The sequence below is a fragment of the Acrocarpospora catenulata genome (assembly GCF_018476525.1).
Lineage (GTDB): Bacteria > Actinomycetota > Actinomycetes > Streptosporangiales > Streptosporangiaceae > Acrocarpospora > Acrocarpospora catenulata.
Window position 1 is genome coordinate 1 of sequence record NZ_JAHCST010000011.1, and the last position, 230686, is coordinate 230686.

General features: G+C 69.3%; 205 protein-coding genes, 5 tRNA genes, 2 pseudogenes and 1 CRISPR repeat array (1 of these 213 cut by a window edge). Of the genes and pseudogenes, 103 read left to right on the forward strand and 109 right to left on the reverse strand.

Going from position 1 to position 230686, the window contains the following annotated elements; all coding sequences use genetic code 11:
- Positions 1-198: 198 nt before the first annotated feature.
- Positions 199-669 (reverse strand): annotated as a pseudogene (locus tag KIP79_RS13395) (ATP-binding protein); the annotation flags it as partial.
- 19 nt (positions 670-688) lie between these two features.
- Positions 689-1024: direct repeats of the CRISPR family, unit length 25 nt; unit sequence TCCCCACGCCCGTGGGGGTGAACCG.
- 220 nt (positions 1025-1244) lie between these two features.
- On the opposite strand from KIP79_RS13395, the gene KIP79_RS13400 reads away from it, so the two are divergent.
- The 4 genes from KIP79_RS13400 to KIP79_RS13415 all read left to right on the forward strand — a co-directional run bounded on the left by KIP79_RS13400 (position 1245) and on the right by KIP79_RS13415 (position 4470).
- Positions 1245-1457: a hypothetical protein gene (locus KIP79_RS13400; protein WP_214105100.1), complete on the forward strand. Its 213-nt coding sequence runs from the start codon at positions 1245-1247 to the stop codon at positions 1455-1457.
- 57 nt (positions 1458-1514) lie between these two features.
- Positions 1515-2240 carry a MerR family transcriptional regulator gene (locus KIP79_RS13405; protein WP_214105101.1) on the forward strand — a complete coding sequence of 242 codons (726 nt, stop codon included), beginning with the start codon at positions 1515-1517 and terminating at the stop codon, positions 2238-2240.
- A gap of 324 nt (positions 2241-2564) precedes the next feature.
- Positions 2565-2885 (forward strand): GroES family chaperonin, encoded by a 321-nt coding sequence (locus tag KIP79_RS13410; RefSeq protein WP_214105102.1) that lies wholly within the window; start codon positions 2565-2567, stop codon positions 2883-2885.
- 142 nt (positions 2886-3027) lie between these two features.
- Positions 3028-4470 (forward strand): amidase, encoded by a 1443-nt coding sequence (locus KIP79_RS13415; protein WP_214105103.1) that lies wholly within the window; start codon positions 3028-3030, stop codon positions 4468-4470.
- Here KIP79_RS13415 and KIP79_RS13420 read toward each other — a convergent pair.
- Entirely contained in the window at positions 4388-5326 is a 939-nt protein-coding gene (locus KIP79_RS13420; protein WP_214105104.1) for an acyl-ACP desaturase, read from the reverse strand. The two genes, KIP79_RS13415 and KIP79_RS13420, sit on opposite strands and share 83 nt — an antisense overlap.
- Before the next feature lie 148 nt (positions 5327-5474).
- Here KIP79_RS13420 and KIP79_RS13425 point away from each other — a divergent pair, with 148 nt between their 5' ends.
- Positions 5475-6086, forward strand: coding sequence for an SHOCT domain-containing protein (locus KIP79_RS13425; protein ID WP_214105105.1), 612 nt, complete (start codon positions 5475-5477; stop codon positions 6084-6086).
- Here KIP79_RS13425 and kal read toward each other — a convergent pair.
- From kal to kdd, 4 genes are read right to left on the reverse strand one after another with little or no spacing between them, the layout of a single operon-like run.
- Positions 6055-6438, reverse strand: a complete 384-nt coding sequence (gene kal, locus KIP79_RS13430) for a 3-aminobutyryl-CoA ammonia lyase (protein WP_214105106.1) — start codon at positions 6436-6438, stop codon at positions 6055-6057. The genes KIP79_RS13425 and kal overlap by 32 nt on opposite strands.
- Positions 6435-7199, reverse strand: a complete 765-nt coding sequence (gene kamE, locus KIP79_RS49415; RefSeq protein ID WP_308169710.1) for a lysine 5,6-aminomutase subunit beta — start codon at positions 7197-7199, stop codon at positions 6435-6437. Before kamE ends, kal begins: the two co-directional genes overlap by 4 nt.
- The gene (kamD, locus tag KIP79_RS13440) at positions 7196-8716 is read right to left on the reverse strand and encodes a lysine 5,6-aminomutase subunit alpha (protein ID WP_214105107.1); all 1521 of its coding nucleotides are present in this window, start codon (positions 8714-8716) and stop codon (positions 7196-7198) included. The genes kamE and kamD overlap by 4 nt, the downstream gene beginning before the upstream one ends.
- Positions 8713-9732 carry an L-erythro-3,5-diaminohexanoate dehydrogenase gene (gene kdd / locus KIP79_RS13445; RefSeq protein WP_214105108.1) on the reverse strand — a complete coding sequence of 340 codons (1020 nt, stop codon included), beginning with the start codon at positions 9730-9732 and terminating at the stop codon, positions 8713-8715. The genes kamD and kdd overlap by 4 nt, the downstream gene beginning before the upstream one ends.
- A 76-nt stretch (positions 9733-9808) precedes the next feature.
- Between kdd and KIP79_RS13450 the strand changes: the two genes are divergently transcribed.
- On the forward strand, positions 9809-10627 hold the full coding sequence (locus KIP79_RS13450; RefSeq protein ID WP_214105109.1) for a beta-keto acid cleavage family enzyme: 819 nt from the start codon (positions 9809-9811) through the stop codon (positions 10625-10627).
- Here the strand turns inward: KIP79_RS13450 and KIP79_RS13455 are convergent.
- On the reverse strand, positions 10545-11096 hold the full coding sequence (locus KIP79_RS13455; RefSeq protein WP_214105110.1) for a hypothetical protein: 552 nt from the start codon (positions 11094-11096) through the stop codon (positions 10545-10547). The genes KIP79_RS13450 and KIP79_RS13455 overlap by 83 nt on opposite strands.
- Before the next feature lie 97 nt (positions 11097-11193).
- Between KIP79_RS13455 and KIP79_RS13460 the strand changes: the two genes are divergently transcribed.
- Entirely contained in the window at positions 11194-12372 is a 1179-nt protein-coding gene (locus tag KIP79_RS13460) for a M20 metallopeptidase family protein (protein WP_214105111.1), read from the forward strand.
- Here the strand turns inward: KIP79_RS13460 and KIP79_RS13465 are convergent.
- Genes KIP79_RS13465 through KIP79_RS13480 form a run of 4 tightly spaced genes read right to left on the reverse strand, consistent with a single transcriptional unit; the run spans position 12362 to position 17419 of the window.
- Positions 12362-12775: a TIGR02611 family protein gene (locus tag KIP79_RS13465; RefSeq protein ID WP_214105112.1), complete on the reverse strand. Its 414-nt coding sequence runs from the start codon at positions 12773-12775 to the stop codon at positions 12362-12364. The two genes, KIP79_RS13460 and KIP79_RS13465, sit on opposite strands and share 11 nt — an antisense overlap.
- Positions 12776-12826: 51 nt before the next feature.
- Complete coding sequence (locus tag KIP79_RS13470; RefSeq protein WP_214105113.1) at positions 12827-14005, reverse strand: acetate kinase; 1179 nt, start codon at positions 14003-14005, stop codon at positions 12827-12829.
- On the reverse strand, positions 14006-16054 hold the full coding sequence (pta, locus tag KIP79_RS13475; RefSeq protein ID WP_214105114.1) for a phosphate acetyltransferase: 2049 nt from the start codon (positions 16052-16054) through the stop codon (positions 14006-14008).
- Positions 16055-16093: 39 nt separating this feature from the next.
- On the reverse strand, positions 16094-17419 hold the full coding sequence (locus KIP79_RS13480; protein WP_214105115.1) for a S41 family peptidase: 1326 nt from the start codon (positions 17417-17419) through the stop codon (positions 16094-16096).
- 87 nt (positions 17420-17506) lie between these two features.
- Between KIP79_RS13480 and KIP79_RS13485 the strand changes: the two genes are divergently transcribed.
- Positions 17507-18160 carry a response regulator transcription factor gene (locus KIP79_RS13485; protein ID WP_214105116.1) on the forward strand — a complete coding sequence of 218 codons (654 nt, stop codon included), beginning with the start codon at positions 17507-17509 and terminating at the stop codon, positions 18158-18160.
- Positions 18157-19293, forward strand: coding sequence for a sensor histidine kinase (locus tag KIP79_RS13490; protein WP_214105117.1), 1137 nt, complete (start codon positions 18157-18159; stop codon positions 19291-19293). The genes KIP79_RS13485 and KIP79_RS13490 overlap by 4 nt, the downstream gene beginning before the upstream one ends.
- Here the strand turns inward: KIP79_RS13490 and KIP79_RS13495 are convergent.
- On the reverse strand, positions 19274-22036 hold the full coding sequence (locus KIP79_RS13495) for a cellulose-binding domain-containing protein (protein ID WP_214105118.1): 2763 nt from the start codon (positions 22034-22036) through the stop codon (positions 19274-19276). The genes KIP79_RS13490 and KIP79_RS13495 overlap by 20 nt on opposite strands.
- A gap of 230 nt (positions 22037-22266) precedes the next feature.
- Between KIP79_RS13495 and KIP79_RS13500 the strand changes: the two genes are divergently transcribed.
- The 3 genes from KIP79_RS13500 (at position 22267) to KIP79_RS48305 (ending at position 26015) form a co-directional block, all read left to right on the forward strand.
- Complete coding sequence (locus KIP79_RS13500) at positions 22267-23583, forward strand: transaminase (protein WP_214105119.1); 1317 nt, start codon at positions 22267-22269, stop codon at positions 23581-23583.
- Complete coding sequence (locus KIP79_RS49420; RefSeq protein ID WP_308169711.1) at positions 23580-24029, forward strand: Lrp/AsnC family transcriptional regulator; 450 nt, start codon at positions 23580-23582, stop codon at positions 24027-24029. The genes KIP79_RS13500 and KIP79_RS49420 overlap by 4 nt, the downstream gene beginning before the upstream one ends.
- A 96-nt stretch (positions 24030-24125) precedes the next feature.
- Positions 24126-26015 carry a serine/threonine-protein kinase gene (locus KIP79_RS48305; RefSeq protein WP_256447249.1) on the forward strand — a complete coding sequence of 630 codons (1890 nt, stop codon included), beginning with the start codon at positions 24126-24128 and terminating at the stop codon, positions 26013-26015.
- A 71-nt stretch (positions 26016-26086) separates the two neighbouring features.
- Here the strand turns inward: KIP79_RS48305 and KIP79_RS13515 are convergent, their stop codons facing one another.
- Positions 26087-26989 (reverse strand): hypothetical protein, encoded by a 903-nt coding sequence (locus tag KIP79_RS13515; protein ID WP_214105120.1) that lies wholly within the window; start codon positions 26987-26989, stop codon positions 26087-26089.
- Between the two features lie 541 nt (positions 26990-27530).
- On the opposite strand from KIP79_RS13515, the gene KIP79_RS13520 reads away from it, so the two are divergent.
- The 3 genes from KIP79_RS13520 (at position 27531) to KIP79_RS13530 (ending at position 30980) form a co-directional block, all read left to right on the forward strand.
- Positions 27531-28376 carry a formylglycine-generating enzyme family protein gene (locus KIP79_RS13520; RefSeq protein WP_214105121.1) on the forward strand — a complete coding sequence of 282 codons (846 nt, stop codon included), beginning with the start codon at positions 27531-27533 and terminating at the stop codon, positions 28374-28376.
- A 109-nt stretch (positions 28377-28485) separates the two neighbouring features.
- A complete protein-coding gene (locus KIP79_RS13525; RefSeq protein ID WP_214105122.1) occupies positions 28486-29445 on the forward strand; it encodes a LysR family transcriptional regulator in 960 nt (319 codons plus the stop codon).
- A gap of 86 nt (positions 29446-29531) precedes the next feature.
- Entirely contained in the window at positions 29532-30980 is a 1449-nt protein-coding gene (locus tag KIP79_RS13530) for a S1 family peptidase (RefSeq protein WP_214105123.1), read from the forward strand.
- 10 nt (positions 30981-30990) lie between these two features.
- Here the strand turns inward: KIP79_RS13530 and KIP79_RS13535 are convergent, their stop codons facing one another.
- Together KIP79_RS13535 and KIP79_RS13540 are read right to left on the reverse strand one after the other, a co-directional pair.
- Positions 30991-31623 (reverse strand): TetR/AcrR family transcriptional regulator, encoded by a 633-nt coding sequence (locus KIP79_RS13535; RefSeq protein ID WP_214105124.1) that lies wholly within the window; start codon positions 31621-31623, stop codon positions 30991-30993.
- Positions 31624-31643: 20 nt separating this feature from the next.
- Positions 31644-33293, reverse strand: coding sequence for an MDR family MFS transporter (locus KIP79_RS13540; protein WP_504741948.1), 1650 nt, complete (start codon positions 33291-33293; stop codon positions 31644-31646).
- A gap of 207 nt (positions 33294-33500) precedes the next feature.
- Between KIP79_RS13540 and KIP79_RS13545 the strand changes: the two genes are divergently transcribed.
- The 6 genes from KIP79_RS13545 (at position 33501) to KIP79_RS13570 (ending at position 40978) form a co-directional block, all read left to right on the forward strand.
- Positions 33501-33574 (forward strand) — tRNA-Ile (locus KIP79_RS13545).
- A 503-nt stretch (positions 33575-34077) separates the two neighbouring features.
- Positions 34078-34722: an ATP-binding cassette domain-containing protein gene (locus tag KIP79_RS13550; RefSeq protein ID WP_214105125.1), complete on the forward strand. Its 645-nt coding sequence runs from the start codon at positions 34078-34080 to the stop codon at positions 34720-34722.
- Positions 34706-35941 (forward strand): hypothetical protein, encoded by a 1236-nt coding sequence (locus tag KIP79_RS13555; protein ID WP_214105126.1) that lies wholly within the window; start codon positions 34706-34708, stop codon positions 35939-35941. The genes KIP79_RS13550 and KIP79_RS13555 overlap by 17 nt, the downstream gene beginning before the upstream one ends.
- Entirely contained in the window at positions 35938-37665 is a 1728-nt protein-coding gene (locus tag KIP79_RS13560) for an ABC transporter permease subunit (protein WP_214105127.1), read from the forward strand. Before KIP79_RS13555 ends, KIP79_RS13560 begins: the two co-directional genes overlap by 4 nt.
- Positions 37662-39950 carry a hypothetical protein gene (locus KIP79_RS13565; protein ID WP_214105128.1) on the forward strand — a complete coding sequence of 763 codons (2289 nt, stop codon included), beginning with the start codon at positions 37662-37664 and terminating at the stop codon, positions 39948-39950. Before KIP79_RS13560 ends, KIP79_RS13565 begins: the two co-directional genes overlap by 4 nt.
- A gap of 152 nt (positions 39951-40102) precedes the next feature.
- Positions 40103-40978, forward strand: a complete 876-nt coding sequence (locus tag KIP79_RS13570) for an LLM class F420-dependent oxidoreductase (RefSeq protein ID WP_214105129.1) — start codon at positions 40103-40105, stop codon at positions 40976-40978.
- 236 nt (positions 40979-41214) lie between these two features.
- Here the strand turns inward: KIP79_RS13570 and KIP79_RS13575 are convergent, their stop codons facing one another.
- A complete protein-coding gene (locus KIP79_RS13575) occupies positions 41215-42054 on the reverse strand; it encodes a helix-turn-helix transcriptional regulator (protein ID WP_214105130.1) in 840 nt (279 codons plus the stop codon).
- Between the two features lie 372 nt (positions 42055-42426).
- Here KIP79_RS13575 and KIP79_RS13580 point away from each other — a divergent pair, with 372 nt between their 5' ends.
- From KIP79_RS13580 to KIP79_RS13595, 4 genes are all read left to right on the forward strand, one after another.
- Positions 42427-43371, forward strand: coding sequence for an SDR family oxidoreductase (locus tag KIP79_RS13580; protein WP_214105131.1), 945 nt, complete (start codon positions 42427-42429; stop codon positions 43369-43371).
- Between the two features lie 251 nt (positions 43372-43622).
- Positions 43623-43895 (forward strand): hypothetical protein, encoded by a 273-nt coding sequence (locus KIP79_RS13585; RefSeq protein ID WP_214105132.1) that lies wholly within the window; start codon positions 43623-43625, stop codon positions 43893-43895.
- On the forward strand, positions 43873-44238 hold the full coding sequence (locus tag KIP79_RS13590) for a PIN domain-containing protein (protein WP_214105133.1): 366 nt from the start codon (positions 43873-43875) through the stop codon (positions 44236-44238). The genes KIP79_RS13585 and KIP79_RS13590 overlap by 23 nt, the downstream gene beginning before the upstream one ends.
- Before the next feature lie 131 nt (positions 44239-44369).
- Entirely contained in the window at positions 44370-45545 is a 1176-nt protein-coding gene (locus KIP79_RS13595) for a hypothetical protein (protein WP_214105134.1), read from the forward strand.
- Between the two features lie 330 nt (positions 45546-45875).
- Here the strand turns inward: KIP79_RS13595 and KIP79_RS13600 are convergent, their stop codons facing one another.
- From KIP79_RS13600 to KIP79_RS13615, 4 genes are all read right to left on the reverse strand, one after another.
- Positions 45876-46454 carry a hypothetical protein gene (locus KIP79_RS13600; protein ID WP_214105135.1) on the reverse strand — a complete coding sequence of 193 codons (579 nt, stop codon included), beginning with the start codon at positions 46452-46454 and terminating at the stop codon, positions 45876-45878.
- A 50-nt stretch (positions 46455-46504) separates the two neighbouring features.
- Positions 46505-46936, reverse strand: coding sequence for a hypothetical protein (locus KIP79_RS13605; protein WP_214105136.1), 432 nt, complete (start codon positions 46934-46936; stop codon positions 46505-46507).
- 18 nt (positions 46937-46954) lie between these two features.
- Complete coding sequence (locus tag KIP79_RS13610; protein ID WP_214105137.1) at positions 46955-47515, reverse strand: hypothetical protein; 561 nt, start codon at positions 47513-47515, stop codon at positions 46955-46957.
- Between the two features lie 96 nt (positions 47516-47611).
- Complete coding sequence (locus tag KIP79_RS13615) at positions 47612-48049, reverse strand: hypothetical protein (protein WP_214105138.1); 438 nt, start codon at positions 48047-48049, stop codon at positions 47612-47614.
- A 305-nt stretch (positions 48050-48354) separates the two neighbouring features.
- On the opposite strand from KIP79_RS13615, the gene KIP79_RS13620 reads away from it, so the two are divergent.
- Positions 48355-48759 (forward strand): NAD(P)/FAD-dependent oxidoreductase, encoded by a 405-nt coding sequence (locus tag KIP79_RS13620; protein ID WP_214105139.1) that lies wholly within the window; start codon positions 48355-48357, stop codon positions 48757-48759.
- 56 nt (positions 48760-48815) lie between these two features.
- Here KIP79_RS13620 and KIP79_RS13625 read toward each other — a convergent pair whose 3' ends face one another.
- Complete coding sequence (locus KIP79_RS13625) at positions 48816-49811, reverse strand: helix-turn-helix transcriptional regulator (RefSeq protein WP_214105140.1); 996 nt, start codon at positions 49809-49811, stop codon at positions 48816-48818.
- Between the two features lie 45 nt (positions 49812-49856).
- On the opposite strand from KIP79_RS13625, the gene KIP79_RS13630 reads away from it, so the two are divergent.
- The 3 genes from KIP79_RS13630 (at position 49857) to KIP79_RS13640 (ending at position 51082) form a co-directional block, all read left to right on the forward strand.
- Entirely contained in the window at positions 49857-50330 is a 474-nt protein-coding gene (locus KIP79_RS13630; protein ID WP_214105141.1) for a hypothetical protein, read from the forward strand.
- Positions 50327-50782 (forward strand): hypothetical protein, encoded by a 456-nt coding sequence (locus KIP79_RS13635; protein ID WP_214105142.1) that lies wholly within the window; start codon positions 50327-50329, stop codon positions 50780-50782. The genes KIP79_RS13630 and KIP79_RS13635 overlap by 4 nt, the downstream gene beginning before the upstream one ends.
- A gap of 78 nt (positions 50783-50860) precedes the next feature.
- Positions 50861-51082, forward strand: coding sequence for a hypothetical protein (locus KIP79_RS13640; protein ID WP_214105143.1), 222 nt, complete (start codon positions 50861-50863; stop codon positions 51080-51082).
- A 5-nt stretch (positions 51083-51087) separates the two neighbouring features.
- On the opposite strand, the gene KIP79_RS13645 is transcribed toward KIP79_RS13640, so the two are convergent.
- Positions 51088-51693, reverse strand: a complete 606-nt coding sequence (locus KIP79_RS13645) for a TetR/AcrR family transcriptional regulator (protein ID WP_214105144.1) — start codon at positions 51691-51693, stop codon at positions 51088-51090.
- Positions 51694-51810: 117 nt separating this feature from the next.
- Between KIP79_RS13645 and KIP79_RS13650 the strand changes: the two genes are divergently transcribed.
- From KIP79_RS13650 to KIP79_RS13675, 6 genes are all read left to right on the forward strand, one after another.
- The gene (locus KIP79_RS13650; RefSeq protein ID WP_214105145.1) at positions 51811-52914 is read left to right on the forward strand and encodes an aldo/keto reductase; all 1104 of its coding nucleotides are present in this window, start codon (positions 51811-51813) and stop codon (positions 52912-52914) included.
- A gap of 41 nt (positions 52915-52955) precedes the next feature.
- Positions 52956-53684, forward strand: coding sequence for an NUDIX hydrolase (locus tag KIP79_RS13655; protein WP_214105146.1), 729 nt, complete (start codon positions 52956-52958; stop codon positions 53682-53684).
- A complete protein-coding gene (locus tag KIP79_RS13660; RefSeq protein ID WP_214105147.1) occupies positions 53685-54614 on the forward strand; it encodes a 5'-methylthioadenosine/S-adenosylhomocysteine nucleosidase in 930 nt (309 codons plus the stop codon).
- Between the two features lie 146 nt (positions 54615-54760).
- The gene (locus KIP79_RS13665; protein ID WP_214105148.1) at positions 54761-56602 is read left to right on the forward strand and encodes a hypothetical protein; all 1842 of its coding nucleotides are present in this window, start codon (positions 54761-54763) and stop codon (positions 56600-56602) included.
- Positions 56603-56695: 93 nt separating this feature from the next.
- Complete coding sequence (locus KIP79_RS13670; RefSeq protein ID WP_214105149.1) at positions 56696-57601, forward strand: helix-turn-helix domain-containing protein; 906 nt, start codon at positions 56696-56698, stop codon at positions 57599-57601.
- Positions 57602-57603: 2 nt separating this feature from the next.
- Positions 57604-58596: an aldo/keto reductase gene (locus tag KIP79_RS13675; protein ID WP_214105150.1), complete on the forward strand. Its 993-nt coding sequence runs from the start codon at positions 57604-57606 to the stop codon at positions 58594-58596.
- A gap of 153 nt (positions 58597-58749) precedes the next feature.
- Here the strand turns inward: KIP79_RS13675 and KIP79_RS13680 are convergent, their stop codons facing one another.
- The 7 genes from KIP79_RS13680 to KIP79_RS13710 form a co-directional block, all read right to left on the reverse strand.
- On the reverse strand, positions 58750-59673 hold the full coding sequence (locus tag KIP79_RS13680) for a glycosyltransferase (RefSeq protein WP_214105151.1): 924 nt from the start codon (positions 59671-59673) through the stop codon (positions 58750-58752).
- A 2-nt stretch (positions 59674-59675) separates the two neighbouring features.
- Positions 59676-60620, reverse strand: a complete 945-nt coding sequence (locus KIP79_RS13685; RefSeq protein WP_214105152.1) for a UDP-glucuronic acid decarboxylase family protein — start codon at positions 60618-60620, stop codon at positions 59676-59678.
- A 67-nt stretch (positions 60621-60687) separates the two neighbouring features.
- Positions 60688-61578 carry a glycosyltransferase gene (locus KIP79_RS13690; protein WP_214105153.1) on the reverse strand — a complete coding sequence of 297 codons (891 nt, stop codon included), beginning with the start codon at positions 61576-61578 and terminating at the stop codon, positions 60688-60690.
- A 29-nt stretch (positions 61579-61607) separates the two neighbouring features.
- The gene (locus KIP79_RS13695; RefSeq protein WP_308169712.1) at positions 61608-62699 is read right to left on the reverse strand and encodes an acyl-CoA dehydrogenase family protein; all 1092 of its coding nucleotides are present in this window, start codon (positions 62697-62699) and stop codon (positions 61608-61610) included.
- A 132-nt stretch (positions 62700-62831) separates the two neighbouring features.
- Positions 62832-62908 (reverse strand) — tRNA-Leu (locus KIP79_RS13700).
- Positions 62909-62918: 10 nt separating this feature from the next.
- A tRNA-Leu gene (locus KIP79_RS13705) sits at positions 62919-62991 on the reverse strand.
- Between the two features lie 10 nt (positions 62992-63001).
- A tRNA-Gln gene (locus KIP79_RS13710) sits at positions 63002-63077 on the reverse strand.
- 474 nt (positions 63078-63551) lie between these two features.
- On the opposite strand from KIP79_RS13710, the gene KIP79_RS13715 reads away from it, so the two are divergent.
- Genes KIP79_RS13715 through KIP79_RS13740 form a run of 6 tightly spaced genes read left to right on the forward strand, consistent with a single transcriptional unit; the run spans position 63552 to position 76651 of the window.
- Positions 63552-66941, forward strand: a complete 3390-nt coding sequence (locus KIP79_RS13715) for a hypothetical protein (protein ID WP_214105155.1) — start codon at positions 63552-63554, stop codon at positions 66939-66941.
- Positions 66941-67126 carry a hypothetical protein gene (locus tag KIP79_RS13720; protein WP_214105156.1) on the forward strand — a complete coding sequence of 62 codons (186 nt, stop codon included), beginning with the start codon at positions 66941-66943 and terminating at the stop codon, positions 67124-67126. The genes KIP79_RS13715 and KIP79_RS13720 overlap by 1 nt, the downstream gene beginning before the upstream one ends.
- The gene (locus tag KIP79_RS13725) at positions 67123-69468 is read left to right on the forward strand and encodes a LamG domain-containing protein (protein ID WP_214105157.1); all 2346 of its coding nucleotides are present in this window, start codon (positions 67123-67125) and stop codon (positions 69466-69468) included. Before KIP79_RS13720 ends, KIP79_RS13725 begins: the two co-directional genes overlap by 4 nt.
- Before the next feature lie 16 nt (positions 69469-69484).
- Positions 69485-70687 (forward strand): ComEC/Rec2 family competence protein, encoded by a 1203-nt coding sequence (locus KIP79_RS13730; protein WP_214105158.1) that lies wholly within the window; start codon positions 69485-69487, stop codon positions 70685-70687.
- The gene (locus KIP79_RS13735; RefSeq protein ID WP_214105159.1) at positions 70684-74904 is read left to right on the forward strand and encodes a DUF6603 domain-containing protein; all 4221 of its coding nucleotides are present in this window, start codon (positions 70684-70686) and stop codon (positions 74902-74904) included. The genes KIP79_RS13730 and KIP79_RS13735 overlap by 4 nt, the downstream gene beginning before the upstream one ends.
- A complete protein-coding gene (locus tag KIP79_RS13740) occupies positions 74897-76651 on the forward strand; it encodes a hypothetical protein (protein WP_214105160.1) in 1755 nt (584 codons plus the stop codon). Before KIP79_RS13735 ends, KIP79_RS13740 begins: the two co-directional genes overlap by 8 nt.
- Here the strand turns inward: KIP79_RS13740 and KIP79_RS48965 are convergent, their stop codons facing one another.
- The 3 genes from KIP79_RS48965 to KIP79_RS13755 form a co-directional block, all read right to left on the reverse strand.
- Positions 76652-77113, reverse strand: a complete 462-nt coding sequence (locus KIP79_RS48965) for a hypothetical protein (protein ID WP_214105161.1) — start codon at positions 77111-77113, stop codon at positions 76652-76654. It lies immediately after the preceding gene.
- 92 nt (positions 77114-77205) lie between these two features.
- The gene (locus KIP79_RS13750; protein ID WP_308169713.1) at positions 77206-78183 is read right to left on the reverse strand and encodes a winged helix-turn-helix transcriptional regulator; all 978 of its coding nucleotides are present in this window, start codon (positions 78181-78183) and stop codon (positions 77206-77208) included.
- On the reverse strand, positions 78180-79397 hold the full coding sequence (locus KIP79_RS13755) for an acetyl-CoA acetyltransferase (protein ID WP_214105162.1): 1218 nt from the start codon (positions 79395-79397) through the stop codon (positions 78180-78182). The genes KIP79_RS13750 and KIP79_RS13755 overlap by 4 nt, the downstream gene beginning before the upstream one ends.
- A 61-nt stretch (positions 79398-79458) precedes the next feature.
- On the opposite strand from KIP79_RS13755, the gene KIP79_RS13760 reads away from it, so the two are divergent.
- Positions 79459-80667 carry an acetyl-CoA C-acyltransferase gene (locus KIP79_RS13760; protein ID WP_214105163.1) on the forward strand — a complete coding sequence of 403 codons (1209 nt, stop codon included), beginning with the start codon at positions 79459-79461 and terminating at the stop codon, positions 80665-80667.
- Between the two features lie 10 nt (positions 80668-80677).
- Here KIP79_RS13760 and KIP79_RS13765 read toward each other — a convergent pair whose 3' ends face one another.
- Both KIP79_RS13765 and KIP79_RS13770 read right to left on the reverse strand, forming a co-directional pair.
- On the reverse strand, positions 80678-81481 hold the full coding sequence (locus KIP79_RS13765) for an SAM-dependent methyltransferase (RefSeq protein ID WP_214105164.1): 804 nt from the start codon (positions 81479-81481) through the stop codon (positions 80678-80680).
- Positions 81482-81570: 89 nt separating this feature from the next.
- Positions 81571-82758, reverse strand: coding sequence for an ROK family protein (locus KIP79_RS13770; protein ID WP_214105165.1), 1188 nt, complete (start codon positions 82756-82758; stop codon positions 81571-81573).
- Positions 82759-82958: 200 nt separating this feature from the next.
- Between KIP79_RS13770 and KIP79_RS13775 the strand changes: the two genes are divergently transcribed.
- From KIP79_RS13775 to KIP79_RS48310, 3 genes are read left to right on the forward strand one after another with little or no spacing between them, the layout of a single operon-like run.
- Positions 82959-84176: an ABC transporter substrate-binding protein gene (locus tag KIP79_RS13775; RefSeq protein WP_214105166.1), complete on the forward strand. Its 1218-nt coding sequence runs from the start codon at positions 82959-82961 to the stop codon at positions 84174-84176.
- A gap of 21 nt (positions 84177-84197) precedes the next feature.
- On the forward strand, positions 84198-85163 hold the full coding sequence (locus KIP79_RS13780; protein ID WP_214105167.1) for a carbohydrate ABC transporter permease: 966 nt from the start codon (positions 84198-84200) through the stop codon (positions 85161-85163).
- Positions 85160-86005 (forward strand): carbohydrate ABC transporter permease, encoded by an 846-nt coding sequence (locus KIP79_RS48310; protein WP_214105168.1) that lies wholly within the window; start codon positions 85160-85162, stop codon positions 86003-86005. The genes KIP79_RS13780 and KIP79_RS48310 overlap by 4 nt, the downstream gene beginning before the upstream one ends.
- A 205-nt stretch (positions 86006-86210) precedes the next feature.
- Here the strand turns inward: KIP79_RS48310 and KIP79_RS13790 are convergent, their stop codons facing one another.
- Positions 86211-87269, reverse strand: coding sequence for a hydroxyacid dehydrogenase (locus KIP79_RS13790; protein ID WP_308169714.1), 1059 nt, complete (start codon positions 87267-87269; stop codon positions 86211-86213).
- The gene (locus tag KIP79_RS13795; RefSeq protein WP_214105169.1) at positions 87218-88624 is read right to left on the reverse strand and encodes an aldehyde dehydrogenase family protein; all 1407 of its coding nucleotides are present in this window, start codon (positions 88622-88624) and stop codon (positions 87218-87220) included. Before KIP79_RS13795 ends, KIP79_RS13790 begins: the two co-directional genes overlap by 52 nt.
- A gap of 225 nt (positions 88625-88849) precedes the next feature.
- Here KIP79_RS13795 and KIP79_RS13800 point away from each other — a divergent pair, with 225 nt between their 5' ends.
- On the forward strand, positions 88850-90700 hold the full coding sequence (locus KIP79_RS13800; RefSeq protein ID WP_308169715.1) for a DUF2264 domain-containing protein: 1851 nt from the start codon (positions 88850-88852) through the stop codon (positions 90698-90700).
- Here the strand turns inward: KIP79_RS13800 and KIP79_RS13805 are convergent.
- The 11 genes from KIP79_RS13805 to KIP79_RS13855 form a co-directional block, all read right to left on the reverse strand.
- The gene (locus tag KIP79_RS13805) at positions 90663-94142 is read right to left on the reverse strand and encodes a helicase HerA domain-containing protein (protein ID WP_214105170.1); all 3480 of its coding nucleotides are present in this window, start codon (positions 94140-94142) and stop codon (positions 90663-90665) included. The genes KIP79_RS13800 and KIP79_RS13805 overlap by 38 nt on opposite strands.
- A complete protein-coding gene (locus KIP79_RS13810; RefSeq protein ID WP_214105171.1) occupies positions 94139-94861 on the reverse strand; it encodes a hypothetical protein in 723 nt (240 codons plus the stop codon). Before KIP79_RS13810 ends, KIP79_RS13805 begins: the two co-directional genes overlap by 4 nt.
- Position 94862: 1 nt before the next feature.
- Positions 94863-95999, reverse strand: a complete 1137-nt coding sequence (locus KIP79_RS13815) for an endonuclease domain-containing protein (protein WP_214105172.1) — start codon at positions 95997-95999, stop codon at positions 94863-94865.
- A 222-nt stretch (positions 96000-96221) separates the two neighbouring features.
- Entirely contained in the window at positions 96222-96890 is a 669-nt protein-coding gene (locus KIP79_RS13820) for an alpha/beta fold hydrolase (protein WP_214105173.1), read from the reverse strand.
- 69 nt (positions 96891-96959) lie between these two features.
- Positions 96960-97274 (reverse strand): thioredoxin, encoded by a 315-nt coding sequence (gene trxA, locus KIP79_RS13825; protein WP_214105174.1) that lies wholly within the window; start codon positions 97272-97274, stop codon positions 96960-96962.
- Positions 97271-97645, reverse strand: a complete 375-nt coding sequence (locus KIP79_RS13830; RefSeq protein ID WP_214105175.1) for a MerR family transcriptional regulator — start codon at positions 97643-97645, stop codon at positions 97271-97273. The genes trxA and KIP79_RS13830 overlap by 4 nt, the downstream gene beginning before the upstream one ends.
- An 84-nt stretch (positions 97646-97729) precedes the next feature.
- A complete protein-coding gene (locus tag KIP79_RS13835; protein ID WP_214105176.1) occupies positions 97730-98521 on the reverse strand; it encodes a class I SAM-dependent methyltransferase in 792 nt (263 codons plus the stop codon).
- A 43-nt stretch (positions 98522-98564) separates the two neighbouring features.
- Positions 98565-99290 (reverse strand): peptidoglycan editing factor PgeF, encoded by a 726-nt coding sequence (gene pgeF / locus KIP79_RS13840; protein WP_214105177.1) that lies wholly within the window; start codon positions 99288-99290, stop codon positions 98565-98567.
- Between the two features lie 80 nt (positions 99291-99370).
- On the reverse strand, positions 99371-99775 hold the full coding sequence (locus KIP79_RS13845) for a PIN domain nuclease (protein WP_250213190.1): 405 nt from the start codon (positions 99773-99775) through the stop codon (positions 99371-99373).
- 14 nt (positions 99776-99789) lie between these two features.
- A complete protein-coding gene (locus tag KIP79_RS13850; protein WP_214105179.1) occupies positions 99790-100005 on the reverse strand; it encodes a type II toxin-antitoxin system VapB family antitoxin in 216 nt (71 codons plus the stop codon).
- A 40-nt stretch (positions 100006-100045) separates the two neighbouring features.
- Positions 100046-100918 (reverse strand): 1-aminocyclopropane-1-carboxylate deaminase/D-cysteine desulfhydrase, encoded by an 873-nt coding sequence (locus KIP79_RS13855; RefSeq protein WP_308169716.1) that lies wholly within the window; start codon positions 100916-100918, stop codon positions 100046-100048.
- A gap of 70 nt (positions 100919-100988) precedes the next feature.
- Between KIP79_RS13855 and galK the strand changes: the two genes are divergently transcribed.
- Complete coding sequence (galK, locus tag KIP79_RS13860) at positions 100989-102104, forward strand: galactokinase (RefSeq protein WP_214105181.1); 1116 nt, start codon at positions 100989-100991, stop codon at positions 102102-102104.
- On the opposite strand, the gene KIP79_RS13865 is transcribed toward galK, so the two are convergent.
- Positions 102101-102883, reverse strand: coding sequence for an enoyl-CoA hydratase-related protein (locus KIP79_RS13865; RefSeq protein ID WP_214105182.1), 783 nt, complete (start codon positions 102881-102883; stop codon positions 102101-102103). The two genes, galK and KIP79_RS13865, sit on opposite strands and share 4 nt — an antisense overlap.
- A 40-nt stretch (positions 102884-102923) precedes the next feature.
- Positions 102924-104042 (reverse strand): nitric oxide synthase oxygenase, encoded by a 1119-nt coding sequence (locus KIP79_RS13870; RefSeq protein WP_308169717.1) that lies wholly within the window; start codon positions 104040-104042, stop codon positions 102924-102926.
- 264 nt (positions 104043-104306) lie between these two features.
- Between KIP79_RS13870 and KIP79_RS13875 the strand changes: the two genes are divergently transcribed.
- Positions 104307-104780: a hypothetical protein gene (locus KIP79_RS13875; protein ID WP_214105184.1), complete on the forward strand. Its 474-nt coding sequence runs from the start codon at positions 104307-104309 to the stop codon at positions 104778-104780.
- Between the two features lie 56 nt (positions 104781-104836).
- Here KIP79_RS13875 and KIP79_RS13880 read toward each other — a convergent pair.
- A tRNA-Asn gene (locus KIP79_RS13880) sits at positions 104837-104909 on the reverse strand.
- A gap of 192 nt (positions 104910-105101) precedes the next feature.
- Here KIP79_RS13880 and KIP79_RS13885 point away from each other — a divergent pair.
- Positions 105102-105425, forward strand: coding sequence for a hypothetical protein (locus tag KIP79_RS13885; protein WP_214105185.1), 324 nt, complete (start codon positions 105102-105104; stop codon positions 105423-105425).
- Between the two features lie 44 nt (positions 105426-105469).
- Here the strand turns inward: KIP79_RS13885 and KIP79_RS13890 are convergent, their stop codons facing one another.
- The 7 genes from KIP79_RS13890 to ppdK all read right to left on the reverse strand — a co-directional run bounded on the left by KIP79_RS13890 (position 105470) and on the right by ppdK (position 115213).
- Positions 105470-105937 carry a hypothetical protein gene (locus tag KIP79_RS13890; RefSeq protein ID WP_214105186.1) on the reverse strand — a complete coding sequence of 156 codons (468 nt, stop codon included), beginning with the start codon at positions 105935-105937 and terminating at the stop codon, positions 105470-105472.
- A gap of 70 nt (positions 105938-106007) precedes the next feature.
- Complete coding sequence (gene rpoD / locus KIP79_RS13895) at positions 106008-107147, reverse strand: RNA polymerase sigma factor RpoD (protein WP_214105310.1); 1140 nt, start codon at positions 107145-107147, stop codon at positions 106008-106010.
- A 144-nt stretch (positions 107148-107291) separates the two neighbouring features.
- The gene (dnaG, locus tag KIP79_RS13900) at positions 107292-109130 is read right to left on the reverse strand and encodes a DNA primase (protein ID WP_214105187.1); all 1839 of its coding nucleotides are present in this window, start codon (positions 109128-109130) and stop codon (positions 107292-107294) included.
- A 9-nt stretch (positions 109131-109139) separates the two neighbouring features.
- Entirely contained in the window at positions 109140-109958 is an 819-nt protein-coding gene (locus tag KIP79_RS13905) for a M23 family metallopeptidase (protein WP_214105311.1), read from the reverse strand.
- Positions 109959-110019: 61 nt separating this feature from the next.
- Positions 110020-111228, reverse strand: coding sequence for an NAD(P)/FAD-dependent oxidoreductase (locus KIP79_RS13910; protein ID WP_214105188.1), 1209 nt, complete (start codon positions 111226-111228; stop codon positions 110020-110022).
- 48 nt (positions 111229-111276) lie between these two features.
- Positions 111277-112506 carry a deoxyguanosinetriphosphate triphosphohydrolase gene (locus tag KIP79_RS13915; RefSeq protein ID WP_214105189.1) on the reverse strand — a complete coding sequence of 410 codons (1230 nt, stop codon included), beginning with the start codon at positions 112504-112506 and terminating at the stop codon, positions 111277-111279.
- An 88-nt stretch (positions 112507-112594) separates the two neighbouring features.
- The gene (ppdK, locus tag KIP79_RS13920) at positions 112595-115213 is read right to left on the reverse strand and encodes a pyruvate, phosphate dikinase (RefSeq protein WP_214105190.1); all 2619 of its coding nucleotides are present in this window, start codon (positions 115211-115213) and stop codon (positions 112595-112597) included.
- Positions 115214-115479: 266 nt separating this feature from the next.
- On the opposite strand from ppdK, the gene KIP79_RS13925 reads away from it, so the two are divergent.
- On the forward strand, positions 115480-116916 hold the full coding sequence (locus KIP79_RS13925) for an alpha/beta hydrolase (RefSeq protein ID WP_214105191.1): 1437 nt from the start codon (positions 115480-115482) through the stop codon (positions 116914-116916).
- Here KIP79_RS13925 and KIP79_RS13930 read toward each other — a convergent pair.
- Genes KIP79_RS13930 through KIP79_RS13960 form a run of 7 tightly spaced genes read right to left on the reverse strand, consistent with a single transcriptional unit; the run spans position 116913 to position 122706 of the window.
- The gene (locus KIP79_RS13930; RefSeq protein WP_214105192.1) at positions 116913-118109 is read right to left on the reverse strand and encodes a sensor histidine kinase; all 1197 of its coding nucleotides are present in this window, start codon (positions 118107-118109) and stop codon (positions 116913-116915) included. The genes KIP79_RS13925 and KIP79_RS13930 overlap by 4 nt on opposite strands.
- Positions 118106-118783, reverse strand: a complete 678-nt coding sequence (locus tag KIP79_RS13935; protein WP_214105193.1) for a response regulator transcription factor — start codon at positions 118781-118783, stop codon at positions 118106-118108. Before KIP79_RS13935 ends, KIP79_RS13930 begins: the two co-directional genes overlap by 4 nt.
- Before the next feature lie 16 nt (positions 118784-118799).
- Positions 118800-119639 carry a S1C family serine protease gene (locus KIP79_RS13940; RefSeq protein ID WP_214105194.1) on the reverse strand — a complete coding sequence of 280 codons (840 nt, stop codon included), beginning with the start codon at positions 119637-119639 and terminating at the stop codon, positions 118800-118802.
- Between the two features lie 10 nt (positions 119640-119649).
- Entirely contained in the window at positions 119650-120597 is a 948-nt protein-coding gene (locus KIP79_RS13945) for a VWA domain-containing protein (protein ID WP_214105195.1), read from the reverse strand.
- The gene (locus tag KIP79_RS13950; RefSeq protein ID WP_214105196.1) at positions 120594-121487 is read right to left on the reverse strand and encodes a DUF58 domain-containing protein; all 894 of its coding nucleotides are present in this window, start codon (positions 121485-121487) and stop codon (positions 120594-120596) included. The genes KIP79_RS13945 and KIP79_RS13950 overlap by 4 nt, the downstream gene beginning before the upstream one ends.
- Positions 121484-122494 (reverse strand): AAA family ATPase, encoded by a 1011-nt coding sequence (locus KIP79_RS13955; RefSeq protein WP_308169718.1) that lies wholly within the window; start codon positions 122492-122494, stop codon positions 121484-121486. The genes KIP79_RS13950 and KIP79_RS13955 overlap by 4 nt, the downstream gene beginning before the upstream one ends.
- 56 nt (positions 122495-122550) lie before the next feature.
- Entirely contained in the window at positions 122551-122706 is a 156-nt protein-coding gene (locus KIP79_RS13960) for a hypothetical protein (protein WP_214105197.1), read from the reverse strand.
- Positions 122707-122820: 114 nt separating this feature from the next.
- Between KIP79_RS13960 and KIP79_RS13965 the strand changes: the two genes are divergently transcribed.
- Positions 122821-123735, forward strand: coding sequence for a dienelactone hydrolase family protein (locus KIP79_RS13965; RefSeq protein ID WP_214105198.1), 915 nt, complete (start codon positions 122821-122823; stop codon positions 123733-123735).
- A 327-nt stretch (positions 123736-124062) separates the two neighbouring features.
- Here the strand turns inward: KIP79_RS13965 and KIP79_RS13970 are convergent, their stop codons facing one another.
- From KIP79_RS13970 to KIP79_RS13980, 3 genes are all read right to left on the reverse strand, one after another.
- On the reverse strand, positions 124063-124632 hold the full coding sequence (locus tag KIP79_RS13970; protein WP_308169719.1) for a 5-methylcytosine restriction system specificity protein McrC: 570 nt from the start codon (positions 124630-124632) through the stop codon (positions 124063-124065).
- 185 nt (positions 124633-124817) lie between these two features.
- A complete protein-coding gene (locus tag KIP79_RS13975) occupies positions 124818-125381 on the reverse strand; it encodes a 5-methylcytosine restriction system specificity protein McrC (protein ID WP_214105200.1) in 564 nt (187 codons plus the stop codon).
- Complete coding sequence (locus tag KIP79_RS13980; RefSeq protein WP_214105201.1) at positions 125378-127834, reverse strand: McrB family protein; 2457 nt, start codon at positions 127832-127834, stop codon at positions 125378-125380. Before KIP79_RS13980 ends, KIP79_RS13975 begins: the two co-directional genes overlap by 4 nt.
- Positions 127835-128153: 319 nt before the next feature.
- Here KIP79_RS13980 and KIP79_RS13985 point away from each other — a divergent pair, with 319 nt between their 5' ends.
- The 4 genes from KIP79_RS13985 to KIP79_RS14000 all read left to right on the forward strand — a co-directional run bounded on the left by KIP79_RS13985 (position 128154) and on the right by KIP79_RS14000 (position 130424).
- A complete protein-coding gene (locus KIP79_RS13985) occupies positions 128154-128564 on the forward strand; it encodes a hypothetical protein (RefSeq protein ID WP_214105202.1) in 411 nt (136 codons plus the stop codon).
- Positions 128561-128941 carry a helix-turn-helix domain-containing protein gene (locus KIP79_RS13990; RefSeq protein WP_214105203.1) on the forward strand — a complete coding sequence of 127 codons (381 nt, stop codon included), beginning with the start codon at positions 128561-128563 and terminating at the stop codon, positions 128939-128941. Before KIP79_RS13985 ends, KIP79_RS13990 begins: the two co-directional genes overlap by 4 nt.
- Before the next feature lie 342 nt (positions 128942-129283).
- Positions 129284-129814, forward strand: a complete 531-nt coding sequence (locus KIP79_RS13995) for a hypothetical protein (protein ID WP_250213191.1) — start codon at positions 129284-129286, stop codon at positions 129812-129814.
- 10 nt (positions 129815-129824) lie between these two features.
- Complete coding sequence (locus KIP79_RS14000; protein ID WP_214105204.1) at positions 129825-130424, forward strand: TetR/AcrR family transcriptional regulator; 600 nt, start codon at positions 129825-129827, stop codon at positions 130422-130424.
- A gap of 68 nt (positions 130425-130492) precedes the next feature.
- On the opposite strand, the gene KIP79_RS14005 is transcribed toward KIP79_RS14000, so the two are convergent.
- Both KIP79_RS14005 and KIP79_RS14010 read right to left on the reverse strand, forming a co-directional pair.
- Complete coding sequence (locus tag KIP79_RS14005) at positions 130493-131872, reverse strand: FG-GAP repeat domain-containing protein (protein WP_214105321.1); 1380 nt, start codon at positions 131870-131872, stop codon at positions 130493-130495.
- 89 nt (positions 131873-131961) lie between these two features.
- The gene (locus KIP79_RS14010) at positions 131962-133248 is read right to left on the reverse strand and encodes a M23 family metallopeptidase (protein ID WP_214105205.1); all 1287 of its coding nucleotides are present in this window, start codon (positions 133246-133248) and stop codon (positions 131962-131964) included.
- Positions 133249-133572: 324 nt separating this feature from the next.
- Between KIP79_RS14010 and KIP79_RS14015 the strand changes: the two genes are divergently transcribed.
- Complete coding sequence (locus tag KIP79_RS14015) at positions 133573-134340, forward strand: helix-turn-helix domain-containing protein (protein WP_214105206.1); 768 nt, start codon at positions 133573-133575, stop codon at positions 134338-134340.
- Positions 134341-134346: 6 nt separating this feature from the next.
- Here the strand turns inward: KIP79_RS14015 and KIP79_RS14020 are convergent, their stop codons facing one another.
- Complete coding sequence (locus tag KIP79_RS14020; RefSeq protein WP_214105207.1) at positions 134347-135522, reverse strand: acyl-CoA dehydrogenase family protein; 1176 nt, start codon at positions 135520-135522, stop codon at positions 134347-134349.
- 70 nt (positions 135523-135592) lie between these two features.
- Between KIP79_RS14020 and KIP79_RS14025 the strand changes: the two genes are divergently transcribed.
- From KIP79_RS14025 to KIP79_RS14045, 5 genes are all read left to right on the forward strand, one after another.
- Positions 135593-136189, forward strand: a complete 597-nt coding sequence (locus KIP79_RS14025) for a TetR/AcrR family transcriptional regulator (RefSeq protein WP_214105208.1) — start codon at positions 135593-135595, stop codon at positions 136187-136189.
- Entirely contained in the window at positions 136186-137295 is a 1110-nt protein-coding gene (locus tag KIP79_RS14030) for a CaiB/BaiF CoA transferase family protein (protein WP_214105209.1), read from the forward strand. The genes KIP79_RS14025 and KIP79_RS14030 overlap by 4 nt, the downstream gene beginning before the upstream one ends.
- Positions 137296-137625: 330 nt before the next feature.
- Positions 137626-139029 (forward strand): site-specific integrase, encoded by a 1404-nt coding sequence (locus KIP79_RS49425; protein ID WP_214105210.1) that lies wholly within the window; start codon positions 137626-137628, stop codon positions 139027-139029.
- Positions 139030-139792: 763 nt separating this feature from the next.
- On the forward strand, positions 139793-143452 hold the full coding sequence (locus KIP79_RS14040; protein WP_214105211.1) for an Eco57I restriction-modification methylase domain-containing protein: 3660 nt from the start codon (positions 139793-139795) through the stop codon (positions 143450-143452).
- Positions 143449-146835, forward strand: coding sequence for a helicase-related protein (locus tag KIP79_RS14045; protein WP_214105212.1), 3387 nt, complete (start codon positions 143449-143451; stop codon positions 146833-146835). The genes KIP79_RS14040 and KIP79_RS14045 overlap by 4 nt, the downstream gene beginning before the upstream one ends.
- Before the next feature lie 55 nt (positions 146836-146890).
- Here the strand turns inward: KIP79_RS14045 and KIP79_RS14050 are convergent, their stop codons facing one another.
- Positions 146891-148357 (reverse strand): hypothetical protein, encoded by a 1467-nt coding sequence (locus KIP79_RS14050; RefSeq protein ID WP_214105213.1) that lies wholly within the window; start codon positions 148355-148357, stop codon positions 146891-146893.
- A 166-nt stretch (positions 148358-148523) separates the two neighbouring features.
- Here KIP79_RS14050 and KIP79_RS14055 point away from each other — a divergent pair, with 166 nt between their 5' ends.
- From KIP79_RS14055 to KIP79_RS14065, 3 genes are all read left to right on the forward strand, one after another.
- The gene (locus tag KIP79_RS14055; RefSeq protein ID WP_214105214.1) at positions 148524-150152 is read left to right on the forward strand and encodes a restriction endonuclease; all 1629 of its coding nucleotides are present in this window, start codon (positions 148524-148526) and stop codon (positions 150150-150152) included.
- A gap of 271 nt (positions 150153-150423) precedes the next feature.
- Positions 150424-150696 (forward strand): hypothetical protein, encoded by a 273-nt coding sequence (locus KIP79_RS14060; RefSeq protein ID WP_214105215.1) that lies wholly within the window; start codon positions 150424-150426, stop codon positions 150694-150696.
- The gene (locus KIP79_RS14065) at positions 150693-151124 is read left to right on the forward strand and encodes a type II toxin-antitoxin system VapC family toxin (RefSeq protein ID WP_214105216.1); all 432 of its coding nucleotides are present in this window, start codon (positions 150693-150695) and stop codon (positions 151122-151124) included. The genes KIP79_RS14060 and KIP79_RS14065 overlap by 4 nt, the downstream gene beginning before the upstream one ends.
- Before the next feature lie 409 nt (positions 151125-151533).
- Here the strand turns inward: KIP79_RS14065 and KIP79_RS14070 are convergent, their stop codons facing one another.
- The 6 genes from KIP79_RS14070 to KIP79_RS14095 form a co-directional block, all read right to left on the reverse strand.
- The gene (locus KIP79_RS14070; RefSeq protein ID WP_214105217.1) at positions 151534-152271 is read right to left on the reverse strand and encodes an integrase core domain-containing protein; all 738 of its coding nucleotides are present in this window, start codon (positions 152269-152271) and stop codon (positions 151534-151536) included.
- A 71-nt stretch (positions 152272-152342) separates the two neighbouring features.
- Complete coding sequence (locus tag KIP79_RS14075; RefSeq protein WP_214105218.1) at positions 152343-152606, reverse strand: hypothetical protein; 264 nt, start codon at positions 152604-152606, stop codon at positions 152343-152345.
- 311 nt (positions 152607-152917) lie between these two features.
- Positions 152918-153580 (reverse strand): hypothetical protein, encoded by a 663-nt coding sequence (locus KIP79_RS14080; protein ID WP_214105219.1) that lies wholly within the window; start codon positions 153578-153580, stop codon positions 152918-152920.
- Positions 153577-154047: a hypothetical protein gene (locus tag KIP79_RS14085; RefSeq protein ID WP_214105220.1), complete on the reverse strand. Its 471-nt coding sequence runs from the start codon at positions 154045-154047 to the stop codon at positions 153577-153579. Before KIP79_RS14085 ends, KIP79_RS14080 begins: the two co-directional genes overlap by 4 nt.
- Positions 154048-154599: 552 nt before the next feature.
- Positions 154600-156093 carry an RCC1 domain-containing protein gene (locus KIP79_RS14090; RefSeq protein WP_214105221.1) on the reverse strand — a complete coding sequence of 498 codons (1494 nt, stop codon included), beginning with the start codon at positions 156091-156093 and terminating at the stop codon, positions 154600-154602.
- A gap of 609 nt (positions 156094-156702) precedes the next feature.
- Positions 156703-157008 (reverse strand): hypothetical protein, encoded by a 306-nt coding sequence (locus KIP79_RS14095; RefSeq protein WP_214105222.1) that lies wholly within the window; start codon positions 157006-157008, stop codon positions 156703-156705.
- 491 nt (positions 157009-157499) lie between these two features.
- Here KIP79_RS14095 and KIP79_RS14100 point away from each other — a divergent pair.
- From KIP79_RS14100 to KIP79_RS14120, 5 genes and pseudogenes are all read left to right on the forward strand, one after another.
- A pseudogene (locus tag KIP79_RS14100) lies at positions 157500-157817 on the forward strand (transposase family protein); the annotation flags it as partial.
- A 7-nt stretch (positions 157818-157824) separates the two neighbouring features.
- Positions 157825-158073 carry a type II toxin-antitoxin system CcdA family antitoxin gene (locus KIP79_RS14105; RefSeq protein ID WP_214105223.1) on the forward strand — a complete coding sequence of 83 codons (249 nt, stop codon included), beginning with the start codon at positions 157825-157827 and terminating at the stop codon, positions 158071-158073.
- Positions 158070-158471, forward strand: coding sequence for a DNA-binding protein (locus tag KIP79_RS14110; protein WP_214105224.1), 402 nt, complete (start codon positions 158070-158072; stop codon positions 158469-158471). Before KIP79_RS14105 ends, KIP79_RS14110 begins: the two co-directional genes overlap by 4 nt.
- Before the next feature lie 972 nt (positions 158472-159443).
- Positions 159444-159929: a DUF2975 domain-containing protein gene (locus KIP79_RS14115; protein WP_214105225.1), complete on the forward strand. Its 486-nt coding sequence runs from the start codon at positions 159444-159446 to the stop codon at positions 159927-159929.
- Positions 159929-160150, forward strand: a complete 222-nt coding sequence (locus tag KIP79_RS14120) for a helix-turn-helix domain-containing protein (protein WP_214105226.1) — start codon at positions 159929-159931, stop codon at positions 160148-160150. The genes KIP79_RS14115 and KIP79_RS14120 overlap by 1 nt, the downstream gene beginning before the upstream one ends.
- Positions 160151-160266: 116 nt before the next feature.
- On the opposite strand, the gene KIP79_RS14125 is transcribed toward KIP79_RS14120, so the two are convergent.
- The 20 genes from KIP79_RS14125 to KIP79_RS14220 all read right to left on the reverse strand — a co-directional run bounded on the left by KIP79_RS14125 (position 160267) and on the right by KIP79_RS14220 (position 182913).
- Positions 160267-161493 carry a glycosyltransferase gene (locus KIP79_RS14125; RefSeq protein ID WP_214105227.1) on the reverse strand — a complete coding sequence of 409 codons (1227 nt, stop codon included), beginning with the start codon at positions 161491-161493 and terminating at the stop codon, positions 160267-160269.
- Positions 161494-161720: 227 nt separating this feature from the next.
- Entirely contained in the window at positions 161721-162638 is a 918-nt protein-coding gene (locus tag KIP79_RS14130; RefSeq protein WP_214105228.1) for a glycosyltransferase, read from the reverse strand.
- Positions 162639-162823: 185 nt separating this feature from the next.
- Positions 162824-163801: a pyridoxamine 5'-phosphate oxidase family protein gene (locus KIP79_RS14135; RefSeq protein WP_214105229.1), complete on the reverse strand. Its 978-nt coding sequence runs from the start codon at positions 163799-163801 to the stop codon at positions 162824-162826.
- Positions 163801-164445, reverse strand: coding sequence for a hemerythrin domain-containing protein (locus KIP79_RS14140; RefSeq protein WP_214105230.1), 645 nt, complete (start codon positions 164443-164445; stop codon positions 163801-163803). The genes KIP79_RS14135 and KIP79_RS14140 overlap by 1 nt, the downstream gene beginning before the upstream one ends.
- A 46-nt stretch (positions 164446-164491) precedes the next feature.
- Entirely contained in the window at positions 164492-167800 is a 3309-nt protein-coding gene (locus tag KIP79_RS14145) for an ATP-binding protein (RefSeq protein WP_214105231.1), read from the reverse strand.
- A gap of 111 nt (positions 167801-167911) precedes the next feature.
- Positions 167912-168088, reverse strand: coding sequence for an alpha/beta fold hydrolase (locus KIP79_RS14150; protein WP_214105232.1), 177 nt, complete (start codon positions 168086-168088; stop codon positions 167912-167914).
- Positions 168089-168126: 38 nt separating this feature from the next.
- Positions 168127-169179 carry an LLM class F420-dependent oxidoreductase gene (locus KIP79_RS14155; RefSeq protein WP_214105233.1) on the reverse strand — a complete coding sequence of 351 codons (1053 nt, stop codon included), beginning with the start codon at positions 169177-169179 and terminating at the stop codon, positions 168127-168129.
- Entirely contained in the window at positions 169176-170114 is a 939-nt protein-coding gene (locus tag KIP79_RS14160) for an acyl-CoA dehydrogenase family protein (RefSeq protein WP_214105234.1), read from the reverse strand. The genes KIP79_RS14155 and KIP79_RS14160 overlap by 4 nt, the downstream gene beginning before the upstream one ends.
- Positions 170114-171286 carry an acyl-CoA dehydrogenase family protein gene (locus KIP79_RS14165; protein WP_214105235.1) on the reverse strand — a complete coding sequence of 391 codons (1173 nt, stop codon included), beginning with the start codon at positions 171284-171286 and terminating at the stop codon, positions 170114-170116. The genes KIP79_RS14160 and KIP79_RS14165 overlap by 1 nt, the downstream gene beginning before the upstream one ends.
- Positions 171283-172338, reverse strand: a complete 1056-nt coding sequence (locus KIP79_RS14170) for an acyl-CoA dehydrogenase family protein (RefSeq protein WP_214105236.1) — start codon at positions 172336-172338, stop codon at positions 171283-171285. Before KIP79_RS14170 ends, KIP79_RS14165 begins: the two co-directional genes overlap by 4 nt.
- On the reverse strand, positions 172335-173501 hold the full coding sequence (locus tag KIP79_RS14175) for an acyl-CoA dehydrogenase family protein (RefSeq protein ID WP_214105237.1): 1167 nt from the start codon (positions 173499-173501) through the stop codon (positions 172335-172337). Before KIP79_RS14175 ends, KIP79_RS14170 begins: the two co-directional genes overlap by 4 nt.
- Complete coding sequence (locus tag KIP79_RS14180) at positions 173488-174279, reverse strand: SDR family NAD(P)-dependent oxidoreductase (protein WP_214105238.1); 792 nt, start codon at positions 174277-174279, stop codon at positions 173488-173490. The genes KIP79_RS14175 and KIP79_RS14180 overlap by 14 nt, the downstream gene beginning before the upstream one ends.
- A gap of 5 nt (positions 174280-174284) precedes the next feature.
- On the reverse strand, positions 174285-175844 hold the full coding sequence (locus tag KIP79_RS14185; protein WP_214105239.1) for an AMP-binding protein: 1560 nt from the start codon (positions 175842-175844) through the stop codon (positions 174285-174287).
- Complete coding sequence (locus tag KIP79_RS14190; protein WP_214105240.1) at positions 175841-176644, reverse strand: ABC transporter ATP-binding protein; 804 nt, start codon at positions 176642-176644, stop codon at positions 175841-175843. The genes KIP79_RS14185 and KIP79_RS14190 overlap by 4 nt, the downstream gene beginning before the upstream one ends.
- A 14-nt stretch (positions 176645-176658) precedes the next feature.
- Positions 176659-177399, reverse strand: coding sequence for an ABC transporter ATP-binding protein (locus KIP79_RS14195; protein ID WP_214105241.1), 741 nt, complete (start codon positions 177397-177399; stop codon positions 176659-176661).
- The gene (locus KIP79_RS14200; RefSeq protein ID WP_214105242.1) at positions 177396-178421 is read right to left on the reverse strand and encodes a branched-chain amino acid ABC transporter permease; all 1026 of its coding nucleotides are present in this window, start codon (positions 178419-178421) and stop codon (positions 177396-177398) included. The genes KIP79_RS14195 and KIP79_RS14200 overlap by 4 nt, the downstream gene beginning before the upstream one ends.
- Positions 178418-179287 (reverse strand): branched-chain amino acid ABC transporter permease, encoded by an 870-nt coding sequence (locus KIP79_RS14205; RefSeq protein WP_214105243.1) that lies wholly within the window; start codon positions 179285-179287, stop codon positions 178418-178420. The genes KIP79_RS14200 and KIP79_RS14205 overlap by 4 nt, the downstream gene beginning before the upstream one ends.
- A 31-nt stretch (positions 179288-179318) precedes the next feature.
- Complete coding sequence (locus KIP79_RS14210; RefSeq protein ID WP_214105244.1) at positions 179319-180521, reverse strand: ABC transporter substrate-binding protein; 1203 nt, start codon at positions 180519-180521, stop codon at positions 179319-179321.
- On the reverse strand, positions 180521-181321 hold the full coding sequence (locus tag KIP79_RS14215) for an enoyl-CoA hydratase/isomerase family protein (protein ID WP_214105245.1): 801 nt from the start codon (positions 181319-181321) through the stop codon (positions 180521-180523). The genes KIP79_RS14210 and KIP79_RS14215 overlap by 1 nt, the downstream gene beginning before the upstream one ends.
- Before the next feature lie 62 nt (positions 181322-181383).
- Positions 181384-182913: a class I adenylate-forming enzyme family protein gene (locus KIP79_RS14220; RefSeq protein ID WP_214105246.1), complete on the reverse strand. Its 1530-nt coding sequence runs from the start codon at positions 182911-182913 to the stop codon at positions 181384-181386.
- A 74-nt stretch (positions 182914-182987) separates the two neighbouring features.
- Between KIP79_RS14220 and KIP79_RS14225 the strand changes: the two genes are divergently transcribed.
- The 9 genes from KIP79_RS14225 (at position 182988) to KIP79_RS14265 (ending at position 192324) form a co-directional block, all read left to right on the forward strand.
- Entirely contained in the window at positions 182988-183812 is an 825-nt protein-coding gene (locus KIP79_RS14225) for a FadR/GntR family transcriptional regulator (protein WP_214105247.1), read from the forward strand.
- A gap of 32 nt (positions 183813-183844) precedes the next feature.
- Positions 183845-184663, forward strand: coding sequence for an enoyl-CoA hydratase/isomerase family protein (locus KIP79_RS14230; protein WP_214105248.1), 819 nt, complete (start codon positions 183845-183847; stop codon positions 184661-184663).
- Positions 184660-185724: a CaiB/BaiF CoA transferase family protein gene (locus KIP79_RS14235; protein ID WP_214105249.1), complete on the forward strand. Its 1065-nt coding sequence runs from the start codon at positions 184660-184662 to the stop codon at positions 185722-185724. Before KIP79_RS14230 ends, KIP79_RS14235 begins: the two co-directional genes overlap by 4 nt.
- Positions 185721-186641, forward strand: coding sequence for an LLM class flavin-dependent oxidoreductase (locus KIP79_RS14240; protein ID WP_214105250.1), 921 nt, complete (start codon positions 185721-185723; stop codon positions 186639-186641). Before KIP79_RS14235 ends, KIP79_RS14240 begins: the two co-directional genes overlap by 4 nt.
- 100 nt (positions 186642-186741) lie before the next feature.
- Positions 186742-187809: an LLM class flavin-dependent oxidoreductase gene (locus tag KIP79_RS14245; protein WP_214105251.1), complete on the forward strand. Its 1068-nt coding sequence runs from the start codon at positions 186742-186744 to the stop codon at positions 187807-187809.
- Positions 187806-188363, forward strand: coding sequence for a flavin reductase family protein (locus tag KIP79_RS14250; protein WP_214105252.1), 558 nt, complete (start codon positions 187806-187808; stop codon positions 188361-188363). The genes KIP79_RS14245 and KIP79_RS14250 overlap by 4 nt, the downstream gene beginning before the upstream one ends.
- A gap of 42 nt (positions 188364-188405) precedes the next feature.
- A complete protein-coding gene (locus KIP79_RS14255) occupies positions 188406-189545 on the forward strand; it encodes an FAS1-like dehydratase domain-containing protein (protein ID WP_214105253.1) in 1140 nt (379 codons plus the stop codon).
- Positions 189542-191068, forward strand: coding sequence for an acetate--CoA ligase (locus KIP79_RS14260; RefSeq protein ID WP_214105254.1), 1527 nt, complete (start codon positions 189542-189544; stop codon positions 191066-191068). The genes KIP79_RS14255 and KIP79_RS14260 overlap by 4 nt, the downstream gene beginning before the upstream one ends.
- 11 nt (positions 191069-191079) lie before the next feature.
- The gene (locus tag KIP79_RS14265) at positions 191080-192324 is read left to right on the forward strand and encodes a CaiB/BaiF CoA transferase family protein (RefSeq protein WP_214105255.1); all 1245 of its coding nucleotides are present in this window, start codon (positions 191080-191082) and stop codon (positions 192322-192324) included.
- Here the strand turns inward: KIP79_RS14265 and KIP79_RS14270 are convergent.
- From KIP79_RS14270 to KIP79_RS14280, 3 genes are read right to left on the reverse strand one after another with little or no spacing between them, the layout of a single operon-like run.
- A complete protein-coding gene (locus tag KIP79_RS14270) occupies positions 192321-193484 on the reverse strand; it encodes a CaiB/BaiF CoA transferase family protein (RefSeq protein WP_214105256.1) in 1164 nt (387 codons plus the stop codon). The two genes, KIP79_RS14265 and KIP79_RS14270, sit on opposite strands and share 4 nt — an antisense overlap.
- A complete protein-coding gene (locus KIP79_RS14275) occupies positions 193481-193957 on the reverse strand; it encodes a MaoC family dehydratase (protein WP_214105257.1) in 477 nt (158 codons plus the stop codon). Before KIP79_RS14275 ends, KIP79_RS14270 begins: the two co-directional genes overlap by 4 nt.
- Positions 193954-195183, reverse strand: a complete 1230-nt coding sequence (locus tag KIP79_RS14280; RefSeq protein WP_214105258.1) for an acetyl-CoA hydrolase/transferase family protein — start codon at positions 195181-195183, stop codon at positions 193954-193956. Before KIP79_RS14280 ends, KIP79_RS14275 begins: the two co-directional genes overlap by 4 nt.
- A 141-nt stretch (positions 195184-195324) precedes the next feature.
- On the opposite strand from KIP79_RS14280, the gene KIP79_RS14285 reads away from it, so the two are divergent.
- The 3 genes from KIP79_RS14285 to KIP79_RS14295 are packed head-to-tail and all read left to right on the forward strand — an operon-like array spanning position 195325 to position 198286.
- Positions 195325-196491: an acyl-CoA dehydrogenase family protein gene (locus tag KIP79_RS14285; RefSeq protein ID WP_214105259.1), complete on the forward strand. Its 1167-nt coding sequence runs from the start codon at positions 195325-195327 to the stop codon at positions 196489-196491.
- A gap of 36 nt (positions 196492-196527) precedes the next feature.
- Complete coding sequence (locus tag KIP79_RS14290) at positions 196528-197289, forward strand: FadR/GntR family transcriptional regulator (protein WP_214105260.1); 762 nt, start codon at positions 196528-196530, stop codon at positions 197287-197289.
- Positions 197290-197347: 58 nt separating this feature from the next.
- On the forward strand, positions 197348-198286 hold the full coding sequence (locus KIP79_RS14295; RefSeq protein ID WP_308169721.1) for a hydroxymethylglutaryl-CoA lyase: 939 nt from the start codon (positions 197348-197350) through the stop codon (positions 198284-198286).
- A gap of 46 nt (positions 198287-198332) precedes the next feature.
- Here the strand turns inward: KIP79_RS14295 and KIP79_RS14300 are convergent, their stop codons facing one another.
- The gene (locus tag KIP79_RS14300; protein WP_214105261.1) at positions 198333-199391 is read right to left on the reverse strand and encodes an ABC transporter substrate-binding protein; all 1059 of its coding nucleotides are present in this window, start codon (positions 199389-199391) and stop codon (positions 198333-198335) included.
- 95 nt (positions 199392-199486) lie between these two features.
- Positions 199487-201274 carry an ABC transporter permease gene (locus KIP79_RS14305; RefSeq protein WP_214105262.1) on the reverse strand — a complete coding sequence of 596 codons (1788 nt, stop codon included), beginning with the start codon at positions 201272-201274 and terminating at the stop codon, positions 199487-199489.
- Between the two features lie 257 nt (positions 201275-201531).
- Between KIP79_RS14305 and KIP79_RS14310 the strand changes: the two genes are divergently transcribed.
- Both KIP79_RS14310 and KIP79_RS14315 read left to right on the forward strand, forming a co-directional pair.
- Entirely contained in the window at positions 201532-202293 is a 762-nt protein-coding gene (locus tag KIP79_RS14310) for an alpha/beta fold hydrolase (protein ID WP_214105263.1), read from the forward strand.
- A gap of 14 nt (positions 202294-202307) precedes the next feature.
- Complete coding sequence (locus KIP79_RS14315; protein WP_214105264.1) at positions 202308-203399, forward strand: ABC transporter ATP-binding protein; 1092 nt, start codon at positions 202308-202310, stop codon at positions 203397-203399.
- Between the two features lie 8 nt (positions 203400-203407).
- Here the strand turns inward: KIP79_RS14315 and KIP79_RS14320 are convergent, their stop codons facing one another.
- From KIP79_RS14320 to KIP79_RS14330, 3 genes are all read right to left on the reverse strand, one after another.
- On the reverse strand, positions 203408-204217 hold the full coding sequence (locus KIP79_RS14320) for a FadR/GntR family transcriptional regulator (protein WP_214105265.1): 810 nt from the start codon (positions 204215-204217) through the stop codon (positions 203408-203410).
- A gap of 352 nt (positions 204218-204569) precedes the next feature.
- A complete protein-coding gene (locus tag KIP79_RS14325) occupies positions 204570-205934 on the reverse strand; it encodes a glycine--tRNA ligase (protein ID WP_372453576.1) in 1365 nt (454 codons plus the stop codon).
- A gap of 112 nt (positions 205935-206046) precedes the next feature.
- Positions 206047-206328, reverse strand: a complete 282-nt coding sequence (locus KIP79_RS14330) for an antibiotic biosynthesis monooxygenase family protein (RefSeq protein WP_214105267.1) — start codon at positions 206326-206328, stop codon at positions 206047-206049.
- Between the two features lie 40 nt (positions 206329-206368).
- Here KIP79_RS14330 and KIP79_RS14335 point away from each other — a divergent pair, with 40 nt between their 5' ends.
- From KIP79_RS14335 to KIP79_RS14360, 6 genes are all read left to right on the forward strand, one after another.
- Complete coding sequence (locus tag KIP79_RS14335; protein WP_308169722.1) at positions 206369-206779, forward strand: DUF6703 family protein; 411 nt, start codon at positions 206369-206371, stop codon at positions 206777-206779.
- Positions 206780-206826: 47 nt separating this feature from the next.
- A complete protein-coding gene (locus KIP79_RS14340; protein ID WP_214105316.1) occupies positions 206827-207747 on the forward strand; it encodes a metal ABC transporter substrate-binding protein in 921 nt (306 codons plus the stop codon).
- The gene (locus KIP79_RS14345) at positions 207738-208580 is read left to right on the forward strand and encodes a metal ABC transporter ATP-binding protein (RefSeq protein WP_372453575.1); all 843 of its coding nucleotides are present in this window, start codon (positions 207738-207740) and stop codon (positions 208578-208580) included. The genes KIP79_RS14340 and KIP79_RS14345 overlap by 10 nt, the downstream gene beginning before the upstream one ends.
- 2 nt (positions 208581-208582) lie before the next feature.
- Positions 208583-209416 carry a metal ABC transporter permease gene (locus KIP79_RS14350; RefSeq protein WP_214105268.1) on the forward strand — a complete coding sequence of 278 codons (834 nt, stop codon included), beginning with the start codon at positions 208583-208585 and terminating at the stop codon, positions 209414-209416.
- Positions 209413-209787: a Fur family transcriptional regulator gene (locus KIP79_RS14355; RefSeq protein WP_214105269.1), complete on the forward strand. Its 375-nt coding sequence runs from the start codon at positions 209413-209415 to the stop codon at positions 209785-209787. Before KIP79_RS14350 ends, KIP79_RS14355 begins: the two co-directional genes overlap by 4 nt.
- Positions 209788-209880: 93 nt before the next feature.
- Complete coding sequence (locus KIP79_RS14360) at positions 209881-210405, forward strand: CGNR zinc finger domain-containing protein (RefSeq protein ID WP_214105270.1); 525 nt, start codon at positions 209881-209883, stop codon at positions 210403-210405.
- A gap of 9 nt (positions 210406-210414) precedes the next feature.
- Here KIP79_RS14360 and KIP79_RS14365 read toward each other — a convergent pair whose 3' ends face one another.
- On the reverse strand, positions 210415-211185 hold the full coding sequence (locus tag KIP79_RS14365) for an isoprenyl transferase (RefSeq protein WP_214105271.1): 771 nt from the start codon (positions 211183-211185) through the stop codon (positions 210415-210417).
- Between the two features lie 12 nt (positions 211186-211197).
- Positions 211198-212001: a DNA repair protein RecO gene (recO, locus tag KIP79_RS14370; protein WP_214105272.1), complete on the reverse strand. Its 804-nt coding sequence runs from the start codon at positions 211999-212001 to the stop codon at positions 211198-211200.
- A 234-nt stretch (positions 212002-212235) separates the two neighbouring features.
- Here recO and KIP79_RS48320 point away from each other — a divergent pair, with 234 nt between their 5' ends.
- Both KIP79_RS48320 and KIP79_RS48325 read left to right on the forward strand, forming a co-directional pair.
- Positions 212236-213819: a CDP-alcohol phosphatidyltransferase family protein gene (locus KIP79_RS48320; protein ID WP_214105273.1), complete on the forward strand. Its 1584-nt coding sequence runs from the start codon at positions 212236-212238 to the stop codon at positions 213817-213819.
- Entirely contained in the window at positions 213816-214532 is a 717-nt protein-coding gene (locus KIP79_RS48325) for a DUF5941 domain-containing protein (protein WP_214105274.1), read from the forward strand. The genes KIP79_RS48320 and KIP79_RS48325 overlap by 4 nt, the downstream gene beginning before the upstream one ends.
- Before the next feature lie 49 nt (positions 214533-214581).
- On the opposite strand, the gene KIP79_RS14385 is transcribed toward KIP79_RS48325, so the two are convergent.
- A complete protein-coding gene (locus KIP79_RS14385; RefSeq protein ID WP_214105275.1) occupies positions 214582-215250 on the reverse strand; it encodes a hemerythrin domain-containing protein in 669 nt (222 codons plus the stop codon).
- Positions 215251-215341: 91 nt separating this feature from the next.
- On the opposite strand from KIP79_RS14385, the gene KIP79_RS14390 reads away from it, so the two are divergent.
- Entirely contained in the window at positions 215342-218758 is a 3417-nt protein-coding gene (locus KIP79_RS14390) for an ATP-binding protein (protein WP_214105276.1), read from the forward strand.
- A 51-nt stretch (positions 218759-218809) separates the two neighbouring features.
- Positions 218810-220903 (forward strand): MMPL family transporter, encoded by a 2094-nt coding sequence (locus KIP79_RS14395; protein WP_214105277.1) that lies wholly within the window; start codon positions 218810-218812, stop codon positions 220901-220903.
- Here the strand turns inward: KIP79_RS14395 and KIP79_RS49430 are convergent.
- Positions 220900-221643: an ATP-binding protein gene (locus KIP79_RS49430; RefSeq protein WP_308169723.1), complete on the reverse strand. Its 744-nt coding sequence runs from the start codon at positions 221641-221643 to the stop codon at positions 220900-220902. The two genes, KIP79_RS14395 and KIP79_RS49430, sit on opposite strands and share 4 nt — an antisense overlap.
- On the opposite strand from KIP79_RS49430, the gene KIP79_RS14405 reads away from it, so the two are divergent.
- From KIP79_RS14405 to mtnB, 10 genes are all read left to right on the forward strand, one after another.
- Positions 221626-222525, forward strand: a complete 900-nt coding sequence (locus KIP79_RS14405) for a Sco1979 family transcriptional regulator (protein WP_308169724.1) — start codon at positions 221626-221628, stop codon at positions 222523-222525. The two genes, KIP79_RS49430 and KIP79_RS14405, sit on opposite strands and share 18 nt — an antisense overlap.
- 66 nt (positions 222526-222591) lie before the next feature.
- A complete protein-coding gene (locus KIP79_RS14410) occupies positions 222592-222831 on the forward strand; it encodes a DUF397 domain-containing protein (RefSeq protein WP_214105280.1) in 240 nt (79 codons plus the stop codon).
- 251 nt (positions 222832-223082) lie between these two features.
- The gene (locus KIP79_RS14415; protein ID WP_214105281.1) at positions 223083-224117 is read left to right on the forward strand and encodes a BMP family ABC transporter substrate-binding protein; all 1035 of its coding nucleotides are present in this window, start codon (positions 223083-223085) and stop codon (positions 224115-224117) included.
- A 2-nt stretch (positions 224118-224119) separates the two neighbouring features.
- On the forward strand, positions 224120-225619 hold the full coding sequence (locus KIP79_RS14420) for an ABC transporter ATP-binding protein (RefSeq protein WP_214105282.1): 1500 nt from the start codon (positions 224120-224122) through the stop codon (positions 225617-225619).
- A complete protein-coding gene (locus KIP79_RS14425; protein ID WP_214105283.1) occupies positions 225616-226656 on the forward strand; it encodes an ABC transporter permease subunit in 1041 nt (346 codons plus the stop codon). The genes KIP79_RS14420 and KIP79_RS14425 overlap by 4 nt, the downstream gene beginning before the upstream one ends.
- Positions 226653-227540 (forward strand): ABC transporter permease, encoded by an 888-nt coding sequence (locus KIP79_RS14430; RefSeq protein WP_214105284.1) that lies wholly within the window; start codon positions 226653-226655, stop codon positions 227538-227540. Before KIP79_RS14425 ends, KIP79_RS14430 begins: the two co-directional genes overlap by 4 nt.
- The gene (locus KIP79_RS14435; RefSeq protein ID WP_214105285.1) at positions 227537-228526 is read left to right on the forward strand and encodes a translation initiation factor eIF-2B alpha/beta/delta subunit family protein; all 990 of its coding nucleotides are present in this window, start codon (positions 227537-227539) and stop codon (positions 228524-228526) included. The genes KIP79_RS14430 and KIP79_RS14435 overlap by 4 nt, the downstream gene beginning before the upstream one ends.
- Entirely contained in the window at positions 228523-229479 is a 957-nt protein-coding gene (locus KIP79_RS14440) for a nucleoside hydrolase (RefSeq protein ID WP_214105286.1), read from the forward strand. Before KIP79_RS14435 ends, KIP79_RS14440 begins: the two co-directional genes overlap by 4 nt.
- A complete protein-coding gene (gene mtnC / locus KIP79_RS14445; RefSeq protein WP_214105287.1) occupies positions 229476-230147 on the forward strand; it encodes an acireductone synthase in 672 nt (223 codons plus the stop codon). Before KIP79_RS14440 ends, mtnC begins: the two co-directional genes overlap by 4 nt.
- Positions 230144-230686 carry the 5' portion of a methylthioribulose 1-phosphate dehydratase gene (mtnB, locus tag KIP79_RS14450; protein ID WP_214105288.1) on the forward strand. The gene runs 69 nt beyond the window's last position, so the window shows 543 of its 612 coding nt (coding positions 1-543); it begins with the start codon at positions 230144-230146; its stop codon lies off the right edge, out of view. Before mtnC ends, mtnB begins: the two co-directional genes overlap by 4 nt.

Here is a 230686-nt window from a genome sequence, read left to right on the forward strand (position 1 = left end):
TCGCCGACTGCTATACCCCGGGCATCGTCCCCGACCGTCCGCCACGCCCGGTCAGCCAGCTTCAGCGACTCTGCCGACGGCTGTCAGCCCAGACCCCACAATGACCTCGAAGATCACCAACAGCATCCGGAATTTGTGCCAGAGCCGACGGCGTCCCCAACGGCGGCCAGTTATCTCCCCGCCGTCGGCTGTTGATCGTTAGCTGAAAGGCTTGACCCCCTGTCCGGAGGTGGCTTGGGTGAGCCGGAAGCTGTCACCCTGGGTGACCACGACGTGGGCGTGGTGGAGGAGCCGGTCGACGGTGGCGGTGGCCAGGGTCTTGGGCATGATCTCGTCGAAGCCGGAGGGGTGCAGGTTGGAGCTGACCGCTAACGAGCGCCGCTCGTAAGCGGCGTCCACCAGGCGGTAGAAGCCTTCGGCCGCGTCCGGGGAGACCGGGAGCAGCCCGATGTCGTCGATGATGATGAGGTCGCAGCGGATCAGGCGTGCCATGGTCCGGGTGATGGAGTCGTCGACGCGGTGGCGGCGGACCAGGACACCGAGGTCTTCGATGGTGAACCAGGTGACGCTGAGCCCGGCCTCGACGGCGGCTTGACCGAGGGCTTCGCTGAAGTGGCTCTTGCCGGTGCCTGAGGGGCCGCAGACGCATAGGTTCTCGCGGCGGGAGACCACCTTGTGGAATGACTGCTCCCCACGCCCGTGAGGGTGAACCGGCTCGGTAGGCAGCCCCAGCCAGCGCCTCAGCCTGCTCCCCACGCCCGTGAGGGTGAACCGCGGATCGAGTACCGGATCAAACCCCCGGCCGGCTGCTCCCCACGCCCGTGGGGGTAAACCGCTCGTCTTCCGTTCTCGTCGTGAAATAGGCTGCTGGTCCCCAAGCCCGTGAGGGTGAACCGCCGCGATCCTGTCCGGCGTCTTCGCCACCCGCCTGCTCCCCATCCCCACGCCCGTGGGGGTGAACCGGACTCGCTGATCGAGCGGTGGAAGTGGGGAACCTGCTCCCCACGCCCGTGGGGGTGAACCGCCCCGGCTACACCGGATCGGTGGGCGGCGGCGCTCCTCTCCACTGTCCGCGTCTGATTTCGAGAGCCTTGGGGAAAGCCCCGGTCTCATGACGGTGACCCCGACAGCGGGCGACGCATTCGGTGTCTCGACGATTGCCAGGTCCTCGGGGAGCTTGTCCGGCTCCTCCTGCGTCGGCCCATCAGTGAAGGGTTTGGCTAGCCTTTACCTAGGAGGTCGCTATGTCTGAGCAGATGGAGTACCCCGAAACCCCCAGGCCGTTCCGTGACCCGTCTCATGAGTTTGTCGTCGAGCAGGTCAGGGACATCACCAAGGGCGACGAAATCGTCATCGAGACGCGCGGCGGCGTGGACACCGCGTTCCGCATCCTCTTCCCGACCACGTACGACCGGACCATCGAGCATCCGGAACCGACGACCGGCGAGGACAAGTAGTCCGCTGTCATCTGCCAGCTTGCTCCTGACGTTAGGTGAGGGCCTAGCTTGCTGGCTATGGAGAAATGGACCATCGGGGAACTGGCGGAGGCCACGGGTCTCACGATCCGGACCCTGCACCACTACGACGAGATCGGCCTGGTGTCGGCGACCGAACGGACCGATGCCGGGCACCGCCGTTACACCGAGGCCGATCTGAGGCGGCTGTACCACGTACGCGGGCTGCGTCAGCTCGGCCTGTCGCTGGAGGAGATCGGCGTCGCGCTAGGACGCGAGACAGGAGACCTGCGCGACCTTCTCAGGGCACAGCTGGCCGTGCTCGACGTCCAGGCCAACCGGATCGCCGAGATGAAGGATCAGATCCGCGGCCTGGTCGAGCACGCCGATCCGGAGGGCATGCTCAAAACGCTCGAGCTGATGTCGGTGGCGGAGAACTACCTGAGCCGCGAGCAGCGGGACACATTGGCGCGGCGGCGGGCCGAGCTCGGTGCGGAGAAGGTCGAGGATCTGCGCGCGGAGTGGTTGGCGGTCGTGCAGGAGCTGCGGCGGCATGTGGTCGGCGGTACACCGCCGGATGATCCGCAAGTGCGGGACCTCGCGCGGCGTTGGACAGCCGTCGGCAAAGCGTTCGACACCGGCGACGAGCGCGTCGGGGCAGGTGCGCAGGCGATGTGGCAGGCCAACCGCGAGCAGCTCAACGAGCACCTCACGACCCGGATGGGCTGGGAAGGACCGGGTGACATCGCCGACATTGTGGATTATCTGCAGCGGGTTCCGCAGTAGCTTCGGGCTCAGCGATGATCGAGTAGGGCCGGACGATCTGATACTCAGCGTTACCCGCAGTTAGGCGAAATGGCTCCTTGCCCGTCGTCCGATCTTGGGCCCCCGCATGATCACAATCTCATCCCCTCAGGCGGCGGATGAGGAGATCGATGCAAAGGGGGATGAGACCATGACATATCCGGATCCGCGTTACTTCGGTGAGGGTGGCGAGATCAGCGCGACCTACCGTCCCAACGGGCATCCAGCCGAGATCGACTACGGCAACGGCGCCGGGCGATGCGTCCAAGGCCCAGCGGGCATCACCACAGTCAGTAAACTGCCTGTGTGGCCGATCCTAAGTTCGAGATTCAGATGCTGCATGACCGGGTGATGGTCAAGGTCGAGCAGGACACGGAGGAGCGGCGGAGTACTGCGGGCATCGTCATTCCCGCCACCGTGAAGATGAACAATCGGCTGGTCTGGGGGCAGGTGTTCGGCGTGGGCGCCAACGCGCGTGCCGTCAAGGTGGGAGACAAGGTCCTGTTCAGCGCGGATGACCAGCTGGAAGTTGAGGTCCAGGGGCAGATCTACCTGGTCATGCGTGAACGGGATCTGCACGCTGTGGCCACTCCCCAGACCGACCACGGCACGGGGTTGTACCTCTGAGAAATCCCTTCGACCTCAGACGGTCGAAGGTGCCAGGATGCTCGTGATGTTCCGAGCGTAGAAGTACGTCGATTCCCGCAGGGGACGGCAGGAAGCCGTCGCCCTTCTTTGTCGACGTCTCGCTACGCAAAGGACATTTCACATGGACATCCATGAGTACGGAAGTTTCGACGCTGTCGCCCTCAGCGAACTGATCAAAAAGGGCGAGGTCACCGCCGCGGAGGTGGAGGCCGTCGCCAGGGAGGCCATCCTCGCCGCCGACGCCGAGCTGAACGGCTTGGCGTTACCCCTGTTCGACACGGCGCTCGCTCACGCCGGGGACGGCCCGTTCGCGGGGGTGCCGTTTCTCATCAAAGACCACGGACCGGTGGCCGAGGGGATGCCGTTCTTCCTGGGGAGCCGCGCCCTGCCTGGTATCCCCGCCCAGCGGGACACCGATCTGATGACCCGATTCCGGGCCGCCGGGTTGCGTACCCTCGGCCTGACCGCCGCCCCGGAGATGGCGCTCAGCTTCGCGACCGAACCGCTGCGCTCGGGGCCGGTCCGCAATCCGTACGACCTCCGCGTCGGCGTGGGCGGGTCGAGTGGTGGGGCGGCGGCGCTGGTCGCGGCCGGGGCGGTTCCGGTGGCGCATGCCAGTGACGGTGCCGGGTCGATCCGGGTTCCGGCCTCCTGTTGTGGGCTGGTGGGGCTCAAGCCCAGCCGGGGGCGGGTCACCTCGGGGCCGGACCTGGGGGAACCGATGCTGGGCATGGCGGCGGAGTTCGTACTGACCCGGACGGTCCGGGACACAGCGCACCTGCTCGACGCCGTTCACGGGCCGGGTCTGGGCGACAAGTACACCGCACCACCGCCACGCCGCCGGTACGTCGAGGAGCTGACGGCCGCCCCGGGGCGGCTACGCGTGGCGCTCACCACGGACGCCTGGTCGGGGGTGACCGTCGAGGAGGAGGTGGCGACGGCCACCCTTGAGGCGGGACGGATGCTGGAGCATCTCGGGCATGCCGTCTCCCTGGCCACCCTCAAGGTGGACTGGGACGCCATGCTGCGGGCGATCACGTTGGAGGCGGTGGTGATCGCGTCCATGTTGATCCGCGCCCCGCGCCCGCCGGATCCCGAGCGCATGGAGGCGGTCTCCCGGCGACTGTTGCGCCTGGCGGAGGGGTACACGGCGATGGACGTGATGAACGCCCTCGACGCCCAGAACAGGGTGACCCGGTCGGTCGCCGCCTTCTTCGAAGAGTACGACCTGCTCGTCACCCCGACGCTGGGAAGGCTCCCGGCCGAGCACGGCACGCTCCGGTACGACGACCCGGAGCACACCTGGGCGAGCTGGCTGGACGACATGTTCGCTTACGGCCCGTTCACGGCGGTGTTCAACGTCACCGGCCAACCCGCGATCAGCCTGCCGCTGGGCGTGAGCCGCAGCGGCCTGCCGATCGGGGTGCAGTTCGTCGCTCCGTACGGCCGGGAGGATCAACTGATCCAGGTGGCGGCTCAGCTCAGCCCCGAGCCGCCACGCGGGCCAGGCGGGCCGCTCGGCGCTCCTCGAAGCGGGTGGCCGACTGGTCCAGCTGCTCCATGAACTGAGCGAGTTCGTCGCGAGCCTTCTCGCCCTCGGCGTCCAGGCCGGTCACGTCGAAGACCTTCCACTGGCGGATGACGGGGGCGAGCACCTCGTCGCAGTGCAGGCGGAGGTCGTAGATGCCGGCCATGGCGATGGTGACCGACTTGCGGGCGAAGCCGTCCATGCCGGCGCCGGGCATCTGGAAGGTGGTGACCACGTCGGTGATGGCGCGCATGGCCTGGGAGGGGGCGAGTTCGAGGGCCGCGCCGAGGAGGTTGCGGTAGAAGAGCATGTGCAGGTTCTCGTCGGCGGCGACCCGGGCGAGGATGCGCTCGCAGGTCGGGTCCTCGGAGACGCGGCCGGTGTTGCGGTGCGCGATGCGGGTGGCCAGTTCCTGGAAGGAGACGTAGGCGAGCTGCTGGAGCATGGTGCCGTACTCGGTGGCGAAGCCGTGCTCCATGTGGCTCATCCGGGCCCGCTCCAGCGCGACCGGGTCGACGGCGCGGCTGGCCGTCAGGTAGTCGCGGATGACGATCGCGTGGCGGCCCTCCTCGGCGGTCCAGCGGTGCACCCAGGTGCCCCAGGCGCCGTCGCGGCCGAAGGTGGTGGCGATCTCGTGGTGGTAGCTGGGCAGGTTGTCCTCGGTCAGCAGGTTGACGATGAGGGAGACCTTGGCGGCCTCGGGGATGGTGGAGTCCTCCGGCCGCCACGGCTCGCCGCCGTCCAGGATGCCGTCGAAGGTCCGGGCCTCGGAGTACGGGACGTACTCGTGGGGGAACCATTCTTTGGCCACCTTGAGGTGCCGGTTCAGGTTCTCCTCGACCACGGGCTCCAGCTCCATGAGGAGCTCGGTCTGGGTCAGTTCGCGCGACATTTCCACCCCTAACCAGCGATTCCGTAACCTACGGTACCGTAACTTAGCGCACGCCACGCTCAGCGAAACCACAGAGATCAGGCGTGGTTCTTGTGGAACCTCGACTATGGCCGTTCCCTCGGCGCCGTCGGACAACTAGTCTTCGCGCATGCCGAAGAAAGCCCGCATCTGGGTAGTCGTCTCGATCCTCATCCAGGTGGCGTGGAGCCTGCCGGTCGGGCTGGTCTTCGGCATTCGATGGTTCGCTTCGGAGCAGGACTCCGAGCTGGTCCTGGGGGCGGTCTTCACCGGGATCGCCGTCATCATGATCATCGTTGCGGCCGTGCTGGCCGTGCGCTGGATCAGGCGCGGCCGGGTGGAGCGCCACCTGACCGAGCACGGCCTGCGCGCGGACGCCGTGGTGACGCAGGCTCGGCCCACCAACTCGCGGATCAACGGCCAGGTCATCTACAAGCTGCGTGTCGAGGCGCCTGCCGTGAGCGGCCTGGAGTTCCAGGAAAGCACGATGTATCCGGTGCCGCCGGGCACCCGGCTGATGGTCGCCTACGACCCGGTCAACCCGTCCACCGCCATCATTCTGGACGATCTGCAACAGCTGGCCTTCAGCCTCCGCTTCGGTGGCGCGAGCGGCGGATTCCGGGCTGGGCCGGACGCGGCCATCCAGCGGCTCAGCCAGCTGGACGGCCTGCGCAGGTCCGGGGCGATCAGTGAGGAGGAGTTCAACCGGCTCAAGGCGGAGGTGCTGGACGGGCGGGGATGACCACCACGCCGGTCGCGGCGACCGCCACGATCGGTGGGTCGAGCACCTCGGCCGCCGAGGCGGACACCTCCGGCCGGGCCCGGCAGACCACCCGGGCCTCGAAGGCGAGGGTACGGCTCCGGTTGCCGACCCTGGTCACCTCTGCGCTCACCTCGATCACGTCCCCGGCCCGCACCGGCGCCAGGAACCGGACGTCGGAGTAGGACGCGAACAGCCCCTCGTCGCCGTCCATCCGGATGCAGACCTCGGTGGCGACGTCCCCGAACAGGCCGAGCACGTACGCCCCGTCCACCAGCGAGCCGCCGTAGTGCGCGTGCGAGTAGGGCACGTACCGCCGGTGCGTCACCTTCATGACGGGCTCCAGGTGGGCAGCAGCGCGTGCACCAGGTAGCTGGCCACCTCGCCGGGTGTGGTGCCCTTGCCGAAGATGCGGTCCACGCCCAGGTCGGACGGGGTCACCGTGTCGAAGCGCGGCCCGCCGATCACCAGCAGCGGACGTCCCAGGCCGCAGGCCTCGGCGAAGGCGGCGGCCATCTGCTTGGTGTTGTGCAGGTGGGCGCTCTTCTGGGTGACCACTTGGGAGACCAGTACGGCGTCGGCGTCGCACGCCTTGGCACGGGCGACCAGTTCGGAGACCTCGACCTGGGCGCCCAGGTTGTGGACCTGGATCTCCCGGTAGTACTCCAGGCCCTTCTCCCCCGCGAAGCCCTTGACGTTGAGGATGGCGTCGATGCCGACGGTGTGCGCGTCGGTGCCGATGCAGGCGCCCACCACGACGAGCTCGCGGCCGAGCACGGTGCGGATGGCCAGGTTGACCTGCTGGGGGGTGAGCAGCGGGTACTCCCGGCCCTCGGGCACGCTGATGCCGGCGTAGTCGATGAGGTGGGTGGCCTTGCCGTACACGATGAAGAAGGTGAAGTCGGGGCCCATCGCCTTGCTGTGCACCACGCTGGCCGGGTCCAGGCCCATCTTGCCGGCCAGTTGCAGGGCGGCGGCCGCGGCGCGGGAGCCGTGCGGCACGGGCAGGGTGAAGGAGACCTGCACCATGGCGTCGCCGGTGGTGTCGCCGTAAGGGCGGATGATCTGTTTGATGGTCTCGGTCGAAATGGTCACGGGCCCTCCTCCAGGAGCTCGGTGGCCGGGTTGTAGTAGCCGTCGGCGTGCGCGACCACGCCGTCCAGGCCCTTGCCGCCGTCGGCGGGGCGGCGGGTGACCCCGAAGGTGCCCTGGGCGATTGCGGTCAGCAGGCCGTCGTCGGCGACCCGGTCGAGCAGGTCGACGGTCTCGGCGAGCACCTGGCGGGCGCGGGTGACGGTGAAGCCGCCGGGGGCGGGGCGGAAGTCCTCGGCCAGGGCGCCGGCGGCGCGGCGTACGTACCGGACGTTCTCCAGGGCGAGGTCGCGGTCGGAGAGCCAGGGGGTGTGGATGCCCTCGGTCATCATGCCGATCAGCAGGATGGACTGGCCGGTGAGCACCCCGGCCAGGTTGAAGAAGGCGTCCAGCAGGTAGCCGGCGAAGATGTTGCCGGTCATGTGCTTGGTGGGCGGCATGTACTTGAGCGGGGCGTCGGGAAAGAGCTCCCTGACCAGCTGGGCGTGCGCCAGCTCCAACCTGAACGAATCCGGAATTTCTGGATTTATCTCGAAGGCGTGGCCGAGGCCGAGTTGCCAGTCGGCCAGGCCCGCCTCGTGGCCGAAACGTTCGTTGAGCAGCTGGGAGGCGATCACGGTGTGCGCGGCGTCCACCGCGTCGGCCGTGGTCAGGTAGTTGTCCTCGCCGGTGTTGATGACGATGCCGGCGCGGGCGTGGATCTGGCGGGAAAAGCGCTGGTCGACGAAGGTGCGGCGGGGGTTGATGTCGCGGAAGATGATGCCGTACATGCAGTCGTTGAGCATCATGTCCAGGCGTTCCAGGCCGGCCAGGGTGGCGATCTCGGGCATGCAGAGGCCGCTGGCGTAGTTGGTGAGCCGGATGTACCTGCCGAGTTCGCCGGAGACCTCGTCCAGGGCGGCCCGCATCAGGCGGAAGTTCTCCTGGGTGGCGTACGTGCCGGCGTAGCCCTGCCGGGTGGCGCCCTCGGGCACGTAGTCGAGCAGGGACTGGCCGGTGGACCTGATCACGGCGATCACGTCGGCGCCCTCCCGGGCGGCGGCCTGCGCCTGGGGGATGTCCTCGTAGATGTCGCCGGTGGCCACGATCAGGTAGATCCACGGCGGCTCCGGGTCGCCGTGCTTGCCGAGCAGCAGGTTCCGGTCGGCCCTGTTCCGGTCGATCCGGGCGATTCCCCGGCCCACCGCCGCCCGTGCCCGTTCCCTGGCCCGTACGGCGTCCGCCCCGGAAGGGATCGTGAACCGGGCGCGCACCAGCTCACGGGGGTCGTCGCGGAGCGCGTGGAAGACCGGCAGGGCCACCCCGTGTTCCAGGCCCACCTGGTCGCGTACCGCGTCGACCAGGCGGTTCACCCAGGGCGTGCCGTCGGCGTCGGCCCCGGTGACCCCGGCCAGCCGCAGGACCGCGCGCTCCACCGAGACGGTGGTGTGGGTGCGGGCCAGCTCGATGATCGGCTCGGCGGCTCGGGCGGCCAGCCGCCGGGCCTTGGCCACGACCTCGGGGTCCAGGTCCAGCTTCATCGGTGCCTCCCCTCGAACAGGCGCCGCAGGCCGGGCTCGGTGCGGACCAGGTCGAGGGCCAGGGCCGCGTGGCCGGGGGCGTACCCGTTGCCGACCAGCATGGTGACGTCGGCGGCGAGCCCTTCGGCGCCGAGGGCGGCGGCGGTGAAGGAGGTGGCCATGGAGAAGAAGATCACGGTGCCGCCGTCCCGGGTGGCCAGGATCGAGCCGTGCTCGCAGCCGGGCACGTCCACGCAGACCACGGTCACGTCCGCCGGTCCCCCTGCCGACTCGACGGCCCTGGCCAGCGCGACCGGGTCGCGGGCGTCGGCGATCACCACCGTGTCGGCCAGCCCGGCGCCGGTCAGCGCGTCCGCCTCCGCCTGGTGGGGCACCACGCCGATCAGGGTGGCCGCGCCCGCCTGACGTGCGGCGGCCAGCGACAGCGAGCCGCTCTTCCCTGCCGCGCCGATCACCGCGACCACGGCCTTCGGTGCCACCACCCTGCGGGTGAGCGCGGGCGCGCCGCAGACGTCCAGTACGGCCAGCGCCAGCGGCACCGGCAGGTCGCCGGGGAGCACGGCGGCGATCGAGCGGGCGAACAGGATGGCGTGGCCGTCGGCGGGGACCTGTTCCGAGTGGCCGTCCCAGTGCCGCAGCCCGTCGGTGATCCGCAGCGGGGTGAGGGTGAGCGAGACCAGGGTGGCGACCCGGTCGCCGGGGGTCAGGCCGAGCGGGGACTCCGGCGTGGTCTCCTCGACCACGCCGACCAGCATGCCGCCGGATCCGGTGACGGGGTTGTGCATCTTGCCCCGCTCGGCGACGATCGCCAGCACCTCGGCGCGGACGGCGTCCCCGTCGCCGCCGTGCCGCTGGCTCAGCTGGCGGAAGGAGGCGGCGTCCAGGTTGAGGCGTTCCACCCGGATCCTGGTCTCCCCCGGGCGGAGCTCGGGCGAGGTGTCCAGCCGGTGGGCGGCCTGCGGGAGCACGCCCAGCGGATCCACCACGCGGTGCAGCCCGATCGGAGAAACGTCCATCCCGCTCCCAATTCCTGAGTCCCGACTCAGGAATTCATCTTGTCCCAGACCATCCCTAGCAGGCAATATCTGGCACATGACAGGCACGACGCTCATCACGGTGGCGCCCACAGGGGCCGAGGCGGACAAGTCGGCGGTGCCCGCGCTGCCGGTCACCCTCGATGAGCTGGTGGCCACCGCCAAGGCGTGCGAGGCGGCGGGCGCGGCCGTGGTGCACGTGCACATCCGGGACGCCGAGGCCCGGCCCACCCTCGATCCCGGGCGGCTGGCCGACACGGTGGCGGCGCTGCGCGCCGAGACCACGCTGGTCGTGCAACTGTCCACCGGCGGCGCGGTCTCCGACCCCTACGAGGCGAGGTTGCGGGTGCTGGACGCGGCCCCCGACGCCTGCTCGCTCACCTGCGGCACGGTCAACTTCGGCGACGACGTCTTCCTGAATCCCTGGGGGTTCGTGGCCGAGCTCTACCAGGCCACCCAGGAGAAGGGTGTGGTCCCCGAGTTCGAGCTGTTCGATCTCGGCCACATCGCCACCCTGCACCGCCTGCTCGACCGGTACGGCCCCCCGTACGGCGGGCGCGTCCACTGCGACCTGGTCATGGGTGTGCCTGGCGGCTTCGCCGGGGACCTGCGCACGGTGGCGGCGGCGGTGGCGCAGCTGCCGGCCGGGGCCACCTGGTCGGCGACCGGCATCGGGCGCACGGCGCTGCCGGTGCTCTTCGCGGCCCTGTCCGGCGGCGGGCACCTGCGGGTGGGCATGGAGGACACGCTGACCTTCGCCAAGGGCCGCCCGGTCCGCGACAACGCGGAACTGGTCACCCGCGCGGCGGCCGCCGCCACGCTGGCCCAGCGCCCGCCGATGGACTCGACGGCCGCACGGGCGTTCCTCGGCCTCTAGCCATCAGGTAGCTCGCCCCCGCGCCACTGGCCAGCGCCGCCAGCACCAGCACCGCGTTCACCACCCCGCGCCCGGGGGTGACCGGCTGCCCGGCCACCGCGTCGATGTCGGTCGCGCAGCTCACAGGCCGGCTCAGGTGCACCGTGAACAGGCAGGCGGTGGCGGCCACGTGGCTGCCCGGCGATGCTTTGAGTACCCCGGTGAGCCGGAACTCGGTGGGCCCGGGCGGCAGCTCGGCACTCCAGGAAGCCTGCCGTTTTCCCAGCTCCCCCTGTTCCGCCTGGAGCCTCGCCAACCCCCGCGGGAAGGTCATCCGCACGTCGGCCGTCACCGGCTTCGACTCCCGGTTCACCACCTCCACCACGTAGGTGACCCGGCCGTCCACCTCGGCCGTGCCGTTCCCCAGCCCGATCGACACATCCGGGCGAGCACTCGCGAGCAGCGCCGCGAGAACCAGGCTCGCGATCATCGTCACCCCCTGTAATCCAGGATGGCAGCCGGTGACGACGCCCGCGATCATTGGCGCGCCGCGTTGCCGCCTGAAGGGATCTCGCCGACCATGAGGCATGACCATTCAGGACGAGTTGGTACGCCTCCGCCACGCCCTCCACGAAGAACCCGAACTCGGGCTGAACCTCCCCCGCACCCAGGAGAAGGTGCTGGCCGCCCTGGACGGCCTGCCCCTGGAGGTCACCACCGGCACGGCCCTGTCCTCGGTCACCGCCGTGCTGCGCGGGGGCTCCCCCGGGCCGACCGTCCTGCTCCGCGGCGACATGGACGCGCTGCCCGTGCAGGAGCGGGTACCGGTGGACTACCGTTCCCGGATCAACGGCGTCATGCACGCCTGCGGCCACGACCTGCACACCGCCATGCTGGTCGGCGCCGCCCACCTGCTCGCCGCCGACCGGGACCGGCTGGCCGGGAACGTGGTCTTCATGTTCCAGCCGGGTGAGGAGGGCTTCGAGGGCGCCAAAATCATGATCGAGGAGGGCGTGCTGACGGCCTCCGGCACCCTCCCCGTCGCCGCGTACGGCATGCACGTGTTCTCCACCCGCGTCCCCCGGGGCCTGTTCCTCACCCGCCCCGGTCCCATCCTGGCCGCCGCCGACACCTTCCGGGTGACCGTACGGGGCCGGGGCGGGCACGGCTCCACCCCACACCGGGCGCTGGACCCCATCCAGGTCGGCTGCGAGATCGTCACCCAGCTCCAGACGTACGTGACGCGGACCTTCGACGTGTTCGACCCCGTGGTGATCACGGTCGGCCAGTTCCACGCCGGCACCACCGACAACGTCATCCCCGACACCGCCTACTTCGAGGCCACCGTGCGCTCCTTCTCGGGCGCCACCCGGGAGCGGGTCAAGGCGGGCATCCGCCAGCTGGCCGAGGGTGTCGCCGCCGCGCACGGCCTGACCGCCGACTGCTCGTTCGGCATCGGCTACCCGGTCACCGTCAACAACGGCGCCGAGGCCGAGTTCGCCGCGGAGACGGTGCGGGAGACCTTCGGCGAGGAGCGTTACCTGACGATGCCGCAGCCGGCCACCGGCTCGGAGGACTTCTCGTACGTGCTCAACGAGGTGCCAGGGGCGTACCTGATACTGGGCGCCTGCGCGCCTGGCCGCGACCCGGCCTCCGCGCCGACCAACCACTCCGCCGAGGCGGCCTTCGACGACGCCGTGCTGGCGGACGGCGCCACCCTGCTTGCGGCGCTGGCCACCCGGCGGCTGGCGGCCGTCACCACTTGAGGAAGGCCCTGGCCTCCTCGATCAGGTCGACGCCGACGGTGAGCTTCAGGCAGAGCCAGACGATGGCCCCGGCCAGCGCGGCGGTGAGCAGGGTGGAGACGATCCGGATGAACCAGTTCTGCCGCTTCAGCCAGTCGGTGGCGGCGGTCACCACCCGCTTGGCGAAGGCGAGCAGGATGTTGGCCCAGTGGAACTCGGTGGCCAGCACGGCAAGACCGGCGAAGACCACCAGCCAGCCCGGCCCCGGAAAGGGCACCATGATCAGGCCGCCGATCACCATGGCGCCGCCGAGCACCCCGATGACGATCTTCAAGGTCAACCGGCCCGCTCGGGTGGAGCGCACCCTGTCCCGCCACCCCGCCGCCTCCGTGGGCCCCGGCCGGGTCTCCTCGGTCGTCGCCATGACTCACCCCCAGGGACCCAGGATAGCCAGCGATGATCGGTCACCCGGTCATTACAACGGACGATTCGGGCGTAATCCGCAGGTAGTAATTGTCTGTTCGGCGATCTCCACTTCCTCGTCGGTGGGGACCACCAGCACCGCCACCTCCGCGCCGTCCGGGGAGATCCGGCGGGGTTCCCGGGCGTGCGCGGCGTTGCGGGCCGGGTCCACCGCGATGCCCAGGCGGTCGAGACCGGTGAGGGCGAGTTCCCGGGTCCTGGCGTCGTTCTCGCCCACGCCGGCGGTGAAGACGACCGCGTCCACCCGGCCCAGCACGGCGTAGTAGGCGCCGATGTAGGAGCGCAGACGGTGCGCGTACACGTCCACGGCCAGGCGGGCCTGCGGCGAGCCCTCGTCCACCAGTCGCCAGACCTCGCGCATGTCCCCCGCCCCGCACAGGCCGAGCATGCCGCTGGCCCGGTTGAGCGCGGAGTCGATCTCCGGCAGGCTCATCCCGGCCGTCCTGCCCAGGTAGGAGAGCACCCCCGGGTCCACGTCGCCGGAACGGGTGCCCATGACCAGCCCGGCCAGCGGCGTCAGGCCCATGGAGGTGTCCACGCTCCGCCCGCCCTGGATGGCCGCCGCGCTCGCGCCGTTGCCCAGGTGCAGCACGATCATGTTCGTCTCGCCGTACGGCCTGGCCAGGAACTCCGCCGCCCGCCGGGAGACGTACGCGTAGGAGGTGCCGTGGAACCCGTACTTGCGCACCCCCCACTCGGGCGGCACCGCGTAGGTGTAGGCCTGCGGCGGCAGCGTCTGGTGGAACGCGGTGTCGAACACGGCCACCTGCGGCAGCCCGGGAAAGGCGCGGCGGGCCACCCGGATGCCCTCCAGGTTGGCGGTGTTGTGCAGCGGGGCGAGCGGGATCAGGGCCTCGATGTCCTTCTCCACCTCGTCGTCCACCAGCACGGGCCCCGAGAACACCGACCCCCCGTGCACCACCCGGTGGCCCACGGCAACCACACCGTCCAGGCTGGGGCCCCGTTCGGCGAACGCGTCCAGCATCGCCCGCAGGCCGCTCTCGTGATCGGGGAAGCCCTGTGCGGTCAGTTCCTCGCCGTTGTGCACCAGCCGCCCGTCCGGCTGCCCGATGCGGTCGGCCAGGCCGGTGGCCAGCCGCTTCCGCTCGGTCATGTCCAGCAGCTGGTACTTGATCGTGGACGAGCCGGTGTTCAACACCAGGACGTGCATTCAGTCCCCCTGGGCCTGGATGGCTGTAATGGCGACCGTGTTGACGATGTCGTGCACGGTCGCGCCGCGCGACAGGTCGTTGACCGGTTTCCGCAGACCCTGCAGCACCGGCCCGACGGCGACCGCGCCCGCGCTGCGCTGCACCGCCTTGTACAGGTTGTTGCCGGTGTTCAGGTCGGGCACCACGAACACGGTGGCCCGGCCCGCCACCGGGCTGTCCGGCATCTTGGTGCGGGCGACACTGGGCTCGGCCGCCGCGTCGTACTGGATGGGGCCCTCCACCAGCAGGTCCGGCCGCCGCTCCCGGACCATCGCGGTGGCCGCGCGCACCTTCTCCACCTCGGGCCCGGCCCCGGACTCACCGGTCGAGTACGACAGCAGCGCGACCCGCGGCTCCACCCCGAACCTGGCCGCCGTGGCCGCCGAGGAGATCGCGATGTCGGCCAGCTGGACCGCCGTAGGATCGGGGACCACGGCGCAGTCGCCGTACACCAGGACGCGGTCGGCCAGGCACATGAAGAACACGCTCGAGACCACCCCGGCGCCCAGGGTCTTGATGATCTCGAAGGACGGGCGGATGGTGTGCGCGGTGGTGTGCACGGCGCCGGAGACCATGCCGTCGGCCAGCCCCAGGTGCACCATCATCGTGCCGAAGTAGGACACGTCGGTGACGGTGTCCCAGGCCCGCTCCAGGGTGATGCCCTTGTGCGCGCGGATCTTGGCGTACTCGGCGGCGAAGCGTTCCCGCAGTTCGGGGTCGAACGGGCTGAGCACCTTGGCGTCCTCGACCGCCAGGCCGAGTTGGGCGGCGGTGGCCCTGATCTCGGTCTCCTCGCCGAGCAGGGTCAGGTCGGCCACGCCCCGCCGGAGCAGGATGTCGGCGGCCCGGAGGATGCGCGGCTCGGCGCCCTCCGGGAGCACGATGTGGCGGCGGTCGGCGCGGGCCCGCTCCAGCAGGTCGTACTCGAACATCAGCGGGGTGACCACGGTGGCGGGGGTGACGTGCAGCCGGGCCAGCAGGGCCGGGCCGTCCACGTGCTCGGCGAACAGGCCGAGGGCGCTGTCGATCTTGCCGGACGCGTCCGGGGTGAACCGGCCCTCCGCCCGGGAGAGGCGGGTGGCGGTCTCGAAGGTGTCACCCGGCGTGGTGATCATCGGGAGGTGGATGTCCATGCCGGTCAGCAGCCGCTCCACCGAGTCCGGCAACGGCATCCCGCCGTTCATGATGATCGCCGACAGCGCCGGGAAGGTCGGGGTCCGGTGCGCGGCGATCAACCCGGGCAGCAGCGCGGCCGCCCGGTCGGCCGGAACGATCAACGCCACCCCCTCGGTCAGCCGGTCCAGGATGTTGGGCAGCGACATGGCGCACACCATCAGCGCCCCGACCTCCCGGCCCAGCTGCTGCTCATCCCCCAGGTAGAGCCGGCCGTGGCACGCCGCCAGCAGGTCCGCGACCGTGGGCGCCGACAGCCTCGGCACCTCCGGCAGCACGTACGCCGAATCGGGCAGGGCCGTCCGTACCCGTTCCACCAGCGCGGGCGCCACCCGGGAGACCACCAGCGCGATCTGCACCGCGTGCTCCTCGGCCAACTCCTTCGCCGACACCTCGGCGGCGGCGACGATCTCGTCCACCGTCCGGGCCAGCCCGGTGACCACGTTCAGGACCGGGGTGCCCAGGTTCGCGGCCACCTGGGCGTTGAACTCGAACTCGGTGGGCGCCCCCACGTCGGTGTAGTCGGTCCCGATCACCACGACCGCCGCGCACCGGGCCGCCACCTCCCGGTACCCGGCCACGATGTCGGCGATCGCCTGGTCGAGATCGGCGTGCACGTCCTCGTAGGTGACCCCCGCGCACTGCTCGTAGCTCAGCTCCATCCGGAACCGGCTACGAGCAGTGTTGATCAGGCCGTCCTCGACGCCCGCCCGCACCACCGGCCGGTAGACGCCCACCGTCCCCACCTGACGGAACAGCAACTCGATCAGCCCGAGGGCGACGGCGCCCTTGTTACTCCTGGCATCGCTCGCCGCGACGTACACACCGATCGCCATGAGGCAAAGATACGGCCCCTGGATTAACCCCCGGTGGCGCTACAGGAGGGTGAGCGCCCGTTCCACCGCCGGGTCTCGGCCGGTGGCCAGGTCGCGGGCCGTGGTCGGGACGTGGTGGTCGACCGGGATGCCGATGGTGTCGAGGATCTCCCGGTTCGGGCCCAGGTGCCGGACCTTCGGCAGGAGCAGGACGCTGCCGTCGTCGAGCAGGTAGGCCTCGGAGGGGCCGGAGATGGCTCCCGCTGTGCGGGTGCCGATGAGGGTGCCCAGGTGGAGGTCCTTGACGGCGGCGGTGAAGTCCTCGCAGGCGGAGGCGCAGGCGCGGTCGGTCAGGACGACCAGGGGGATGTCGAGCAGGGGGACGGTGTCGTCGGTGTGGTTGGGGCGGCACTCGCCGGTGAACGGGCAGAAGTAGCTGGTGGTCTTGCCGTGGGCGAAGGCGCTGAGCAGGCGGGTGACCTCGCGGGGCGAGCCGCCGCCGTTGCCGCGCAGGTCGAGGATGAGGGCCTTCGGGTGGTTCCGCAGGAGGGCGAGGACCTGGTCGGCCGCGCCGGGGAAGAAGCCGGGCAGCTGGACCAGGCGGACACCGCCACGGAGCTGCTTGGTGGTCACCTGGGGCGGTTCGATGGTGATGGGGGCTTCGGTCAGGCGGATGGTCCGGATCTTGCCGGTGACGGGGTGCTGGAGGGTGAGCCGCACCGTGGCCGCGGCCGCGGCCTCCAGGATGGACGCGTTGGCGGTGTCGCCGGTGAAGGCGGGCGTGTCGTTGACCTTGAGGATGATGTCGCCGGGGCGGATGCCGGCCTTGGCCGCGGGGCTGCCGGGGATGACGCGGGTGATGAACATCGGCGGCCGGGCCGCCGGATCGAACCCGTCACCCCGCAGGGCCGACAGGCCCGCGATTCCGGTCCCCCGCGGCGGGCCGTCCGGGTCCTGTCTGGGCGGCATCCAGCGGGCGTGGTTGTCCTGGAGAGCGGTGACCATGCCGTCGATGGCGGCCCGGAGGGCGGCGGGGTCGCCGGTGCCGAGGACGGGCGCGAACGCGGCCCAGTCGCCGTCGCGGTCCCCGGTGAGCGGGGGCAGCTGGAGATCCGGCCGGTCGGCGCCGCGCCGCAGCAGGTCGCGGGTGTAGGCGGCGAACGCGTGGCGGAGCAGGTCCCTGGAGTCCAGCTTCGGGCCGCTGTAGTAGTTGTCGAGCAGGCAGTGGTAGGCCTGCCGGAGCGTGTTCACCGAGGTGGGCGGCGCGGACGGCGGGGGCGGCGCGGTGGCGGGGGCACAGCCGGCGGGCGGGGCGGCGGGCAGGGCGGCGGGAGCGGAGACGCTCAGGGCGGCCACCAGCAGGGCGGCGGAGAGAATTCTGATCATGTGCGCCAGGGTGGCGGGCAGCCGGTTGCGCGGCCGTGACCGGAAGCGTTAACGCCGCTGTCACCTCCTGTGGGGTATGAACGCCGCATGCGGGTTCTGGTGGCCGAGGACGAGCGCGATCTGGCCGATCTGGTGGCGATGGGCTTACGCCGCCACGCGATGGCGGTCGATGTGGTGTACGACGGCCTGGCGGCCTCCCAGCGGCTGGCCGTGCACGACTACGACGTGCTGGTGCTGGACCGGGATCTGCCGGAGCTGGCCGGGGATCTGGTCTGCCGGGAGCTGGTGGCGCGCGGGAGCCGTACCAGGATCCTGATGATGACGGCGGCGGCCTCGGTGCCGGAGCGGGTGGCGGGGCTGGGCATGGGGGCCGACGACTACCTGCCCAAGCCGTTCGACTACGCCGAGCTGGTGGCCAGGGTACGGGCGCTGGGGCGGCGGAGCCAGGATCGGGTGCCGCCGGTGCTGGCCCGGCACGGGATCGTGCTCGACCCGCACCGGCTCCAGGCGTCCAGGGACGGGCGGCATCTGCGCCTGTCCCTGAAGGAGTTCGCGGTGCTTGAGGTGCTGATGCGGGCGGACGGCGCGGTGGTGAGCGCGGAACGGCTGCTGGAGGCGGCCTGGGACGAGCACGCCGACCCGTTCACCACGGTGGTGCGGGTGGTGGTGAGCCGACTGCGGGCGAAACTGGGCGATCCGCCGTGCATCCAGACGGTTCCCGGCGCGGGTTACCTGCTGTGACCACGATCCGGGTACGGCTCACGCTGATCTACTCGGGCGTGTTCGTGCTGACCTCGATCCTGCTGCTGACGCTGGTCAACCTGACGGTCGGGCAGACGTTGCAGGACCGGATCGGGCCCTACGCGAACGCCCCGGACGCGCCACCGGCGCCGGGAGCGCCGATGCTGCTGCCCCGGCCGGTGGCCCTGCCGACGCTGGTCGACGACGTGCTGGCGCACCAGTGGGAGGTGACCGTCCCGATCCTCGGGATCACCGCGCTGGTGGCGGTGGTGGTCGGCTGGGTGCTGGCCGGGCGGATCCTGCGGCCGATCCACCGGATCACCGCGACCGCGCGGCGGCTGTCCGCGTCCAACCTGCACGAGCGGATCATGCTGAGCGGGCCGAAGGACGAGCTGCGCGAGCTGGCCGACACCTTCGACGCGATGCTCGGGCGGCTGGAACGGTCGGTGGAGGGACAGCGGCGGTTCATCGCGAACGCGTCGCACGAGCTGCGGACGCCGCTGGCGGTGCAGCGGGCGGCGATCGAGATCGGGTTGCCGGAGGACGTCGGGGAGGTCCGCGAGCGGCTGCTGGTCCACAACCACCGGATGGAGCGGCTCATCGAGTCGCTGCTGATCCTGGCGCGGGCCGGGCACGGTCTGGACGTGCGGGAGCCGGTGGCGGTGGATCAGGTGGTCCGGCGGGTGCTGGCCGAGACGAAGGCGGACGGGATCGCCGTGACGGAGCGGGTGGAGCCGTTCGTGGTGGACGGGGACGAGGTGCTGCTGCACCGGTTGGTCACGAATCTGGTGGACAACGCGGTGCGGTACAACCGTCCAGGGGGAACCGTCGAGGTGTCCCTGCTCGACGGGGTTCTCACGGTGCGGAACACGGGTTCCGAGGTGCCGGAGGAACGGCTCGGGGATCTTTTCCAGCCGTTCCGGCGGTTGCACACGACGCGGGAGCAGGGCAGCGGGCTGGGGCTGTCGATCGTGGCGTCGATCGCGGAGGCGCACGGGGCCGGGGTGGATGCGGAGCCCAACCCGGGGGGCGGGCTCCGCCTTGTGGTGACTTTTCGGGATTTGGGCACGGCTCCCGCCGCAGGGCGGGCGGCGGGAGCCGTACGTCACGGGGTCAGACCGCGGTACAGGTGACCGGGTTGGGGACGTTGTTGGTGCCGTTCCAGGTGCCGTTGAAGCCGAACGACGTGGTGGCGTTCGGGTTCAGGTTGCCGTTGTAGCTGAGGTTGGTGACCGTGATGTTGGCCCCGCTGGCGGTGTGGGAGCCGTTCCAGAGGGAGCTGACGGTCTGGCCGTTGGCGAAGGCCCAGCGGACCGTCCAGCCGGTGATCGCGGCGGTGCCGCTGGCGCGGACCGTCACGTCGGCGCTGAAGCCGCCCGGCCACGAGTTGGTGATCACGTACGTGGCGGTGCAGGCCTTACCGGGGTTCGGGCTCGGGCTCGGCGACGGCGACGGGCTCGGGCTGGGTGACGGGCTGGGACTCGGCGACGGCGACGGACTCGGGCTCGGCGACGGGCTGGGGCTCGGCGACGGCGACGGGCTCGGTGACGGGCTCGGGCTGGGCGACGGGGTTGCGCCGGTGCGGTCGCCGTAGATGATGCCGCGGCCGTTGGTGCCCAGGTAGACCCGCCCATAGATGCGCGGGTCGCCGGTGATCGCCTCGCCGATGTTGCCGTACTGGTGGGTGTCGTCGTTGATCCGCACCCAGGTGGTGCCGCCGTTGTCCGACCGGTAGACGCCGCGAACGTTGTCGATCTTGGCGATGGTGAACAGCGCCGGGTAGGTCTGGCCGGTGGCCGCCTTGCCGAAGCCGATGTTGTCGGCCTCCTGCACGTTGGTCAGCTTGGTGAAGGAGGCGCCCGAGTTGGTGGAGTGCCACAGGCCGTAGCTGGTCGTGCTGGTGCCGCCGGCCAGCCAGATGTCACCCTCGCGTCCCGGCACCGCCTTGAACCTGCCCGTGGTCGGCAGGCCGGTCGCCGCGGTCTGGGTGAAGGTCGCGCCGCCGTTGGTGCTCACGTAGAAGCGGCCGTTGTTGAAGGCGTAGAACTTCTGCGCGTTCACCCGGTCGGACTCGATGACCGAGTTGGCCGGCACGCCGGTCGAGGTCTGCCAGGAGTTGCCGAAGCCGACCGAGTACACGACCTGGATGCCGGAGTCGCCCGGCGCCCAGACGAACCGGCTGCCGTCGGCCGCGGCGGCCACCGTGCCGCCGTTGTTGACCCCGCCCGGCTCGCTGCCCTGGAACCAGTTGGCGCCGCCGTCGGTGGAGAAGGCCACGTGGCGGTCGTTGGGCCGGTCGGCGGCGGTGAAGTTGCCGGACCGCACCATCACGCTCGGGTTGTTCTCGGCGTAGTCGAGCGAGGTGGTGGAGGTGAAGTTGGGCGAGAGGAACATCATCGGGGGCACCGCGTCCAGGTTGGTGTGCCGGAAGCCGCCGATGTCGCCCAGGCCGCTGATCAGCGAGGCCGCCCCGGTGGGCGGGCTGATCAGGTCGAGGACGGCGGTCTCCTCCAGGCCCTTCACCATCGGCTTGATGGTGAACTGCCCGCCGGTGTCCCAGAGTTTGAGGTCGGTGCTGCCGTAGATGGTGGCGCCGGTGCCGTACATGAACCGGTTGCCGTTGAACGGGTCGATCTCCAGGGACTCGACCATCCAGCCCAGCTTGGGCGTCACCTCGGGCGGCTGCGGGTTGGCGCCCCAAGAGAGCCACGGCGAAGAGCTGATGTCCATCTTGTAGCGGAAGCTACGGTTCGGGTACGAGGTCCAGTCCCACACCCGGGTCCAGGTCTGGCCGCTGTTGGTGGACCGGAAGAAGATCACGTCCGGCCACCAGGACATCTGGGTGGAGACCATGATGGTGCCCGGGTTCTGCCGGTCGATGGTCAGGCCGCTGTAGCCGAAGTAGTCGTCGGAGCTGCTGGACGGGATCGGGCTGATCTGGGTCCAGGTGCCGGTGGCGGTGGCGTACCGCCAGACGTCGCCCTTGGCGCCGTCGTACGGGCCGCCGGTGTCGCTGGTGGCGAGGTACAGGTAGCCGTTGACGTGGTCGAGCACGCCCTTGTGGGCGATGTAGCCGGTGGGCTGCCCGGCCAGCCGCTCCCAGGTGGTGCCGCCGTTGGTGGTGCGGTAGACGGTGTTCTGCTTGTCGGCCACGCCCACGTAGATGGTCTGGGTGGCGTTCCCCGAGGTGCCTGTGCGCTTGTCGAAGGTCACCCAGACGACGCCCGGCTGGTGGGTGCCGTAGCCGTTGGGGTCGCTCGGGTCGGAGGCGTAGTTGCCGGCGTTCGGGAAGTTGGTCACCTTGGCCCAGGTGGCGCCGTAGTCGGTGCTCCGCCAGAGGCCGTTGCCGTTGGGGGCGCCCAGGTAGAGGGTGCTGTTGCGGTTGGGGTCGATGGCCAGCCGCTCACCCATGCCCCGGCCCGGCATGTTGCCGCCCATCTTGAACGGCAGCGGCGTGACCGACCAGCTGTCGCCCTTGTTGGTGGAGCGCAGGATGGCCCCGTTGTTGGGGTCCCAGCTGTTGGTGTACATGCCGACGGCGGCGTACACGCGGTTGGTCTGTACGGGGTCGGTGGCGATGCTGTCGACGCCGTTGTAGCCCCAGTTGGTGAAGCCGACCCAGTCCAGCAAGGGCTTCCAGGTCGAGGTGGCCTGCTCCCAGCGGTACATGCCGCCGATGTCGGTGCGCGCGTAGATCAGGTTCTGCTCGGTCTGGTTGAAGATGATGCCCGGGACGAACCCGCCGCCGTCAATCCGCACGTTCTTGAAGTTGTACGGGTCGGACGCGGCGGCGCCGGCCGGGGTGGCGGTGCGTACGACTGCCACCGCGAGCGCCACAACGGCGATCGCGAGCAGGCTGAGGAGCTTTTTTCGCATGGACGGTCTCCCTCGTGAATGGTTAACCGCCATGCACGATCAGGTGGGGACCCTGACCGTCCGCCCAGCGCGTGCATGGAACTGCCGAGAATTTCACACAGCCGCGGAGCCCCCGTCAATAGTTTGGAGGGCAAACGAACTTCTGTTGTTCGCGGGTAGTTTTGGTTGCCTTCGTTTCGATCGTCATGACAACCGATTCTTTCGTCATCCGGGTCTGCTACTTTCGATTCATGATTGACCGGGCTCACCTCGCCACCCTGCTCGACCGCGAGCGCACCACCTACGAACACCGCCTGCCGCGCAGCAGGGCCGCCTACGAAGCCGCCGGCTCGCTCCTCGGCCGGGTGCCGATGACCTGGATGAACAAGGCCGCCGGGCGGTTCCCCGCCTATCTCGCGCAGGCGAGCGGGGCCGCCGTGACCGACCTGGACGGTCACACGTACGTGGACTTCTGCCTCGGCGACACCGGCGCGATGGCCGGGCACTCCCCCGAGCCGGTGGTGCGCGCCCTCGCCGCCCGCGCCGGGTTCACCGCGATGCTGCCCACCGAGGACGCCGAGTGGGTCGGCGCGGAGCTCGCCCGGCGCTTCGGGATGCCGCTCTGGAGCTTCAGCCTGACCGCCACCGACGCCAACCGGTGGGCGATCCGGCTGGCCCGGCAGATCACCCGGCGGCCCAAGATCCTCGTCTTCAACTACTGCTACCACGGCAGCGTGGACGAGACGGTGGTGACACTGGGGCCGGTGCCCCGGGCCGGGAACGTGGGGGCACCGGTGGATCCCGCGCTCACCACCCGGGTGGTCGAGTTCAACGACGCCGCCGCGCTCCGCGCCGAACTCGCCCACGGCGACGTGGCCTGCGTGCTGATGGAACCCGCGCTCACCAACATCGGCATCGTGCTGCCCGAACCCGGCTTCCTGGCCGAGGTACGGCGGGCCACCCGGGAGCACGGAGTGCTCCTGATCAACGACGAGACCCACACGTTCTCGGCCGGGCCCGGCGGATGCACGCTCGCCTGGGATCTCGATCCGGACATCGTGACCATCGGCAAGGCGATCGCGGGCGGCGTGCCCATCGGGGCCTACGGGGTGACCCACGAGGTCGCCGAGCGGATCGCGGCCGAGAAGGAGGCCGACCTGGTGGACGTGGGCGGGGTCGGCGGCACACTGGCCGGGAACGCGCTCTCCCTGGCGGCGGCCCGGGCGACGCTCGGCTCGGTGCTCACCGAGGCGGCGTTCGCGCACATGATCGAGCTCTCCACCCGGTTCACGGCGGGGGTCGCGGCGGCGATCGAGGGGCTGCCCTGGTCGGTGACCCAGCTCGGCGCGCGTACCGAATACCGTTTCGGGACCCCGCGCAACGGCGGCGAATCGGCCGCCCTCTCCGATGACGCCCTAGACGACTACTTCCACCTTTATACGCATAACCGGGGGATTCTCATGACGCCGTTCCACAACATGGCGTTGATGTGCCCCGCCACCACACAGGCCGACGTCGATCTGCACACCGAGGTGTTCGGCGCGGCCGTCGCGGAGCTGATCCGGTGATCGCCCTCGACGCGACCGACCGCACCATCCTCAGGGAGCTCCAGCGGGACGGGCGCATGTCGTACGCGGCGCTGGGCGAGGCCGTGGGGTTGTCCGCGCCGGCCGCCCGGCAGCGCGTACAGCGCCTGACCGAGGCGAAGGTGCTCCAGGTCGTCGGGATCACCGACCCGCTCGTGCTCGGCTGGCCGGCCATGGCGATGCTCGGCGTCCGCACCTCGGGGGACCCTCGGGCGGTGGCGGACGCGCTCGGCGAGCTGACCGAGGTCATCTACGTGGTGCTGACGGCGGGCTCCTTCCAGCTCTTCGCCGAGGTGGTCTGCGCCTCCACCGGGGACCTGCTCAACCTCGTGGAGGACCGGGTGAGAACGGTGGACGGGGTGTCCGGCGTGGAGACCTTCCCTTACTTCGCGCTGCACACCCACCGTTTCACCTGGGACATCCCCTAGTTTTTCCGACGTCGCCGGAAAACATCATTTGCGGCAATCTCGTCCGGAATTCGTGTGATACAAGGAGAGTCGCCTGGTCACTCCTTGGAGTTGGGAATGCCGCGTACAGCACCGCTCACCGCCCGCGATCCCGACAGGCTCGGCGAGTACCGGCTGATCGCGCGCCTGGGGCAGGGCGGGCAGGGGGTGGTGTTCCTCGCGGAGAGCCCGTCGGGGCAGCGGGTCGCGGTCAAGCTTCTGACGGCGGCCCTGGTGAGTGACACCTCGGCGCGGCGGCGTTTCCGTGGCGAACTGGAGGCGGTCCGGCGGGTGGCCCCCTTCTGTACGGCGCAGGTGCTGGCCGCCGACATCGACGGGGACCATCCGTACATCGTCAGCGAGTACGTGGACGGGATCTCGCTGGAGGCGGCCATCCGGCAGGACGGTCCCCGTACCGGGGCCGACCTCGACCGCGTGGCCGTGGGGACCGCGACGGCGCTGGCCGCCATCCACCAGGCGGGGGTGGTGCACCGGGACTTCAAGCCGCAGAACGTGCTGCTCGGTCCTGACGGGGTCCGGGTGATCGACTTCGGGATCGCGCGCCTGCTCGGGCCGTCCATGACGACCAGCAAGGTCATGGTGGGCACGCCCTCGTACATGTCCCCCGAGCAGATCTCCGGCGAGGACGTGGGGCCCGCGGCCGACATGTTCTCCTGGGGCGCGTTCCTCGTCTACACCGCCACCGGCCATCTCGCCTTCGAGGGCGACACCTATCCGGCCGTCCTGGCCCGAATCCTGTACGGCACCGCCAACCTGGACGGCCTGGACGGCCCTATCCGCACCCTGGTGGAAGCCTGCCTGTCGAGAGACCCGGCCCAGCGACCGACCGCAGACGAGGCACTACACCGCCTCCGCAGCCAGCACACAACCTCCCCATCACCACCGTCCTCTCCGCCTCTGCCGCCACCTCTGCCGCCACCCCTGTCGCCGCCCCTGTCGCCATCGCTGTCGCCATCGCCCTCCCTACCGCCATCACCACCGGATCCGGCCCGTCCTGCGGCAGCGGCCGACCGGGCCGACGCGTCACCACCGCCGTCACCACCGCCGTCACCACCACCGTCACCCCCTTCGCCACCACCGCCCTCGTCATCTCCGCAGCCCTCGTCATCTCCGCAGCCTTTGACGCCCCCGCTCTTAACGCCCCAGCCGGATTTGACGCCTTTGGCGCGTTTGACGCCCCCCTCGGCCCCTACGCCTTCGATTCCCCCGGTGTCCGGGCCAGCTCAAGTGCCCGGGCCAGCTCAAGTGCCCGGGCCAGCTCAAGTGCCCGGGCCAGCTCAAGTGCTCGAGCCGCCTCAGGTGATCACGGGTGACACCGATCCGGTTCGGCTCGGGGAGACCCTTCCGCCGAAGCCTCCGCTGCCGGTGCGCCGGATCGCCCTCGCAGCGGGCAGCGTCGCGGCTGCCGTCGCCGTGGGCGCGACCGTCAGCCTCAGCCTGCTGAACCCTTCGGGCCCGTCGAACTCAGCGCTACCGCCCACCTCCGAGGCGACCTCCGTCGTAAACAATTCCGTCAACCCCGCTCCAACTGGAACGCTCCCGGCTCCCCCGGTGACCCCATCGCCTTCGCCCTCCCCCACGCCTTCTCCTTCGCCCACGAAGGAAGAGGCCAAGAAGAAGGAACCCACCTTCAAAGGCTCCTGGCAGGGCAGTCTCCGCCGGCTCGCGACCGGAACCGTCGGCCCGGTGAAATTCACGTTGAGCGACGCGGCCATCGACGACCGGGAACGGACCTCCCTGTGGTGGGGCGCCGCCTACCACTGCCACGCCACCATCAGAAGAACCGAGGTCTCCTCGAAGCAGATCTCGTTCAGCCTCTCCGGAGTCTCCGGCTACGGCTGCTACGGCGGAACCCTCGTCCTCTCCAACCTGACCAAGAACCGGGTGACCTTGAACGTCTACAACAACGACGGCTCCACCCGCATGACCGGTTCCGCCTCCCGCTGACACCCCGACCCGGCACCCCCGGAAGGCCGGAGCACATCGGACACTCCGGTAGCTGATGGCCTCCAGTGCGATCATGGTTGGCTCTTCTTCACTGGCGCCGCAGATTCCGGCCGGGTTGAAATCTTGTACGCGTGCCGTCGGCCCCACACATTCACCCGCACCCGAGCGCGGTAGCCGAGGTCCGGGTTTTCGTCAACGAACGAAAGAACCAGCGGCTCACTCGGTGGCGGCTCGGATGAGGGCCCCCGGTAGCCAAGCGCGAAGCCTTGCCCAAGAAGAAGATCGATAGCCTCGACGAGGAGATCCGTGTCCTCGGTGCATATGAACGTGCCGTGATGACTCGACCAGTCGCGGCCGTCCGCTAGCACGATTCGCAGCTCTTTGACCCACACCCCCTTACCGATCCACCCGGATGTGTGCTCACCCATCGTCGGTGGGTGCGGAACGGCTCCAACAAGACCGGCCAGAAGTTCGCCGCGAAGAGCGTCCACCCGCAAGGTGTGAAGCCGGTCGGACAACGGGGCGAACGCCAGTACCTCCAGGAAGTGCTCCAGCGACGAGAACGCCGGGACCGGGCCGTAAGGGGCGTCGAAGAGTGAGATAGCTCCCGACGCCGACACCAGGCAGAACGACGATTCCCACTCGGCCAGATGGTCCGAAATGCCAAAGATCGGAAACGCCGCGCCTTCCGCGACTTCCGGCAGATCGCACAGCCGAAGCGACGGGCATCCCCGGAGGAAACACGCAGCCCCCAGAACCTGTCCCTGGGGAAACGCAGCGCCACCCGCCCGCGCCTCCAGGGCCACGAGCGCCTCATGGACCGGAAAACCGCGCCGCGTCAGAAGCCCGCGCAGCTCTTCAGGGGATGTGTACAGCTCCGCATGACGGCCGACCCTGGCCGCACGCAGGTGCTTCAAGGCATTGTCCGAGAGCAGGTGCGCCAGACTGTCGGCCAGGAGGCGCGTACTGCGCATGGACATCACCTGTTCGCGGCTGGGCGTGACATACGGCGTTGGTCAGCCGCGTAAATGGAATCATGTGCACAGAACCGACAACACCGAAGAACTCCACAACCCGGCGAACGACCTACACACAAGATGCACAACCTCCCCAACTCCCCTGGCTCCGCCACGACGAGAGTCAGCCAGTCCGCCCGCCTCACACCCTGCTGGAAGTCGAGTCGACCGGCGGTCAAATGCTGACCACTACGAACCTTCCACCACATCGGCCGGTCGGCATGACCTCCTCGACGACAACGCGAATTGGGCGATGACCTGAGTGTCCGAATGCTGCTCCCCAGGCCGCCCCAGTGACGGCATCATCACCAACCACCACGCCGACCTTCCAAGGGGCACTACCCCTCCAGGAGGCACCCCCATACTTCTGGGAAGTACTGCGGTAGGAAGCACCGCAGTGGCAAGTACCGCAGTGGCAAGTACCGCAGTGGCAAGTACTGCGGTAGCAAGTACTGCGGTAGCAAGTACCGCGGTGGGAAGTACTGCGGCGCCAACCGGCATGGTGCTGATCCCATCGGGCCCGTTCCTCATGGGCTCAGACTCCCCCGACGCCATCCCCACCGACGGCGAGGGACCGGTCCGCTCCATCGAGGTCAGCGCATTCTGGATCGACGTAGCAACCGTCACCAACGCGGAATTCGCAGCATTCGTCCGCGAGACAGGTTTCATCACCGAAGCCGAGGAATGGGGCTGGTCCTACGTCTTCGACGGATATATCCACCCAGACGCGCGCCAATCAATCATCGACGGCACCGTACCCGGCGCCCCCTGGTGGCGCGCCGTCCGCGACGCGGCCTGGAACCGCCCCTTCGGCCCCGGCTCGACAGCCCTCGACGACCACCCCGTCGTCCACGTCTCCTGGAACGACGCCAACGCGTACGCCACCTGGACCGGCAAACGCCTCCCCACCGAAGCCGAATGGGAAAAAGCCGCCCGAGGAGACCTGAACCAAGCCCCCTACCCCTGGGGCCACGACCTCACCCCAAACGACGAACACCACGCCAACATCTGGCAGGGCCCCTTCCCCCACACCAACACCGCCACCGACGGCTACCTGACAACAGCCCCCTCCCTGTCCTTCCCCCCCAACGCCTACGGCCTCCACAACTGCTCCGGAAACGTCTGGGAATGGACAGCAGACTGGTGGTCGACAACCTGGCACCACCCCAACGCCCCAGCCACCCGCAAAAACCCATCAGGCCCCCCAACCGGCCAGGCGAAGGTAATCAGAGGCGGCTCCTACATGTGCCACGACTCCTACTGCCACCGCTACCGCACCTCAGCCCGCACCCAGAACACCCCCGACTCCTCCACCGGCCACACCGGCTTCCGCTGCGCCATATAGCTCACAGAAGCCCTAGGCCGACAGTGATCGATACTTTCCGACTTGACTAGTCAGATTGTGTGACAAATCATCATTGCTGGCGGTCAGGCGGGGCCATACGGTCGGCGTTATGGACTTGGAGCTCCGTCATCTGCGTATCGTGCGTACGGTCGCCGAGGCCGGCAGTGTCAGCAAGGCGGCGACCATGCTCGGGCTGGCCCAACCGGCGTTGACCGCACAGCTCAAGCGGATCGAACGGGCGCTCGGGGGAAGCCTGTTCCAACGCGACCACACGGGATCACGTCCCACCGCCCTTGGCGAGCTGGTGCTGGCTCGTGCCCAGGTGTTGCTGCCCGCCGTACGTCAGTTACAGGAGGAGGCGGCGCGGCTGGCCAACGGGGGCGAGCCGGGGCGGCGGTACCGGATCGGCGCCGCCAACGGGCCGATTCTCGGCGGCCTGGTGGACCGGCTGGCGGCGGCCGAGCCGGACGCGGTCATCGCCACCTCGACCACCTGGTCGGCCGGGGAACTCGCCACCAAGGTCATGCTCGGCCGGCTCGACTTCGCGCTCATCGGCGTCTGCGGCGACATGCGGGCGCCGGGGGACGAGGCGGTCGCCTGGGCGCAGGTGGCCGTGGACCCGGTCTTCGTGCTCGTCGCCAGTACGCATCCGCTGGCCGGGGAGCAGGAGGTCGAGCTGGGCCGGCTGGCCGGCGAGCAGTGGGCGGTCACCCCGGGGGACGGGTGTTTCGGCGAGTGTTTCGCGGTGGCCGCCGCGCGGGCCGGGTTCACCCCCGCCACCATCTACGAGACCGACGTCGCCACCTGCGTGCACCTGGTCAGGGTCGGCCGCGCGGTGGCGCTCTGCCAGGCGACCTTCCGGCTCAGCGAGGGCCTGGTCGCGCTCCCCATCGCCGGCGCGCCGCTGCGCTGGGGCCATCTGCTCGGCTGGCACCCGGAAACCCCCGCCGCGGAAACCGCCGCCGCCGTCGTGGGCCACGCCAAGGCCGCCCATCTGGACGCGGTACGGCACAGCCCGCCGTACTCAAATTGGCTGGACCGAAACCCCGGTTACGGAACGATGCCATAACACGGAACAAGGGGGACAACTGATAGCTCCTCACGGAGGGTGGCCGCCGTTACGTTGACGGCACTGCCACCCCCCAAGGAGCATTGATGCGCAGCAGGCACATCCTGAGCGCGGCGAGCGCCCTCACCCTCGGCATCGCCCTCGTCCTCACCTCCACCCCGGCATCCTCGGCCGCCAAACCCGCGCCCACCATGCTGGAGGCCCTCCAGCGCGACCTCGGCCTCACCGCCGAGCAGGCCCAGCTCCGCCTGGCCAACGAGAAGATCCACCTCAAGACCGAAGGCAAGCTCCGCCGCGCCCTGGGCGACCGGTTCGCCGGTTCCTGGCTCAGCGCGGACGGCGCCGGCCTGACCGTCGCGGTCACCGACTCCGCCGCCACCGGCGAGATCGCCGCGACCGGCGCCCAGGCCCAGGTCGTCGCCCGTACGCTGGCCGATCTGGACACCGTCAAGGCCCGCCTCGACGCGACCGCCGCCCCGGCCACCGTCCCCGGCTGGTACGTGGACGTGCGCGCCAACACCGTGGTCGTGCTCTCCCGCGACCAGGCCGCCGCCGAGGCGTTCGTCGCCGCCAGCGGCGTGGACGCAGGCGCCGTACGCATCGAGGCCACCACCGAGCAGCCGCAGGCCTACTACGACTTACGCGGCGGCGAGGCGTACTACATCAACAACAGCGGCCGGTGCTCGATCGGCTTCTCCGTCACCCGCGGCACCACCAACGGCTTCGTGACGGCGGGCCACTGCGGCACCGCCGGCGCCTCCACCCAGGGCTTCAACCGGGTGGCGCAGGGCACCTTCCAGGCCTCGTCCTTCCCGGGCAACGACTACGCCTGGGTGGCCGTCAACAGCAACTGGACTCCCCAACCGGTCGTCATCGGCTCCGGCGGCGCCACCGTGAACGTGGCCGGTTCGACCGCCCAGGTGGTCGGCGGCTCCATCTGCCGCTCCGGCTCCACCACCGGCTGGCACTGCGGCACCGTGCAGCAGCTCAACGCCACCGTCACCTACTCGCAGGGCACCGTCACCGGGCTGACCCGCACCAACGTCTGCGCCGAGCCCGGCGACTCGGGCGGCTCCTGGATCTCCGGCAACCAGGCCCAGGGCGTCACCTCCGGCGGTTCCGGCAACTGCACCTCCGGCGGCACCACCTACTTCCAGCCGGTCAACGAGATCCTCAGCGCGTACGGCCTGACCCTGGTCACCCAGGGCGGCGGTGGCGGGGGCACCTGCACCGGCTACGCCAACACCTACACGGGCTCGCTGAGCAGCGGCGCGAACGTGTACCTGCCCAACAACTCCTACTACACCTCGAACGCCTCGGGCACCCACACCGCCTGCCTTGACGGCCCGACCGGCGCCGACTTCGACCTTTACCTCCAGCGCTGGAACGGCAGCGCCTGGGTGAACGTCGCCAGCGGCACCTCCGCCGGCCCCGACGAGAGCGTCAGCTACAACGGCGCCTCCGGCTACTACCGCATCCGCGTCCACGCCTACAGCGGCTCCGGCGCCTACACCGTCGGATCCACCCGCCCGTAACCTCGCCCCTTCACTCCGCCGCCCCGGGCTCACCCGGGGCGGCGGACCCATGTCGGTACGCGTCCGGGAGGACGGCCGCCGCGACCTGGCCCGCCACCCTGCACGCCTGCGCGAAGTCGGCGCCCTCGTCGTACGCGGCCAGGATGCAGGTCGGCACGCTCAGGAACGCGAGCCGGACGCGGAGCCGGTCGGTGAGCTCGGCCTGCGGCGGGTCGATGGCCGCCAGAAGCCGCCACAGCCGGTCGGCGAGGCTGCTGCCGCCGATGCGGAGCCCTTCCACCATGCTTCGCTCGCGTTGCAGGAGCACGATGAGCTCCCGTTCCTGATCGGCGAGCAGGTCGCCCCAGCGCTCGATGACCTCGCGCCGGAAGCGGTCGTCCACGGGCTGGTCGGCCATCCAGGCGAGCAGGTCGTCGACGGCGTCGGCCAGGTCCGTGAGCAGGGACCGGCCGATGTCCTCCTTGGTGGTGAAGTGGTAGTAGAGCGCCGCCTTGCTGACACCGAGCCGGTCGGAGATCTCGCGCAGCGAGGTGGCGTGGTAGCCGACGGAACTGAACAGTTCCAGTGCCACGCGCCGGATCTCGGCTCTGGTGTCGCAGGCGGCGGCGTGGTGGTGGGTCGTGCTCTGCTGGGCAGGGATCATGCGGACTCCCTTGCTGGGTCTCAGCGCCGGTGGCGGGGGCCGGCAGCCTCCGCGATGGGCGAAGTGGTGGAGCTCCCCGCGCCGACCGCCGCGAACACCTCGGTGTCGTCCGGATCCGCGGGGGCGGGCAGGTCGATGCTGGTCCGCAGGGGCGCGGGCCGGAGGAACACGGCGGCGACGACGCCGATGAGGGCGATGCCGGCGGAGATGAGGAAGATCCTGCCCGTGGCGTCCCCGTACGCCTCCCGCACGATCGTCCGCATCGCCTCGGGCAGCGCGTTCAGGTTGAGGCTGCTGGTCCCGCCACCGCTCGGGGCGTGCATCCCGGCCGCGGCCAGGTGCTGGGTGATGGTCTCGGTGACCCGGTTGGCCAGCACCGCCCCGAGCACCGACACCCCGACGGTGCCCCCGAGTGACCGGAAGAACGCGATCGAGGAGCTGGCCGCGCCGATGTCCCGCAACGCGACCGTGTTCTGCACGGCCAGCACGAGGTTCTGCATCGACATGCCGACTCCTGCCCCGACCAGCACCATGGCCCCGCCCACCGAGACGAGCGAGGTCTCGTGGTCGATGGTGGACAGCCAGCCGAACCCTGCCACCAGCACCAGGGTTCCGGTGACGATGTACGGCTTGATCTGGCCGGTTCTGGTGATGAGCTGCCCGGAGACGGTGGAGGCCACCAGCACGCCGAACATCATCGGGATGGTGAGCAGCCCGGCCTCGGTGGGGGTGAAGCCCCGGCCGATCTGGAAGTACTGGCCGAGGAACACCGCTCCGCCGAACATGGCCATGCCGACGGCGAGGCTGGCCACGATCGCCAGCGCGGTGGTGCGCTGCCGGACGATGTCGAGCGGCACCACGGGTTCGGCCGCCCGCGACTCCACCCACACGGCCGCGGCGAGGAGCACGACGGCCCCACCGACCATGGCTGCCGTCTGCCACGAGCCCCAGGCGAACGATCCGCCGACGAACGACACCCAGATGAGCAGCACGGCGACCCCGGCGGCGATCAGCGCGGCCCCCAGATAGTCGATCTTCACATTGTCGCGCCGGATGGTCGCGACATGCAGCGTCTTCTGGAGCACGGCCAGCGCCAGGACGGCGAACGGCACCCCGATGAAGAAGCACCACCGCCAGCCCAGCCACGAGGTGTCCACGATGACGCCGCCGAGCAGCGGCCCGCCCACCGTGGCGACCGCCATCACCCCGCCGAGGTAACCGTTGTACCGCCCCCGCTCCCTGGGCGGGATCATCGCCGCGATCACGACCTGCACCAGCGCCTGGAGGCCGCCCACCCCCAGCCCCTGGAACGCCCTGGCGGCGATGAGCTGGCTCGTGTTCTGGGCGAAACCGCTGACCAGCGACCCGACCAGAAAGATCACGATGGCGATCTGCACCAGCGCTTTCTTGTTGTAGAGGTCGGCCAGCTTGCCCCAGATCGGGGTGGCCGCCGTCGCGGTGAGCAGGGTCGCCGTGACCACCCAGGTGTACTGGCTCTGCGTGCCGTTGAGCGACCCGATGATCCTCGGCAACGCCGTCGACACGATGGTCGAACTGATCATGGCCACGAACAGGACGAGCAACAGTCCGCTGAGGGCCTCAAGCACCTGCCGGTGCTCCATCGGTCCGTCTTCGGGTGGGGGAACCTTGACCTTCCGATGTGTACCCATTTGCGAATGATCACCTTCTGTGTCCCGATATGACCCGGACCAGTATCAGCCAAATCATTCCCATCAAGCAAGTTTGCCCATCAGGAACCCAGTCGCCTCCCCTCCGGCCCACCCCCTCCGAACCACAGGCCACCTCAACCACAAGTTGATCTCGCCTGCACTCCCACATCCCCCCATGGCCGAAGTTGTGAGAGACTCCACCATTGCGGGGCGGTAGCTCAGCCGGTCAGAGCATCGGACTCATAATCCGTGGGTCGTGGGTTCAAGTCCCACCCGCCCTACTCCGTCACACCCCATCCGACCTGGGGTTTCTCGGTTCTCTTGAGCCTTGCGTCGAGAAGTTGATCTCGCGGGGTCGCTCGCGTGTGCGGTGCGTGCACACGCTAGATCGTTTAGACCTGCGGGGCTCAATAATGGGATTCCTGTCAGTTGGCGATCTGGTACTCGTTGACAAGGCCGCCGAGGATGGCTCTGCGGTGAACTCGGTGGTTGGCCAGGTCAATTGGGGTTGGCCGTCCGGTTTCGGCTTGGCCGTCCGGTTTCGGCTTGCGACGAAGACAGCTGTCCGATGCCGCGACACCAGTTCTGGCACCGGACAGGCCACACCGCCGGCGTACCGGCGAAAACAGGAAAAATGTCCATTCCGGTCCCAGCTGCAGCCGAGGCGACGGCCCAGAGTGCTGGGTGAAAGCGAACAGGCCACGATTCGCGGTCAAGCTGTCGAGCGCTGATCTTTCCGTTATATAAAGAAGGAAAATCCCCCATCGTCGGAGCTGATGAATCCGTGGCCGGACTACAGCTTCAGCTGGACGGTCTCTCCTGGGAGCACGACGGGGACCACAGGGCACTGAAGCCCGACCAGCTGATCGTCGAGGCCGGGGAGACCGCAGTCGTGCTGGCGGGCGACGCCGCCGACGCCGGGACCTTCACCGATGTGCTGTTGGGGCAGGCCTGGCCGCTCAGGGGCAGGATACGGATCGCGGGAAGCGAGATCACCTCGCTCCCCACCGAGGACCGCGGCATCGCCCTCGTACCCGCGGGCGGCGGCCTCTTCCCCCATCTGACCGTCGAGCAGAACATCGGCTTCGGAACGCGGAGGCATCGCCGCGACGGCTTCCAGCGGGGGCGCGTGAACTACGTGGCCGGGCGGCTGAGCCTCCAGGGGTTTCTCGGCTGGCGACCGTACGAACTCTCGCCCGACGAGAGGCTCCGCGTGGCGCTCGCCCGCGCGATGTGCCGCTGGCACGCGGCGAGGGCCGTGGTGATCGAGGACCGCGCCGGATACACCCCCTGTCACGCGGCGGTGAGCGAGAGCTTGAAGGCTTATCCCGACCTCCCAGTCCTGGTGGTCAGCGATGACAGGCACCGGGTCGAGACGCTTCGCGCCCCCAACCGCTCCTGGGAGGTCGTGGATGCGGATGGATCGTAGGCAGGCCCTGACCATGTTGTCCGGCCTGGCCGCGGCAGGGCTCGCCGGATGCGGCGGGGAGCCTCCGCTGCGGATCGCCGTGGTGTGGAGCGGCTGGGAGTTGAGCCGCTTCCGCGACATCCTGGACGAGCGCAACGCCGTCGTGTACTCGGCCGGAGACAACATCGCCGCCCTGATCAGAAACCCGGTGGCCCGGACGGCCGCCCCCGACGTGGCGATCGTGCCGCGAGGGCTGGTGGAGGACCACGCCATCTGCACCCGGCTGCGAACGGTCTCCTCGAAGAACGATCCCCCCTACTGGCAGGAGCTCCTGCGCTGCGGAGCGGACGGGTCGATCAAGGGGGCCTGGTTCAAGGTCGCGCACAAGTCGCTGGTGTGGTACCGGCCGGAGGCGGTCCCGGACCCTCCCGCCGACTGGGAGTCGTGGGTGCGGATGTGCGAGAGCCGTGCCGCGAGCGGGCACCCGCCGCTCGCCATCGGCGCGGCCGACGGCTGGGTGCTCACCGACTGGTTCGAGAACGTCCTGGCCGGGCTCGATCGGGACACCTACCGGACGCTGCACGAGAAGACCGGCGACTGGTCGCAGGAGTCCGTCAGGGAGGCGCTCCGGCGGCTGGCGCGCTTGTGGTCCATCGAGAACCTCTTCCCCGGCGGGGGCCGGCGGGCGCTGATCACCCAGTTCCACGACTCGATCCTCGACGTCTTCCGGTACGGCCGTGCGGACATGGTGGCCGCGTCCGACTTCGCCTGGCCGGTCATCGCCCAATACCGCTCACCCGGCCAGGCGGCGCGGCGCTTCCGCTTCCCCGGGCCGCGCGGCCGACCGGCTCCGCCCGTGGTGGCCGGAGGGGACGCCGTGGTGGCGCTCAGGTCGAGCGGAGATCGCGGCGGGAGGCTGGTGGAGAAGCTCACCGGAGACGAGGGCGTCAGCCGGCTGGAGAGGTGGGCCGCAGCTGGCGGCTTCCTGTCCCTCAACCCCCGGGTCCAGGGCTATCCGCCCGAGCTCCAGAACTTGGCGCAGGAGGTACGCGGCGACATCGAGTTCGATCTCTCCGACCGGCTCACGGGCCGCCTGGCCGGCGGAAACGGCCAGGGCCTCTGGCGGGTCCTCACCGAGCTCTTCGCCAAAGTCGCCGTCGACGGGCAGCACCCCGACCAGGTCGCGGACAGCGCGGTGCAGGCGTTGCGGGTGCTCAGCGAGGCGGGAGAAGGGTCGTGACGGGCGGAGACTCCTTCCTCTTCGAGGTGACGCCGCACCACGACATGCGCGCACCGGCCACGTGGCATGGCCAGAGCCGATGGGGAGCCTGGGGATACCTGCTCCCCGCGGCCGTGCTCGCCGTGGTCGTCCTGCTCGCCCCACTGGTCGCGACCGTGGTGACGAGCGTGACCGGCGCCGAGGGCGCGGGCGGCTATCTGGAGGTCCTGACGGATGAGGACGTCTGGCTGGCCCTGGTCCACAACGCCGTGTGGCTGGTGCTCGCCCTGGTGGTCTGCGGGCTCGGGCTGGGGCTGGCCTGGCTCTCCCGGGACGCGGGCCCGCGGATGCGCCGGCTGCTCCTCACCGTGCTGGCGCTACCCGCCGTGACCTCGCCGCTGACCGCCGGAGTGGCGTTCCGCCTGATCTTCGACGCGAATCCCAGCCGGGGCGTGGTGAGCGCCCTGCTGCCGGGCGACGTGCTGTTCCTCGGCCCCGGCTGGATCTGGCTGGTGCTCGGCCTGGCGTTCGTCTGGCAGTGGACGGGGCTCGCGTACCTGGTCTTCCACGTGGGCCTGGCCAACGTGCCCGTGGACCTGCTGCGGGTGGCACGCGTCTTCGACGCCGGGAGGCTTCGCCGGCTTCGCACGGTGGTGTTCCCTGCCCTGTTCCCGACCGCGGCCGTGGTGATGCTGGTCGTGCTGACCGCCGCCGTCCGCGTGTTCGACCTGGTCCTGATCGGCGCGCCCGGTTCGATCCAGACCGAGGTGGACGTGGTCGGGCTCTTCTGGTGGCGGCACCGGAACGATCTCGGGGACGGGCGGGCGTCGGCACTCGCGATCCTGCTGTTCGCGCTGGCCGTCGCGGTGGTGATGCTCGTCATCTGGCGGCTGCGCCGGGACTGGCCGGAAGCGGGGCCACAGCGGGCGGAGCCGCACGCGCCCGTACCGTCGCGTCCCCGGTGGGGCGTCCAGATCCTGGCCGCGGCGGTGGCCCTGGCGTGGGGATTTCCCTTCGTCACGCTCCTGGTCACCTCGTTGCGGTCTCCGGACGCGGTGGCCACGTCCGGGTGGTGGTCCGGCGGCTACGGCCTCGGATCGTACGGCGAGGCCTTCGCCGACGGTTCCTTCGCCGGCGCGCTGGCCGCCACGGCGCAGCGCGGGCTACTGGTCGCCGTCCTCGTCGTCCTGCTGGCCGTGCCCGCCGCCTACGCTCTGACACCGGGGCAGTTGCCTCGACGTACGCGCCGGATCGTGGCGGCGGTGGCGGTCGTCCTCGCGGTGCTGCCCCCGCAGGCGCTGGCCGTGCCGCTCGGAGAGGTGCTCGGCACGTTGCTGGGCAGCGCCGTGATCCTGAGTTTCGTGCACACCGCGCTGGTGCTGCCCCTGGGGGTGCTGCTGCTGCGCAACGCCTTCACCTCGGTGCCCCGCCCGGTGGTGCTGCGCCCGCTCGCGGAGGGGCGTTCCGCGATGATGCGGATGACGATCGAGAGCGGTCCCTCCGTGGTGGCGGTCGCGGTGCTGGCCTTCGTGCTCACCTGGAACGACCTGGTGGTCGGTCTGCTGCTGAACTGGCCGGCCGCGGACCAGGCGCCGCTGATCGTGCTGCAACAGGCGCGCCAGTTCGCGACCTCGGCCGGTGGGCTCACCGCCCAGGCGGTCGTACTGACGGCGGTGCCGGTGCTGCTGCTGTCCGCGACCGGTAGGTGGCTGATCAGGGGCCTGACGCAGGGGGTGCGCCGATGAGCCGACCCCGGAAGCCCAGGCCGCGACCGGCTCGGCTGCGCTCGGTGCTGCCGAGGAACCGCAAGGAGCTGGTGGCCGTCGCGGCGACCTTCGGCCCCTCGCTGGGCGGGACCATCCTCCTGGAGTTGGCGTTCAACGGCCTGCTGCCCCTGATCCCCGTCGGGCTCGTCATCGGCACGGCCCTGTTCCTGATCTCCACCAGATGGCTTCGTACGCGCGAGAAGGTCTCGCCCCGCCCCCCGATGCCACAGCACCTCCCCCCGAGGGTCGATCCGCTGATCGGAAGGGATGCCGAGGTGTCCGACGTGGTGGAACGGGCCCTGGAGCGGGGCCTGGTCGTGGTGCGCGGGGTGGCCGGCATCGGCACCTCCGCGCTGGCGATCAACGCCGGGTGGAAGCTGGTGCGGCAGACCGACCGGCAGTACTACGCGGACCTTCGCGGACAGGACAGGGGCGAGCCCGAGGACACGACAAGCGTGATCGAACGCGTGCTGCGGACGCTCGGCCTCCCGCTCGGGCCCATCGAGAGCGCGGACGTGGCGGCGCAGGACGTCTTCGCCGTGCTCCGGGACACCGGCCGCGTGCTGCTCCTGGACAATGTCGAGCGGTGGAGCCAGGTGGCGTGGCTGCCCCGCCACGTGCCGGGGAGCTGGATCATCGTCGCCGGGGACCTGAAGGCCGGCGCGGACGACGCCGTACCGACCGACGTGGCGGTCGTCCAGCCCGGTCCGCTGGACCCCGACGACGGCGTGGCGCTGCTGCGCACCCAGATCGCGGCCGACCGCATCGAGGCCGATCCGGCGGCCACCGCCAGGCTGGCGGGCCTGTTCCTGCGCCGGCCCGCCATCGCGGTCGGGATCGGCCGCTGGCTGGGCGACAATCCGCAGGTCCCGATAGCCGCGCTGGTGGCCGACCTGGAGCAGGGGCCGCAGGACCACACGCTTCAGGTGCTGCTCGCCAAACAGCTACGCCGCGTGCGACCGGCGGCACGGCGCCTGCTGGCGCTGCTGGCGCGGGCGCCGATAGCCGAGCTCGGAGGCGACGGCGCCGCCGCCCTCGCGGGCGGGTCGGAACGTGACGCCGAGCAGGCGATGGAGGAGCTGAACCAGCACGGCCTCGTGGAGAAGGTACGGGAGTCGCGGGTACGCGTGGTGGACGCCGCCCGCGCGATCGTGACGCCGCCGGACGACTGGGAGGCGGCGTGGCAGCGCCTGGTGGAGCGCTTCGCGGATCGAGCGGACTTCTTCGCCGAGCGGCTCCCGCAGGACGAGGCGCGAGACTGGTTCGGCATCGAGGACAAGGCGCTGCTGCGGATCCTGAAGACGCGTCGGCCTGCCTCGTGGGCGGCTGGACCGCTGTGGCGGATCGCGGACGCCCTGGAAGTGTGGTTCCTCCTGGAACAGCGTCACAAGGAGAGGCGCGAGACCGCCCGCGCCCTGGCGTACGCCGCCAAGGCTCTCGGCGACGCGGACGTCTGGGCGACCGCCGAGCTGAGGCTGTGCCTGATCGCCCTGGTGCTGGGCGAGCCCCGCGTGGCGCAGCAGCACCTCGACACCGCCGCGGGCCTGCAGGACCGCGTCGAGTCCTGGCCCGCCCAGATCCATCTGGCGCGCGCGGCGACGCTGCTGGCGACCGGCGACGAGTTCGCCGCCGTCGAGGCGTCGCTGGTGCGGTACGGCCAGGCCCTGCCAAGCGGGGACACCGCGGGGCAGGCCATCCGGTGGATCAACATGGCCGTGCTGCAGATACGCCGAGGGCAGGTGCGCGGCTTCGAGGGCGGCACCGACGAGGCGAACCGCCTGTACGCGGACGCCCTCGCGACCCTGGTCCAGGCCCTCGGGATCGCGCGGGAGGCAGGTGACGTGCACGCCGAGGCCCACACCCGGGAGCTGCTTGCGCTCGTCCACTGGTACATCGGCTGGGCACGCGACGCCGCGAGCGACTGGAAGAAGGCCGTCCAGCTGTACGCGCGCTCGGGGGACACGATCGGCCGGGCCCGCTGCCAGGTGCACCAGGCGGCGGCCCTGCCGGAGACGAGTCGCCGGGAGGCCGCGAGGCTCCTGCGGTCGGCCCTGCGACGGCTACCGGCGACCGGGGTGACCACCGCGCTGGCTCGGTTGCACCTTGCCTCGGCGGATCCGAGAAGTGCCCTGGCGCAGTGCGAGAAAGGACTGGCCGCACTCGCCCCGTGGGACGGGATCGCCGAGCCCCTCCAGGTCACCGAGATACGGCGGCGACTACTTGACGTACGGCCGGCGGGTGGGCCTGCAGGGACGCTTCCGTAGGTTCGGGTGCCGCGCCTGCGCGTGATCCCGCTGAACATCGTCGTAGCGCGTCGGCGATCCGGCTTATCCACGGACTCGCGATCCCTGGTTCCCGTTCCGGCGAGGCCGGAGAGTATCCAAAAGAAGACCACACCACCGCATCAGGGAGACGCATGCAACTCGGCATCCACTTCATGAACTTCGCCTTTCCCACCGGAGCCAGGGAACTGGCGACGACCATCGCGGAGACGGCCAAGACCGCCGATGAGGCCGGCGCGACATGGTTCACCTTCATGGACCACTACTTCCAAATGGAACAGTTCGGCGGTGCCGCCGCGCCGATGCTGGAGGGCTACACCGCCCTCGGCTTCGTCGCGGGACAGACCCGCAACCTCCGCCTTGGTCTGCTGGTCACCGGCGTCACCTACCGTCACCCCGGCCTGCTCGCCAAGATCGTCACTACGCTCGACGTACTCTCGCAGGGCCGCGCGATGCTGGGCTTGGGAGCCGCCTGGTACGACCGCGAACACGAAGGTCTCGGCGTGCCCTTCCCGCCGCTGGGCGAGCGGTTCGAACGACTCGAAGAGACGATACAGATCGTGCGGCAGATGTGGAGCGATGACGACGGACCCTACGACGGCGCCCACTATCGTCTCGCCGAGACCGTCAACGTCCCCCAGCCGCTACAGCAGCCCCGGCCACCGATCCTCATCGGCGGTACCGGTGAGAAGAAGACCCTCCGGCTCGTGGCCAAGTACGCCGACGCGTGCAACATCTTCGCGATGGGACCCGAGGTCGTGAGGAGCAAGCTCGACGTGCTCGCCCGACACTGCGAGAACGAGGGCCGCGACTACGCGACCATCCAGAAGACCATCCTCGGCGGCCCCGACCCCCTCGCCGACACCGACGCGTTCCTGGCAGAAATGGAACGCTATGCGGCGATCGGCATCGACCACGTCCAGCTCGTGCCGTCGACCTCCGACCCCGTCGCGTTCGCCGGACAACTGGGCGAACGCGTCATTCCCCGCCTGGCCGACATCACTGCCTGACGCGGTCCTCCCGGATCACCGCCCGGCGCGTCATTCCCCGACCCGGAGCCGTCCCATAGCAGGCAGTCGCGGCGCTCGTTCAGCTCCATCGGCCTGTCCCGCTCGACTCCTCCGCCTCGCACCCGCTCATCGCTGCTTTCGTTGGGCACCGCGTGCATGCTCCGTCAGAGCCTCAACAGGCGATGCGCGGAGGTGATGTATGACGACCAGAAGTTGTCCTGTGAGGGTGTGGGCCCTCAGCCAAGGGCCTGCATCCCGATCACAGACAGCAGGTGCATCTTGTCGTGGCTCTCGCTGCCAGGAATGGCGGTGTAGACGAGCAGTGAGTGGGCCTGGCCAGGGTCGACCAGTCGCTGGCACGTCAGCTCAAGGGCGCCCACTTCCGGGTGGATGAAGTGCTTGACCTCGTGGGGGCGTATCCCGATCTCGTGCTCGTCCCACACCCGCCGGAACTCCTCGCTGCGAGCGAGGAGCAGGTCGGCGAGGTGCGCGGCTCGGGAGCCGGGGCCACGGAGGGTGGCGATCTCGCGCAGCCCCGAGGCGTACATCCGGGTAAGGAACGAATGTTCCTCGGGCGCGTAGAGCTTCCGCACGGCTGGATCAGTGAACCACCGGTCCCCCACGCTGCGGGCGGGCCCGGTGTACCGAGTCGTGTCGCCGGTGAGCGCGACGCCCATCGGGGTCTGCCGCAGGGTTTCGCCGAGCTCGGTGACGATCTCCGCAGGAGTGTCGTTCAGGCGATCGAGAATGCGCAGCAGGCCGGGGCTGATGTGCTCGCTGACTCCGCCGCGGGCGGGCGGATTCTGTCCCGCGAGGCGGAACAGATGGTCTCGCTCGTCGAGCGACAGGTGCAGCCCCTGGGCGATCGAGGCGAGCATCTGGCTGGACGGCTGCGGCCCGCGTTCCCGCTCAAGGCGGGAGTAATAGTCGGTCGACATGTGGCACAGCGACGCGACTTCCTCGCGCCGCAACCCGTTGGTCCTGCGACGGAGACCGCGCGGAAGACCGACGTCCTCGGGTTGCAGCACCTCCCGACGACTTCGGAGGAACTCCGCCAGCCCGGCGCGATCGATCATGGCATTCCTCTTCTCGCAGTGTTGCCTCGTTTCTACCGTCCTCGTACGACGCCGACCACGGATCGCTGATCCCACCCTCCGGCAGAAGGGCGGCCTGGTGAGCGTGGCACACCCGACGACGCGGTCACCCGCCAGCCCCGCTGCGCCAGCCAGATCGCGTCGCCCCCCGCAACCCAGATCGCCGACGCCGCGGAATACCTCGCCGGCGATCTGGCGGGAGGGTCAGCGGCCAGTCGCTCCTGATCGCGGGCGGCGCTCAGTGACCCAGGGCCCACTGCCGGACCCCTCGCATCCGTGGATCGGTAGTCCCTGGAAAGCCGCCGCGGCGTCCAGAACCGTGGTTCCGAGACGACAACACAAGGAGCAGAAACAATGCCACGCCAAGCAATCGACATCACCATCCCGGACCTAACCGGAAAGCGCGCGATCGTCACCGGCGCCAGCGACGGAATGGGCCTGGGAATAGCCGCGCGACTCGCCGCCGCGGGTGCGGAGGTGATCATGCCTGTCCGCAACCCCCGCAAGGGCGAGAACGCGATCGCGCGGATCCGCCAAAGCGTCCCGAACGCGAAGGTCTCACTGCGCAGCCTCGACCTGTCGTCACTGGAGTCGATCGCGGCCCTCGGAGACACCCTCCGCGAGGAGGGTCACCCCATCCACATCCTCATCAACAACGCCGGAGTGATGACACCGCCAAGCCGGCAAACCACCGCGGACGGCTTCGAACTCCAGTTCGGCACCAACCACCTCGGTCATTTCGCCCTCGTCGGCCACATCCTCCCGCTTCTGCGGGCAGGTCGCGCCCGCGTCACCTCGCAGATCAGCATCGCCGCGCGCCGTGGCGCCATCAACTGGAACGACCTGAACTGGGAACGCGACTACCGCGGGCAGCGTGCCTACAGCCAGTCCAAGATCGCGTTCGGACTATTCGGTCTCGAACTAGACCGCCGCAGCAAGGCCCACGGATGGGGCATCACCAGCAACCTCTCCCATCCCGGAGTCACCCCCACCAGCCTCCTCGCCGCCCGCCCCGAACTCGGCCGCAGCGAGGACACCCCCCAGGTGCGCCTGATCCGCGCGCTCTCGGCCCGCGGCATCCTCCTCGGCACCATCGACTCCGCGAAACTACCCGCCCTGATGGCCGCGACCGACCCTACGGCCAAGTCCGGTGCCCTCTACGGCCCCAGCGGCCCCGGCCACCTCGGCGGCTCACCCGCCGAACATCGGCTGTACCCACCGCTGCGCAGCCCCGACGACGCCAAGCGCATCTGGCAAACCTCGCAGCACCTCACCAAGACCGCCATCCCAACCACCTGACCACCGCTGCGGCCCTTGTGGCCCCGAGAGCGCCCGATCGGGTGCCGGATCAACGCCTTCTTGCTTGAGGTGACGGCGTAGACCATGGGCAAGATCACGAAAGTTGATCCCAGGCGACCCAGACCAGCCGCTCAACGCCCTGGGAGCTCCCGATCTACACAACGAAGGATTCAGTGCCGGAGGTGATCCGTGTTCTCGAAGCCTCACACGAACATGGACGCGTAAATTCCAGGTGAGGGGAAGGAGTGACGATGAGCGCAACCTACGGCATGTCGCCTCCCGTTCGTTCGGATGACGCGCACCCGTTGCGGACTATCCGGGAGATCCGCGCGTCCTTGCCTGGCGGCCAGCTCGGCCACTTCGACGCCGAGCTCGCCGAGACCGACATCTCCGAGCTGGAATCGATGCTCACCCGCTGGGCCACGCTTGCCAACGACGGCTTCGAGGAGTTCCTCCTCTCGACTCCGTTCGAGGACCTGGACTTCGGGGGGCGCTCCTACGATGAGCGACCGGAGAGCGAGTGATCTACCTTCTCGACACCAACGTGGTAGCCGAACTTACGACCAGGCCCAAAAGCAGGTCGCAGCCGTCGCTGATCCTCTGCGCAAGGCGTGGTACGGCCAGGCGCTGGCCCAGATCCGGATCGACTATCGGGACCGGATCGCCTTGATCGGCGAGCGGGAGGCAGGGGCGTACCTGGCCATTCATAAGACCCTCAAGAGCGCCGGGACAAGCATCGACCCGCCCGACGCCCTGATCGGCGCAACCGCCATGGCCAACAACTGGACGCTGGCCACCCGCAACACCAAACACCTGGCCCGAACAGGTGCTCGCGTGGAGAATCCGTGGGAGGAACGTTCGGCGTAGAAATTCAGGGTCAGGGGCGCGTAATGCGGCCCGGCAAAGCTCTGCGGGGTAGCCGATGGCTGCTCGTTGGTTGCTCATGGGCACGATGTAATGGCCTGGAGAGCCCTGCGGCCCTCAGCCCGGCTTCCTGGGTGGTGACGTTAACGACGAGCCGCCAGGCGATGTTCGTGCGAGAATCCATGATCGTGAAATCTTTGGCCGCCGGAGTGTGCATCGCCGTCCTTGCCAGTGTTGTCCTGGTCCCGACTTCCGCTGCGGCCGCCGCCGACCCCGTCGCAGCGGTAAAGCGGTTGATGGCGCAGGGGCGTACGGCGAAAGTCATCGAGTGGGGCACGGTAATGCTGGGCGGCCGGGGACGCACGGTTAACAACATGGCGAGCCTCTTCGACTACCACTTCGAGCGCAAAGGCTGGCTGGAGCTCGGGAAAGGCGGCGTGGTCGCCTCCAATTTGACGCGGCGGGTCATGTTCAAGCGGCCGGGCACGCTCGCAATCGCCAAGGAGGACGCGGCGGGCGGCGACCTGCAGGCCAAGAGCCTGCTGGCGCAGACCAGCATCCACCGTTCGGCGAGTGTAAGAGGCCGCCTCTATACCGCGGGCAAGCTGTACGCCCCGGCACTGCCGAAGGGGAAGACGTGGGCCTATCGCGGCAAGACCGTCAGTGGCGGCGCCTTCACCGATCAGATCATCAACATTTTCGAGCCGAGGACACTGCAGCGGTTGCTGTCCGACACGTACGAGAAGAAGTTCGTCGCTGGGCCCGCCTTCAATGATCCGACGGGGCGTGTCCACAAGGACGCCTACCTCTACAGGGGCAAGCTGACCTTCTCCGACCTCTACGCCGTATCTCCCACTTTCCAGGCACTCGCCCAGACCAAGCCGGATGAGTCCTATGGACCGGCCCTGGTCTGGTGGGACTTGTGGACGGACAGGGCGGGCACGCCACTGCGGTTCTCGATCATGTGGGACACCTATCTATCAGGGCTACTATTCCTCGCGGGAGCGCGCCGAAGGAAGCACGATCACGGACTGTTGCGCCGTTGGAAGGCGGATCGAGCGCCGGAAGGTGCTCGGCGGGCTGGTCAACGAGTATCACCAAGCTGCGTAGCCGCTCAGAGAATCCCAGCTCAAGCCCTATGCGATGGTTTTGAAGCGGTACAGTCCTTGACCCGCCGCCTGACCGGCAACCACCTCCACCTGGCGCTGCTTGTCGGCACCGGGGCTGTCAGCGTAGCCAGAGGCTTGGATGCGAGAGGTGCTGGCACGGCTGAAGCAACGCCAGATAGCCGTCCATTGCGCGCCACCTGAAGGCACCGGTCAACCGCGTGGGCGTCGGCCGCGGATCACCTCGGCGACGTCGTCGAACTCGGGCAGCCCGCCCGCTGGGCCGGAGACCGCGGCGACCTTGCTGGAGTGGGGCGGCTTGACGGGGAGGTTGGACCTCCAGCCGATGAAGTCCGTTCATCCTGATCGGGTGGTTGCTGCCGACGGGACTGGTGCGGCCGGTACATGACCGTTTAATGATCGGCATACTCGACCAGGACCGATCACAGGTGCCGCTCACCATAGATCAGCACACGGTCGGCGCACTCTTGGAGTGAGTGCTATCGACGATAGCGTCGGTTACTGGTGTGGCGCTCATTTATAGTTCGCCAGAAAAGCCGATGCAAAATCGCGCGGAACGCCATGTTTATAGAATGCCAGAGACACGAAATCCTCCAGGGTTTCGACTGCGTTCAACAGCGGCACGTAGACCAGAGGTGACAGCGTCGCAGGCCACCCCTGAACGGCCGCAATCTCGTAACCGCTTTCCGCCCAGCAACCCCATTCTCCCGAGTCCCCAGTAAAAGCAACCACCTCAGCCGAGAAGGCGAGAGCTCCGGTCACATCCCCCCCGGGTTCCTCGCTAATCGTTTCCCAGTATTCGTCTTCACTCGCAGTCGAGGACAACACGGCCGCCGGGTAGACGCCATATTCCGGCGCATAGTATGAGTCGCCGTCCGGGGCAACCACCAGCAGATAGACCCTGTCGTCGGCGTAGGTCCGAGCCAGTTCGCGAAGCACAGGCCAGAAGTGTCCACCGAGCGCCACTGCGAACTCCGCAAAAACTGTCGATTCCCGAGGGCTTTTGAAGACCATTCCGGGTAGGCGAGCATCAAGATCGAAGACGCGTTCGACCCTTGCCTGGATGTCACGATATTCGCCTCGACTGGCCACCAAACGACTGTCCACCAACTCTAGCCACCCAACCTGATTTTCAGAGATGCCTACTTAGCTCCGGGCTTGAAATATTCAGCCGTCCATCCATCATAGGACTTGGCTGCGCTCCGCAAAACATACTTCGCGCCATCCGCGGCCTCGTTTCGGATAGGCCCGCTTCCGGGTGACCAGGCCGCCGATGCCAACGCAGCAGAGTGACCAGCCGGTGCGCCGAAGCGCTTTCGGCAACACGCGGGCGTCACCGCGCGGTTACCGATAATTCGCCACCTGCCGGACTCAAGATTTGCATCCAACGCAATGACCATGAATTCAGGCCGGTCAAGATCGAGCTTGTCGAGATCCATAGAAGCAGATCTTCCGACACGAATCGAAAACGTGGCCAACAGGAAGGAATGGCCCTCAACTGCAACGGCCTGACCGATACATGACCGCGCGCTGGTTGCTGGAACCAGGATAATATCTCCTTCCTGGATGCGCATACATCGCCTTCTGCGACTCTACAGATCCTTAGTATTTTCACAAACTTGCCCCCGGTCCATGCTTCCAAGTGCAAGCAGGTCGCCAACCTCATCATTCCGCAGCAAGAGATAGGCGATCCCAGAATCATCGACTGCTTCCATGTGGACATACGGAACGGAATTTCTATTGATAAATAGCCTCAATTTTGCTCCATCGTTTTGATCACAGATGGTAAGCACCCCGATCATGACCTCCTCAACAAGAAGCGGTGTGGCGGCCTGGAGCAGCAAGGCGGCCGTCAGGATCGCTGGCACGGCAATGGCATCTTGCCACTGCCGTCGCGAAAGGCTCTGGAACTGAGGGAAGACAGGCCCATTATTGTCGGGGTCGTCGATGTAGAAGCTGTTGATGAAGAGCTCGTAGTCTAGTGCGCCTTGGTCCTGCCGCCTCGGGGAATGAGGAGCGAGCTCAAAGAATGTGAGCACCAGTGAATTGAGCTCCCCACGCCGCCATCCTCGGTCGATGAGATTGGTCAGCCGAGAAGGTATCACCAGAGATGAAAGATGTTCCAGGTTGATTTTGCCGAGGATCTCGGCCATGCGTCTGTTAGTTTCCAAGTTCACATCCCAGAAATTGGAGTGCCTTCTGAAGCTCCAGCTGGGAAGCTTGATTGTTGGCAATCCAACCCAACCCCGCTACACCGAGTGGAAAGAAATTGTCGGGCCGTAGTCGGTGTCTTCATCAGTCACAGTGACAAGGAATCTCATGGCCGGAAACGCCATCCCCAGGGCGGCCATCCACATCTCACCAACCCGTATCGCGAGCTCGGACAGGACCTGATACTCGGCCGACGATTTCGATACTATGGCGTCCCACAAGTGCACGTGGTTCACAACTGATTCGACGGCATGCAGGTCTCCCTTCAGCTCGCCGAACCAATTGTCAACCGCCTGCTCCTCGAAGAGGAACTTGAGAAAAACGCCTCCGCGATATTCCGTGAACTGCGGCCAGAAGAGAAGGGATACAGCCGCAGCCTCGCCCACTGTCACGCTGGACAGCAGGAACGTCCTGGGGTCAAAGGCCCCATTGGCACTGATGAAACCATCCAGCTGGGTAATTTTGCTGAGATCCACGCCCGCCAACCTACCTGCTCTTCTGCCTATTTCCAGTAGGCAACGTGATCCGCTTCGTGTGCACGACAGGAGTCTCATCTCTGCTCATGAGCGGGAAGCATAGAGTCCGTCAGCGACAATTTCTGCTGTAGGCGACAGCACAACCGGGCAGCCCGCGTTGGGACGATGAACGACTTCCCTGCCAGAACCTGCAGGGCCTCGCGGTCACTCATGGCGACCCACGGTCACGAGACCTGCCGCGGCCTGGGGCTCCTGTCTTCGCAACTCAGCACGGGCAAAATCAGTAGCCGGTTCCCGAGCGGATCGTGCCCGGATCCTTCGGCGTGCTGGGGCCCGACGATCTGCTCCAGGGCGCGATCACGCCTGTGGTCCGCGAGCCGGTCGCGAAACTGCCCTCCGGCAAGGTCGCGCTGGCTGTCGGTGACGCCTGGATCACCAACGACCCGATCACCGGTCAGGGGGCGAACCTCGGCTCGCACTGCGCCTGGGTCGCCGCCGAGGCCATCACCACCGGTGGCCCTTATGACGAGCGGTTCGCGCAGGCCGTGGCCGACTCGATGTGGGAGGTGGCCGGGCCGGTCACCGACTGGACCAACGCCTTCCTCCAGCCTCCGGCCGAGCATGTGCAGAGGTTCCTGGCGGGCGCCGCCGCTGACCCGGAACTGGCCGCTCTCTTCGCCGACCTGTTCGGCGACCCGGTGCGCGCGTGAGCGCTGCTGTCGGATCCGGCCAAGGTCGACGCCCTGTTGGCGTCCCGAAGCCACTCCTAGTCCGACCCGAACGCGTCCGTGGGTGGGTAGAGCGAGGACAGGGCCGTCGCGGTCGCGGTCAGTTTTGCGCGGAGGGGTGGGGGTTCGAGGATCTCGCATTCGGCGCCGAGCTTGAGGAACTCGGTGTGGGCGTGGGTGAGCGACTCGATGGGGACCGTCGCGGTGATCCAGCCCAGGTCGTCCGGGGTGGAGGCGGTGTCGTTCACGGCGTTGACCACTTGGGAGCTCATGCATTCGCCCAGGCGGATCCGGCCGACCGGGGAGAGGCGGATAACCGCGTTGCCCTGGATGAGGCTGGCGCGGAAGTCGACCAGGTGGTCCCGCCAGAAGGTGACGAGGTCGAAGTCGGCGGGGCGGGTGAAGGTCGCCGCGGTCACGTGGAGGTCGAGGATCTGGTTGACGCGGTAGGTGCGCAACGTTCCCTCGCAGCGGGCGACCAGGTACCACTTGCCCGCTTTGAGCACCAGCCCGTACGGCTCCAGCGTGCGCTTGACCTCCTGAGGTTCGCGCCAACGGTGGTAGAGGACCTGAATGACGCGTTTGTTCCAGACGGCGTCGGCGACGGCGGGGAGGTGAGGGACCTGGTCGCCGTCGTGATACCAGCCGGGGGCGTCGAGGTAGAAGTGTTCGCGTACGCAGCGGGAGCCTTCGCGCAGGTCCGGTGGGAGGGCTGCTTCGATCTTGAGCTCGGCCGCGGCGGCCAGTGCGCCGAGGCCGAGTTCGGCGGCGGGGCCGGGGAGTCCGGCGAGGAACAGCGCCTGGGCTTCCTTTTCTGTCAGGCCGGTCAGGCGGGTGCGGAAGCCGTCGAGCAGCTGGTAGCCGCCGTCGTGGCCGGCCTCGCCGTACATGGGGATGCCCGCGGTGTGCAGGGAGTCCACGTCCCGGTAGATGGTGCGCACACTGACTTCGAGCTCGTCCGCGAGCTGCTGCGCGGTCATGCGGCCACGTGACTGCAGGAGGAGGAGTATCGACAGAAGCCGGGAAGCTCGCATGTCTGCTGACAATACGTGTCAGTGGAGTGTTTCTATCGTCCGGGCATGACATTCGTCCAGAAGGAGATGCGGCCGGCCGGGCTCATGCGGATCGACGGCCGACCGTACAAGTGCTATCACGTGGACCGCGCGGGCCATGAGCTGGAGCCCGAGGTGGTGAAGGCGGCGGAGGAGTTCGTTCCCCAACTCGTACCGCCGCTCGCCGATGACTCCCCGGCGGGGTGGATCGTCGTTCACCGAGGGGACGACAGCGGCGCTTACCTGCTCGTCTACACCTGGGCGTGGGACAACGTGGTGGAAACGCACACGGCGTCGGCCGGCCAGCCCGCGCTCGGGTGCCCGGACTCCGATCCCACCCATTTCGTGCGCAATCCGCAGCGGTACGTGGGGTGTGTGTGGGAGTTGGCCGTGCTGGAGTACGAGCGGGCCTCGTTCGTACGGCACATGCTCGCACCCGACGAGCCAGACCTGGACGCGTACCTGGCCGACCTGCGCCCGGCCGGAGAGGTGGGACGATGAACAACTTTGATTTCCTGGTCGGCACGTGGGACGTGCACAGCCGGAAGCTGCTCAGGCGCGGGGTCGGCGACGACCAGTGGGTGGAGCACCCGGCCAGGATGGTCAACCAGAGCTTCTTCGGCGGCGCGGGCAACTTCGACGAGATCACGTTCCCGACGGAGAGCTACAACGGGGCGACCGTACGCCTCTACGACCCGAAGACGGATCTGTGGTCGCTGCACTGGATCGACGGCAGGGTGGGCATGGACCCGATCCCCTGCGTGGGCCGGTTCGGGGACGACGGGGTGGGCCGGTTCTACGCCGACGAAACCTGGGAGGGACGACCGATCCGGGTACGGTTCGTCTGGTCCGCGATCACTCCCACCTCCTGCCGCTGGGAGCAGGCGTTCTCCTGGGACGACGAGGCCACCTGGGAGATCAACTGGATCATGGACTTCACCCGGGTGAACTAGCCGGCCCGCTGCCCGACCTGCCCCATCGCGACCCCCGCTTGCCGGTCCTGCGGCGCGCCAGGGCCGTATCCCGCCCGGATGGACGCGGTCGTGATGCTCGAATGGCTCCTGGAACGCGACGTGAACGCTCTGCTGAGGTTGGATGCCGAGCGTGCGGGTGTCCGGCCCTGGACCTTCCACGCGAGCGGCGGATTCCAAGGGGAAAGGTGGACCGTTCGGGCCGATGCCGACTCCGCGGAGGAATGCCTCGACCGGGCTCGCGTCGCGCTCAGGGCCCGCGGACTGGAGCTACCCGAGTAGGAACATCAAGGTGACGGGAGCCTGCCGGCGCGCAGGTAGGCGATGCCCATGTCCAGGGCGGCCTCCAGGTGGGTGGTCTGGCCGGTGGACATCTGGATCAGGACGCCGCCCTGGATGCAGGCGAGCAGGGCCGCTGCCGCGCGGTCGGCGTCCAGGGCCGGGTCGATTTCGCCGGCGTTCTGCATGTGCCGTACGCCGGTGGCGAGCTCGGACTGCCAGCGGTTCATCAGTTCGGTGACCACGGCCTGGGCGCCGGGTGTGCGGTTGCCCAGGTGTGCGGTGACGGAGTTGAGCGGGCACAGGCGGCCCTGGCGCCGGTAACGGTCGACCACCGTGTCGCGCCAGGACTGCCAGGCGGGCCAGGAGGTGAGGTCGCTGAGGTGGGGCCGCTGGTCCTCCAGTACGCGGTCGGCCTCGAGGCGGGCCACGGCCAGCAGCAGTTCCTCCCGCCCGCCGGGGAAGTAGTGGAACAGCTGGCTCTTGCTGGTCGCGGTCCTGGCCAGCACGTCGTCGAGGGCCGTGGCGGCCACGCCGTGCTCGCGGATGTGCGCGGCCGCGCCCTCCAGGATGCGCTGCCGCGTCGCGGCTCCCTTACGGGTCAGCGGGCGCATGGTCACCTCTCCAGGAATGGACTGTCCAGGCCATACTAAAGGGATTTTGGACTTGCGAGTCCATTTTTTGCTCCGCAAGCTGAGCGGACAAACGGCTCAGAACGGAGTTATGTCCCCATGTCTCTCGATCACTACTACTTGCTCGGACGTTCCGGGCTGCGCGTCAGCCGGCTGGCCCTGGGCACGATGAACTTCGGCACAGGCGGCTTCCACGCCGCGTACGGCAAGACCGAGGAGGAAGCCCGCCCGATCTTCCGCCGCTACCTCGAAGCGGGCGGGAACTTCATCGACACCGCCGACTTCTACACGGCCGGCGAGAGCGAGATCATCCTCGGCAACCTCATCGCCGAGGCCAAGGTACGCGACCGGGTGGTGCTCACCACCAAGTTCACCAACAGCGTCGACCCCGGAGATCCGAACGCGGGCGGCAACGGCCGCAAGCACATGATCAGGGCGGTCGAGGCGTCACTGCGCCGCCTGCGTACCGACTACATCGACCTGTTCCTGCTGCACACCTGGGACCGGATCACTCCCGTCGAGGAGGTCATGCGGACCTTCGACGACCTCGCCAGGGCCGGAAAGATCCGGTACGCGGGCCTGTCCGACGTGCCCAGCTGGTATGCGGCACGCGCCCAGACCCTCGCCGAGGCGCACGCCCTGGTACCGGTGATCAGCCTGCAACTGCCCTACTCCCTTCTCGACCGGATGATCGAGCTGGAGCACGTCGCGATGGGGCAGACCCTGGGACTCGGCATCACCGCGTGGAGTCCGCTCGGCGGCGGCTTCCTCACCGGGAAGTACCGGAATGCCGGCCAGGGCCTGGCCGGGGAAGGCCGGCTCACCGGCGGCGGCTCGCCCGCGCGCTCGTGGACGGACCGGGAATGGCGGCTGCTGGCGACGCTGGAGAGCGTCGCGGGCAAGCTCGAGGTGACGATGGCCCAGGTCGCCCTCAACTGGGTCGCCACCCAGCCCGGGGTCGCCTCGGCGATCATCGGGGCGAGCGGCGCGGACCAGCTTGACGCCAACCTGGCCGCCCTCGACTTCGAGCTGCCGCCCGAGCTGCGCGCCGAGCTCGACGAGGCGAGTGCCGTCCCGCCGCAGTCGGTCTACCGGATGTTCACGCCGGACTATCAGGGCTGGCTGGTCAGTCCGGGCGTCAAGGTCGGGGACAAGCCGACCGGGTACGCCCCCGCCGTGCGGAACTGGATACCAGCTTGGTGAATCCTCTTTCTGTCAGTTTGACAAAAAGCTAGTCTCGTCACATGACCGATGCCCAATGGTCGGCGCCCGCCGTCCTGCTCGCCGTCGACCTGGTGATTCTGACGTTGCGCGAGTCAAGCCTGCAGGTGCTGCTCGTCGAGCGCGGCGTCGAGCCGTACCGGGGGGCGCTCGCGTTGCCCGGCGGTTTCCTCCAGCACGCCGAGGAGAACATCGTCGCCGCGGCCCACCGGGAGTTGGCCGAGGAGACCGACATGGACGTCGAGACCCTCGCCCTGGAGCAGGCGGGGGTCTACGGCGACCCCGGGCGGGATCCGCGGGGCCGGGTCGTGTCCGTGGCCTATCTGGCGATCGCGCCACGGCTGCCGGAGCCGACCGCCGGATCGGACGCGTCCGGCGCCGGATGGCAGCCGGTCGATCGCGTGCTTTCCGGAGACCTGGAACTCGCCTTCGACCATCGGCGGATCGTCGCCGACGGCGTCGAGCGCGCCCGCGTCAAGCTTGAGCATTCCGCGCTCGCGACGGCGTTCTGCGGGCCGACCTTCACGATCACCGACCTGCAGGAGGTGTACGAGGCGGTCTGGGGGATCCGGCTGGATCCCCGGAACTTCTACCGCAAGGTCCAGAAAAACGACGGCTTCATCGTCGCGGCCGGTTCGGCGCGCAAGTCCGCGACCGGCCGGCCGGCCCGGCTGTTCAAGGCGGGCCCGTGCAAAGTCCTGTATCCACCGATGGTCCGGCCCAACGGGCCGTCGTCACCAGAGGAGCAGTAAGTGAGCCACCGGCCGGTTGTGATCCTCACGGCATTGGATCTGGAGTACCAAGCGATCCGCGACAAGCTGACCGACCTTCGCCCGCGCCGACACCCGCAGGGCACCCGCTTCGAGATCGGCCGACATGCGAACGGCCGGTGCCAGGTGGCGCTGGCCCATGTCGGCAAGGGCAACCACGCCGCGGCGGTGCTGGCCGAACGCGCCATCAACGAGTTCGCCCCGGCCGCCCTGCTCTTCGTGGGCGTGGCGGGCGCGCTGCACTCGCACATCTCCCTCGGGGACCTCGTGGTGGCGACGCACGTGTACGCCTTCCACGGCGGGACCAGCGAAGACGACGCGTTCAAGGGCCGTCCGCGCGTCTGGGAAACCGCGCACGCGGCCGACCAGATCGCCCGGCACGTCGACCGCGGCCGCTCGTGGCTGGGCGGCCTTCCGGACGGCGATCGCAGGCCCCAGGTGTACTTCGGGCCGATCGCCGCCGGCGAGGTGGTCCTGAATTCGCGGATCTCCGCGCACGCCCGGTGGCTCAACGAGCACTACAACGACGCGCTGGCGATCGAAATGGAAGGCGCCGGTGTGGCGCAGGCCGGGCACCTGAACCGGTCGCTGCCGGTGGTCGTGGTCCGGGGCATCAGCGACCGGGCCGACGGCACCAAGCAGGCCACGGACCGCGAGCAGTGGCAGCCGCGAGCCGCGGCCAACGCGGCGGCGTTCGCGGTCGTCCTGGCCGAAGAGCTGACCGCCGACGAACAGGATGGCGGCCTACCGATGGAAGCAGAGCTGACGAGGAGCCTGACCGTGCACGAGACGACCCGGAACATCGCGACAGGGAACGCCCGGGTGGGAGTTCAGGCCGGCACCGTACACGGCGACATCCGCATCACCATGGACCCGGCCCCACCGTCAGTTCCCGCCCAGGAAGAGTCATGACGGTCCCGACCAACGTGGCCGGGGATTTCGCGCACGTCGGGATGCAGGCGGGCACCGTCCACGGCGACATCACCGTCTACACGACATCTCCGGACGCCTCACCTGAGGAGAAGTTCGAAACGGGCGTCTACTTTCTTGAGGGCGGCATGCCGGGACGGGCCTGGCAGCTTATCCGCGAAGTCGTGGCGACCGAATACGTCACCAACCGGATGTGCTTCTACTGGCTGCTCGCGCTGACGAGCGGGAGAACGCGGCACGAACTCCCGAAAGAGGATGCCGCACTGCTGCGGGACAGGCGGCGCGTACTTCGCGTCGTCGGCGATGGCGCCTGGGCGGACGGCGTCAGGATGATCAACCGGCTGCTGGACTGCGCGGAGCAACCCGACGCCGACCTGCGCCTCCTCTTCAAGGAGTTCCAGGTGCTGGGCTACACCCAGCGCAGCAGGATTCTCCGCCATCTTGAGCTGTTCCTGGACGGACCGCTCAAGGACCAGATGTGGCAGCTCGCTCTGACGCGGGCCGAGTCGGAGCGACTGGCCGGTGATCGGGTGGATCGGGTCTGGAAGTTCTTCCAGCCCCAGCCGGCCGGACCGCGCAGTCGTGAGCCGTTACCTGTCACGATCCCTATGACCACCTGGTTCCAAGCCGTGCCGGCGACGGCCGTCCTGGTCGTGGCGGCGGGCCACATCGGTTCCCTGCTGGCCTGGTACGGCCGACCGACCGCGTTTCTCGCGTACCTCGTGAGCATTGCCGGGGGCTACTTCGGTGTGCGTAGCGGCCTGGAATGGCATTTCCGTACGATGCGGCGTCGCGCGAAAGACGGGGACTTCGCGGCTGTCCCCCACAGGACGAGCGCACCGCCGGGCGGTTTCGCCAGGAAAGTAGACCAGCGCTTCGACTACTACTTCGCCAAATACGTCCCAGAAGGGATGAGCCGCGATGCGTGGCTGACCCTGACGGCGGGGATCCGCAGACACATGCGCGACGAGACGGTCGAGGTCTATCGGGAGAGGAGAACCAGCGCCGAGCAGATCTCCTGGCTGATCCGGTACCGGGCCGCAGACGTCAAACGTCGCTGGTGTAATGGCACGCTGTGGGAATACCGCCGGGAACTCGCCACCCCTGTCCGCACGAAAGCGGCGGCTGTCGGCGGGATCGCCCTCCTGGCCGGAGGTGGGACCTTGGCGGCGGGCGGCGCGGTGCTGGTCAGTCCGCTGAGCGGCGTCGGCTCGATTTTCGTCGCGCTGGCAGGCGGGTGGATCGCCGCACGCGCCTGGCTGCACATCGCCCTGGAGCGCCGCCGGTACGCGGCCGACAGGTCCGAGGCCGAACAGGACAAGGCTGAGATCACGGCGGCCTTCGCGGATTGGCAGGCGACTCTGGCCGACAGACCCGACGACCGGGAAATGGCCGCCTGGCTGGACTGTGACAGAAAGGTCCTGCTGAACGAGGCGTTGCGGCACTACAGGCTGAGCATGAGCGACGTCATCTCGCACGCGTTCATCGAAGCGCCGGCTCCGTCGACCGCACGCGCACGCGTCCGGGGCGGTCCTTGGCGCTATACGAGGTATCAGCTTCTCCTCTTCGTCCTCACCGCAGACGGGGTACGTCAGATCACCGTCAGCCTCGATTTCCGGCAGGGCACATTCCATGACCGGAAGCGGGCGAACTACCGCTTCGAGAAGATCGCCGCCGTACGCGTCAACCAGGCGGACAACCATGAGCAGACCTTCGAACTCGCGCTGGTCAACGGGACTGAGATCCGGGTTCAGGTGATGGCTCCGGAAATGGAGGAACTCCAGCAAGGAGAGAACTCAGGAGAGGTGTCCGAGGTGACGTTGGACGCCGCGGGTCTGCACCACACACTGCACGTTCTGGAAGGGATCGCCGCGGAAGGAAGCGCGTGGCTTGCGCAGGAACACCGACGCGGACAGGACCGCATGAACGGACAGAGCCGTATGACCAACAGGCGGGACCGGATGCCCTGACGTTCACGGGAGAGGCGGATACAGCGCGAAAGATTGCGGGGCAAGATGCGGCGCAACATCGCTAGCATCGGGGTGCGAGCTGATCCGCGAGCTGTGAGGCGGTCGATGGTGGCCGGCTATGACACCCCGTCCGTGCGGGAGCGCAACCTGGCGAAGGAATTACGGACGCTTCGCCGGGCGGCTCAGTTGCAGGGGAAAGATGTGGCCGGGCGGCTGGGGTGGTCGGCTTCCAAGGTGTCGCGGATCGAGAACGGGCGGATCGGGATCGGGGTGGAGGATCTCGAACTGCTTATTGCGTTGTATGCCGTGCCGTACGAACGTGCCACGTTTCTGCGGCGGCTGGCCGACTCGATCAGGGCCAAGGGGTGGTGGGACGCCTACCGCGAGACGCTCAATCCGGGGTACGGCAGTCTGATCAAGCTGGAGGCGGGCTCGTCGGCGCTGCGCTCCTACTGCGTGCTGGTGCCGCACGCGTTGCTGATGACGCGGGATTTCGCGCGCCAGATCATTCTGCTGGCGCCGCAGAGTCCGTCCGCGTCGGAGCTGGAGCACCGGCTGGAGGTGGTGCGCCGCCGTCAGGAGGTGCTCCAGGCGCGCGGCGACCGGGAGCCGCTCCAGCTGTCGGTGATTCTTGATGAGTCGTTCCTGCACCGGCGGGTGGTGAGCCCCGAAGGTGACGAGGCGGGCCGGGCGCTCATGCGACAGCAGCTGGAACGCCTGCTGGCCGACGCGGAGCGGCCCAACGTGACGCTGCGGCTGCTGCCGCTGACGGTGGGGCTGCCGCCGGTGACCGTGGGGTCGTTCTCGATCCTCGGATCCACCGCCACCGGCTCCCCGGATGTGGTTTACATGGAGAACAAGTCGCGCATCTTCTTCATCGACGCGGAGAGTGAGGTCAACAGTTACGTGCAGGACTTCGAGCTGATCGCGTCGTGGGCGCTGACCCCGGCCGCCTCCGCCGATAGGATCCGGCGCCGCGTCGCCGACCTGGACAGTTGACCATGCGCTACCGCCGCCTCGGCACGAACGGCCCCACCGTCTCCGCGCTCGGCCTCGGCTGCATGCCGATGTCGGAGTTCTACTGGTCGGCGGACCCGCGGCGCTTCACGCGGACGGTGCACCGGGCCCTCGACCTGGGCGTCACCCTGCTGGACACCGCCTCGGCGTACGGCGCCAAACGGTACGGCGAGGCCGCGAACGAGCTGGCCGTCGCCCGTGCCCTGGCCGGCCGGAAGCGTACGGAGGTGGTGCTGGCCACCAAGTGCGGCGTGGTCCGCAGAGGCGGGCGGCACGTCGCCGACAACTCCCCCGGCCACATCCGGCGTTCCATGGACGAGTCGCTGAAGCGGCTGAACACCGACTACGTCGACCTGCTCTACCTGCACCGGCGTGACCCCGCGGTCCCGATCGAGGAGACCGTCGGGGTGATGGCGGAACTGGTGGCCGCCGGGAAGGCGCGGCATCTCGGGCTCTCCGAGGTCAACGGGGAGACCCTGCGCCGAGCCTGGGGCGTCCATCCGATCGCGGCGTTACAGAGCGAGTACTCGCTGGTCAGCCGCCACCATGAAGGGGACGCCATCGCCGCCGCGCGGGAACTCGGCGTCGGGGTCGTCGCCTACTCCCCGCTCGGCCGGGCGTTGCTGACCGGCCACCTGCCCGCCCGGCTCCAGCCGCAGGACCTGCGCCGGAGCATGCCCCGGTTCCTCGGCGGCTTCCTGGAGCGCAACCTGCGACTCGTCGAGCGCGTGGCGCCGTACGCGGCCGAGCTCGGGGTCACGACCAGCCAGCTGGCGCTGGCCTGGCTGCTGGCCAAGAGCCCGGACATCGTGCCGATTCCGAGCACCCAGAAGATCAGTCACCTTGAGGAGAATCTGGGCGCGATCGATATCACTCTTACGGACGCGCAGATTCGCACGCTGGAAAGCGTCTTTCAACCTGATGCCGTCGCGGGGGAACGTAACACCAGTGACGCACTGGCTCTCATGAATCTGTGAACGGGCGGATTGAAGCCAGCCCCCGCCCATGCCGGCTTCAATCCGCCTGCTGATCAGCAATTCCCTCGTCAGGGAACCCGGTGCAGCCATAATGCGGTGGTTTCGCCACCCCGCGATAGATTGATTGCAATATTGCACGGAATGACGCCGGCATTAGCGGGGTGGGAGTGACCAGCCGCCGTGCACCGCGACGTAGTCATCGCATTTGGGAAGGTTCATCTCCCGGATGTGGTCGTTGAGTTCGAAGAAGTTGAGCTCCCCGATGCGGGGCAGCAGGCCGATGACGGGTGTGCCGTACTTGCGGAACATGTACTTGTAGTTCTCGGCCGCCTGGTCGTTGTTGCCGTCGAAGCTCTTCGGGTGCGGCACGTGGATGGCGGCGGCCTCGCGGTTGAGGACGAAGCGGGCGCCGTCGCGGTGCAGGCGGTAGCCGAGGTCGAGGTCCTCGCCGCCCCACCGGCGGAACTGCTCGTCGAACATGCCGACCCGGTGCAGTTGCTCGGTGCGGGCCGAGACGTTGCAGGTCCAGTAGTTGAGCCAGGGGGCGGGCAGGTCGGCGAAGTCGTCGCCGTACTTTCCGTAGAAGATCTCGCGGACGTCCAGGTACATGCCGGCGCTCCGGAGTTTGGCGATGGTGCCGTCCGGGTCGGCCACGTCGATGGCCTGGTTGATCAGGATGGCGTCCTCGTTGTCCAGGTTGAAGCAGTAGACGTACCCGCAGACCGCCAGCGGCGCGTCGGCGGCGGCGTGCGAGGCCAGGTGGGCGGTGAGCAGCCGGGAGTGGCCCAGCACGCCGGAGTCCATCAGCACGGTGATCTCGCCCCGCGCCTGGGAGAGGCCGAGGTTGCGGGCCTGGGCGGCCCGGTGGCCGAGGTCCTCCTGGTAGAAGTAGCGCAGGTTGAGCCTGTCCCGGAAGGTGTCCACCATCTCCCGGGTGCCGTCGCTGGAGCCGTCGTCGCCGATCAGCACCTCGAAGCGGTCGGCCGGGAGCTCCTGCCCGGCGAGCGAGTCGAGGGTGTGGCGGAGCAGCTCCTCCCGGTTGTACGTGGGGATCACCACACTGCAGTCAAGACTCATGATCACTCCTTCTCCCGGAACCAGGCGACGGTCGCGGCGATCCCGTCGGGGATGCTGGTGGCAGGGGCCCAGCCGAGCAGGCGGCGGGCCAGGTCGATGACGGGCCGGCGCCGCTCCGGGTCGTCCTGGCCGAGCGGGTGGTAGGTGTGCCGGACGGGACGGCCGGTCTCGGCGGCGACCAGTTCGGCGATGTCGAGCACGGCCATTTCCTGGGTGCTGCCCAGGTTGACCGGCCCGCGCTGGCCGGAGCGCATCAGCGCGATCAACGCCGCCACCATGTCGGCGACGTAGCAGAGGGAGCGGGTCTGCTTCCCGGTGCCGTTGATGGTGAACGGCCGGCCGGCCAGGGCCTGGGCGATGAAGGTGGGCACCACCCTGCCGTCGTCCATGCGCATGCGCGGGCCGAAGGTGTTGAAGATGCGGGCGATCGCCACGTCCACGCCGTGGGTGCGGTGGTAGGCCATGGTGATCGCCTCGGCGTACCGTTTGGCCTCGTCGTAGACGGAGCGGGGGCCGATGGTGCTGACGTTGCCCAGGTACGACTCCGGCTGCGGGTGCTCCAGCGGGTCGCCGTACACCTCGGAGGTGGAGGCGAGCAGGAAGCGCGCGCCCTTGGCCCGGGCCAGGGCGAGCACGTTGTCGGTCCCGGCCGAGCCCGTACGGAGGGTCTCCAGCGGCAGCCGGAAGTAGTCGGCCGGGGAGGCCGGGGAGGCCAGGTGGAACACCCAGTCGACGGGACCGGGGATGTCGAGCGGGTGCACGACGTCGGCCTCGACCAGGTGGAAGCGGGGTTCCGGCAGCAGGGACGCCAGGTTCTCCCGGCGTCCCGTGCAGAAGTTGTCGGCGCAGACCACCGTGTGGCCGAGCCGGAGCAGCCGGTCGCAGAGGTGGGAGCCGATGAATCCGGCGCCCCCGGTGACCAGCACGCGGGGGGAGTTCGAGCGCATGACCAGAGTCCTCCTCAGGACAGGGTGGATCGGCCCGTCGGCGCTCGGGCTGGGATGAGCGGGTACGTCAGCGGCTGCTACGGGCGGCCGTGTACTCGGCGCAGGCGGGCATGCCGCGCAGCGAGATGACGTCGTTCAGGTTGAAGAAGTGCACGTCCGGGATGGAGAGCAGGAGCCGCGTGATGGGGGTGCGGTACTTGGCGGCCATCTTCTTGTAGTTGGCGTCGGCCTCGGCGTTGTTGCCGTCCTCGGTCTTGTCGTGCGGGCAGTGGATGGCCGCGGCGGCCCGGTTGAGCACGAACCGCGCGCCGTCCCGGTGCAGGCGGTAGCCGAGGTCGATGTCCTCGGCGCCCCAGGCGGTGAAGTCCTCGTCGAAGCCGCCCACCCGGCGGAGCTGGTCGGTCCTGGCCGAGACGTTGCAGGTCCAGTAGTTCATCCAGGGCGCGGGCAGGTAGTCGTAGTCGTCGCCGTACTTGGTGTAGAAGTCCTCGCGCATGTCCAGCCAGAGCCGCTTCTCGGCGAGCAGGGCGATGGTGGCGTCGGGGTCGGTGACGTCGATGGTGCGGTTCATCAGGTCGGCGTCGTCGTTGTTGAAGTTGTAGCAGTAGACGTAACCGGTGACCGCCACCGGCCGGTCGGTGTCCCGGTGGCTGTCCAGGTGGGCGGCCAGGCAGCCGGAGTGCGGCAGCACCCCGCAGTCGAAGAGCACGCAGATCTCGGCGCGGGCCTGCCAGATGCCCACGTTCCTGGTCTTGGCCGCCCGGTAGCCCTCCCGCTCCCGGAAGATGTACCGCAGGTTCAGCCGGGATTCGAAGGAACGTGCCACCTCGGCGGTGTGGTCGTCGGAGCCGTCGTCCACGACGATCACTTCGTACTCGTCCAGGGGCAGGGTCTGGCGGGCCAGCGCGCCGAGTGTGTGGCGGAGCAGTTCTGCGCGGTTGTACGTCGGAATGACCACGCTGCAACGGAGCATGATGACCTCGCGCCTCAGAGGTAGGGGGTATCGGGTTCGAGCCCGCACAGCACGCGCCCGTAGAGTTCGAGATTGGTCAGCGGGTGCATCAGCGCGTGCAGGGTGATGGCCCGTACGTCCCGCTCGATGCGCTGGACGGGCACGAAGTCGTACAGGGACGAGCCGCCGCTGGCGCTGTTCACGATGTCCACCGCGGCCTTGGCCAGCTCGCCGACGGTGCCCAGGTCGGCGCGGGCCCTGGCCCGTTCGTCGATCGTCCACTCCTCGCCGCGCTCGGCTTTGCCGTCCACCTGGGCGGCCAGCCGCCCGGCGTGGAAGCCGGCCTGGTCGATCTTCATGGTGGCGGCGGCGACCTGGAGGTGGGTGACGGGGGCCTCGCTCTGGTTGGCGTAGCCGGTGTAGGTGATCGGGCGGCCGGGCACCCGCCGCAGGAAGCCGTTCATCGCGGCCCGGGCCAGGCCGAGCAGCGGGCCGACCGACGAGGCCGCCGCGGTCGGCAGCAGCGGCGCGCCGGGCTCCCGCCCGCGCAGCACCTCGGCCAGCGGGAGCGCCCGTACGGCGGGCACGTGCACGCCGTACGCGAAGGTGGTGACGCTGCCGGAGCCCTTCAGGCCGCTGGTGTACCAGTCGTCCATGATCTCCAGCTCGGCCATCGGCACCAGGGCCATGATCGGCCCGGTCTCGGTCCCGGCCACGATCACCTGCCACTGGCTGTGGTGGGCGCCGCTCATGAAGGCCCACTGGCCGGTCACCGTGTACCCGCCGCCGGTCGGTACGGCTGTCGCGCTCGGGCTGAGCGTGGCGCAGATCCGCACGTCCGGGGTGGCGAAGACCTCGTCCTGGACCTCCTCAGGGAACTGCCGGGTCAGCCACGCCCCGATCGACCAGACCGCGGCGGTCCAGGCCGCCGACCCGTCCGCTTCGGCCAGTGTGGCGCAGACCTCGACAAGGGTGCGGGTGTCGCAGTCGTGACCGCCGTACCGGGCGGGGACGCGGAGCCGGAACACCCCGGCCTCGGCCATCACCTCGATCGAGAGCGGGTGGAGCCGCCGGTGCCCCTCCGACCAGTACGCGTTGCCGCCCAGCAGCGGAACAATTGCGGACACTCTCCGAAATATTTCAGCAGAATCGATACTCCGAACCGTTTCCATGGCTCTCCTCGCTTGCCAGTACATGCACCGTAGGCCGGTACGGCGAGGGATCGCATCTCCTGAATTGCCTCGAAAGTTTCAGGTGAGTGGTGCCGCTCCGGGGATTCGAACCCCGACGTCCCGTGTCCTGAGCACGGTGCCTCCTGCCGTTGGGCTAGAGCGGCCAGTGGTACGTACGTCCGGCGGGATTCGAACCCGCATCCTCCGGCACCTCGGGCCGGCGCCTCTGCCGTTGGGCTACGGACGTCAGAAATCGGTGGCTGCCAGAGCACGACTCGAACGCGCACTTTCCCGGTTCAAAGCCGGGCGTCCTGCCAATTAGACGATCTGGCATCGTGCGCCGTGGAATTCAAAAGAGAAAGGCCGCCGGTTTCCCTGGCGGCCGCACGATTCCCCGGAATTTCACCCGAGTCTGCGGCCGATCCACAGCGCGAGGCCACCGAGCAGCAGCTCACGGCGCATCCGCCGACCGCGTTGCCGTTCCTTGCTCGCCTGGTGGTTCATGGCTCGTCCTCTGTGGTTTCCGTTCTCCGGTTGTTCAGAACCGTAGTGCCCGGGGTCGGCGGCGGGCCACTCATTTACGCGACGCCAATGGAGTCGGAGGGCTCGGAAGGGACCACCAAGGGCCTGGCGGCAACCGTGTGGGGGCAGCCGGGGTTTGGGACAACCAGATACGCCCATAGGGGATATTTCGGCTAGTCACTATTTTGTCATGCTAAATGTCGAAATGCGGGGTTCCCAAACGACGGGAAATGCGTCATCGTTGCTTCTGGTTCGGGGGGAATCTGGATCTTGAGGGGCTGGACGGTGAGCTCGCTGATTGTCGTGCCCGTGCATTTAGATGCGCTTTGTCTGGAACGGTCCACTGATGTCAGTGGCCCCACGGCCGACTTCACCCGGCTGCCGTACGCGGCGGAGGGCGGCGACCAGCACGCGGACCAGCCGTACCTGAGTGACATCGTGGTTCCCGAGCCGTTCGAGGACCAGGATTTCCGGCTCAAGGCGGGCGTTCACCTGCACTGGGCGCTACCGGATGGGCTGACCCGGATGGTGCAGCAGGACGACGGGCAGACCTCGATTCCCGCGGTGCCCGACCGGTGGCTGGTGACGCGGAGCCGGGACGGGGTGGTCGAGGCGCAGTGGGTGGTGGAGAGCGACGTGTTCTCCCAGGAGAACGTGGGCGCGATCGCCTATCCGCTGTCGGACGGCCCGGAGACGTACCGCCGACTCGGGCGGCAGGTGCCGCTCAATGTCTGGAGCCCGACCACCGACCCCGCCCAGCGTCTGCCGCTGCTCACCGCGGTCGGTTACGGCGAGCCCGCGTTCGCCGCCTACTACCCGAACTGTCACAGCGTTTTCGGTCTGCACGACCCTGCCTACCCGGGCGTTCCCCCGGCGGGGCTCAGCTATGACGTGGTCGGCTGGTACCAGGACCTGTCCAGCGACCCGCTGACCAGGCTCCAGCCGGACCCGGACCAGACCCTGACCGAAAAGCTCGAAGAGCAGTTCGATTGGAACGTGACAGAAGATGGCCCTTTCGAGCGGATCGTCTGCGTTGCCCGGCTCACCTTCCAGCCCGCCGAGGACACCACCAGCCCGCTCCTGTCCGACGACACCGGCGTCTGGGTCGGCAACACCGCCACCGAGGCCCTCGCCGCCCACCTGGGCGCGGTCCTCCCCGCCACCACCCCGGCCGAGGCCGAGCACCTGCTGGAGGCGCTCTCCTTCGCCGAGGAGCTGGAATCCCAGCAGCTGGACCTGGGGCTCACCCTCGCCGAGAACCGGCACGCCGCGACCTTCCGCAGCCTGCCCGGCGGCACGCTCTGGACCATCGTCCGCGAGGACGAACCGGGCGACAGCAGCGCCGAGGAACGGCAGGCCCGCGAGAACCTGACCCTGCCCCCGGACGCCTGCGACCTCCTCGACGAGCTCAACCGCCTCCAGTCCGCCTACGACAACGAGGCCGCACGGCTGACCGGCCTGCGCGAGCGGCTCTTCGCCGACTGGCACAAGTACCTGCTCTGCGCCTACCCGTACGACACCACCCGGGACGGCTACCCCGACCCCGACCTGGTCAAGTTCTTCATCGAACGCCAGCTGCGGATCCTCCAGCGCCGCTCGTACGCCAACGGCGAGCGCAGCGAGATCATCTCGATGAGGCGCAGCCGGCTGGAGTGGGTGCTCCGGCAGGTCGACACCGAGACCGCGCGGGCGAGCTTCGTGGTCAAACCGGTGGCCGCGCCGCAGTACTACCTGCCCAACGAGCCCGTCGTGCTGTTCACCGGCGACGCCGCCACCCCCACCGACCGGCACGGCCAGGACGGCGCCCAGTCCCCGGACGGCCTGCTGCGCTGCCACGCCGTCACCGACCCCGGACCGGCCTGGGACGCGGGGACGGCGGGCGACCTGCGCGATGCCGTGCTCCCGCTGGCCGAGGCCCAGGTCTGGCGGCACGCGCCCTGGCACCCGGTGCTGCTCCACTGGCAGGTCGAGTTCTTCCCGTCCGGCCAGGGCGGCAACCTGTCGCCGAACGACCGCACGTACGACGAGGACTACGTCACCCGCACCTACGAGCTGGCCTCCGGCGAGGTGGAGCTGACGGTCATCCCCGGCCAGGACGCCAACGACAAGGCCGCCAACGTCTACAGCGGGGTCACCCTGCTCTCCCCCGCCGCCCGCCCGGTGCTCTCCGCCCGGGTGCTCAGGTACCTGGAGGGCGCCCTGCTCCCCCGGTACGGCGAGAACATGGACGACCCGGAGAAGGTGTTCCAGCGGTACCTGGACCAGCCCGCCCCTGAGCAGCGCCTGGTCACGCTGATCGAGGCGTACCGGCATCTGGCCGCCAACGAGGGCGGCAACCTGGCCGGTGTGCTCGGCGGGTTCAACGACGCCCTGCTGATGCGGAAGCTGGTCCGCCAGCTGCCGGTGGACGACCCGCTGGGCTTCCGGCGCTACCAGGACTTCGCCGGCGAGGTGAAGTGGGCGATCGGCAACGAGACCACGCACGCGCCGCAGCCGCTGAGCGACTTCGCCCCGATCCGGGCGGGCGCGATGCGGGTGCTCGCCCTGCGGCTGGTGGACAACTTCGGGGTCGGCCACGACGTGGACGTGCGCCTGCCCGGCACCACCACCGAGCTGACGGTGCCCGACCATCCCGGCTGGGTGGCGATGCCGCCCCGGCTGGCCCAGCCGACCCGCATCTCGGCCCGCTGGCTGGACGCCCGCTACGACCGCAGGGAGAGCAACAGCACCCCCGAGTCGACACCGGTCTGCGGCTGGCTGCTGCCGGACAACCTGGACGACGGGGTGGCCGTGTTCGCCGCGGACGGGCGGATGATGGGCGCGCTCTACGCCGTACCCGACCTGGGGGATCCGACGCTGGCGCAGTGGCGCGGCCTGCCCGGGGCGGGCTGGGTCGGGACCGGGGAGATCCCCGACGAGCACCTGCGCGCGGTGGTGGCCAGGCTCCGCACGGCCGGTCCCGACCGGCTGGGCGAGTTCGTGGCGGCGCTGAGCGACGCGCTGGACGCGATCGAGCCCGAGGAGCAGGCGCAGCACCGGGCCCGCGCGATCCTCACCGGCCGCCCGCTGGCCGTGGTCCGGGCCGCGATCAACCTGGAGTTGCAGGGTGTGCCGGCCGTGCACCAGGACTGGAACGTGTTCCGCCAGGACCTGGCCAGGACCAGCCGGGAGAGCAACGACTTCCCGCTGGTACGGTTCCCGGTCCGGATCGGCTCCCACCACCATCTGGACGACGGCGTGGTCGGCTACTGGGTGGAGGGCGAATCCCCCCAGAAGTTCCACAGCATCCTGGACGCCGAGCCGATCCTCCAGGCCATCGACGAGGCGCCGCACGTGCTCACCCTGCTGCTGGACCCGCGCGGCAAGGTCCACGTGACCAGCGGCGTGCTGCCGTGCAAGACCCTGGACCTGCCGGCCCAGTACCACGCCGAGTCGGTGTCCGCGCTGGAGTCCGACTTCTTCACCGCCCCCGTGCTGGCCGCGCAGGGCGACTTCGGCCTGCCGCTGCCGGATGAGCCCGGTTTCGCCTGGTCCTGGCGGGAGCGGACGGGCGCGGACTGGGCCCAGCTGGACACCGCGCCCACCGCACTCGACGCGCAGTTCCCGCCCGAACTGTCCCTCCGCGAGGGCTGGCTGGCCCTCCGTCCTTACGCCCCTCCTGCAAGGAATGCCTGATGTCACCGCAGATATCGCTTAGTTTCTCGGTCCCGGAGACCAACCTCATCCTGGAAGCGCTGGGCAACCTGCCGTACGTGCGGGTGTGCGACCTGATCACGCGGATCCACCAGCAGGCGGAACCCCAACTGGCGGCCGAGACGGCGCTGCCGCGGCCGGCCCTCGTGGACGGGGTGGGCGCGTGACTCTGGTCCTGCACTGGCATCTGGACGCGGTCACCGACTCCAGCCGCGCGATCGACGACTCGGGCAACCTGCTCAACGGGCAGGTGGTGGGCGACCCGAAGAACGTGCCCGACCCCCGGTTCGGCAGTTGCCTGGCCTTCGACGGCGTCGGGGACGCGGTGATCATCCAGGGCGCCCGCGAGCTGGAGCTGACCTCGTACACGGTGGAGTTCTGGGTAAGGCCGGCGGACCAGCGGAACACCCGGTTGATCACCGGCGCGTTCGGCAACGTCGGGATCACCAACGAGGGCATCCTGGCGCACCGTTTCGGCGGGACCGACCAGTTCGCCCACCGCCTGGCCCTGGACAGCTGGCAGCACGTCGCGGTGTGCAACGACGGCGAGACCGCCCGGGTCTACTACGACGGCTCGCCGGTCGCCGAAGGGCCGGGCCTGCGGACCGACCTGATCAAGGACGTCGAGCTGGCGGTGGGCCGCGAGGGCGGGAGCGAGGGCTACTTCGAAGGGCGGCTCGCCCACCTGCGGATCTACGACGGCGCTCTGTCGGAGGCCGAGATCCGCCGGGACATGGCCGAGGACGAGGCGGCGCTGGCCGCGTTCGTCCGTAGCCACCCGCTGGACTTCCTCCTCTCCGACGAGCACCAGCAGCCGGTGCTCCGGATCGAGGACGACCAGGACGGTCAGGAGATGACGCTCCGGCTGACCAACGGCTCCCGGCAGGACCTGCTGATGGCCCCGGGCGAGCGGGACCAGGACTACCAGCTGGCTCTGCGCTTCCGCCCCGGCACCCTGGCCGACCTGCCGGAACCGGGGATCGCCGCGGACGGCTGGACGCTGCGCCGGACCTCCGACGCCTCCGGCACGACGCTCTACCTGCGCTCGGCGGGCCCGTTCACCCTCTCCACCGGGGCCGACCTGATCCTGCCGCTGACCGGTCTCAAGGCGGACGGCACCGGCGGCACCCGGGGGACCCGGGTCGAGCTGCAGTACCGGCTGCTCAGATACGCCGGGGAGTCGGACGAGCTGTCGGGCTCGCGCATGCAGTTCCTGGAGGTGGTGAACGCCCGGGGCAGCAAGGACGCGCCGATCACCGCCGGTTTCGTGGGCGGCAACGCCGTCCTCAACGATAACGTCACACCGAACACCCTCCGGATCCGCCTCTCCAACCTCTCCCGCGACCGCTCAATCCCACTAAATCCGGATTCGGCGTTCACGGTGACGTTCGACGTCCAGGAGCAGCACGAGACCCAGCTCGGCGCCCTCACGGAAGCGGGCAAGGGCACCCAGGTCCATCTGACCGCCACCGGCGCCCCCGGCATGGACTCCGGCTGGCACGTCGCCGACCAGCACCTCGGCCAGGAGCCGGTCTGGACGGTACGACCCCAGCAGGCCACCGCCATCGCCCCCGACGGCTGGATCGACCTGACCCTCACCCCGGTGGTGGCCCTGTCCGCCCTCGGCCACGCCGACATCGTCATCGGCTACCAGAACATCCCCGGGTACGCCGACGGCTACCTCAAGGTCACCGCGGAACGCTCCCCCCTGATCCCCGCCGGATCCAACGTCGGCATCGGCACCACGGCCCCCGAGGCCAAGCTCCACATCATGCACGTCCCGCAGGACATGAACGGCAACGCCCTGATCATCGGGCCGACCGGCGGCGCCAACCTGCGCATGGGCTACCACCAGAACTACAGCTGGATCCAGTCCCACGGCGTCCGCCCACTGTCCATCAACCCGATCGTCAACAACGTCGGCATCGGCACCACCGCCCCAGAAGGCCGCCTCCAGATCCTGCACGGCCCGCAGGACCCCAACGGCAACGCCCTCATCATCGGCCCGACCGGCGGCGCCAACCTGCGTATCGGTTACCACCAGAACTACAGCTGGATCCAGTCCCACGGACTCCGCCCGCTGCTGATCAACGCCGTCGGCAACAACGTCGGCCTCGGCACCGCCAACACCACGGCCAAGCTCACCATCGGCGCCGACAACACCCACCTCCAGCTCCGCCGCGAGGCGTCCGCCGGGGGCGGCAACCTGGTCTTCCTGGAGATCTACCAGGCCCAGCAGTCCACCCAGGTCAACCCGAGCCTGCGCTTCACCAGCGGGACCGCCTCGCACCGCATCGAGGCCCGCCCCGACGGCCTCCACCTCAAGGTCGGCGACCCGGCCCAGGACACCTACACCAAGCTCACCGCCGGCGACACCACCGTGGGCTCGCTGACCGCCACCACCGTCACCGTCGGCGGTACCACCCTCAACGCCACCGACTTCGCCAACCTCCGCCGCCTGCTGGACCACCCGAGCTCGGGCGGACTGTTCGGGTTCCTCTTCCCCTGATCGCCGGGAGACGCGCATGCCACAGACCAAGCGCAAGGCCAAGGAGCAGGACGACGTCGAGCTGGCCCACCGCAACAAGATCGCGAAGCAGAAGGCCTTCGGCAAGGAACTGCTGAAGGTGCTCGAGAAGCGGGATGAGTGGCTCGGCAAGCACAAACGCTCGGACGGCAATCGGGGCGACGGCACGTTCTACATCCATTACGTCTCGGTGGGCCAGGGTGACTGCACGCTCATGACCACCCCCGACGGCCGGGTCATCCTGGTGGACTGCGGTTCCAGCGAGCATCCCGCCACCGGCGACTTCTACGAGCGGCTGAAGCAGAAGCTGCTCCAGAAGGTGTTCCTCAAGCACGACCGGGTCATCGACGTGATCGTGCTCACCCACCCCGACAAGGACCACCACAACGCGTTGAAAAAGGCGCTGATCCAGGCCGGGGTCACCACCATCCACGCCGTCTACTGCTCGGGCTCGATCGGGGACTACAAGCACACGGCCTGGCACCTGTACAAGACGATCCCCGACTTCCGGATCGTGCGGGACGTCGTCATGAACGACGATCCCGACCGGAGCGACGACGGCTCGACCACGCTCAAGCCGGCCAGCAACAGCAAAAAGGAGTTCTCCCACACCCGCCCGCCCGACTCCGAGAACGGTTACGACGTGAACGTCATCACCGACGTGGGCATCCGCATCGTGGCCGAGGACAATTGCGACATCACCATCATCGCGGCGGGCGTCGAGGACAAGTACGACGAAGAGGACGAGGGCACCGACATCAACCGCGCCAGCATCGTCCTGCACGTGAAAGCGTTCGAGGAGAACCTGCTCCTGATGGGCGACGGCACGGCGGGCACCGAGCGGTTCCTCATGGCGACCCAGGAGGAACTGCTCGGCAATACGTCGTCGATCCGGATAGGCCACCACGGCAGCACGGTCACCTCCTCGCTCCAGGAGTTCGTGGAGATGGTCAGGGCCCAGATCGCCGTCGTCAGCGCCGACGCCGCGGCCTCGCCGAGCAACTGGCGGCACCCCCACTGGGAGGCGCTCGACCGCTACGTGGCGGTGATGGACAGGGACGTCGAAGAACTCGACACGCCGAACACGGTCAACGCCTACAACTACGAAGACGACGACGGATACAAGCCGAAGAACATCAAGTACGACCTGGACGCCACCGAGGACACCAAGGACCTGGCCCACTTCTATGAGGCGACATGACCCCTGACGACATCCGGGTCACCGGCGGCCTGCTCGACCTCGACGTGACCGGCCTGGTCGACCCCGCCTTCTTCCCCACCGGCAGGCTCACCCTGACCGGGGCCGTACGCACGGAGGCCGCCGGCACGGTCACCGTCACCGGCACGGGGTCGGGCCTGCCGTACCCGGGCATGGCCGTGACCGCCGTCTTCGAGCCGGACGGCGACGACCTGACCGCCACGGTGACCGCGCGGGCCGCCGCCGACTGGACCATGGGCACCGCCTTCCCCGACCTCGGGGAAGGCCTGATGGCCCGGCTGACCTTCACCTCGGCCACGCTCACGCTGACCTCCGGCGCGGAGCGCATGGGCGTGGAGGGCGTGCTCGACCAGGACCGCCCGCCCCTCTTCGACCTGCTGGTGCCGGTGGCGGAACACCGGCTGCGCGGCAGCGTCGGCATGGTGTCCGGCCTGCCCGACACCGACCTGGACACCTCCACCGTGCCGGACGTCATCCTGTACGGCCCGTCGGGCGCGAGCCTGAACATGGGCCTGTTCACCATGTCCGAGCTGCGCTACGAGATCTACGGCGAACCCCAGTTCAGCTACGACATCCTCGACTGGGAGGTCCTCTCCCACGTCGAGTTCACCGGCGCGATCCAGGTGGGCGGGCGGCGGGTGCTGATCAGCGCCGAGGTGCGCGGCAGGGAGGCCGTGCAGTTCAGCGCCGACTTCAGCGACCTCGGGCCGCTCGGCGTGGACACCGTCGCCGCCCTCGCCAACCTGGAGTCCCTGCCGACCGCCCTCGGGCCCCAGGTCAGCCTGCCGGTCCTGCTGAACGATGTGACGTTCACGGTGGACTCCAGCGGGCGGGTCCCGAACATCAGCCTCACCCTCGCCGCCGCCGAGACCTGGACGGTCGGCGGGGTCACCTTCAGCGACATCCAGCTGACCTTCGCCGTCAGCGGGCCCATGTCCGAGGAACCCGAAGTGACCGGCATGGTCTACGGCGAGGTGACCCTGGGCGAGGCGGGGCGGCTGGAGGCGTTCGGCATCTTCGGCGACGAGACGAGGCTGGCGATCGGCCTGCCGGACCCGAACGGCGGGAACTGGGACGAGGACGCGGAGCTTCCGGTGCTCCGGCTGGACGAGCTGTACACGTTCGTCACCGGCGACTCCGCCCGCCACCTGCCGGTCATGGAGGTCACCCAGCTCCATCTGGAACTCACGCTGCCGCGCAGGTTCAGCGGCGTCGTCGAGGTGAACGGCGACTGGACGCTCATCGAGCACGTCGAGCTGCGCACCGTCCACTTCCAGCTGGACCAAGATGACTCGGGCACCACCTTCGTAGGCCGGGGACACTTCGTGATCGGCGGCGTACCCGTCATCGTCGAAGTGGACCACTTCCCCGACCCGACCCCGCATTGGCGGCTGTCAGGCGCGACCCGTACGGACGCCAGAATCCCGATCGGCCGTCTCTTCGACGACCTCACCACCCGGTACGGCGGCTTCGCCCTGCCCGAGCCGCTGGCCGGTCTGGTCCTCAGCAAGCTCAGCGCGGAGGCCACCACCGGCGACGACGGAGGGCTCCGCCTGGCCGGGCGCGCCACGTTCCCCGTGGACGGCCGCCCGGTGGTCTTCGATCTCCGCATGGACACGGTGGCCCGGCTGCTGACCACCGCCCTGGAGGTGACGCTCGGCGACGACGCGAAGCTCTCCTTCGGCCTGGGCTTCCGGGGCGCGCTCATGGTGGGCTACTACGCCCACACCCCTGGCGGCACGCTCCCCACCGTCAAGGAGCTGGTGGCCGCGATCTCGCCGCAGGCCGGCGCGTACGTGCCGGACGGCCTGGTCGTGGACCTGCGGGACGCGTACTTCGCCGAGCAGGAGGGACGGCGGCTGGTCGGAGCCGACCTGACCGCGACCATCGACCTGTCGAAGCTGCCGCTGGCCGGCCCGATGCTGCCGCCCGGTCCCGTGGGGTTCGCGCCACTGCGGATGATCTCGGTGTCGGGAGCCCTGGACGCGGCGGCCGTCAACGGGCTGCTGCCGTCGGCCGTCCCTCCCCTGCCGGGCGAACTCCCGGCGGGCGGTTTCGTCATTGACGGGAAGCTGCTGCTCGGGCCGTTGGAGGAGAGCCTTCGGCTGCCGGTGGACGCCCCTCCCCCGGCCGGCTCCCCTGCCTCTCCGGCGCCGTCGGAGAACGTGCTCTGGTACAAGGTGCAGCGGGGGTTCGGGCCCGTGCACATCGCGCGGATCGGGCTGGCCTACCGGGAGGGGCGGCTGTTCGTCCTGGTGGACGCGGCGCTGACGGTGGCCGGGCTGACGCTGTCGCTCAACGGGCTGGCGGCGGGCCTCTCGTTGTCGGACCCGTTGAGCACGCCGACCTTCGATCTGGCGGGGCTGGGGATCTCCTACACCGGGGGTCCGCTGGAGGTCACCGGGGCGTTCCTGCACGGAACGCTGGAAGTGGACGGAGTCGAGCGGGACTCCTTCAACGGGCTGGCCACCCTCAAGACGGCAGACCTGTCGATCGCGGCGCTGGGCTCGTACGTGCAGCTGCCGAGCGGGCCGTCGCTGTTCGTGTACGCGTTCGTGGACTACCCGCTGGGCGGGCCCTCCTTCTTCTATGTACGAGGACTGGCCGCCGGTTTCGGATACAACCGCAGGGTCGAGTTGCCCCCGGTAGAGCAGGTGGCTGGATTCCCGCTGGTAGCCGAGGCCACGGGGCGGATGGAGCGCACCGACCTGGCCGGGGAAGTGGCCCGGCTCTCCGATGCCCTGACGGTCTCCGAAGGCGACTACTTCCTGGCCGTCGGCGTGCACTTCACCACGTACGAGATGATCGACTCGTTCCTGCTGCTGAGCGCCGTCTTCGGGCACCGGTTCGCGCTCCAGCTGGTCGGTCTGTCGACGCTGACGCTACCTGCGGAGTCCTCGGGGAAGACGCCGATCGCCCAGGTGCAGATCGCGCTGCGGGCCACCCTCGTGCCGGAGGACGGGTACTTCTCGCTGGTCGCGCGGCTGACGCCGGGATCGTTCGTGCTCTCCCGGGACTGTGTGCTGACCGGCGGTTTCGCGTTCGCGTCCTGGTTCGGAGAGCAGCATTCGGGCGACTTCGTACTGACCGCAGGCGGCTACCACCCCCGCTTCCCGGTCCCGGCGCACTACCCGCAAGTACCCCGGCTGGCCTTCAACTGGAAGGTCGACCGGTCACTGACGTTGAAGGGGACCGCGTACTACGCGCTGACCCCGTCGGCGTTGATGGCGGGGGGCTCCCTCAACGCGACCTGGCACGACGGGTCACTCAAGGCGTGGTTCGACGCCTCGATGGACTTCCTCATCGGATGGCATCCCTACCACTACGACGCCTCCTTCCACATCAGCGTCGGTGCCTCCTACACTTTCCACTTCTTCGGCACCCACACCATCACCGCCCACGTCGGCGCGGACGTGCAACTGTGGGGACCGGAGTTCAGCGGCAGGGCGCACATCGACCTCAGCGTGGTGTCCTTCACCATCTCCTTCGGCGCACGGGCACAACAGAAGCCGACCGTGTCATGGTCGGAGGTGCGGAACGCGCTGCTGCCGTCCGACCTGGTCACCGTCGTGCTGGGCGGGGGCGCGCTGCGGCCGGGCGAGGGCGAGGACCTGGGCCTGGTGGATCCGGGACGGCTGACGCTCACCACCGACTCGGTGATCCCGTCCACCCGGGCGCTGGCGGGCACGAACGAGCAACAGGGCACCGCGTTCGGGGTCGCCCCAACCGGAGACACCTCGGTGACCGCCACCCACCGCGTGACGATCACCCGCGACGGCGAGCCCGCCGAGCACCTGTTCACCTTCGAACCGGTACGGAAGGACCTCCCGTTCGCCCTCTGGGGCACCTCGGCGACTCTGTCCCTGAACCACCCCCAGCTGGTCAGCGACCTGCTCACCGGCTACACGATCACCCCACTCCCACCGATCGAACCGGGTCAACCGGCCACCATCGACGTGGCCGACCTGCAGGCCACCCCGCTGGTGCCGCCGCAGGAAGCCATCTGGTGGACCGAACCCGACCCGTTCATCCCCGCCGACGGCGACCCCGCCGACCTGATCACCACCAGCCTGACCGCCTCCGACGTGGCGGAGACCAGGGCGGCCCTGCTCGACGCGGTCCTGCCGGGAACCACCGTCGACCTGGCCGGATTCACCGTGAACGAATTCTTCGAACTGCCAGAGGTGGCATATGCCTGACCAGATCTCCTTCCTGGACTTCCGGCAACCCGCCCTGCCGGCCGGGGACTACGCGATCTCGGCCACCACCGAGATCGAGCTGGATCCGGAGGTGTTCACGGCCTCCCGTACCTTCACGGTCGGGTCGGACCGGCACCGGCTGGCGCCCGAGGACATCCGCGCGGTCTTCCCCCCGCCCGGCAGCCTCGGCGACCACGCCGCCGTGCTGCCGCACCTGGTGCTCAGCCGCGCCACCCTGCCGTGGGAGCGGGGGGAGCTCCCCTGGCTGGCGCTGCTCCTGTTCACCCCGGAGGACCGGCCGGAGCCCCGGACCACCACGGCGGGCGCGCTGGGCGTGCCGCTGGAGGGCCACGAGTCCCCGGACGACCAGGTGACCGTCATCGACGTGCCCCGCGCGCTGCTGCCCGACCAGGCGGACCTGCCCTACCTCGCCCACGTACGGCAGGGCGAGGAGGAGAACGCGGTGCTGATCTGCGAGCGGTTGCCCGCGCCCGGCGCCACCAGCACGGTGCACCTGGTCTCGCTGGAAGGCGCGTACGACAAACCCGAGGGCCTGATCACCCTGGTCACCCTGCACAGCTGGCGGTTCGCCTGTCTCGACCCCGGCCAGACCTTCTCCTACCTGGTCCGCGACCTGGCCAGGGGCGGGCAGACCTTCCGCCTTCCCGACACCGGGGAACCCCGCGCGGACGCGTTCCTGGCCCAGGGATTCGTCCCGTTCCCGCACCGGCTCCGGCAGGGCGGCGACACGGTCTCCTGGTACCGGGGTCCGTTCCTGACCGGCCCGGCGGGCGAGAGCCCGGAACTGCCCCCCGTCCGTACGTCCGACGGGTTGCTCAGGTTCCATCCCGGGGTGGGCATGCTGGAGACCGGGTACGCGGCGGCCTGGCAGCTCGGGCGGCTGCTCGCGCTGGCCGCGCCGGACTTCGCCACCGCGCTGTTCGACTGGAAGCGGGCCAGGGCCAAGCGGCGGCTGCGGGCGGAACGGGAGCCCGCCGAGGGGTATCCGCTGGCGGTGGCGGAGATCGACGTGACCCCGCCGGAGCCGGTGGTGAGCTGGCTGACCGGGCTGTCCCGGCTGCACGGGGTGCCGTTCTGCTACCTGGTGCCCGACGAGCGGCTGCTGCCGGTGGAGACGATCCGGTTCCTCCGGCTGGACCAGCGGTGGGTGCACTGCCTGGTGGACGGCGCGTACAGCATCGGGCGGCTCACCCCCGCCGACGCCCTGCTGGACCGCGAATCCCCGGTCCCGGTGGACTCGCCGCCGCTGAGCGGCGCGCTGATCCGCTCCGACGTGATTACCGGGTATCCCGGCCTGCTCATCGACGCGTACGCGGACCAGGACGGCACCCGCCCGCTCCCGTTGGTCCGCCGCGAAATCATTTCCGGAAATATCCTGCTCTGTCTGTTTGAAGGGGAGCTCCAGCGCCTGGACCTGCACCAGCGGCCGGAGACCCTGCACTTCGCCGTGGAACTCCCCGAAGCCGTGGGACCCCCCGAACCTGGGGAACTTCCCGAAACCGAAGGTGGTGAGGGGACCTTCACCAAGGCCCTCCGCGACCGGGACGACCCCCTCACCGGCACACTCGCCCCATTCCGCAAGATCCCGATCGCCGACCTGGCCGCCCAGATGGCCATCGCACAGGGCCTGCCCGAGATCGGCTCGGGAGCTTTCGCCCTGCGGATGATGGAGAGCGCGGAACGGGTCACCTTCCTGACCCCGTTATTTCCTGAGGCCGGCGACTGACTAGCCGACCACCGCCACCCGGACCACGGGCTCGTTGACGATGAACGCGCCCGAGTTGCCGGCCCGGTAGGTGGCGCGGACGGTGTAGGTGCCGTTGGGGACGTTGCCGATGGCGAACGCGTTGGGGACCTGGTTGACGACGCAGTTGCCGCCGGCGTTCGTGGTGACCGCGCCGCTGTTCGCGCCGAACATGCCGGTCACGGCGGTGAAGGTGATCGGCGTGCCGGGCTTGATGCCGTTCCCGCCGACCTGGAAGAAGCTGCCGCGGAAGGCGAAGATCGTGGGCACGCCGTACCGCTTGTCGTTCTCGAAGCCGGACATGTAGTTGAAGCCGTCGGCCGGGTAGATGAAGTAGGCGTGGCCCAGGGTGGCGCAGACTGCCGCGCTCGCGGGGGTGGCGGACAGGGCGGTGCCGGACGCGGTGGCCAGGGCCAGGGCGAGCAGGGCGATGCGGGTACGCATGAAAGGCTCCTTCGCAGATGTCGTTTCCGAACGGACACCGCGAAGGTAGGCCGCGTAAGTGTTCACTTTCATGGCCGCCTCAGGGCCGATCCTCACCCGTTTCCGGCCCGCTCTTCAAGCGGTTCCTGCGCGATCTCGTGACCCCGGAGGGGCAGGTGACAGGCGTCGCAGCTGAGCCTGGTGTGATAGTTCCGCCCGCAGGCCCGGTGCGTGTAGACCAGGGCAGGACCTTCGGGGGCGCGGAACCAGCGCTGCCCCCAGTCGATCGCCGTGATCACGACGGGGAAGAACGCGCGGCCCTTCTCGGTGAGGCGGTAACTCGGCCAGGCCGCCCGTTCCTCGCCGGGGGTCTGGGTGAAGACGCCCAGCTCGCAGAAGGCCCGGAGTCGCTCGGCCACGATGGCGGGCGGCGCGCCGAGCCGCTGCTCGAAGTCCCGGAACCGGTGCAGGCCCTGGAAGGCCGCGCCCAGGATCGCCGCCGACCAGCGGTTCCCGATCAGGGTCATGGTCTGCGGGAACAGTCCCGCGCCCCCGAGCGTGACGCCGCTGCGCCGCCGGGTGGTGGCGACCGGGACCGACCGTGCCCAGCTGCCGCTCGGGCCGAATCCCCCGGCCAGGTCCCTGGACCGCACCGGCTCGCCGCAGGCCGCGCAGCCGAGCACCGGCCGGAACCGCTGCCCGCACGGCTGGTGCACCATGACCGGGAGCGACTCCACGTGCTCGGGCACCCAGTCCAGCTCCCAGGCCCAGATGGTGAGCAGCACCGGCCAGAGCTCCCGCCCGCGCCGGGTCAGCCGGTACTCCAGGCGGCCGGTGTGCGTGCCGTACTCGGCCTTCTCGAAGACCGCCAGGTCGGTGAGGGCGGTCAGGCGGCGGGTGAGCACCGCGTGGGAGATGGGCAGCGCCGCCCGCCACTCGCCGTAGCGGCGCACGCCGAGCATCGCGTACCGGAGGATGAGCAGGTTCCACTCGTCGCCGATCAGGCCGAGGGTGACGCCGACCGCGTTGGGTCCGCCCGGCGGGAGCGGGGTCGGGTGCTCGGGCACGCGGGGCCGGACCCGGGTGTTCACTCCACCCCGATGACGAAGCTCACGGTGGTCGTGGTGCTGCCGCCGATGTTCAGCGTGCCGAACCGGCGGGCGCCCCCGACCTGGTAGTCCCCCGCCCGGCCGGTCACCTGGCGGGCGGCGTCCAGCACCATGCGCACGCCGGTGGCGCCGACCGGATGCCCGCCGCCGATCAGCCCGCCGCTCGGGTTGACGGGGATGCGCCCGCCGCGCTCCAGGTCGCCGTTCTCCACGGCCTTCCAGCTCTCGCCGGGTCCGGTGATGCCGAAATGGTCGATCGCCGCGTACTCCGACATGGTGAAACAGTCGTGGGTCTCGATGCCGTCCAGCCCGTCCACGTCGGCGATCCCGGCGCGGGCGAAGGCGTCCAGCACGGTGTTGCGCACGTGGGGCAGCACGTAGGGCTGCCCGGCGCTGCGGGCCAGCTTCCGGTCCAGCGGCAGGCCGACCGTGCGGTGACCCCAGCCGAGCACCCGGGCCGCACCCGCCAGGTCCGGGCGGCGGGCCAGGAAGCGTTCCCCGGCCAGCACCACCCCGGCCCCGCCGTCGGTGATCTGGCTGCAGTCGGTACGGCGCAGCCGCCCCTCCACGATCGGGTTGGCCTCGTCGTCGGCGGCGAAGCTGCGATCGGTGAAGGTCCAGGCCCGCGTCTGCGCGTTCGGGTTGGCCCTGGCGTTGCGGAAGTTCAGCTCGGCGACGGCCCGCAGGTGCGCCTCGTCGAGCCCGTACCGCCGGTCGTACTCGTCGGCCAGCGCACTGAACATATATGGCCACATGAACCGGGCGTCCTGCCCCTCGTGGCCGGTCCAGGCGGCGGCGCCCATGTGCCGGGCCGCCTCGTCACCGGAGACCGTGCGCTCCAACTCCAGGCCGAGGACCAGGGCGGTCTCGTACCTCCCTGACTGGATGTCGGCCATGGCGGCAAGCAGGGCGACCCCGCCGGAGGCGCAGGCGGCCTCGTGCCGGGCGGCCGGGACCTCCCAGAACTCGGGGAGCACGGTGGCGGGCATGCCGCCCAGCTGGCCCTGGCGGGTGAACAGCTGGCCGAAGGCGTTGCCGACGTGGATCACCCCGATGTCGGCGGCCGCCACCCGGGCGTCGGCGAGCGTGCCGGTAGTGACCTCTTCGGTCAGCTCGGCGAAGCCCTGTCCCGCGCGGCTCCAGTTACGGGCGAAGTCGGTCTGGTACCCGCCCAGAACCCAGACGGTCTCCGGCATGGCCACCTCCCTGTTGCTACATTTAAAAGAGTAATACAGCGGCGGCCGAGAGGTTGATCACGTGTCCGAGGTGTACCTGCTGGAGTACGTACGCACCCCTCGCGCCAAGGGCTCCGCCCGCGGTTCCCTGCACCACCGCGGTCCCGTCGACCTGGTGGCCGACCTCCAGCGCGCGATCGTGGACCGCACCGGCCTCGACCCGGCCGCCGTGGGCGACGTCGTGATCGGCTGCGCCTCCCAGGTGGACGAACAGGGCGCCAACCTGGCCCGCACCGCGACCCTGCTGGCCGGCTGGGGGAACGGGGTCCCGGGCGTCACGGTCAACCGGTTCTGCGCCTCCGGCATCGACGCGGTCGCCCAGGCCGCGGCCCGGATCACCTCCGGCGAGCTGGATCTGGCCGTGGCCGGAGGTGTGGAAAGCGTCTCCCGGGTGCCCATGTTCAGCGACCGGGGGCCGCTCTGGAGCGACCCGGAGACGGTCAAGCGGATCGGGTCCGTTCACATGGGGATAGCCGCCGACCTGAACGCCACCATCGACGGGTGGACGCGCCAGGAGCTTGACGCGTACGCGGTGGAGACCCACACCAAGGCGGCCGCGGCCTGGGATCGCGGCGACTACGCCCGGTCCGTGGTGCCCGTGCGCCGCGCCGACGGCTCGCTTTTCGACCGGGACGAGCTGATCCGGCCCGGCACCACCGCCGAGGGCCTGGCCGCGCTCGTCCCCGCCTTCGCCGAACTCGGCGCCGCCGGGCAGGACGACCTGGTGGCCGCCGCCCACCCCGAGGTCGGCCCGATCGGTCACCTCCACACCGTGGGCAGCTCGCCCGCCCTCGCCGACGGGGCCGCCCTGCTCCTGCTCGGCACCCGCGAGCGGGCCGAACAGCTCGGCCTGCGTCCCAGGGCCAGGATCGTCGGCGCCGCCACCGCCGCCGTGGACCCGGTGATCATGCTCACCGCCGGTCAGGAGGCGATCGAGAAGGTCCTCGCCAGAGCGGGGCGCACCCCCGCCGACATCGACGTCTACGAGTTCGCCGAGGCGTTCGCCGCGCTCTGCCTGCGGCTGCGCCGCGACCTCGGCCCGGGCCCCGACCGGCTCAACCCGGGCGGCGGCACCATCGCCATGGGCCACGCCTTCGGCGCCACCGGCGCCATCATGGTCGGCGGCTGCGCCGACGCCCTGGACCGCCTCGGCGGCCGGTACGGCGTGGCCGCGGTCAGCGGGGCGGCCGGTCTCGGCAGCGCGGTGCTGATCGAGCGCGTGGACGCCTGATCGCAGGCGTTCAGGGCTTACGCGCGATGCCGCCGTACTGGTAGACCTCGCGGTCGGCGTACAGGGTGTCGGGGCCGGGGTGCCACTTGGGGAGGGAGACGACGCCCGGCGGCAGCAGTTCCAGGCCGTCGAAGAAGGCGGTCACCTCGGGGACGGAACGCAGGTGGATCGGGGTGGCGCCGGCGCTGTTCCAGAGGGCCGCGGCCTCGTCCATGCTGGGGCTGGTGACGCTGGAGGCGATGGCCAGGTAGCTGCCGGGGGCGAGGCCGTCGACCAGGGCGCGGACGGCGTCGCGGGCCAGAGTGTCGTCGGGGATGAACTCCAGTACGCCGAGGATCATCAGGGCGACGGGGCGGTAGAAGTTGAGGGTCTCGGAGGCCGCCTGGAGGATGACGTCGGGGGATCGGAGGTCGGCGTCGACGTAGTCGGTGGTGCCCTCGGGGGTGCCCTTGAGCAGCATGCGGGCGTGGACCAGCACGATCGGGTCCCTGTCCACGTACACGATCCTGGCTTTGGGGTTGACGGACTGGGCCACCTGGTGGACGTTCTCGGCGGTCGGGATGCCTGTGCCGATGTCCAGGAACTGGTCGACCCCGCACTCCCCGGCGAGGTAGCGCACCGCGCGCCCGATGAACTGCCGCTCCGCCCTGGCGATCGTGGGCAGATCCGGCATCACCTCGATGATGGCCTCGCCGACCTCCCGGTCGGCCGGGAAGTTGTCCGTTCCGCCCAGCCAGTAGTCCCAGACCCGGGCGGGATGGGGCACCGAAGTGTCCAATCGCCGCTCTGCCGCGGTCGGGGGATCCTCACCCATGTCCTGCCCTCCTCAATCTGCGCTTTAAGCACATACTCCGCCCGGAAGGGACGAGGGGCAACCAGATGCCTTTGCTTTTGGTACTTAATTCAACTAGCCGCGTGAAGCCGGAGCGGGGCGCTGGTGTTCAGGAACTCCTCCAGCACCAGCGTGGCCGCCCCGAGCGCGACCGCGTCAGGGCCCAGCTCCCCCAGCACGATCGAGGTCGCGTTGTACGGCTGCGCCAGCGAGTGGGCGCAGGCCGCCTCCCGGATGCCCGGCAGGAGATCCCGCCCGATCATCAACCCCGCCCAGCCGCCGATCAGGATGCGCTCGGGATTGAGCAGGTTGATCAGGTTGGCCAGCCCCATGCCCAGGTAGGCCACCGTCTCCTCGATCACCGGTGACCGCGACTCCAGCACCCGGCCCAGCGCGGCCTGCCAGTCGGTGGTCCCGGTCGGCACCCCGGCCCGCTCCAGGATGCCCTCGGCCCCGATGTACGCCTCCAGGCACCCCCGCCCGCCGCACCGGCACTGCCGCCCGTCCAGGGCGATCTTGGTGTGCCCCCACTCCCCCGCGCTGTTGCTGGCCCCGCGCATCACCACCCCGCCGGCCACCACGGTCGCCCCCACGCCGGAGCCGATCAGCACGATCACCGCGTGCTCGGCCCCGCGCCCGGCGCCGAACCAGAGCTCGGCCTGGCCCATGGTCTTGGCCCCGTTGTCGATGAAGACCGGCAGCGAGGTGCCCGCCCGCATCATGGCGCCGAGTGGCACGCCGTCCCAGCCGAAGGTCTTGGCGTGGATCAGCGTGTCGGGGCCGCGCTCCACGATGCCCGGCACGCCGATGCCCACCCCGAGCACCTGCTCGGCGGGCACCCGCCCGTCGGCGAGCACCACGTCGATGCCGGCCAGGATGCGCCGGGCGACCAGTTCGATCTCGTGGTGCGAGGGCCGCAGGCTGTAGTCCACCCGGGCCTTCTCGTTCATCTCCAGGTCGAACAGCTCCACCCGGACGTGCGTCTCGGCCACGTCCACGCCGATCACGTGGCCGTACCCGGGGTTGACCCGGAGCAGCACCCGGGGCCGGCCGCCGTCGGAGTCCACCTGGCCGGCCTCGACGATGATGTTGTCGGCCAGCAGGTCGCCGGTCATCGTGCTGATCGTGGCGGCACTGAGGCCGGTGAGCCCGGTGAGCTCGTGACGGCTGGCCGGTCCGTCGAAGTAGAGCGTCCGCAGCAGCATGCCGCGGTTCCCCTTCCGGACGTCCCGGACCGTCTTGCGCTCAGGCCTCGCCATGGCCCGCCTCCCCAACGTGTCGAGACGTTAGTTCAACTTGTGAACCTATAGTTGCGACGCTCTCACCTCGGGCGCAACCACCGCGGAGGTGACCGACCAGGCTTGCCGCCGGTGCGTTACCAAAGCGTTTCCGGCAAGGGACTCATCTTTTTTTGCATCTTACATTATCGTCTGTGCCACCCCCGATGAAGGAGATGGAAATGATCAGGAGAGTCACAGGGGCCGCCGCGGTCGCGGCGCTGCTCGCCGGACTCACCGCTTGCGGCGGCTCCGAGGAGGCCGCAGGGTCCACGACCCTGACCTACTGGATGTTCCAGGACCGGACTCCGCAGGCGGCCGAGGTCGTCGAGAAGATCCGCACCGACTTCGAGAAGGCCAACCCCGGGGTTACCGTCAAGATCGTCAAGATCCCGAAAGACGACTACAACACCAAGCTCGGCAGCGCGGTCGCCGCCGGGACCGTCCCCGACGTCGGCATCCTCGACCAGCCGTTGGTCGCCCGGTACGCGCTGGACAAGACCATCGTGGAGATGCCGGCCGGCACCGTGAACGAGGCCGACTACTTCGAAGGGGCCCTCAACACCAACCGCGTCGACGGCAAGCTGTACGGCCTGCCCGTCGACCACACCGCCGTCGCGCTCTTCTACAACAAGAAGCTGGTCCCCACGCCGCCCAAGACCTGGGACGAGCTCAAGCAGATCAGCGATTCCATCCACAAGGCCGACCCGAAGATCGCCGGCATCGTGGTGCCCAAGGGCGACGGCTACGGGGCCTGGATGTTCCCCGGCGTGGTGCACGGCGCCGGCGGCGAGATGGTGGACGAGCAGAACAAGAAGATCCTGTTCGACCAGGCTCCGGCGGTGGAGGCCCTCCAGCTCTGGGTGGACCTGCTGCCCTCCTCGCCGCGTGAGATCACCGACTCCGACATGGCCTTCGCCAACGGCCTGGCCGGCATGATGATCTCCGGCCCGTGGGACGTGGCCACCATCAAGGACCAGTTCCCCGAGCTCGACTTCAACGTCGCGCCGCTGCCGTACAAGACTCAGCCGGCCGGGAACATCGGCGGCGAGAACGCGGTGGTCTTCGCCAAGGGCAAGAACGCCGACCTGGCCTGGAAGTGGCTGAAGTTCCTCACCAACTCCGACAACAACACCCAGCTGGCGCAGGCGCTCGGCGGCTTCCCCATCAACAAGGCCGCGGCCGAGCGGGACGCGGCGAGCTTCGGCGAGCAGCAGCAGGGTTTCCTGGAGCAGCTCAAGGTGGCGCACGCCCGACCGGCGCTGCCCGACTGGATCAAGATCAACGACGAGTACATCGCCCCGGCCATCGAGGCGGCGCTGAGCGGCAAGATGACCTCCCAGCAGGCCCTCACCGAGGCGGCGGACAAGACCCGCGCCCTGCTCGGCTGGAACAGCTAACTCGGCGGAAGTGAGGCAATCGTGGCATCTCCGGTGCTGGCCGACAGGCCCGCCGTGACGCCCCGGCCCGGGCGGCGCCGCCGCCCGGGCGTCGGGCGCTCGGACCATCTGATCGGGTGGCTGCTGATCACGCCCGCGCTGATCTACTTCGTGGTCTTCCTGCTCTACCCGGCTGTCGCCGCGCTCTACTACAGCTTCACCGACTGGAACCTGCGGGCGCCCGCCAACTGGGTGGGCTTGGCCAACTACACCGAACTGCTCTTCAACGACGTCCAGTTCCCGCACTTCTGGAAGTCCGTGCAGGTCACGCTCCAGTACACGCTGATCGCGGTACCGCTCACCCTGATCTCCGCGCTGGCCCAGGCGCTGCTGCTGAACGCCATCCGGCGCGGCTCGAACCTGTTCCGGCTGCTGCTGTTCCTGCCCGTGGTCACCGCCGAGGCGGCGGTCGGCGCCATCTGGCGCTGGCTCTACGACCCGCAGTACGGCCTGATCAACGCGATCCTCGGCCTGTTCGGCATCCCCAAGCAGAACTGGCTGAACACCCCCGAGTTGGTCATCCCCGCGCTGGCGTTCATCGCGGCCTGGCAGTGCGGCATCTCCATGATCATTTATCTGGCCGGGTTGAAGGGCATCCCCGAGTCGATCCGGGAGGCGGCCATCATCGACGGCGCCGGCCCCGTGCAGCGGTTCTGGAAGGTCATCGTGCCGATGCTCCGGCCGACCACGTTCTACCTGATCGTGACCGGGACCATCGCGGCGCTCCAGGTGTTCGGTCTGGTCTATGTGATCTTCTCGGGCGGCGGCGGGCGCAGCGTCACCGGCGGGCCCGAGCAGTCCGGACTCGCCTACGTGCTGCACATCTACCTGTACGCGTTCCGGTACGACGCGATGGGCGCGGCCTGCGCGATGTCGTTCCTGCTGCTGGTGCTGATCATGATTGTCACCGCGCTCCAGTTCAAGTTCCTCAAACAGGAGGCGTCGTGACCGCCAAACAGGTGCGAAAGGCCCCCATCTACGTGGCGCTGGTGCTGCTGGCGCTGGTGTCGGTGGTGCCGTTCATCTGGATGCTGGCGACCTCGTTCAAGCACAGTTCGGACATCTACACGAAGGTGCCGAACCTGTTGCCGGTGGACAAGCAGACCGGCGAGTGGGCGGCGACGCTGGAGAACTACGAGCACGTGCTCGGGATCGGCGGGCTGGGGACGGCGTTCCTCAACAGCGTCTGGGTGTGCGCGATCCTGGTGCCCGCCAAGCTGCTGATCGACGCGCTGGCGGCGTACGCGTTCGCGCGGATTCCCTTCCCCGGGCGGGACAAGCTGTTCGTGCTGTTCCTCACCGGGATGATGGTGCCGACCATCACGCTGCTGGTGCCTCGGGTGCACATCACGCAGGTGCTCGGGATGTACGACACCGGCTGGGGGCTGATCCTGCCCAACGTCGCCTCCGTGCTGGACATCTTCCTGCTGCGGCAGTTCTTTATGTCGCTGCCGGGCGAGTTGGAGGAGGCGGCCCGGATCGACGGCGCCGGGCGCATGCAGATCTTCTGGCGGATCGTCCTCCCGCTGTCCAAGCCCGTCCTGGCCGTGGTGACCATCACCAGCTTCATCTTCCACTGGAACGACCTGGTCTGGCCGCTGGTGGTGACCAACGACCCCGAACTGAACACCCTGCCCCTGGCCTTGCAACAACTGGCCAGCACGGAGTCGGGCCGCGCCTACTACATCATGGCGGGCGCCGCCCTCTCAGTGATCCCGGTCATCATCATCCTGCTGATCTTCCAGCGCCGCATCATGCAGGGCATCGCCTTCACCGGCCTCAAGACCTGAAATCGAAATTTCCGCACTTACCGGGGTATCGGGGCCATAGCCACCGGTACCCCGGTCCCATGCCAACGCCCTTTCGCAACCAATCTCTCGCGCGTCGGGGCGGTGGCCGACCCTCCCGGTGGGAGCCGGGCCCGGACCCGGAGGGTCAAAGGGTGGGTGGGTGGGAGAACCACGCCAAACGACGGCGAAGCCGCCCCGTAGACGCTTAGGCCGTTATGGCGAGGGTGGCCGGGTCGACCGGATGGGCGAGGGGTTTTCCGGTGAGGACTCGGATGACCTCTTCGGCGGCCGAGGCACCCAGTCTGGCCACTTCCCCGCCCAGTGCGCCGGCGACGTGAGGTGTCAGTACAACGTTGGGGAGATCCCAGAGCGGTGAATCAGGGGCTGGTATCTCGGGATCGGTTACGTCCAGTACGGCTGACAGGCGGCCGGTGAGGAGTTCCGCCAGGAGTGCCTGTTCGTCCACCAAGGAACCCCGGGCCGTGTTGATCAATGTGGCTCCGTCGCGCAGCGAGGACAGTAGTTCGGCGGTGACCATGCCTCGGGTCTGTTCGGTCGCGGGGGCGTGCAGGGAGACGACGTCGCTACGGGCGAAGACCTCCGCCAGGTCGGCCGGGGTCGCCCCCAGTTCCCGGATGCGCGAAGCCGGCACGTATGGATCAGAGAGCAGAACGGTGAGGTCGAACGGGCGGAGCAGCCCGAGGACCCGCCTGCCGATCCGGGAGGCGCCTACCAGGCCGACCGTTCTGCCGTGATTGCCGAAGGTGCCGCCGCGGCGAATCAGCGCGAGGTCGGCGCGTTTGGCTTGGTATTCGCGGGCCAGAGCGGGGACGGCCTTGTTGGCCAGCAGAATCATGGCCAGGGCGTATTCGGCGACGGGGACGGCGTTGGCTTCGGCGGCGGAGCTGACGGGGATACCGCGTTCGAAGACGTACCGGCTGACGTGGGACTTTATCGTGCCGGCCGCATGGACGACCGCTTTGAGGTCAGGGGCGTACCGAATGGTCTGGGCGTCGATTTCCGGACTGCCCCAGCCGGTGAGCAGGATGGTGGTCTTCTGGAGCCGGGACCGGGCCTGCCGGGAGGTGAACTCGGTCAGCGGCGCGCGGGGATCGATGTCGGCATATCTCCGGATCCATTCGATCGACTCCCGGCTGAAGAGCCGCCCGGGCAGATCCGGATACATCGCGAGTTCGACCCTGGGCCGGGCCATCACCGCGTCCAGGCGGGCGGTTCGAGCGGAGTCCGCTGCACGCCGATCCACTGCCGACGGGTGAACCCGGGCATCTGGTTCTCGGCACCGTGCCGCGCGTGCGCGTCGTTGACGTGCACCTCCCCGGCCTGAAGCCGCTCGGCGACCGCCATCCCCCGCATCAGATCGGCGGTGAAGACCGAGTTCATCAGCATCGGGTACCCATTGACCAGGCCGATCGCCTCTTCCTCCGAATCCACGACAGTGATCGGCAACACCGGCCCGAAGATCTCCTCGCTGAAGGCAGGCATATCGGGCGTGACGCCCGTGAGCACAGTCGGCCGGTAGAACAGCCCCTCGTATGTACCACCGGCGACCAACGAAGCCCCTTTCGCGAGGGAGGGCTGAACGATTCCCCGATGCACCCGATCCCGCTGCGCCTCGCTGATCAGCGGCCCGAGTTCGACCTGCTCGCGAACCGGGTCCCCCACCCGGAGCCGCTCGACCCGCCGGGTCACCGCCTCGACGTACCGATCGGCGACCTCCCGAAGGACGATGTGCCGGCTGGCGCTGATACAGGTCTGCCCCTGGAACTCCAACGAAGCCACCATGGCGCAGGACGCGGCCAACTCGATGTCGGCGTCCTCCAACACCACGAAGGCATTGGAACCCCCCAGCTCCAGCCGTATCTGCCGCAGATCGGCGGCGGCGGAGGCGGCGATGGCCAGCCCGACCTCCCGGGACCCGGTGAAGTCGAGCAGGTCCAGCCCCCGATGCTCGGCGAGCGCGTGCCCGGCCTCGGGACCGTCACCGGTGACCAGGTTGAACACCCCCGGCGGGAACCCGGCCGCGTGCGCGGCCTCGGCGAACACCTGCCCACCCAGGATCGGGGTGAGTTCGGCCGGTTTGAGAACGATGGTGTTCCCGAACGCCAGCCCCGGCGCGACCGCCCGCAACGCCAGGTTGAACGGGTAGTTCCAGGGCGTGATCACCCCGATCACACCCAGCGGCACCGCCCGGGAGAGCGATAACTTGCCCGCCTTGTACGGCTGGAGGATGTCGCCCGCGCTCTGCACCGCCTGCACGGCCGAGATGGCCAGCTGCCGCAGCCCCGCGGTGACCTCGTCCTCGGCCTTGGCGCGCACGCCGCCGGTCTCCCGCATGCTGAGTTCGACCAGCTCCTCGTACCGGGAGCGCAGGTCCTCGGCGAAGCGTTCCAGGCAGGCGGCCCGTTCCGGCGCGCCCAGCGCGGCCCATCCCGGCTGCGCGGCACGGGCCGCCGCCACGGCGCGGTCGACGTCGGCGGGGCCGCCCAGCGCGTACGCTCCGATCGGGTCGCCGGTCGCCTTCTCGTGGACGGGTGCGGTGTGGCCGGAGGCGGCGGGGGTGAACTCACCGTTGACGTACAGGCTGCCTGAAGCGCTCATGGCGAAGATTCTAAGCTTACTCCTATTCCTAAAATAAGGTCTTGACCACGGCCGACTTGTCCGGAAGGCTCTCCCAATCCACCCCAAACCTCCCGATGATCGCGATGTTCCCCGACCAGGGCGGCGCACTTCTGTCGAAGGTTAAAACTAAGCCTTGACACAGTTGGGGTGTTACGGCGACCTTGAGTGCACCCATCCGGCCCGATCAGCGATCAGGGGAAGCGCGTGGACCAGTCGACCTCGGCGGCACCCGAAATCCCGCCCTCCCCTCTGGCAGGCTCGCTTGAGGGGTTGCAGGGGCTGTTGAACGAGCTGGTGGAGCCGCTGCTGGGCCGGTTCAGCCCGGGACGGGCCCGAGTGCTTCTCGGGCGAAATACCGCGCATTATCCGGACGCGGCAGCGGAACTGGAGGCGTTCGCCCGGCCACTCTGGGGGCTGGCCCCGCTGGCGGCCGGGGGCGGGAAGTTCGACCACTGGGAACTGTGGCGGGAGGGACTGGCGGCGGGCACCGATCCGGCGCATCCCGAATACTGGGGCGCGGTCACCGACATCGACCAGCGCCTGGTCGAGACGGCAGCGATCGGGCTGGCGCTGGCCCTCGCGCCCGAGGTCCTGTGGGACCCGCTGACCGGGCGAGAGCGGGACAACGTGGCCACCTGGCTGCGGCACGCGATGACCGTACGCCCGGTCGAGAACAACTGGCAGTTCTTCCCAGTACTGGTGGGACTGGGGCTGAATCGGATGGGCGTCGGCTTCGACCCGGCCCCCAATCTCGCGCGCCTGGACCTGCTGGAGTCGTACGCGCTGGGCAAAGGCTGGTACAGCGACGGCCCAAACCCCCAGCGGGACTACTACATCCCCTTCGCCATGCACTACTACGGCCTGATTTATGCCCATTTAGGGGACGACAGTGACCGGGCCCAACGCTTCCGTGACCGAGCCGCCGCGTTCGCGCTCGACTTCCAGCACTGGTTCACCACCGACGGCGCCGCCGTCCCGTACGGCAGGAGCCTGACCTACCGTTTCGCGCAAGGCGCGTTCTGGGGCGCCCTGGCCTTCGCCGGAGTCGACGCGCTGCCCTGGGGAGTGGTCAAGGGCTACCTCCTCCGCCACCTGCACTGGTGGCAGACCCACCCCATTTACGACAACTCCGGACTTCTCACCATCGGCTACACCTACCCCCAGCCCACCCTGGCCGAGCAGTACAACGCCCCCGGCTCGCCCTACTGGGCCCTGAAAGCCTTCCTCCCCCTGGCCCTTCCCGCCACCCACCCCTTCTGGCAGGCCGACGAGGCCCCCGCTCCCCCGCTCCCGGACGTACACACCCAGCCCGAACCGGGAGTCACCCTGATGCGCTGCGAGCAGGGCCGCCAAGTCGTCCTGCTCAGCGGCGGCCAGCACAACAACTGGGCCCGCCACGGCGCCGCCAAGTACAGCAAGTTCGCCTACTCCACCGCCTTCGGCTTCAGCGTCCCTGCCGGCACTTGGGACCTCGAACAGGGCGCCTTCGACAGCACCCTCGCCCTCAGCGAGGACGGCCACCACTGGCGCCCCTGCGAACTCCCCGAACACGCCGTCACCCACCCCGGCCACCACCACTTCACCTGGTCCCCCTGGCCAGACGTCCACCTCGAAACCTGGCTCCTCCCCCACGCCCCCTGGCACATCCGCGTCCACCGCATCACCACCCCCCGCCCCCTCCACACCGCCGAAGGCGCCTTCGCCCTCTCCCGCGACATCCACTACAACTCAGAAACAGGCCCCGCCCACGCCCGCCTGACCTCCCCCACCGGCCACTGCCAAATCGAAGACCTCCAAGGCCACCGAACCGGCGAACTCATCCACCCACTCCCCGGCACGAACGTGATGACCCCTCGAACGGTGCTCCCCACCCTCCGCACCGAACTCCCCCCTGGCGAACACTGGCTGACCTGCGCAGTCCTGGCCCTGACCACCCCGGCGGGGGCGTGGTTGCCGCCCCCACCGGTGGCCCACCTGAGCGATCTCGTCCCGATCGCGTCCGGCGGGCCCACGGACCTCAGGAGCGGGCGCGGCGCAGGACCTCCTCGGGGGTGAGCGGCCCCGCGGGGTGGTGGCTCAGGCACATCGGGGTCCGCAGCTTGACGAACGGGGAACCGTCGCGGGCGGCGTAGAAGGTGCCGACCTTGAGGTGACCGATGTCGCCGATGTCGCTGCCCTTCGCCCTGGCCACCTCCTTGGCCGCTTCGATATGCGCGGGGGCGTTGAGCAGGCCGAAGAACTGGGTGGCGGCGTTTCCGGTGATCCGGTTGTGCAGGCCCTTGGGCGCTTGGGTGGCGAAGATCAGGCCCAGGCCGTACTTGCGGGCCTGGGAGGCCAGCCAGAGAGTGCTCTGCGTGCAGGCGGTCGCCGGGCCGTCGGACGGGGCGAAGGTCTGGGCCTCGTCCATCACGAAGAGGCAGCCCAGCGGGCGATCGTTCGCCGGGTTCTTCTTGATCCAGGCGACCAGGGCCATCTGGAGTTGGTTGACGAAGCTCTGCCGATCCGCGTCGGACGGCAGCCCGACAAAGCTGATCACCGAGATCCTGGCTCGCTTGCCGCCCGCTGGCGTGAGCAGGACGCCGGGATCCACGGGGGTTCCGTCGCCGCCGAACAGCGGATCGTTGACCTTGGCCGCGATGAGGATCTGCGCCAGAGCGGAGGCGATCTTGTGGGCGTTGCGTACCTCGCTCACCTCGTCCGGCAGGTCGGCGAGCAACTCGATCAGGCCGTCCAGCCCGCCGGAACCCTCCCGGCCGTGGTGGATGACACTCTCCCGGAGCACAGCACGAGCGAGATGCGCCTTCTCCGTCCTGCCATCGATCTTCGCCCGGGGGATCAGAGCCGCCATCGCCGAATCCACGGCTTCGAGGAACTCGTCCGCGTCGCCGCGCACCGCAGCGAAGTCCGGCAGGGGCTGGAAGGAGATGGGGCGTCCGCTCGCCTTCCTGGGCGTCCAGACCACCACGTCGGTTCCTGCCAGGTAGTCGGCCGCCCGTACGTCGTCGCCGTCCTCCCACAGCTCGTTCGGCTGCGGCCAGGCGTCACCCAGGCGAGCGAGGTCGTTGTTGGGGTCCAGAACGATCGCCGACACCCCACGCAGCGCGCACTCTTCGATGATTCGCCGGATCAGAACCGTCTTACCCGACCCCGAGCCAGCGAAGATCACCGTGTGCTTGCGTAATGCGGCAAGCTCGACCGGCAGAGGCCGCCCGCCCACCGTGGCCCGGCCGACCACGAAACCGACGGGATCGATCAGCGCCGCCCGGCCGGCCGCCGGATGAGCGGGCTGTTCCAGCGAGCGCTGCGACTCGGCCGTGGAGGCCGCCTGGTCGGCAGCGGGCGGCATCGTCAGGTCGGGCCGTCCCATGACATCAGGCGACGTCGCCAGGTCAGGCCACGCCAGGTTGGGCGCTGCCCCGCCGGACGATGTCAGCGAGCGCGGAGTCTCGGCCGCAGGTGCCGCCGGACCGCCAGCGGGCGGCACCGCCAGATCGGGCCCTGCCGTCAGATCAGGCCATGCCGTCAAGCCGGGCGTAGCCCCGCTGCCGGAGGACGCCAGCGCGCTGAGGATGTCGGCGGCCGGTGGTTCGGTGCCGGACTCTGGGCTGGCGGGCGTAGCTTCGGGAGGTCGCCGGACCCCTGTTCCGGCAATCGAGGTCGGCAGATCCCCGATGTCGTGGAGTGCCTCGTTGAAGAGCTTTACGCCGTTGATCGGTTTGCGGTCGGCCAGCCATGCCTGAAGGTGGGGCGGGTTGGTGGCGATCAGGTCGCGCAGGGCGGCCAGGGCCTTGAGGTCGTCCGGTTCGAGGCGGAGGGTCCGCCCGCCCGCCCGTTCGAACTCCGCCAAGACCTCAAGTGTGCGCTTGCCACGGCCCCAGTCGGCCGTACGTAACAGGAATAGGCGGCGTTTGGGCACCTCTGCGTCGAGGCCCGCCGCGACGCAGGCGCTGCGGATTCGCGTGAGGGCGGCGACCGCGTTGGTCGCGCCGATGCCACGGAACGCCCAATGCGCCTCGTCTTCAATGGTTTCATCCAGCGTGCGGCGGAGGCGGGCATGTAGCGGAGGCTTGGCGTTCGGGAGGGGGTCGACGCTGAACGCCCTGCCCTGGTCGCCTTGGGCGGCAATCCAGGCGGTCAGCCCGGCGTGCAGCAGCCGGGGCATGACCACGTCCTCCGTGGCGGGGTCGAGTGCCGCCTCGATATCGGCGGCATCGGCCAGCAGGGCGAAGCTCGTATCGAGAGCTTGGAAATGAGCGACTTCGACCATGGGCGATACAGGCGGCCGCTCCACAGTGATCGTCTGGTCCAGGAGTTCAAGTTCCGAGATCTCGTCATTGATCAGACATCGCTGCACGTGAGCGTCGATCCTGGCGAAGAGTTGACGCGGCGTGTACTGGTACGCCTGTTCCAGTGCGGAGGGTCTCACCGGCCAGGTCGGATACGGCGGTTCGAACCCCAGCCTGGCGAACTGCACCCCCACACGCTTCGCCACGAGATCCCGGGCGACATCCGCATTGGGTATCTGCTTGAGCTGGACGGCCTCACGGAATCGGGCCTGGACCGTCTGTGTCGCGATGTTACGGATGTACTCCCAGGTGGCATTGAGACACGACACCACGGTCAGGGTCCGCCGAGTGTGCTCACGCAGGTCCATCAGCCCGCCCGCGACCTGCTCAATCACCAGTGCATCCGGCAGGTTGACCATGTTGTCCATGGTCGTCGCGTGCGCCGACTGGGCGATCAGTGTGTCGATCTGGTCGACCGCGATCACAGAGTGTCCGGTCAGGGCAAGCAACCGGGAGATGTCGGCGACGATCTCCTGCGGTGTCCGTTGGACCGGGCGAATCCCCCATTGGGTCCGTCCCTCGTGCTCCGATTCCGGAATGGAGTAGAGGAATGCTTCACCGATGTCCTGGAGGCGGAAATCATCCGAACCCAGGAGGATTAGAGCGCGCAGCGTGTCCTGCGCATCCCTGCCGAGCTGTGGATCCAGCCGGCGCAAGCCACTCACGAATGCGTCCAGGTGCTCACGGGCGAGTTCGGTGCCGCCGATGACTGCCAGCCGCACGATCCGCTTGACGTCGATCAGCGGGGCCAGCCTGCCGAGGAAGACGCTGAGCTGAGTGTCCCCGTTCTCGTTCCGGTGGGACAGACCCCCGACCGCCGAGGTGACCATGCTCTCCCAGAAACCCTTGGCGTCCAGGAGTTGGAGCAGGAAGAAGTAGCCGCCCTGTTCCTGGACCTGCTCACGGAGCCAGCCGAGCATGTGTGTCTTGCCTGTGCCGTGCTCGCCTTGCAGGACGACCCCGACCGGGCTGACGTCCCGGCTCTCAGCCGCGCGTCGCAGGGCGGTCCGCAGCACCTCGATCGTCGCGCGGTGCAGGCTGTCCACATGGAACGGCGAGAGTCTCCAAACATCCGGCGGGCCCTGGACCGCATCGAACTGGAGCGCGTTGAGCGCCTGCCACTCCCCGCCAATCATCTCCGCGCCGATCATCGCAGACCTATCGCGATGAGGTGCTTGTCCTGATCACCGATGCGGACCGCCGCGACGCGGTCGTCAGGGGTGAGTGTCTTCTGGTTCACCTCGGCGATGATGCGGACGTCGTCTTGGTGGATCATCTGGATCAGCGCCTGGTCGACGTCGGCCTTCGGGAGGTCGCCCAGCAGCGGCCGGACATCACGCAGACGTACCCATTCGGCGGGGGCGGAAGCCAGCTTGCTGTAGGCGGTGCGGATGAGTGTCTGGATCTCCTCCGCGGACACCGGCGTGAGCGAAACCTCCGGTGCGGTCCCGGTCTCCGGCAGCGAGGCTTCTGGCTGCGAGGTTTCCGGCTCCGGGGTTTCCGGCTGCGGAGCAGTCGGCTGCGCGGTGCCGAAGAGGTCGCTCAGCCGCAAGCCGGTCTGTTTCATGTAGCGCGGCAACCAGGGGAGGAGTGCCTTGAGCATCACACCCGAGGTGCGTGACGGGATCTTGATTCCCGCGTCCAGCTCACGCGCGACACGCGCCCAACCGCTGTCGGTCAGCGCGTGAACGTAAGCCCTTCCCTCCTTACGGCTGTCGACCAATCTGAGCTGGTTCAACGTCTTGCGATCGGCGCCGTCAATGGTGATGCCATAAGTCGCGTCCAGCTCGGGGTTGGATATCTTCTTCCCTTCCACCATCAACACGACAAGTGCCGTAATTTGCGGATACGAGAGACCCTTTTCGGTCATGTCATTGTCCTTCGAACGTTCCAAGGCGACGGCCCTGGAGGAACTGTTTGAGCTGTTGGAGGACGAGCTGGAGATCGGTCAGAACGTGATCGTTGGTGAAGCGGAGGACCGCGAAGCCGTCGAGCTGGAGTTGGACGTCGCGGTGGCGGTCGGCGGCGAACTTACGTGGTTCGAGGTGGTCCTTGCCGTCGATCTCGACGACGCAGCGCTCTGCCCGCCAGATGAGATCGGTACGGATCAGGTTGCGCAGCGCGCGCGGGCGGTAGACCTGGTTCCAGGCCCGCCCCGCCGCCCAGTCGCAACGTTCGAGCGCCGCCTCCAGTACCTGTTCCGCCTCGCTGTAGGGATGCGGCCGCCCCAGCACCGCCGGCACGGCGACCGTGTGCGGGTCACGCGTGATCGGTGACGGGGGCAGTTCGGCCATCAGGTCGGCCAGGTCGTCGCGTAGCGGGACGTACACCGTCTCCACCCGGGCGGTGTCATCGAGATCCGCCCCGGTGAGCCAGACACCCAGTTGGCCCCGATCCGCCAGCCAGCCCAGCCCGGAGACGAGCACCCGCCGCTCACCAGCGGAAAGTCCATCAGGCACCTGAACGAGCAACGCGGCGTGGGTCCGCCCGAACCCGGCCGCCAGCACCCGGGCCAGCCCTTTCACGCGTATCTCGGCGGAGAAGGCCACCCGCGCCCGACTCCATGCTCCCGGTGTGGCGGCGTTCCCCAGAGTGCCCGGCATGCCCGTGCCCGCTAACCCCGGTGTGGCCGAGGTCCCCGGTGCGCCCTGAGTGCCACGTTCGAGGGCCCGTGCCGCCAGGTCCGCCAGGAACGGTCCGAAATGACGGCTGCCGGAGGCCAGGTCCAGGGCCATCGCCCGTACGGCCGCGATACCCAGGCCGCCGGGGCCGTCCAGGTGGGCGGCGCGGGGCAGCCAGGCCGGAAACAGGTCGATGGCGATGTTTTCCAGCTTGCGCAGGACGACGTCCACCAATTCCGTGGTGGAGCGCGAATTGCCGGCGACGTAGGTGACAATCGCCGGGGCGTCCTCGGGGAGCGGATCGAGGGAGAGTTCGATGGCGTCCGGATCGGCGCCCGCGAGGCGGACTACCCGGCCGATCGGCACCTTCCCCCACGACCACGCCATACTGTTTCCTTCTGACGCCTGGCAGCCAACCCCGCAGAGGCTATACGCGACCAGACGGGAATCGTGGGCAATTAGGTGTAATGGACGAAAATCCCCCTAATTGTGATGGCCCTGAAATCTACAGCTTGGCCATAAATCAGTAAATTTCGGACTTTGAGTCTTCTTCACGCCTTGCATGAACCAATAAATGACAGTTTAAGACCATTAGGGCGTTTTATGCCCTCATCCCTTCCCCAGGAAGGGGATGGCGAGGGTCGTGAAGGCGGTGAAGGCGTCCGTGTGGATGCAGTGGCCGACGTCGATGGTGGCGAACTCTGCCTTGGGCATGAGGTGTGCCATCTCGGCGATGGCCTCGGCTGAGATGTGGCTGGCAGGGCCGCCGCTGATGGCGAGGGTGCGCATGGTCATCTCGGGGAGGCGGTTCCACCAGGTGGGGTCGACGGCGCGGATGTCCCGGCGCATGACGTCGACGACTCGCCAGTCGAAGTCAATGGGTTCGTCGGGCTTCTCGAACAGGTCGATGGGGAGGGGCGGACCTTCGCGGGGTGGTGGGGGCGCGTCTTCGAGGATCATGCGGCGGACGAGTCCGGGACGTTCCCTGGCCACTCGATGGGCGACCGCGCCCCCCATCGAGTGGCCGACGAGGTCGATCTGCCGGAGGCCCAGCCGGTCGAGCAGGGCCAGGGTGTCGGCGGCCATCAGGTCCACGGAGTACTCGCCCGGCCAGGGGCTGTCCCCATGGCCTCGCGCGGTCACCGCGAACGTGTGCCTGCCCAGTTCGGCGATGAAGTCATCCCAGGTCGCAGGGCTGTCGGTCAGCCCGTGCAAGAGTACGACCGGGATCCCCCCGGCCACCCCGCGCTCCTGATAGGCGAGCTCAACGGTCTTCATGCAGGCACGCTAACGGATGTCCGAAGCCTGGAGCCCTTGCCGGATTCAGCCCTCAGGGAAGACCACCGGTCAGATGAACGGCGACAGGTCGGCCAGGATCAGCCGCTTGGGGCGGGCGCCCTTGATCTGGTGGACGATCTCGCCGTCGCGGTAGAGGTTGAGGGTCGGGTAGCCGAGCACGTCGTAGCGGAGCGCGATGTCCGGATGGTCGTCGGCGTTCAGTTTGGCCACGATCAGCCGGCCGCCGAGTTCGGCGTCGATCTCCTCCAGGATGGGAGCGATCATCTTGCAGGGCGGGCACCAGTCCGTCCAGAAGTCGACAAGAACGGGGAGGTCGCTCTTCAGGACCTGCTCGTCGAAGGTCTCCGTGGTCAAAGTGATCATTTTGTTCTCCTGATCGCACAACCCGGGCAGGCTTGCTTCAGTTGGGCGGCGACCTCGGCCCTGCGGGCCACCAGCGCCCGGATCTCGGCGTCGATCTCGGCGAGCTTGCGCCGGTAGACGTCCACCGACTCCGGGCACGCGGCGCCCGACTCGTGCCCCGCCAGCAGGCAGGCCACGAACGGCCGCGCGTCCTCCAGGGTGAACCCGACGGCCGTCAGCGCCCGGATCTGGGCGACCAGCCGCACGTCGGCCTCGTCGTAGTCGCGGTAGCCGTTGGCGGACCGCCGGGCCCGGATGAGCCCCTGCTGCTCGTAGTGGCGGAGTGCCCGGGTGCTCACCCCGGCCCGTTCGGCCAGCTCACCGATCCGCATACGCCCTCCGACCTGCCCATGGACCGGCCTGTCCGCGACCGGCTCACCGACGATAAACGTTCACGCCAACGTCAAGGTCAACCGTCACGCCGTGCAGAGGATTTCGTTGTGCTGGACGAGGAACCAGGCGTCCGGGGAGGCGGACCAGGTCTGCCAGGCGGCGGCGATGCGGTCCAGGTCGGCGGGGGTCTGGCCGCCGGCGGCGAGGGCCTGGGCGGCGATGGCGGAGTGGCGCATGCGGTCGGCCCACAGGCCGCCCCACCAGGCGCGCTCCTCGGGGGTGGTGAAGTGCCAAGTCGATTCGCCGGCGGTGACGGCGGTGAACCCGGCTTCCCCGGCCCAGGCGGCCAGGTGGCGGCCCGCGTCGGGTTCGCCGCCGTTGGCTCTGGCGAGGGACCGGTAGAGGGCGATCCAGTCGTCCAGTCCGGGGACGGCCGGGGACCAGGAGAACCGGCTGAAATCGCTGTCCCTGGCGGTGACCAGGCCGCCGGGACGGCAGACCCTGCGCATCTCGCGGAGCGCCTGGACCGGGTCGGCGACGTGTTGCAGCACCTGGTGGGCGTGGACGACGTCGAAGGAGTCGTCGGGGAAGTCCAGGGCGTGGATGTCGGCCACGGCGAACTCGATGTTGGCGCGTCCCCTGGCGGCGGCCTCGGCGCGGGCCAGGTCGAGTTCCGTCTCGCCGATCTCGGTGGCGGTGACCCGGGCGACCCTGGTGGACAGGTCGGCGGTGATCGTCCCAGGGCCGCAGCCGATGTCCAGGAGCGTCTGGTCCTCCCGCAGGTACGGCAGCAGGTGCGCGGCGGAGTTCTCGGCGGTCCGCCAGCGATGGGAGCGCAACACGGACTCGTGGTGGCCATGCGTGTAGACGTTCATGCCGGAAAGCTAGCATCCGTCTTACATTTTAAGAGGATGTGTCTCACATAGCGGAATCGTCCAGCCAGATGAAGCCGCCGAACCGGCCGGTGCGCTGGTCGCGCCGGTACGAGTAGAGCTCCGCGGTTTCGATCGTGCACCGGGTGTCGTGCCGGATGTCGGTGATGCCCGCCTTGCGAAGCTGCGCCTCGATACCGGCGCGCAGGTTGACCGCCGGTGTGCCCTGCCGCGTGGTCGCCCACGTCTCCGGCACCGACCGCGCCACGTCCTCCCGCATCTCGGCCGGCACCTCGTAACAGAGCCCGCAGGCCATCGGCCCGACCAGCACCGCCATCCGCGACGGCTCCGCCCCGCGCGCCGCCATCGCCTCGACGAGCGCGGGCACCACCCCGAGCTGTGTCCCCGGACGCCCGGAATGCGCCGCGCCCACGACCCGGGCGACCGGGTCCGCCACCAGCACGGGCGCGCAGTCCGCGACGAGCACGTTCAGCGCCAGCCCTGGCCGGTCGGTGCAGATCGCGTCCAGCCCCGGCGCCTCGTCCCCGAACGGCTCGGTCACGAACCGGACCTCGCGCCCGTGCACCTGCCGCATCATCACGACCCGGGCGGGGTCGATCCCCAACTCGACGGCGGTGTCATGCCGGTTGCGCCGGACGGCCTCGGGGTCGTCCCCGACCATCCCGCCAAGATTGCGCGACCCGTACGGCTCAGCACTGACCCCGCCGCGCCGATCGGTGATGACCGCCCGAACCCCGTCACCCAGAAGCACGCGACGAGCGTACCAACCCGGTTCCGCTCGGTGACGTAAGCGCCCACAGGTGAGGCCGGGCGGGCCGGCAGCCGTGATGTTCACTTACCGGCCGGGGGTCCGTACCACTGGAGAGCCTGTCCGGTGACGGCCGCGACGCAGTCGAAGTCCCGGTCGCGATGGAGCAGCGTCAGCCCCCGCAGTTCCGCTGTGGCGGCCACGACCAGGTCCACCGCCCCGGCACTACGGTGCCGCCCCTGCCTGGTCAGTTCCTCCTGAACCTCCCACGCCCGGCCGTAGGCGCGATCGTCGACCGGGACCCATCCGAACATCAGGCTCATCTCCTCGATCCCCCGCATGCGGTCGGCGATCGAGCGGGCGCTGAAGAAGAATTCGAGCTCGGTGATGGGACAGACCGCGATCAAACCAGCCGCCACCGCCTGGTCCCAGCCATACTGCTCGGCATCACCGCGCAGCAGCCGGGCCAAGGCGCTGGTGTCAATCAAGAACTGCGCCGGGTTCACCGGCGGTAGCCCCTCTTGTCCTCGAAGATCTCAAGATCGAAGGCGCCCTCCGCCGCCGCCTCACGCAACCGGGCCAGCGCCAACGCCCGGCGCCGAGTCTCCAGCACCTCCCGCAGAGCGCTGTTCACGGTCTCCTTCTTCGTGCTGGTCCCCAGCGCTTTGGCGACCTCGGCGACCAGATCATCATCCAGGTCGATCACCGTACGACTCATCGACACCTCCCCTTTATATCTGAGGATACATCGATGATATCTACTGTGATATCCATTCAGGGCCGGTGACGACGGCCACGATCTTCGCCCCCGGGCGGAAGGAACCCTTGCCGATCAGGTCGAACAGCCCGTACATCATCTTGCCCGTGTAGATCCGGTCAAGCCGGAGGCCATGTCGTTCGTCGAAGTCGTCGATGAACGCGGACAACTCCGGCGTCGAGCGAGCGTATCCGCCGCAGTGGTAGGCGGTCTCCACCCGCCATCCCGGGACGGCCTCCCCCAGTGCCTCCCGCTGCAATCGGGCGACCTCGTCGGCCAGGAAACCGCCCCCGCGCAGCGCGGAGAAGCCGATGGCCTGCTGCCCGGGGCCGAGTCCGGCCGCGATCCCGGCCAGGGTACCTCCGGTGCCCACCGGGCAGCACACGACATCGAAGTCGATCTCCGCTGAGATCTCCGCTGCCAGTTCCCGGCACCCCAGCACCGCCGCCGCGTTCGACCCGCCCTCCGGCAGGATCAGGCAGCCGGGAAACCTGGCCTGTAGGCCCTCCAGCACCTCAGGGGTGTGCTTGAGCCGATATGTCCCCCGGTCGAGGTACGTCAGGCGCATCCCCCGCTCCACCGCGTACGCCAGCGTCGGATTGAGCGGCAACCGTTCCTCGCCTCGGATCACCCCGACCGTGGCGAACCCGAAGTGCCATCCCGCCGCCGCCACCGCCCGGATGTGATTCGAGTAGGCCCCGCCGAAGGTGAGCACCGGCCCTCCGAATGCGGGCAGGTTGTGTTTCAGCTTCCGCCACTTGTTGCCGGGAATCTCCGGGTTGATTTGATCGTCACGTTTCAACCAGAGACGGACATCGTGCAGGCGGGCATCGCGCAGTTCCACCAGAGGGGACGGCAGGCGAAGGTCGAGCACGACACCAAGGCTGGCACAGGGCGGGAAAGTCGTTAGGCTACGGGCAGCCGATGTTGAGGAGTGTTTGATTATGCGGGTTGTTGATGCTTTCGCCGAGACGTACGGCACCACCCCGGCAGGCACCTGGTACGCCCCCGGCCGGGTGAACCTCATCGGCGAGCACACCGACTACAACGACGGCCTGGTCCTGCCGTTCGCCGTGCCCTGGGGGATCAGGCTGGCGGCCTCCCCCAGGGAGGACGACCTGCTCAGGATCCGGTCCCTCCAGGCCGGGTCGCAGACGATCTCCCAGCTGACCGACGCCACGGGGTGGGCGCGTTACGTGGCCGGGGTCTTCTGGGTGCTCCGCGAGCAGGGTCACCCCGTCCGGGGCGCCGACCTCGTGGTCGACGGAGACCTGCCGCAAGGCGCGGGACTGTCGTCCAGCGCCGCCCTCGAAGTCGCCACCGCCCTCGCCCTCAACGACCTGTATGCCCTGAACCTCCCCCCGCTCGATCTCGCGAAGCTCGCCCAGCGGGCCGAGAACGAGTTCGTCGGCATGCCCTGCGGGCTCATGGACCAGGCCACCTCCGCCCTCGCCCGCCCCGGCCACGCGCTGCTGCTCGACTGCCGCTCGCTGGCCACCCGGCACATTCCGCTCGACCTCGCCGCCCACGGGCTGGAAATCCTGATCATCAACACCAACGTCCACCACGAGCTCGCCGACGGCCAGTACGCCGCCCGCCGCCAGGACTGCGAGAACGCCGCCAAACACCTCGGCGTACCGGCGCTGCGGGACGTGACCGACCTGGCGGCGGCGCTCAGCCGCCTGGACGGCGCGGAACGCCGGCGCACCCAGCACGTGGTCACCGAGAACCACCGGGTGGAGGCCGTGATCGGCCTGCTCCGCGCGGGCGTGCCCGCCGAGATCGGCGCCCTGCTCAACGCCTCCCACCTGTCGCTCCGCGACCAGTTCGAGGTGTCCTGCCCGGAACTGGACGTGGCCGTGGAGTCCGCGATCAGGGGCGGGGCCCGAGGCGCCCGCCTGACCGGCGGCGGTTTCGGCGGATCGGCGATCGCCCTCATCCCCTGCGACCGCCGTTCCTCCGTCGAAGAGAGCGTCCGCGCGGCGTACGCGGAACGCGGCTGGCGTGCTCCCACCTTCCAGTCGGCCACCCCCGCCGAGGGCGCCCGCCGGGTGAACTAGCCCCCGAGCGGGCGGAACGCCGGGGGCCGCCGCTCCAGGAAGCTGGCCACCCCTTCCGCGAAGTCGGCCCGGCCGAAGGACTCCACCATCAGCCGTTCCGCCTTCTCGCGCGAGTCGTCCAGACTCTTGTCCCAGTCTCCCCAGACCTGGCGCTTGATCACCGCCATCGAGGTCGGCGAGCTCAACGCGGCCAGCTCCCGCGCGTACCCCAGCGCCTCGGAAAGCAGTTCCTCGCCCGGTACGGCCCGCAGTGCCAGCCCCATCTCGGCCGCCTCGGTCCCGGTGAAGGTGCGCCCGGACAGCAGCAGGTCGAGGGCCCGGGACTGGCCGATGAGTTTGGGCAGCACCCAGGCCATGCCGTACTCGGCGACCAGGCCGCGCCGGGCGAAGGCGGTGGTCCACTTCGCGTCGGCGGCGGTGAGGACGAGGTCGCAGACCAGGGCGTGCACCATGCCGAGCCCGGCGCAGGCGCCGTTGACGGCCGCGATGACGGGCTTGCTGATGGTGGTCGCGAACGTGTGCGGGCGCTTCTCCGTATCCATGGTGATCTCACCGGTCCGGAGCGCGGTCAGCATTTCGAAGTCGGCGCCCGCGCAGAAGCCCTTGCCCGCGCCGGTGACCACGATGACCCGGACCGCCGGGTCCCGCTCCGCCTCCTCCAGCAGGTCGAAGTAGCGCCGGCCCAGCTCCTGCGTCCACGCGTTCAGCCGGTCGGGCCGGTTGAGGGTGAGGGTGAGCACGCCGTCGACGAGATCGGAGAGCACCAGATCGTCGGTCATATGACCTCCTTTCGCACCTTCGCATTATGCACAACGGGTATCACCAGGCATGGTGGGCGAACCCCGGAGTGAGCGTCACCTCGTCGTAGTACCGGTGGAAGACCGGGGTGAGCGAGCCGGAGAGCGGCGGCACGATCCAGGACCAGTCGGCGGGGCAGACCCGTCCTGAGCTTTCCTCCTTCTCCAGGTGGGTCAGGAAACGCCGGGCCTCGGTGTGGTGGTCGGTCATGGTCACCTTGGCCGCGGCGAAGGAGTGCAGCACGGCCACGTTCAGCTCCACCAGCGCGTGGTCCCGCCAGAGCGTGCGGTCGCTGGAGGTGTCCAGGCCCAGCCGCTCGGCGATCAGCGGCAGCTGGTCGTAGCGGCCGGTGTCGGCGAAGTTGCGTGCGCCGATCTCGGTGCCCATGTACCAGCCGTTGAACGGCGCGGCCGGGTAGCAGACGCCGCCGATCTCCAGGCACATGTTGGAGATCGCGGGCACCGCGTGCCAGCGCAGCCCGAGCTCGGCGAACCAGGGGTAGTGCGGATGGCTGATCGGCACTTCCATGATCACGTCCGCGGGGAGCTCCCGCAGCTCGGTCTCGCCCTTGACCTCGATCAGCAGCGGCAGCACGTCGAACCGGCCGCCCTGCCCCTGCCAGCCGAGTTCCTGGGCCTGTTCGGTGACCGCCGTGGAGAGCGGGTCGCCGACCACCGAGCCGTCGTCCTGCCGGTACCCGGCGTACCTGATCAGCTGCTCGTTGTGGAACCGCGCCGCCGGGCGTCCCTGCCGGGCCGGGGCGAAGACGGTGATGGTGGGCCTGATCCTGCCGTGGTTGGTGGCGACCCTGAGGTGTTCGACACACTCCTCCACGATGCCGTCGGCGGTGTCCACCTGCCGCCGGTCCCTGACCCGGAGCGACCTCCAGTAGAGCCGCCCGATGCACCGGCTGCTGTTGCGCCAGGCCACCCGGGCGCCGAAGGCCAGCTCACCGGGCGTGTGCGTGTACGTGCCCGTCCGGTCGATCTCGGCCAGCACCTCCCGCAACCGGGGGCGGATCGACCCGGCCGAGGGATTCTCGTCATGGTAGAGCCGGAGAAACTCCTCCGCGGCCCCCGCATCCACCCCCTCGGTCTCCGTCGGTACGGCTTTCGCGTCCTTCTTCCACCACGTGCTCACGTCTGCAACCGCCTGCATTCCGCTCGCGGGCCCCCGCACCGATTCCGGGCGGCGTCGCGGACCCTCTAGCGGTGGCCCTCCCCCACCGCTGCGCATGTCGTTCCGCGGCTGCCGTGCCAGTGGCACAGCGGATCACATTTTCTGCCAATCTCCGGTGATTTGTCATCTGAATCTGTACAGCTATGGCGACGGAGCGTCGCCGGGCTTTCTCTCGCACTACTGAAAGAATCCATTCAGACACAGAACGTAGCCGCAGGAGGTCTGATGAAGCGTGTGGTCGCCGTTGCGGCGGTGGTGCTGGCCAGTGCGGGATGCTCGGCGGAGACCGCGCCGCGCCGGACCGAACTGCGCTTCGACAGCGCCGGGAAGCACCTGGCCGAGCACTGGGGCATCAAGTTCACCTCGCCCAGCGGGCAGCCGCGCACCACCCAGCACGGCAGCGTGACCCAACCCAGCGGCGGGCGCCTGTCGGCCATTCTGGGCGGGCGGCGGCCCGGCACCGTGCGCACGGTCTCCTGCCAGGCCTTCGGAGCCACCCAGAAGACGGCAGGCGACTTCCTGAAGGACTGCGCCGCGCTGCCCTTCCCCGGCCCGGAGCGGCGGCAGGTGGAGGCGGTCAACTGGACCAAGGGACGGCGGCTGAGCATCGGCGGCGTGCGCTACGTGCTCTCGGCCACCCCCGAGCGGAACCTGTGGGTGCTGCGCTTCTCGCTGCCCGAACGGCGGCCGTTGCCGTAAACGCCCGGTAAAGCACGGAAACCCCGCAGCAGACGCTGACGGGGTTTCTTTCGGTGCTCCCGCGATAGGACTCGAACCTATAACCTGCCGGTTAACAGCCGGCTGCTCTGCCGATTGAGCTACACGGGATCGCTTCGGCCACCAGATCGGGCCCCTTGGGGCTTTCCTTGACGGCGCGGAACTAGATTAGCGCACTCCAGGGGTGCTCTGTCACATCCATTTAGCGTCACCGGCGAGTCGGGACATTCTGGGACGAACCAGGTTGGATAGATGCAGGTCTCGCGGGTAGGAGGCCGGTAAGAACGAGCGGGGAGGTGGCAGATGCGAGCCAAGATGATGTTCGCCGTGGGCCTGGGCCTCGGGTACGTGCTGGGCACGCGGGCGGGCCGGGAGCGGTACGAGCAGATCGTGCACACCGCCCGGCGGATCTCCGACGATCCCCGGGTCCAGGAGGCCGCGGGCCTGGTACGGGCGAAGGTCTCCAGCGCGGGCACGGCGGCCAAGGACATGGCCGCCGACAAGATGGGCCGGGGCAAACGCAAGGAAGGCCACTGGGAGCGGGAGAAGGTCACCAGCCCGAGCGGCGCGGGCGGTAAGAGCAGCCCGACCGGCTGGCCGGAGACCGAGTCGGACCGAGTCACCTGACCCCCCGCCGCACCGCGGACACCAGGACACCGGGCGGCACCGGGTCACACCCCCAGGCTGCGCCTGACCTCCTCCAGCGCCTGCTCCAGCGCGGCGCGGGTGCCGGGGTTGTCCGGGTCCAGACCGGCGTCGTAGGCGTACTCCCACACCACCCCGTCCTGACCGGCGATCCGCCGGGCCACCAGGCGCACGCCGTGCTCGCCGAGGCGCACGTAGCGGCTGGCCACGATGGAGTTGGTCACCCGCTCCCGGATGGTCTCCGGCAGCAGGCCCGGCCGGGGCAGGTCCAGCCGGTGCTCGGTGGCGTCACCCAGGATGATGGTCACGCCCTGCTGGTCCCAGACCGCCTTGTGCACGCGGTGCCACGGCAGCCGCTCGCCGTCGGGCAGGTGCAGGGCGGTCAGCGTGGCCACCACGAAGGCGCCGGAGGGCGTACGGGCGTGCGAGAGGGGGCGTTCGCCGGCGAGAGCCGTACGGACGTCCGCGGGCAGGCGGGAGCCGAACAGAGGCATGAGCCAAAGTTACCGAGGCCCGCGCGATCCGCGCGGGCCGGGTAAGCGGTCTGGACTTTGAAGACCGGGTCTAGTCCAGATAGTCCCTGAGCATTTGCGCCCGCGTGGGGTGGCGGAGCTTGGCCAGGGTCTTGGATTCGATCTGCCGGATGCGCTCGCGGGTCACCCCGAACTCGCGGCCGACCTCCTCCAGCGTCCGGGGATGGCCGTCGGCCAGCCCGAAGCGCAGCTGGATGATGCGCTGCTCACGCTCGGAGAGCGTGGCCAGGATGTCGTCGAGCTGGTCCTGCAGCATGATGAAGGCGGCCGCCTCGATCGGCACCACCGCGTCCGCGTCCTCGATGAAGTCGCCGAGGTCGGAGTCCTCCTCGCCGATCGGGGACTGGAGCGAGACCGGCTCCTGGGCGATGCGCTGGATCTCGATCACGCGGTCGATCGGCAGGTCCATCTCGGCGGCGATCTCCTCGGGCGCGGGTTCCCGGCCCAGATCCTGGTGGAGCTGGCGCTGCACCCGGACCAGTTTGTTGATCGTCTCCACCATGTGGACCGGAATTCGAATTGTCCGCGCCTGGTCGGCGATCGCTCGCGTGATCGCCTGGCGAATCCACCAGGTGGCATACGTGGAGAATTTATAGCCCTTGGTGTAGTCGAATTTCTCGACCGCGCGGATGAGCCCGAGATTGCCTTCCTGGATCAGATCAAGGAACAACATCCCACGGCCGACATAACGTTTCGCGATCGACACCACCAAACGCAGGTTGGCCTCGATCAGCCGTTGTTTGGCGCGCACTCCCTCCCAGACGAGATCCTCGAACTCGGGCCGGGCCACCCGGATGGACGGTGTCTCACAGAGCTTGTCCTCGGCGAACAGACCGGCCTCGATCGCCTTGGCGAGCTCCACCTCCTCCTCGGCGGTGAGCAGCGGCACGCGGCCGATCTCCCGCAGGTAGATCCGGACGAGGTCACTGGTCGGGGCACGTTTGCCGATGTCCTCCTCGTCCGGTTTGGCGGTCTCCTCGTCGCCTTGCGGCTCAAGGACTTCAACCCCGTTCTCGGCGAGCATGCGCACGACGCGCTCGAGCGCGTCCGCAGGCAGCTCGGATCGGTCGAGCGCGGCGGCCACGTCGTCGACTGTGACGCTCCCGCGCTCCCTTCCCTTCACGACGAGCTCCGCCACCTGGTCTACCGATGGCGGCCCGCTTGGCAGCACCGATGCACCCACGCAACACAGTCTGCGGTATAAGGACAACAAAACGGCAGGCCTATTTTTGTCACCGAAGGTAAGATCTTCGTCATTACCGAATCGATATCAAACCAATGTTTCGGCAGTGTGAGACCAGGAAAGTATTGTTATTCACGCCCCCGCCGCGCGTTCTCTCAGCACGCGTCGCTGCTGCTCCAGCGCCACCAGTTCGGCGAACATGCGGTTGTACTCCTGCTGCTCCTCGACCGGGTTGAGGCGTTGCATGCGGGCCTTCAACCCGTCCAGCGCCCTACCCACGGTGATCTCCTGGAGTTTGGCGAGCACTGCCGTGCTGTAACGCTCCTCGACGTTCACGTCGACCCTGACCTCCTCCACGGCCAGCCGGGTGACCAGCGGGCGGAGCTCCTCGGTGGCGCCGTCCATCAGCCGTTCCACCCACTGCCGGCCCCCGGGACCGCCTGCGGCGGTGCCGCCCGCGGTCAGGATGAGCTCGTAGAGGGCGGCGTGCTCGGGCTGGGTGAAGGTGGCGGCGCCGAGCGTGTCGAACTCGGGGCCGAGCAGGGCCGGCCGCTGCACGGCCAGCTTGAGCGCCTCGCTCTCCAGCCGCACCATCGGGTCGGCCGGGCCCGGCCGGGCCGCGCGGGGCTGGGCGCGTGTTTCGACCGGGCGGGCGGCGATCTCCTGGATGCGCTCGACCACGAGACGCTCGTTCATGAAACCCAGCCAGCGGTCGAGATCCACCGCGTACATGTGGCGCAGCGCCCGGTCCTTGATGGAGGCGACCACGGGGGCCGCCGCGTCCAGCGCGGAGAGCTTGCCCTCGTTGGTGTTGAGGTCGTAGCGGGCGATGACGCTCCTGATGGCGAACGCGAAGAGCGGCTCGCGGCTGGCCACCAGGTCCCGCACGGCCGCGTCGCCGTGCTTGACCCGCAGGTCGCAGGGGTCCAGACCGTCCGGCTGGACCGCGACGTAGGTCTGGGTGACGAACTTCTGCTCGTCCTGGAAGGCGCGCAGGGCGGCCTTCTGCCCGGCCGAGTCGCCGTCGAAGGTGAAGATCACCTCGCCCTGGCCCTGGTCGAACAGGATGCGGCGGAGCACCTTGATGTGGTCCTCGCCGAAGGCGGTGCCGCAGGTGGCCACGGCGGTGGGCACACCGGCCAGGTGCAGCGCCATGACGTCGGTGTAGCCTTCGACGATCACCGCCTGGGAGCGTTTGGAGATCTCCCGTTTGGCCAGGTCGATGCCGTACAGGACCGAGCTCTTGTGGTAGATCGGGCTTTCGGGCGTGTTCAGGTATTTCGGGCCGTCATCGGCGTCCAGCAGTTTGCGGGCGCCGAAGCCGATGACGTCGCCGGTGATGTCGCGGATGGGCCAGATCAGGCGGCCGCGGAAGCGGTCGCGCGGGCCCCGGCGGCCCTCCGCCGCCAGGCCGCCCCTGAGCAGTTCCTGGGCGGTGAAGCCGCGGGCCATCAGGTGGCGGGTGAGGGCCTCCCACTCGTTGGGGGCGTAGCCGATGCCGAAGTGCTCGGCGTCCACCCGCTCGAAGCCGCGCTCGGACAGGAAGCGGCGGCCGGGGGCGGCCTCGGGGCTGGTCAGCTGGGCGAGGTAGAACTCGGCGGCGGCCCGGTGCGCCTCGATCAGGCGGGCGCGTTCGCCCTGCTGACGGCCGGGCACGTAGCCGCCCTGCTCGTAGCGGAGCTGGAGCCCGGCCCTGGCGGCCAGCCGCTCCACCGCCTCGGCGAAACTGAGCGCGTCGATCTTCTGGATGAAGGTGATGGCGTCGCCGCCCTCGGAGCACCCGAAGCAGAAGTACATGCCCCGGGCGGGGGTGACGTTGAACGACGGGGACTTCTCCTCGTGGAACGGGCACAGCCCTTTCAGGTTGCCGCCGCCCGCGTTGCGGAGCTGCACGTACTCCCCGACCACGTCGGCGATCGGAGAGCGTTCCCGGACGAGCGCGATGTCCGCATCGCTGATCCTGCCTGCCACATCGTGAGTCTATTGGCCGGGACCGACAGTCTCGATGGCGAACGGGATGACCACCGGGGGTTCGTCCTCGGTCTGCTTGGGCGGTTTGTTGGGTTTGGCCGGCGGCTGCTCCTTGCCCGAGCACTGCACCGAGCAGGGCGGCAGCTTGCCCACCTTCTTCCGCAGCGCCATGGTCTCGGGGCGGGGCGAGTAGGTGCGGTTGCCGTTGAACCAGGCGTCCAGGTAGTCCCAGGGGTCCACCATGCCGCGCCGGATCCACCAGTATCGGGAGTCGACCGGCCAGCTGATCGCGAAGTAGAGGTTGCTGGCGGTGTCCCTGGCGTTGCCGGTGTTGCCGACCCGGCCGAGGGTGCGTCCCGCCTTGACCTTCACGCCCGGACGGATGCCGTCGGCGATCGAGTCCAGGTGGCCGCCGAGGTAGAGCACGCCGTCCTTGCCGAGCAGGGTGACGAACCGGCCCTCGCGGTCGGCGCCGCGGTCGGTGGAGGGCACCCAGCGGTTCTGCACGTTGACCTCGCGGATCACCCCGTCCACCGGGGCCACGAAGGCGCAGCCCTGGGGCGCCCAGATGGTGCTCTTGGGGATCACCAGGCGCTTGCGGGCGTACGTCACCCGGCAGTCCTTCACCGGGAAGGCGTACTTGAACTTGGATAACTTCGGCGGCGGCAGCCGGACCGGATCGTCCGCCTCTGGCGGCGTGACAGGCGCGGCGAAGGTCTGCCCGTCGTCGGGCCGGGGGCTGCCGGGAACGGTGCTCACACCCGCCACGCCCGCCGGCGCACTGCACGCCGCCGTCAGCAGAATGAGGGCCAATGTCCCCGTTCGCATGAACTCCACCCGCGTGACGGTATCGAAACTCTGGCCCTCATTTGTAATCGACCAGGTGTCGCTAGATGAATGGAATATCCGGATTGGCAAGGATTTCGGGGTCGACCACCCGGCCTGACCTGATGAGCGCCTGGATGTCGTCCACCACCTCCCAGACGTTGACGTTCATGCCGGCCACCACCCGGCCCTCGCGCAGCCAGAAGGCGATGAACTCCAGGTCGGAGCCGCGGATCACCACCTGGTCGTGGCCCTCGATGTCGCCGGAGAACTCCATGCCCAGTTCGTACTGATCGGTGTAGAAGTAGGGCAGCAGGTCGTAGACCGCGTCCTGGCCGAGCATGGCGCGGGCGGCGACCGGGCCCTGGTTGAGGGCGTTGGCCCAGTGCTCCACCCGGATGCGGCGGCCGAGCAGGGGGTGCATGGCCTCGGCCACGTCCCCGGCCGCGTGGATGTCGGGGTCGGCGGTGCGCAGGGCGGCGTCCACCACGATCCCGCTGTTCACCTCCAGACCGGCCTCCCTGGCCAGTTCCACGTTGGGGGCGGCGCCGATGCCGATCACCACCTCGTCGGCGGGCAGCGCCTCGCCGTCGGCCAGCACCACCTCCCGTACGTGGCCGTCGCCGCGGAGCGCGGTGACCCCGCCCTCGAACCGGAACCGCACGCCGTTGCGCCGGTGCAGCTCGGCGAAGACCCCGCTGAGCCGGGAGCCGAGCACGCGGTACAGCGGTCCCGGCCCGCTCTCCACGACGGTGACCCTGCACCCGGCCTTGCGGGCGGCGGCGGCCGTCTCCAGGCCGATCCAGCCCGCGCCGATCACCACCACGTCGCCGCCGTGGCCGAACGCGGCGCGCAGCGCCTGGCTGTCGGCGAGCGTGCGCAGGTAGTGCACGCCGTCCTGGTCGGCGCCGTCCACCGGCAGCGGGCGCGGGGTCGCCCCGGTGGCCAGCAGCAGCTTCCCGTACGGCAGGCGCTCGCCGTTACCCAGCTCGACCAGCCGGGCCGCCCGGTCGACCCGGGTGGCCGGCACGCCCAGGCGCAGGTCCACCTGGTGGTCCCGGTACCAGCCCTCCTCGTGCACGTAGACCTCGTGGAGCTCGGTGGAGCCCTGGAGGTAACCCTTGGAGAGCGGCGGGCGCTCGTACGGGCGTTCCTGCTCGGCGGCGATGATCGTCACCTCGCCGTCGAAACCCTCCGCGCGCAGGGTCTCGGCGGCCTTGGCGGCGGCGAGCCCGCCGCCGACGATGACGTACGGCCGGTCGTTGGTGGCCATGATGCTCCTTTGGACATGGGGAACGGGCCGGGGACCCGGAGTATCCGCTCAGACGGAGCTGCCCGCCAGTCGCCGGTGCATGGCGGTCGCCGAGGCGTCGGTCAGCGAGGCGATCTGGTCCACCACCGCGCGGAGCCTGGCCGCGTCGTCCGGCGCCTGCACGAAGGCGGGGCGGAGCGGGGGCTCAAGGGTGCGGGGGGCGCCCAGCATGATCAGTTCGGCCAGTTCCGCGATGATCTCGCGTTGCCTGGCCTGGCGGGTGTGGTGTTCCTCGCGGCTCATCACGTACCGGCCGATCACGCCCTTGAGCAGGGCGCACTCCAGCCGGGCCTGGCGGGGGACCACCAGGTCCGCCGTGTGCCTGCCCGCCGGCTCCGCGCCGTACGCCGCCCGGGTGGCGTCCTGGGCGGCGTGGCAGAAGCGGCCGATGGTGGAGCTGGTGAGGCGTTTCAGGGCGGCCAGGTCGGCCATGCCGCCGTCGAACCTGACCGGCCAGGTGGGCTCGCTCACCAGGCGGGTGAACAGCTCCTCCAGCTCGGCCAGGTCGGTGTCCGGAACGTACCAGTCGCGGGTGAGGCGGCAGACCTCGCGGCGCTCCAGCGGGTCGCGGAGGGCCACGGGGGTGACGTGGCCGGAGTGGAAGGCGTCCTCCAGGTCGTGGACGGAGTAGGAGATGTCGTCGGCCCAGTCCATGATCTGCGCCTCGAAGCTGACCCTGCCCTCGGGGGCGTCCTGGCGAATCCAGTCGAAGACCGGGCGGTCGTCGAGGTAGACGCCGTACTTGGGGCCGTGTTCCCGCGGCCAGGGGTACTTGATGGCGGCGTCCAGGGCGGCTCTGGTGAGGTTGAGGCCGGCACTGCGGTCGTCCTCGGTGAGGACCTTGGCCTCCAGGCGGGTGAGCAGGCGCAGGCTCTGCGCGTTGCCCTCGAAGCCGCCGCAGGCCCGGGCCACCTCGTTCAGCGCGGTCTCGCCGTTGTGGCCGAACGGGGGGTGGCCCAGGTCGTGGGCCAGGCAGGCGGTCTCCACCAGGTCGGGGTCGCGGCCCAGCACCCTGCCCATCTCGCGGCCGATCTGGGCGCACTCCAGCGAGTGGGTGAGGCGGGTGCGCAGGCTGTGCATGCCCCGCTCCCCCGGGGCCACCACCTGGGTCTTGGCGGCCAGCCGGCGGAGCGAATCACTGTGCAGCACCCGCGCCCGATCCCGCTCGAAGGCGCCACGCTCGGCCCCGGGCGGTTCCGGAACCCATCGTGCCTGGTCGTGCTCACTGTACGGCGTCACGCGTCCCCCTTTCCTCGGTCCAACGGACGAGGGAGTGTGACAGTACCCGCATTCACCACCGATAACGACAAACCCCAAGGAAACAGTTCTACCTGGTGTCCGAGTCCAGGCAGGTGATCGCGGCCCGGCCCGCCTCCAGGCGGGCCACCGGGACCCGGAAGGGGGAGCAGGAGACGTAGTCGAGGCCGAGTTCGTGGCAGAAGTGGACGGAGGCGGGGTCGCCGCCGTGTTCGCCGCAGATGCCGAGTTTGAGGTTGGGGCGGGTGGCCCGGCCTTCGGCGGTGGCGATGCGCATCAGGCGGCCGACGCCGTCGCGGTCGAGGGACTCGAACGGGGAGACGCCGAAGATGCCGAGGTCCAGGTACCTGGAGAAGAACGAGGCTTCCACGTCGTCCCGGGAGAAGCCCCAGGTCATCTGGGTGAGGTCGTTGGTGCCGAAGGAGAAGAACTGGGCGGCTTCGGCGATCTGGCCGGCGGTGATGGCGGCCCGGGGGACCTCGATCATGGTGCCGATGAGGGCGTCGACGCCGACGTCGGCGAGGATCTTCAGGGCCTCCTCGCGTACGCTTTCGAGCTCCTGGACCGCGCCGACCAGGGGGATCATGATCTCGGCCCGGGCATCGGCGGCCTCCTTGGCCGCTTCGGCGATGGCGCGGACCTGCATCGCGAACAGGCCGGGGATGACCAGGCCGAGCCGTACCCCGCGCAGGCCGAGCATGGGGTTCTCCTCATGCAGGCGCTTGACGGCGGTCAGCAGGCGGGCGTCCTTCTCGTCGCCCGCCCCGGTGGCGACCCGTACGGACAGCTCCACGATGTCCGGCAGGAACTCGTGCAGCGGGGGGTCGAGCAGGCGGATGGTCACCGGCAGCCCGGCCATCGCCTCGAACAGGCCGGCGAAGTCGGTCTTCTGGAGGGGCTCCAGGGCGTCCAGGGCGGCCTGCCGCTGGTCGGGGGTCTCGGCCAGGATGAGGTCCTCGACCAGCTGCCGCCGGTCGCCGAGGAACATGTGCTCGGTCCGGCAGAGCCCGATGCCCTGCGCCCCGAACCGCCGCGCCCGCGCCGCGTCCTCGGGCGTGTCCGCGTTGGTCCGCACGGCCAGCCGCCGTGCCCCGTCCGCGTGCCGCATGACGCGGTGGACCGCCGTGACCAGGTCGTCGGTGATCGGGCCGCCCTCGAAGTACTCCATCACCGGGGAGGCCACGACCGGCACCTCGCCCAGGTAGACCGCTCCGGTGGAGCCGTCGATGGAGATCACGTCCCCTTCGCCGACCACCGTGCCGCCGACGGCGAACCGGCGGTTCCTGGTGTCCACGTCGAGTTCCTCGGCGCCGCACACGCAGGTCTTGCCCATGCCCCTGGCGACCACGGCCGCGTGCGAGGTCTTGCCGCCCCGCGAGGTGAGCACCCCGGCCGACGCGATCATGCCGGACAGGTCGTCGGGGTTGGTCTCCCGCCGTACCAGGATGACCCGCTCGCCCTTGGCGGCGAGTTCGACCGCGCGGTCGGAGGTGAAGACGGCCTTGCCGACGGCCGCCCCCGGCGAGGCGTTCATGCCCTTGGTGAGCAGCTTGTTGGGCGCGTCCTCGGCGAAGCGCGGGAACATCAGCTGGGCCAGCTGGTCGCCGGTGCACCGGATGACCGCCTCGTCCAGGTCGATCAGGCCCTCGTCCACCAGCTGCACGGCCACCCGGAACGCGGCGGCGGCGGTGCGCTTGCCGACCCGGGTCTGCAACATCCAGAGCTTGCCGCGCTCGATGGTGAATTCGATGTCGCACAGGTCCCGGTAGTGGTTCTCCAGCCGGGCCATGATGTCCAGCAGTTCCCGGTAGGCGCTGGGGTCGATGCGCTCCAGCTCCTGGAGCGGCACGGTGTTGCGGATGCCGGCCACCACGTCCTCCCCCTGGGCGTTGGGCAGGTAGTCGCCGTACACGCCCTGCCGCCCGGAGGCGGGGTCGCGGGTGAAGGCCACGCCGGTGCCGGAGTCCATGCCGAGGTTGCCGAAGACCATGGCCACCACGTTGACCGCTGTGCCGAGGTCGCCGGGGATGCGCTCCTGGCGGCGGTAGAGCACGGCGCGGGGGGCGTTCCAGGAGTGGAAGACGGCCTGGATGGCCAGGTCCAGCTGCTCGCGCGGGTCGCTGGGGAAGTCCCGTCCTGTCTGCTCGCTGACGATCTCCTTGTACGTCCCGACCAGCCCCCGGAAGTCCTCCGCCGTCAGGTCGAGGTCGTCCCGGCCGTCCTTGAGCCGCTCCAGGGCCTCGTCGAAGAGTTCGCCGGAGATGTCGAGCACGGTCTTGCCGAACATCTGGATCAGCCGCCGGTAGGAGTCCCAGGCGAAGCGCTCATTGCCCGACTGCGCGGCCAGCCCGTGCACCGAGCGGTCGTTGAGGCCGATGTTGAGGACGGTCTCCATCATGCCGGGCATCGAGAACTTGGCCCCGGAGCGCACGCTCACCAGCAGCGGGTCCTCCGCGTCGCCGAGCCGCTTGCCCATGGCGGCCTCGAGTTTGGCCAGGTGGGTGGCGATCTCCTCGCCGGGCAGCCCCCCGTCGGCCATGTATCGCCGGCACGCCTCGGTGGTGATGGTGAATCCGGGAGGAACAGGCAACCCGAGGTTGGTCATTTCCGCGAGATTGGCGCCCTTACCACCGAGTAGGTCCTTCAGGTCCTTGTTGCCCTCGGTGAAGTCGTAAACGAACTTTGCCACGATGGCTCCTCATCGACGCGAACCGGCCCCGCCATTCCGGACTCTACCGATAAAGAACACCACGAAACATCACTACCGTCACTTTTCACCGTTTTCCCAGGTAGACGACCATGAAGTGGTTTAATCCAATTCAGGAAACCGTAAACTTCGGTCATTTTTAACGGGGTCGGAAGCTGCACTGAATGGTATAAACCAGCGGGATTTTGTTGCGCTCACGTTAATTGGTGTAGACCATTTCTTTGGGTGGCGCCGGGAAAGATCGGCATATGACGCGACTGGTGGCGATGGCCGTGCTGCTCGTGCTGACCGCGTGCGCGGGCGGACCCGCCCCGCCATCCCCCGGCACGGTCGCGGACCCGCCCAGCACTGCCCAGCTGGCCTGGGGTCCCTGCCCCGGGGTCAAATCCCCGGCGAAGTTCGAGTGCGCCACCATGCGGGTCCCGCTGGACTACGCCCATCCGGAGGGCAAGGGCCTGGACCTCGCCCTGGTCCGGCTGCCCGCCACCGGCACCCGCCTCGGCTCGCTGGTCTTCAACTTCGGCGGCCCCGGCGGCTCCGGGGTCACCACGCTGACCGACGCGGCGGGCGCGTTCCGCACCCTCGGCACCCAGTACGACCTGGTCAGCTTCGACCCGCGCGGGGTGGACCGCAGCGGCGGCGTCCGCTGCCTGCGGCCCAAGGCGTTCGAGGCGTTCATGGCCGCGGAGCCCAGCCTGGACGTCGCCACCGAGACCAAGCTGGCCACCGTGTTCGCCCAGGCCTGCCAGCGCAACTCCGGCTGGATCCTGCCGTACGTGGGCACCCTCAACGCGGCCCGCGACATGGAGGTGCTCCGCGAGCGGCTGGGCGACCCGAAGCTGAACTACTTCGGCTTCTCCTACGGCACCCACCTGGGCGCCCTCTACGCCACCCTGTACCCGGCCAAGGTCGGCCGCATGGTGCTGGACTCGGCCCTGGACCCGTCGGTGGGGATGCTGGAGCAGTCGCGCACCCAGGCGCTGGGCTTCCAGCGCGCGTACGAGAACTACCTGGCCGACTGCGCCCGCCACGGCTGCCCGTTCGGCGGCAACCAGGCCGTGCTGAAACTGCTGGACTCGCTCGGAGCACGACCGCTCACGGTGGGCGGCCGGATCGTCAACACCGACGTGGCCAGGGCGGGCATCGCCGACGCGCTCTACAGCAAGCTGACCTGGCCGCTGCTCACCCAGGCCATCACCGACGCCATCGCCGGCAACGGCGCCGGGCTGCAGGCGCTGGCCGACTCCTACGCGGGGCGGCAACCGGACGGCAGCTACAACACGCTGCAGTCCTCGCTCCCGGCCGTCCTGTGCGCCGACACCACCAACCGGCCCAGCGTGGCGACGGCCGTGGGACTGGCCAAGGAGCTCATCCCCAAGACGCCGATCTTCGGCCCGGAGGTGGCCAGCGCGGGCCAGTGCAGCGTCTGGCCGGTGCCGGGGGAGGACAGCAACAAGCGCATCGACGCCACCGGCTCGGCGCCGATCGTGGTGGTCGGGGTGACCAACGACCCGGCCACGCCGTACGTGTGGGCACCCCGGCTGGCCCGGCAGCTGCGGACCGGCGTGCTGCTCACCCTCAAGGGCGAGGGCCACGGCGCGTACGGCCAGAACAAGTGCATCGACACGACGGTCGACGCCTACCTGCTGAACGGGGTGGTGCCGCCCAAGGGCAAGGTCTGTTAGACGACGGGATCGCCGTCCGGGACCTGCCCGGACGGCCCGGCGCGGCCCGGCAGCCAGAGCACGAACGTGCTGCCGGTGCCGAGCTCGGAGAACAGCCGCACCTGGCCGCCGTGCGACTCCACGATCTGCCGCACGATGGCCAGCCCCAGCCCGGTGTGCCGATCGCGGCGGCTGCTAACCCCGCCCCCGGCGTGCCCCCGCCAGAACCGGTCGAAGACTCGTTCCCGGTCGTCGGCGGCGATACCGGGCCCCGCGTCCCGGACGGCGGCCCAGACCCAGCCGTCCCGCTCCCCCGCCGCCACGGTGACCACGCTCCCGGCGGGGGCCAGCCGGACCGCGTTGGAGATCAGGTTGCCGATGGCGCGGCGGAGCGCGTCGTGGTCGCCCACCGTGGCCAGGCCGGGCTGGAGCAACCGATGCAGGGTCAGCGCCCGCCCGGCCGCCGGGGCGGCGAACTCCTCGCACGCCTCGTTGGCGATCACCGCCAGGTCCACGTCGGCGTCCACGAAGGCGGGCGCCTGGCGGCGGGCCGAGGCGAGCAGGTCCTCCACCAGCCGGGTCATCCGGGTGGTGGCCCGGTCCACGATGACCACCGCGCGGGCCCGCTCGGCCTCGGTGGCCTCCGGCGCGGTCAGCACCGCGTCCAGGTTGGCCCGGATGATGGCCAGCGGGCTGCGCAGCTCGTGCGAGGCGTCGTCGATCAGCTGCCGCTGCGCCCGGAAGGCGTCCTCCAGGCGGCCGAGCATGGTGTCCACCGTGTCGGCCAGGTCGCGCAGCTCGTCCCTGGGGCCCGCCAGGTTGATCCGGCGGGCCAGGTCGGTGGCCTGGATCTCGGCCGCGGTCCTGGTGATCGACCGGATCGGCCGCAGCGCCCGCCCCGCCAGCACCCAGCCGATCGCCAGCGCGGCCAGGAAGAGCCCGGCCAGCGTGGCGAGGGAGTAGTTGCGCAGGGTCTCCAGGGTGCGCACGTTGACCGCGTTCTCCACCTCCTCCACCTGCACCACCGGGATCTTGCCCAGGTACTGGCCCGAGCGGGTCTGCGCCTTGGCGTACTCCACCGTGTACGGCCGCTGCTCGGTGCTCTTGGAGACGGCGAAGTAGATCGCGCCCAGCACCAGCGCGGCGGCCACGATCAGCAGCCCCGAGTAGAGCACGGTCAACCGGAACCTGATCGTCTGCACGAAGGGCCTCACAAGGCCTCCCGGAGCCGGTAGCCCCGGCTGATCACCGTCTCGATCGGCGACTCGCCCGCCCCGGACAGCTTCCTGCGCAGGGTGCCGACGGTCACCCGGACCGTGTTGGTGAACGGGTCGGTGTGCTCGTCCCAGACGTGTTCCAGCAGCTCCTCGGTGGAGACCACGTGTCCTGGCCGGGTCATCAGGTAGTGCAGCACCCCGAACTCCTTCGGGGTCAGGCTGAGCGGGCGGCCCGCCCGGTAGGCCTCCACCCTGGCCGTGTCCAGCCGCAGGTCGCCGACCTCCAGGATCGCGGTGCCGCCGGAGGGCTCCCGGCGCAGCAGCGCGCGCACCCTGGCCAGCAGTTCGGGGAAGGCGAATGGCTTGACCAGGTAGTCGTCGGCGCCCTCGTCCAGCCCGCGAACCCGGTCGTCCAGCCGGTCCCTGGCGGTCACCATGAGGATGCGGACCGCGGCACCGCCCTCGCTGCGCCGCAGCGCGCGGCAGAGCTCGAACCCGTCGCCGCCAGGCAGGTTGAGGTCCAGGAGCACCAGGTCGTAGGAGGTGACCTGGAGCTTCTGGTCGGCGGTGGGCGCGTCGTAGGCGACGTCCACCGCGTACCCCGCCCGGACCAGACCGACGCGGAGCGCGTCGACCAGGTCTTCTTCGTCCTCGACCACGAGCAGCCGCATCTATCGAACCTAGTCCTTAGTCGCGGATTATGCGTTCGGCCACCGAGGCGGCCCGGTCCACCGGGATGGCGAAGCCGATGCCGATGCTGCCACCACCGCGCCGGGACAGCGTGGCGATGACCGTGTTGACGCCGATCACCTCGCCCCGCACGTTCACCAGCGGGCCGCCCGAGTTGCCGGGGTTGATGGAGGCGTCGGTCTGCAGCGCGGTCTGGCGGCCGCCGTTGCCCAGCGAGACCTCCCGGTCCAGGGCGCTGACGATGCCGGCGGTGACCGTGCCGGCCAGGCCCAGCGGGGAGCCGATGGCCAGCACCTGGTCGCCTACCCGGACGTCGGCCGAGCGGGCCAGCCGGGCCGGGACCAGGCCCACGCCCGGGTCCACCTCCAGCACGGCCAGGTCGTAGGCGTCGTCGGCACCGACCACCTGGGCGCTCAGCCGCCGCCCGTCGTGAAGGATCACCGACACCGAGTCGGCCGTGTCCACCACGTGGGCGTTGGTCAGGATGTGGGACCGGTCGATGGCGAACCCCGAGCCCGAGCCGCGCCCGGCCTCCACCGAGACCACGCTCGGCAGCACCAGCGCCGCCGTCCCGCTCAGGCTGCTGGTCGTGGGCAGCGGCCCCGCCGTCGAACGCGGCAGCGCCACCGGCAGGGGCTCCCCCTGGCGTCCGGTCGCCCAGCCCGCCGCGGCCCCGGCCAGCGCCCCGGCCACCAGGGCGGCGGCCACCACCATCCCGGAGCGCCGCCGTACCGGCTCCCTCTTTTCCGGTACGGCCTGCGCCCCCGGCCGGAACTCGATCGCCACCTGCCGGAACTCTGGCCCCCTGGGCGTCCCCAGCCCGGTCGGATCGCTCACGTGTGCCTCACTAGGGGAGTCGGGAGAACCAGAACATGGAGGCGCCCGCGGCGACCACCGCCAGCAGCAGGCCCAGGCCGACGAACCACGGCCAGACCTCCTGCCGTTCGGTGCGGTAGCCGACCGAGCTGCCGATGTCGTCGTACACGGCCTGGAGTTCGTCGCCGGAGGCGGCCTCGTAGAAGCCGCCTCCGGTGGAGTCGGCCAGGTCCTTCAGCGCGGGAGCGTCCACGGGCACCGCGACGGTCCGGCCGTCCATCTCGATGATTCCGCCGGCGGTGCCGTACGCGATGGTGGAGACCGGCACCCCTTGGGCGTTGGCGGCGGCCACCGCCAGGGCGATGGACCGGCCGGTGGTGATCGAGCCGTCCGAGAGCAGGACCACGTGGGCCGGAGGGGGGTCCGCCCCGGCCTCCGAGTCCAGCGCCAGGATGGCGTCCAGCGAGGAGAACACCGCCTCCCCGATGGCGGTCCCCGCCGAGGTGGCCAGCCGGTCCACCGCCTCCAGCACCGCCTGCCGGTCCGTGGTGGCGGGCACCGCTACCGAGGCGTACTGCGAGAACGCCACCAGACCGAGGTTGAAACGAGGGGGCAGCCCCTCGGCGAAGCGCCGCGCGGCCTGCTGGGCGGCGGTGAACCGGGTGGGGGCCACGTCCCGCGCCTGCATCGAGGCCGAGACGTCGAAGGCGACGATGACGGTCGCCCGCTCCCTGGGCACCCGCACCTCCGCGGTCGGCCGGGCGAACCCGACCACGAGCAGGACCAGCATCGCGGCGAACGCGGCGGCGGGCACATGGCGGCGAAATCCCGGCCCTTTCGGGGCGACGCTGCTGAGCAGGTCGAGGTTGGTGAAGCGCACGGCGTACTGGCTGCGGCGCAGGTTGAGCACCAGGTAGAGCAGCACGATCAGGAAGACGGGGAGTAACAGCAGCAGCCAGAGCGGGGCGAGGAAGGTCATCCGGCCCCCACTCTGGCCAGGCGGCGCTGGGCCAGCACGTGCTCGACCAGGTCGCGCAGCCAGTCCCGGTCCGTGCGTAACGACAGGTGGGCGGCGCCCGCCGCGCGGATCGCGTCCCGGACCGCCGCGCGCTGGGCGGCGGCGGCCCGCGCGTACCGCTCGCGCAGCCGGGCACTGCCGGTGGCCACCTCCTGCCGCCGCCCGGTCTCCGGGTCGACCAGGGTGATCACGCCCACGTCCGGCAGGGTCAGCTCGCGGGGGTCGGTGACCTCCACGGCCAGCACCTGGTTCCGTACCCCGAGATGGCGCAGCTGGGTCTGCCACCGCTCCGGGGGCTCCAGGAAGTCGGAGACCACCACCATCAGCCCGCGCCGGAGCACGGTCCGGCGCAACTGCTCGATCGCCGTGCCCAGCCGGGACTCCCCCGTGTCCCCGCGCGGGAGCGTCACCATGGCCTGGAGCAGCGCCATCAGGTGTGGGCGGCCGGTGCGCGCGGGCAGCCGCCGCAACTCGCCGGGGCGGAGCAGGCAGGCGCCGATGCGGTTGCCGGTGCGCTGGGCGAGGAAGCCGACCGCGGCCACGGCGGCCACCGCCAGCTCCCGCTTCTCCATGCGCCCGGTGCCGAAGTCCATGCTGGCCGTGGCGTCCAGCAGCACCCAGACCTCCAGTTCCCGGTCGGAGATCACGTCCCGGACGTGCGGCAACGCGGTACGCGCGGTGACGTTCCAGTCCATCCGCCGCACATCGTCCCCCGGCTGGTACGGCCTGGCCTCGGCCGGTTCGCTCCCCGGGCCCGGCAGCAACCCCAGGTGGTCTCCTTGCAGCAGGCCGTCCAGCCGCCGGGTGATGGTGAGTTCCAGACGGCGGAGCACCTGCTCGGCGGGGATCACGCGGCCTCCCCCGGCTCCTGGGTAGGCGCTATCCGGGGCTGCGGGATCGTACGCAGGACGCGTTCCACCACGTGGCGGGCGGTGACGCCCTCGGCCAGCGCGTCGAAGGAGAGCACCAGGCGGTGCGCGATCACGTCCACCGCCAGGTCGGCCACGTCGCCGGGGAGCACGTACTCCCGGCCGCGCATCAGGGCCAGCGCGCGGGCCGCCGCCACCAGGCCGAGGGTGGCGCGGGGGCTGGCACCGAAGGAGAGCAGCCGGGGCAGGTCGGCCAGGCCGTACCGGTCGGGGGTGCGGGTGGCGTAGACCAGGCGGACCGCGTACTCGGCCACGGCGTGGTGCACGAAGACCCGTCCGGCGGCCTGCTGGAGGGCGACCAGCTGTTCCGGGCCGAGCACCCGGGCGGCGACCGGCGGGTCCACGCTCATCCGGTAGAGGATGGCCAGTTCCTCCGACTCGGTCGGATAACCGACGTCGATCTTCATCAGGAACCGGTCCCGCTGGGCCTCCGGCAGCTGGTAGACGCCCTCGGACTCGATCGGGTTCTGGGTGGCCAGCACCAGGAACGGCACCGGCACCGGGTAGGTCCGGCCGCCGATGCTCACCTGCCGCTCGGCCATCACCTCCAGCAGCGCCGACTGCACCTTGGCCGGGGCCCGGTTGACCTCGTCCGCCAGCACGAAGTTGGCCATCACCGGGCCGAGCTCGGTGTCGAAACTCTCGGTCGAGGGGCGGTAGACGCGGGTGCCGACGATGTCGGAGGGCACCAGGTCGGGGGTGAACTGGAGGCGGGCGAAGGTGCCCCCCGCCACCTCGGCCAGGGTCTCGGCGGCCAGCGTCTTGGCGATGCCGGGCACGCCCTCCAGCAGACAGTGGCCGCGCGCCAGCACCGCCACCAGCATGCGCTCGACCATCCGATCCTGGCCGACGATCACCCGCTTGACCTCGAAAAGCGCGCGTTCCAGCAGCTTGGGATCGCCCGCCTGCTTCACGATCTCATTCGTCACGATCTCATTCGTCACGGGCTCATTCGTCACGGGCTCGTTTGTCACGGGCTCGTTTGTCACGGCGCGGCCAGCGGCTGCGGACAGTCGTCCACCACCAGGATCAGTTCAGCCTGCGGCTCCTCGGGTGACGGCGCGGCCCCGGCGGGAGCCGCCCCAGCCGTCGCCAGAACCAGACCCCCCGCGAACGCCGCCGCCTTCCAGCGAGATGACATGGATTGCGCCCCTTCTCAGCACGGCAACAACCCAATGTCAGCAAAGCCCCCCGAAAACCCCGTTAAATCGGTGTTTTACGCGATCTTTCGGGGGCGGTCAGTAGCTTGCGAGAGATGACGCCGTTTCAGCGCTATCTCGCCGAAGAGGTCGCCGAAGATCACGTCGATGGAATCATTCCCCGCCGCGAGGCCATGCGCCGCCTCGGACTGCTGGGGTTCAGTGTGCCCGCGGCCGTCGCCCTGCTCGCGGCCTGCGGCGCCCCCGAGGAGGGTGCGGCGCCGACCCCCACCCCGGCCCCGCCCTCCTCGGCAACCCCCGCCACGCCTGCGACCCCGGCCGGACCAAGCCCGCTCCCGACCGAGGAGATCACCTTCGACGGCCCGGCGAGCACCCTGATGGGCGCGTTCGCCGCCGCCCCCAGCCCACGCGGCGCCGTCCTGGTCATCCACGAGAACCGCGGCCTCAACGACCACACCCGCTCGGTGGCCGGACGGCTGGCCGCCGCCGGATACTCCGCCCTCGCCCTCGACCTGCTCTCCCGCGAGGGCGGCACCACCGCCGTCGGCGAGCCCGGCGAGGCCACCGCCGCCCTCAACGCCGCCACCCCCGAACGCTTCATCGCCGACATGAAGGCCGCCCTGGACGAACTCACCCGCCGCACCCCCGGAGCCAAACTGGGCGCCGTCGGCTTCTGCTTCGGCGGCGGCATGACCTGGCTCCTCCTCTCCTCCGGAGAACCCCGCCTGGCCGCCGCCGCCCCCTTCTACGGCCCCCTCCCCGACAACGCCAACTTCTCCGGCACCGAAGCCGCCGTACTCGGCGTGTACGCGGAAGACGACGCCCGCGTAAACGCCACCCGAGACGCCGCAACAACCGCCCTGCAACAGGCCAACCTGCAACACGAGATCGTCACCTACCCCAACGCGGGCCACGCCTTCTTCAACGACACCGGCCCCCGCTACAACCCCACCGCCGCAGTCCAGTCCTGGGAAAAGCTGACCACCTGGTTCGACCAGCACCTGGCGTAGTTGTAATAACAATGGCCCTCAGTCTACTGGGAGTTGGGAAGCTCGACCTGGTGGCCGACTTCAGTAACCACTTTATGAAGGTCGCCTGACCTTCTGGCTCCACATGCAGGCTAGCGCTATGCATTCCGCCTCTGAGCATGGCTTTTGGGCGCCGTCGCGCGAATAGAGTAAATCTTTGGACCTAATAGGCGGTGATCACGATCTACTCAAGGCGGATCCCGAATTCTTTCTTCGGTAACGAATAAGGATAAGACTCCGCGGGCACCGATTAATCATCCGACCAGGTCGGTCGCCGTGTGGATCCACACCCTTTATGGTTCAGGATGTTCAAGTCGAAGTGGCGTCTCCATTTAGCGACTCCTGCGGCGGATAGATACCGCCGAATTGATCGCGTAGTGTCGACAGCATCGGCGATAACCCGATGCCGCCCAGAGCCCCGAGGATATCCGGCAGGTTGAGTCCGACTGCCGTGATGCGGGCAATGGGAGAACCGTCAAAGCGGCGCAGCACCACATGGTCAGGAGGTACGTCTCGATCGCTGGCGAAGACAATGTAAGCCGTCGGCGTCGCAGCCACATGAGAGGCGCTCAGTGCATTGGCGTACGCAAAACTCTGATAGAGATCCTCCGGCTTGATTTTCCTATCGGTATAGAGCTTGTACTTGGCATCGACCGATCGTCGCCAGGCTCCGGGCCCGTGGCCTCGAACAAGCTGAATGTCGGGCGTAATCGTGGTGTAGCTTCGGCCATCTCCGTGACGGATCGCCCCGCGAAGAGGATGCTGGGCACGTACGGCGACGCCTGTGCCGTGGAAGGCCTCACCTAGCAATCGGGTGACGAACGCCTCGAAAAGCGCGTTCATCTCCAGGAGAAACGTCCGGGCCGTTGGCCCACCCACGGAATACAGATTATCCAGCCCACCCGCCCTGTAGGAGCAGAAGCGCCCATCTATGCGCCTGCCGGTAATGCTCGTTGTGCCGGTGATAGGTGAGCCGCTGCTCCGCCCACCTGGCGTCGATTCCGCCCACTGTGCACATGTCGGTGAAGTCAGCCGCGGCCCGCCGTGCGCGCCCCCTTATCGCATCATCTCTGCGCAGCCACCTGGAGAGCCGCCGCGCATACTTGGTTGTCGAGGATGTCCGCCTCAAACTCGTCAAAGCGGCATTCCAATCTGTCGAGACGGCCGAAGCGACGAAGCATCTGCCGGTCAGCAAGGAGGCGGCCTCGTACGGCCGGCAGTAGCTCTTCCCGATGGACGTAGTCACGACGGAGACCGCCGCGGAGCAGCGCTTCGCACTCGATCGCGAGAAGAAGACAGATGAGATCCCGCAGGTTGTGGCCGACATCGGGTAAGTGCCGCAGCCGGTCAACGTATCGGAGGGCCGAGAGCCCACTGGCGTAGTCGAGCATGCGCAGCACAGACAGTTCCCGCCCAGCCAGCTTGGGCCGGACATGAATGGTCACGCAGTCGAGAGCAACCACTCCGACATGCGAGGTCGCGGTGACCTCAAGAGCGCCGTCGGGCAGCCACCGCAACTTGATCCGCTTATTGAGCTCCTCCGACTCGGACAGCTCGCGGTCGGAACCACTCGGATTCAGTCCGCTGACCTTAACTGTTTGATACTCGTCCACAACGACGGGGGTCACTCGACCACGTCCACCTGCAACTCGGCATAGAGCGCGTCGACCAACTCCTCGTCATTCAGGTCATGGAGCCGGTGCCCGACGTCGTCGACGATGTCGGGGCCAAGGAAGCGGGCGAGCATCGAGTAGTCGTCGTAGGCGTACTCCTGCAGCAGCGGCAGCACCTCGTTGCGGATCACCGCAGCCAGAGCGGATTCGTCGGCGACCGGTCCGCCCGAGGCGAGGAAGAAAGAATGGCCGATCTGACGCTCACGTCCAAGTTCCCGTAGGACTCGAAGATTGAGCTCGCGAAAAAGGTCGGCGAGGTGGACCTTTCCTACGGTGAAACCTTCCAGGACAGCCGGGTCAGGGAGGAGTTCCACGAACGCGAAACGCCGACGTAGTGCCGAGTCGAGAAGCCGGATGCTGCGATCGGCGGTGTTCATGGTCCCGAGCACATAGACGTTCGGCGGCACGCTGAAATCCTGCCCGCTCTGGGGCAGGACCACAGTGACGCCCCTCTTGTCCTGTTCGAGCAGCGTGATGAGCTCACCGAAGATCTTCGGCATGTCCCCGCGGTTGATTTCGTCGATCAGCAGCAGGTACGGGTGGTCAGGATCGTTCTCGGCGGCGCGGCAAATCCGCTTGAAGACCCCGTCCATCAGGGAGAGGTGCAGGCCCGCACCACCGTCCTCCGCTGGGCGAAAGCCTTCGATGAAGTCCTCGTACCCGTAAGCGGGATGAAAGGTCACTTGGGTGAGATGGCCAGCCGATCGTTGGCCTCTGGCGGCCAGACGTGCGAGTTCCTGCCTGAAGGCCGGACTGCCGTAGTCCAGTTCGGCGCCGGCCCCCGTGCCCAGCCGCTGAGAGAGCCACCAGACCGCGAATCGGAGGCTGGTGAAGGTCTTGCCCGTTCCCGGAGGACCAAACAGTACAGCCTGGCCCTTCCGCTGAAGAGCTCTCGCGAGTGCGCTGAGCTGCGGGTCTTCGAGAGTCGTCACAGCTTCAGGTACCACGGTGTCCGCACGGTCGAGGGTGGGGGTCGTGCCGGACCGGATAGTCCGCCACAGTCGGGCTGGAACGTCCACCACGGTGACCACACCCCAGCGCTTCTCCGGCTCGGACAGCACCTGCGCGTACGACAGGTCCCAGTCCACCGAGACAGTATGCCGCTGCTCATCGCGGTCCTCGCGCCATGAGTACCCCCGCTCTGTAACGGTTCCCACCGCGAGGATCTGTCGTGTCCCCTTGTTCGCCACCACTCGGTCACCAGGCTGGAGCTGAGTGAGCCGCCAAAGCTCACCCGCCTTCACCGTCATCTTGCTCTGGTTGCCGTTGTACTCATCGGAGTAGTGAGCGCGGAACGCCTCCCGGAATTCGTCTTCGGACGTGAAGGCGGTCAAGTCTCCCACCTCATCCCAGCCGACGCAGATGTAGCCGCCGACGTGACACTCGTCCCAGAACTTCGCCTCCGCACCGGGAGCAATCTTGACAATGGCTGAGCCCTGACGTGGATTGGCCCACCAGTACAGGAACCGTGCGATCTCGTCGGTGTGCCAGGCAGCGAAGTGTCCCGTGTCGTCAATCAGGCTTTTCAGCCTTTCGAGCGCTTCGAAGCGCTCCAGCTTCGACGGGTCATTCTCGGACAGGAGGGAGATGAAGTGATGGACATGATCCCGCCCGTACACAGGCAGCAGGCGATCCGGAAAGTACGCGTGGAGAGCCTTGGCCACCAGTGAGGGTCCGGACCGCAGAGCGGTGATCTCGTCGACGAATGAGACCATGCCCTCCTCCACGGCTGTGAACGCGTCGAGGAACCCCTGGCGCACGTCGATCCAGGCTTCCTGCTCGTTGGCGAATCGGGCATCGTGATACCAGCGCTGGTCCTTCTTTTGAAGGAAGATCATGTGCTTGCGGGCGCTGCCCCCGCCGATGCCTCCGAGTTCAGGCGTGCCGAACTCCATCCGGTAGCAGAACGTGCTTTTGTAGTCGGCCACGCCCAGGGCATACCGCTCCAGGGGCATCGTCGGCCATGCCTCGCGTGGAAAGTCACGCTGGACTTGTTCGATCTCCGTCCGGGCTTTCGCCACGCCGTCTTCGACTGATGTGCGGTTGAAGACGGCGAGAGCCTCGGCGAGCGGGAGAAGACCATCCCTGGAGAGCGGCTTGAGTAAACAGCTGTCACAGACGTGGGTGACCGGCGACCCGAGTCCGTTGAGCAGTCCCGCTTTCTGCGCGAATTCTCGGCGGCCCTGCTTGTCGGTCGAGGGGGCGGAGTCGAGCAGCCGCCGCCAGGCGAGACGGTCGGGGTCGGGATAGGTTCGCCACGTCGACTGGTCGCCGCCGCGGAGATGCTGGCAGTCTTTCAGATGGTGCAGCGCATAGCCACTTTTGGAGCAGATGACCTCGCCGGTGGAAGGCACCAGCTCGTAGCGCTTGCCTTCAAAGCTGACGATCTCGGGCGTAGCGCCAGTCATGTCGATGCTCCAATCAGGCGTGAACGCGGTGGTTGGACAGGTGGGCAAGGATGCGTTGTTGGCTCCCCAGCCGGTCGGGGAACTTGACGAGAACATTGAACTGGACGCACCCCGTGCTCGGTTGGTTGTCGAACAGTTCGGCGATCCCGCGTAGAAGGCCGTCGCGTTGCGCCTCCAGGCTTAGAGGTCCTAAGGCAATGAGGCGGGACGTTGACAGGGGTGGTCGCGCTTTCCGCGCACCCTTAGGTCGCCCCGGCCCCGGCACTCCCTTAACAGGCAATATGACTTGCAGATCATATCACTTTGAAGTCATAATCTGATGGTGGACATCGACTGGCCAACCGACTTCGGCAACTGGCTCGACCGGCTCGAAGCGGATGCACGCACGGGCAATGAGCACTCACGCCTTACGTTGGTCTTCACGGCCCGTGCATTGGATCAGCTACGAAACCTGTCCGAACCACCGGATCGCGACGAGGAGACAGCCACGCTGCGATGGGTCCGCCAGTCGCGGCGCTACGCCCTCTGGCGAGTCTCCCACGCTTACCATCCCGAGGTAGCGGTGCGGCTGATCTGCTGGTTCCCGCCCGACACCGGCAAGGTGGTCGTCGCGCTGTTCGCCGCGGACAAAGCGAGGCTGGGCGACCTGTTCTACAACAGCGTCGCCGCCAGAGCAGACACTCTGATCGACCAGTGGAAACGAGAGACGTCCTACGAGGAGAAGCCATGACCGAGCCAGAGAACACAACATTTGTGCGCGGCAACGAACATCTAGACCGGCTACTGTCTGACCCTCAGCTCGCTGCCGAGGTCGCACAGGCTCACGAGGCAGCCGAAGAGATGGACCGGGCCTACGCGATGAACCTGGCGATGATCCGCAAGGCCGGGCAGATGACGCAGGCGGAGGTGGCCCGCAAACTCGGGGTCGGACAGGGGGTGGTGTCCCGGCTGGAGAACCGCAACGACATGCTGCTGTCCACCCTGCACGATTACCTGATGGCCACCGGCGCCGACAGCGCAAGCATCGTCGTCACCGTCCACGGATCCCGGATAGAACTCGATCTCGCTCAACTCAGGCATACCAACCCCAATCAGCGCTCCGCTTGATCACATCCCGCGTCTTGATGCGATAGGGCAAGGACACGCTGATGCGGACGTACGCCGGCATGTGACCTGCGCCTGCCGAAAATCATCCACGCAGTTCAAATCGCCGCCACCCTGGGCACCCAAAAGCCGGTCACCCCGGTGAGAAGGTTCGCAGTCGGCCCGCCCTCCGACGCCGGAACCCGGAACGTCGCGACGATGCTGGTCGATCTCGGCCTAAACGCGGCGATCTCCGCCGCTTCCCCCATCCCAGCTACGGGACGCGAAACAACCCTCGGCGTCGCGGCCATGATTCGGCGAGAAGTGATGTGTACCAATCGTGTGTACCATCAGTACACTGCCGACATGCGAGTCATCGTCAAAGCTGTGGGTACCGTCTTAGTCTCGATCGTCCTCAGCTACCCGCTGTGGGCGCCTCAGTGGGGGCTCGGGATCCTGGGTGAGATCGCCGCGCTGGGGATGCCCGGGGGGCTTATCGCCGTAGTCGTCTTCTTTGGGCTCGTTGCGCTGTACTGTCGTGCGCTTCAGCGCACGATGACTGCCGTACGGCCGGATGCGAGGACAGCGGCTCCCGCGTCGGTCTGGTGGATGTTCGCGGTTCCCTACAACTTCACCGAGGACTTCTTCATCGTGCGGACCGTCTCCGCGTCGCTGGCAGCTGACGGGCATGTGGCTGAGGGCTTTGTTCGGCGATGGGCGGTGCTTGGATACGGGTGGTGTGCGTTTCAGATCTTGTCGCTCTTTCCGGGGGTGGTTGGATACATCGGCGGTGCGGTCGCTCTTCCGATGTGGGCGGCACACTGGATCATGACGGTTCGCGTCAATCGCGCACTGGACGTCCGGCGGGCGACCGTCTCACCCGCACCCAGCCTTTAGGGAACAACCGATGCCACTGCCTCGCTTCGAGCGGCTGCCGGCCGACGCACGAGCCGCCATTCTCGCGGTCGCCCGCGCCCATTTCGCCCGCGATGGCAAGGACGCGGCGTCGTTCAACCAGATCATCGCCGAGGCCGGCATCTCCAAGACCTCCGCCTACCACTACTTCGACGGCAAGGACGACCTCTTCGGCGCCGTGGTCGCCGACGCGGCCGCCCGCACGCTCACCGCGCTCGGCCCCTGGACCGAAGTGGCGACTGCGGACGACCTGTGGGATCAGGTGGTGGCCGGTACGATCCGACTGACCACGCACCTGCGCGAGCATCCGGATGACCGGGCGGTGCTCGCCGGGCAGCCCAGTTCCGACAGCGGTTCCTGGATCCACAGCCTGGTCGCGAACGGCTTGAAGATCGGCCTCATCGCTCCAAGTCCCAGCGCCGAACTGATCACCTTGGCGACCAAGAGCATCTTCGACGCCCTCGACGCATGGGCGCTCGACCATCCACACGAACTCGACAGCTCCATCGCGGACACGCTCGTCCTGTTCCTCGCACGGCTCTGGCAAGCCACACCGTACGGTGCGGGACTGGGACAGAGCGGCGAGCACTAAATGCACCGTCCTTAGGTGTCCTATGGATCCCTGGGCCACCCCAGGGATCCCACAGGTTGGCGATCAAGTCAGCGGACGATGCCCTGGCTGTCCTTGCCGTCGCCATCCCAGTCACCGATGACCGGCAAATCACCGGAATCGCCGTAGGCCACCGAGTGAGTGGTCTCGGTAGCCGAGGTCACCGCGCTGGTACGCAGGTAGAACCCGCCGCCCATCCGGACACCCACGTTGTCCTTACCGTCGCCGTCCCAGTCACCGACAAAGGGCACGGCATTGGGGTCGCCGTACCGGAAGACGTACTGAGCCTGACCGGTAGCAGGGTTGTTGCTGAGGAGGAACTTGCCGGAGGCCGGGTCGTAAGCGCTGACAGTGTCCTTACCATCACCGTCCCAGTCACCCGCCAGCGGGATCATCGGAGCATCGCCGTACGCCACCGACTGAGTGGTCTCAGTAGCCGAGCTGACCGGGCTGGTACGCATGAAGAACACGTTGCCCATACGGACACCCACGTTGTCCTTACCGTCACCGTCCCAGTCGCCCACAAACGGCACGGCGTAGGAGTCGCCGTACAGGAAGGTGTACTGAGCCTGACCGGAAGCAGGGTTGTTGCTGATGTAGAAACGGCCCGTGGTGGGGTCGTAGGTGCTGACCGTGTCCTTGCCGTCACCATCCCAGTCGCCCGTGATGGGCACCATCGGGCTGTTGCCGTACGCGAAAACCGGCCGGGTAGCGACAGTGGAACTCTGGTTGTCAGACAAATAGAACTCCAGCACCCCCAAATCGGCAGAGGTGTTCCACAGGGCGTTGACGAGTAACTGGGCGTCGTGGACCTCGCGGCCGTAGGCGTCCGGTACCGCCGAAACCTGGACCTTCTGGCAGATGGCGCCGATGTCCCCGCTCATCCACGAGTTGTTGGGGTACTTGCGCAGCATGGCGTTGATGAACGCGTTGGTGGCGTACACCGGATCGGTCAACTGGGCCGGGGTACCCCATCCCTGGGAGGGGCGCTGCTGGAACAGCCCCAGGCTGTCGTGGTCGACGGCGACCGTGTAGTTGTGCAGGGTGCTCTCGGTGATCGCCGTGGTCACGGCGATCACCGCCGCCCGCTTGTCCAGCCCGCGGCCTTTGACGGTACGGGTGATGACGCGGGCACACGACACGTTGTAGGCGTTCACACTCCGTCCCAAGCGCGGGCCGTTCATGGACGGCCTCACCTGGTTGGCGACCGCGGTGTCGGCTGCGGTCTCCCCGCCGGGGACGCAGGCCGCGTAAGCCAGCGCGGCCGCGAGTTCCGCGGGTACCGGGGAGCCGGCCGGGCCGGGGACGGAGGGGGTGGGTTCGGTGGCCCTGGCCGGGACAGCCCCGGCGGCGGACGCGAGCAGTCCGCCGACGAGTGCGGTAAGCGCCATCAGTGGCCGGACGACGGAGGAACGGGGGCGCGTGTTCATGATCTTCTCCTGGGGAGATGTGAGCGCCCTGTCTCCAGCTGTCGGGAGACAGGGCGAGGGGGAGAATGAAGAGCCTTGGTAGCCCTGAGTCAGCGGACGATGCCCTGGCTGTCCTTGCCGTCGCCGTCCCAGTCACCGATGACAGGCAGATCGCCGGAGTCGCCGTAGGCCACCGAGTGGGTGGTCTCAGTGGCCGAGGTGACCGGGCTGGTACGCAGGTAGAACCCGCCGCCCATCCGGACGCCGACGTTGTCCTTGCCATCGCCGTCCCAGTCACCGACGAAGGGCACGGCGTTGGGGTCGCCGTATCGGAAGACGTACTGAGCCTGGCCGGTGGCGGGGTTGTTGCTGAGGAGGAACTTGCCTGAGGCCGGGTCGTAGGCGCTGACGGTGTCCTTGCCGTCACCGTCCCAGTCACCCGCCAGCGGGATCATGGGAGCATCGCCATAAGCCACCGACTGAGTGGTCTCGGTAGCCGAGCTGACCGGGCTGGTACGCATGAAGAACACGTTGCCCATCCGGACACCCACGTTGTCCTTACCGTCACCGTCCCAGTCGCCCACAAAAGGCACGGCGTTGGGGTCGCCGTACAAGAAGGTGTACTGGGCCTGACCGGAGGCGGGGTTGTTGCTGATGTAGAAACGGCCCGTGGTGGGGTCGTAGGTGCTGACCGTGTCCTTGCCGTCACCGTCCCAGTCGCCCGTGATGGGCACCATCGGGCTGTTGCCGTACGCGAAGACCGGCCGGGTAGCGACAGTGGAACTCTGGTTGTCAGACAAATAGAACTCCAGCACCCCCAAATTGCCAGATCCGCCGCAGTTGCGGCTGGTGACGTTTCTGTAGGTCTGGCTGTTGGCGCTGCCGTACGAGACACCGTTGAACGTGGGCTGGACCCGCTCGGCGCCCGCGTACCCCCAGGACGCCTCCCCGTTGCCGTTCGAGTCGTAACCGAGCTCGAAGTGGAGGTGCGGATGGTTGTTGGACGTGGGCCCCGTCCGGCCGACCCGCCCGATGAGGGTGCCCTGCTGAACCGTGGCGCCCACGTTGACGGCCCGGGACTGCAGGTGCAGGTACGTGGTGAACCAGCCGCCACCGTGATTGATCTGAATCACGTTGCCGGCGTTCTCGTGGTAGTACGACTTGTTGACCGTTCCGGCAGCGGGCGCGACGAGGGTGGCCCCCTCGGTGCCCTGCTGGTCCGGTTCCTTGACCATGTCGAGCGCCGGAGCGTGCCCCCAGGTGTCCAGCCGCCACTGCTGACCGCAGGGGAAGGGCAGCTGGAGGTTGGGGCCGGCCGCGGCGAGCGCGTCGTACGCCGGAATGTTCAACAGCCCGCCCACGAGGCCGGTGAGCGCCGCCGCGGTGACTGTTCTCACCCACCCGGGGTGCCCCGGTCGCCGCTGCCGGGAGCGAAGGGAAACAAGCGAACGCATGATCATGATCTCCTGACGGTCGAGGGTCGTTGCGACCGGCGAGGTCGAGCAAATTCGTGATCTTCCTCGTCGGACGGTCCTCACCGTGACCGGCCCTCTGTCCCGCAGCAAGGAGTTGGGACAACCCAGGGACAACGGGACAAGAAGTTGCCATGACCTGAGCAATCCCATCCGAGTTGGGACAGAGTGCGATATCCCAGTGGTGCTGTTGGTTCTGCTGTTAACCCCCGGGACGCCGTACTCGGGGTCGGAAATCGAGGAGCCAGGTTGTCAGCGCCGACTGCAGTGGAGGATTTGGCCACCTATCTACGCCAGTTGAAGGACAAGACCGGCCGTAGTTACGACGCCCTCGCCAAAAGGCTCAACGTCGGCAAATCCACCCTCCACCGCTACTGCTCCGGAGAGGGCGTGCCGCCGCGCTTCACTCTCCTGGAGCAGTTCGCCAAGGAATGCCAAGCGAGCCAGGCAGAGATCATCGAATTGCACCAGCGGTGGGTACGGGCGCAGACCGTCCCGCTACCCGAAGCGGAGTTCGGCGCGCAGCAACGCGTCGAGACACCGTTGCCGGACTCCCCTCCGCCGGTCCTACGTAAAACACGCACGTGGTGGACACTGGCGGGCCTGACCGCCCTGCTCCTGGCCACGGTCCTGATCTGGCGCCTTGGTCAGGACTTCAGCGCGGACGCGGAAACCGCGCACCACTGCACCGAGCGCAGCGGGGTCAAGCACGTTGACGCCAGACAAGGTGGCCACGTCTGGACCAGGGACTTCGTGTGCGCCAACCGCCCCGACACACCGCTCTACCTCGACGTGGACAGCACGGAGAAAGTAGCGGTCCTGGATACCCCGAAGAGCTGGTTCGTCTGCTGGCGACTCGGGCGCGTCCAGGGTGACGGAGGAAGGGTCTGGTACTACACCAGGGGAGACCGCGCGGAGCCGGGCAAGGAGCGCTGGGAGGGATGGGGCTTCGTCGGCTCCGAACACGTCGACGCCACCATCCACCCCCTACCGAACATGCCGCAATGCGACACGTAGCCGGCCTCACCCCCTGCTGGAGGTGGTGATCGTCCCGCCGGTGTCGCCGGCGAGTGCGCGGCTGATGACCAGGCGCTGGATCTGGTTGGTGCCCTCGAAGATCTGCATGACCTTCGCTTCGCGCATGTAGCGCTCGACCGGGAAGTCGCGGGTGTAGCCGTATCCGCCGAGGACCTGGACGGCGTCGGTGGTGACCTTCATGGCGTTGTCGGTGGCGACCATCTTGGCGATGGAGGCCTCCCGGCTGAACGGGTGGCCCCGGTCCTTCAGGCGGGCGGCGTGCAGGGTGGTCGCGCGGGCGGTCTGGACGGCCGCCTCCATGTCGGCGAGGAGGAAGGCGAGGCCCTGGTGCTCGATGATCGGCTTCCCGAAGGTCTCCCGCTCCTTCGCGTACGCCACGGCCTGATCGAGCGCGCCTTGGGCCAGCCCGGTGGCGACCGCCGCGATGCCCAGGCGGCCGGAGTCCAGGCCGGCCAGCGCGATCTTGAGGCCATCGCCCTCCGCGCCGATCCTGCGCCGGGCGGGGACCCGGACGCGGTCCAGCCGGATGGTGGCGGTCGCCGATCCGGTCAGGCCCATCTTCCGCTCGGGCGGGTCGGCGCTCAGGCCCTCCGCGTCGGCGGGGACCAGGAAGCAGGAGATGCCTTTGCGGTCGTCGGAGGTCCGCGCCATCACCTGGTAGAAGTCGGCGTGCCCGCCGTGGGTGGTCCAGGCCTTCGCGCCGTCGAGAACGTAGTCGTCCCCGTCCCGTACGGCGCGGGTCCGCATGGCGGCGGGATCGGAGCCCGCGTGCGCCTCGCTCAGGCAGTACGCGCCGAGCAGGTCGCCGCCGAGCATGCCGGGCAGCCACTCCGCCCGCTGCTCCGCCGTACCGAACTGGGCGATCCCGAAGCTGGACAGGGCATGCACGCTCACCCCGACGCCGATGCTCGACCAGACCGCCGCGATCTCCTCGAGCACCTGCAGATACACCTCGTACGGCTGGCCGCCGCCACCGTACTCCTCGGGATAGGGCAGCCCGAGAACGCCGACCGCGCCGAGGGTCCTGAAGACCTCACGCGGGAACTCCTCGTCGGCCTCCGCGCGAACGGCCCGGGGCGCGAGCTCCTTGGCGGCGAGGTCCCGGACGAGGTTGATCAGGTCGGCGCTCTCGCTGGTGGGCATGACACGCGACGCGGGCATGGGGAATCCTCCGAGAACCAATTCGAGTACCACAGTATCGTATCTGGTACTCTGCCATAGAGTAGGCGGCATGCCACTTCCAGGGAAGGCCCGCGCGCGCCGCGAGGACATGCTGGTTCAGCTCCGGGAGCTGTTCCTGACCGAGGGATTCGCTTCGTTCAACATCGGAGACCTGGCAGAACGCCTGCGGTGCTCGAGAACCACCCTGTACGCCGTGGCGCCCAGCAAGGAGCAGATCGTGGTCGCAGCCGTACGATCGTTCTTCAAGACCGCGGCCGAACGTATCGAGGCCCGGGTCGCGGCCTCCGACGACCCGGCCAGCCGACTGGCGATCTACCTGGAGGCCGTGGCATCCGAACTCCAGCCAGCCTCGGCCGTGTTCTTCGCGGACGTGGCCGCCTTCGGCCCGGCCAACGACGTGTACCAGGAGAACACCCAGTACGCGGCCCGGCGGGTCCAGACGCTGGTGACCGAGGGAGTGCGGGCCGGAGCGCTGCGCCCGGTGCACGCGTCGTTCGTGGGAGCCGCCGCGGCCGAGGTCATGGGCGCGATCCAGCGCGGGACCATCCAGGCGAGCACCGGACTCGACGCCGCGGAAGCGTACCGGCAGCTCGCCGACCTGGTCATGACCAGCCTGAGCGATCAGCAGGAAAGGATGACACCGTGAGCGCAGAGAAGGGCGGGCCGCTGGCGGGCCTGCGGGTCCTGGAGCTCGCCGGGCTGGGGCCCGCGCCACACGCGGCCATGGTGCTCGCGGATCTCGGGGCCGACGTGGTCCGGGTGGATCGGCCGAGGGGACGGGCGCTGGAACTCGGGCAGCCCGGCGACACCGACGCCGTCCTGCGCGGCCGGCGCTCGATCCCCGTGGACCTGAAGGACCCGGAAGGGCGGGATCTCGTCCTGGCTCTCGCCGAACGCGCCGACATCATGATCGAGGGCCTGCGGCCCGGCGTGGTGGAGCGGCTCGGCGTCGGGCCGGAGGAGTGCCTGGCGCGCAACCCCCGGCTGATCTACGGGCGGATCACGGGATGGGGCCAGGACGGGCCGTTCGCCAAAGACGTCGGCCACGACATCAACTACATCGGGCTGACCGGCGCGCTGCACGCCATGGGCCGGGCCGGCCAGGCGCCCGCTCCCCCGCTCAACCTCGTCGGCGACTTCGGCGGCGGATCCATGCTGCTGCTGGTCGGCGTACTGGCCGCACTCTGGGAGCGCTCGCGGTCGGGCCGCGGGCAGGTGGTTGACGCCGCGATGGTGGACGGGACCGCGCTCCTGAGCCAGATGACCATGGCACTGCGCGGCATGGGAGTCTGGCACGACCATCGGGAGAGCAACCTGCTCGACGGCGGCGCCCCGTTCTACGACACCTACGCATGCGCCGACCAGCGGTACGTGGCGGTGGGCGCCCTTGAACCCCAGTTCTTCTCGGCACTTCTGAACGGTCTGGGCATCGACCCGAACGACCTCGGGCCACAGCACGACCGCGCGGGCTGGCCCGAGATGAGAAAACGCTTCGCCGCCGCGTTCGCGTCCCGTACGCGCGAGGAGTGGGCTGCCCGGTTCGCGGGCACCGACGCGTGTGTCACACCCGTGCTGACCTACGCCGAGGCGGCCGACCATCCCCATCTGGCGGCACGGGCCACCTACGTGGAGGTGGACGGGGTGGTCCAGGCGGCACCCGCGCCGAGATTCTCCAGAACCCCAAACGCGCCACCTGAACCGGTCGACGGCCGAGCGCTCACCGCGGCGGAGGTTCTCGCGCAGTGGCCGTAGCCGGTGCACTGAACGCCCCCGCCGGGTAGCAGGATGTCACCCGGGCGGCCCCCTGCAGCCCCGTCACCCCGCATACGCGCGGAGGGCGGGTCCTCGGACCTTCAATCCGTAGGTTCAGGGTTCGAATCCCTGGCGCCCCACCACATCGTCACAGGTAGGCGCCCGAAAGCTGATCCGCCGATCAGGATTCCGGGCGAGTCGGCCTTGATCATGTTCCCCCCACGTTCCCCCGCTCAAACCCTCGTCTGGACTTGACCAGGTTGGCGAGTCATGTCGTTCCAGCCTGCGGGTCATCCCGCCATCATGCGACACCACGACAAGGGGGCTCGCGTGGCACGAATCGTCGAGCGGACCGCGAAGAACGGAGCGAAATCCTGGCTCGTCAAGTGGCGGATCGGCGGTGGAAGACACGGCCGGGAAGACTTCGAGACCTGCTACACCAAGGAGATCGCCCAGACCTTCGCGGCACTGGTCGGACACAACGGTGAGAACCGGCCGGAAGGCTACCCCAAGGGCTGTCACGGCCTTCAACAGACCGGTCCCACCGGTCCCGATGCGGGTATGCCGACGTTCGAGCAGTACGCGCGGACGAACTACGCCATCCGCACTGCGGCGTCGCCGACTCAGCGATATGACTACCTGGCCGAGGCCGAGCGGCACATCTTCCCGTTCTTCGGTCACCTCCCGCTCAACGAGGTGACCCGGCGAGTCCTTCGCGAGTGGGCCGAATGGATGCTCGCCAAACCCTCAGCGCGCAACGAGCACCAACCAGGCAAGCCGCTCTCACCCGAGCGGGCCGCCCGCCGATGGGCCCACGCCAACGGCATCATGGTCAAGAAAACCGGCCGCGTGTCCCCGGAAGTGCTACAACGCTGGCGCGCCGCGGGCTCACCCCTTCAGCAGGAACGAGCCGCCGGAACGCTGTCTCCGGGGACGGTCGCCAAGATCTACCGGGGCTCCATCAAGCCCGTCTTCCGCGCCGCCATGCGGGAAGGCGAGGACGGCGAACCGCCCCTGCTGTTCTCCACCCCGTGTGACGGCTTTCACCTCCCTGCCGCACCGGTAGCGGCGCGAGCCGTACTCTTCGGACCCGAGGTGGAGATCTATCTCCGGGCCGTCTACGACACCGACCCGGCCACCGCGCTGTTCATCGTGACCGAGATGGCCACTGGCCTTCGCTGGGGCGAACTCGCCGGGCTGCACGTGTCCGGCCTCGATCCGACCGCCGGGGTCATCCAGGTCGTTCAGGCGTACGCGCTGCTGCTGAACGAGAAGACCGGCCGTAAGGAATGGCAGCTCAAGCCGTACCCGAAGGGCAAGAAACGCCGCCAGGTCCCGATCAGCACCCAACTCGCCGCCCTGCTGATCCAGCACGCGCAGGGGAAGAAGCCCGACGAGCCGCTCTTCCAGGGGATAAGGGGCTGCTACATCGACTATGGCAATCAGCGCAATACCATCTTGCAGCCCGCCCTCACCCTCGCCCGCCAACGCGGCCTGTCCAAACACATCACGCCACATGCCCTACGGCACACGATGATCACAATGCTCCGGGACGGCAGCGTCGCGCCCGGCGTCATGCAACTGGTCGCCGGCCACGAGTCCTACCAAACGACAGCCGGATACGCCGGATCAGAGACACCAGCCCAGCGGAGCCTCATCCTCAACTCCGTCCAGCCCGTCGTAGACGCAGCCGAAGCCGTGTTCGACATCCCTCCAGACAATGGCCACTTGTAAGCCTGCTCCCCGTCAGCATCGACCGCAAATTGTCGATAGCCGCAAGCGCCGTCCTCGGGATTGTGTCAGGGCATTCACCCTCAGCGAAGCGGTAGACGCCCGTATCCGACTAACACCTGCCACAGCCAGAAAGAAATCCAGAAAATCGAACTCTTGGCCGATATGTCGGAGAGCCCACAACAAAACAGCAGAGTATCGATACCCCACATCCCGCACACCAGAACACGAATATGTTTCACTCGATTTTCGGTGAACCGAATTGGCCATTAATTCACATTGGCAAGAACACCGACAGCAATTGACACATGTCAAGCTGTGTCTGTATTTTCGGTGAGTAAATCGGGGCACAAGTAGGCTTTCTACCGGAAAGCGAAGCATGCCCTCAGATTTGGTCGAAAACTTTCTCGAATCGATCGACGCTCCCTCACTTTTATGGAACGCTCCTTCGAATAGGGCTGCCGACCTGGTTCCCAAGCACGTACTGATCGGCCGCGGGGGCGACGGCCTGGAGGTAGCCGTCGCCTTCTGTCCTTCAGGCCCGCCCCTGGCCGAAGCCGTACGACGGCTGCAGCGGTACCGGCACGACAGCCGACCCGCCCCGGTGCTCCTGGCGGTCCTGTACCGGGACGGTGAGACCGTCAAAGCTTCGACCTGCGGAGTCTCCGACCCGCTCACCAACGTTGATACCGATCGGCTGGCGCGGGCGTGCTCAGAGGCGTTCAGGGAACCAAACGGCCATTTCGCCAGGCGCGCTCTGGAGCGCATGCTCCCCGCTCTGGCCGACCCGGATGACAGCGCCGGCCTGCATAACAGCGGACTTTTCGCCACCCATGAACTCCGAACCGGTGTCCCCAATCGCAGCGACTGGGCCACCGCGACCACCACGGCAAAGCCGCTCCTGGAACTACGCGGCCTGGAACTCATTCACGGTCTCGGATACGGAACCTCCACTGAAAGTTCCGCCGCGATGCTGCTCACGGAACAGGGGAGTTCCCGGGCCATCGCCGTGCTGCTGGACGACGAAGAACTCTTCGACCGTCCGGAACCGAGGTTCGGCGCCGTCTCCCCCGTCTCCTACGCGATCGCGATGGCGGCGCGGCTCGGCCTCCCTTGGGTGATCGTCGTACGCGGCAGCCGACTCCGGCTGCATCCGGTGGACCCAGCCGTCGGAGTCGGGCGCCAGAGCCAGGGGGAGACCTACGCCGAACTCGACCTAGCACTGCTACGTGATGACGCCGCCGGGTACCTCCACCTGCTCTTCTCTCCCAGGGCGCTGGGACCTAACGGAACGGTGCACGACATTCTGCGCGCATCGTCGCAGTTCGCCGCCGATCTGGGGGGCCGACTGCGCGAGCGTGTGTACCACGATGTCGTCCCAAGTTTGGCCGTGGCCATTGCCCGGCAGACGCGAGCTGTCACCGAGGGCGAGTTGCAGGAGGCTTACCAGCACGCTCTGGTGATACTATTCCGGCTCCTTTTCACGGCGTACGCGGAGGACCGGGGACTCTTGCCGTACGGCCGGAACGAGCATTACACCCGCCATGCAGCGAAAACCCTTGCCAGAAACTTCACCACCGACCCGAACCAGGCGTTCGATCCGTCGGCGACGGCACTCTGGGATGATATGGCCGCCGTGTGGCAGGCCATCGACTGCGGAAACCAGGGATGGAACGTTCCCGCCTACAACGGTGGCCTTTTCTCCATAGACCTGCACACCAATCCCTCCGGTGCGGCCCTGGCGTCCCTGCGCCTGAGCGACGCGGAATTTGGGCCGGCGCTGCGCGCCCTGCTTGTAGACACCGGTCCGGACGGAGCTCGGGGACCAGTTGACTTCCGCTCCCTGAGCGTCCGCGAGTTCGGCACCTGCTACGAAGGCCTGCTGGAGTCGTCCCTGTCGATCGCGCCGGGACCGCTCAAACTCGACAGGGACGGCTCGTTCGTTCCGGCCCGCGAAGGAGACCAGCCAGCCGTAGGGACAGGTGAGGTCTACTTTCACAACCGTTCGGGGAAACGGAAGTCGACCGGTTCGTACTTCACCAAGTCGTTTGCGGTCGAACACCTGCTGGACACTACGCTGGAACCGGCGCTAACCACGCATCTCGATCGGGTTCTCACGCTCTTGGACTCGGGTGACGACGCCAGGGCCGCGGAGGCGTTCTTCGACTTCCGGATGGCCGATCTGGCGATGGGGTCGGGGCATTTCCTCATCGCGGCGATCGACCGGATCGAGTCCCGCTTCACGGCCTTCCTCACAGAGCACCCCATCGCCGCAGTACACGACGAGCTGAACAGGCTCTCCGACGCCGCCCGCGCGCAACTGTACGACCACGCCGACGAGGTGGAGATCGAGACCTCCGCGCTGCTGCGCCGTCAGATCGCCCGCCGCTGCGTCTACGGGCTGGATCTGAACCAAATGGCAGTCGAGCTGGCGCGGCTCGCAGTCTGGATCCACACCTTTGTCCCCGGTCTGCCGATGTCCTCGCTGGACCACGGGCTGGTCGTCGGCAACAGCCTCACCGGTATCGGGACGATCGAGGAGGTGGTGGAGATACTCGACCCGCAAAGCGCAACCAGCGGCGCGCTCAGTCTCTTCGAGGAGCCAGTCAGGGAAACGCTAGGGACGGCCCGGGAAAGGCTCGCCCGGGTCGCGCTCACTTCCGAGGCCACCAAGCAGGAGGTGGCGGAGGCCCGGGACGCCCACGAGCAGGCGCTCGACGACGCGTCGGACGCCCGTGCCCTGTTCGACGCCGCCGTGGCGATCCGGTTAGGGATCATCACCCCGCTGGTCACACCCGAGCAGGCCATCGCAGCCGGGCACATGCCCGGGGTCCGCAACCGACTGGACGAACTGCGGGTGACGCACTTCCCGTTTCGTTTCCCCGAGGTGTTCATGCGGGATCGTCCAGGCTTCGATGTGCTCCTGGGCAACCCCCCATGGGAAAAGGTGAAGGTCGAGGAGCACCAGTGGTGGGGACTGCGTTTCCCCGGGCTGCGGTCGCTACCGCAGCAGGAGCGGTACGCGGCCCTCACACGGCACCGGGCGGAACGGCCGGATCTGGTCGCCGAGTATGAAGCCGAGATCGAAGCCGTGCGAGTGGTCAAGACAGCGTTAGGCACGGGGCCATTCCCCGGGCTGCGCGCGGCCACCGACACGGACCTGTCACTCGCGTTCGCATGGCGTTTCTGGCATCTGCTGCGCGAGGGCGGACGGCTCGGCGTGGTGCTGCCGCGAACGGTCCTCAACGGCACCGCCGGGGCTAGGTTCCGCCAGACCGTCCTGGCAGAAGGGGCATTCGCCGACGTCACGATATTGGTCAACAGCCGTAATTGGGTCTTCGATGAAGTCGATTCTAGGTACACGATCGGCCTGACAACGGTGGTCAAGGGTGCAGGGCACGCGGGCTGGGTGGAGTTGCACGGGCCTTTCTTCTCTCGGCAGGAGTTCGACCAAGGAACCCGTGTCTCCGGGTATGTCGTCGACGCCGCCGCATTCGCGTCATGGTCGGAGGGAGCTTCCTTTCCTGTCTTGCCCCGGAAAGACAGCATGGAGGTTTTCCTCAAACTTCGCTCGCACCCGAAACTAGGCGCTCCCGGCGGAGATTGGGAGTTCGTCCCACTACGGGAATTGCATGGTACGCAGGACAAGTCCATGTTCGATTTCGACCTAAGCCCATCCTCCGATGACATACCTGTCCTCACAGGGGGATCGTTCAACCTGTGGGAACCGGATTTCGGAGATCCGTACGCGTACACTAAACGATCAGAGATAGTTCCACTGCTTCAAATGCGCCGCAAAAAGCAGGTTAAACTCTCACGAAGCGCCCTTTTCGACATGCCGCAAAGCTGGGTGGAGAGTATAGAGTCGCTTCCCCTGCTCAACCCGAGGATTACCTTCCGCGAGGTTGCCCGGAGCACTGACCAGAGAACGGTAATATGCGTCCTGGCCCCGGCTGGAAGCGCGCTCATCCATAAGGCTCCCTATCTGCTCCGCCGACGCGGGGACAGGAAAGACGAAGCCTATTTGCTGGGAGTGATGTCCAGCATTCCACTAGATTGGTTCGCTCGGCGATACGTAGAGTTAAGCGTTGCCTATGGACTCCTCAGTTCATTCCCAGTTCCTCGACCAGCTAAGGACGATCGACGCAGGAATCGGGTAGTTCAGATAGCTGGCCGTCTCTCGGCTGTGGACAATCGGTACGCCTCTTGGGCCGCAGAAGTAGGAGTACCGGTCGCTTCGGTCATCTCCGATGCCGAGCGCAACGATCTCATCGCCGAACTAGACGCACTCGTCGCCTTGCTCTACGGCTTGGACCGCGGTGAGGTCATACACATCTTTGAGACCTTCCACCGCGGCTGGGATCCCGCTGAGCATCTCACGGCTGTACTGCGCCACTTTGACGCATGGAAGGCCGAGACGCCGTGAGCGCCCATATGGAGGACTTCCGTCCCACGTTCGCCACCAACAACCCCGAACGCGCGGGGACGGTCTCGGACGCGATCAACACCCTGCTGACCGGGATGCGCACCAACCTGGCCGTCCCGCCTGCAGTCTCGATCGCGACGGCTTACTTCAACCCTGCCGGCTTCAGCCTGCTGGCCGCCGAGTTGGAGCAGGCTAGCCGGGTGCGACTGCTGCTGGGGGCTGACCCTGACCAGGCCAGGCCCCAGATCCGCCCGCTGGCCGTCGGCGTCGGCAGGCGCGGGGAACGCCAGCAGATCAAGCGCGTGCTGGAAGGCCATCTGCGCCGATTGGAGGAGGACCGCGACCTACTGGGCTTCACCTTTGAGGCCGACGCCGCAGCCCGGCGCCTGGTGGATTGGCTGCGTTCGGGCCGCGTCGAGGTGCGGCGCTACGAGGCCGGTTTTCTGCACGGCAAGGCATTCGTCATCGACGGCTCTCTCCCAGGAGTGATCGCCGGATCGAGTAACTTCACCTACTCCGGTTTGGCTGTGAACAAGGAGCTGAACCTCGGCCAATACGACCCGAAAACCGTACGAGAAGTGCGGGAATGGTACGAGGAAATGTGGCACGCCGCCGCGCCCTTCGACCTGGCCGCGCTTTACGAGTCGCGCTGGCTGCCGCACAGCCCGTGGCAGGTGTTCCTGCGGATGCTGTACGAGCTGTACGGAGCGGAAGTCGAACAGGAACAGGGGGCCCGATCCTCCTCGCGACTCAAACTGACCGCGTTCCAGTCCGACGGGGTGTGGCGGGCCCAGCGGATCCTCGACCGGCTGAACGGCGTGATCGTCGCCGACGAGGTCGGCTTGGGCAAGACCTTCATCGCCGGGGAGATCCTGCACGAGACCGTGGTCGCTAACCGGCAGAAGGCACTGGTCATCGCCCCGGCGACCTTGCGGGACTCCACCTGGGGCCCGTTCCTGCGCGAGCGTAACCTGCGCGCCGACATCATCTCCTTCGAGGAACTGGCGATCGGCCTGCCCAACGCCGGCCAAGTTGGTGCGGCGTTGCAGAATCCCGACGAGTACGCGCTGGTCGTGGTGGACGAGGCGCACGCACTGCGCAACGCCGCCACCAAGCGGGCCGAGGCGCTGCGCACGCTACTGACCGGCAGCGTCCCCAAGCGGCTGGTCCTGCTCACCGCAACGCCGGTCAACAACAGCCTGTACGACCTGTACAACCTGATCTCCTATTTCGTCACCAACGACGCGGCCTTCGCCGGCTCCGGGGTTCCTTCACTCCGGGGATACTTCGACCGGGCCATGGCAATGAACCCTGACGATCTTTCCCCGGAGCATCTGTTCGACGTGCTGGATAAGGTGGCGGTCCGCCGCACCCGGCGGTTCGTTCGCCACCACTACGTCGGCGACCTGGTGGTGATCAACGGGGTGGAGCGGCACATCGCGTTCCCCACGCCGCGAGTCCGCCGCGTCGACTACGACCTGGACAAGGCGCTCCCAGGGCTTTTCGACCGACTTGCCACAGCGCTCGGCGCTCACGTGGACCACTCCGGCCGCCTCGACGGCGGCGGCTCGGCGGTGCTGCTGGACGCCCCCGGCGAAGTGCTCACCCTGGCCCGGTACGTACCTTCCCGATTCCGACGCGGCGGCAACGAGGAGCAGTACGAGCAGCAGAACGCCGGGTTGCTGCGCTCGGCGCTGCTCAAGCGGTTCGAATCCTCGGCGTATGCCTTTCAGCGCACTCTGGACAAGATGATCGACGGCCACGAGGCATTTCTGTCCGCGCTCGACCACGGCGTGGTGCTCAGCGGGGACGCGCTACGGGAGTGGACCTCCTCCGACGGCGACGACCTCGACGATTTCCTCTCCTCCCTGGACGCCGCAGACGACGGCAACGTACGAAATGCCAGCGAGTTCGACGCCGCCGCGCTGGGAGCCGCCATACGAGCGGACCTGTCCTTGCTCGCCTCCTTTCGTAATGAGGTCCAGGCTCATCAGGCAGGCCCCGATCCCAAGGTCGACATGCTGGTGGAGGAGCTCGCGGTCATCGCCGAGGAGGCGGCGGCCGAGGGCGTTACCGCGCAGCAGACCCGGGACAAACGCAAGACGCTGGTCTTCTCCTACTATTCCGACACCGTCGAGCACATCCACGGGCGGCTGCTGGCGGCAGTCGAGGCCGACCCCCGACTGGCCTGCTACCGCGGCCGGATCGCCACCGCCTCCGGCCCGGACCGCTCCGGGCGCGCCCAGGTCATCGCCGGTTTCGCGCCCCGAACCGCAGGCGGCGGCACCGAAGAGGACCGGTACGACCTGATCATCGCCACCGACGTACTGGCCGAGGGTGTCAACCTGCAACAGGCCCGGCACATCGTCAACTACGACCTGCCGTGGAACCCGATGCGCCTCGTCCAACGGCACGGACGCATCGACCGCATCGGCTCCGACCACAGCGCGGTGTTCCTGCGCTGCTTCTTCCCGGACCAGCAGCTTGAACGCCTCCTCGGCCTGGAAGAGCGCCTGCAGCGCAAACTCAAGCAGGCCTCCGCCGCCACCGGTGTCGGCGACGTGCTGCCCGGTTTCACCGGCCGTGACGTCAACCTGACCGAAACCCGCGAGGAGATCGACCGGCTGCGCCGCGAGGATGCCACCCTCTTTGAGACCGGTGGCGCCTCCGCCCTGTCGGGCGAGGAGTACCGGCGCCGCCTCCAGGCCGAGCTTCGCCACTCCCCGGTGCGCAGAGCAGTGCTGGACCTGCCGTGGGGCAGCGGGTCCGGTTTCCTCCGGATCGGCGGTACGCAGCCCGGCCTGGTGTTCTGCGCCCGCGTCGGCGACCATCCCCGCCCGTGGTTCCGGTACGTGCCGCTGGGCGCCGATCTGGAAGCCGTCGTGGATGAGCAGGGCCGTCCCGTCGTGATCGGCGACACCCTGGCCTGCCTGGCAGCCGCCGACCCCGACAACCAACAGGTCCCCGCCGTGCTGGCCGAGGACGTCTATCGGGCCGCGTTCGGCGCCTGGACGCACGCCCGACAGGACATCCTCACCTCTTGGATGCACAACGCCGATCCGGCTAACCTGCAGCAACCTGTCCCCAGGGTGATGCGCGACGCCGCCGAGCTGGTCCGCCGGCAGGGCGCCCACCTGGGAGAGCTGCAGGACGATCTGGTCAGCCGACTTCAGGCCCCCTACAGCCCGCGCATCCTGCGCGCCGTCCGCGACGGCCTGGCCCACCCCGGGACCGCCCGGCAACGGGTGGACCAGCTGGCCGAACTCGCCGACCGGCTCGGCCTGGTCCGGCAGCCTTCTCCCGAGCCCTTACCGCCCATCACCGAAGACGACATCCACCTGATCTGCTGGATCGCCACCGTCCCTGGGCCACCGACCTGTTGAATGTGCGTCCTGAAGGCATGTCGGCGGCGAGGATCACGAAACCAGCTGCTCAGGCCTACTCCAGCCCGGCTAGTTCCACTTCCAAGTTCCGCAGTTCCTCCCGCGTGGCGGCGATCTCTTCTCGGAGTTCCTCCGCACGCAGCCGCCTGTGGATGCTGGTGCCTCGGTCGATACGTGTGGAGACCTGCACATGTTCCCGATGACAAATGACGCGTTCGACCAGAATCGCGCGCCCGAGGTCGGTGAACGATTGGAGGCCCCGGGTGGAGACCGACCGCCAGGGGTTGCGGGCGAACGCATCCAGGCCCGCGACCACAAACGCCCCGTGCTCCTGGATCTCCCGGACCTGCCCCAATTGGGCGGACAACCTCGCACGGAGACCCGAAAGCAACCTGTCCGCCTTGGCTGCGCCGATGTGGGCGTCGTAGATTTCGAGCTTCGCCACGAGATGGACGACGTAGGTGGCCAATACCTCAGGAGCCGGTGCCAATTCTGGGGCCAGCGCCCAGTGGGAGCGGTCGTCGAGCCGGCGGATGAGCATTCGGTCGACCGCGTCGTCGACGGTCTCCTTGTCTGTGTGGTGGTAGCGCCCGTCGGCATGCCTGTGCTCACAGGCGTACGCCATTTCCGAACGGCCCTTCCATTCATGGAGCGCCATCAGTTGGTCGCAGAGACCGCAGCGGACGTTCAGAACAAGTTCCAGCGGTTGGGGATTCGCCTCGTCGAAGGCCGAAAGCTTCGCGGTCACCGTGCGGTGGTCTTGGGCGCGGGTGCCATAGACCTGAATCCACGATTCATCTCCGTCGGCGATCACCGGGGCGATGAGTGCGAGCGCGTCATACTTGACGTGGTCGGCGAACCGCCACGTCTCCATAGGCTCACCTTCTCCGAAGGCGTGCCATCCGTGTGCCGGATCGGCCTCACAGCGGAAACCGACTTCGAGCGTACGCGGCTCGAAGAACAGCTGCGCCTCGGCTCCGCACCCGGCCCCCTCGGAACAGGACGTCCCGGCGGTCAGTACACCGGCTGGCCGCCCGCCGGCACGCCGTTGCTCATCGGCGAGAGCCCAGTTCCGGCCGACGAGGATGCGGTGGGCCCGTTCGTCGATCGCATCCGCAGCCCTCACCCGCGTGGCTACCGCACGCTCGGCCTCAGCCCTGCGCCGCGCTTCCTCTTCACGGCCCGGAAGCAGCCGCTCCAGTCTGTCGGCTTCCGCCCTCTGGTGAGGACTCAGCTCGGGCAGTTCGGCGCCGCCGCACGTCCGGCAGGCCCGTTGATGGTGCAGGTCGGCTCGGAATGCGGTCAGAGACACCGTCACCGGGTCTCCGGCATGTTTGCCGCGTTGCGGACAGGACGGACTGTGTGACCGGCCGTTCAGCTTCGCCAAATAGGTGATGTGGATCTGCGCGAGGGAACCCAACTCTTCGTTAAGGAGCAGAGGGGAGAGCAGGACGTCGGCAGTACGGCGGGAGACCTCTTCCGCCGACCGGTCACCTGTCACCGACCCTCGTGGCAGCGTCATGACGTCCAACCTACGCTTTTCCTGATCACTCGGAACCAAGTTTGGAATCTTTCATTCCGGAGGCCTATATAACGTGAATAATGCAGTCCTATTCCCAAACTGTCGTACAGCCCAGCTACCTTTTTCCGGAGGTCTCACGACGCCGCATAAGGCACCGGAGGGGGAAATGGCCAGAAAGCGTGGCATTTGGTCCGATATGCAACGCGAGTGGGCCCGTCGGCAACGTTCAGAGCAACAGGCCCGTCGTGCGGCGTTGCAGGCCGTGGCCAGGGCGGAACGAGAGCGGGCGCGGGCGGACCGAGCGGCAGCACAGCGCGCTGCGGCGAACGAGCGTGAGCGCAAACGGCTGTACATCGAATCCCGCAAAGCCGAGGCCGTCGAATGTGCCGCCGACGTCCAGGTCATCGTCGACGAGTTGGACTCCCTGCTAACCGCCGGGCTCCAGAAGCGTGACGTGGTCACCTTTCAGTCTCTGAAGCGCACCTTCCAGCCGCCGCCTTTCGACCCCGCGGGTTTGGACCGGCCGCTTCCTGGCAGGCCCCAGTGGGTCGCGCCTCCGCCACCGAATGCCGTGGGCCGGCTGTTCGGCGGAGCCGCCCGTCACGAGCGCGAAGAGGCCGCTGCTCGGCAAGCCTACGAGCAGCAGAGCTCCCGCTACGAGGTTGCCGATGCCGAACGCCGCAGGAGGCTGGCGGAACGGTATCACGCGTACCAAGAGTGGATCTCCGGCTTGGCCCGGGAGATCGAAGAGCATAACACCGCGGTCGACGAGTTCGAGAGTGGCGCTCGCGGTGGCGATTCCGATGCGGTGGCGAAGTTCTTCACGCTGGTCCTCGACGCCTCCTCCTTGCCCGAGGCGTTCCCCCACCGTACGCGGGTCGTCTACCGCCCCGAAGCCCGTGAACTTGTCGTCGAGTACGAACTTCCCGCCCAGGAAGTCATCCCGACAACGCGGGATTTCCGGTATGTCCAAGCCAGCGATGAGATCAAGACGCTCCCCCGGCCTCCCAAGGAAATCAAGGAGCGCTACGCCCGGCTTGTCGCTCAGGTCGCCCTGCGTGTCCTCCATGAGGTCTTCAACGCAGAACTCTCCCACCTTGTGGAGACGGCCAGCTTCAACGGACACGTGTCGGCCAAGGACAAGGCGACCGGGCAACCGATCCACCCTTGTCTCATCAGCGCTGGCGTGTCTCGGGAGCTGTTCTCCACCTTCGTCCTGGCCGATCTGGACCCGGTCGTGTGCCTCAAGCGGATCAATGCCCTGGTCTCACCGCATCCCTACGAACTGGAGGCGGTGCGCCCCATGGTCGATTTCGAGGCGTTGCTGTCGCAGTACAAGTTCGTCGAGGGCATCGACGCCGTGGCCGGGCTCGACAGCCGACCCGACCTGCTAGCCATGACACCGACCGAGTTCGAGCACCTGACCCGGCAACTGTTCGAGGCCATGGGCATGCAGAGCTGGGTGACCCAGCCCTCCAAGGACGACGGCGTGGACGCCGTGGCCGTGAACGAGGACCCGGTGTTCGGTGGCGTGTGCATCATCCAGGCCAAGCGGTACAGCAAGGCCGTCGGCATCGAGTCGGTGCGCGCGCTCGCCGGCGTGATGGAGGACAAACACGCCACCAAGGGCATCCTCGTCACCACCTCATGGGTCGGCGACGAGAGCCGCGCCTTCGCCGCCCGGCATGGCCGCATCCAGCTCATCGAATGTGAGGAGCTCGTCTACCTGTGCAAGGAGCATCTCGGACTCGACGTGCTCATCAGCCTCCCCAAGCCCCCACCACGCCGCCGCTGACATTCCACAGCTCCGACAACACGTCTGGGCCGGACCTCGGCTTCTCAGACACCGCTGGTATGCGTACAGGACCCAGCGGAGATGGTTGCTTCCACGAAGGTGGTGTACGAGTTTGGGCTGGTAGCAAGTCGCCGGTGGATTGGACCAACCACTCGACGCCCAGGAAGTTCCGGCCCAACGACGAGGGATTCAGGCACCCGAGCTGATTCGTGTTCTCGGAATCTCATCCGAACGTGGACGCGTAAACTCCAGGTGAGAGGAAGGAGTGACGATGAGCGCAAGGTACGGCATAGCGCCTCCTGCTCGTTCGGATGACGCACACCCCTTGCGGACCATCCGGGAGATCCGCGCGTCCTTGCCCGGCGACCAGCTTGTCCACTTCGACACCGAGCTCGCCGAGACCGACATTTCCGAGCTGGAATCAATGCTCACCCGCTGGGCAGCGCTCGCCAACGACGGCTTCGAGGAGTTCCTCCTCTCGACCCCGTTCGAGGACCTGAACTTCGGGGGCCGCTCCTACGACGAGCGACCGGAGAGCGAGTGATCTACCTCCTCGACACCAACGTGGTGGCCGAGCTCACGACCAGGCCGAAACCTGATCCGAACGTCATCGCCTGGTTCCGGGCGATCCCGACGCCGAACCTCTACCTGAGCGTGCTCACCATCGCTGAGATCGAAGCAGGTGTCACGGCCGTCACCGATCCTCTGCGCAGAGCACTATACGACCAGGCGCTGGCGCAGATCCGGATCGACTACCAGGGTCGGATCGCCTTGATCGGCGAACGGGAGGCAGGGGCGTACCTGGCCATCCACAAGACCCTCAAAAGCGCCGGAACCAGCATCGACCCGCCCGATGCCCTGATCGGCGCGACGGCCCTGGCCAACAACTGGACGCTGGCCACCCGTAACACCAGACACCTCGCCCGAACAGGTGCCCGCGTGGAGAATCCGTGGGAGGAACATTCGGCGTAGAATTCGGGGCAAAGGAACCCGATCGCGGTCCGGTAAAGCCAGGTGGCGTGACCGATGATTGCTCGGTGGTTGCTCGCGGGTAAGCGATACGACGCGGCACGGGCCGCCATCGACCGGCACTATCTCAGGGATATCGGTGGGCGAAACGGCAGAACTCGACACGCCATGACAGCGGATGGCATTGAACCCTGCAACTTTTAATCCGTAGGTTCAGGGTTCGAATCCCTGGCGCCCCACCACCTTTGTCCCAATTTGACCTGCCGATTCCTCCCGTTTTGGGCCCTCGTTGTCGAGGCGAGATCGCAAGGTGTTGCTCGTTGGTTGCTCATGGGCACGGACTTGGCACGCGTTGTGCCTGTGGGGTGCGAAAACCCGGGTGCGGCCTCTGGTCTGCGGTTATCCGCCTCGTCTATGCGGCCCGCTGGTACTGGTTGATCAGGCCGTCGAGTACCTGCCGGCGTTGCAAGCGGACCTGATCGGGATCTCCGGGTGGAGCAGGGGTATGTGGTGGTTGAGGTGGTCGACGGTCTCGTGAGCGATGGGGACGGTGGCGGTTGTAATGCCGTTCGTATGCCTGCAGGACTCGGCGGAGATGGCCTTCGTCGTAGATCAGCATCCGGTCGGTGCATTCCCTTCGGACGGTGCCGACCCAGCGCTCGGCTATCGCGTTGGCCTGCGGTGCGCGAACTGGTGTTTTGATGACGCGGGCGCCGAGTGAGGTGAACACCTCGTCGAAGACTGCGGTGAATTTGGCGTCGCGGTCGCGAATGAGGAATCTGATGCCCTCGACCCGCGCTCCCTGGTTCATGACCAGGTTGCGGGCTTGTTGAGCGACCCAGGTTCCGGTCGGATGCGCCGTGATGCCCGCGATGTGGACCACGCGGGTGGCGTGCTCGATGAAGAACAGAACATAGAGCCGTTTGAGGAAGACGGTGTCGACGTGGAACAGATCGCACGCCCAGATGCCCTCGGCCTGCGCTTTGAGGAACTGGCCCCAGCTCGGGCCGGTGCGACGTGGCGCCGGACCGAGACCGGCCTTTTTGAGGATGTCGCGTACGGTGCTGGGCGGTACCCGAAGGCCGATGCCGGCCAGCTCTCCGCTGATGCGCTGATAGCCCCATGAAGGATTCTCCTGGGCCAGGCGCAACACCGCCTCCCGGACCTCTGCGCGGGTAGAGGGACGACCCGACCGTTTGGAGGGGTAGGTCCACCGGCGCGTCACCAGCGCGCGGTGCAGCGCAGCAACGTCGCGGGGGTAACGAAGAAGACGTTCCACGACGAGCGGGGAAGCAGCTGCGACAAGGCCGCGAGCACGACCCGATCTCCAGGCTGAAGCTCGGGCCGGTTCACCTGACGGCGCAGCACGGCGACTTGATGGCGAAGCACCACGATCTCGGCCGTCTTGGCCCGGTCATCGCGGCCCAGCAGGACCAGGAGCTGAAAGATACGCCCGAGGATGAGGTAGAGGGAGGACCACGACACCGTCAGCAGGATGCCCGAGACCTCACCATGCTCGAGCCACGAACCCTCAGGTCAACCTCACCGGCTGAGTTTCCGCACCCCACAGGGTTCGAGAGGCGAGGCTGCCAGCCTGCTACTGGGCCTCCTGGCATCTACCCAGACCGGACTTCCACCGGCAAGCGACGACGAGCTTACGATCAACAAGATCAGCCGCTATGTCACGGCTTCACCTCTTGCTCTGCTGACAATGGCTCACTGTCCTCACCACCCGCTGACCGACTGGAGGACCAGCGGGCCGATGTGATGCGTGGCTGAGGTCCAGGGGCTTCCCGTCAGAGACTCGCCTTCCAATTCCGTATCGCCTGATCAAGGCGCGAACGTAGGCGTCCGGCTGCTTCCTTACCTGGCAGAAGTTCTTCGTATGCCTCGCTCGACCGCCTGGCGATAAGCGCTGCGAGGTTGGTGGAGCTTCGCGAAGGATACACCAATGAACATTTCCTCTCGCCCAGCTCCTGGGCCAGCCCCAGGAAACCGCGACCGACTCCGAGGGGCGGGGAGGAGGAGTAGTGCTTGGCCTCAATCACGGCCACGAGCCCTCTACTCCGGGGATAGACGGCAGCCCGTCGGCTCCGTTCGGCTTCCTGGTGTTCGATAATCGCGACATCGCATTCGTGCGCAACCTTCGAGGTGCTGGCGGTCACGTACACGCCCAGGTGGATCTCGAGCTTTCTCTGGGTGTCGGGGAAGCTGACCAGCACGTAGGTGAATGTGCCCGACCACAAGTTTCCTGGGGCCCTGCGGAAATGGAGGGCGGACGCTGGGGTCCTCCCGTCTTTTGTCAGAAGTGTGGTTCCCCCGGCCGCCTTCGCGGCCTCCAGACACAGGGCGAGCAGTGATGCCTCATACAGATCGGACTCGTCCGCGTTGTTGCGATAGACCGACTGCAGGACGCCGATCGCCTTTTCGATGGCGAGCACCAGGTCGGCCTTGCTCATCGGACGCCCTCCGTATCTGTTTCTGGGCTTTCCGAGAGGAGCTCTTGCACGGTCTGCAAGGCGAGCCGAGCCTGCTCTGTGTCGTCCCGTAGATTGAAGCGAGATACATCCTCCAGCTCGGCGTCGCCGAACTGGATTTCCGGCTCCATGTCGTACGCCAAGAGCGTGTCCAGCGTGACCTTCCGGGAAAGGTACATGGTCTCGGCGAGTGTGACGAGCGCCTCGCGGATCAGCTCGATACTTTCATCTGCTGTGTATGGGATGACAGCGATGTCAGTCTTTCCGAGAGGTGGAAGCTCGGTCTCTGCCAGTCGGCTCGCTCGCTCCTCATACCTGCCCTCCTGCCGAAGCTTTTGCTCGGAAACTGCGCGTCCACGTCGAACCTCCTGGTCCAACTGGTCAGCCAGGTTCGGTAGTGCTTCAGCGAGTCGCGCCATGATGCGTGTGTACTGATCGTCGACGGCCACGCTTCTCCTCCCGCTACTAACCGCAGGTACAAACTTGCCTCAATAGGATCCAGTTGTACCGTTAACTTTCGGCCAGTGTGCTCGAACCGGCAATCTGGTACTCGTGAAGGCCGCCGAGGGCGGTTCTGAAGTTGCCCCGGTTTGGTAGACACGAGCACGACCCGGTCCCCCGGCTGGAGATTCGGGCCGATTCACCTGACGGCGCAATACGGCGACCTGATGACGAAGCACCACGATCTCGATCGCCTTGACCCGATCATCGCGACCCGGCAGGACCAGGAACTGAAAGACACGCCCGAGAATGAGGTAGAGGGAGGACCACGACACGTCAGCGGGATGCCCGAGACCTCATCATGCTCCAGCCACGAACTCCCAGGTCAACCTCGTCGGCTGAGTTTCCGTACCCCACAGGTTATCCGCCTCGTCTATGCGGCCCGCTGCATGGGGTCACATCGGGACGTTGCTGCGGACGTGTGACGCCGTGGGCGTCAATCCTAGCTTTTCGCCAATTCTCAATCGAATCGGGAATTGGCGACCATCGTGGCGGGAGTGTCACTCGCTTGGGATGTTAACTGTCAGCTGGAATGGAGCCGTCCTGGTGACTCCCAAAGAGGTGGCCGTCACGGTGAGTGTGTAGACGCCGGGCGGGACCTCTGCGGCGGGGACAAGGGTGATCGCGGCATCGGGGTCGTCGGGGCGGACCACCGGACGGTCGATGGAGAGCGCGATCCTGGGCGTTCCCGCTGTCTCCTTCTCCGGGTCGAGCTGTACGTTGAGAGCGACCTCCGCGCCGAAACCGTGGGTCGCCGTGACCTCGGCGTGGAAAACGAAGGGATTGCCGGGGTCAACCGTCCCCGCCCCCGGGCTGAGGGAAAGAGAGAAATCCGGCTTGGGTACCTGACGGATGCGGAGCATGTGGCCGCCGATGTTCGTGTTCGACAGCGCCGGGGCTCCGGCCGAAACGTCCGTGGCCCCGGTCAGCCCGCTTACCCGTACGGGTAGGAGCCGCCGCGGCACCTGCGAGCCGTCACCGAGTTGGCCGGTGTCGTTGCGCCCCCAGGTCCACACCGTTCCGTCCGCGCGGACAACCGCGCTCACCTCGGTGCCCGCGGACACTTTGACGACATTCTCCAGCCATGGCACGTAGCCGCCGCCGGGAACGCCGTCGGGAAGCAGATCGCCCAGGCCGAGCTGGCCCTCGTCGTTTTCCCCGGTCGCGAACACCCTGCCACCAGACCGCAAGATCAACATATGGTCCCAGCCGGCCGAGATCGCCCGCACATCGTTGACGTTCCAGGGGTAGTGCTGGGCACCCAGGCCCCGGCCCCACTCTTCCATGGACCCGTCGGCGTGAACCGCCGCGCTGAACTGGCCACCTGCGGCGATCGCCACCACAGGCTCGTACGACCACGTCTTGACCGGGAAAGCCTCCCAGACGGCGTGCGAGTTTGGTATGCCCAGCTGGTTGTGCGAGTTGTTTCCCCAGGCCCAGATCTCCCCGTTGGCGCGGAGCGCGAGGCCGTGCGCCCACCCGGCCGAGATGGCCGTAACGCCCGTCAGCCCCGGAATAGGACCGGGCACCGGGTCCTTGTCCGACAAGGTACGGCCGAGGCTGCCGACGATGTTGACGCCCCAGGACCACACGGTGCCATCGCGCCGTAACGCCAGGGCGAACTGGTCTCCGGCGGCCACATCAATGACGTCCGTCAACCCGAGCGCCCGAACAGGGAGCAGTTTGCCCTTGAAGAGCCCGGATTCGCCGTTGCCGAGCTGCCCTTCCCGGTTGTCGCCCCACGTCCACACGGTGCCGTCGGCAGCCAGCGCCACACTGCTGTTGGATCCGGCGGACGCTTTCACGAATCGCAGTTCGGCATCGCCGACTGGTACGGCGGTGTATCGACGGTCTTTGGTTCCGTCGCCCAGCTGGCCGAAAAGGTTGCCTCCCCAGGCGGCGGCGTGCGTCCAGTTGTCGTCCGCCGCCGCGGGAGCCGCAAGTGGCACCAGCGGGATGAACATGAGACAGAGCACAACCACCAGGGTTCGCACCAGGTTCGCCTTTCGATGGGTCACTTTCGATGGGTCACTCGAGAGGCAAGTCAACCGATGGGCGAGATTGCGTTACAGGGCCACTCCCGGGCGAATTTCGCCACTCACTGGTCCGAATGCCAGGTGCGCTCCTCAGCCCTGTTCATCGGCGACCGTAGACATCCATGATCCCAGGTCAGCGAAGGTCCCGGACTTCAGCGATCACCTGCGGACACAGACGTATACAACCAGAACTGCGGGCGCAGGTGCTCGATCGTGACGCGGTGCCGTTCGGTCAGCCGCTGGGCGATCAGCGAGCGGTGGCAGGCCTAGACTAGGGCCCGATCCAGGAGTCCGACCCTAGCCACGCGTGAACAGTTCCTCCAGTGGCAGCAGACCGCGTGGTCCGACTACGCAGTGCTGGAAGGCGTGATCCATCCTGTGACGCTCCTCGATCGCCACGTTGAGCTGCACGCGCGGCACCGAGCCACCCTGACCTGAGACGAGCGAGGTCAGCTTTGCTCACACCGGAGGAATACGTTCAAAGACGGGCGGGCACTGCTATGGATCGGCCTCCGCTGCGGACAGCGGGGCTACCCTGCCCCGCTGCCCGGCAGAGGCCGAGCTTGATCAGTCGACGCACATCGCCTGGTGGGTGGACTGGAAGACCCACGTGCCGCCGCCCGGGGAGACATAGGTCGTTAGGGTGTTATAGGTCCCAGGGGTGCAGTCGTGGCCGACCGCGAGGACGGCCGCCCGGGCCCGCTGTTCGGCCGCCGCCAACCCGGCCGCGTAGGTGCTGCCCGCCCCCACGGCAGTGGCGCTGCGGGGAGTGTCATAGCCGTCGGCGTGTGCGGCCACGTGCGTGGTCGCCAGGCCGGCCGCCACTACCGCTGAGACGAGGCCGAGCCGGCGGAGCCAAGTACCTTTTTGCATGCTTCTCCTACATGGACGGAACATTTGATCGGCTGAGGATAATTTTCAAACGGGCCGAGGTAAAGACGGTATTGACCACTCGGTCACCAGAATCCGGCCCATCATGCTGTTTCTTCGTGGTGGAGCATGTAATTTACAGCCGGACGAAGCTTCCGCCGAGGCGGCCCGCTATGCGGTCGAAACAGCGGACGCGGTGGTGGCGGATCTATCAACTCCCGCTCCTCGGCGAGTTCGACCCCCCACTGCCGGGTGTCTATCAGGATGTAGAAGGAGACCTGGGGATTCTTCGTCGACATCCCAAGCCGATACCCCCGCCGCTCGACATGACGAGCAAGCTCAGGTCGACGGTCTCGTGAGCGATGGGGACGGTGCCGGTTGTAATACCGTTCGTATGTCCGCAAAACTCGGCGAAGGTGGCCTTCACCGTAAATCAGCAGCCGCACTGGCTCCTCTTCAGGAGTCGAATCCCGCCCATGAGAGAAGCCCTGCAAGGCCGTGACCTGGACGGATGGAATTCCGGCAAGGCACACCACCATGCCGGGAACGTCCAAGCCCTGTCCGCCCCGGACGGGCTGCCCCTGTGGGTCTCCGATGTCGAACCCGGCTCCGTCCACGACCTGGCCACGGCTCGCGCCCACCTGCTGGGTGCCCTGTACGCCGCAGCCGCCAACGAGCTTCCCGCTCTCGCCGACGGCGGCTACGAAGGCGTCGAAATCGGTGTCCTCACTCCAATCAGACAACCCGATCGCAGCGTCACCTGCACGGATATGCTGCGGTCCACCTACCGGCATACGCATACTGCAGTATGATTGATGTATGGCGGATACGACACGCATTACGGTCACACTTCCGAGTGACCAGGTCGCCGAACTCAGGAAGCTCACCGACAACGTCTCCGGTTATGTCGCCGAAGCGGTGGCACGCCAGCTGCGTCACCAACTCCTGGGTGTCGACCTGCTGCGTCACCAGGAGGAGCACGGGGAGTTCGCCGACGAGGAACTCGCCGAGGCTCGCGCCAGGATCTTCGGGGCGGCGGATTCCGGCGGTTCGGCGAGCGCGGCGTGATTGAGCACGTCGAAACCGTCGTCCTGGACTCTCAGGGACTCTCCGTCTGGATCGAGGAGGACCGCAAGGTCCTCGCGATGTTTCAGGTGTTCCATGCTATGGGTGCCGATTTCGTCGTTGGTGCCAACTCCATCGTGGAAGTCAGCCACACAGGACTGAACATGCCCCGACTGCAGTGGGTGCTCTCCCGTGTGAAGATCGAGCCCGTGACCGAAAGAGCGGCGAAGAGGTCCGCCGAACTGCTCAAGGCCGCAGGCTTGCACGGCCACAAGTACGCGATCGACGCGACGGTCGCCGAGGTGGCGTTGCGGCAGCCGGGGCCGGTGGCCATGCTGACCTCCGATGTGGACGACATGGCCCGCTTGTGCGGCAACCGTGTCCGGCTCATCGGCGTCTGAACGCGCAACAGCCGCCGCTCTGTGCCTGCCGAGACCGCGGAGGCGCGGGCCAGGGCGAAGGCGTCTACTCGGCAAATGATCGATGGTCAAGAACGCGTCATCGCGGTCTGGTAGTGCCTATACGATGGCCATTTGTTGCTCGATGGTTGCTCATGGGTACGCGATATGACACAACACCGAGCATCATCATGGGGAATTTTCATGGCAGCAAAGCTGGACAGAATAGTTGAAATAGATAGCATGCAACATTAGATGACACTAAGAAAGCCGACTTTTAATCCGTAGGTTCAGGGTTCGAATCCCTGGCGCCCTACCACCTTTGATCCGATTTAACCTGCCGATTCCTCCCGTTTTGGGGACTCACCGCCGTGGCGAGATCACAAGATGTTGCTCGCTGGTTGCTCATGGCGGGATGTGGACACGCGACCGGTCGATTGTGACCGGCAAAATGCCCGGATGTCGGCTCACGATCGGGCTCGTGAGATCCCGGAATGGGTTCAGGTCGCGTCCACACCATGCAAGGATCACCCAACCCAGTGCGGTGAGGCGATGGTGTCAAGCCACCCATAGAGAACAGAGATCCTTGCCGGAAGGGTGTCGGCAAAGATCAGGTATTCGGGTCATCGTCAGGCAGCTTGGTTGTTCCAAGGGATTCTGGCCCCACCCGTCCAACGTGGGTGGCCCCAGCCGGCCAGCGATCCGGAACGGGGACCAACGAGTTTGGCCCTACCCGGCTGCACTTCCAAGGCCCGTGGGCCGCAGGGCTTCGGCGTGGTCGGGTGGCGTCCGATTTACGGTCAAGCAAGGCCGACTTCGACAAGATCAAGACGGTTCGCGCGAACGCCATGCCATGGGAGGGGGCGACGGCGTCCCGCCACGGTGCGAAACCGCCGCCAACCCTCCGTCTCAAACATTTGCTTCACCTATCGAGATTCGATAGATTCTCATCGCAACTCGATAGAAGGAGGGATCATGGGAAAGCTGACAGTGCGTGCGCTTCGCGCCGTACTCGCGGTGGTGCTCGCCGGCACCGTGTTCGTACAGGCATCGACGGTGTGGGCGTTGGCCACCGACCCGGAGGGCGGATCGCTCCCGCTGACCCCGCTGCGCGTGATCACGATCCTGGGCATGGTGTCGGTCCAGGTCGCCCTGGTCAGCGTATGGCGGCTGGCGACGATGGTGCGACGCGGAACCGTGTTCTCCCGCGCCGCCTTCCGGTACGTGGACGCCGTGATCGGCGCGATCGTGGCGGCCGCCCTCCTGTGGTTCGCGGTTACGGCCATCAATGCGCCGGGCCAGCGGGACGACCCGGGCGTCACCGTCATCATGGGCGGGGTCGGCCTGGCCATCCTGGGGGTCGCGCTCATCGTGCTCGTGCTGCGGATGCTGCTCGCCCTGGCCGTCGCGCGCGACGGCGAAGCGGCGCAGATGCAGGCCGAGCTGGACGAGGTGATCTGATGCCGATCATCGTCGACATCGACGTGATGCTGGCCAAGCGGAAGATGTCCGTGGGCGACCTCGCCGACCGCGTCGGGATCACGCCCGCCAACCTGGCGGTACTCAAGAACGGCCGCGCCAAGGCGGTGCGCTTCACGACGCTCGCCGCGCTCTGCGAGGTACTCCAGTGCCAGCCGGGCGACCTGCTGCGCTGGCAGGCCGAGGACGCCGCGGACGGATGATGTTGCGGCTTTGATCTCAAGTGCCGCAACACCCAGCAGCGTGGCCGGCGGGACCGGCGTGACCCCCGGCTTCGCGGCCGCCCGGGAGATCCCCTCCAGGAGTGTGGGCATCATCCTCAAGAATGCGCGCTGAACGTGATGTGGATCTTGCGGCCCACCCGCTCCGCCTCGGCCAGTAGGTCCTCGCTCCAGCGATCCCAGAGTCCGGCCACGCGGGAGGTGATGATGACCGTGTCCACGGACTGGTCGTCAAGACCGGTGAGCAGGCCGACACGGTGGTGCCCGGTGTGGTCGCCAGCTGCGGTTGCCTGCTGGAGCAGGTCGTGGTCGAAGTCGAACAGGGTGGCCGGGGGGAGCGACGGCGGTACCCGGCCGCCCGCGCCGATGACGACGATCCGGCCGGTTGGCGCGATCTCTTCCATGGCCGCCTCGATCTCGGCGGATACGTCCAGGTCGCGGACGCTCGCCGCCCAGTTGAGCACGGCACGGCACTCGTCGTCGATGGTGCCGAAGAGCAGTCGCGGGATGAGCAGGGCGAGCAGTTCGACCTGGGGCTCCTCCCAGCCTTGCAGGAAGTAGCGGAGGTTGATCGCGACGTCCTGCATGTCGTTGGCCCGGTCCCGCTCGTGCGGGTACTCCAGCGCCCAGGCCGTCCTGGACAGGACCAGCGGCACGCCGTTTCTGAACAGCCTGAAGCCGAGATGCATGTCCTCGCAGCCCCAGCGGTCGAAGCCCTCGTCGAAGCCGCCGTCCTCGTGGAACTCCTTGGCGGGGACGGAGACGTTGATGGTGAAGAAGAGCAGCCACGGGATGACCATGCGGCTCAGGTCGAAGCCGTATTTCTCGTACAGTCCGTGCCTGAGGTCCAGGAACCACGACTTGCCGGTGAAATGCTCGACCACCTGCTCGGGCAGCATCCGGGACATCGCCTCGGCGATGGCGTTCTGCTGGTCGCCGGCGTAGTCGGGGTTGTAGCCGTAGGCGTACCCGACAATGGCTCGCGGGCCGCCGGGACGAGCGTGCTCGGCCAGGTGGGCGCGGAGGAAGCCGGGGCCGACCATGCCGCCGGTGTCGAGGAAGACCAGCAGTGGCGCGGACGCCATCCTGGCCCCCGCGTTGCGGGCGTGCCCAGCTCGGAACCCCAGATACTCCATCCAGTGGTATTTCATGTGTAACTGCCCGGCGAAGGAGTCGACCACAGCCTTGGTGTGATCGGTGGAGCCGTCGTCGGAGACGATGACCTCGAAATCGTCGACGGGAATGTCCTGCCGGGTGAGGTGATGAAGGGTATCGCGCAGCATTTCGGCGCGGTTGTAGGTGGGAATAATGACTGAAATCCGCATGAGTTCTCCCTAGTACGTCTTAGCTGGTGTCAGCTGTGGCGGCCGCCGCTCAGCTGTACGTTTTCGCTTGAAGCGCGGAGAGTTCCGGCGAGGAACTCGTACCGGACGAAGTCCTGGAAACGCCACCGTGGCCACCACGAACACCGCGACCAGCGAGTCCCACGCGGACGCGGGAAGCCACCGGCTCGCCGGCCGACATCACATACGGATTCACGTATTGGCGGACATCAGGCCTCCCGACCACTCGCGGCGAGGTAGTCCGAGCACATGGGCAGATTCCACTCGCGGATGATGTTGTTGAGTTCCCAGTAGTTGAGCTCACCGATCCGTGGCAGCAGGTCGACGATGGGTGTCCGGTACTTGGCCGCCATGTAGGCGTAGTTGCTCGCGGCCTGCTCGTTGTTGCCGTCGAAGCTCTTCTCGTGCGGGCAGTGGATCGCGGCGGCCTTCCGGTTCAGTACGAAGTGGGCGCCGTCGCGGTGCAGCCGGTAGCCGAGGTCGATGTCCTCCCCGCCCCAGCGCTTGAACTCCTCGTCGAACATGCCGATCCTGCGCAGCTGGTCGGTCTTGGCCGACACGTTGCAGGTCCAGTAGTTCAGCCACGGCGCGGGAAGGCCGCCGAAGTCGTCACCGTACATCCCGTAGAAGATCTCCCGGACGTCCAGCCAGCTGCCCTTCTCATCGAGGGTGGCGATGGTCCCGTCCGGGTCCTGGAAGTCGATGATCTGGTTGATTTGGGCCGCGTCCTCGTTGTCGAGGTTGAAGCAGTACACGTATCCGACGACCGCGACCGGGCCCTCGGCCTTCTCGTGGCTGTCCAGATGCGCCCGCAGGCACTCCGAATGGGCGAGCACCCCCGAGTCGATCAGCACGGTGACCTCGCCGTCGGCCACGGCGATCGCCACATTGCGGGCTTTCGCCGCCCGGTAGCCCTCGTCCTCCTGGTAGAAGTACCGGAGGTTCAGCCGGCTCCGGAAGGTCTCCACCATCTCGCCGGTCGAGTCCGTGGACCCGTCATCCACCACCAGCACCTCGAACTGGTCCTTCGGCAGGCTCTGCCCGACCATCGACTCCAGCGTGTGCCGAAGCAGTTCCACCCGGTTGTAGGTAGGGATGACCACACTGCACTTCAACGACCCCGCCATTGCCGCTCCAGTCCGTCGAGAAATGCGCCTGAACCGCCCGGACAGTCAGTCTTCAGGGGTCTCGGCGGGGTCGCATCTTTCTAAATGCTGTGGTCATTCGCGCAGGTCAGCCCGCATTCGTCAGGCGGCGTGCCGAGCCTGTACGACCGCCCGTACGGCGATCAACCCGCCCAGACCAGTTCGTCTCAGGCGTGGGGGCGGCGGACGCGGGGGATGGGCTGACCGCGGCGGGCGGCCTCGGCCGCCAGGCGTTTCCTGAGCATCCTGCCCTGGCCGAGGAACGAGCGGTTCCGCTCGCGGCGGTTCTCGGAGAGGCTCCAGTCGTTCAGGGCCCGCTCGACCCGCACGCTCAGCCGGTCGCCCTCCCCGGTCGTGGTCCCGACGAGCACCACGTTCTCCTGCCACTCCATGGCCGGGCCGTGCCGGTGGAAGGTCAGGCACACCGGCCCCTCGGCCGCCTGGACACCCGCGGGCAGCCGCAGGTCGAAGCCGCTCTCGGTACGTACGGCCGAGCGGGTGCGCACCGCCAGCGGCATGCCGTCGGAGACCATGGTGACGACGGGCTCGCCCAAGCGGGCCGCGCGGTCGGCGAAGGGCCGCCAGTCCACCGGCGGGGCCGACCGGCTCGGCAGCCGGGGGCTCGTGGGGGCGGGATCGGAGGCGGGGACCGCGACGTCCCCGGGGGCCGTCCAGACCTCGGGCGTCCTGGACAGGTCGCCCTCGGGCCACCAGACGATCCTCTCGGGGGTGACCTCCACCCAGATGCGAGCGAAATACCACCCCAGCCGCTTCACCAGGAACCACGGCATCCCGGCGAACCCGGCGCCGGTCTTGGCGAGCGACTCCCGGACGTACCGGTCGGTGTTGGCCTGCAGATCCGCGTCGCGTACGGTCGCCCGGCCCTGCACGAGGACGACGGGTGCCGGGGGATTTTCGGTGCCCTCGGCGCTGGAGTAGAGCAGCGCGACGCGCGGGTCGCGCCGGGCGCGCTCGGCCTTGTCGGGGTAGGTGAGCCCGGTGCTCACGTCGAGCGTGCCACCGGCGCCGACGTACGGCGTGACGGGCCAGGTGACGGGTCGGCCGCCGCGGGTGAGCGAGGCGTACTCGCAGACCATGGCGCGGTCGAAGATCTCGGCCGCCTCCCTGAATGCGGATGTGGTCATCACGACTCCAAGAGAGTGTTCGCGGGGGCGGTGGCGCCGTACAGGCGGGTGAAGCGCCGCCGGTAGGCCGGCCACCAGAACAGGCGGAACATGAGCCGGGCCACGACGGGCAGGTCGGCGTACGACGCCGCGAGCAGGTCGGCGTCCGCACTGGAGGCGAGCCAGCCGAAGATGACGGGGACCCGGCGGCGGCCGAAGTCGTCCATCGCCTGGCGCTTGTCGGCCTCGACGTCGTCGAGGGTGAGGTGGCGGAGCATGAGCGGCACGGCGATCCGCTCCTCGTGGTCGAGGTGCTCGTTGACGACCTCGTGCAGCCGCCGCAAGATGGGCGCGCGCTCGGCCAGGGGCACCCCGTGATCGGAGGCGGCCGCGATGAGCGGGTCGAGCACGGAGTGCTCGGACTCCAGCTCGGCCAGCACGTCCGCCGCCTCCGGGGCGCGGGCGACGAGCGTGGGCCACAGGCTGTCGTCCTCGTGCGTATGGTGGGCGTGCAGCATGTCCAGCACGAGCGCGAGCTGCTCCGCCAGCAGTTCCTCGTGCGCGTCGTCACGCGGGTTCGCGCACGCCTCGGCCAGGCGGCCGAACTCGGCGCGGAAACCGGCGTGCATCATCAGGAAGCCGGTCAGGTGTTCTGGTGTGATCATCAGTCTGTTTCCTCACGTGTCGGGAAACAGCGTGCGCGACCCGCCTCTACGTGCTCTTGTCGAGGGCTTGTCGGGCCCTTGTCAGCCAGTAGCCCGCGCCCGCCCGCTCCAGCAGGCGCACCGCCTCCCGCAGGTGGGCTCGCGCTCCCTCACGGTCGCCGAGCGCCAGCAGCGCCTCCCCCAGGTGGCCGTCGTACGCCCCGTCGACGGTGGTGCACGTGCCGTTCACGTGCAGCAGCCCGGCGAAGGGACGGAACGCGTCGTAGGCCTCCCGCACGACGTCCGGTTCGCCGAGCCGGATCGCCGCGTGCAGCCGGCACATGGTGGCCATCGCCCAGTTGTAGTCGCGCGGCGGCAGGGGGGTCTCACGCAGGAGCCGCCGGGCGCGCTCGTGCTCGCCCAGGTCCGTCAGCGCGTACGCCAGGACGTAGGCGAGCCCCGACAGGCCGGTACGCCGGAGCATCTCCTCGATCCATGCCACCTCCTCGCCGAGGCGGTCCTCGTGGATGAGCGTCTCGGCCCGTACGGCGAGCATGCTCACCTCGAAGTACGCGAGATCGGCGAACGACAGCGTCGCCCTGACGGGCTCGAAGTGGCGGGCCGGGTCCGGCACGCCCTGGAGCAGGTCGAGCCCCACGTGCGCCACCGCCGCCTGCAGCGCCAGCGTGGGATTGTGCAGGTCGCGCAGCAGCGCGTCGACCTCCGCCAGCAGCGCACGGGCCTGCGGCACCCTGCCGTGCTCCACGAGATGAACGACGAGGTGGAGCTGTGCGATCACGCTGAGCTGGGACGACAGGTCCGGCTCGGCCAGCAGGCGCCGCGCGGTCTCGGCGCGCTGCTCGATGAAGTCCTGTCCCTGCATGGCGAGCAGCCGCAGATGGAGCACGCGCCGCAGCAGGGCGGGGTCGCCCAGGCGCTCGGCCGCCGCCACGGCCTGCGACGAGACAGGGTTGACCTCGTCCTCGCGACCGGTCTGGGCGAGCACGACGGCCCGGACGGCCTGTGCCGTCGCCCAGGCCGGCGTGGACGGCGGCAGCTCTCGCACGACCCGGTCCATCGAGTCCCGCACAGCGGCCACGTCAAGGCCGTACCGGAAGGGCACCCAGACGCCGTGCCCCATCGCGATGTCGGCGGCCCTGACGGCCTTGTCCAGGTCGGCGCCGGCCATGGCGAGCGCCTGCTCGACCGCCTCGTAGCCCTCGTCGAACCGCCCGGCGGCGTAGCGGCTCTCCGCCAGCCCGACGGCGAGCTCGAACCGCTCGGCCGGGCCGGCCCCGGCCGGTTCTGCCGCCGCCAGCGCCTCCTGCCACGACACGGCCGCGTCGTCGGGCGCGTGCCGCCGCAGGGCCGCCCGCGCGGCGCGGGCGGCGTAGTCCATCGCCATGCGGGCGGGCTCCGCGCCCAGCTCCGCCGCCGCCAGCCAGTGCCGCGCGATCACCGCCGCGCGGTCGTCCTGGTCCCCGTGGACGTGGGTGAGGACGCCCGCGACCTGCTCGTGCACGCGCGCCCGCCACAGCCGCGACCGGCGCGACAGCAACGCGTCGGTCACCAGGGCGTGCGCGAACTCGTACCCGCCCAGCCGGCACGACGACTCCCGGATCAGCCCCGCGTCGAGGGCCGCGTCGAGCGGCGGCAGCAGGCCGCCGACCGTGCCGCCGGCGACCTGGGCCAGGACGCCCGCCTCGAACTCGTCGCCCATCACGGCGGCGAGCTCCAGCACGCGGGCCGCCTCCTCCCCCAGGCCCGCCACCCGGTGCAGCACGACGTCCAGCACGCCCTGCGGCAGTTCCTCGCCCGCCCGGGCCAGCTCCGCGAGGAAGAACGGGTTCCCGGCGGTGCGCCCGCGCAGCTCCTCGGCCTTGCGGCTGCCCGGGTCGCGGCCGGACAACTCCCGGACGAGCGCGCGGACCTCCTCGGTGGCGAGCCCGTCGAGCCCGAGCCTGCGCGCGCCGAGCCGCGACAGCGCCGACAGCGTGCCGGTGAGCGCCGACGCCTCGTGCCGCCGGAAAGTCGCCACCAGCAGCAGGCCCGGCCGGGCGGTGGACGCCACGTGGACCAGCAGCCGCAGCGTCGCGTCGTCGGCCGCGTGGATGTCCTCCAGCACGACGATCATCGGGCCGACGCCGGCCAGGAAGGTGCCGACCGCCTCGAAGAACCGCAGCCGGGCCCCCTGCGCGTCGGACGCCGGGATCGCCGCCAGCCCGCCCGACAGGAACGTGCCCACCTCGTCGGGCAGGGCGGTCTCCGGGACCGCGGCGGCGAGGTCGCGCAGGACCCGTTCCCAGGGCCACAGGGCGGGCGCGGTCTCGTGGTCGGGACTCGCCCCCCAGCCGACCGGCACGCTGGCGTTCGCGCGGAACCGCTTCAGCAGGCTCGTCTTGCCGACGCCCGGCTCGCCGTCCACCAGCACGACCTGCCCGGCGGCGGACGACGCCTTCGCCGCCTCGTTCAGGAACTCCAGCGCGCTCTCGCGGCCGACGAAGACCGGCAGGTCCGCCGCGGGCTCGGGAGCCCTGCGTGCCGCCGTCTGTGCCGCCGTCTGTGTCGCCGTCTGTGCCGGAGGCCGCTGCTGGGGTGACGGCGTGGCGGGCCGCCGCGGGAGCAGCGTGGCGTCCTGGCGCAGCACCGCGCCTTCGAGTTCCCGCAGCCGCGGCCCGGGGTCGATGCCCAGCTCCTCGGCGAGCGCCTCCCGCACCCTGCGCAGGCATTCGAGGGCCGCCGCCTGCCGGCCTGCCCGGTAGTGGGCCAGCACCAGCAGTTCCCAGGCACGCTCTCGCAGGCGGTGTTCGCGGACGAACGGGTCCAGCCGCGCGACCACGTCCGTGTGACGGCCCAGCTCCAGCAGGACCGCGGCCAGCCCTTCCACCGCGTCCAGCCGCACCTGTTCCAGACGGCCGATCTCCGGCTGTGCCCACTCCTCGGAGCGCACGTCCGCGTACGGGTCGCCCCGCCACAGGTCGAGCGCCTCGGCGAGGGCGGCCGCCGCCTCCTCGTGCCGTCCCTCGGCCAAATGGCCTGACCCGGCCGACACGAGCGTCTCGAAGTCCCTCGTGTCGAGGCCGAGCCCGCCGGTCATCAGGCCGTACCCGCCGGCGGCGCGGACCAGGACGGTCGGGCTCGCGCCCTGCCGCCGGTCGGGCTCCAGCCGGCGGCGCAGGTTGGAGACGTACACGTGCAGGCTCCCCCGGGCCGGCGGGTCGCCGGACCACAGCCGGTCGGCCAGGAGGTCCGCGGGGAGCACGCGGTCGGCGTGCATCGCGAGGAGGGCCAGGAGGGCTCGCTGCTTCGGCGGTCCGACCGGTACGACCTGCCCGGCCACGACGAGTTCCAAAGGCCCGAGGACGTTCAGCCGCACGGGCCAATGGTAGGGAGACGCCTTCAACCGGTCCAGTTGTTACATTTCCCGGCGAGCAGGAAGGCGGCGGCTCCCAGGACGGTGTTCCGCAACTCGGACCGGATCGGCAGGTCAGGCCTCACGGAGGAACTTCAGCAGGATGCGGGTCATCTCTTCCGAGTGCTCTTCGAAGATCCAGTGGCCGGAGTCGGCGATGACCTTCCCCTGGACGTTCTCGGCGTACTCGCGCACCTGGTCGGGGACGAACTTGCCGAGGCTGTGGTCGGCGCCCAGCGCCAGGACGGGCATGCGCAGCTTGCGCTGCGCGAAACCGTAGGTTCAGGGTGTCACCCCGCGTACTCGCGGAGGGTGGTGATGTCGGCGACGCGGCGGTGGTGGGTGGGGGCGAGTGGGGTGACGTTGAGGGTGGTCGTGCCGGAGGCGGTGAAGGTGGATAGGCGTTCGGCTACGTGGGTGGGCGGGCCGATCAGGGAGACGCCGTCCACGAGTTCCTGGGGGATCGCGGTCGCTGCTGCTTTCTTCTGGCCGGAGAGGAAGAGGTTCTGCACTTTGGTGGCGGCGTCTGCGAAGCCGAAACGGCAGGCGAGGTCGTTGTAGAAGTTTTTTCCGCGGGCGCCCATGCCGCCGAGGTACAGGGCCAGGTGGTCGCGTACCTTTTGCTGGGCTGCTGCCAGTTCGTCGTCGTCCTCGCTGATGAGGAGTTTGGCGTCGACGATGATGTCCAGGGGCGGGGCTTGGGGCGGTCGCTTGGCCAGGCCGGCGCGCAGTGCGTCGCCGAAGGCGTCGGCCGCGCGTTCGGGGAAGTAGAAGAGCGGTTCCCAGCCGTCGAAGAGTTCGGCGGCCAGTTCGACGTTCTTGGGGCCGAGGGCGGCCAGGACGAGCGGGATTCGGTCGCGTACCGGGCGGTTGACGAGTTTCAGCGGCTTTCCGAGTCCTAAGCCGCCCTTTTCTGTGGACAGTGGGATGTCGTAGTGCGTGCCGTGGAATTCCACTGGGCGGCGCTGCCAGACCTGGTGGCAGATCTCCACCACCTCACGGGTTCTGGCCAGCGGTGCGTCGTGTCGTACGCCGTGGAAGCCCTCGATCACCTGTGGCCCGGAGGCGCCGAGGCCCAGCATGAAGCGCCCGCCGGACACGTAGTCGAGTCCGGCCGCTGTCATGGCAAGCAGGGTCGGTGTCCGGGAGTAGATGTTGAGGATCGAGGAGCAGAGGCGGAGGGTCGAGGTCTTCGCGGCGAGGTAGCCCAGTTGGCTCACGCCGTCGAAGGTGTACGCCTCGGGCACGAAGACGATGTCCAGGCCGCCCGCCTCGTATTCGCGCAACCGTTCCGCCGTCTCGTGGAAGTCGCCGGCGGAGGTGATGGGCATGCCGATTCTCACCGGACTCCCCCGGCGTGGAAGGGGCCGTCGAAGCCGTACTCGTCGATGGCGGTGCGGAGCAGTGCGAGCGTGGCGCCCCGGTCGGTGGGGAGGCGGAGTCCCGGCTGGGCGTGGCGGACCAGGACCGAGATGTCGTACTCGTCGGCGAAACCGGATGCGCCGTGGAACTGCTGGGCCATTCTGAGGGTGTGCTTGACGACCCGCTGGGCCTCCAGGCGTACGCTCAGCGCGTCCGCCAGCGAGGGTGAGCCGTCGGTGAACGCGCTCCACAGGCTGAAGCGGCAGAGCAGGTCCAAGCCCTCAAGTCCGACGGACAGGTCGGCCAGGGTGTGCCGGATCACCTGGAAGTTGCTGAGCGGATGCCCGAACTGCTCCCTGACCCTGGTGTGCTCGATGGCGAGCTGAAGGGCGCGCTGCCCGAACCCGAGCAGGTGCCAGGCCCCGAAGAGCAGACCGAGCCGCCGGTCCAGCACGGACGCCGTGCCACCCGCCACGGGCCGCAGCCGGACCGTCATCGCGAACGGCGCCACCTTCGAGTCCACGGGCGCGTCGGGCTCCGCCTCGAACAGTTCACCCGTGAGGGTGGCGGCCGTCCAGGTCCCGGCGGTCAGGGCGTGGTCGATGATGGGCTGCCGGGCGTCCACGAGCGCGAACGGCGTCGCGTCGGAGGTCCGCAGCAACATGGCGGCCACCGGGTACGGCACGGCGTGGCCGCCCGCGACCCGGCACAGCTCGGCGGCGGCGACGGCGTCCTCCAGGCAGCCGCGCGGGTCGATGTCGTACATCCCGATGCCCGCCAGGCACTCCTGCGCCCGCGCCGCGGCGCGTGGATCCGACTCCGCGGCCCGCGCCAGGTCCACGCCTCCGGCCGCGCGCAGCACGTCGTCGGCGACGCGGCCGAAGTCCAGTGCCGCCTCCGGCAGTGCGATCCGCATCAGCGCACCGCCTGGCGGCCGAGCAGCTCACGGCTGACGATCTCGCGTTGGATCTCGATCGTGCCCGAGGCGACGGTCGCGGCCTGCGCGTACCGCCAGTGGTCCTCGAACGCGCCGTGCGCCGGGGCCCCGGCCGCCGCGCCGAGCAGGGAGCGTGGGCCGAGCAGCTGGGACACCACCTCGGCCACCTGCTGGTCGCAGGTGGTGGACGCGATCCGCGCCTGACTGGCTTCCAGATCGACCATCTCGTTCCCTTCCTGGCGTTCGACCGCCCGATAGGCCAGCAGCCGCGCCACCCGCACCTGGACCAGCGCGCCCGACCACTCGTTCCTGACGCCTTCGTCGAGGTCGTCCCACTCGTGGCGGAGGACGTCCCGGAGCAGCCACAGCAGGCGTTCGCAGCGCGCGTACCTGGCGATGCCGACCCGCTCGTGGGCGAGGGCGGTCTTCATCACCGACCAGCCGGTGCCGACCTCGCCGAGCACTTCGGCGTCGGTCGCCACGACCGAGTCGAAGAAGCACTCGTTGAGGTGGTGCGGCCCGAGCATGGCGCGCAGCGGCCGGACCGTGATGCCGGGGCGGTCCATCGGGATCAGGAAGAGCGAGATGCCCCGCCGGCCGCTGTCCTTGTCGCCCGTCCGGGCGGCCAGGACGCACCAGTCGGCCATGCCGGCGTAGGAGGTCCAGATCTTCTGGCCGGTGATCTCCCAGTGGTCGCCGGTCCGCACCGCGCGGGTCTGCAGCGAGGCGAGGTCGGAGCCGCTGCCGGGCTCGCTGAAGCCCTGGCACCAGATCGTCTCACCGGTCGCGATGCGCGGCAGGTGCTCGGCCTTCTGCTCCGCCGTCCCGTACGCCATGATCGCGGGACCGACCCAGTTCAGGCCCATGTACTGAGGTCCCCGGGGTTCGTGGTAGGCCCACATCTCCTCGCGGACGACCGTCTGCTCCCACACGGATCCGTCCGAGCCGCCGAACTCGCGGGGCCAGGCCACGGTGAGCAGCCCCTCGTCGGCGAGGAGCCGGGAGAAGCGCTGGGTGAGCGCCAGGTCGGCGGGGTCGTCGGTGAAGGCCCCCAGGAAGTCGTCGGGGAAGAACTCGGCCACCATCCGCCGGAGCCGGCCACGCAACGCGGCGGCGGACTCTCCCATGGTGAAGTCGAGCACGGCTGTCATTTCCTCTCACCACGCAGGGGGGTTGTTTCCTGGCCGCCGGTCAGCGCGTCGGCCACCAGTCGTCCGGCGACGGCACGGCGCAGGGAACGGGGGTTCCTGCCCAGGGCCTGGTTCAGCTTGGCCCGGCGAAGGAGCAGGTGGCAGGGGTGCTCCCAGGTGTAACCGATGCCGCCGTGGGTCTGCAGCGCCAGCCGCGTGACCTCGGCCGCCGCGTCACAGCTCGCCGCCTTGGCCATCGCGATCGACGCCACGCCGGACGGGCCGAGCGGCGCGCCGGAGGCCAGCGCCGTCACCGCCGCCTCCACCAGGACGTCGGCCGTCTCGACCAGGACGAACATGTCCACGCAGCGGTGCTTGACCGCCTGGAAGGAACCGATGGGCGCCCCGAACTGCTCCCTGATCTTCGCGTACGCCACGGTGAGGGCGAGCGCGCTCCTGGCGATCCCGAGGCTGTCGAGCGCGAGGCCCACCGAGACGCGCTGCTCGACCTCGCTCATCAGCAGGGCAGCCTCGTCACCTCGGGCGAGGATCTCCGGCTCGCCGGGCGGGACGCCGTCCATGACCAGACGCCAGAACCTGCGCGTCGGGTCGGAGCCGGTCATCGGCTCCAGCCTGGCGCCTGCTCCCTGCGACCTGACCAGGGCGGCCACGGGCTCACCCGTCTGCTCAGCGAAGACGAGCACCCGCTCCACGTCGTCCCCCGGGGCCAGGCACCAGGAGACCTCTCCCGAGAAGCCACCCGGTCCTGAGTCACCCCACGAGCACGCCACCCGCCGGGGGTCCGCCGACCCCGCGATCACCGGGTTGACGCACAGGCCCTGCAGCAGCTCGCCGGGGCCGAGGGCGCCGCCCAGTTCCTGGATGGCGATCGAGGCGAACGCGAACCCGCCGTCCTCGTCCTCCAGCTCCCACCAGCCGAGCTCGTCCGACACCTTGCGCAGCCGCTCCGCGTTCGGGGGAAGCACGCCGGAGGCGTACTCGGCCAACGGGGGCCACGAGTCGGCCAGCACCTGCCGCACGACCTGGCGGAAACTCGAACGCTCGCCGGTCATCGGGAGCCTCCTCGCGGCAGGCCCAGGATGCGCTCGCCGACGACGTTGCGGAGGATGTCGTTGGTGCCGCCGCCGATGGTCCACTCCCAGGAGCGCAGGTAGTCGTCGAACCAGTGCCCGGTCTGCCAGGTGCCCGACCAGCCGTGCCGTCCTTCGTGCCCGGACAGTCCCGCCATGGCCAGCCCCTCCCTGCTGATGTCCTGCAGCAACTCGCTGTAGACGAGCTTGAGGATGGAGGCCGCGGCGGTGTCCGTGCCGTCGACCGAGGCGTCCAGAACGCGGGAGACCAGCAGCCGGAAGGACTCCACCCGCTCGGCGAAGGCCCCCAGCGTCTCAAGGGCGGCGCCCCGCTCCTCGGGCGGCAGCGCGGCCGCCGCCAGCGTCAGGTACCGCAGCCCGGCGACCATCTCCTCGGATCGCTCCAGCATGGTGAGGCCGCGCTCCTCGCCGAGGGTGGCGTTGGCGATCCGCCAGCCCTCGTTCTCCGCGCCGACCCTGGCCGTCACGGGGATCTCGACGTCGGTGAGGAAGACGTCGCAGAACTCGTCGTGCCCGCTCGCGTTCCTGATCGGCCGGACGGACACGCCGGGCGAGGACAGGTCGAGCAGGAAGTAGGAGATGCCGGCCCGCCCCTGACCGCCCGTGCGGGCCAGCAGCAGGCACATCTCCGCGAACTCCGCGCTGCTGGACCACGTCTTGTGCCCGTTGACGACGTAGTGGTCGCCGCGCCGCTCGGCGCGGGTGCGCAGGCTGGCCAGGTCGGAGCCCGCGCCGGGTTCGGAGAACCCCTGGCACCACCGCTGCCCGTCGCGGATCGCCGGCAGGTACGTCGCCCGCTGTTCGTCCGAGCCGGCGGTGACGAGCGTGGCCGCGGCGTGGTAGAGCGCGACGAAGTGCATGTCCAGCCGAGGGGCGCCGGCCCGGATGAGCTCGCGGGCGATGGTGAGCTGATCGGCTCGCGAGCGGCCGCCGCCCCAGGCCGCGGGCCAGTGCGGGACGGCGTAGCCCTGTTCGGCCAGCTGGAGCAGCCACGCCTGCTGCAACCCGGCCCGCTCCGCCGGGGCCGCCGCGCTCATGCGGTCGCGCCAGCCGGCCGCGTCCTTGGACCGGCACCAGGACCGCACCTCGTGGGCGAGATCGGTTCCCGGTTCAGGGAGTGACACGGATCGTCCCCCCGTCCACCTGGAGGGACGCGCCCGCGATCCACGACGCCCGTTCCGAGCAGAGGAAGGCGATGGCGTCCGCGATCTCGCGGGACTCGCCGACCCGTCCCGCCGCGATGGGCTGGAGTTCGAGCATACGGCGCTCGACCTGCTCGGGGGTCGAGCCGAGGCGTTCCGCCTGCGCCTCGTAGCCCGCCACGATTCCCTCGGTCCTGGTCAGTCCCGGATGCACGCAGTTGGTGAGGACCCCGTCCTTGGCGTAGGCGAGGGCCAGCGACTTGGCCGCGTGCAGGAGTGCGGCCTTCGCCGCGCCGTACGCCGCCCAGCGCGGGTCGGCCTCCCGCGCGGCGGTCGAGCCCACGAAGACGACGCGGCCCCATTTCCGTTCCCGCATCGCGGGTACGCACTTCATCGCCAGGGCCACCGCGCTGAGCACGTTGAGCTCGTACAGCCGGATCCATTCGTCCCAGCTGAAGGTGCGGAGCGGGCCGTGCCCGCCGCCGGCCACGCACACCGCGATGTCCACCTGGCCGTAGGCGGCCACCGCTGCCTCGTACGCGCTGTCGGCGGCGGCCGGCGCGGCGGCGTCCGATACGTGCCCGACGGCGTCGATCCCGTCGGCCCGCAACCGGTCCACCGCGGTCGTCAGTTCCGCTTCCCCCCGGGCCGTCAGAAGCAGTCTCACGCCGGCTCGGCCGAGCTCCGCGGCCGAGGCCAGGCCGATGCCCTTGCTCGCGCCGGTGACGATCGCCACCCGGCCCTTGATGTCCAAGTCCATTGCCCTCACCTGTCTGTTGAATCGACGGGACCGGTCAGGCGGTCCACCACACCGTCGGTCAGTCCCTCCGCCCGCAGGCGGGCCTTCTCCACCTTGTGGGTCGGGGTCCTGGGCAGCGTCGGCAGCACCCGCCAGTACCGGGGGGACGCGTACCGGGGCAGGTCCTCGGCGGCCCGCGCGATCACCCCGTCCAGGTCGGCGCCGGCGGCCAGCACCACGGCCACCATCACCTCGTCCTCGCCTTCGGCGTCCGGGCGTACGGCGTAGACGGCGCAGTCCATGACGCCCGGCTGGGCGAGCAGCACGGACTCCACCTCCCAGGCCGAGATGTTCTCCCCCTTGCGCCGGATGGCGTCCTTGATGCGGTCGCTGAAGAACAGGTCGCCCTCCGCGCTGAGCCAGCCCGAGTCGCCGCTCCAGAACCACAGGTCCCTGGTGGCCGCCACGGTGTCCCGCTCCCGGCCCAGGTAGCCCCGCATGAAGATGTCCGGCCGCTTGGGCCGCAGGCAGATCTCACCGACCTCGCCGGGGTCCGCCTGGCCCCCGTCGGGGCGCATCACGCGCACCTCGAACAGATCTCCTTCGCGGCCGACGGAGCCGACCGGGGAGGGGTCCGTGGACCGGTTGATCGTCGCCATCGGGGCCTCGCTCAGGCCGTACACCTCGGTGATGGCCACCCCGAAGCGGTCCTCGAACCGGGCCCAGATCTCGCGCTGCGCTCCGGCGCCCCAGGCGAGCCGGACCGAGTGGTCCCGCGCCTGCGCCGCGCCGAGGTCCTGCGAGGCCTTGAGGATCATCCCCAGTACGGAGCCGAGATAGTTGAAGGCGGTGATCCCGCCCGCCCGGCAGATCTCCCAGAAGCGCGAACTGCTGAAGCTGCTGTCCAGCTGGAAGCCGCACCCGGCGACCAGGGCGGCGGCGACCCCCGTGTACCGGGCGTTCTGGTGGTACAGCGGGAAGAAGTTGAGCAGCGCGTCGCCCCGGCCGTACCCGTTGAGGCGGGCGACCGCGCGGGCAAGCTCGGTACACGACTCCTGGGAGTGGTGCACGCCTTTGGACGGCCCCGTGGTGCCCGAGGTGTAGAGGACCACGCCCTGGGATGTGGCGGAGCACAGCCTCCGATGGTCCAGGTCCGTGGCGGCGGGGGCCAGTGGATGGACCGTCACGGTCCCCTCCGCCGCCGCCCCGCCGGACACCACGACGTGGCGGACCTCGGTGCCCGCGACGGCGGCCAGCACGGTGGCCAGGTGCCCGGCGTCGCAGCAGACCACCTGCGCGCCCGAGTCGCGGAGCAGGTAGGTGAGGAGCTCGCCCCGGTAGTTGGTGTTGAGCGGGACCTCCAGGCACCCGAGCAGCGCCGAGGCGAACCAGACGGCGATCGCCTCCTGGCTGTTGTCCATGTACGTCGCGACCCGGGATGAACTGTCCACGCCGAGCGAGCGCAACTGCTCGCCGGCCGCGCACACCCGCGCCATCAGGGACGTCTTCGAGACATCGGCCCCGTCCACCCGGAGGCCGGCGTCGCCGTCCAGCCAGGTGTCCAGAAGCCGGGCAAGGGGATTCACTCGCTACCCACCTGTTCCTCCGAGTGGCTGTCGCCACGTCCGATGTAGGCCGCTACGACCTCCGGCGAGTTCAGCACGGTCTCCGGCGGCCCGGCGGCCAGCACGGCCCCCGCGGCCAGTACGACCACGTATGAACAGAGCTGGTTGATCACACGCATGTCGTGCTCCACGACGACCAGGGTCGGCCCGCCGGCCACCCGCAGTCCGGCGAGGACCTCCACCACCTCCTCCTTCTCTGCGCGCGACAGCCCGGCCATCGGCTCGTCGAGGAGGATGCACCGCGGGTCGCTGACCAGCGCCCTGGCCAGGTCCACCCGCTTCTGGATGCCGTAGGGCAGCTCCTTCACCGGCCGGTGGGCGTAGCGGGCCAGGCCGACCCGGTCGAGCGCGTGCGCCGCGCGCTCCCGCGCGGCCCGCTCGGCGCGGCGGGCCTTCGGCAGGCTGAGCGCGGCTGCCACCAGGCCGGTACGGAGACCCACGTGGTCGCCCACCATGACGTTGTCCACCGCGGACAGCTCGCCGACGAGCTGGGCACCCTGGTAGGACCGGCCGATCCGCAGGCGGGCCAGCTGGTGGGGTCTGATCCCGGTCGCCTTGTCGCCGTACAGGTAGACCTCGCCAGAACCGGCCGGGACCAGACCGCTGATGCAGTTGAGCAGGGTGCTCTTGCCCGCGCCGTTGGGGCCGACCAGGCCGGAGGTGGCGCCTTCGACGAACGCCACGGTGACGTCGCACACGGCGTGGGTGCCGCCCAGCCAGACGTTCAGGGCCTCGGTCCGCACGGCTGGAGAGCCGGACATGTTCTTCATCGTTCTCACGTCTCCAGGCCGAGGTAGGTCTGCCGTACCCGCTCGCTGCCGAGCACCTCGCGGGCGGGGCCGCTGAGCACCACCGACCCGGTCTCCAGCACGTACGCGTGGTCCGAGACGCTCTGCGCGGCGCGGACGTTCTGCTCGACCACCAGCAGGGTCGTCCCCCAGGACGCCACCACCGAGCGCAGCATGTCGAAGACCGTCTCGACGGCGATCGGCGACAGGCCGAGCGAGGCCTCGTCCACCATCAGCAGCCGCGGCTTCAGCAGCAGCGACCGCGCGATGCCCAGGAGCTGCCGCTCACCGCCGCTGAGCTGGCCGGCGAGCAGGCCCATGCGCTGGGCGAGGGTCGGGAACATCGAGGTGACCTCGTGCACCAGCGCTCTGCGCGCCGCCCTGCCGCCGGCCATGGGGACGGCCCGGAGGTTCTCCTCCACGGTGAGGCTCGCGAAGACCTTGGCCTCCTCCGGGACCAGCACCAGCCCGCGCTTGGCCATGGCGCGCGGCGACAGGCCGGTGACGTCGGCGCCGTCGAACCGTACCCGTCCGCCGCGCACCCGTCCCGTCTCGCTGGCGGCGAATCCGCCGATGCCCCGGAGCAGCGAGGTCTTGCCCGCTCCGTTGGCGCCCAGCACGAGACAGACCTCGCCCTCGCCTACGACCAGGTCAACCCCGTCCACCGCGACGCTGTCGCCGCCGTAGGAGACGGTGAGGGACCGGACCTCCAGCAACGGGCCGCTCATCGCGCCCCCTTCACCCGCAGGGCGGCCAGCCGCCGGCCGAGACCGGCCAGACCGTCCGGGCGCCAGATCAGGAAGACGACGACCAGGGTGCCGTAGATGATCAGCTGGAAGTCGCCCAGATTCTGCTGGAGGAACCCCGCCACCACGGCGTCGGAGGGCAGCAGCGCGATGGCCCGGGACAGCATGGGCGGCAGCAGGACGACGAAACACGCGCCCGCGATGGCCCCGCCGCTCGATCCCATCCCGCCGATGATGATCATGGCGATGTACTGGATCGCCAGCTCCAGCGTGAAGCTCTCGATGTAGACCGCCTGCTGGAAGTAGGCCAGGAAGGTGCCCGACATCGAGATGATCGCGGAGGAGAGCACGAAGGCCGCCAGTTTGTAGGCCGGCAGCGAGATCCCCTGGCTGGCCGCCGCCAGCGGCGTGTCCCTGATCAGCATCCAGGCCCGGCCGAACTTGCTCTTCTTCAGGTTCTCGACCAGCCGCCAGGTGGCGAGCACCACCAGGACGAGCACGACGTACCACTTGATGGCCGTGTCGATGGTCAGCCCGCCGATCGAGGCCGTCGGGAGGAAGAACCCCGCCGACCCCACCGCCCGGGTCTGGTACTCGTTGAACACGAAGATGAGGATGAAGTGCATGGCGAGGGTGGCGATGGCCAGGTAGATCCCCGACACCCGGAGCGCGGGCAGGCCCGCGAGCAGCCCGACCACGGCGCCGACCAGCACCGAGCCGGCGAGCACGACCAGGAAGGGCAGCTCCAGCTGAACCGCGCCGATCGCCGCCCCGTACGCGCCGAGCGCGAGCAGCGCGCTGTTTCCCGCGGTCACCAGGCCGACGAACCCGGTGACCAGGGTCAGGGCCAGCGCGCCGAGTGCCGCGATCAGGGCGGTGGTCACCAGGGAGAGCTGGTAGTCGCGCAGGACGACCGGCAGCAGGCAGATCAGGGCCAGCAGGGCGCCACGTCCCAGGAGCCGGCGCCGTACGTCCGCGGCGACGTCGATGGAGCCGGTGGTCATACCCGTTGCACCTGCTTGTCTCCGAACAGCCCCTGGGGCCGGATCAGCAGCACCACGAGGATGACGATCCAGGCGGCCACGTCCTGCACCGGCCCGCCGAAGAACTTGGTGCCGAACGTCTCGGCCAGGCCCACGAGCAGGGCGCCGGGAATCACTCCCCGGATGCTGGTGAGGCCGCCGACCAGCGCCGGGGCGAGACCTCGCATGCCGAGCGCCTCCACGCCGTGGAAGCTCAGCGCGGTCTGGTAGGCGTACATGATCCCGGCGACGGCCGCCGCGGTCAGCGCCATCGCCCAGCCCAGGACGTAGACCCAGTCGACGGCGACGCCGCCCTGCGAGGCCAGCACGGGGTTCTCGGCCGCCGCCCGCATCCGGATGCCGACGGAGGAGAACCTGAAGAAGGTGTGCGCCGCGGCGAACACCAGCACGGCGGCCCCGAGCCCGCACAGGCCGTAGAACGTGGTCGACACGCCGTCGCCGAAGGTGATGACCTGGCTGGGCACCGGCTCCCGCATGACCCGCGCCTCGGTGCCCCAGGTGAGCGAGCTGACGCCCTTGAGCGCGCTGGCCAGGCCCAGGGTGGCCACCACCAGCGCGAACTCGGGCTGCCCGGCCAGCTTCCTGAACACGATCCAGTGGGTCGCGGCGCCGATGGCGGCGATCGTGGCCAGGCTGCCGAGCACCACCACCGGCCAGGGCAGCCCCCAGCTGGTCGCGAACTGGTTGAAGATGAACGCCCCCAGCGCCAGCTGGGCGCCGGTGGCCAGGTTGAGGATGCCGTTGGTCCGCCGGAGCAGCACCCAGGCGAATCCCACCAGCGCGTAGATGGCGGAGAGTGTCAGCGCGCCGAGCAACAGGGTCAGCACCGGCGGACCCTCCGCCGCGAGGAAGCACCGATCATGAGACGGCCTTGACCCAGTCGGTCAGCGGCTTGGCCTGGTCGGTGCTGGCGTCCCAGGTGAAGAAGCGCACGGTCTTCACCAGCTCGTGGCTCTCGGCGCTCACCTGGAGGGGCCCGGACAGCCCGTCGGTGTCGATCTCCCCGAGCTTCTCCAGGGCGTCCCGGAACTGCTGCCCGGTCGAACAGTCGACGCCGCACGCCTTGAGGGTCTGCTCCAGCAGGGAGCCGGCGACCCAGCCCTGGGTGAAGTAGGGGTTGGTCATGTTCTTGGCCTCGCCGGCCTTGGTGGCCGCCGCCTTCATCGCGTCCACGGCCGGGATCCCGGTCTCGGTCGGGCTCGCGAAGGTGCGGAAGGCCGCGTACTTGTCGCCGAGCTGCTTGAGGGTGGCGTCGGCCGAGCCGGCCCACTGGTTGACCACGGGCACGTCCACACCCTGGGCACGCAGACCGCGCACCGCGACCAGCGATCCGGCGTCGTTGTGGCTCAGCAGCACGTAGTCGGGGCGGCTGGCCTTGATCTCGGACGCCTGCGCGGTCACGTCGGTGGGCGCCACCGGCATGTACTGGACGGTGGCGAGTTCCCAGCCGCGGCCGGCGATGTCCTGGGTGGCCAGTTGCACCATGTCCCGGTTGGAGGGGGTGTCCACGGAGAACACGGCGACCCGCGGCTTGGCGATCCCGTCCGCCTTGGCGCGGGTGGCGAGGTAGTTGAGGATGGCCGACTCCAGGCGCTCGGCCCTGAGCTCGTAGGAGAAGTAGTACGCCTGGACCGGGTCGAAGAGGCTGCCAGGCCCGCCGAGGCCGACGATCGGCAGGCGGTTCTGGGTGGCCACCGGCAGGTTGGCCAGGCTGAGGTTGGAGAGGATGAAGCCGAAGGTGGCCAGCCGGCCCTCGGAGGCGAACTGCTGGACGTTGGCCCGGCCCTTGGCGACGTCGGAGGCGTCGTCCAGGACCTTGAGGTCGATCTTCTTGCCGTTCACCCCGCCCCGGGCGTTGAGGTCGGCGACGTACGCCTGGAATCCGGAGGCGGCGGGTTTGCCGTTGAAGGCGATGGCGCCGGACAGGTCCATGGACATCCCGACTCGGTACTCGCCGGACGAGGACCCGGCGGACTCGCCGTCGCCGCCGCAGCCGGCCAGCGTCAGCGCCGCCGCGAGGCCGCCGGCCACCACGGCGACGGTCCTCGTGTTCTTGTGCATCACTGCTCGATCCCTTCATCACCTTGGGGAACCTGTGGGACATCCGGCTTCACTCTCGCCCCGAATTTCTGGAGATGAAGTCGTGCTTCCTCGCTCAGGAGCGAGTCGTAGGCGTCGCTCATGGACGGCAGCGGCATCGCCTCGTTGAAGATCGACTTCAGCTTGGCGACGGCCGTCGGCGAGGACTCCTTGAGCTGGCCGAGGAGGGTCTGGACCCGGTTCTCCAGGTCGCCGGCGTCGTCGGCGAGTTCGGAGAGCAGGCCGGCGCGCAGGGCCTCCTCGGCGGGGAACGGCGCGCCCGTGTACATCCAGCGGCGCAGCACGGCGTCCGGGACCCTGCCCCGGAGCAGCCGCGGCAGGTGACCGTCCACGATCCCCACCCGGGCCTCCGGGATGGCGAAGGTGGAGGTCCGGGTGGCCAGGCGCAGGTCGCACATCATGGCCAGGGTGAGACCGCCGCCCATGCAGAGGCCGTCGATCACCGCGACGGTCGGCTTGGGCACCTGCCGCAGCGCCTCGAACGGCAGATCGTCCTCGTAGGAGAGGATCGCCGCCGGGTTGTCGGAGGAGAGCAGCGCCAGCATCTCCTTGAGGTCGCCCCCCACCGCGAAGGACCCCGCCGAACCCCGGACCACCAGGACGTCGACCGAGGAGTCGGTGCGTACGGCCCTGGCCACGTCGCGCACCGCCGCGTACATCTCACGGTTGAGGGCGTTCTTGGCCCGCGGGCGGTCGAGCGTCAGCGTCGCGACACGGTCCGCCACCTCAACGTGGACGAAGGTCGATGACGGCGATATCACGATGCGGCTCCCCTGGTCGGTGAGGTTGATGACGGCTATCTAAGCTATCTTTTAAAAGATAGTCAACTGTTAACGGAGAAGCAGTCCGGCCCGCAGACCTGGTGCGCCACCGGCAGCTGCCCGCGCTCCACCTTGCCGGTGACCCCGCGCGGGAACTCCTCGGCCGCCAGGACGTGCACCGCGTGCGGGCGCTCGAAGCGGGCCAGCGCCGCCGTCGCGGCGTTCACCACCGCGCGCACGTCGGCCGGGCAGGTCAGCGCCACATAGGCCACCGGGGCCTGCCCGAACCGCGGATGCGCCGCCGGGACGACGGTCGCCTCGGCGATCGCGGGGTCCCGCAGCAGCGCCCGCTCGACGGTGGCCGGGTAGACGTTCTCGCCGCCGCACTTGAACATGCGGCCGCGGCGCTCCACGAAGGCGAGAGTACCCCCGGTCCCGCTCCGGACCAGGTCACCCGTACGGAACCACCCGTCGGTGAACGCCTCCCGCGACACCCGGCCGTCCGACCAGTAACCGGAGAACAGCGTCGGACCGCGCAGCCACAGCTCGCCGGCGGCGCCGGGGCCGACGTCCCCGCCGTCGGGGTCCACCACCCGGTACTGGCACAGCGGTGTGGGACGCTTGTCGAGAACCGGCAGGTCGCCGGCCCAGGTGACCGGCGAGGCGCCGGGGACCAGACCCGCCTCGGTGCTCCCGAACGTGTTCAGATAGGGGGCGCCCAACCGGCGCTCCACCTCGCGGAGCTGTTCCACCGGGACCAGGTCGGCCATCGCGCCCGCGCACCTGACCGAGCGCGGCCGCCGGTCCCCCAGCGCGCCGAGCACCTCCTCGATCACGCCGGGGATCAGGAACAGCCAGCCCACCTCGCGGGCGACCAGCTCGTCCGCGATCCGCCGGGCGTCGAAGCGTTCGCAGAGCACGAAGACGCCGCCCAGGCTGAGGGTGGCGTACAGGTAGTCGGCGGAGGAGATGTGGAAGAGCGGCGCCCAGCCGATGAAGGCGTCGGACGAGGTGACGCCCAGGTCGGCGTGGAGGACCATGGCCCTGGCCGCCATCGCCTGCTGGGAGATCGCCACGCCCTTGGGCCGGCCGGTGGAGCCGCTGGTGGACATGATCGTGATCAGGTCGGCGCCGTGCACCGCGTGCGGGTCGATCCCGTCGGAGCCGTCCGCGCCGAGCCCCAGCCAGCGGTGGTCCCCGTCGTCGAGGTCCACCACCGGCACGTCCGTGGCGGCCCGCGCGAGCTCGGCGAACGCGCCGGTCGCGAAAACCGCCCGCGGCGCGAGGTCGTGCACCACCGCGGTGGCCGCCTCGGCCGACAGCCGCCAGTTCACCGGCGCGACGGCGACGCCGGTCGCCCCCGCGGCCACCATGAGCAGCGCCACCTCCAGCCGGTTCGGGGCGTGCACCGCGACCCGGTCGCCCCGCTCGACCCCGAGTTCGCGCAGCGCCCGGCTCACCGCGGCCGCCCGGCGGCCGAGTTCGCGGTAGGTGAGGCAGTCCCCCGCCGCGACGAGCGCCGGGCGGTCGGGACGCTCGCGGCAGCGCTGCCAGAACGCGTGCGCGAAGGTCAAACCTTCGGTCGTCATCATCGCCTCCCGGTCATTGAACCCACTAAATCGTGTTATCTTTGCACAGTAAGCTAGGGAGACGTTAAGGAGGCTGCGTGGGCAGCGACCCCGATCCTGGTCGGCAGGCCGTCGGCACCCTTCCGCAGATGACGCAACCCGCCATCGCGGAGATGGTGGCGGACGAGATCCGGAACCGGATCATCAGCGGGGAACTGCCGGAGGGCTCACTCCTGCCGCGGCAGGAGGAGATGATGCGCGAGCTGAACGTGAGCCGGCCGTCCTACCGGGAGGCGCTGCGCATCCTGGAGGCGGAGCGGCTCGTCTCGGTGCGGCGCGGGAACCAGGGCGGGGCGGTGGTCCACGCGCCCTCCCAGGTCGGCACCACCTACAGCCTGGGCCTCCTGCTCCGCTACCAGCAGGTCAGTCTGGGCGACCTGGCCGACGCCATCAGCGAGATCGAGCCGCTCTGCGCCGGGGTCGCGGCGTCCCGCCCCGACCGGCAGACCGAGGTCGTCCCGCAGCTGGGCGAACTGGTGGACCGGCAGGAGCGGGCACTCGGCCTGGCCCACCAGTTCACCCTGATCGGCCGGGAGTTCCACGAGAGCATCGTCCGGCTGTGCGGCAACGCGACGCTCACGCTGACCGCCGGCGCCCTGGCCGGCCTGTGGTCCACCCAGGAACTCGAATGGGCCGACGTGGTCGCCGTCACGGCCGGCTATCCCGCGCCGGAGCAGCAGCGCCGCGTGCTCCAGACACACCGCCTGCTCGTGGCCGCCATCGCGGCCGGCGACCGCCACCAGGCGACCACGCTGATGCGCGCCCACTCCCTGGCCTCCCACCACCACGTGCTGGCGGAGCGGCGCCACCTCCCGGTGACGCATCTGACCCAGGCCAAGGCCGCCGGTCGACCGGCGGGGTGAGCCCAGCACGACCCAACCACCAAGGAGTTCCCATGCCTGTGCCGTACGGCGCCCTGCCCGACGCGGTCAACGGCGATCTGCTGTTCGACGTCGCCGACGGCATCGCGCGGATCACCCTGAACCGCCCCAGCCGCGGCAACTCGTTCACCGTGGCGATGTTCCCGCAGTTCCGCACCGTCTGGGAGGAGGTGCGGACCAACGACGACATCCGTTGCGTGATCATCACGGGCGCCGGCGACCGGCACTTCTGCACCGGCGTGGACGTGGACTCCGTCGCGGCGGCCGGCAAGGTCGCCATGGGCAGCGGCAACATCACCGACGAGCTCCACTTCACCTCCCGCCAGACCCGGGTGTGGAAGCCGGTCATCTGCGCGGTCAACGGGCTGGCGGCCGGCGGCGGCCTGCACTTCGTCGTGGACAGCGACATCGTGGTCGCGGTCGAGCACGCGGCCTTCCTGGACAGCCACGTCAACGTGGGCCAGGTAGGCGGCATCGAGAACACGGGCCTGGCCAGGCGGCTCCCGCTCGGCACGGCGCTCCGGATGACCCTGCAGGGGCGCAACTACCGCCTGTCGGCGGCACGGGCGTACCAGCTCGGGCTGGTCGACGAGCTGACCGCGCCGGAGCGGCTCATGGAGACGGCGCTGCAGATCGCCAGGGACATCGCCGCCAACTCGCCGCAGGCCGTGTCCCTCTCCCAGCAGGCCGTCTGGGCCTCGACCGAGATGCCCTACTCGCAGGCCGCCGAGTACGGCTGGTCGCTCGTCCGGTCCCACTGGTCGCACCCGGACTTCGTCGAGGGCCCCCAGGCGTTCGCCGAACGCCGTCCGCCCCGGTGGACGGTCGGATGAGCGCCGGTCCGCTGGCGGGGATCGTCGTCATCAGCCTGGCCGAGCAGTACCCGGGTCCGTTCGCCACCATGGTGCTGGCCGACCTCGGCGCTCAGGTGACCATGGTCGAACGGCCGACCGGCGACCCCTCCCGGCGGCATCCGGCGCTGTTCCGGGCGTTGAACAGGAACAAGCGGTCCGTCGCGCTCGATCTCAAGACAGCGAGCGGCCGTGCCGCCCTGCGCGGCCTGCTGGCGGACGCCGACGTGCTGATCGAGGGCTTCCGGCCCGGCGTCCTGGCCCGGCTGGGGTTCCCCGTGGCCGAGCTCCGCAGGGACTTCCCTGACCTGGTGGTCGTCTCGGTGTCGAGCTACGGCCAGACCGGGCCGGACCGCGAACTCGGCAGCCACGACCTCACCGTGCAGGGCCGGGCCGGGCTGCTGGACGGGGCAGGCGACGGCGTCGGGGTCGTCCCCACCGCCGACCTGGTGACCGGGGCGTTCGCCGCCATCGGGGTCCTGAGCGGCCTGCTCGCCCGGCGCGGATCGCACGTCGACCTCGCGATGCTCGACGCCCTGGTGACCTGGCAGGCGGTACGGCTGGCTGGGCACCTGACCGGCGACCACACCACCGGCTATCCCCCTCGGGAACCCGCCTACGGTGTGTTCCGGTGCGGGGACGGCGGCGAGGTGACGCTCGCGATCGCCGGGGAGGACCGGCAGTGGGCCGCGCTCTGCCAGGTGCTGGGACTCGGCGACCTCGGCGCGCTCTCCACCGGGGAACGGGAAGGCCGCACCGGCGAGTTGCGCCTGCACCTGCGCCGAGCGCTCGCCGGGGAGCAGGCCGCCGACGTCATCGACCGGCTCCAGCGGCGCGGTGTCAGCTGCGGCCACGTGCGCCGGGTCCAGGACGTGTTCGACGACCCGCAGGTCAGGGCGCGCGGGCTGCTGATCGACGTGGACTCCGGCCACCGGGCCGTCCGGCAGCCGCTGCTCTTCGACGGCCAGGCCGTCGCGGCGTGTCCCGACGCCCCGGCCCTGGGCGAGCACAACGAACTCCTCGACCCCGTACACCAGCCGTGACCTGCGCCGTCGGCATTGCGATCCAGCAGGACCTGCTCACCGGCACCGACCTCGCCGCGTTCGCGACGGCTGTCCGCGACGCCGGGCTCGACCACGTGTCGGTGGGCGACCACGTCAGCCACCGGGGCGGCCAGGGCATCGACGGACTAGTCGCGGCGGCGGCACTGCTGGCCGTCAGGCCCGAGCTTCAGGTGGTCGTCGGCGCCTTCCAGCTGGCGCTGCGGCACCCTCTCGTCGCTGCCAGGCAACTGGCCACCGCGACCTCGTTCGGGCCAGGCCGCCTCGTCCTGGCCGTCGGCGCGGGCGGCGACGACCGCCGCGAGGTCGCCAACTGCGGCGTCGACCCCCGGCAGCGCGGACGGCGCCTCAACGAGAGTCTGGACGTGCTGACCCGGCTCATCCGCGGCGAGGTGATCGACCACCACGGCGCGCACTTCGACCTGGAACAGGCGTCGATCGCGCCCGCGGCGCCGGTACCGCCGCTGGTGATCGCCGGTTCCGGCGAGGCGGCCATCGACCGCGCGGCCGCCTACGGGTCCGGCTGGCTCGGCCTGTTGTGCACCGCTCGCCGGTACCGGGAGACCCGTCAGGAGATCATCCGGCGGACGGCGCCCCTGGGCCGTCCCGCCCCTGACTGGTTCGGCCTCAACGTCTGGTGCGGGCCGGAAGGCGGGCTCGAATCGAGCCTGCGCCGCTGGTTCGGCCCCGCGGCCCCGCGCCTGCGCCACCTGTGCGGCGTGGGCGAGGGACCCCAGATCGCGGCCTGGCTGGCCGACTACGTCAGCGCCGGCGCGACCAGGCTGAGCATCTCGGTCCCGGCCGCCGACGCGCTGGAGGCCGTCGAGCAGGTGGCCGAACTCGCCGGACTGCTCCACGAGCGGCTCCAGGCGGACGGCATCGGCACGCCCCATCCTTGACGCTATTTTCTTAAAGTATGTATAGTTTGTACTGCCTCGCTAAGAGAGCGGTATGCCCCGCAGTGCGCGGGCAGCGTCGCCGGACAGGAGGGAACCCCCGTTGAAGTTCGGACTTTTCCAGACTCCCTATACGCGCCCCGAGCGCAGTCCACGCCAGGCGTTCGACTGGGCCGTCGAACAGGCCGTCGCCGCCGAGAACGCGGGAATCTCGGAGTTCTGGGCCGGCCAGCACTTCACCCTCGCCTGGGAGGCGATCCCCAACCCCGAACTGGTGCTGGCGGCGGCGGCCCGGGAGACCAGCCGCATCATCCTCGCCCCCGGCGCCCATCTTCTGCCCTACTTCCACCCCGCCGGTCTGGCGGCCCAGACCTCGTGGCTCAGCCACATCGCCGAAGGCCGCTACATCCTCGGTGTCGCCACCGGCGTCAACCCCATCGACGCGCGGTTCCACGGCTTCAAGAACCGGGACGACAACCTCACGATGTCGATCGAGGCGCTCGACATCATGGAGAAGGTCTGGTCCGGCGAGCCGTTCGAGCACGAAGGCCGGTACTGGAGCGCGGCGTTCCCGGAGTCCGGGGGCGACCACCAGCTCCGCGACATGCGGCCGTACGGCGGCAAGATGACGATCGCCATGGCGGGCGCGAGCCCGAACTCGACCTCGGTCGAGGTGGCCGGCGCGCGCGGGCTGATCCCGATGTCGTTCGGCGGCAGCCCCGAACTCATCGCGAACCACTGGGAGACCTACCTCAAGGGCGCGCGTGCGGCCGGCCGCGAGGGCGAGCTGGACCGGAGCATCCACCACGCGGCCATGGAGGTCTTCGTGGCCGACACCGACGCCGAGGCCGAGCGGCTCGTGAAGGAGGGGCCGATCGGTCACGCCTGGCGCGAGCACCTCGTCCCCAACGAACAGGGACGCGCGCGCCGGGCCGGCATCGCCCCGATCTGGGACGCCAACGCCGGCATGGACGAGCTCATCCGCCACAAGATGGTCGTCGGCAGCCCTGACACGGTGGCCGAGAAGCTGAACGCGCTCGTCGAGAAGAGCGGCGGCTGGGGCACCACCCTGGTCTTCGGCCACGACTTCATCGACGACCCGGCGCCGTGGAACCACAGCCTGCAGCTGCTCGCCAACGAGGTCGCGCCCAAGGTCGCGACCTGCGCATGACCACACCGGCGCACAAAGGCGGCGGGCTTTCGGCGGCGAGCACCCTGGAGTTGGACGCCATCGAATCGGTGGACGAACGCGGACTGCGGACGGCCTTCAGCTGCTTCCCGAGCGGGGTGACGGCGCTGTGCGCGCTGGGTGAGGACGGACCCGACGGGATGGCGGCAAGCGCGTTCACCCCGGTCTCGCTGGAGCCGCCGCTGGTGTCGGTGTGCGTGCAGAAGTCCTCCCGTACCTGGCCGCGGTTGCGGCCGCGCACCCGCCTCGGCGTCAGCGTCCTGGCGGCGACGCAGGAGACCGCGTGCCGGTCCCTGTCCCGGAAGTCCGGCGACCGGTTCGACGGGGTCGCCTGGACGGCGGAACGGAGCGGCGCGGTCGTCATCACCGGCGCCGCGGCGTGGATGAGCTGTGTCATCGACAGAGAGATCGAGGCCGGCGACCACTACATCGTGCTGCTGCGCATTCTCGGGCTGCGCTGGGACCCGAGTGTTCCGCCCCTGGTGTTCCACAGCAGCCGGTTCCGCAGCCTGTCCGCACTCGCCGATCCGCGGTGACTCCCCCAGATGGTTTAGGAAACACAGAAATCGGAGTATGTGGTGTCGATCTCCACCAGTGACGACCGGCGAGAGTTCCCGGCGGTGACGGACGAGGAACTGGAGAAGCTCCGTTCGATGATCGGGCAGCCGGTCCGCAGCGACCGTCCGCACGTCGCCGAACTCACCCCGGACGCGATCCGGCACTACGCCTACGGGATCGGCGACCGCAACCCGCTGTGGACCGACCCGGGGTACGCCCCCGCGCACGGTCGCCCGCAGGGGGCGCCGCCGACCGCCCTGCTGGCCATGGACAAGGTGTTCAGCGGGTACGTGACGGGCCTGCCCGGCATCCACGCGATGTACGCCGGAGCCTCGTTCCGGTTCGAGCGCCCGATCGTCGCCGGTGACCGGCTCAGCGGGAACGCCTTCCTCGCCGAGCTGATCGAGCGTCCCAGCCGCTTCGCCGGCCGGTCCTGGCAGCAGATCTACGAGGTCCCGTTCACCGATCCCGACGGGAACCTGGTGTGCACCGGACGCTCGTACTGCTTCCGCATCGAACGCGACAGCGCGCGCGAGGCGAAGAAGTACGACGAGATCCAGGTGCGGTGGACGCCGGAGCAGATCGACGAGATCGCCCAGCGGTACCTGGACGAGGAGGCGCGGCGGCGCGGGAACGTTCCGCGTTTCGTGGAGGACGTCGCCGTCGGCGACCGGCTTCCCCAGATCACGAAGGGCCCCTACACCGCGACGACGGCGATCGCCTACCTGCTCGGGTGGGGAGGTCTCTACGTCCGTGCGCACGCCGACGCGTTCGACCTCTACCGCCGGCATCCGGCGCTCGCCATCCCGAACGAGTGGGGCGTGCCCGAGCCGCCGGAGCGCGTGCACTGGGATCCCGATCTCGCCCGCCGGGTCGGCGTGCCCGGCGCGTACGACTACGGGCCGGAGCGCGTGTCGTGGATGGGGCACGTCGTCACCGACTGGATGGGCGACGACGGTTTCCTGCGCACGCTCGACGTCCAGGTCCGGCGGCACAACGTGCTGGGCGAGCTGGTGACCTGCTGGGGCGAGGTGACCGAGGTGGACACGGCGACCAGGACCGTGACCGTCCAGCTCATGGCCACCAACCAGGACGGGCACGAGTCGGCGCGGGGAACCGCGGAGGTCGTGCTCCCCTCCTCGGCGGGGAGCGGGGCGTGACGCCGCTGGCTGCGGAGACGGCGGCCGAGGCCACGGACCGGTTCTCCTGGGACCGCCTGTGGGCGCTCTTCGACGGTGACGAGGACCGCCTCAACATCGCCCACGAGTGCCTCGACCGGCACGATCCCGCCGCGGTCGCCGCGCGCATCGTGTACGCGGACGGGACCAAGGAGGTCCTCACCTTCGGGACCCTCAGCCGGAGCACGGCGCGGTTCGCCCACTGGCTCACCGCGAACGGCGTCGGCAAGGGCGACCCGGTGGGTGTGATGATCGACCCGTCGCCGCGCTTCTACACGGCGCTGTTCGGGGTGATCAAGGCAGGGGCCGTGGCGGTTCCCCTCTACACCCTCTTCGGCCCGGACGCGATCAGGGACCGGGTGACCGACTGCGGCGCCCGGCTCGTCATCTGCGAGGACGCTCACGTCGAGCACGTGACGGCGGCGGGCGTGCGCGCGGTGAGCTTCGGCGACGCGCTCTGGGCGGAGCTGGCGAGCCTGCCGGAGGTGTTCGAGCCCGCCACCTCGGCGTCGGATCGCGCGGTGTTGCAGTACACCTCCGGCACCACCCGCCAGCTTCCCGACGCGGTCGTCCACGACCACCGGTCCATCGTGACGCTGGCGCGAGCCGGGCTGTACGCACTCGGCCTCGCGCCGGGCGACCGCTACTTCTGCCCGTCGTCACCGGCGTGGGGGCACGGGCTCTGGCATGGCACGATCGCGCCCTGGTCTCTCGGCATCGCGCTCGGCACGTACTCGGGGAAGTTCGCCGTGGACCGGTTCGTCGACGGCCTGAAGGACCTCGGCGTGACGAATCTGGCCGCCGCGAGCACCGTGTACCGGATGGTCCTGTCCAGCGGGCGGGCGCGGGAGCTCACCGGCCTCCGCAAGGCGTCGTACACGGGCGAGGAACTCGACGAGCACGCGCGGCACGCCTTCCAGCGGCAGGCCGGCGTCCCGGTCTGCGGCATGTACGGAACGACCGAGACCGGCGTGGTTCTGGTCAACTTCCCGGGTTTCCCCGACCACGAGCCCCGGGGAAACGCGCTCGGCAGGCCGATGCCCGGCTGCCGCCTGGCGGTGCTCGGCGACGACGGCGCACCGGTCGGGCCGGGAGTGAAGGGCGAGCTGGCGGTCTGGCGGCGGGGCGACTGGTTCCCCTCCAAGGACCTCACCTGGACCGACGAGGACGGCTACTTCTACTACGGCGGGCGGGCGGACGACGTGATCATCTCGGCGGGGTGGACCATCAGCCCGCTGGAGGTGGAGCGGGTGCTGCTCAAGCACCCGATGGTCGAGGAGGTCGCGGTCACCGGGATCCCCGACGGGACGCGCGGCCTGGCGGTGAAGGCCTGGATCGTGACGGGCGCCGCCGCGGGGCGACGGGAGCGGCTGACCCCCGAGTTGCAGGCGCTCGTGAAGGAGGATCTGAGCCCGCACGAGTACCCGCGCTCGATCGAGTACGTGCCGTCCCTGCCGAAGACACCCAACGGCAAGGTCGATCGACGCGCGCTGCGCGCGGGCTGAGCGCGAACCTGATGAGTGCGGATCCACCCGCGTCCCCGCGGCGGGCGCTCGACGGCATCCGGGTTCTCGACCTCTCCAGGGTCCTGGCCGGTCCGTACTGCTGCCAGCTGCTCGGCGATCACGGCGCGGACGTCATCAAGATCGAATCTCCCGGGGGCGACGACACGCGCACGTTCGGCCCGCCCTACGTGGCGAACGGCGCGAGCGCGTACTACACGGGCATCAACCGCAACAAGCGGAACCTGTGCCTGGATCTGTCCACGCCACGCGGCCAGTCGGTGCTGCGCGAGCTCCTCGCCCACACCGACGTGATCGTCGAGAACTTCAAGCCGGGGACGATGGAACGCTGGGGCCTGGGCTTCGAGGAGCACCTGGCGCCCGCCTTCCCGCGTCTCGTGCACTGCCGGATCACGGGGTACGGGGTCACGGGGCCGCTCGGCGGCCGCCCGGGTTACGACGCGGTACTGCAGGCCTACTCCGGTCTGATGAGTATCAACGGGCAACCCGACGGGGCGCCCGTCCGCCTCGGGGTTCCCGTGGTGGACCTGGTCACCGGCCTGCACGCGTTCGGCGGGATCATGCTCGCGCTGCACGAGCGCGCCTCCTCCGGCCGGGGCCAGCTCGTGGACTGCGCGCTCCTCGACACGGCCCTGAGCCTGCTGCACCCCCACTCGGCGTCCTGGCTCGCCGACGGCCGCGTCCCGCGCCGCACCGGCTCGGCGCACCCGACCGTCGCCCCCTACGACAGCTTCACCACCGCGACCGGCCCGATCTTCATCGGCGCGGGCAACGACCGGCAGTTCCGCGACCTCGTCCACGTCGCCGGCCGGCCCGAACTCGCCGACGACGTCCGCTTCGCGACCAACCGCGATCGCGTGGTCAACGTCGGGGCGCTCACCGCGGAGCTCGGCGCCGTCTTCGCGTCCTGGGACAGGGACGAGCTCGCCGACCGGTTGCTGCGGGTGGGCGTGCCGGCGGCGCCCGTCAACGACGTCGCGGCGGCGCTCTCGTCCGCGCAGGCCGAACACCGCGAGATGGTGGTCAGGCTGGGGGAATACACCGGCGTGGGGATCCCTCTCAAACTGTCCGCGACCCCCGGCTCGGTGGCGCGGCCGCCCGCGGCGCTCGGGGAGCACACCCGGGAGGTGCTCCGGGCCTTCGGCCACGACGACGCCGAGATCGAGCGGTTGATCGATGACGGAGTCGCCTTCGCCGGCGACGACCCGGCGATCACGCGCGCACCGCGTCGCGGTTAGCGCTCCCCCTCCTCCGGCACACCGAGTTCGGCGCGCAGCCGTGCGCTGTCGCCGTCCAGGACGGGCGCCGGCCCAAGGCGCGGGCTCCCGCTGCGCGAGAACCGGAACGGCGCCCGCGCCTGGCGCAGCTTCCCGGCCTCGGGATGCGCGACCTCCTCCAGGAAGCCGGTCTCCTGGAGGTGCGGATCCTCGAACAGGTCCTCGATCGTGTTGACGTGCATCGCGGGCACCCCCGCGCCCTGGAGGCCCCCGAGCAGCTCATCCGTGGGCCTGCGGGCGATCTCCTCGGACATCCACCGGTACAGCTCGTCGATGTTGGCGGTCCGCGCGGAGATCGTCGCGAACCGCGGGTCGGCGCCGAGATCCTCCCCGCCGAGCACGCGGAACACGCTGCGCCAGTGGGCGTCGGTGCTGGGGAGGATGCTGATGAGCCCGTCGGCCGTCCGCATCGGACGCCGATGGGGCGAGTTCGTCCGCGCGTAGCCGGCGGCGCCCCGCGGCGGATCGTAGATGTGCCCGCCCTGCTGCTCGACCAGCAGGAACTGGACCATCGTCTCGAACATGGGGACTTCGATGTACTGCCCCACGCCGGAACGCTCGCGCTCGTAGAGGGCGGCGCAGACGGCGCCGACGGCGAGCACGCCGGTGACCTTGTCGGTGAGCGGGGTGCGGACGTACTGGTCAGGACCGTCGCCGCTCTGGTGCGCCGCGACACCGGACACGCCCTGGATGACGTCGTCATAGGCGGGAAGCGGGCCGTAGCGGCCGGTCGCGCCGAACCCGTTCATGCCGCACACGATGATGCGGGGATTGACCGCGGCGAGCGAGTCGTAGTCGAGGCCCAGGCGCTGCTCGGAGCCGGCCGGCCGGTTGTGCGCCACCACGTCGGCGGCGGCCACCAGGCGGAGGAAGACCTCGTGGTCTCGGGGGTCCCGCAGGTTGAGGGCGATCGACTCCTTGCCGCGGTTGGTGTTGAGGTAGATCGGCCCGAGACCCGGGCTGTGGCGGTCGTCGATGGCGCGCGAGATGTCCCCCTCCGGGGGCTCCACCTTGATCACCCGCGCGCCGAGTTCGCCGAGCAGCAACGTGGCGTACGGTCCCATGAGCATGTTCGTGGTGTCGAGCACGGTCACGCCCGCCAGGGGGCCCGGGCCGCTCACGCGGTGCCCTCCGCCGGCGCGCACCGCATCAGCGCCGACCGGTACGCCCGGCAGACGAGCTCGTCGCGCTGGTTGAAGCCGTCGTGCCGGAACTCCACGATCCCGGCGTCGGGCCGCGACCTTGATCTCCGTGCCTTCGTCACCTCGCTGACGACGTGGATGGTGTCCCCCGCGAAGACCGGCCGAGGGAACTCGATCGAGCCGAAGCCGAGGTTCGCGACGGTCGTGCCGAGGGTGAGCTCGGCGACCGTGATCCCGACGACGGTGCTCATGGTGAGCAGGGAGTTGACGAGCGGCTTGCCGAACTCCGTGGTGGCCGCGAACTCCGCGTCGAGATGGAGCGGCTGGGGGTTCATCGTCATCGTCGTGAACAGGACGTTGTCGGACTCGGTGAGCGTCCTGGTGATGGCGTGCCGCGTGAGGGTGCCGACGGGAAGCTCCTCGAACCAGGAGCCGAAACGCCGCCCTGTCATGATGCCCCTTCCAGTGCTTCGCGATGTTCCGGCGCGGCCACCGCGATGAGTTCCCGCCGCCGCTCCCTGCTGGTGCGCCCGCGCAGCCAGGCGACGCCGTGCTCGGTCACGACCGCGTCCACGCTGTGGTGCGGGGCCGTAACGGCATCAGCAGGCTGGTGCGCCGGCACGATGGTGGAGACGCCGTTCCTGGTCGTCGACCTGAGTGCGATGACGCGAAGGCCGCCCGGCGACAGGTGCGCCCCTTCGGAGAAGTCGGCGCTCCCACCGACGCCCGCGATCACGGCGCCCCCCACCGACTCCGACACGACCTGCCCGCGCAGGTCCACCGCGACAGCGGAGTTCACCGACACGAGCGTCGGCACGCCGGCCAGCACCGCCGGGTGGTGGAGCTGCTGCGAGCTGCACATCTCGATCATCGCATTGTCGTCCGCCCAGGCCATGAAGGGTGGGCCGCCCATCAGCTCCACGGCGCGGACGGGGCCGCGCCCGGAGGCCGTGACGGCTTCGACGAGCGGGATCATCGGCGTGGTCACCAGGCCGAGCAGGCCGAGCGACCGCGCGGCCGCGATCGGCGCGAGTTCCTCGGCGAGCCCTTCGGTTACCGAGCCGATGCCGAGCTGCACGGTCGCGCCTTCGGGAAGCAGTTCCACCACATTTCTGGCGACGGTGCGCGAGACCGGATCCGGCTGCGCCGGGGCGTACTCGGCCATCGGCGTCTCCGACCGTACGAACCTGTCGATACGCGAGACGTGCACCGAGCTGGAACCCCGGGTACGCGGCACGTCGGGCGAGACCTCGGCGATGACGAGCGCGGCGTGCTCGGCGGCTTCGGCGGCGAAGCTCGTGGACGGGCCGAGACTGCAGTAACCGTCGGCGTCGGGCGGGCCGACCCGGATGAGGGCGATGTCGGCACCGCGAAGCACCGTGTCCGGGACGTCGAGCAGGCGGAGCGGGAGATAGTCGATCAGTCCCTCCCGGTGGAGGCTGCGCAGGGCGCCGTGCACGTGCCAGCTGCGCAGGCTCAGCCCTCCTGATCTGATGGCGGCTTCCAGAGGCGGATCGCCGAACAGGAGACCGGCGGTGAGGGTGACGCCTCCCGCCCGCTCGGCATGGTCCGCCAGTGCGGCCAGCAACGTGAGCGGGGTCCCGCAGGCATTGCCCACGACGACCCGGGCGCGGGCCGGCGTGCCGTGGAAGACGTCGTCGCGGTCCGTCAAGATCATGAAGTCCCGCCTTCCTAAATATGCGGATATTTACTATGCTAACGATCAGAACATCAGGGCGTCTAGACCATATGAGCCGAAATATCCGCATAGTTGAAGCCCAAGACGGCGCTGATCGCGCCGGTTGGCGAAAGGATGGTCATGGACTTCCGAGAGCCGGAACACCTCACGGCGATCCGCGGCGCCATCCGGGACCTCTGCGGCGACTTCGGCGACGAGTACTGGCGCCGGCACGAGCGTTCCCACGAGTTTCCGTGGCGGTTCTACGAGGCGATGGCCGAGGCGGGCTGGGTCGGCGTCGCCATTCCCGAGGAGTTCGGGGGCGGCGGTGGCGGCATCACCGAGGCGTCCGTGGTCCTGGAGGAGGTGGCGGCGTCCGGCGCCGCGATGAACGGCGCGAGCGCCCTGCACATCTCGATCTTCGGGATGAACCCGGTCGTCGCGCACGGCTCCGACGCGATGAAGCGGAAGTACCTGCCCCCGGTCGCCACCGGCGAACTCCACGTGGCGTTCGGGGTCACCGAGCCGGACGCCGGGACCGACACGCCCTCGATCACCACCCGCGCGGTGCGCGACGGCGACCACTACGTGGTCCACGGTCAGAAGGTCTGGACCACGAAGGCGCACCTCGCCCAGAAGGTCCTGCTCCTGACGAGGACCACACCGCTACCGGACGTCGCCAGGCGTACGGACGGCATGACGCTCCTGCTGGCCGACCTCCAGGTGCCAGAAGTGGACATCAGGCTGATCGACAAGATCGGGCGGAACGCGGTCGGCTCGTGCGAGACGCGCTACGACGGGCTCCGGGTTGACGTGGCGGACCGCGTCGGCGAGGAGGGCCACGGCTTCAGGTACATCCTGGACGGCCTCAACCCGGAGCGCATCCTCATCGCGGCGGAAGCGGTCGGCATCGGCAAGGTGGCGCTGCGGCGCGCCACCCGGTACGCCAAGGAGCGGACGGTGTTCGGACGGCCGATCGGCAAGAACCAGGGCGTCGCCTTCCCGCTCGCCGAGGCCCACATGCGCCTGGCGGCGGCCGAACTGGCGGTGCGCGAGGCGTCCTGGCGCTACGACCACGGCCTCCCCTGCGGTGAGCAGGCCAACACCGCCAAGTTCCTCGCCTCGGAGGCGGCGTTCTACGCGGCCGACTGCGCGATGCAGACCTTCGGCGGGTTCGCATACGCGGACGAATACGACGTCGGCCGGTACTGGGTGGAGTCCCGGATCATGAAGAGCGCGCCCGTGCCCCAGCAGATGGTCCTCAACTTCATCGCTGAGCACGTGCTCGGCCTGCCGAGGTCATACTGAGTGACCGTCACGATCGCCGCGCCGAGGAGTTCCCACATGGACGAGCCGCCCCAGCCGACCTCCCCCCGCGGGGGCTTGCTGCGCAAGCCCAGCCTCCTGGCGGAGTCCATCGCGGGCGGCATCCTCGGCTCCGGTCTGAAGCCCGGCGACCGGTTGCCCGTCGAGGCCGAGATGGTCGCCCGCTACGGCGTCGGGCGGGCATCGCTGCGGGAGGCGCTGCGGATCCTGGAGGCACAGGGCGTGATCGAGATCCGGGTGGGCGCCGGCGGCGGGGCGTTCGTGGCGCGCCCGCAGCCCCAGGGGCTGGCCCGGCCGCTGTCGATTCTCTTCCGGATGAGCGACGTCGGCCTCCGGGAGGTGCTGGAGGCCCGTCTGATCATCGAACCGGTCCTCGCCGCCCAGGCCGCGAGCCGTCCGAGCCCGGACCGTATCGAGGCGCTGAGGCGGAACAACGAACTGCTCGAGACGTGCCCACGGGGAAGCGAGGAGTGGCGGCGGCTGAACCGCGAGTTCCACACACTGCTGTCGGAGTCCGGTCACAACCGCCCGCTCGCCATGCTCTGGCAGGCGCTGAGTACGATCGCGGACGGCCACGACGCGGGCGTCCGGTTCCCCCCACAGTCCATGGACGAGGCGGTCGCGGCGCACCGCAAGATCCTCATGGCCATCGAGTCACACGACGTCAACGCCGCACACCAGGCGATGACGGCGCATCTGCAGGCGACGGTCGACCACGTGGTGCGCTACTACCCGCATCTGCTGGACGAGCCGCTCGTCGTGGTGCCGGAACGGGGATAGCGGCCGGCGCCTGTCCTGGCGCCGGTGAGCGATCCGAGACAAGCAAGGAGAAACGCGGGTGAGACAGCCACAGCTGGAGCGCCAGGGAGGGTTGCCCTCCTCAGTGACGATCTACGAGGTCGGACCGCGAGACGGTCTGCAGAACGAGCCCGCCACGCTCCCGACCGAGGTCAAGGTCGAGTTCATCGAACGTCTCGTGGCGGCCGGCCTGCCGGTCATCGAGGTCACGAGCTTCGTCCACCCCAAGTGGGTCCCGCAGCTGGCCGACGCGAGCGAGGTGCTTGATCGGATCGACCCGGCCGGTCAGGTGCGGATGCCGGTGCTCGTCCCCAACGACCGGGGCCTCGACCGCGCCCTCGAGGCCGGTGTGCGATCCATCGCGATCTTCGGAAGCGCCACGGAGAGCTTCGCCCGCAAGAACCTCAACCGCAGCGTCGACGAACAGTTCGCGATGTTCGAGCCGACGGTGCGCCGGGCTCGTGACCACGGGCTGGACGTACGCGCCTACGTCTCGATGTGCTTCGGCGATCCCTGGGAGGGCGACGTCCCGGTGGAGCAGGTCGTCTCGATCGGCAAACGCCTGTACGACCTGGGCGCCTCGGAGCTGTCGATCGGCGACACGATCGGCGTCGCGACACCCGGACACGTCCGGGCGCTGCTGGCGGGCTTCGCGGACGCCGGCCTGGGGGTCGAGCACCTCGCCGTGCACTTCCACGACACCTACGGCCAGGCGCTCTCCAACGCGTACGCGGCGCTCGAAGCCGGCGTGCGGACCTTCGACGCCTCGGCGGGCGGGCTCGGCGGATGCCCGTACTCGCCGGGCGCGACGGGGAACCTGGCCACCGAGGACCTGGTCTGGATGCTGCACGGCCTGGGCATCGAGACCGGCGTGGACCTGGCGTCGGTGGTGCGGACCAGCCGGTGGCTGGCGGACCTGATGGGGCGGCCGTCGACGTCGCGCGTCGTGCGGGCACTCTCGGCCGGGACGAGCTCCTGACCTGTGGCGGCCGGGTCGCGCACGCGATCCCGGCCGCCACACCTGGTCAGCTCCCGTAGAGCTCGTGCCACTTGGCCGCGTACTCCCCGGCCCACTTGGCGTCCAGGGCGCGATCGAGGTTGGTGAAGACGATCTTGGAGTCGCCGCCCAGGGTCTGCGGGGCGACGCTCTTGAGCGGGCTGGACCCGTTCTTCGCCGCCGCCAGCTGGCCCTCGGGCGAGACGAAGAAGTCCATGAACAGCTGCGCGGCGTTCGGGTGGTGGGCGGACTTCACGATGAAGAACATGTTCTGGGCGGCCCAGACCGGGCTCGGCACCGCGTAGTCGACCGGCGCCCCCTTCTCCTTCAGCGCGATCATGTCGGTCGCCGACACGAAGCTCCCCACGGCGACCTCACCGGCGGCGAGCGCCTCCTGGAGCGCGGACGCGCTCGGGTAGACCTTGGGCTTCTGCGCGGCCAGCGCCTTGACGTAGTCCTTGTTGAAGTTCTCCTCGACGAACGCCCAGTGGTCGGCGTGGAGCGCGGGCTCGGGCTTGACGACCCCGATCGCGCCGTTGCCCAGGCGTGGGTCGAGCAGGTCGTCGTACGTGGTGATCTTGTCCTGGAACAGCGAGGTGTTCCAGCCCAGGACGAGCAGCCCGAGCGGGGCCGCGACGATCCGGCCGTCGATCAGATACCCGCTCTCGGTCCACTCCGGCGCCTCGAACGAGGGACCGATGAAGTCCGCGAACCAGCCCTGCTTCGCCTTGTCGAAGATCCAGTCGTACCCGACGGAGGTGACGACGTCACCCCCCTGGGCGCCGGACCCGCGCTCGGCCTCCAGCGCGGAGTTCATCTCGGCGGTGGAGATGGTGCGGATCTCGACCGTGATCTCGGGATACTTCGCCTCGAACGCCGCCTTCAGCGCCTCCCTGGCCGATGAGGGCGCGACCGAGTACCACGTGACGTGCCCTTCCTTCTTGGCGGCCTCGACCACTGTCGCCCAGTCGGCGCCGGCGCTCGGCGCCGCCGGTGCGGATGTCGTCGCGCCGTCGTCGCCGCCGCAGCCGGCGACCAGGGAGAGCGCGAGCACGACGGCCGCCGCGCCTGTCCATGATCTCTTCACATTGATCTTCTTTCTGATCACCTGGTGGTACGCGGCACTCACCCCGTGGTGAGTGCCAGGGGATGGGAGAACTTGAAAGGACGCCGGTCGCGGCGTCAGAGGCGGTCGAGGGTGGTCTGCCGGCCGCCGATCGCGACCGCGGCGACGAGGCCGACCGCGGTCACCGCCGACATGATCACGCTGACCGTGGCCACCATGGGGTAGGAGCCGCGCGACCACTGGTCGTACAGCAGCGTCCCGAGCACCTGGGTGCGGGTGGACCGCACGAACAGCGACGCCGCGAACTCGTGGGTCAGGATGACGAACATGAGCACGCTCGCGCCCGCCAGCGCGCCCCGCATCATCGGGATCACCACGCCCAGGTGCGTCCGGAGCGGGCCGGCCCCGCTCGCCCGCGCCGCGTCCTCGTACGCCGTGCCGATGGCCATCCGCGCGGTGAGCTGCATGCGCACCGTGAACGGAAGCACGAGCACCACGTACGTGATGACGATGAGCAGGTGGGTGCCGTAGAGCACGAACGGCTGGCCCAGGTAGACGTAGAGGAAGCCCACACCGAAGACGACCGCCGGCACCCCGAGCGGAATCTGGACGATCACGTCGAGCACGGCGCGGACGGCCGGATTGCCGCGCCGCCGGTAGAGGACCTCGGTCAGCAGGTAGCCGAGGGGCAGCGCGATGGCGATCGCCCCCACCGACGTGGTGACACTGGTGACCAGCGCGTTGACGATGCCCGGATCGTTGAGGGCCCGCTCGAAGTTCCGCAGCGTGAGCAGGCCGAGGTCGATCTTCCCGGTCCAGTACGGCGAGAACGCCACCAGGAAGAGCGCGGCGAACGGAAGGACGAGGGTGAGGAAGCCGTAGGCGACGATGACGGGCGCGGCCAGTCGCGAGGCCTTCAGCGGCCGGGACGCCCCCTTCGCACCCGCGCTGATGAAGCGGAAGTCCTGCCGCAGCAGCAGCCGCTGGGCCACGATGAAGGCGATGCCGGTGATCAGCAGCGGCGAGGCGACGGCCGCGGCCATCGCGTAGTCGGTCGGCGCCTCCCCGCCGAACCGGTAGACCTCGCTGGCGAGCACCCGGATGCCCTCTCGCGCCCCCAGGAACTGGGGCGCCGTCAGTTGCCCGAGGCCGAGCAGCATCGCGAACGCGCCCGCGTAGACGAGCGCGGGTCGCAGCAGCGGCACCACGACGGAGAGGAACGCGCGGACGGGCGACGCGCCGGCCACCGAGGCCGCCTCGATGCTCTCGTAGTTCAGCTGCCGCAGGCCGGACTGCACGAAGAGGTAGATCAGCGGGGTGAGCTGGAGACCGGTGACGATGACGACGCCGGGGACGGTGTAGATGTTCAGCGGCCCGCTCGGCAGCCCGACCTCCGGCGTGGGCACGTCGATGAACGGCAACGCGCGCAGGGCGATGTTCACGTACCCCACCTGCGGTGAGAGCAGGAAGGCCCAGCCGACCACGACGGCGACGGCGGGCAGGACCATGGGCAGGATCGGGATCGCCGACAGCCAGGAGACCCGCTGCGGCAGCCGCATCGCGAACCAGGCGAGCATCGTGCCCGCGACGAGCGAGATGACCAGGGAGCCCAGCCCGAGCGCGACCGTCGTGAGAATGGTCGTCCCCAGGTCGGGCAGGGCGATCGCCTCCCGGAAGGCGTGACCGCCGTCCGCCAGGGCCAGGTACAGCAGCCGGGCCAGCGGGAAGAGGACGAGGTAGGACAGGATCAACGCCAGCCCGACGGACAGTCCGTGGCGGCGCATCCAGTCGCCCGTTCGGCGTCCGACCTTGGGACGGTTCCCCGCCTGGGTGGACGAGCACGCGGAGTCGTTGCCGGGATCCGGCGTCACGGCCTCCTGGCCGACCCGCAGATTGGTGCTCACGTGCGACGCTCCGCTTGGTTTCGGGGGCTAGCCGCCCGGTGTGGCATACATCACGGGCCGTACGATAGTAATCTTTAAACAGACATGTCAACGAAACGGTCTCGTAACCCACCAAGCATGGCGACAGGCTGGGATACAGCGCCCGATTGCTTGAACTTCATTCCAATCTTTGTATACTTGCGGCCGTTGGTCGCCGCTGTTGGACCCCCCGGGAGGCACGTGTGGACGCCGTGTTCGAGAACGTAACCCTGTCAGCCTTGACGACCGAGGTCCGCACGGCAGGCGACGGGCCGGCCCTCCTCCTGATCCAGGGGCTCGGCACCGACCACCGCGCCTGGGACCCGGTCGTCGCGCACCTGGCGCCGCACCTGCGGTGCATCACCTACGACAACCGCGGCGTGGGCGCCGCCTCCCCCGCCCACCCGTCGCTGACCGTCGAGGAACTCGCGGACGACGCGGCGGAGCTGATCCGGTCCCTGGGCGACGAGCCGCTCCACGTCGCCGGCGTCTCGCTGGGCGGCGCGATCGCGATGAACCTCGCGTCGCGCTACCCGGAACTCGTCCGGAGCCTGGCGCTGCACTCCGCCGCGGCCTACCCGGACGCACGGACGACCGCCGTTCTCAACTACCGGAAGAAGATCCTCGAACACGGCCTGGCCGCGGACTTCCTCCGTCCGTTCGTGGCGCTGTGGGGGTGGAGCCCGGACCACATGACCGGCGACCTGCCCGAGGGCGCCGCGGAGATCACCGCGATGGCGGAGAGCAACTACGCGGCGCACCTGCACGCCGCGTCATCCCGCGCCATGTCCGACGAAGAACTCGGCAAGATCTCAAGCCCGACGCTGATCACGGTGGGCACCGAGGACATCCTCACCACGCCGGACCGCGCCGCCCACCTGCACCGCGCGATCCCGGACTCCCGGCTGGTCACCATCGAGGGCGGCGGGCACGCCTACTACGCCGAGGTCCCCCAGCTCTTCGCGTCCGTGCAGCTGGGCTGGGTCCTCACCCACGCGTGAAGGGCAGACCTCCGATGGCAACGGGCATCACCGTGTCGAACCTGACGAAACGGTTCGGGACCACCACCGTCACCAAGCAGCTCGACCTCGAAGTCGCCGAGGGCGAGATCCTGGTCCTGCTCGGGTCCAGCGGCTGCGGGAAGACCACGACCCTGCGTTGCCTGGCCGGGCTGGAAACCCCCGACGAAGGCACGATCAGGTTCCAGGACAAGGCCGTCTTCGACAGCGGCAGCCGCCTGAACGTCCCCACCCACAAGCGGAACATCGGCATGGTCTTCCAGTCGTACGCGCTGTGGCCGCACATGACCGTCCGCCAGAACATCGCCTACCCCCTCAAGGTCAGGGGCCTGCGGCAGGCGGTCGCGGACGGGTGGGTGGACCGCGCCGCGGACCTGGTCCACTGCGGCGACCTGCTGGACCGCTACCCGGCGCAGCTGAGCGGCGGACAGCAGCAGCGGATCGCGCTGGCGCGCGGGCTCGTCGCGCGTCCGGAGCTCGTCCTGCTCGACGAGCCGCTCAGCAACCTCGACGCCAAGCTGCGCGAGCAGGTCAGGACCGAGATCCGCGAGCTGCACCAGGAACTCGGGTTCACCGCGGTGCTGGTCACCCACGACCAGGACGAGGCGCTCGCCCTCGGCGACCGGATCGCCATCATGCGGGACGGCAAGATCGAACAGTGCGCCCCGCCGGACCGCGTCTTCACCGAGCCGGCGACGGAGTACGTCGCCTCGTTCATCGGCATGTCCAACCGCATCGAGTGGACCCGCGCCGACGGCGGCTGGCGTTGCGAGACGGGCGGCCGGCTCGGGCTCCGCGATCTCGGCGAGGTGGCCGACGACAAGGTCGTCTCGCGGATCCGCCCCGAGGACATGCGCATCCACCGGTCGAGGCCGGTCGAGGCCGGTCACTCCGTCGTGTTCGACGCCACCCTGGTGACCGCCGCGTACGGCGGCCGGCATGTCGACGTCACGGTCCAGGCCGGCGCGGCGCGCCTGCACGTCCGGGCCGGATCGGGAGACGAGGACGCGTGGATCCGCACACTGTCACCGGGGTCGCCGCTCGTCGTCAGCACGCCGCTGGCGAGCCTGCACACCTACCCGGCATAGGCACGCGGTCAGCCGACGACGCTCGTGTGGTTGGTCGGGCTCACGTTGGTGAGAATGATCCGGCGGCGCTCCCCCGTCGCGAGCACGTACTGCGGGTAGGCCTGCGCGTGCGCGCGGGCCAGGGTCATCGCGTGCGCGCTGTGCCCCTTCCGGATCGCGTCGACGATCTCCTCGTGGATCTCCAGCACCTTCTCCCGCTGTTCCACGGGAGGGTAGTTGTCGGTGGACGACACGGCGTTGGCCCAGGCCTGCTCCTGCATGGACCAGAGCATGGCCAGGGCCCCTACGGAGATCCGGATCGTGGCGTTGCCGCAGGAGTCGATGAGGGTCTCGTGGAACGCCCGGGAGTGGGCGGTGAACTCCGCGCCGTTGTCCAGGTGCTCGCGCTGCCGTTCGAGGTGCACCAGGAGCTGGGCGACCACGGCCTCCTCGCGGTCCTCCCGCTGCGCGGCGAGCCCAGCGCAGAGCGGTTCGATCTCCACCAGCGCGTCCGCGAGATCCTTGAGCGGCGCGTCCTCGAACTGGAGGAGCAGCGCCAGCGCGCTCGCGACGCCGCTGCGGTCCGGCGCGCGGACCTCGGCGCCGCCGATGTTCCCGCGGCGCACGGTGATCAGGCCGTCCGCCTCCAGAATGCGCAGCGCCTCGCGCAGCGGCGGCCGGCTGACGTTGAACTCGCGCATCAGGTCTTCCTGGCGGGGCAGCAGCGAGCCCTTGGGAAGCTCCCCGGCGAGGATACGGGCGCGTAGGATGTTCGCCACCATCTCGCCGATCGAGGGCTGGCTCATCTGCTGCTTCGCCCCGATACCCCTGGCCTTCATCGGCGATTAGCCTCCCCGTACGTGGTGGTGCACCAATCGATCGCAGGCATTCGCGACGCGCGCCAAGCCGTACGTGACCCGTGGGCCAGGGTACATGCCAGCAACTCGCGCCGTCCGCACTTCATTATATATTTGGTAATGATAGATGGTCCCGTGTTCGCTCGCACCCAAGCTTTCGGTGCTGCCGGGGATCCTTCAGGGGCATAATTGCACTAAATATGTACAGATCCATCGTGCCACTGCCGCTGAACGGCAAGGCTGAGCCCGTCTGAGTGTATAAACTTTGATGCAACTCGGGCGGGCGACGGCTGTCAGCCATCACCCGCCCGGAGGACGACGATCAGGGATAGAGCTAGTCGTTGAGGTGCTGCCGGAGGTAGGACTCCACCTGGTCCAGGGCCACCCGCTCCTGCGCCATGGTGTCACGTTCCCGGATGGTGACCGCGTGGTCCTCAAGGGTGTCGAAGTCCACCGTGATCGCGAAGGGGGTGCCGATCTCGTCCTGGCGGCGGTAGCGGCGGCCGATCGCGCCGGCGTCGTCGAAGTCCACGTTCCACCGGCGGCGCAGCTGGGCGGCCAGGTCGCGGGCCTTTGGGGACAGGTCGGCGTTGCGGGAGAGCGGGAGGACCGCCACCTTGACCGGCGCGAGCCGGTGGTCCAGACGCATCACCGTGCGCTCCTCCATCACGCCCTTGGCGTTGGGGGCCTGGTCCACCGTGTACGCGTCGAGCAGGAAGGTCAGCGCGGCCCGGTCCACACCGGCGGCCGGCTCGATCACGAACGGCACGTACCGCTCGCCGGTCTCCTGCTCGAAGAAGGACAGGTCGGTGCCGGACGCCTTGCCGTGCGCGGTGAGGTCGAAGTCGGTGCGGTTGGCGATGCCCTCCAGCTCACCCCACTCGCCCCCGGCGAAGTTGAACCGGTACTCGATGTCCACTGTGCGCTTGGAGTAGTGCGACAACTTCTCCTTGGGGTGCTCGTAGAGCCGGAGGTTGTCCTTGGCGATGCCGAGGTCGACGTACCACCGCAGGCGCTCGTCGATCCAGTACTGGTGCCACTCCTCGTCGGTGCCCGGCTTGACGAAGAACTCCATCTCCATCTGCTCGAACTCGCGGGTACGGAAGATGAAGTTGCCCGGGGTGATCTCGTTGCGGAAGGACTTGCCCTGCTGGCCGATGCCGAACGGGATCTTCTTCCGGGCGGACTGCTGCACGTTCAGGTAGTTGATGAAGATGCCCTGCGCGGTCTCCGGGCGCAGGTAGGCCAGGCCCGACTCGTCCTCCACCGGACCCAGGTAGGTCTTCAGCAGGCCGCTGAACTGCTTGGGCTGGGTGAAGGCGCCCTTGGTGCCGCAGTTCACGCAGACCAGGTCGGCCAGGCCGTTCTCCGGGGCCTTGCCGTGCTTTTCGATGTAGGCCTCTTCCAGGTGGTCGGCCCGGTAGCGCTTGTGGCAGGACTGGCACTCGGTCAGCGGGTCGGTGAAGGTGTCCACGTGGCCGCTGGCCACCCAGACCTCGCGGGCCAGGATGACGCAGGAGTCCAGGCCCACGACGTCGTCGCGGCCCTGCACGACACTCTTCCACCACTCGCGCTTGACGTTGTTCTTCAGCTCGACCCCGAGCGGGCCGTAGTCCCAGGACGCGCGGAGCCCGCCATAGATCTCGCTCGACGGGTAGACGAGCCCGCGGCGTTTGGCGAGACTGACGATGGTTTCCATGACGTCGGTACGACGTGCCATGAGTGCGGCTCCATCCGGCTGGGTGTCGGCGCTGCGTTCGCTAGCTGAGACTGATATCCGCCAAGCTTAGGGGACGCGCGAGGTCACCCGCTCAGCCCTTGCCGTAGACCTGCTCGTACGCGCTCGGCTCGTTGATCATGAGGGTCATCAGCGGATATAACGCCATACGTCCGGCGGACAGAGCACGGCGGTAGAAACCCGCGCCCTCCCACTCACTGACCAGTGCCCACAGGTTGGGTTCGTCCACCGACCGGCTCACCTGGCCCCGGACGAAACCGGCCTGGGCGGCGAACAGGTCGAGGATCTCACGGGCCTGACCGGTGAAGGTGTCGGTCTGGGCCTCGGGCACCGAGTAGCGGATCACGGCCAGCACACTCCCAGCATCGCATCTCCCGGGTACTAGTCTCGAAGTCGTGCCCGAGACACCCAAACCGCGCCGCCCGGCCCATCCGCTGGCCCGGCAGCCACAACCCCGGCCGCGACAACAGCGCCAGCCCAAGCGCCCGCTGCCGGAGGGCGACAGCTTCTTCACGCCGGGCGCGGGCCGCCTGCGCAAGACGGTCGAGCAGCGCACCGCGACCCTGCTGGCCTTCCTCTTCCAGCTGCCGCGCTGGGTGGTGCCGGTGGTCATGGTGGTCCTGCTGCTGGTGGGCTTCGCGGTGGCCGACTGGCGCGGCGGGCTGGCGGTGCTGCCCGTGCTGGGCTTCGTGGTGTGGCTGGCGTACATGTCCTGGCCGTCACTGAAGGCGGGCGGGCGGCTCATGCGGGTGGCGCTGGCCACGTTCCTGCTGCTCGTGGCGTTGACACGGTTCGGGGTGTTCTAGGGCAGTTTTGACAACCGTTTTCATTTTCCGACATACTTGTCGGTGTGATGTCCCGTTTGTGCGCCCTGGCGGCTTCGATGGCCCTACTGTCCGTCTCCGCCTGCGGCGGCCCCTCCACAGCCGACTCGACGGACAACGGCACCTTCGCCGTGGCCGCCTCCTTCTATCCCCTCCAGTGGCTCGCCGAGCAGGTCGGGGGCCCCGACACGACCGTGGAGGGCCTCACCAAGCCCGGCGTCGAACCGCACGACCTCGAACTCACCCCGCGCCAGGTGGCCGACGTCGCCGACGCCGGCCTGGTCGTCTACATCAAGGGCGTACAGCCCGCCGTGGACGAGGCGGTCACCCAGCACGCCGCCGACAGGTCCTTCGACGCCGCCACCGCGGTCCCCACCCTCGCCGCCGAGGAACACGGCGAGGAGGAGCACGCCGACGAGCACGGCCACGCCGAGCTGCCCTACGACCCCCACTTGTGGCTGGACCCCAGCCGGTTCGCCACCGTGGCCACCAAGCTGGGCGAGCGGCTGGCCGCCGCCGACCCCGCGCACGCCGCCGCCTACCGGGACCGCGCCACCGCCATCGCCGCCGAGCTCACCACCCTGGACAAGGAGTTCCAGCAGGGCCTGGCCACCTGCCAGAGCCGGGTCATCGTGACCAGCCACGAGGCCTTCGGCTACCTCGCCGACCGCTACAGGCTCCAGCAGATCGGCGTCAGCGGCCTGGACCCCGACGCCGAGCCCACCCCCGCCCGCCTCGCCCAGGTGGCCGACGTCGCCAAGCGGGAGAAGGTGACTACCATCTTCACCGAGGAACTCGTCAGTCCCAAGGTGAGCGAGGTCCTCGCCCAGGAGGTCGGCGCCAAGACGGCGGTGCTCAATCCGCTGGAGAGCCAGCCCGCCGGTGGGGACTACCTGACCGCGATGCGGACCGACCTCACCACCCTGAGAGGCGCGCTCGGATGCACGTGACCGCACCCGCCGCGAGAAAGGCGGCGGTTGTGACCACCCCGTTCCGGATGACCGGCGGCCGGGTCACCCTGGACGGCCGGGAGGTGCTGCGCGGCATCGACCTGACCGTCACCGAGGGCGAGGTGGTGGCGGTACTCGGCGCCAACGGCTCCGGCAAGTCCACCCTGGTGCGCGCCCTGCTCGGCCTGCTCCCGCTGTCCGCGGGCACCGGCGAGCTGTACGGCGTGCCCCCCGCCCGCTTCCGCCAGTGGTGGCGGGTGGGCTACGTGCCCCAGCGCCTCTCGGTGGGCGGCGGGGTGCCCGCGACCGTCCGGGAGGTGGTCGCCTCCGGCCGGATCGCCCGGCAGTCCCGCCTCCGCCCGACCAGCGCCGCGGACCGGGCGGCCGTCGCCCACGCCCTGGCGGAGGTCGGCCTGAGCGACCGGGCCCGCGATCCCGTGCAGGCGCTCTCCGGCGGCCAGCAGCAGCGGGTGCTGATCGCCCGCGCGCTGGCCGGGGAACCCGACCTGTTCGTGCTGGACGAGCCCACCGCCGGGGTGGACGCGGACAGTCAGCGCATGCTCGCCCACACGCTCACCGGCCTGGTCCGGCAGGGCAGGACCGTGGTGCTGGTGGCGCACGAGCTGGGGCCGCTGGAGCCCCTGATCACTCGGGCCGTCGTGCTTCGCCACGGCGCGGTGGTGCACGACGGCCCGCCCCCGGCCGCGGTGGGCACGCACGCCCTGCCCGGCCACGACCACGTGCACCCGCACGCCCACGGGGAGGTCGAGGGACCGCTGCCCGGCTGGTCGGACGCCTCGCTCGGCTCCCGTACCGAGAACCTGGACCGGTAGACATGATCGATCTGCTCTCCCGCGACTTCATGCGGTACGCGCTGATCGCCGCCGTACTGGTCGGGCTGACCGCCCCCGCGGTGGGCACCTTCATCGTGCAGCGGCGGCTGGCCCTGCTCGGCGACGGCATCGGCCACGTGGCGCTGACCGGGGTCGCGCTCGGCTTCCTGACCGGATCGGCCCCGGTGCTCACCGCCGTGGTGGTGGCCGCGCTCGGCGCGGTCGCCATCGAGCTGGTCAGGGCCCGCGGGCGGACCAGCGGCGACGTGGCCCTGGCGCTGCTGTTCTACGGCGGCCTGGCGGGCGGGGTGATGCTCATCTACCTGACCCCGGGGGGCAGCACGGCCTCGCTCAACTCCTACCTGTTCGGCGCGATCACCAGCGTCACGCAGCAGGACGTCTGGGTGATCGGGGCGCTGGCGGTGCTGGTGCTCGGGGTGCTCGCGGTCTTCGGCCGCGAGCTGTTCGTGCTCTGCCAGGACGAGGAGATGGCCAGGGCCAGCGGCCTGCCCACCCGGTTCCTCGGCCTGCTGATCGCGGTGGTGGCGGCGGTCACCGTGGTGGTGGCCATGCGGGCGGTCGGCCTGCTGCTGGTCAGCGCCCTGATGGTGGTGCCGGTGGCGACCAGCCAGCAGCTCACCCGCAGTTTCCGGGCCACCCTGGGCCTGTCCATGCTGTTCGGCACCATGGCCACGGTGGGCGGACTGACGTCTTCCTTCTACGTGGACGTGCCGTCCGGCGCCACGATCGTGCTGCTCGCCCTCGCCGGGTTCGGCGTAGCCTTGGGGGTGGGTAGATTCGTACGGCGAAGCCGTACTCGGGAGTCCACACCATGAGCAGAAGCCGCGACGCGGTTCACGAGATCCTCCGCCGGAGCGAGAGTTTCCGCAGCGCGCAGGACATCTTCACCGAGATGCGGGCGGACGGTGCAAAAATCGGGCTCACCACGGTCTACCGGGCGTTGCAGGCGCTCAACGACGACGGCCGGGTGGACGTGCTCCGCACCGACGAGGGTGAGGCGGTCTACCGCGTCTGCGCCAGCGCGGTCCACCACCACCATCTGGTCTGCCGCCGCTGCGGCCGGACCGAGGAGGTCGCCGGGCCCGACGTGGAGCGCTGGGCCGAGAGCGTCGCGGCCCAGCACGGCTTCACCGACATCACCCACACCGTCGAGGTCTTCGGCACCTGCGCCGACTGCGCGCGCTGACCCGCGATCACGATCCGTCCATCCGCGCTCACCGGACCCGTATCCGGGATACGCTTCCGGGACAAGGCGAAGAGAGGATCGACAGGGGTCAACATGCCATTCAGTCATGACATGGTGTACTCGCTCGCCACCGCCGTCGATCTCATCAACACGACACCCGGCGACATGGACGAGCTGGCCGACTTCGTGCAGCGGCGGCAGGTGAGCGGGGTCGAGTACCTCAACCCCGCCGACCTGGCCGAGGTGCGGGCCCTGGCCACGGCCTTCCACGAGGTGTTCACGGCGACGGACGACGACGCGGCCATCGACCGGCTGAACGGCCTGCTCGGCCGGACCAAAATCACCCCCCGGCTGACCAGGCACGACGGGTTCCCGCTGCACGTGCACTACTTCGCGCCGGGGGCCTCGCTGGCCGAGCACCTGGCCGCCGACTGCGGGGTCGCGCTGTCGCACGTGCTGGTGGAGGGCGAGCGGGACCGGTTGCGCACCTGTTCGGCGCCGGACTGCGCGCACGTGTTCGTGGACGAGTCGCGGAACCGGTCCCGGGTCTACTGCGACAGCCGTACCTGCGGGAACCGCATGCACGTGGCGGCCTACCGGGCCCGCCGCAGAGCTTAGAGCGGGCCTCTAGACCGGGTTGGGGATCGCCCCGCCGTACCGGCGGTCGCGGGAGGCGAAGACCTCGCACGCCTGCCAGAGGTCGCGCCGGTCGAAGTCGGGCCAGAGCCGGTTGAGGAAGACCATCTCGGCGTACGCGCACTGCCATAGCAGGAAGTTGGAGGTGCGCTGCTCGCCCGAGGAGCGGATGAACAGGTCGACCTCGGGCACCTCGGGCGCGTACAGGTAGCGGGCGAAGACCCGCTCGGAGACCTTGCCCGGCTTGATCCGGCCGGCGGCGATCTCCTGGGCCAGCTTCACCGCGGCGTCGACGATCTCGGCCTGGCCGCCGTAGTTCACGCAGAACTGCAGGGTGAGGGTGGAGTTGCCGCGGGTCATCTCCTCGGCGGTCTCCAACTCGGAGATCACACTCTTCCAGAGCCGCCCGGGACGCCCGGACCAGAGCACCCGGACCCCCATCGCGTTCAGCTCGTCCCGCCGCCGCCGGATCACGTCCCGGTTGAAGCCCATCAGGAAGCGCACCTCCTCCGGCGAGCGCCGCCAGTTCTCGGTGGAGAACGCGTACGCCGACAGGTACGGCACGCCGAGCTCGATGGCCCCCTCGATCACGTCGAACAGCGAGGACTCGCCCGCCTCGTGTCCCTTGGTCCGGGGCAGGCCGCGGGCCTTGGCCCAGCGGCCGTTGCCGTCCATGATGATGGCGACGTGCCGGGGCACCAGGTCGCGCGGGATGGCGGGCGGCGTGGCCCCGGACGGATGTGGAGTGGGCGGACGAACCATGGGATGAGGGTATTAGCTCCCTGTGGAGGAAACGTGCGGAGCCGGTGCGGGAACCTCGCGTTCCCCGGGTTGTTCCCCGTGCCGTTCCGTGTGCCGCTCCACGTGCCGCAGCGAGCGGATGCCGTGCTCCAGGTGCCACTGGAGGTAGGCGGCCACCAGCCCGCTGCACTCCACCCGGTTGCGCTGCTCGGCGGCGTCGGCCGCCGCCCAGTCGCCGCGGAGCAGCGCGATCATCAGCGCGATGGTCTCCGCCGCCGGGACCGCGGCCCCCGCCGGTCGGCAGGCGCCGCAGACCACCCCGCCCGCGGTGATGGCGAAGGCCCTGGCCGCGTCCGCGCCGCACCGGGCGCACTCGGCCAGGGCGGGGGCGTATCCGGCCACGGCCAGCGAGCGGAGGAAGAACGCGTCCAGCACCAGGCGGGCTTCGTGGGAGCCGTCCACCAGCGTGCGCAGCCCGCCGACCAGGAGCAGGAACTGGCGGAGCGCGGGCTCCTTCTCGGTGGGGGTGAGCCGGTCGGCGGTCTCCAGCATGGCGATCCCGGCCGTGTAGCGGGGGTAGTCGGCGACCAGCGCCTCGCCGTACGGGCGGAGGGTCTCGACCTGGGTGACCAGGTCGAGTGAGCGCCCGGTGTGGAACTGCACGTCCACGTGGGTGAACGGCTCCAGGCGGGCCCCGAACCGGGATTTGGTCTTCCGCACACCCTTGGCCACGGCCCGCACCTTGCCGGTGCGTTTGGTGAGAATCGTGATGATCCGGTCGGCTTCCCCCAGCTTGTGGGTGCGCAGCACGACGCCCTCATCCCGGTAAAGACTCACCCGCTCATGCTACTCCGAGCCCCAAATGGTGAAATTTCGGTAAGTATTGGGGCAGGTTTGTGGGCGTTTTTTGGCATCCGACCTGGACAGCGGGTTGACGGCGGGTGAACCGGGGATGGTACGGCTTTACCCAAAGGTCACTAAGCTTTGCCCCCTGGCAGGGTCGCACTTGCCAGGTGGTTGACCCCCCAACGAGGCATCCACACCGCCCGACCCCCCGTTCGAAAGGGTGCCATGACCCGTGTGGTCCTGCTGGGCTCCTCGCCCGGCCCGATCGGTTCCGCGTCCGGCGCGCCGCCCGTGCTCCCCACGGACATCCCCCTGGCGTCCCTCCCCGGCGCCCCCACGGTGTTCGGCCGGCTGCTCGGCCAGCTGGCCACGCTGGACTCCGAGCCCGTCACGATCGCCCGCCCGGCCGACGCGGACGCCTACCGGCGGCACGCCACCCGCGTGGTGGAGAGCCGGGATCTGGCCGGCGACCTGCGCGCCCTGGCCGACGCGGTGCAGGACACCCCCGGCAACGTGCTGATCATGCCGGCCGACGCGCTCCTCCACGACGAGCTGATCTACCAGCTCACCAAGGCCAAGCGCGCCGCCATCACGCTGATCCTGCGCGAGGAGCGCGACGAGAACGCGCCGGAGCCGCCGCCCATCGAGGAGGCCGTGCCGGAGATCGGCCAGGGCGTGCTGGAGGGCCTGCCGCAGCGCACCCGGGCCGGGCGCGGCCGGGTGACCTCGGTCGGCACCGCCTACCACGCGGTGACCCGCCCCAACGCCGCCCTGCTCGGCCCCATCCACCTGCAGGAGCGGCACGTGGCCACGCTGGCCGAGGTGGCCCGCGAGCTCGCCGACCTGGCCCACCTGGTGGGCCCCGAGGACGACGTCACCGAACTGCTGGTGCTCGGCCTGGTCCGGCGCGGCGTCTCGGTCGGCGTGCGCGGCCGCCGCGACCTGTTCTACCGCCGAATGTACGGCCAGGCCGACCAGACCCAGGCCGCCCTCGCCGACATGGCCACCTTCAACGAGGACCGGGCCCGGCTGGACAACGCGGTCAAGGGCGCCGACGGCTTCTTCACCACGTTCTTCGTCAGCACCTACTCCCGGTTCATCGCCCGCTGGGCGGCCCGCCGCGGCCTGACCCCCAACCAGGTCACGCTGATCTCGATCGCGCTGGGCCTGCTGGCCGCCGGCGCCTTCGCCACCGGCACCCGGCCCGGGTACGTGGCCGGCGGCGTGCTCATCTACTTCGCCTTCGTCTTCGACTGCGTGGACGGCCAGGTGGCCAGGTACGCGCGGAAGTTCGGCGTGCTGGGCGCCTGGCTGGACGCCACCTTCGACCGGTTCAAGGAGTACGCGGTCTTCGTCGGCCTGGCCGTCGGCGCCACGGTCTCCGGCCAGTTCGGCGACGGCGAGGGCGTCTGGACGCTGGCCCTGGTGGCGCTGGCCCTCCAGTCGGTCAAGCACCTGCTGGACTTCTCCTTCGGCGCCGCCAACCGGCGCAAGCCCCCGGTCCCGCTGCCCACCCTGGACCTGCGGGTACCCGACGACCGCCCGCTCCGGGACGCCCTGGAGCAGCGGCGGGAGAGCCGGAGCACCGGCGTGCAGGGGCTGCTCCGGCTGTGGACCAGGGCCGGGCGGTTCCGTCTCGTGCACTGGGCCCGCAAGATGATCGTGTTCCCGATCGGCGAGCGGTTCGCCGCGATCGCCCTCGTGACCGCGTTCTTCGACCCCCGCGTCACCTTTCTCACCCTGATCGTCTGGGGCGGCGTCGCGGCCACCTACACCCTGACCGGACGTCTCCTGAGGTCACTCGCATGATCACCCAGCCCCAGCAGGTCACCCCCCTCCCCGACCCGGACGAGGAGCGCCGCCGCGTCCAGACCGAGCGGCTGCTCGCCTACCGCGACGACGGGCCGCTGGTCGCGCTGCTGAGGGGGCGGCTCGGGCGCGGCCTGCCGCCGGTGCCCGCCACACTGGCCGCGCTGCTGGCCGTCGTCGCGCTGGCGGTCACCGGGACGCTCACCTCCGGCCCGGTGCTGGCCGTACCGTCGCTGGTGCTGGTCGCCCTGGTGGTGCCGACCGCCGCCCGCGACCACCTGGGCCGGTTCGACTGGCTGACCCCGCCGCTGCTGCGCGGCGCCGAGTTCCTCACCGTGATCCTGCTCGGCCTGGCCGAGGGCACGCCCAAGTGGCTGCTGTTCCTGCTGATCTACATCGTCGGCTACCACACCTACGACACCGTGTACCGGACCCGGCAGAGCATCTGGCCCCCGGCGTGGGTCTTCCGGGCCGGGCTCGGCTGGGAGGTCCGGCTGCTGATCATCGGCGCCGCGGCGGCCTTCGGGCAGCTGACCTGGGTGGCGGCCGTGCTCACCGGGTACCTGCTGGTGCTCTTCTCGGTGGAGAGCGTGCTCAGCTGGGTGCGGCTGGACCAGGCCACCGCGCTGGCCCAGGCGTCGGCGGACCAGGACCTGGAGGCCAGCCCGGAGGACGCCATGGAGGCGGCCACCGGCGACGCGGAACAGGCGTAACCCCCGCGTTCCCTTGCTGACGGCTCCCGCCGATGCCCGGCGGGAGCCTTCAGTTACCCCGGATGAGGCTCATCCGCCTGGCGTAGCGGCGTCGCCCGATCAGCCGCCACATCACCTTGGCCGGCAGCGGCAGGTCCGCCAGAAAGCGCTCCCGCTCCTCCGGCGTGATCTCCTCCAGGATCGCGCCCAGGGTGAGCAACTGCCGCTCGGGCGACTCCTTGGCCAGCTCGGCCTGAGCCCGTTCCCCCAACGCCTGCCACTCGGGCACGGTGAGATGCTCCGACACCAGCGGCAGGATGTGCTGCTCCTCCTCGTCCAGGTGCTCGATCAGGGCGTCCCTGTGCCGGCCGAGTTCAGCGACGATCTCGTCCCGGACCACCGGGTCGGCGGTGCGCTCCCACTCGGGGAGCAGCTCGGAGACCCGATTCAGGGTGCCGGCCACCACCTCGTGCTGCGCCTCCATCCGGAGCACCAGCTCGGCCTCCAGGTCGACCCGAGCCAGCAGCTTGGGCCAGAGCAACTCGTCCTCGTTGGTGTGGTGGTGGTGCAGGCTGTGGGCGTACTGGCGGTAGTGCGCGGCGACGATCCCGGCCCGGGCGGCGTCTCCGGCGGCGACCCGCCGCACCGCGTCCGGCAGCACCCGGGACTCTCGCCGGAACATCCGGTGGATTATCACCATCTCCTGTACGTACGGACGTTCGTCTGTCGCGACTGTCATGGAAGGCTCCTCACTGGTTTCGTGCGCCTTCACTCTCCGGTGCCGTTCTTGAAATTCTCTTGGGAGCCTCTTGAGAACTACGCTGACCCGTATGACGTCGCATTCGCCGATCCGCCTCCGGGTGCTCGGCCCGTTGGACGCACGGGTCGGCGGGCAGTCCGTGCCGCTGGGCGGGCCACGCCAGCGCGCCGTGCTCGCGCTGCTGGTGGCCTCGCGAGGCGACGTCGTCTCGGTCGACCGCATGATCGAGGACCTGTGGCGCGGCGAACCCCCCGCCAAGGCCACCGCGTCACTCCAGTCGTACGTGGCGAACCTGCGCCGCGTGCTGGAACCCGGCCGGGCGCTGCGCGCGCCCGCGCGGGTGATCGTCAGCGCCGCGCCCGGTTACGCCATCCGGATGGACGCCGACGCGGTGGACGCCTGGCGGTTCGAGCGGCTGGCCGACGCCGCCCGCGCGCTCGCCGAGACCGACCCGGCCAGGGCCCGGCAGGAGCTCGGCGAGGCGCTCGGCCTGTGGCGCGGCACGGCGTTCGCCGAGGTCGCCGACGAGGAGTGGGCGGTCGCGGAATCGGCACGGCTGGCCGAGATCCGGCTGGGCGCGCAGGAGCTGCTGGTGGCGGTGACGCTGCGCTCCGCGCCCGCCACCGAGGCGGTGCCGGGCGCCGAGCTGCTCACCCGGCGGCATCCCCTGCGCGAGGAGAGCTGGCGGTTGCTGGCGCTCGCGTTGTGGGGCAGCGGACGGCAGGCCGACGCGCTGACCGCACTGCGCCGGGCGCGGACCATGCTCTCCGACGAGCTGGGCCTGGACCCGGGGCCCGAGCTGGTCGCTTTGGAGCGCGCCATCCTGAACCAGGACCTCACCCCGCTGCGGGCCGCCACCCGGCAACCGGCAGAACGGCAGCCGGTGCCGCCGCCGGGTCCGATCGTGCCGGCCGATCCGGGCACCCCGCGCCCGGCTCCCGTACGCGCGGCGGAGCAGCTTTTCTTCGGCCGGGACGCCGAGCTGGCCGCGCTCCGCCGGACGGCGGTCGAGGTGGCCGCCGGGGAGTCGCGGATCGTGCTGATCAGCGGCGAGCCGGGCGCCGGCAAGTCCACCCTGCTCGGCCACCTGATGGCCGATCTGGACCCGGCCGTCTGGCGGGTCGCCTGCGGCCGTTGCCCGGAGGAGGACGGCGCGCCCCCCGCCTGGGCCTGGGTGGAGACGCTCCGGCGGCTGGCCGCCCAGGTCCCGCTCGGCCAGTACGAACAGGCGCTGGCGCCGCTGCTCAGCGAGGGCCAGATCCCGCACCAGGACGACGCGGCCACCGGCCGGTTCCGGCTGCACCGCGCGGTCTGCTCCTGGCTGCGTGAGATGACCGGGGACGGTCCCGCCGACGGCCGGGCGCTGGCCGTCGTCCTGGACGACCTGCACCGGGGCGACGCCGAGACGCTCGGCCTGCTCACCACGGTCGCCGAGGAACTGGCCACCTCGCGCATCCTGCTGGTGGCCGCCTACCGCCCGTCCGAGGTGTCGCAGGCGCAGTCCGACTCGCTGGCCCAGCTGGCCACCCGATCCCCCGTCCGGCTGCCACTCGCCGGGCTCTCGGCAGCCGATGTGAAGCTGCTGGTCACCGCGGTCTGCGACCGCCCGGTGGATCCCGACATGCTGGACTCACTGGCCGAGCGCACCGGCGGCAACCCCTTCTACGTGCGGGAGAGCGCCCGGCTGCTGGCGTCGGAAGGCCAGATCGGCGCGGTCCCCGACGGCGTGCGGGACGTGCTGCGCCGACGGCTCGCCCGGCTGCCCGCCCCGGCCGTCAGCGTGCTCCGGCTGGCGGCCGTGGTGGGCCGGGAGGCCGAGGTGGAGGTGCTGATCGGAGCGGCCGACACCGACGAGGACGGGGTGCTGGACGCGCTGGAGGCGGGGGTGCTCACCGGACTGCTCACCGAGCCCTCACCGGGCCGGGTCCGGTTCACCCACGCGCTGGTCCGGGACACCCTGTACCAGGACCTGTCCGGGCTGCGCCGCTCCCGCACCCACGCCCGGGTGGCTGACATCGTCGAGCGGCTACGCCCCACCGACCTGCCCGCGCTGGCCCACCACTACGCCCGCGCCGCCACCTCCGGCACCGCCGAACGGGCGATGGAGTACTCGATCCGGGCCGCCGAGCTGGCCACCCGCCGGTACGCCCACGACACCGCGGCCGGGCTGCTCACCCAGGCGCTGGAGTGTTTCGACCGGGTACCGGGCGACATCGGCGACCGAGCGGCCCGGCGGGTGGACCTGCTGGCCCGGCTGGTCGGCGCGCAGGTGCTCGCGGCCGCCGTGACCGCCGCCAGGGACACCCGGCAGCGGGCCATCGACGTGGCCGAGGAGACCGGCCGCGACGATCTGCTGCTCAAGGCGTTCACCTGCTGGACCGAGGCCACCCCGTGGCAGATCAAGCCGTACGCGGTGGTCGATGAGCGCGCTCTCGGCCTACTCGCCCGCTTGCTCCGCCGGACCGACCTGGACCCGCTGACCCGGTGCCGCCTGCTGGAGATGACCGCCTCGGAGCTGGACGGCGAGGACGACCCCCGAGCCGAGGCGATCGTGGCCGAGCTGGCGGCCATCGCCGCGACCGCCGACGACCCCGCGATCCACGCGCTCAACCTGACGGTGCGCATCCGGCAGTACCACGCCCATGAGGACCCGCGGCTGCTGGTGGAGCTGGCCGACGAGCTGGCCCGGCTGGGAGCCGAGCACGACATGGTGGCCTACCGGTGGTACGGCCAGTTCGTCGGCGCCCGGGCCTGCTACACCAAGGGCGACATCCCGGGCATGCGGACCCGGCTGGACCGCGCCCTGGACCTCGCGAAGGCGTACCAGATGGTGGAGGCCCGGCAGGTGGGCCTGGTCGCCGAGGCCATGCTGGCCCACGTGCACGGGCGGCTGGCGGAGTCCGAGCGCCTCTACAACGAGGCGTACGGGGTGCTCCGGCGAGCCGGGTCGATCACGGCGCTCGGGGCGCAGACGTTCTCCATCTTCGCCATCCGGCTCAGCCAGCACCGGGAGGCCGAGTACCTGCCCATCGTCGAGCGGATGTTCGAGGAGCACGGCCCGCTGGTGGCCGACTTCGCCGCGCTCTGCATGCTCGACGCCGGGCTGGAGGACCGGGCCCGTGAGATGCGGCGCCGCCGGGTGCCGCTCCGCCGCGACTTCTACCACGTGGTGTACGCGACGCTCCGCGGCATGGCCGTGGCCCGCATCGGCGAGCCCGGCGAGGCGGCGGAGATGATCGCCCTGCTCACCCCCATGCGGGACGAGCTGCCCGGGTCGGTCCCGATGTCGGTGGCGGCCCGGCCGGTCGCGCACGTGCTGGGCGACCTCTACCGGTCGCAGGGTCGGCCGGCCGAGGCGGAACGGGAGTACCGGCACGCGGTGACGGTCGCCCGGCGGTACGACGCGCCGCTCTGGGAGGCGGACGCCGAGGCGGCGGCACGTGACGTCGTTTCCAAGAGCATGCCAAGAGGCCGGCAAGAGGTCTGAGCCACCGTTTGAGGTGACACCTATTCCAGAATGCTCCAGAAGGACACCTCAATGGCTCGTCTGCTCAGCCGCCTGGGTGGCGCGACCGCTGCCCATCCGTGGCGCACCCTGATCATCTGGCTGCTCGCCGTGACCGCCGCTGTCGGCATCGCGGGCGTGGCCGGTGGCACCACCCACGACGACTACAACATTCCCGGCATCCCCTTCCAGGTGGGCACCGCCTACCTGGCCGACCACTTTCCTGAAATGTCGGGCGCGGGCGCCCGGGTGGTGGTGCACGGCGACGCCGCCCCGCCCCCGGCCGTGCTCACCGAGCTGAGCGACCGGCTGGCGAGCATGCGCGGCGTCTCGCTGGTCTCCCCGCCGCGCCTGTCGGCGGACGGCGACACCGCGCTCATCGCGGTGAACTACCGCGTCCCGGTCACCGACTTCGCCGGTTCTGAAGGCGTGGACGCGCTGCGCGCCGCCGCCGAGCCCACCGAGCGGGCCGGGTTCCAGGTGGAGTTCGGCGGCGAGGTGCCGGAGAACTTCTCCGCGCCCAGCGGCACCGCCGAGGTGGTGGGCGTGGTCGCCGCGCTGGTCATCCTGGTGCTGGCGCTCGGCTCGCTGGTCGCGGCCGGGCTGCCCATCCTGGTGGCGCTGATGGGCCTGGGCGTGGGCACCTCGGTGATCACGCTGCTGGCCGCCGTCACCGACATCTCCTCGACCGCGCCCACCGTCGCCTCCATGGTCGGGCTCGGCGTCGGCATCGACTACGCGCTCTTCCTGGTCAGCAGGCACGTGGAAGGGCTGCGCCGGGGCCTGTCGCCGCGCGAGGCGGCGGCCGAGGCCACCGCCACCGCCGGGTCCTCGGTGCTGGTCGCCGGGCTGACCGTGCTGGTGTCGCTGCTCGGGCTCAACCTCTCCACGCTGCCGGTCTACGCCTCCTTCGCCTACGCCACCTTCGCCACGGTGGGCGCGGTCATGGTCGCCTCGATCACCCTGGTCCCGGCCATGCTGGGGCTGGCCGGCCACCGGGTGCTCCCCCGCCGCGAGCGCTCCGGCGGCCCGGCCCGCACGGTGCGGCGGGCCGGTCCGACCCGGACCGAGCGGTGGGCGTCCTGGGTGGGGGCCCGGCCGCTGCGGTCCGCGCTGGCCGCCCTGGTGGTGCTGCTGGCGCTGGCCGCGCCGCTGCTCGGCATGCGCACCTGGCCGCAGGACGCGGGCACCCAGCCCGAATCCAGCACGACCAGGCGCGCCTACGACCTGGTGGCCGCCGAGTACGGCCCCGGCGCCAACGGCCCCATCGTGATCGCGATGCCCGCCACGCTGGCCGCCCAGGTCGCCGCCGCGCTCCCCGGGCAGCCGGGGGTGACGGCGGCCACCCCGCCGCTGGTCCGCGGCGAAGCGGCGATGATCAGCGTCGAGCCCGCCACCGGCCCGCAGGACGAGGCCACCACCGAACTGGTGCGCCGGCTCCGCGCCACACTGCCCGAGGGCGTGATGGTGACCGGCCTCGTGGCCGGGTTCGGCGACATCTCCGACCGGCTGGCCGAGCGGCTCTGGATCGTGGTGGCGTTCGTGGTCGCCCTCTCGCTGCTCCTGCTCACCGTGCTGTTCCGGGCTCCGGTGGTGGCGCTCAAGGCGGCGGTGATGAACCTGCTCTCGGTGGGCGCCGCGTACGGGGTGATCACCGTGGTCTTCCAGACCGACGCGGGGGCGCGCCTGGTCGGGCTGCCGCACGGGGGCCCGATCTCCAGCTGGGTGCCCATCCTGATGTTCACCGTGCTGTTCGGGCTCTCCATGGACTACGAGGTCTTCCTGCTCTCCCGGGTCCGGGAGGACTATCTGGCCACCGGCGACGCCAAAGAAAGCGTGGTGCGGGGCCTGTCCGCCACCGGAAAGGTGATCACCAGCGCGGCCGCCATCATGATCGCGGTCTTCGTCGGCTTCGCGCTGGACCCGGATGTCACCGTCAAGACCACCGGGGTGGGCATGGCCGTCGCCGTGCTGATCGACGCGACCATCGTCCGCATGGTGCTGGTCCCCGCCACGATGGCCCTGCTGGGGCGGGCCAACTGGTGGCTCCCTGACTGGCTGGATCGCCTGCTGCCGCGCACCGCGCACAGCGCGGCTCCGGAACTCCGCGAGCCCGTACGGGTCTAGCCCCCGGGCACCGAGAAGACAGCCCAGACGATCTTGCCGCCCTCGGCGAGTCTGGTGTAGCCCCAGGTGAGGCTGAGTTCCTGGACCAGGAACAGCCCCCGCCCGGATTCGGCGAAGTCGTCCTCGGGGCACATGATCGGCACCCGGTCGCTGGGGTCGCGCACGGCACAGGCCACGTGCACGCTCTGGTTCGACAGCCGGAGCTGGACGGGTTCGTCCGGCGCCAGCGACCGCGGCCAGCAGAGGCGTTTGTCTGGCAGGGCGTGCCGCAGGGCGTTGGTGACCAGCTCGGAGACGACCAGCTGGACATCGTCGGCGACCTGCGGCAGGCCCCACTTGTTCAGGGTCTGCACGGTGAACCGCCTGGCAGCCGAAGCTGAACCCGCACCTGCTCGCAGAGCGCAGCTGGCAGGTGCAGGCCAGGTCAAGTCAGGCCCCACAACCGGCTCGAACTCCGGAAAGAGCCCCGAAGGCGCCATTCCGGCTGCCCGGCCTGCCAGATGTGCGGTCATCGCCGTCCCTGAAGGTGAACTATCTGCCTTCCCATTAACATCATATGCAATCACGGATGCACGTGCATCCGTACGTACATCATGAGACTCGCCGTTAACAGGTCGTAAACCCCTAGTTCTGAGACGACGGCGGAGATCGTCTGTCGGCAATGTGGCCGCAATGCGACAATGGTTCACTGTTCCGGGAATTGCCTGCCCCCTGGAGTCGAAGTGAACTCGGTACCGCATGCGAACGACGAGCCCCGGGTGCTCCCGTACTCACGGGGCGGCCCCACCGTGCTGCGCATCCTGCTCGGTGCGCAGCTGCGGCGGCTCCGGCGGGCCCGAGGCATCTCGCCAGAAGACGCGGGACACATCATCCGGGCCTCGCACGCGAAGATCAGCCGCCTGGAACTCGGCCGGGTCAGCTTCAAGGAGCGCGACGTCGCGGACCTGCTGACCATGTACGGCCTGACCGACCCCGACGAGCGGTCCGTCCTGCTCACCCTGGCCCGGGAGGCCAACACGCCTGGCTGGTGGCACAAGTACAGCGATCTGCTGCCGAACTGGTTCGAGGTCTACGTCGGACTGGAGGAGGCCGCGGCCGTCATCCGCTCCTACGAGGTCCAGTTCGTGCACGGCCTGCTGCAGACCCCGGACTACGCCCGCGCGGTCATCCTGCTCGGCCACGAGGACTCTCCGAAGGAGGAGATCGAGCGCCGGGTGGCGCTGCGGATGGCCCGGCAGAAGCGGCTGGAGGGCCCGGAGGCGGTCAAACTCTGGGCGGTGGTCGACGAGGCGGCGCTGCGGCGCCCGCTCGGCGGCAAGGAGGTCATGCGCGGGCAGGTGGAGCATTTGCTCCAAGCCGTCCGTAATCCAAATGTGACCTTACAGATTGTCCCCTTCGACCGGGGCGGGCACGCCGCCGCCGGAGGACCGTTCACCATCCTCCGCTTCAACGAGCGCGAACTGCCCGACGTGGTCTACCTGGAGCAGCTCATGAGCGCCCTCTACCTGGAGAAACCCGAAGAGGTCGACCGCTACATGCAGGTCATGAACACCCTCTCCGTGGTGGCCATGCCCGTCTCTCAGACCCCTGCCTTCCTTGAGGAGGTACTGAGAACTCTCTAGCGCGTGCAAACACAGATGCACGTGCAGGCGTAATCTTGCCCTCAGCACGAGAACTCTGGAGGGCAGATGAACCACGTCTCCACCCATGTCCCCAACGCGAACGACCTGCGTTGCACCACCTGGAAGAAGAGCACCCACAGCAATCCCAGCGGCAGTTGCGTCGAAGTGGCCTCCCTCGCCGAGGACGCCATCGCCCTCCGCAACTCCCGCTTCACCTCAGGCCCCGCCCTGGTCTTCGCCCGCGCGGACATGGCGGCCTTCCTGCGCGGCGTCAAGTCCGGCCAGTTCGACGACCTGCTCCCCTAGCCGAGCGGTGCGGCCGGGTCAGGTGAAAGCGGCGAAGGCTCCGGCGCCGACGAGGGCGACCGGCCAGGCTCAGCCGACGTCGAACCAGGCCCGGCCCAGCACGGCGACGCCGAGGCGTCCGTAGACCAGTGGCGCCAGGGTCTGTTACGCATATTTCCTACTCAGGAACCATAGCAGATTACCTGTTGTACTGGTAGGAAAAGTGTGGATATGCTCGCGATGCACCATCGAGCGCCACAGAACCAGGACCCATGAGAATCACCCCAGCTCTCGCGGGGACCGCCGCGCTCTTCGCCCTCGCCGCCTGCGGCGGAGGCGGCGAGGCCGGCACCACCCCGGCGTCGGAGAACCCCCCGGCGAAGTCGATCATCCTCATCACCCCGAACCCCGTCGGCACCAACAGCTTCCTCCAGCTCGGTGTCAAGGGCGCCGAGGCCGCCGCCAAGGACCTCGGCGCCTCCTTCAAGCTGTACGAGAGCAAGGACCCCACCTCCATCGCCCAGAACGTGGACGCGGCGGTCCGGGCCAAGCCGACGGTCATCGTGGGCATCAGCTTCTCCTTCGACGACGTGTTCAGCACGGTCCCCAAGCAGCACCCCGGCCAGCAGTTCCTCCAGGTCGACTCGTGCGCCAAGGACCAGGCCCCCAACCTGGCCTGCGTGTCGTTCAAGGAGCACGAGGCGGCCTACCTGGCCGGGGTCGAGGCGGGCCTGCTCACCGCGAGCGGCCAGATCGGCGTGGTGGCGGCGCTGGACACCCCGTTCATCCACCGCTGGATCGACCCCTTCTTCGCCGGGGCCAGGTCGGTCAAGCCGGAAGTCACCGGCACCCCCCTCTACGTCGGCGGCAACAACCCGTTCAGCGACCCCGCCAGGGCCAAGTCCCAGGCGCAGACGCTCACGGGCCGCGGTGTGGACGTCATCGCGGCGGCGGCCTCCGGCGGGAACCAGGGCGTCTTCGAGGCGGTCGCCGCCTCCGGCGGCAAGGCGTTCGGGGTGGACGTCAACCAGTGCGCGCAGAGCCCGGGCAACGTCATCGACAACATCCTCAAGCACGTGGACGTGGCCGAGGCCGCCGCCATCAAGGAGATCGTGGCCGGGCGGACCGGCGGCGTGAAGGTGTACGGCCTGGCCGAGGGCGGCGTCGGCGTGACCGCCCTGGCCGAAGACGCGACCGCCTCCGGCTGCACGGTGGGCGACAACCCCGAGGTGCTGGCCAAGGTCAGGCAGGTCCGCGACGACATCGTGGCCGGGAAGACCACCGTCGCGGACCCGCTCCAGGGCTGACGGTGACCGAGCCACCGGCCGCGTTCGCCGCCGAACTGGTCGGCGTGAGCAAACGGTTCGGCCCCGTGCTCGCCAACGACGGCATCGACCTGGCGGTCGCCAGGGGCGAGGTGCACGCCGTCGTCGGCGAGAACGGGGCCGGCAAGTCCACCCTCATGTCCATCCTGTACGGCCTGCACCGCCCCGACGCCGGGCACGTGCTGCGCGCGGGCCGGCGCGTCCGCCTCCGCTCCCCCGCCGACGCCATCCGGCACGGCCTCGGCATGGTCCACCAGCGTTTCCGCCTGTTCCCCGGACTGACGGTGGCCGAGAACATCGTGATCGGCGCCGAACCGGTACGCGGCGGCCGCCTCGACCACACCGCCGCCCACCGCGCCGTCACCGCCCTCGCCGACCGGTACGGCCTGCGCGCCGACCCGTCGGCCCTGGTCGGCGACCTCCCGGTCGGGGTGCGCCAGCGCGTGGAGATCCTCCGCGCCCTCTACCGCCAGGCCGAGGTGCTGATCCTGGACGAGCCGACGGCCGTGCTCACCCCCGGCGAGGCCGACCGCCTGTTCGAGGTGCTCCGCACGGTGGCCGCCACCGGGGTCGCCATCCTCCTGGTCACCCACAAGCTGACCGAGGTGCTGGCCGCGAGCGACCAGGTCACCGTGCTTCGCCAGGGCAGGGTCACCGGCCGGTTCACCACGGCCGGCACCGACGCCGGCGAACTCGTCCACGCCATGATCGGCCGCTCCCTCACCCCGCCCGCGCCCCGCCGTGCGCGTCCCCCAGAGGGCGACCCCGCACTGGACGTACGCGATCTCACCGTCCGGGACGCCGACGGCGTGGCCCGGCTGTCCGGCGTGTCGTTCACGGTCCGCCCGGGCGAGATCGTCGGCATCGCCGGCGTGGCGGGCAGCGGCCAGCGCGAACTCATCGACTCGGTCACCGGCCTGCGCGGGGGCACCGACGGCGTGCTCCTGGACGGCACCCCCGTCCGGCCGGGCCGGGACCCCCGCGTCGCCTACATTCCCGAGGACCGCCACGGCCGGGCCACCGCGCCGGACATGTCCCTGGCGGAGAACCTCCTGATGGGCGGGCAGCGCACCCTGGCCACCCGGTTCGGCCTGCCGCGGGCGGCGGTCCGGAGCCGGGGCCGCGAGCTGGTCGAGCGCTTCGCCATCAACACGGCCTCCGTGGATCTCCCGATCGCCGCCCTCTCCGGCGGCAACGCCCAGAAGGCGGTGCTGGCCCGCGAGCTGACCCGCCCGTCCCGGGTGATCGTGGCGGAGGAACCGACCCAGGGCGTGGACGTAGGGGTGCGGGAACGCGTCCACGCCCTGCTCATCGCCGCCCGCGACCAGGGCGCCGCCGTGCTGCTCCAGTCCAGCGAGCTGGCCGAGCTGCGCGAACTGGCCGACCGGATCCTGGTCCTGTTCGAAGGCCGGACGGTCGCCGAGTTCGGCCCCGATGCCGCTGAGGCCGAGCTGGGCCAGGCCATGACCGGGGTGCGCGGATGACCGCCGTGGCGACCCGGACGGTTCGCCGGGTGGTGCTGTCGGCGCCCGTCGTGGCGGTGGGCGGCGCGCTCGCGCTGACCACGCTGGTGATGCTCGTGGTCGGCGTGGACCCGTCGCTGGCCTACCCGGCCTTGGTGCGCGGCGCGATCGCCGACGGCAACCTGGAGTACACGATCGCCGCGTTCGTGCCGACCCTCGGCATGGCGCTGGCCTTCGCCCTCCCGCTCCGGGCGGGCGAGTTCAACCTGGGCGGCGACGGCCAGCTGGCGGCCGGGGGCGTCGCGGCGGCGGCGCTCGCCCTGTCGGCCCCGCTGCCACCGGTGCTGGCGGTGCTGCTGCCGCTGGCCGCCGCCACCCTGGCCGGCGGCCTGGTGGCCGCGCTTGCGGCGCCGCTGAGCACCCGGCTGGGCATCCCGGCCATCGTGAGCACCCTGCTGATCAGCGCCCCGGCCGTCTCGCTGGCCTCCTACCTGGTCCGCTTCCCGCTGGGCGAGCAGGGCACCGGCCTCGCCCAGACGCCGCCGCTCCCGGCGGCCGCCCACCTGCCCGCGCTGACCGAGGGCGGCTACGTGACGCTCGGCCTGCCGCTGATCGTGGCGCTGACCGGCCTCTGGCTGTACGCGGACGGCCGTACCGTGCTCGGCTACGAGCTCCGGGCCACCGGCCGGAACCGCGAGTTCGCCCGGTACGGCGGCGTGCGGGTGAACCGGCTGGCGGCGTTCGCCCTGGCGGGTGGGGGCGGGTTCGCCGGGCTGGTCGGCGGGCTGATCGTGCTGGGCCCGCCGTACCGGTTCGTGGACGGCGCGCTCACCGCGCCCGGATACACGTTCACGGCGGTGGCGGCGGTGCTGCTGGCGGCGGCGCGGCCGTTCGCGGTGCCGGTCGCGGTCGCCCTGCTGACCCTGCTCCAGGTGGGCGGCCAGGGCATGGAACGGGAGGCGGGGGTGCCCAGCCAGCTCACCCAGATCGTGCAGGGGCTGATCATCGTGATCGTGGCCGTGTTCGCCACCGTACGGGCGCGGCGGAGGCGGGCGTGAACATCCTGGAATGGTCGTTCCTGTCCGGCGTGCTCACCGCCACGGCGCCGGTGCTGCTGGCCGCACTCGGCGGGCTGATCTGCCAGGTCGCGGGCGTGTTCAACATCGCCCTGGAGGGCCAGTTGCTCTGGGGCGCGTTCACCGCCGTGGTGGTCAGCGACCTGACCGGCAGCGCCTGGGCCGGGGTCGCGGGCGCGGCCGTGGCCACTTTGCTGTTCGCCGGGCTGCTGTCGGCCGCCGCGGTGAGCCTGCGCGCCGACCCGATCGTGGTCGCGGTGGGGCTCAACCTGCTGGCGCTGGGCCTGACCGCCTTCCTGATGCGGCAGATCTTCGGCAGCGGCGGCACCTACACCTCGCCCGACCTGGCGGGCCTGCCCACCCTGGCCGAGCTCGGGCTCGACGTGCCCGTGCTGGGACCGCAGTCGCCGCTGGTGCCGGTGGCGCTGCTGCTGGTCGTGGCGGCGGCCTGGTGGCTGGGCCGTACCCGCTCCGGCCTGCGGGCGCGTGGCGTGGGCCAGCACGCGGAGGCCGCGGCGGCGGTCGGGCTGCGGGTCGGCGGCTACCGGCACGGGGTGACGCTGGCGGCGGGCGTGCTCTGCGGTCTGGCCGGGGCGCAGCTCGCGCTGGGCAACGTGACGTTGTTCAGTGAGGGCATGAGCGCGGGCCGGGGCTGGATCGCGGTGGTGGCCGTGATGTTGAGTGGCGTTCGCCCGTACCGGCTGCTGCTGGCCTGCCTGCTGTTCGGGATCGCCGAGGCGGTGGGGTTCCGGCTCCAAGGGGCCGGGCTGCCGCAGCAGGCGGCCGACGCCGCGCCGTACGTGATCACGCTGGTCGCGCTGGTCCTGGCCGCCGTGGCCGGACGGCGGCGGAGGGAGAACGCATGAGCACACCGGAACTCGCCGACTCGGTCCGCCTCACCGAAGACGGCGTGGACATCCTGGACCGCCGCGCCTACCCGTTCGTGCGCGCCTGGGTGCACTGCGCCACCAGCGAGCAGGTCGCGGTGGCCATCGAGGAGATGATCACCCAGAGCTCCGGCCCGCTCTTCGCGACCACGGCCGGGATGGTACTGGCCGCCCGCGAGGTACGGCACGAGCCGCCCGCCGTGGCCAGGGAACGGCTCCGCGCACGCGGCGGCCGGTTCATCGCCACCCGCCCGACCAACAACCACATCCGCGACGCCGTACGGGCGATCCTTGACGCCATCGGCGACGGCGACCTGGTCGCCGAGGTGACGGCCGCCGCCGCCGCGCACGACGCCGCCTACCGGGCGCGCAGCGCGGCGCTCGGCGGGCACGCGGCCGAGCTGCTGCCGGACGGGGCGCGGGTGCTCACCCACTGCTGGGCCGACTACTACCTGATCGCGACCGTCCAGGCGGCGGAGCAGGCGGGCAAACGCCTGGAGTTCGTCTGCACCGAGACCCGCCCCTACCTGCAAGGGGCCAGGCTCACCGCCGCCACACTGGTGGAGATGGGCTACCGGCCGACCCTGATCACCGATGGCATGGTGGCCGCGGCGCTGGCCGACGGCCTGGCCGACGTGGCCCTGGTGGCCGCCGACCGGGTGACCCTGGACGGGCACGTCATCAACAAGGTCGGCACGCTGGGCGTCGCCCTGGCCGCCCACCGGTTCGGGGCGCCCTTCTACGCGCTGGTCCAGCGCCCCGACCCGCACGCGCCCACCCCCGCCGACGTGGTCATCGAGCACCGCGACGGCGCGGAGGTGCTGCATGCCCAGGGCCACCGCACCGCCGCCGAGGGCGTCACCGGCCACTACCCGGCCTTCGACACCACCCCGCCCGACCTGGTGACCCGGATCGTCACAGAAAAGGGCGCCTACCGCCCAGAACACGTAAGAGAAGCACTATGACCGAAATCCGGCGGATCATCGTGGACACCGACACCGGTATCGACGACGCCCACACCCTGCTCTACCTGGCCGGCCGCCCGGACGCCGAGATCGTCGCGGTCACCTCCGTGTTCGGCAACTGCGTCGAACCGGACGCGGTCCGCAACATCGGATACGTCACCCGCCTGCTCGGCCTGGACGTGCCGATCGCCCGCGGCGCCGCCGAACCGCTCACCGGAACCGCCCACATCGCCGGGTACGTACACGGCAAGGACGGTCTCGGCGACGTCGGCTACGACCGTCCGCTGCCGCGCGTCACCGGCGAGAGCGCCGCCGAACTCCTGGTCCGGCTGGCCCGCGACCACCCGGGTGAGCTCGACCTGCTGGCCCTGGGGCCGCTCACCAACCTGGCGCTGGCCCTCCGCCTGGACCCCGGCCTGTTCACCCGCTACCGGTCGGTGGTGCTGATGGGCGGTTCAGGCCCGTACGCGCCGCCGGGCACGCTGCTGATGATCGACGCGAACGTCAACAACGACCCGGAGGCCGCCCGCGCGGTGTTCTCGGCCCCTCGCCGGGAGCTGGTCATGGTGGGCGTCAACGTCACCGCGACCACCATCCTGGACGAGGTGGCGATCAACGCCCTGCGCGCCGCCGCCAGCCCCAGGGCCAGGTTCGCGACCGAGATCCTCGACGCCTACCTGGACTTCTACCAGAACGAGTGGGGACGCCGGATCATCCCGCTGCACGACCCGCTGGCCGCCGGGATCCTGCTGGACCCCACGTTCGCGACCGCCTGGACGGACGGCCCGGTGAACGTCAGGACCGACGGCTTCCTGGCCAGGGCGCGGCTGATGCGCACCCACGACGGCCTGCCGCCATCCTTCCCCCATGAGCCCGCGCCGCCCACCCGGGTGATCACCGCAGTGGACGCGCCGCGTTTCGTCGCCGACTTCGTGGAGGTACTGAGCCGATGAGCCCCAGCTGGATCGTGCTGGACATCGAAGGCACGACGAGTTCGACCGAATCCGTGCACGTGGGCCTGTACTCCTATGCCCGGCCCCGGCTCGGGCCGTGGATCGAGGCGCACCGCGAGGACCCCGAGGTGGCCCTGGCCGTAGGGGAGACGGGCGGCGCCACCACGGCGGAGGCCGTGGCGATCCTGCACGCCTGGATGGACGGCGACGTCAAGGCGACCCCGCTGAAGACCCTCCAGGGCCAGATCTGGGCGGCGGGCTTCGCGGACGGCGAACTCACCGCGCACTTCTTCCCGGACGTGCCGCCCGCCCTGCGCGCGTGGCACGCGACGGGCCGCCGCCTGGCGGTCTTCTCCTCCGGGGCGGTCTCCAGCCAGCGGCCCTGGTTCCGGCACACCGATCACGGGGACCTGTCGGTGCTGGTCGAGCGGCACTTCGACACGGTCAACGCGGGCCCCAAGCGGGAACGCGCGTCCTATGACCGGATCGCGGCGGCGCTGGAGGTCCCGCCAGGGGAGGTGCTGTTCCTGTCGGACGTACCGGCCGAACTGGACGCGGCGACGGCGGCGGGCTGGCGCACGATCGGGGTGCGCCGGCCGGGCGAGCCCAGCGAGGCCGCCGACTTCGGCGCGCACGCCGTAGTGGCGAGCTTCGAGGAGATCGCATGACGCCGGAGCAGGTGCTGGCGGCGGGCGGGCGGCTCGCCGTGGAGGCGGCCAGGTTCACCGGGCTCGGCTGGATGCGCGGCACCTCGGGCAACCTGTCCGAGGTGCTCTCCCGCGACCCGCTCCGGCTCGCGGTGACCGCCAGCGGCCTGGACAAGGGCGAGCTGACGCCCGCGGACGTGGCCGTGGTGGACGGCCACGGCGATCCGCTCACGGTGGCCGGGATCGAGCCGCTGGTCCCTTCCGCCGAAGCCGGGCTGCACGCCCGCGTCGCCGCCGTGACCGGCGCGGACGCCGTCGTGCACGTGCACGCGCTGAACGCCGTCGTGGCGGGCCACCACTGGCCGCGGGGCGTACGGCTGCGCGACATCGAGACCCTCAAGGGCATCGGCCGCCTGGCCCACGACGACGAGGTGACCATCCCGGTGATCGCCAACAGCCAGGACATGACCGAGCTGGGCGACCGCTTCGAGGCGGCCTACGACCCCGCCACGCCCGCCGTGATCGTCGCGGATCACGGCCTCTACACCTGGGGGTCCGAC

Bases quoted from the DNA above. Each gene is read 5' to 3' on its own strand.
- KIP79_RS49430 (WP_308169723.1), bottom strand. From the start codon at position 221,643: ATGCGGTACCGAGTTCACTTCGACTCCAGGGGGCAGGCAATTCCCGGA.
- KIP79_RS48305 (WP_256447249.1), top strand. From the start codon at position 24,126: ATGCCGCGTACAGCACCGCTCACCGCCCGCGATCCCGACAGGCTCGGC.
- KIP79_RS14190 (WP_214105240.1), bottom strand. From the start codon at position 176,644: ATGTCCGGCTCTCCAGCCGTGCGGACCGAGGCCCTGAACGTCTGGCTG.
- KIP79_RS13650 (WP_214105145.1), top strand. From the start codon at position 51,811: ATGTCTCTCGATCACTACTACTTGCTCGGACGTTCCGGGCTGCGCGTC.
- KIP79_RS14355 (WP_214105269.1), top strand. From the start codon at position 209,413: ATGAGCAGAAGCCGCGACGCGGTTCACGAGATCCTCCGCCGGAGCGAG.
- KIP79_RS13945 (WP_214105195.1), bottom strand. From the start codon at position 120,597: ATGACCTTCCTCGCCCCGCTCTGGCTGCTGCTGTTACTCCCCGTCTTC.
- KIP79_RS13535 (WP_214105124.1), bottom strand. From the start codon at position 31,623: ATGATCCCTGCCCAGCAGAGCACGACCCACCACCACGCCGCCGCCTGC.
- KIP79_RS13630 (WP_214105141.1), top strand. From the start codon at position 49,857: ATGACATTCGTCCAGAAGGAGATGCGGCCGGCCGGGCTCATGCGGATC.
- KIP79_RS14340 (WP_214105316.1), top strand. From the start codon at position 206,827: ATGTCCCGTTTGTGCGCCCTGGCGGCTTCGATGGCCCTACTGTCCGTC.
- KIP79_RS13520 (WP_214105121.1), top strand. From the start codon at position 27,531: ATGGTGCTGATCCCATCGGGCCCGTTCCTCATGGGCTCAGACTCCCCC.
- KIP79_RS13985 (WP_214105202.1), top strand. From the start codon at position 128,154: ATGGTGGACATCGACTGGCCAACCGACTTCGGCAACTGGCTCGACCGG.
- KIP79_RS13925 (WP_214105191.1), top strand. From the start codon at position 115,480: ATGACGCGACTGGTGGCGATGGCCGTGCTGCTCGTGCTGACCGCGTGC.
- KIP79_RS13605 (WP_214105136.1), bottom strand. From the start codon at position 46,936: ATGCGCATCCAGGAAGGAGATATTATCCTGGTTCCAGCAACCAGCGCG.
- KIP79_RS13680 (WP_214105151.1), bottom strand. From the start codon at position 59,673: ATGAGTCTTGACTGCAGTGTGGTGATCCCCACGTACAACCGGGAGGAG.
- KIP79_RS13565 (WP_214105128.1), top strand. From the start codon at position 37,662: ATGAGCCGACCCCGGAAGCCCAGGCCGCGACCGGCTCGGCTGCGCTCG.
- KIP79_RS13865 (WP_214105182.1), bottom strand. From the start codon at position 102,883: ATGACCGACGATCTGGTGCTCTCCGATCTCGTCGACGGCGTGCTCACC.
- KIP79_RS14315 (WP_214105264.1), top strand. From the start codon at position 202,308: ATGGCAACGGGCATCACCGTGTCGAACCTGACGAAACGGTTCGGGACC.
- KIP79_RS13610 (WP_214105137.1), bottom strand. From the start codon at position 47,515: ATGGCCGAGATCCTCGGCAAAATCAACCTGGAACATCTTTCATCTCTG.
- KIP79_RS13675 (WP_214105150.1), top strand. From the start codon at position 57,604: ATGCGCTACCGCCGCCTCGGCACGAACGGCCCCACCGTCTCCGCGCTC.
- KIP79_RS14165 (WP_214105235.1), bottom strand. From the start codon at position 171,286: ATGACAGCCGTGCTCGACTTCACCATGGGAGAGTCCGCCGCCGCGTTG.
- KIP79_RS13470 (WP_214105113.1), bottom strand. From the start codon at position 14,005: ATGCACGTCCTGGTGTTGAACACCGGCTCGTCCACGATCAAGTACCAG.
- KIP79_RS14125 (WP_214105227.1), bottom strand. From the start codon at position 161,493: ATGCGGATTTCAGTCATTATTCCCACCTACAACCGCGCCGAAATGCTG.
- KIP79_RS48965 (WP_214105161.1), bottom strand. From the start codon at position 77,113: ATGCGTACCCGCATCGCCCTGCTCGCCCTGGCCCTGGCCACCGCGTCC.
- KIP79_RS13805 (WP_214105170.1), bottom strand. From the start codon at position 94,142: ATGATCGGCGCGGAGATGATTGGCGGGGAGTGGCAGGCGCTCAACGCG.
- KIP79_RS14360 (WP_214105270.1), top strand. From the start codon at position 209,881: ATGCCATTCAGTCATGACATGGTGTACTCGCTCGCCACCGCCGTCGAT.
- KIP79_RS13515 (WP_214105120.1), bottom strand. From the start codon at position 26,989: ATGCGCAGTACGCGCCTCCTGGCCGACAGTCTGGCGCACCTGCTCTCG.
- KIP79_RS14130 (WP_214105228.1), bottom strand. From the start codon at position 162,638: ATGGCGGGGTCGTTGAAGTGCAGTGTGGTCATCCCTACCTACAACCGG.
- KIP79_RS14365 (WP_214105271.1), bottom strand. From the start codon at position 211,185: ATGGTTCGTCCGCCCACTCCACATCCGTCCGGGGCCACGCCGCCCGCC.
- KIP79_RS14005 (WP_214105321.1), bottom strand. From the start codon at position 131,872: ATGAACACGCGCCCCCGTTCCTCCGTCGTCCGGCCACTGATGGCGCTT.
- KIP79_RS13455 (WP_214105110.1), bottom strand. From the start codon at position 11,096: ATGATCGCGAGCCTGGTTCTCGCGGCGCTGCTCGCGAGTGCTCGCCCG.
- KIP79_RS14395 (WP_214105277.1), top strand. From the start codon at position 218,810: ATGGCTCGTCTGCTCAGCCGCCTGGGTGGCGCGACCGCTGCCCATCCG.
- KIP79_RS14060 (WP_214105215.1), top strand. From the start codon at position 150,424: ATGAGCGCAAGGTACGGCATAGCGCCTCCTGCTCGTTCGGATGACGCA.
- KIP79_RS13850 (WP_214105179.1), bottom strand. From the start codon at position 100,005: ATGAGTCGTACGGTGATCGACCTGGATGATGATCTGGTCGCCGAGGTC.
- kdd (WP_214105108.1), bottom strand. From the start codon at position 9,732: ATGGACGTTTCTCCGATCGGGCTGCACCGCGTGGTGGATCCGCTGGGC.
- KIP79_RS14150 (WP_214105232.1), bottom strand. From the start codon at position 168,088: ATGCCCGTCCTGGCGCTGGGCGCCGACCACAGCCTCGGCAAGTTCGTC.
- KIP79_RS14235 (WP_214105249.1), top strand. From the start codon at position 184,660: ATGAGCGCCGGTCCGCTGGCGGGGATCGTCGTCATCAGCCTGGCCGAG.
- KIP79_RS14135 (WP_214105229.1), bottom strand. From the start codon at position 163,801: ATGACCACATCCGCATTCAGGGAGGCGGCCGAGATCTTCGACCGCGCC.
- KIP79_RS14325 (WP_372453576.1), bottom strand. From the start codon at position 205,934: ATGGAAACCATCGTCAGTCTCGCCAAACGCCGCGGGCTCGTCTACCCG.
- KIP79_RS14290 (WP_214105260.1), top strand. From the start codon at position 196,528: ATGGACGAGCCGCCCCAGCCGACCTCCCCCCGCGGGGGCTTGCTGCGC.
- KIP79_RS13965 (WP_214105198.1), top strand. From the start codon at position 122,821: ATGACGCCGTTTCAGCGCTATCTCGCCGAAGAGGTCGCCGAAGATCAC.
- KIP79_RS13960 (WP_214105197.1), bottom strand. From the start codon at position 122,706: ATGTCATCTCGCTGGAAGGCGGCGGCGTTCGCGGGGGGTCTGGTTCTG.
- KIP79_RS14350 (WP_214105268.1), top strand. From the start codon at position 208,583: ATGATCGATCTGCTCTCCCGCGACTTCATGCGGTACGCGCTGATCGCC.
- KIP79_RS13990 (WP_214105203.1), top strand. From the start codon at position 128,561: ATGACCGAGCCAGAGAACACAACATTTGTGCGCGGCAACGAACATCTA.
- KIP79_RS14320 (WP_214105265.1), bottom strand. From the start codon at position 204,217: ATGAAGGCCAGGGGTATCGGGGCGAAGCAGCAGATGAGCCAGCCCTCG.
- pta (WP_214105114.1), bottom strand. From the start codon at position 16,054: ATGGCGATCGGTGTGTACGTCGCGGCGAGCGATGCCAGGAGTAACAAG.
- KIP79_RS14280 (WP_214105258.1), bottom strand. From the start codon at position 195,183: ATGATCTTGACGGACCGCGACGACGTCTTCCACGGCACGCCGGCCCGC.
- KIP79_RS13905 (WP_214105311.1), bottom strand. From the start codon at position 109,958: ATGCGAACGGGGACATTGGCCCTCATTCTGCTGACGGCGGCGTGCAGT.
- KIP79_RS14020 (WP_214105207.1), bottom strand. From the start codon at position 135,522: ATGCCCGCGTCGCGTGTCATGCCCACCAGCGAGAGCGCCGACCTGATC.
- KIP79_RS13580 (WP_214105131.1), top strand. From the start codon at position 42,427: ATGCCACGCCAAGCAATCGACATCACCATCCCGGACCTAACCGGAAAG.
- KIP79_RS14140 (WP_214105230.1), bottom strand. From the start codon at position 164,445: ATGATCACACCAGAACACCTGACCGGCTTCCTGATGATGCACGCCGGT.
- KIP79_RS13465 (WP_214105112.1), bottom strand. From the start codon at position 12,775: ATGGCGACGACCGAGGAGACCCGGCCGGGGCCCACGGAGGCGGCGGGG.
- KIP79_RS13910 (WP_214105188.1), bottom strand. From the start codon at position 111,228: ATGGCCACCAACGACCGGCCGTACGTCATCGTCGGCGGCGGGCTCGCC.
- KIP79_RS13755 (WP_214105162.1), bottom strand. From the start codon at position 79,397: ATGCCGGAGACCGTCTGGGTTCTGGGCGGGTACCAGACCGACTTCGCC.
- KIP79_RS13795 (WP_214105169.1), bottom strand. From the start codon at position 88,624: ATGAGCGCTTCAGGCAGCCTGTACGTCAACGGTGAGTTCACCCCCGCC.
- KIP79_RS13625 (WP_214105140.1), bottom strand. From the start codon at position 49,811: ATGCGAGCTTCCCGGCTTCTGTCGATACTCCTCCTCCTGCAGTCACGT.
- KIP79_RS14220 (WP_214105246.1), bottom strand. From the start codon at position 182,913: ATGATGACGACCGAAGGTTTGACCTTCGCGCACGCGTTCTGGCAGCGC.
- KIP79_RS13530 (WP_214105123.1), top strand. From the start codon at position 29,532: ATGCGCAGCAGGCACATCCTGAGCGCGGCGAGCGCCCTCACCCTCGGC.
- KIP79_RS13720 (WP_214105156.1), top strand. From the start codon at position 66,941: ATGTCACCGCAGATATCGCTTAGTTTCTCGGTCCCGGAGACCAACCTC.
- KIP79_RS13980 (WP_214105201.1), bottom strand. From the start codon at position 127,834: ATGACTGGCGCTACGCCCGAGATCGTCAGCTTTGAAGGCAAGCGCTAC.
- kamD (WP_214105107.1), bottom strand. From the start codon at position 8,716: ATGAAGCTGGACCTGGACCCCGAGGTCGTGGCCAAGGCCCGGCGGCTG.
- KIP79_RS14095 (WP_214105222.1), bottom strand. From the start codon at position 157,008: ATGCAAAAAGGTACTTGGCTCCGCCGGCTCGGCCTCGTCTCAGCGGTA.
- KIP79_RS13655 (WP_214105146.1), top strand. From the start codon at position 52,956: ATGACCGATGCCCAATGGTCGGCGCCCGCCGTCCTGCTCGCCGTCGAC.
- KIP79_RS14170 (WP_214105236.1), bottom strand. From the start codon at position 172,338: ATGACCGGCGAGCGTTCGAGTTTCCGCCAGGTCGTGCGGCAGGTGCTG.
- KIP79_RS48320 (WP_214105273.1), top strand. From the start codon at position 212,236: ATGACCCGTGTGGTCCTGCTGGGCTCCTCGCCCGGCCCGATCGGTTCC.
- mtnC (WP_214105287.1), top strand. From the start codon at position 229,476: ATGAGCCCCAGCTGGATCGTGCTGGACATCGAAGGCACGACGAGTTCG.
- KIP79_RS13810 (WP_214105171.1), bottom strand. From the start codon at position 94,861: ATGACCGAAAAGGGTCTCTCGTATCCGCAAATTACGGCACTTGTCGTG.
- KIP79_RS13500 (WP_214105119.1), top strand. From the start codon at position 22,267: ATGATTGACCGGGCTCACCTCGCCACCCTGCTCGACCGCGAGCGCACC.
- KIP79_RS13540 (WP_504741948.1), bottom strand. From the start codon at position 33,293: ATGGGTACACATCGGAAGGTCAAGGTTCCCCCACCCGAAGACGGACCG.
- KIP79_RS14210 (WP_214105244.1), bottom strand. From the start codon at position 180,521: ATGCACAAGAACACGAGGACCGTCGCCGTGGTGGCCGGCGGCCTCGCG.
- KIP79_RS14230 (WP_214105248.1), top strand. From the start codon at position 183,845: ATGCCTGTGCCGTACGGCGCCCTGCCCGACGCGGTCAACGGCGATCTG.
- trxA (WP_214105174.1), bottom strand. From the start codon at position 97,274: ATGATCACTTTGACCACGGAGACCTTCGACGAGCAGGTCCTGAAGAGC.
- KIP79_RS13460 (WP_214105111.1), top strand. From the start codon at position 11,194: ATGACCATTCAGGACGAGTTGGTACGCCTCCGCCACGCCCTCCACGAA.
- KIP79_RS13730 (WP_214105158.1), top strand. From the start codon at position 69,485: ATGCCACAGACCAAGCGCAAGGCCAAGGAGCAGGACGACGTCGAGCTG.
- KIP79_RS14440 (WP_214105286.1), top strand. From the start codon at position 228,523: ATGACCGAAATCCGGCGGATCATCGTGGACACCGACACCGGTATCGAC.
- KIP79_RS14425 (WP_214105283.1), top strand. From the start codon at position 225,616: ATGACCGCCGTGGCGACCCGGACGGTTCGCCGGGTGGTGCTGTCGGCG.
- KIP79_RS13480 (WP_214105115.1), bottom strand. From the start codon at position 17,419: ATGATCAGAATTCTCTCCGCCGCCCTGCTGGTGGCCGCCCTGAGCGTC.
- KIP79_RS13890 (WP_214105186.1), bottom strand. From the start codon at position 105,937: ATGCCTCTGTTCGGCTCCCGCCTGCCCGCGGACGTCCGTACGGCTCTC.
- KIP79_RS13415 (WP_214105103.1), top strand. From the start codon at position 3,028: ATGGACATCCATGAGTACGGAAGTTTCGACGCTGTCGCCCTCAGCGAA.
- KIP79_RS13590 (WP_214105133.1), top strand. From the start codon at position 43,873: ATGAGCGACCGGAGAGCGAGTGATCTACCTTCTCGACACCAACGTGGT.
- KIP79_RS13400 (WP_214105100.1), top strand. From the start codon at position 1,245: ATGTCTGAGCAGATGGAGTACCCCGAAACCCCCAGGCCGTTCCGTGAC.
- KIP79_RS13820 (WP_214105173.1), bottom strand. From the start codon at position 96,890: ATGAAGACCGTTGAGCTCGCCTATCAGGAGCGCGGGGTGGCCGGGGGG.
- KIP79_RS13835 (WP_214105176.1), bottom strand. From the start codon at position 98,521: ATGAACGTCTACACGCATGGCCACCACGAGTCCGTGTTGCGCTCCCAT.
- KIP79_RS14055 (WP_214105214.1), top strand. From the start codon at position 148,524: ATGGCCAGAAAGCGTGGCATTTGGTCCGATATGCAACGCGAGTGGGCC.
- KIP79_RS13570 (WP_214105129.1), top strand. From the start codon at position 40,103: ATGCAACTCGGCATCCACTTCATGAACTTCGCCTTTCCCACCGGAGCC.
- KIP79_RS13775 (WP_214105166.1), top strand. From the start codon at position 82,959: ATGATCAGGAGAGTCACAGGGGCCGCCGCGGTCGCGGCGCTGCTCGCC.
- KIP79_RS14025 (WP_214105208.1), top strand. From the start codon at position 135,593: ATGCCACTTCCAGGGAAGGCCCGCGCGCGCCGCGAGGACATGCTGGTT.
- KIP79_RS13405 (WP_214105101.1), top strand. From the start codon at position 1,515: ATGGAGAAATGGACCATCGGGGAACTGGCGGAGGCCACGGGTCTCACG.
- KIP79_RS13995 (WP_250213191.1), top strand. From the start codon at position 129,284: ATGCGAGTCATCGTCAAAGCTGTGGGTACCGTCTTAGTCTCGATCGTC.
- KIP79_RS14200 (WP_214105242.1), bottom strand. From the start codon at position 178,421: ATGACCACCGGCTCCATCGACGTCGCCGCGGACGTACGGCGCCGGCTC.
- KIP79_RS14000 (WP_214105204.1), top strand. From the start codon at position 129,825: ATGCCACTGCCTCGCTTCGAGCGGCTGCCGGCCGACGCACGAGCCGCC.
- KIP79_RS13555 (WP_214105126.1), top strand. From the start codon at position 34,706: ATGCGGATGGATCGTAGGCAGGCCCTGACCATGTTGTCCGGCCTGGCC.
- KIP79_RS48325 (WP_214105274.1), top strand. From the start codon at position 213,816: ATGATCACCCAGCCCCAGCAGGTCACCCCCCTCCCCGACCCGGACGAG.
- KIP79_RS14105 (WP_214105223.1), top strand. From the start codon at position 157,825: ATGGCGGATACGACACGCATTACGGTCACACTTCCGAGTGACCAGGTC.
- KIP79_RS13635 (WP_214105142.1), top strand. From the start codon at position 50,327: ATGAACAACTTTGATTTCCTGGTCGGCACGTGGGACGTGCACAGCCGG.
- KIP79_RS13425 (WP_214105105.1), top strand. From the start codon at position 5,475: ATGCCGAAGAAAGCCCGCATCTGGGTAGTCGTCTCGATCCTCATCCAG.
- KIP79_RS13640 (WP_214105143.1), top strand. From the start codon at position 50,861: ATGGACGCGGTCGTGATGCTCGAATGGCTCCTGGAACGCGACGTGAAC.
- KIP79_RS13885 (WP_214105185.1), top strand. From the start codon at position 105,102: ATGCGAGCCAAGATGATGTTCGCCGTGGGCCTGGGCCTCGGGTACGTG.
- KIP79_RS13935 (WP_214105193.1), bottom strand. From the start codon at position 118,783: ATGCGGCTGCTCGTGGTCGAGGACGAAGAAGACCTGGTCGACGCGCTC.
- KIP79_RS13735 (WP_214105159.1), top strand. From the start codon at position 70,684: ATGACCCCTGACGACATCCGGGTCACCGGCGGCCTGCTCGACCTCGAC.
- KIP79_RS14345 (WP_372453575.1), top strand. From the start codon at position 207,738: ATGCACGTGACCGCACCCGCCGCGAGAAAGGCGGCGGTTGTGACCACC.
- KIP79_RS13665 (WP_214105148.1), top strand. From the start codon at position 54,761: ATGCCGGGACGGGCCTGGCAGCTTATCCGCGAAGTCGTGGCGACCGAA.
- KIP79_RS13645 (WP_214105144.1), bottom strand. From the start codon at position 51,693: ATGCGCCCGCTGACCCGTAAGGGAGCCGCGACGCGGCAGCGCATCCTG.
- KIP79_RS14435 (WP_214105285.1), top strand. From the start codon at position 227,537: ATGAGCACACCGGAACTCGCCGACTCGGTCCGCCTCACCGAAGACGGC.
- KIP79_RS14275 (WP_214105257.1), bottom strand. From the start codon at position 193,957: ATGACAGGGCGGCGTTTCGGCTCCTGGTTCGAGGAGCTTCCCGTCGGC.
- KIP79_RS13575 (WP_214105130.1), bottom strand. From the start codon at position 42,054: ATGATCGATCGCGCCGGGCTGGCGGAGTTCCTCCGAAGTCGTCGGGAG.
- KIP79_RS14390 (WP_214105276.1), top strand. From the start codon at position 215,342: ATGACGTCGCATTCGCCGATCCGCCTCCGGGTGCTCGGCCCGTTGGAC.
- KIP79_RS13450 (WP_214105109.1), top strand. From the start codon at position 9,809: ATGACAGGCACGACGCTCATCACGGTGGCGCCCACAGGGGCCGAGGCG.
- KIP79_RS14385 (WP_214105275.1), bottom strand. From the start codon at position 215,250: ATGACAGTCGCGACAGACGAACGTCCGTACGTACAGGAGATGGTGATA.
- KIP79_RS14195 (WP_214105241.1), bottom strand. From the start codon at position 177,399: ATGAGCGGCCCGTTGCTGGAGGTCCGGTCCCTCACCGTCTCCTACGGC.
- KIP79_RS14040 (WP_214105211.1), top strand. From the start codon at position 139,793: ATGCTCCCCGCTCTGGCCGACCCGGATGACAGCGCCGGCCTGCATAAC.
- KIP79_RS14080 (WP_214105219.1), bottom strand. From the start codon at position 153,580: ATGAGCAAGGCCGACCTGGTGCTCGCCATCGAAAAGGCGATCGGCGTC.
- KIP79_RS14180 (WP_214105238.1), bottom strand. From the start codon at position 174,279: ATGGACTTGGACATCAAGGGCCGGGTGGCGATCGTCACCGGCGCGAGC.
- KIP79_RS14120 (WP_214105226.1), top strand. From the start codon at position 159,929: ATGCCGATCATCGTCGACATCGACGTGATGCTGGCCAAGCGGAAGATG.
- KIP79_RS14265 (WP_214105255.1), top strand. From the start codon at position 191,080: ATGAGTGCGGATCCACCCGCGTCCCCGCGGCGGGCGCTCGACGGCATC.
- KIP79_RS14160 (WP_214105234.1), bottom strand. From the start codon at position 170,114: ATGCGGATCGCACTGCCGGAGGCGGCACTGGACTTCGGCCGCGTCGCC.
- KIP79_RS14410 (WP_214105280.1), top strand. From the start codon at position 222,592: ATGAACCACGTCTCCACCCATGTCCCCAACGCGAACGACCTGCGTTGC.
- kal (WP_214105106.1), bottom strand. From the start codon at position 6,438: ATGAAGGTGACGCACCGGCGGTACGTGCCCTACTCGCACGCGCACTAC.
- KIP79_RS13485 (WP_214105116.1), top strand. From the start codon at position 17,507: ATGCGGGTTCTGGTGGCCGAGGACGAGCGCGATCTGGCCGATCTGGTG.
- KIP79_RS14115 (WP_214105225.1), top strand. From the start codon at position 159,444: ATGGGAAAGCTGACAGTGCGTGCGCTTCGCGCCGTACTCGCGGTGGTG.
- galK (WP_214105181.1), top strand. From the start codon at position 100,989: ATGCGGGTTGTTGATGCTTTCGCCGAGACGTACGGCACCACCCCGGCA.
- KIP79_RS13525 (WP_214105122.1), top strand. From the start codon at position 28,486: ATGGACTTGGAGCTCCGTCATCTGCGTATCGTGCGTACGGTCGCCGAG.
- KIP79_RS14415 (WP_214105281.1), top strand. From the start codon at position 223,083: ATGAGAATCACCCCAGCTCTCGCGGGGACCGCCGCGCTCTTCGCCCTC.
- KIP79_RS14285 (WP_214105259.1), top strand. From the start codon at position 195,325: ATGGACTTCCGAGAGCCGGAACACCTCACGGCGATCCGCGGCGCCATC.
- KIP79_RS13685 (WP_214105152.1), bottom strand. From the start codon at position 60,620: ATGCGCTCGAACTCCCCCCGCGTGCTGGTCACCGGGGGCGCCGGATTC.
- KIP79_RS13815 (WP_214105172.1), bottom strand. From the start codon at position 95,999: ATGGCGTGGTCGTGGGGGAAGGTGCCGATCGGCCGGGTAGTCCGCCTC.
- KIP79_RS14250 (WP_214105252.1), top strand. From the start codon at position 187,806: ATGACCACACCGGCGCACAAAGGCGGCGGGCTTTCGGCGGCGAGCACC.
- KIP79_RS13765 (WP_214105164.1), bottom strand. From the start codon at position 81,481: ATGGGTGAGGATCCCCCGACCGCGGCAGAGCGGCGATTGGACACTTCG.
- KIP79_RS13495 (WP_214105118.1), bottom strand. From the start codon at position 22,036: ATGCGAAAAAAGCTCCTCAGCCTGCTCGCGATCGCCGTTGTGGCGCTC.
- KIP79_RS13585 (WP_214105132.1), top strand. From the start codon at position 43,623: ATGAGCGCAACCTACGGCATGTCGCCTCCCGTTCGTTCGGATGACGCG.
- KIP79_RS14050 (WP_214105213.1), bottom strand. From the start codon at position 148,357: ATGACGCTGCCACGAGGGTCGGTGACAGGTGACCGGTCGGCGGAAGAG.
- KIP79_RS13740 (WP_214105160.1), top strand. From the start codon at position 74,897: ATGCCTGACCAGATCTCCTTCCTGGACTTCCGGCAACCCGCCCTGCCG.
- KIP79_RS13770 (WP_214105165.1), bottom strand. From the start codon at position 82,758: ATGGCGAGGCCTGAGCGCAAGACGGTCCGGGACGTCCGGAAGGGGAAC.
- KIP79_RS13875 (WP_214105184.1), top strand. From the start codon at position 104,307: ATGAAGCGTGTGGTCGCCGTTGCGGCGGTGGTGCTGGCCAGTGCGGGA.
- KIP79_RS13830 (WP_214105175.1), bottom strand. From the start codon at position 97,645: ATGCGGATCGGTGAGCTGGCCGAACGGGCCGGGGTGAGCACCCGGGCA.
- KIP79_RS13420 (WP_214105104.1), bottom strand. From the start codon at position 5,326: ATGTCGCGCGAACTGACCCAGACCGAGCTCCTCATGGAGCTGGAGCCC.